Origin of the sequence: Delftia sp. UME58 (assembly GCF_014170385.1) — a bacterium.
GTDB classification, from domain to species: domain Bacteria; phylum Pseudomonadota; class Gammaproteobacteria; order Burkholderiales; family Burkholderiaceae_C; genus Comamonas; species Comamonas acidovorans.
This window is the reverse complement of sequence record NZ_LZZV01000096.1, coordinates 1-190,762: the sequence shown is the minus strand read 5'-3', so window position 1 is coordinate 190,762 and position 190,762 is coordinate 1. Positions and strand designations below refer to the sequence as shown.

Below are 190,762 nucleotides of genomic sequence, written 5' to 3'. Positions count from 1 at the left end.
TGATTGCGCCGCCCCCACCTCCCAAGCCGCAGGCCGTGGACGACGACCACGAGGCCGAGATCGCGCTGGAGAAGAAGCGCAAGATCGAGCAGCAAAAGAAGGAGCGCGCCGAACAGGCCGCCCGTGAGCAGCGCGAGAAGGAACGCCAGGAGCGCCTGGACAAGGAAAAGGCCGACAAGGCGGCCCGGGACAAGGCCGAGCGCGAGAAGGCGGAAAAAGCCGAGAAGGACCGCCGCGACAAGCTCGAGCAGCAGAAAAAGGACAAGGCCGAGCAGGACCGCAAGGACCGCCTGGAGCAGCAAAAGAAGGACAAGGCCGAAAAGGAAAAGGCGGACCGGGAAAAGGCTGCCAGGGACAAGGCCGAGCGCGAGAAAGCCGAGAAGGCCGACAAGGAAAAAGCCGAAAAGGCTGCCAAGGCCGAAGCCGAGAAGAAGGCCGCCGAGGACAAGCGCAAGAAGGAACAGGCTGCCAAGGAAGCCCGCGAGGCCAAGGAGGCCGAGGCACGCCGCCTGGAGAACATCCGCCGCATGCAGGGCCTGGCCGGCAGCGGCGGCTCGGCCGGCGAAGGCGCGGGTGGCAGCAAGAGCGGTGGCTCGGGCAGCTCGGCCGGAGGCCCCTCGGCCGGCTACGGCGCCAAGGTGGCTGCGCGCGTCAAGCCCAACATCGTCTACCCGGACGCCATCAGCGGCAACCCGCGGGCCGAGGTGCGCGTGCGCACCGCGCCCGATGGCACCATCACCGGCGCCACCATTGCCAAGTCCAGCGGCAACAAGGCCTGGGACGATGCCGTCATCCGCGCCCTGCAAAAGACCGAGACGCTGCCGCGCGACATCGATGGCCGCGTTCCTTCGGACCTGGTCATCGGATTCCGCCCGCAGGACTGAACGGGCACGGGCCCTTCATCAAAAAGCCCCGCCGGTACCTGCCTGCGGGGCTTTTTCCATCTTGCGTTGTATGCAATCCGCCACGCGCCTGCGACTTCGCTTGCGGCACCGGCCGCTTGTCCCTAGCATCCCCGTCTTGGCCGCATTCGCGGCACCCGTCCACCATCGCAAAGGAGAGAACCCATGTCCCATTCGACACGTCCCTTTGCAGTCGTGCACGCTTGAAGCCCTAGCGCCTCCAGGCCACGCTGCAGACCTGATTCCCGGCCCCGCAAGAGGCCCGGCTTTCGGCTGCGCGTGCGCTTTTCCTGATGCCTGTCCATCGAGCTTGCGGCGACTGCCCGTTGCGCATTCCGCATCTGCCGGAATGTGCCCCAAGCACTCGATCGAAAGCCATTCATGGGCAATTCCCTTTCGGACACCTACATTGAGGTGTTCGCCAACCGCGGCGTCTGGATTGAAGACGCCGCCATCCAACAACTTCAAACGACGGCCCGCAACCTGGCCGGCATGCGCGCCGCCGTGGGCCTGCCGGACCTGCACCCGGGCCGGGGCTACCCGGTAGGGGCGGCCTTCTTTTCCGTGGGCCGCTTCTACCCGGCCCTGGTCGGCGGCGACATCGGCTGCGGCATGTCGCTGTACAGCACGGAGCTGGCGGCGCACAAGACCTCGGCCCCCAAGCTGGAAAAGGCAGTGGGCAACATCGACGGCCCCCTGCCCCAGGAACTGCTGGACGCCGTTGACATGCAGCAGCTGGAGCACATCGCCCAGGCCAGCGGCGTGGCCGACCTGGCGTATCTGCAGGACAGCCTGGGCACCATTGGCGGCGGCAATCACTTTGCCGAACTGCAGGTGGTGGACACGCTGTACGAGGACGAGGCGCTCGACAGGAAACGCGTGCACCTCATGGTGCACAGCGGCTCGCGCGGGCTGGGCGGCGCCATCCTGCGCGCCCATGTGGAGGCATTCAGCCACGACGGCCTGGCCGCCAGCAGCGATGCCGCCACGCAGTACCTGCGCCAGCACGCGGCCGCCATCGCCTTCGCCCAGCTCAACCGCGCCAGCATTGCGGCACGCCTGCTGCGCGCCCTGCGCACGCGCGGCCAGGCCCTGCTGGACATCACCCACAACCACGTGATCGCCCACCACTGGCGCGGAGAAGACGGCTTCCTGCACCGCAAGGGCGCCACGCCGGCCGACCAGGGTCTGGTGGTGATTCCGGGTTCGCGCGGCGACTACAGCTACCTTGTGCGGCCCGTGGCCGGGCGTGACGAGGCACTGCACTCGCTGGCACACGGCGCTGGCCGCAAGTGGGCGCGCACCGATTGCATGGGCCGCCTGCGCCCGCGCTTCACGCTGGACGAGCTGCTGCGCACAAAATTCGGCAGCGCCGTGGTCTGCGCCGACCGCGAACTGGTCTACGAGGAGGCCCCCCAGGCCTACAAGGACGTGGACTCCGTGGTCGCCAGCCTGCAGGCAGCCGGCCTGGTGCAACTGGTGGCGCGGCTGCGCCCCCTGCTGACCTACAAGAAGGGAGCCATGCAATGCTGCTGATCCAGCTGACCGCATCCCACGGCCCCGCCGAGTGCGAACATGCCGTGCGCCTGACCCTGCGCGAGCTGCTGCGCGACTGCGCTGCGCGCGGCATCGCCGTGGACGTGCTGGAGGAAACGCCCACGGCGGCCGGCTACAAGTCCGTGCTGCTGCGCTGCGAGGGTGACACCGGCCTGCTTCACGGCACGCTGGGCGCCTGGCTGGGCACCATCCAGTGGGTCTTCGACAGTCCCCTGCGCCCCCATCACCCGCGCAGGAACTGGTTTGTTGCCGTGCAGAAGTGCGAGCCGCCCCGGCAATTGCCGGCCGATGGCGAGATCGTCTTCCAGGCCTGCAAGGCCTCGGGCAAGGGCGGCCAGCATGTCAACACCACGGACTCCGCCGTCCATGCCCTGCATGTGCCCAGCGGCATCTCGGTGAAGGTCATGAGCGAGCGCAGCCAGCACGCCAACAAGCGGCTGGCGCGCGAGCTGCTGGCCCTGAAGCTGGCGCGCCTCAACGCGCAGGGCGAGGGCCAGGCCCGGCGCACGCGCAGCCAGCAGCACTGGGAAGTGGAGCGCGGCAGCCCCGTGAAGGTGTTCCGCGCCTGAACGCCCGGAGCTAGCCCCTGGCGCACATGTAGATGCCCAGGGCCAGCAGGCCCAGCATCAGCACGCGCTTGAAAACCTGGGGCGACAGCGACTGGCGCAGCCGCTCGCCCCAGGCCATGCCGGCCAGGGCGGGCAGCAGCATCAGTGCGGAAACCAGGGCCGTGGCCCCCCAGCCCGTCCAGGACGAAGCGGCATGGCCCGGCCCCTGCGCCAGCGCCATGCCCGCGCCCAGCGCCAGCGTGGACACCGTGAAGCACAGGCCCATGGCCTGCATCAGCGCCTGCCGGCCCAGCGCCAGCGATTGCAAAAAAGCCACGGCCGGCACCACGAACACGCCGGTCAGCGCCGTGATCCCGCCCGTCAACAGACCACACAACAGACCCAGCCAGGCCTGATGCCTCTTAGGCAACTGCAGGCCCGGCCCCCACAGGCCCCACAGGGCATAAATAACCAGGGCCACGCCCAGCGCCATGCGCGCCACGGCGGCCTCGCCCACCGGGCCCCACCACAGCATGCCGCCCACCGTGCCCGCGACAATGCCCAGCTGCATCCAGCCCAGGCGCCGCAGCAGCGGCCGCAGCGATGGCAGGGGCCGCATCTGCACCACATTGGTCACCAGGGATGGCAGCAGCAGCCAGGCCGCCGCCTGCCCGGCCGGCATGAACAGCGCCAGCAGCGCCATGGACACCGTGGGCAGGCCCAGGCCCACCACCCCCTTGACGACACCGGCCAGCCCGAACACGGCCACCGCCGCCGCCAGCACCCACCACGCATCCCACATCACGGCCACCCTGCACTTTCACTGACCTGGCTCAGGCCTTTCCTGAACCTCATGGCGCCATGCTCGCGCGCCATCAAAGGGATCACAATCGGGAATCTTCAAACCAAGGCTCAGGCCTGGCCTGATCCTTCAGCACCATAGTCCATGCGTTTCGACCTCACCGACCTGCAGCTGTTCATCCACATCCTCGACTGCGGCACGCTCACGGCGGCAGCCGGGCGCGCGCACATGACGCTGGCCTCGGCCAGCGAGCGCGTGCGCGGCATGGAGGCGCAGCTGGGCTGCGCCCTGCTCGCGCGCCAGGCGCGCGGCGTGCGGCCCACGGCGGCCGGCCACACGCTGGGCCAGCATGCGCGTGACGTTCTGGCGCGGATGCAACGGCTGCGCGGCGACATGGCCGAGTACGGCGCAGGCCTGGCCGGGCATGTGCGCGTCTGCGGCAACACCTCGGCCGTGGGCGAGCATCTGCCGCTGGCCGTGGCCGGATTCCTGCGCGGCCATCCGCGCGTGGCGCTGGAGCTGCAGGAATGCGGCAGCGCCGAGGTGCTGGACCGGCTGCGCCAGGGCCTGTGCGACATCGGCGTGGCCAGCGATGCGCAGGACACCCGCGGCCTGCAGGCCCTGCCCTGGCGCCCCGACCCGCTGGTGGCCGTGCTGCCGCGCGCCCACCGCCTGGCCCGGCGCAAGCGGCTGGCCTTGCAGGACCTGCTGGATGAAGACTGGGTGGGCCTGCCGCACGATGCCGCCCTGCAGGTGCTGGTGCGCCAGCAGGCCGCCTTGCTGGAAGGGCCGTCGGGAGGGCAGTTGCGCTGGCGCGCCCAGCTGCAGCACCTGGATAGCATCTGCCAGCTGGTGGGCCAGGGCGTGGGCGTGGCCGTCATGCCCGCCGCCGCCGCGCAGCGCCTGGCCCCGGCCAGCGGCGCCCGCGCCGTGCCCTTGAGCGATGCCTGGGCCCGGCGCCAGCTGCTGCTGTGCACGGCCCCGGAAGACCAGTTGCCGGCCCATGCAAGGCAGTTGCTGGCGCACCTGAAGGGACTGGGCCGCGCGGAGCCATAGCGAACCGTGTTGGAAAGCGCGATGCAGGACAATACGGGGATCATGACCCTCAAAGCCCCCGAACTGCTGCTGCCGGCCGGCTCGCTCGACAAGATGCGTGCGGCCTACGACTTTGGCGCCGATGCCATCTACGCCGGGCAACCCCGCTACAGCCTGCGCGCACGCAACAACGAATTCCGTCTCGAACAGATCGCCCAGGGCATCTCCGAGGCGCATGCGCGGGGCAAGAAATTCTTCGTCACCAGCAACCTGATCGCCCACAACGACAAGGTGCGCACCTATATCCGCGACATCGAGCCCGTGATCGAGTGCAAGCCCGACGCGCTGATCATGGCCGACCCCGGCCTGATCATGATGGTCAAGGAAAAGTGGCCCGAGACCGAGGTCCATCTCTCGGTGCAGGCCAACACCACCAACTGGGCCACGGTGAAGTTCTGGCAGAAGGCCGGTGTCTCGCGCATCATCCTGTCGCGCGAGCTGTCGCTGGACGAGATCGAGAAGATCCGCCAGGAATGCCCGGACATGGAGATCGAGGTCTTCGTGCACGGCGCGCTGTGCATCGCCTACTCGGGCCGCTGCCTGCTGTCGGGCTACTTCAACCGGCGCGATCCCAACCAGGGCACCTGCACCAATGCCTGCCGCTGGGACTACAAGACGCATGACGCGGCCGTGGACCCCAATACCGGCGAGGCCCTGGCCCAGACCATGGAGCAGGACTTCAGCTTCGAGAAGGCCCGCGAGGAGGCCGACAGCCAGTTCACCAGCACCTGCGGCGACGGCGCGCGCCACCCCAAGGCCGAGCAGGTCTACCTGCTGGAGGAAAAGGGCCGCCCCGGCGAGCTGATGCCCATCATGGAAGACGAGCACGGCACCTACATCATGAACTCCAAGGACCTGCGCGCCGTGGAGCATGTGGAGCGCCTGGTGAAGATCGGCGTGGACTCGCTCAAGATCGAGGGCCGCACCAAGAGCCTGTACTACGTGGCCCGCACGGCCCAGGTCTACCGCCGCGCCATCGACGATGCCGTGGCCGGCCGCCCCTTCAACCCGCACCTGATCACCGAGCTCGAAGGCCTGGCCAACCGTGGCTACACGGGCGGCCTGCTGGAGCGCCGTCCCTCGCAGGACTACCAGAACTACGAGACCGGCCACTCGGTGCTGCAGCGCAGCCACTTCGTGGGCGAGGTGCGCAGCTATGCCGACGGCATGGCCGAGGTGGAGACCAAGAACCGCTTCTCGGTGGGCGATACGCTGGAGATCATCCACCCGCAGGGCAACCGCCAGGTGCTGCTGGAGAAGATGTTCAACCTCGACGGCGAACCCGTGCAGGTCGCCCAGGGCAACCCGATCCGCGTGCGCATCCCGCTGGATGCACCGGCCGAAGGTGCGCTGATCTCGCGCCTGCTCTGAAGCCCGGGCGCAGGCCGCCCTGCCCTCCTTGCCCGTGATTTTTTCCTGGCGGCTGTCCAGGGCCATTGCTGCAATGGCCTGGAGCGGCCGCCCTTCCTTTCATTCCTCATTTCTGCACTGCCATGGACATCGTCGTCAACGAAGAACTCAAGGCCTACATCGACCCGCTGACCCCCGATGAACTCGACGCGCTGGAGCGCAGCATCGTGGCCGAAGGCTGCCGCGACGCGCTCGTGCTCTGGAACGACCTGCTCATCGACGGCCACAACCGCTACGCCATCTGCCAAAAGCACGGCCTGCCCTTCAACACCGTGCAGGCCACGCAGTTCAAGAACATGGACGACGTGCACCTGTGGATGATCGACCAGCACCTGGGCCGCCGCAGCGTGTCCGACTTCCAGCGCGGCGTGCTGGCGCTGCGCAAGCGCGAGATCATTGCCACGCGCCGCTCGGCCGCCGCCGCCGCCGTGATGGCCGCCAAGGCCGATGCGCCCCAGGCCGAGGGCGAAGCCCCCTGGGAGGGCGAGACCGACCCCGTGGTGGCCGCCGCCCTGGCCAGCGTGGCCAAGGTGCCCGACGAGGCGCTGGACACGCGCGAGGCCCTGGCCCGCGTGGCCCGCCTGTCCAGCAGCCAGGTCAAGCTGATCGAGACCATCCAGCAAAAGGCCGCCCCCGAAGTGGTGGCCGCCGTGCGCTCGGGCGACATCTCGCTGAGCACCGCCGCCGTGGTCGCCAGCCTGCCGGTGGACGAGCAGCAGGCCGTGGCTGCCGCAGGCGCCGACGAACTCAAGCAGGCGGCCAAGCGCGTGCGCGATGCCAAGAAAAAGCCCAAGGCCGCCAAGCCCGAAGCCGAAGCGGCCGACGGCGAAGGCGCGGCCGTGACCGCCTCGCCCGAGGAGCTGCAGCAGCGCGTGAACGAACTCGAAGCCGAGAACGAGCGCCTGCGCCAGCAGATCAAGGCACTGCAGGAACTGCTGGCCGAGCAAGGCTGAAGCGGCGCCCGCACCCAAGCACGCACGCCGCCATGACGCGCTACCAGGAGCTGGCCGACGATATCGAGGCATCCATCACCGCAGGCGTGCTGTGCGCCGGTGACAAGCTGCCCTCGGTGCGCCAGACCAGCGAGCGGCGCGGCGTCAGCGCCTCCACGGTGTTCCAGGCCTACTACCTGCTGGAGGCGCGCGGCCTGGTGCGCGCGCGCGAGCGCTCGGGCTACTTCGTCGCCCAGCGCCCGCACAGTGCGCCGCCCGAGCCCACCGAGCCGTCTTCGCCCGAGGGCGACAGCTTTGCCGTGGTCGATGTCAGCGAGCGCGTGTTCGAGGTACTGGAGTCGGCCATGGACCGCGAAGTGGTCCCGCTGGGCTCGGCCTTTCCCTCGCCGGGCCTGTTCCCGCTGCGCCGCCTGGGCCAGTGCCTGGCGCATGCCGCGCGCGAGGCCGACCCGCGCAGCGCCATCGACGACCTCACGCCCGGCAGCCTGGCGCTGCGCCGCCAGATCGCGCGCCGCTACCTGGCCGACGGCCTGGCGCTGACGCCGGCCGACCTGGTCATCACCAACGGCGCACTGGAGGCGCTGAACCTGAGCCTGGCCGCCGTCACGCGGCCCGGTGGCGCCGTGGTCATCGAGTCGCCCTGCTTCTATGGCGCGCTGCAGGCGCTGGAGCGCATGGGCCTGTCGGCCATCGAGGTGCCCACCCATCCGGGCGAGGGCATGGACCTTGCTGCGCTGGAGGCAGCACTGCAGCGCCACAGGCCCCAGGCCATCTGGCTGATGACCTGCTTTCAGAACCCGCTGGGCAGCCTCATGCCAGAGGCGCGCAAACGCGCGCTGGTGGAGCTGGTCACGCGCCACCGCGTGCCGCTGATCGAGGACGACGTGTACGGCGAGCTGTACTTCGGCGAGCGCCGCCCGCCGCCCGCCAAGACCTTCGACACCGAAGGCTGGGTGCTGCACTGCAGCTCGTTCTCCAAATGGCTGGCGCCGGGATGGCGCACGGGCTGGGCCGCGCCGGGGCGCTTCACGCGTGCCGTGGCACGGCAAAAACTCACCACCACGCTGGCCACCAATGCGCCCACCCAGCAGGCGCTGGCCGACTACCTGGAAGGCGGCGGCGCCGACCGCCACCTGCGCCGCCTGCGCCAGAGCCTGGCCCTGCAGCGGGACCACATGGCATCGGCCATTGCCCGCCACTTTCCACAAGGCACGCGGGCCACGCGGCCCGAGGGCGGCTATTTCATGTGGGTGCAACTGCCGCCGCACTGCGATGCGCTGACCCTGCACCGCGCGGCGCTGGCGCGCGGCATCAGCGTGGCGCCGGGGCCGATCTTCTCGGCCTCGCAAGCCTTCGGCCATTGCCTGCGGCTGAACTACGGCCACGACTGGAGCGACGAAACCGCGCAGGCCCTGGCCACGCTGGGCGAGCTGGCCTGCAACACGCCAGGGTAAGCGCCCGCTGCGCCTGCAGCACCTGCTGCGCTGTAGCGCCGGGGCAACGCAGCACGGCGTGCACGCTGTCAGCCTGGTGCAAGCTGGATGATTCTCATTTAGACTCACACCCCGAACCGGCATGGCCGCAACGCATGCTGACCGGTCTTTGTCTTCTGCCCTCCGCCCCGCACGTCGCCACGCGTCCCGCAGCCTGCCACCGACCCTTCAGCGCTGCCCAACTCCAGACGCAAGAAGGACGTTTTTCCATGGTTTCCCGCCACCACCGCGCCGCGCTCACGCGCTGCGCCGCTGCCGTCGCCACGGCCCTGCTGTCCCTGCAGGCTTGGGCACAGGCGCAATCGCCCACCGCAACGGCAAGCGCCACCGCCCCCGAGGCCGGCCTGTCCGCCATCACCGTCACGGGCAACTGGCTGGACAACCCCAGCGAGGAAAAGGTGCTGGACCATGCGGGCGCACGCACCATCGTCGAACGCACGCGCATCGAGGAAAGCGGCTCGACCAGCCTGCGCGACGTGCTGCGCCTGGTGCCCGGCGTACAGGTGCAGGACAGCAACGGCACGGGCGGCAGCGATGTGTCGCTGAACATCGGCGTGCGCGGCCTGACGGCGCGCCTGTCGCCGCGCTCCTATGTGCTGATGGACGGCGTGCCCGTCTCCTACGCGCCCTACGGCCAGCCCCAGCTGTCGCTGGCGCCCGTGTCGCTGGGCAACCTGGAGTCGGTGGACGTGATCCGCGGCGCGGGCTCGGTGCGCTACGGCCCCCAGAACGTGGGCGGCATCATCAACTTCGTCACGCGCGCCATTCCCAAGACCTTCGCGGCCGAGGCCTCGGTGGGCACCGAGATCTACAGCCACGGCGGCAATGCCAAGACCACGCCCAGCCTGTTCGTGGGCGGCACCAACGAATCCGGCCTGGGCCTGGCCCTGCTGTACTCGGGCACGCATGGCGACGGCTGGCGCGCAGGCAATGACAAGACCGACATCGACGACATCCTGCTCAAGGGCGCCTACCGCATCTCGGCCCGGGACGACATCGCCGTCTCGCTGCACCACTTCGAGGGCTCGGGCCGCATGCCCGGCGGCCTGACCACGGCGCAGTACGCGGCCGACCCGTTCCAGTCCACGCGCTCCTACGACAGCTTCGACGGCCGCCGCACCGATGCCTCGTTCAAGTACAACCACAAGGACGGGCGCAACAACTTCGAGGTGCTGGGCTACTACGTGGACTCGTTCCGCGGCAGCTACATCGAGCAGGACAACGCCAACCAGCGCCGCCTGACGGCCGCGCCGCGCAGCTACCACTATTTCGGCATCGAGCCGCGCTACTCGCGCCTGTTCGAGACCGGCTCCGTGGTGCAGGAAGTCAGCGTGGGCTACCGCTACCTCAAGGAAAGCAGTTCCGAGGTCGCGCTGCGCACGGCCTACTACAACCCCGCCACCATGGCCAACGCCATGGCCCTGCCGATCACGCCCTACCAGACCAGCCAGGGCGGCACCACGGCCCATGCCTTCTATATCGATGACCGCATCGACATCGGCAACTGGACCATCACGCCCGGCGTGCGCTACGAACGCATCAACTCCTTCAACAACGTCAGCAACCTGGGCGCCGATGGCAGCACCGTCACCAGCCAGCTGTTCCCCAAGGCCGATGCACGCGAGCTCCTGCCCACGCTGTCCGTGCTCTACCGCATGAATGCGCAGTGGTCGCTGTTCGCCAACGCGGGCAAGTCCTTCGGACCGCAGCAGTACGCGCAACTGGCACAGACCGAGCGCGGCCTGCATCCCGAATCGGCCAAGACCTATGAGGTGGGCACGCACTACAACAGCCCGGCGCTGAACGCCGAGCTGACGCTATTCAACATCGACTTCGACAAGGAACTGCTGCTGACCCGCGTGGGCGTGGACGGCATCTGGACCGACCTGGGCGCCACGCGCCACCGCGGCATCGAGTCCTCGCTGCGCTACGACCTGGGCCAGTGGAATGCCGCGCTCAAGGGGCTGACGGCGGGTGTGTCCTATACCTACACCGAGGCCGTCTCGCGCGCCGGCGATTTCGCGGGGCGCGACCTGCCGCTGTACTCGCGCCACACGGGCCAGCTGTGGGCGCGCTATGCGCTGGGGCAGTGGACGCTGAATGCGGACCTGGCCGCGCAATCGAAGCAGCGGTCGCCGGGGTCGGGCACGCAGTATGTGACGCAGGAAGATGCCGCAGGGCGGCTGGGCGATATTCCCGGATTCGCGACCGTGGGCCTGCGTGCGGGCTATGACTTTGGCAAGTCTCTGGGCAATCTGCGGGTGGCTGTGGGGGTCAAGAATCTGTTCGATCGCAGGTACTACACGCGGTCTACGGATAACAACGGAGGCAAGTATGTGGGGATGCCTCGGACGTTGTATGTGCAGGGGACGTTGCCGTTCTGAGGCTTTGGTTTACGTGGGTCTGTTTTTGACCCTGCCGGGTGGTATTTTTCTGAGGCCGGGTCTCGGCCCGGCGGCCGACTGCCCTTTCTTGATTCGCCAAGAAAGGTCAGATCAAAGAAGGCGACCCGAATGTCCGCGACCCTCCGCTTCGCTGCGGGCAACCTGCGTCGTGGCGGTTGCGGGGAGTTGACTCGGGCCTTCGCTTCGCTCGGCCCGCTGGTTTTGATCAGCCCTCTGCCGTGAATCCCACGCGCTTGACGATGGGGCCCCATTTGGCGAGTTCGGACTGCAGCAGCGCGGCCAGTTCGGCGGGGGTGGAGGATTGGGCGTCCAGGCCGAAGGTGGCCAGGCTGTCCACCACGTCGGGCGTGGCCAGCGCCTTGCGCATGTGGCCGTTCAGGCGCTTCACGGTCTCGGCGGGGGTCTTGGCGGGCACGAAGAAGGCGAACCATTCGCTGTGAGCCATGTCCTTGTAGCCCTGCTCCACCAGCGTGGGGACCTGGGATGCGAAGCGGCTGCGCTTGGCGCCGCTGACGCCCAGGATGCGCATCTTGCCGCCGGCCAGGTGCTGCAGCATGTCGCCCACGGGGCCGCAGACGGCGGAGACGTTGCCGCCCAGCATGTCCAGCAGCGCCGGCTGGGTGCCGCGGTAGCCGGCGTGCTTGAAGTCCACGCCCGCATGCTGGCCCAGCAGGGCGCCGATGAAGTGGGGCGTGGAGCCCGGCGCGGGCGAGCCGAAGTTGGCGCCTGCGGGGTTGGCCTTGGCCCAGGCGAAGAATTCGGGCACCGTGGTCACGCTGGCGGGCACGGCGGGGCCGACGGCAAAGCCGAAGTCGAAGATGCAGCCCACGGTGACCGGCGCCAGGTCGGCGATCGGGTCATAGGGCAGCTTCTTGTAGATGTGCGGGTAGATGGACAGCATGGACGTGGGCGTCTGCAGCAGGGTGGCGCCATCCGCGGGGCGGCCCTTGACGTAGCTGATGGCGATCTGCCCGCCCGCGCCGGTGCGGTTTTCCACCACCGAGGTCTTGGCATAGCCCGACAGCTTGGTGCCCACGCGGCGGCAGATGGCGTCCGAGGTGCCTCCGGCCGCGAAGCCGGTGATGATGTTCAGGGTCTCGATGGGGCCCTGGGCCTGCGCCCAGGCCTGCTGGCCCAGGCTGGCCAGCAGCGCACCCGCTCCAGCGGTGCCCAGCCATTGGCGGCGGTCGATGTTCATGCGTATGTCTCCGGTTGAAATTGAAACTCTGAAAAAAACTGTGGGGGAACAGCGGGGGAAATGCGTGCCGGCCCGGCGGCTTCAACTGTCGTCGCGCAGCCAGACCACCTGGCCCGAATGCGTGACCGCGCCCTGGTGGGCCGGGCGCACGGTGAGCGCGTATTTTTCCAGCACGCCGCCCAGCGGCCGGGCCTGGCGGCGCGCGGCGGCTGATTGTTCCAGACGTGCGGCCAGTTCGGCCTCGCCGATTTCCACCGTGATGCTGCGCGCATCGGCGCGGGCGTCGATGGCGATGAGGTCGCCGTCGCGCAGCGCGGCAATGGGGCCGTTGTCGGCAGCCTCGGGGCCTGCATAGCCGATGCACAGGCCGCGCGTGGCGCCAGAGAAGCGCCCATCGGTCAGCAGGGCCACCTTGTCGCCCATGCCCTGGCCATAGAGCAAGGCCGTGATGCCCAGCATCTCGCGCATGCCGGGGCTGCCGCGCGGGCCTTCGTTGCGGATGACGATGACATCGCCGGCCGCGTACTGCATGGCCTGCACGGCGGCCTGGGCCTGTTCCTCGGACTCGAAGACGCGCGCCGGGCCCCGGTGCGCCAGGGTCTTGAGGCCGGCGGTCTTGAGCAGCGCGCCATCGGGGCAGAGGTTGCCCTTGAGCACGGTCAGGCCACCGTCGCGCGTGATGGGGTTGCCGGGCGCGCGCACCACCTCGCCATCGGGCAGCGCGGCATCGGCCAGTTCTTCGGCCAGGGTGCGGCCCGTGAAGGTGAGCGCATCGCCGTGGACAAAGCCCTGCTCCATCAGCGTGCGCAGGATCACGCCTGCGCCGCCGATGTAGTACACGTCGCGCGCCAGGAAGCGCCCGCCGGGGCGCAGGTCGGCGATCAGCGGCGTGCGCGCGAAGATCTCGGCGACGTCGTCCAGGTGGAAGCGGATGCCGGCCTCATGCGCGATGGCCGGCAGGTGCAGGGCGGCATTGGTCGACCCGCCCGTGGCGCTGACCACGGCGCAGGCATTCTCCAGCGCCCGGCGCGTGATGATGTCGCGCGGCAGCGGGCCGCCGCCTTCGGCGCTGGCCCACACGGCCTGCATGAGCTGGCGCGCGGCGCGGCGCATCAGCGGTGCGCGCTCGCTGAACACGGCGGGCACCATGCTGGAGCCGATGGGCGCCAGCCCCAGCGCCTCGCTCACCATGCCCATGGTGTTGGCCGTGAACTGGCCAGCGCAGGCGCCGGCCGTGGGCAGGCACGCGCGGCTCATGGCCTCCAGGTCCTGCGCCGTGGCCGTGCCGGCCAGCACCTGGCCGATGGTCTCGTAGGTATCGACCACGTTCAGGTCGCGCCCGTGCACGCCGGGCGCCTGTCCCGGCAGGGCCGAGCCGCCATGCACGAAGACGCTGGGCACATTGCAGCGCACCATGCCCATCATCAGCCCCGGCAGGTTCTTGTCGCAGGCGCCGATGGCGAAGATGCCATCCCACTGGTGGCCGCGCACCGAAGCCTCCACGCTGTCGGCGATCAACTCGCGCGAGACCAGCGAAAACCGCATGCCCGAATGCGCCATGGTCAGCCCGTCGCTGACCGACACCACCGGGCATTCATGCGGCGTACCGCCCCCGGCGTAGATGCCGGTCTTGGCATGCTGGGCCTGGTCGCGCAGGTTGAGGTTGCAGGGGCTCATCTCCCCGCCCGTGTGGAACACGCCGATGTGCGGGCGCTCCATGTCCTCGTCGTCCTGGCCCAGGGCATGCAGGAAGCTGCGCGTGGTGGCACGGATGGTGCCGGAGCGGATCAGGGCGGAGCGAAAGGGCGTGGGCGTGGGCGTGGCCGCTGCCGGGCTGCTGCCGGTGGTGCTGGTTGTGGTGGTGGGGGCGGCCAGCGATGCGGAGGCGCTGGACTCGGAAAAGACGTTGTCGGGGGAGGCAGGTTTCTTGTTCATACGCGGGACGGAAAACAGCCGCCCACCATAGCGGGGTCTGCGGATTTCCCTATGAGCATTTACACCAGAGCGTGTCGCCCGGAAGTCGCCTGGGGGGCCGCCCTTCGGCGCCAGATGGACGGAAAAAAAGGCCCCGGAACAAACTTCCGGGGCCTCAAAACCGATGCCAGTCCACGCTGCAGCGGACCAGGCATCGTGCACAACAACTGCGCCGTACTCCTGAATCAATCCATCCAGCCGGCCCTTCAGCGCGGCACCAGGAATGTGCTGTGCGCCTGCTTGGAAAGCGCCGGGTCACCCACCGCCGTGGCCGTGATCTCCACGCCGTGCGAGCCAGGGCCGGCAGCGCCATAGGGAGCCTGCAGCCGTACGACCACCCAGCGGTCCTGGGCCGCGCCCACGTCCACCTCGGTCTCCGAAGCCACGCGCAGGCCCTCTATGCCCGAGGCCGACAGCACATAGCGCTGGTCCTGCTCCGTGGCATTGCCGATCTGCACGCGGTAGATGTTCTCGATCTGGCCGCCGGCCACGATGCGCGACAGCGTGCCCCGGTCGCGCACCACGTCCACCTTCAGCGGCGTGCGCAACGCCAGGCTGGCCACCATGGCCGTGGAGATGGCCACCAGCGCCGTGCCGTAGATGAGCACGCGCGGGCGGAAGATGCGGCGCACCAGCTCGCTCTGGCGCCAGCCCCGGGCCACGCCGTTCTGCGTGGACAGGCGGATCAGCCCGCGCGGGTAGTGCATGCGGTCCATGACGCTGTTGCAGGCGTCGATGCACAGGCCGCAGCCGATGCATTCGTACTGCAGGCCGTCGCGTATGTCGATGCCCACCGGGCAGACCTGCACGCACAGCGTGCAGTCGATGCAGTCGCCAAGCCCCTGGGCCCGGTAGTCCACCCCCTTGTGGCGCGGGCCGCGCGATTCGCCGCGTGCGGTGTCGTAGGTGACGACCAGGGTGTCCTTGTCGAACATGGCGCTCTGGAAGCGCGCATAGGGACACATGTGCTTGCAGACCTGCTCGCGCAGAAAGCCCGCGTTGCCGTAGGTGGCCAGCGCATAGAACAGCACCCAGAAGATCTGCCATGCGCCGGTCAGCGCCAGCACCTCGGGCAGCAGGCTGCGGATGGGCACGAAGTAGCCCACGAAGGTCAGGCCCGTCCACAGCGAGATCAGCAGCCACAGCGCATGCTTGCCGCCGCGCCGCGCGATCTTCTCCGCGCCCCAGCCGCTGCCGTCCAATCGCAGCCGCGCGCTGCGGTCGCCCTCCAGCCGGCGCTCCACCCACATGAACAGCTCGGTGTAGACCGTCTGCGGGCAGGAAAAGCCGCACCACAGCCGCCCGGCCACCGTGGTGAACAGGAACAGCGCCAGCGCCGAGACGATGAGCAGCACCGCCAGGTAGATGAAGTCCTGCGGATACAGCAGCCAGCCGAAGACGTAGAAGCGCCGCTGCTCCAGGTCGAACAGCAGGGCCTGCCGGCCATGGATCTGCAGCCAGGGAATGCCATAGAAGAACAGCTGCGTGAGCCAGACCATGGCCCAGCGCCAATGGGTGAAGCGCCCCGTGATGGAGCGCGGCTGGATCTTCCTGCGCGATTCGAACAGCGGGGAGTCCGCGCTGGCATCGGCGATGGGAATCACCTTGCGTGGCGCGGGCCGCGGCCGGGGGGCTGCGGCGGTTTCATCGGGAAGCGGTTTCGGTCGTTCTGACATGCGGGGCCTTCGCCCCGGCCGGTGCGCCCTTGATGCGGGCTTGTCATGAATTGCCGGGGACTGCCTGGACTATGCCCAGCGCCCTGCCCTGGCGGTAGCAGCAGATGCAGCGGATTCGACCGTATCAGATGGCGGGTCAGGCCTGCGGCGAGCGCAGCGCCGCAACGGCAAGCCGCAGCCCCCACAGCACCAGGCACAGACCCAGCAGCGCCGTCAGCGTGCCGATGCGCACATCGGCCTGGAGCACGCCCCAGCGGCTGAAGATCTCCGTCCAGTCATGGTCGCCGCCGCCCACCAGCGGCAGCACCCGGGCGCGCGCATCCTTCATGTAGTGGGCCACGTTCATGAGGCTCTCTCCCAGCCACATCAGCGCGGCAATCCAGCCCGTGCGCTGGCCCTGCCTGTGGAAATGGCGCATGAACAGGGCCGGGAACAGCAGCTGGAACAGCGTGCCGCCGTAGACCGAGAGATGCTGCGAGAACAGGGCCACCAGCGGATGCCCGGCCTCGTGCAGTGCCAGGTTGGCGTTGTCCAGCAGCAGCAGCCAGTGACCCTGGCTGATGAAGTGACCCCAGATGATCCAGGCGGCAAAGGCCGTCAGCGCGATGGCGGCAGGCCGCGTGACCGGCTGCCACTCGATCTGCCCGTCCAGCGCATCGCCGCGTTTCATCGAGCCTGCCTTGCAGGTTGTGGGTGCGGACGCAGATGCAGATGCAGATGCGGGTGCAGATGCGGGTGCGGGTGCGGGTGCGGGTGCGGGTGCGGGTGCGGGTGCGGGTGCGCACCGGCGCAAGGGGCAGGCAGGAAAGGCATGTCGGCAGGTTTGGGCTAGGCAGCAATGGCAGGAGGATGGCAGGACTCTGGCCGCGATCTTCCCACGGCTCCCCCGGCTCGCCGGAATGCCGTCCTGCGCCGCCATCCATGCACGCGGGGTTCTGGCACAGTCGGGCATCCGACTCTTCAAGCCAAGGAACGTCCGCACCATGAACCTGCGCCCCCTATTGCATGACCTTGTCCGCCAACATGGCCTGGACCGCAAGGCCGCCGTGCAGCTGTTTGCACTGGCGGGATTCGAGCAGGAACCGGCTGCGCTCAGAACCCGCCTGTGGCCCGTGGTGGCCTTGCTGGGCGCGGCACTGGGCGGGCTGGGCATCGTGCTGTGGATTGCCGCCAATTGGGAGAGCATGGGCCGCATGCAGCGCTTTGCCCTGCTGCAAGGCTTCGTGCTCGTGATGTGTCTTGGCGCGGCATGGCGCGCGGCGGCGCGCGTGCCGCTGTCGGTGCTGGCGCTGCTGGGCACGGGTGCGCTGTTCGCCTTTTTCGGGCAGACCTACCAGACGGGAGCGGACCCCTGGCAGCTGTTTGCGCTGTGGGCAGCGCTGACCCTGCCGCTGGCCCTGGCGGCGCGCAGCGATGGCGTCTGGGTGCCCTGGGTGGTGGTTGCCATGACGGGCATTGCGCTGTGGGCGCAGGCCCATACGCCGCAGTTCTGGGAGGTGGAGTCGCGCGACCTGGGCGTACATGCCGTGGCCCTGGGCGCCGCCCTTGCCGTCACCGCGGTCATGGCACCGGCCCTGCGGCGCTTCACGGGCGCGGGGCTGTGGGCCTTGCGCGGCGCGGGCGCGCTCGCGCTGGCGATGATCACCTCCACCGCCATCAGCGGGCTGTTCCACAGCACGGTGGCGCCGCAGTACCCGCTGGGGCTGGTGCTGCTGGCAGGCGCGGCGGCGCTGGCGGGCCTGCGCAGGCATTTCGATATCTTTTTGCTCAGCGGTGCGGCGCTGGGCCTGAACGTGCTGCTGGTGTGCGGCCTGGTCTACCTGCTGCTGGAGAAACTGGGGGCGGACTTCACGGGCATGCTGCTGCTCGTGGGCCTGGGCGCTGCGTGCCTGCTGGCGGCCACGGTCAGCCTGGTGCTTCGAATGTCACGCAACGCGGAAGGAGGCCTTCAATGAGCCACGAACACGACACCCTGCTGCGCCAGGCCGTGGACCAGGGCATCCTGCCGCCTGCCGCCTTGCAGGACCGCCGCCCTGCCGCCAACGACCGCCATTGGGCGGTGGTGCTGCTCACGGCGCTGGGCGCCTGGCTGGCCCTTCTCCCCTTGCTGATTCTGTTTGCGTTTGCCCTGTCCGACTGGATAGAGCGCGGCGCCGGCACCTATGTGATCGGCGCCATGATGCTGGCCGCAGCCGTGGCCGTGCTGCGCGCCGAGGAGCTGCCCGTCTTCCTGGAGCAGTTGGCCCTGCCTGCCATGCTGACCGGCGCCGGCCTGCTGGGCTTTGGCCTGGCGCGCGACCTGTCGGGGCAGGCTGCGGGCGCGATAGGCCTGGCCATTGCGCTGGCCTGCACGGCCGCCATTCCAAGGCCCTGGCTGCGCGTGCTGCTGGGCGCCGCCTGCGCGCTGCTGTTTTGCACCATGCTCTGGCCGGACGACGATCCATCCACCCTGTACGCAGGCCTGCCGACCTGGGTCATCGTGCATGCGGCGCTGCTGCTCTGGATGCTGCTGCTGGCAGCCCAGTGGCGCGCGCTGGGGCAGTCTGCGGCACAGACCCGCATGGCGGCGGCGCTGGAGCCCTTTGCCACGGGCTGGCTGCTGGCTGTGCTGGCTGGCCTGGCCTTTCTGTCCGGCAGGAGCTTCATGGTGGCCGGCGTGCTGGGCGGCGGCCTGGCGGGCGAGCTGGCGCAGGAAGCCGCCCCGAACATCTCCATGGGCGTTCTGACGCAGGCCGGCTCGGCCGTGCTGGCCCTGGCAGCCACCTGGTTCGCCCAGCGCGCATGGCCCACGCTGCGGCAGCCGCGCGCCGCCGTGGCTGCCGTGGTGCTGGCCGTGCTGAGTGCCTTCCTGCCCTGGCTGGGCGCCTGCCTGCTGGCGCTGGCGGTGACCGGCACCAGCGGCCGCTGGCGGCAGGCCGCAGCGGCCGCCCTGGCTGCGGCCTGGATCGTGGGCAGCTTCTACTACCAGCTGGCCTGGCCACTGGCCACCAAGGCCCTGGTGCTGGCCGGCTGCGGCGCCTTGCTGGGCCTGCTGTCCTGGGCAGGGCCGCGCGCGGCAGCCCTGCCAGGCAGCGCGGAGACCGCCGCCGCATCGGGCGCCGCGCCCCTGCAGCGCTGGGCGCCGTGGCTGGTGGTGCTGACGGCGGCCTGCACGCTGGCGGTGGCCAATATCGGCATTGCGCAGAAGGAACGCACCATCGCCCAGGGCCGCAAGGTGTTCGTGGAACTGGCGCCGGTGGACCCGCGCTCCCTGATGCAGGGCGACTACATGCGCCTGAACTTCCGCCTGCCTTCCGAGGACAGGGACGTGGAGAAAGAGAACCTGCGCGGCGGACGCCTCTACGCCATCGGCAAGCTCAATGAGCAGGGCGTGGTGCAGTGGCTGCGCACCGGCACGGCCAACGAGCCGCTGGCGCCCGGCGAGCAGCGCTTTGAACTCACCCCGCGCGGCGGCCGGTGGACACTGGTGACGGATGCCTGGTACTTCCGCGAAGGCGATGGCCAACGCTGGGAGCAGGCCCGCTACGGCGAGTTCCGCGTGGAGCCCGACGGGCGCGCGCTGCTGGTGGGCATGGCCGACGCGCAGCTGCGCCCCATCGTCCCCTGAGCGCACCACGCAACTCACTCGAAACTGTCGCCCTCGGCCAGCGGCGCATGCCGGTAGCTGGCCGGCGTGCGGCTGAGCTTGACGGGCGCGCCCAGGCCCCGGTAGCCGCCCTCCATCTCCACCACCATCTCGCGGTGCCGGGTATGCGGGTGGTCGAGCGCCGCATCCACGCCCAGCACGGGCGCGGCGGGCACGCCGATGGCCATCAGCGCATCGGCCAGGGCGGGACCATCGCTGGCCTGCAGGGCCTGCTCCAGCAGCGGCTTGAGCGCATCGCGGTGGTGCGAACGCTGGCCGGCCGTGGCAAAGCGTTCGTCGGCCACCAGTTGCGGGCATCCCAGGTGCTCGCACAGCAGGCGGAACTGGCGGTCGTTGCCCACGGCCAGGAAGACCGGCGTGGTGCCCGTGGCAAAGCTGTCGTAGGGATAGATGTTGGGATGGGCATTGCCCGAGCGCCCTGGCGTCCTGCCGCTCATGAACCAGTTGCCCGCATGCGGGTGCAGCAGCGAGATGCCGCTGTCGTACAGCGAGACATCCACCAGCTGGCCCAGGCCGCTGCGCTGGCGCTCCTGCAGCGCCAGCAGCACGCCGATGACGCCGTTCATGCCCGTGACCATGTCCACCACGGGCAGGCCCACGCGCAGCGGATCGCCGCCGGCCTCGCCGTTGACGCTCATCAGCCCCGTCATGGCCTGGATGGCCGCGTCATAGCCGGGCCAGGCGCCCAGCGGGCCATCGGCGCCGAAGCCGCTGACGCGGCACCAGATGAGGCGCGGAAAGCGCTCGCGCACCTGCTCCCAGCCAATGCCCCATTTCTCCATGGTGCCGATCTTGAAGTTCTCCACCACCACGTCGGCCTGCTCCATCAGCGCCAGCACGGCTTGCTGGCCTTCGGCCTGGGACAGGTCCAGGAACTGCAGCCGCTTGTTGCGGTTCAGGCCGCGGTAGTAGGAAGAGACACCGTCCTGGAACGGCGGCCCCCAGGCGCGCGTGTCGTCGCCCTGCGGCGGCTCCACCTTGAGCACGTCGGCGCCGTGGTCGCCCAGGATCTGGCCGCACAGCGGGCCGCCAAGAATGCGGGAGAGGTCGAGGACACGGATGCCCTGGAGGGCACCCATGCTATGGGAAGTGGTCATCGATGTGCTTTCCTCAATCCAGTTTGGCGCCGGAGGCATCGACCACGGCCTTCCACTTGGTCACTTCCTGCGCGATGAAGGTCGACAGCCCCGCAGGCGAAAGATCGGAAGCCGGCTCCAGCCCCTGGTCGGCAAAGGTCTTGCGGATGCGCTCGCTGCCCAGGGCCTTGCGGAAGGCCGCGTTCAGCGTCTCGATGCGGTCGGCCGGCGTGCCGGCCGGTGCCACCACGCCGAAGAACACGCTCACGTCATAGCCGGGCAGGCCCTGCTCGGCGATGGTGGGGATGTCGGGCATGGCCTGGGAGCGTTTTTCCGTGGCCACGCCGATGGCCTTGAACTTGCCGGCCTTGATGTAGGGCATGGCCGTCAGGATGTCGGTGAAGGTCATGTTCACCTGCCCCGCCAGCAGGTCGTTGAGCGCCGGGCCCGTGCCCTTGTACGGGATGTGCTGCAGCGAGGTGCCGGCCATCTTGTTGAACAGCACGCCGGCCAGGTGCGAGGAGGCACCGTTGCCCGAGGACGCATAGTCCAGGCTGCCCGGCTTGGCCTTGTCCTGCGCAATCAGCTCCTGCACGGTGGTGGCCTTGGTCGCCGGGTTGACCACCAGCACATTGGGCAGGTGGCCCACGCGGATGATGGGCGCGAAGCTGGTCTGCGGGTCGTAGTTGATCTTGCGGTACAGGTGCTTGTTGATGGCCAGCGGCCCCGAGGTGCCGAACATGATGGTGTAGCCGTCGGGCCTGGCGCGGGCCACGAAGTCGGCGCCGATGTTGCCGCCCGCACCGGCCTTGTTCTCCACGATCACGCTCTGGCCCAGCGTCTCGGTCAGCGATATCGCCAGCGTGCGGGCCATGGCGTCCGTGGGCCCGCCGGGCGGGAAGGGAACGACGAAGCTGATGGGCCGCTCGGGAAAGCGCTCGGCCAGTGCGGCGGCCGGCAGCGCGGCGGTGGCGGCGAGCGCACAGGCCCACAGGAATCGGCGTTTCTGGAAGGACGGCTTAGGGTCAGTGCAAGGCATGGTGTTTGTCTCCGGTACTTGTGCGTTCATCCCTGTGGACGGGATGTGTGTTCTGGATCGGTGCGGTCGATGGGCTCAGCGTGTCCAGCCTTCGGGCAGGTCGCCTGCCGCCAGCGGGTCGCGCGGCAGCACGCGGTGCAGCAGCACCAGCTGGGCCCAGCGCATGCGTTCGGCACTGCGTGTGCAAGAGGCCTCCCAGGCCATGGCCGTGGCCGTGAAGCAGTGGTACAGGCCCGAGGCGGCAGCGCGCGCCAGGCGGTCACCGCCCTCCTCGGCCGCGCGCAGGGCCAGGGCCGCAGCCTTGTCCATGCTGGCCGACAGCGCGGCCTTGAAGTCCGTGGCCGCCTCGGTCTGGGCCAGCAGCTGGGCCGCGTGGTCGCGCAGCACGGGCAGCGAGCCTTCGCGCTTGATGGCGCGGATCACGTCCAGCGCCACGATGTTGCTGGTGCCTTCCCAGATCGATCCCAGGTGGGAGTCGCGCACCAGGCGCGGATCGCTCCACTCCTCGATGTAGCCGCATCCGCCGCGCACTTCCATGGCGTCGCCCGTGACCTTGCGCGCGTCGCGGCAGGCGCGGAACTTGATCATGGGCGTGAGGATGCGCAGCAGCGCGTAGGCGCCGTCTTCGCCTGCGTCCGAACGCTGCAGCGCCTGGGCCGTCTGCAGCACCATGGTGCGGGCCTGCTCGGAGTAGATGCGCAGCTTGTCGAGCTGGCGCTGCATCAGCGGCATGTCCTGCAGGGCCTTGCCGAAGGCGCGGCGCTCGCGCGCCACGTACTCGGCCTCGGCCACGGCGCGGCGCATCAGGCCGGCCGAGCGCACGCCGTTGGACAGGCGCGAGTTGTTCACCATGTCGGCCATCTGCACGAAGCCCCGGCCCTGCTCGCCCACCAGGTAGGCGACGGCGCCGTCGAGCACGATCTCGCCGCTGGCCATGGAACGCGTGCCCAGCTTGTGCTTGAGGCGCACGATGCGGTAGTGGTTGGCCGAGCCGTCATCGAGCCGGCGCGGCAGCAGGAACAGCGAGATGCCCTTCATGCCCGCCGGCGCGCCTTCCACGCGCGCCAGCACCATGGCGAAGTCGGCATCGGGGTTGGAGCAGAACCACTTGTCGCCCGACAGGCGCCAGCTGCCGTCGGCGGCCGGGCGGGCCAGCGTCTGGGTGTTGGAGATGTCCGAGCCGGCCGCCTGCTCGGTCATGAACATGGCGCCCTGGGCCTGGTCCTCGAAGCGCAGCTGCGTCATGCGCGGCCAGTACTTTTCGACCAGGGCCGGCTCGCCGTACTTGCGCAGCGTGCGCGCCAGCGAGTCCGTCATGGACAGCGGGCAGCACAGGCCGAACTCGGCCTGCACGAACAGATAGGTCAGCGCGTACTTGGCCAGCGGCGGCAGCTTGCCATCCCAGCCCAGCACGCCCGTGCGGTGCGACATGACGGCCAGGCCGAACTCGCCATAGGCCACGCGCTCCATCTCCACATAGGCCGGATGCTTGACGATGCGCTGCGCATCGCGCCCCGTGCGGTCGCGGTGCTCCAGCTCGGGCGGGTTGCGGTCGGCGGTCAGCGCCCATTCATCGATCTCGCGGCCGGCCAGCGCGCCCATGCGCTCCAGATGGGGCTGCAGGTGCGCGTTCACCTCGGGCGGCAGGTACAGCGCCAGCAGCGGCTGCAACTGCGAATCGGTGGTGTACAGGTTGCTGCCGTGGCGGTCGGGCACGGCCTGGAAAGCCTGGGCGGGGGAAGACTGCATGGCGGCCAGCGCCTGCGGTTCGGGGTTCATGGTCTGTCTCCTGTGCGGGAACCGGGCCCGGGCGCATGGGCTCCGGGTCTTGGGGATGCCCCCATTCTTGGAAACAGTCCTATTCGAGTCAAATATCGATAACGTATTGATCAATAGTCAAACCGGATAGAACACCATGGAGCTGAGACAACTGAGGTACTTTCTGGTGCTGGCCGAGGAGCTGCACTTCAGCCGCGCAGCCCAGCGCCTGTCCATCTCCCAGCCGCCGCTGAGCGTGGCCATCCGCCAGCTGGAGGAAGAGTTGGGCGCCCAGCTGTTCGAGCGCACCAGCAAGGAGGTGCGGCTCACGGCCGCCGGCAAGCACCTGCGCGTGCAGGCCCAGGACATCATGGAACAGGCCCAGCGCGTGCGCCAGGACATGCGCGCCATCGCCGACGGTGTGCAGGGCCGCATCCGGCTGGGCTTTGTGGGTTCGGCCATCTACCGCGGGCTGCCCGAGGCGCTGGAGAGCTTTCGCACCCGGCACCCGCTGGTGCGCATCGACATGCTGGAGCTCAACAGCGCAGAGCAGATCGCCTCCCTGCAGCAGGAGCGGCTGGACCTGGGCCTGCTGCACGCCACGCGCCCCGCGCCCGGCCTGCAATCACACACCCTGGTGAGCGAGCCGTTCATGGCCTGCCTGCCGGACAGCCACGCGCTGGCCGGACTGCGCAAGCTGCAGGTGCGCCAGCTGGCGGGCGAGCGCATGGTGCTGTTCTCGCGCCAGGTCTCGCCCGACTACCACCAGCAGATCTGGCAGATATGCCAGAGCGAGGGCTTCACGCCCGACCTGCACCACGAGGTGCGGCACTGGCTGTCGGTGCTGTCCCTGGTTTCGCTGCGTCAGGGCGTGTCCCTGGTACCGGCCTGCCTGCAGCGCGTGGGCTTTCCGGGGCTGGCCTTCGTGCCCATCCAGGGCCGCCACGCGCAGTCGCAGATGCAGGCCATGTGGCACCCGGGCCATGTGCAGCCCCTGGTCGAATCGCTGCTGGCCCACCTGCGCGACAGCGTGGGCAGGCTGGGGCAGCAGCCATAAACGCCACCCCCTTGCTCAGTTCACTATGTCCAAAACTGGCGTGGCCCAAAAGCGAGGGACACCGAGCAAGAGCCGCCCCGCCGCCAGGGTGTCGTCCCCCTTCCAGGGGGAAGCCGCATAGCGGCTCAGGGGGTTTCCAACTTCATTCCAGGAGCTGCCTGAGAACGTACGGCAGGATGCCGCCGTGCCGGTAGTAGTCCACCTCGATGGGCGTATCGATGCGCAGCTTGACCACCACGGTCTGCTTGCTGCCATCGGCACGCGTGATCACCAGTTGGGCCTCGCTTTGCGGCGCCAGGTCGGCGGCGGGAATCACTTCCACGAACTCCTCGCCCGTCAGGCCCAGGGTCTGCCAGCTGTCCGTACCCAGGAACTGCAGCGGCAGCACGCCCATGCCCACCAGGTTGGAACGGTGGATGCGCTCGAAGCTGCGCGCCACCACGGCCTTGATGCCCAGCAGCTGCGTGCCCTTGGCGGCCCAGTCGCGGCTCGATCCCGTGCCGTATTCCTCGCCTGCGAAGATCACGGTGGCGCGGCCCTCGGCCTGGTACTTCATGGCTGCGTCGTAGATGGGCATCTTGGTGACCTGGCCCGTGCCGTCGCGGTACAGCGTCAGGCCGCCCTCCTCGCGCGAGCCATCGGCCTGCGCCGGAATCATCAGGTTCTTGATGCGCACGTTGGCAAAGGTGCCGCGCATCATCACCTCATGGTTGCCGCGCCGCGAGCCGTAGCTGTTGAAGTCGGCCTTTTGCACGCCGTGGGCCAGCAGCCACTGGCCTGCGGGCGAGCTTTCCTTGATGGAGCCGGCCGGCGAGATGTGGTCGGTGGTGATGGAGTCGCCGAACAGCGCCATCACGCGCGCGCCGTGCACCACGTAGGGGTTGGAGCCTTCGGCACCGGCTGCAGGCGCGTCGAGCTGGAGACGGAAATCATCGAAGAACGGCGGCTCGGCAATGTAGGTGCTCTCGGGCCAGGTATAGGTGGCGCCCGTCACGCCGTGGATCTTTTCCCAGAGCTTGCCGGGCTCGGAACGCACCTTCTCGTAGTTCTCGCGGAAGGCCTTGCCGTTCATGGCGTACTTCATCAGCGCATGGATCTCTTCGCTGGTCGGCCAGATGTCGCCCAGGTAGATGTCACGGCCGTTCTTGCCCTGGCCCACGGGCTCGGTCATCAGGTCGCGGCGCACCGTGCCGGCAATGGCATAGGCCACGACCAGGGGCGGGCTGGCCAGGAAATTGGCCTTGATGTTGGGGTGGATGCGCGCCTCGAAGTTGCGGTTGCCCGACAGCACGGCCGCGCAGACCAGGTCGTTGCTGGTGATGGCCTCGTTGAGCTCCGGCGTGAGGTCGCCCGCGTTGCCGATGCAGGTGGTGCAGCCGTAGCCGGCCAGCGCAAATCCCAGCTTTTCCAGGTAGGGCAGCAGGCCGGCTTCGGTCAAATACTCGGTCACCACGCGCGAGCCCGGCGCCAGAGAGGTCTTGATGTGCGGCTGCACCGTGAGCCCGGCCTTCACCGCCTTCTTGGCCAGCAGGCCGGCGGCCAGCATCACGCTGGGGTTGGAGGTGTTGGTGCAGCTGGTGATGGCGGCGATCAGGACGTCCCCGTTGGCGATGCTCAGGCGCTTGGGCGGCGTGGGCACCTCGACCGGCGCCTCGCTGTGGGCGGCCTCCAGCTTGGGCTTGTTGGCCTCCATCTCGGCCAGCGAGCGCTGCGCGCCGGGCGGATGGGCCGGCGTCTCGGGCGCCACCTCGCCCTCGCCGCCACCGCCTACGCGAAAGCTCCGGCCCAGCCGTTCGATAGGCTGGTTGAACCCGTTGTGCGCCGCAGGGGCACTGAACAGCTCATCGAACTTGGACGACACATTGCCCAGCTCGATGCGGTCCTGCGGGCGCTTGGGTCCGGCCAGGCTGGGCGCCACCGTGCCCAGGTCCAGGCGCACCACATGCGAGTAGTCGATCTCGCCGGCGGCCGGCACGCCGAACAGTTCCTGTGCGCGGAAATAGCCCTCGAAGGCCTCGATCTCGGCCTTGCTGCGGCCCGTGCCCCTGAAGTAGTCGATGGTCTTTTCATCGACAGGGAAAAAGCCCATGGTGGCGCCGTACTCGGGCGCCATGTTGCCGATGGTGGCGCGGTCGGGCAGCGCCAGGGTGCGCGTGCCTTCGCCGAAGAACTCCACGAACTTGCCCACCACCTTCTCGCGGCGCAGGATCTCGGTCACCGACAGCACCAGGTCGGTGGCCGTCACGCCCTCGCGCAGCTGGCCCGACAGCTCGAAGCCCACCACATCGGGCGTGAGGAAGTACACGGGCTGGCCCAGCATGGCGGCCTCGGCCTCGATGCCGCCCACGCCCCAGCCCACCACGCCGATGCCGTTGATCATGGTCGTGTGGCTGTCCGTGCCCACCAGGGTGTCGGGGTAGTGCACGCCGTCCTTGGTCTTGTGCACGCCGCGCGCCAGGTACTCCAGGTTCACCTGGTGGACGATGCCGAAGCCCGGAGGCACCACGCCGAAGGTGTCGAAGGCCTGCATGCCCCACTTCATGAACTGGTAGCGCTCCTTGTTGCGCTGGAACTCCAGCTTCATGTTCAGGTCCAGCGCCTTCTTGGTGCCGAAGTAGTCCACCATGATGGAGTGGTCCACCACCAGGTCCACGGGCACCAGCGGCTCGATGGACTTGGGCTTCTTGCCCAGCCTGGCGGCCGTGCTGCGCATGGCGGCCAGGTCGGCCAGCAGGGGCACGCCCGTGAAATCCTGCAGCACCACGCGCGATACCACGAAGGGGATCTCGTCCACGCGCTCGGCCTGGGGCTTCCAGTTCGCCAGTTGCTCCACATGCTCGCGCGTCACCTTGTTGCCATCGCAGTTGCGCAGCACGGACTCCAGCACGATGCGCAGCGACACGGGCAATCGCCGGATTTGCGGATACTGCCTTGCCAGTTCAGGCAGGGAGAAGAACTTGCCCTTCTTGCCCCCCGCCGCAGCAAAGGACTTGAGGGTGTTTTCATATTCGTGGCGCATCGTGAGACTCCTGGATGAAACTCTGGGAAGGCACATGCACGCCGCCTTTTCCGGGCTGCTGGGCATGTACCAAGACTCTGATTTCCATTGTGCCCAGAAGTGCCCGCTGATGCTGTGGTCCATTGGCGATAGTCACACACGGACAACGCTGTCCGCGCAGCAAAAGCGGCCGGCTTTCACGGCGTTGTCATCGAACCGGCCAGAGAAGCCCTGCTGCGCCACAACACCGCGCACTGCACATCGCCCAGCGCCACGCCGATGGCCGCCTGGCCCAGCACCCATGCCCAGCCTGCGGGAGCAAGATCCAGCACGCCGCTGTACAGCACAATCCCGCAGCCCAAGGCCCAGCCGAAGTTGCCGAACACGGCAAGCGCCACCAGCCCCCTGCTGCGCGGCATGCGGCGCGCGCCCCAGCCAGCCACGCAGGCCCATGCCAGCAAAAAGCACCCCGTGCCCAGCAGCAGCGCCTGCGGCAAGCCTGTGGAAACGGCCAGCGGCTGCGCAAAGGCCAGTTGCACCGCACCCGCAGCGGCGCAGCAGATGGCATCGGCCCACAGGGTGCGCGACAGGAAACGGGCACGGGCATGGGAAGGGGAAGGGGAAAACAGGGACATGCAAACTCCTCGGGGATGGTTCTCAACGGGCCGTGCCATTCGCTCGGCACGTCACTCAGGACATGGCGGCCCGTACGACTCCCGCCGCGCCACGCGTGCGCCGCAGCCCGGTCCACTGCAGCTCGGCAAACACGACAACCACCAAAGCCTGCGCCAGCACCCACGCCACGCCCCAGGCAGACAGCCCCAGCCCACCAAGGGACAGCAGCGCCACACAGGCCACGGCCCACCCGAGATTCCCGACAACGACCAGCCCGATCAACCGGCGCGGCACAGGCGAGCGCGCCGCCATCCACGCAGCCAGCAGCGCATAGCCCAGCAGGAACCACCCCGTCCACTGCAACAGCGCCAGGGGCAGCCCCGTCACATCCGACAGCGGCCGCCCCGCCACCAGTTGCAGGGCGCCCGAGGCGGCGCAGGAAGCAGCATCGGCCCACATCACACGGGGCAGGAAACGGGGGGAAGCGAACATCGACATGGCGAACTCCTTGAGAGCAACAGGCACACACCGTGCATGCCATGGACTGCATCGTCCGCCGCAGGCTGCACAGGGTCGATAACCTCGCAGGTCATGGCCGCCACGCCAGCCCCGCAGCTACGATGCGGACCATGACCTCCACCGCCCATCCACCGTCCGCGCGCTCGCCCTTCGGGGAGCATCTGCGCCACTGGCGCCTGCACCGCCGCCTGAGCCAGCAAGGCCTGGCGCTGGAGGCCGAGATCTCCACGCGCCACCTGAGCTATGTGGAAACCGGCCGCGCCCAGCCCAGCCGCGAGATGGTGCTGCGCCTGGCGGAGCGCCTGGGCGTGCCGCTGCGCGAGCGCAATGCCCTGCTGGTGGCCGCAGGCTACGCGCCCATGTACCAGGCCCGGCCGCTGGACCACCCTGAACTGGCCGCCGCGCGCCAGGCCGTGGACCTGGTGCTCAAGGGCCATGAACCCAATCCCGCCCTGGCCGTGGACCGGCACTGGAACCTGGTGGCCGCCAACGCCATCGTGCCGCTGCTGCTGGCCGACGTGGCGCCCTGGCTGGTGCAGCCGCCCGTCAATGTACTGCGCCTGAGCCTGCACCCCGAAGGCCTGGGCCCGCGCCTGGTCAATGCAGCCCATTGGCGCGCGCATCTGCTGCACCGCCTGCAGCAGCAGATTGCCGCCACGTCGGACACGCGGCTGCAGGCGCTGCACGACGAGATTGCCGCCTACCCGTTCAAGGAAGATGGAGCGGACTCGCATGGCGCAGCACCTGACAGCCACATCGCCGTGCCCTTCGCGCTGGACACCGACCATGGCCGCCTGAGCTTCATCAGCACCATCACCATCTTCGGCACCCCGGTGGATGTGACGCTGCAGGAACTGGCCGTGGAGTCGTTCTTTCCGGCGGATGCGCAGACGCAGGAGGTGCTGGGGCGGTTGAGGAAGGCGAATTGATCCAAAAGGCAGGAAGTCCACCTAAGCGGACCTCCCACAGAGACTCCCGCGTGCGCCGTCTCAAGGCTTGAGCCTGTCGGCAAGCCGCGCCATCAAATCCATGCGTTCGTGCAGTATGGCGACCACCAAGGCGGGCGCATCTTCGCGCAGCAGGCAAAACACATGGTGATGTTCGCAACGGGCCACGCGCAAGCCGGGGAAGACTTCGCCGAGGTCCTTGACGCCAGCCTTTCCTGCCACCAGGCCGGCAATCCCACGCTCCAATGCACTGATGTATTGCCTTACCTGTTCATCGCCCCATTGCCTGCGCGTATGGCGGATGATGCCGCGCAGGTCGGCCTCTGCCGCAGCGGTGAGCCGGTAATGTCTCAACGCCGCCCCTGGCCCAGCTCTTCATCAAGAATCTCTCCAATGCTCTTGCCGGAGACCTTGCCAGCAAGTCCTTCATTGATGCGCTCTCCCAGCACGGCCGCCAGTTCCTGCCACGCCTGACCGGCATCCGCGTCGCCGGGAAACAGCCGCTCAAGCGTGTATTGCTCGATCGTTTTGCCCTGCAAAGCGGCAGACGCCTGGAGGCTTTGGTGCTGCTGCGGGGTCATGTCGATGGTCAGGCGGCTCATGGCGAAGCTCCACTGGTTCACTTGGTTTCCACGTTAGCACATGGTCAAAAGCATGCTTGCGGACATGCCAGACTCCCAGACAGTTCCATCGCAAAAGACAAAGCCCGCCGAAGCGGGCTTTGCTCATGGAGCCGGATCAGGCCGGACTCAGGCGCTCACGCCCTTGGCCACGTCCGCGTACTCTTCGATCTGGTCGAAGTTCATGTAGCGGTAGACGCTGGACTTGTCGGCATCGATCACGCCCATTTCCTTGAGGTACTCCTCCTTGGTGGGCAGCTTGCCCAGGCGCGATGCGATGGCGGCCAGCTCGGCCGAGCCCAGGAACACGTTGGTGTTCTTGCCCAGGCGGTTGGGGAAGTTGCGGGTCGAGGTGGAGATCACCGTCGCGCCTTCGCGGACCTGGGCCTGGTTGCCCATGCACAGCGAGCAGCCCGGCATTTCGGTGCGTGCACCGGCCGTGCCGAAGGCGGCGTAATGGCCTTCCTTGATCAGCTCGTTCTGGTCCATCTTGGTGGGCGGTGCCACCCACAGCTTGACGGGGATGTCACGCTGGCCGCCCAGCAGCTTGGCTGCTGCGCGGAAGTGGCCGATGTTGGTCATGCACGAACCGATGAAGGCTTCATCGATCTTGGTGCCGGCCACTTCGGACAGGAACTTGGCGTCATCGGGATCGTTGGGGCAGCAGACGATGGGTTCCTTGATGTCGGCCAGGTCGATCTCGAACACGGCAGCGTATTCGGCGTCCTTGTCGGCTTCGAGCAGGTCGGGCTTGGCCAGCCAGGCTTCGACCTTCTCGATGCGGCGCTGCAGCGTCTTGGCGTCGGCGTAGCCGTCGGCGATCATGTTCTTCATCAGAACGATGTTCGAGGTCAGGTACTCCTTGATCGGCTCGGGGTTGAGCTTGATCGTGCAGCCGGCAGCCGAGCGCTCGGCCGAGGCGTCGGACAGCTCGAAGGCCTGTTCCACCTTCAGGTCGGGCAGACCTTCGATTTCCAGGATGCGGCCCGAGAAGATGTTCTTCTTGCCGGCCTTGGCCACGGTCAGTGCGCCTGCCTTGATGGCGTACAGGGGAATGGCATGCACCAGGTCACGCAGGGTGACGCCGGGCTGCATCTCGCCCTTGAAGCGCACGAGCACGGACTCGGGCATGTCCAGGGGCATCACGCCCGTGGCGGCACCGAAGGCCACCAGGCCGGAACCTGCGGGGAAGGAGATGCCGATGGGGAAGCGCGTGTGCGAGTCGCCGCCCGTGCCCACGGTGTCGGGCAGCAGCAGGCGGTTGAGCCAGGAGTGGATCACGCCGTCACCGGGACGCAGGGCCACGCCGCCGCGGTTGCTGATGAAGGCAGGCAGCTCGCGGTGCGTCTTGACGTCCACGGGCTTGGGGTAGGCGGCCGTGTGGCAGAAGGACTGCATGACCATGTCGGCCGAGAAGCCGAGGCAGGCCAGGTCCTTGAGCTCGTCGCGGGTCATGGGGCCGGTGGTGTCCTGCGAACCCACGGTGGTCATGCGCGGCTCGCAGTAGGTACCGGGGCGCACGCCCTGGCCTTCCGGCAGGCCGACGGCGCGGCCGACCATCTTCTGGGCCAGCGTGAAGCCGGCGTTCGAAGCAGCGGGCGCCTGGGGCAGGCGGAACACGGTGGATGCGGACAGGCCCAGGAATTCGCGGGCCTTGGCGGTCAGCGAGCGGCCGATGATCAGGTTGATGCGGCCGCCGGCGCGCACTTCGTCGAACAGCACGTCGCTCTTGAGCTGGAACTCGGCGACGGTTTCGCCGTTCTTGACCAGCTTGCCGTCATAGGGCAGCACGTCGATGACGTCGCCCATCTCCAGCTTGGTGACATCGACTTCGATGGGCAGCGAGCCCGAATCTTCCTGCGTGTTGAAGAAGATGGGAGCGATCTTGCCGCCCAGGGTCACGCCGCCGAAGCGCTTGTTGGGCACGAAGGGGATGTCCTGGCCCGTGGCCCAGACGATGGAGTTGGTGGCCGACTTGCGCGAGGAGCCGGTGCCGACCACGTCGCCCACGTAGGCGACCAGGTGGCCCTTCTTCTTGAGGTCGTCGATGAACTGCATCGGGCCGCGCTTGCCGTCTTCCTCGGGCTTGAAGGCCGCGTCGGGACGGGTGTTCTTGAGCATGGCCAGGTAGTGCAGCGGGATGTCCGGACGGCTCCAGGCATCGGGCGCGGGCGACAGGTCGTCGGTGTTGGTCTCGCCGGGCACCTTGAAGACGGTGACGGTGATCTTCCTGTCCACTTCGGGGCGCGAGGTGAACCACTCGGCCTCGGCCCAGCTCTTCATGACTTCCTGGGCCTTGGCGTTGCCGGCCTTGGCCTTGGTGGCCACGTCGTTGAAGAAGTCGAACATCAGCAGCGTCTTCTTCAGCGCATCGGCGGCCACGCCGGCGACTTCGGCGTCGTCCAGCAGCTCGATCAGGGGATGCACGTTGTAGCCGCCCACCATGGTGCCCAGCAGCTCGGTGGCCTTGGCCTTGGAGATGAGAGCCACCTGGATGTCGCCGTGGGCCACGGCTGCCAGGAAGCTGGCCTTGACCTTGGCGGCATCGTCCACGCCCGGAGGAACGCGGTGCGTGAGCAGGTCGAGCAGGAAGGCATCCTCGCCAGCGGGCGGGTTCTTGATCAGCTCGATCAGCTCGGCGACCTGCTTGGCTTCCAGCGGCAGCGGGGGGATACCGAGCGCGGCGCGTTCGGCCACGTGGTCACGGTAGGCTTTCAACATGATTCTCTCTCCATGGTTTTCTAAAGTGGGGCTGCTTGCGGGACGCTCAGGTCCGGGCCTGGATTACTGGCCAGCGGGCTTGGGTGCTTCCAGCAGGCTGGGAGGCGGGTTCTTCTTGATGGCCTCGGCCACCTGAAGCTGATCGGGGCTCATGCATTCGTCGGCCAGGCGCTGGCCGACCTTCTGGTTCATGAGCATCGATTTGTTGGCGATCTGCAGCCAGACGGCGCCCGCATGCTTGTCTTCCAGGCGCACGGTGCCGGTCGAGGTCTTGACGGGCGACATGTGGTACTTGAAGCCCTTGCCGTCGATGTTGAAGTAACCAGGGTTGGCCTGGTCGGCCGTCACATTGACGAAGGCGCCCAGCTCGCAGGGGATGCGGCCGGTGTGCACGCGCTCGGAAATGGCCAGGTCCTCGGCGGACAGCGGCTGCTGGGCGGCCGTTGCGACGGCGGCCGCACCGCCGACGGCGGCAGCGCCGGCAGCGGCCTTGGCCGTGGTGGCCTTCTTGGCGGGAGCCTTCTTGGCCGCAGGCTTGGCGGCGGCCTTGGCCGGCGCCTTCTTGGCGGGTTCGGCAGCGCTGGCACCCTGGCCAATGGCCATCAAGGGGGCTGCGATCAGGATGGAGGCGATAACTGTCTTCATGCGTTGGGCTCCTGCAAATTCCCCATATGGGCTAAGCAAGTGATTCTGATGCAAACCAGGGCTGCACCTGTGCGGGCAGCGCCTGGCCGGTCTGGTGGGCACGTGTGAGCAACTGCCAGAAATAGCGGTAGCTCGCCCGGTCATGTAATACACCATCCACGCTGACGGGCGCCCAGTCGGCGGCCTCGGCGGCGGTAAGTATTTGTGCGGCCTGCGCCACTTCGTCGGCCTGGGGCGCGAAGGCGGCCAGGATGGGGCGGATCTGGTCCGGGTGGATGCTCCACATGCGGGTATAGCCGAGCCGCCGTGACGCCTGCGTGGCAGCGGCCTGCAGCGCCTGTGGATTCCTGAATTCGGTGACCACGCAGTGCGAAGGCACCTTGCCGTGCGCATGGCAGGCGGCTGCGATCTCCAGCTTGGCGCGAACCACCAGCGGATGGTCGAACTGGCCGGCCGAGCCCATGGCCGAGGCGGGGATGGCACCGCCATGGGCCGAGACGAAGTCCATCAGGCCGAAGGAAATGCTCTGCACGCGCGGATGCGCGGCAATGTCGAAGGCGCGGTGCACGGCGGCGGGCGACTCGATGAGCACATGCAGCGGCAGTTCGCGGCAGCCCAGGCGGCCCAGATGCCGCTCGGCCAGCAGCACGTCGTCCACGCTTTCCACCTTGGGCAGCATGAGGTGGCACAGGCGGTCGCCGGCCTCGCCGACGATGATGTCCAGGTCCTGCGCGAAGCTGGCGTGGTCCACGGCATGCACGCGCGCAGCCACGCGGGCACCGGGCGCGGCATCGCGCGCCAGCGAGGCCACCAGGCGCGCATGGGCCGCCTCCTGGCCCACGGGGGCGCCGTCCTCGCAGTCCAGCGTGACGTCGAACACGCAGGTGCCGAACTCGGCCATCATCTCGGCCTGCAGCTGCAGGCTCTTGCGCATGCGCGCTTCCACGCCGCTGTAGTGGTCGCAGACGGGCAGGTGCAGGGCACCGCCCTGCGCATCGAGCAGCACCTGGGCCGGGTGTGCGCGAGAGGGAGTGGACGTGGCGGCGGTCATGGCTTGCGCTGGGCGACGATGAACAGGCGGGGGAAGGCCAGCAGGCGCCGGCCGTCGGCGCGCACGCCGTAGGCGGCGTCCACGCGGTTTTCGTATTCGGTGAGGAAGTCGGCCTGCAGGGCTTCGGGCAGGCCCTCGACGAAGGGCTTGAGGCCGGTGCCGCGCAGCCACTGGACGATGGCGCCGGCCGAGTCCATCGGATGCTGGTAGACGGTGTGCCAGACATCGACGGCGCCGGCCTCGACCCCGGCCTGCTCCTGCGGGCCGGCCAGCAGGTCGTAGTAGCTGCGGATGGGCAGGATGTCGGCACGCACCTTGGCGGCGTCGCCGATGTAGGCGGCGAACTTGGGCAGGCTGGCGATCTCGCGCATCACGCGGTGCGTGGCTTCCTGCCGGTTGTCGGGCATCTGTATCGCCAGCACGCCCCCTGGCGCCAGCTGGGCGAACAGGCGGGGTATCAGCGTTTCATGCTCTCCCACCCACTGGAGGGAGGCATTGGCATAAATCAGGTCGGGAGCGCCCTCGCCGGGGGCGGGCGTCCAGGAAGCAATGTCGGCCAGCACGAAGCGGGCCTCAGGCAGATGCTGGCGCGCGGTGGCCAGCATCGCCTGGGAGTTGTCTATGCCGGTGATCGTGGCACCGGCATAGCGCTGTGCAAGCAGCTCGGTGGAATTGCCCGGCCCGCATCCCAGGTCCACCACATGGCGGGCCTGGGCCAAGGGCACGCGCGCCAGCAGCTCGGCTGCGGGGCGCGTACGCTCATTGGCGAAACGCAGGTATAGCGCGGGATTCCAGTCGAGCATGGCTTGCCGGCGGCTTACAGCAGGTGCTTGACGCCGTCCTGTTCGCCTTGCAGCTCGGCCAGGGTCTTGTCGATGCACTCTTGCGAGAAGGCGTCGATTTCCAGGCCTTCGACGATCTTGTACTCGCCGTTCTCGGTGGTGACCGGGAAGCCGAAGACGATGCCGGCGGGGATGCCGTATTCGCCGTTGGAGGGCACGCCCATGGTGACCCATTCGCCGCCCGAGCCCAGGGCCCAGTCGCGCATGTGGTCGATGGCGGCGTTGGCGGCCGAGGCAGCCGAGGACAGGCCGCGCGCTGCAATGATGGCGGCGCCACGCTTGCCGACGGTGGGCAGGAACACGTCCTTGTTCCAGGCCTGGTCGTTGATCTTGGCCTTGACGCTTTCACCGTTGACGGTGGCGAAGCGGTAGTCGGCGTACATCGTGGGCGAGTGGTTGCCCCAGACGGTCAGCTTGCGGATGTCGCCCACCTTGAAGCCGGCCTTGGCAGCCAGTTGCGAGGCAGCGCGGTTGTGGTCCAGGCGCAGCATGGCGGTGAAGTTCTTGGCCGGCAGGTCCGGAGCCGACTTCATGGCGATGTAGGCGTTGGTGTTGGCGGGGTTGCCGACGACCAGCACCTTCACGTTGCGCGAGGCAGCGGCGTTCAGCGCCTTGCCCTGGGCCGTGAAGATCTGTGCGTTGGCAGCCAGCAGGTCGGCACGCTCCATGCCGGGGCCGCGGGGACGCGCGCCGACCAGCAGGGCGTAGTCGGTGTCCTTGAAGGCTTGCAGGGGGTCGGAGTGGGCTTCGATGCCGGCCAGCAGGGGGAAGGCGCAATCCTCGAGTTCCATGATCACGCCCTTGAGCGCGTTCTGGGCCTTCTCGTCGGGAATCTCCAGCAGTTGCAGAATGACGGGCTGGTCCTTACCCAGCATTTCGCCGGAGGCGATGCGGAACAGCAGGGCGTAACCAATTTGACCGGCGGCACCGGTGACGGCGACACGAACGGGCTTCTTGCTCATGATGAAACTCCAGGGATGGGGAAAAAATCAGGTGTTATCGGCGCCAGGTCGCACCAGCGTCAGAAACCAGCAGCCCGTGCTCCGCAAACAACGCGAAAGTGTACTCCCGATTTCGAAGCTCGGTCAATTTGTCTTATGTCTTATATAAGATATGATCGACGTCTGTTTCCAAGTCTTTCATCTGCGTCGCCGGGAGCCTCCCCACCCCGAACTTTTCCATGCCAGTCCTGCCTCCCCTCGCCTCAGACAACGCCGCCCCCACCATCGGCGCGGGCGCATCGACCCCGGCCTTCAGCCCTTTGTACCAGCAGATCAAGGGACTGATACTGCAAAGCCTGGAAGCAGGCGAATGGCGGCCCGGCGAGCTGATCCCCAGCGAAATGGAGCTGGCCGCGCGCTTTCGCGTGAGCCAGGGCACGGTGCGCAAGGCCATCGACGAGCTGGCCGCGGAGAACCTGGTGATGCGCCGCCAGGGCAAGGGCACCTTCGTGGCCACCCACGCGGCCCAGCATGTGCAGTACCGCTTCCTCAAGCTGCAGCCCGACGGCGGCGACCAGCAGGGCGAGGGCCGTGCCGAGCGCCGCATCATCGACTGCCGGCGCCTGCGCGCCTCGGCGGACGTGGCGCGCGGCCTGGCGCTGCGCAGCGGCGATGCCGTGATGCATGTGCGCCGCGTGCTGTCGTTCTCCGAAATCCCGACCATTCTGGAAGACATCTGGCTGCCGGGCCACGCCTTCAAGGGCCTGACGGCCGAGCAGATGTCCGCCTACCAGGGCCCCACCTACGCCATGTTCGAGCTGGACTACGGCGTGCGCATGGTGCGCGCCGACGAAAAGATCCGCGCCGTCCTGCCCGAGGCCGAGCAGGCCCTGCTGCTGGACGTGCCCAGCACCACGCCCCTGCTGAGCGTGGAGCGCACCGCTTACACATACAACGATGTTCCCATGGAGTTACGCCGTGGCCTGTACCGAACAGATACCCATCACTACCGCAACGCGCTGAGCTGAACGATCCGTTCCCCAGAGAAGCGGGCGAAAATACGCAATTCCCAGCAAAGCTGTTTTTATTGCATTGCAATAGAATTTTGCATCGCCGCCCCTGAGCGATTACGAAGCAGTTACATCCACGAAAGTACCCTGCCATGACAAGCCAAGCCAAAAAGCGGCCAGAGTTCCGCAACATCAACTTCTTCAAGGACCTCCCCACCTACCGGTTGCCGCCGGCCGGCATCGTGTCCATCCTGCACCGCATCAGCGGTCTGCTGATGTTCATCCTGCTGCCTTTCATCCTGTGGATGATGGACATGTCGCTGACTTCGGAGATCTCCTTCGACGGCTTCACCTCGGTTTTCGCGGGTCCCTTCGGATGGTTCCTCAAGCTCGTGTGCCTGGCATTGATCTGGGCCTACCTGCACCACTTTTGCGCCGGCGTCCGCCACCTGTTCATGGACGTGAACCACCACGCCGTCAACAAGCAGTTCGGCAAGTCCTCGGCCCTGGTGGTGCTGGTCCTGAGCGTTGGCCTGACCCTGATCCTGGGTGCCAAGCTGTTCGGCCTGTACTGACTCACGATCTCTCCCTCACGATAAGGAAAAAGAACCATGTCCGTGAATTACGGCTCCAAGCGCACCGTGGTCGGTGCGCACTACGGCATCCGCGACTGGATGGTGCAGCGCGTCACCGGCGTGCTGATGGCACTGTTCACCATCGTGCTGCTGGCCAAGCTGATCTTCAGCACCGGCTCCGTCGGCTATGACCTGTGGGCCGGCATCTTTGCCCCGCAGTGGATGAAGTTCCTGACCTTCGCCGTGATCGTCTCGCTGGCCTGGCACGTCTGGGTCGGCGTGCGCGACATCTGGATGGACTACGTCAAGCCCGTGGGCCTGCGCCTGGTGCTGAACGTTTTCACCCTGGTCTGGCTGGTCGGCTGCGCCGGCTGGGGCATCCAGATCCTGTGGCGTATCTGATAGAGACGCGGTCTCCACGATTGAAGGTTAAGAATGAGCTACTCCAAAGCAAACATCACCAAGCGCAAGTTTGACGTCGTCATCGTCGGCGCTGGCGGCTCCGGCCTGCGTGCCGCGCTGGAACTGTCGCGCGCCGGCCTGTCCGTGGCCTCGCTGTCCAAGGTCTTCCCCACGCGCTCGCACACCGTGGCTGCACAGGGCGGCGTGTCCGCTTCGCTGGGCAACATGAGCGAGGACAACTGGCACTACCACTTCTACGACACCATCAAGGGCTCCGACTGGCTCGGCGACCAGGATGCGATCGAGTTCATGTGCCGCGAAGCGCCCAACGTCGTGATCGAGCTGGAACACTTCGGCATGCCGTTCGACCGCAACCCCGACGGCACCATCTACCAGCGTCCCTTCGGCGGCCACACGGCCAACTACGGTGAAAAGCCCGTGCAGCGCGCCTGCGCCGCGGCCGACCGTACCGGCCACGCCATGCTGCACACGCTGTACCAGCAGAACGTCAAGTCCAAGACCAACTTCTTCGTGGAGTGGATGGCGCTGGACCTGATCCGCAACACCCAGGGCGACGTGGTCGGCGTGACCGCCATCGAACTGGAAACCGGCGACCTGTACGAGCTGCACGCCAAGGCCGTGCTGCTGGCCACGGGTGGCGCTGGCCGCATCTTCCAGGCATCGACCAATGCCTTCATCAACACCGGCGACGGCCTGGGCATGGCTGCACGCGCAGGCATCCCGCTGCAGGACATGGAGTTCTGGCAGTTCCACCCCACCGGCGTGGCCGGCGCGGGCGTGCTGCTGACCGAAGGCTGCCGTGGCGAAGGCGCCATCCTGCTCAACAGCGAAGGCGAACGCTTCATGGAGCGCTACGCTCCCACGCTGAAGGATCTGGCACCGCGCGACTTCGTGTCCCGCTCCATGGACCAGGAAATCAAGGAAGGCCGTGGCTGTGGCCCCAACAAGGACTACATCCTGATGAAGCTGGACCACCTGGGCGCAGACACCATCCGCAAGCGCCTGCCTTCGGTGGAGGAGATCGGCCACAACTTCGCCAACGTGGACATCACCAAGGAACCGATTCCCGTGGTGCCCACCATCCACTACCAGATGGGCGGCATTCCCACCAACATCAACGGCCAGGTCGTGGTGTGGGACGGCCAGCAGAACAACGTGGTCAATGGCCTCTATGCCGTGGGCGAATGCTCGTGCGTGTCGGTGCACGGCGCCAACCGCCTGGGCACGAACTCGCTGCTGGACCTGCTGGTCTTCGGCAAGTCGGCCGGCAAGCACATCGTGCAGTTCGTCAACGGCTTCGGCGACCACAAGGCCGTGCCGGCCGATGGCTCCGAGCGCACGCTCACGCGCCTGAACCAGCTGGACGACTCCAAGGAAGGCACCTACGCCCAGGACCTGGCTGGCGACATCCGCGCCACCATGCAGCAGCATGCCGGCGTGTTCCGCACGCAAAAGAGCATGGACGAAGGCGAAGTCAAGATCAACGCCATCCGCGAGCGCGTGGGCTCCGTGACCCTCAAGGACAAGTCCAAGGTCTGGAACACCGCCCGCATGGAAGCGCTGGAAGTGGACAACCTGATCGAAGTGGCGCAGGCCACCATGATCTCGGCCGCTGCGCGCCACGAATGCCGCGGCGCCCACACCGTGTACGACTACGAGCATCCTGCCGACCACGCCGAGTTCCCGCTGGGCCGCAATGACAAGGAATGGCTCAAGCACACCCTGTGGTACAGCGCCACCAACAGCCTGGACTACAAGCCCGTGAACCTGAAGCCCCTCACGGTGGACAGCGTGCCGCCCAAGGTCCGCACGTTCTAATCCAGCAGCCCACGAGAGAACAGACAAATGAAGCGCACTTTCAAGATCTACCGCTACGACCCGGACAAGGATGCCAAGCCCTACATGCAGACCGTCGAGGTCGAGCTGGACGGCCACGAGCGCATGCTGCTGGACGCCCTGGTCAAGCTCAAGGAGATGGACCCCTCCATCTCGTTCCGCCGCTCCTGCCGCGAAGGCGTGTGCGGCTCGGACGCGATGAACATCAATGGCAAGAACGGCCTGGCCTGCCTGACGAACATGAAGACCCTGCAGGGCGACATCGTTCTCAAGCCCCTGCCCGGCCTGCCCGTGATCCGCGACCTGATCGTGGACATGACGCAGTTCTTCAAGCAGTACCACTCGATCAAGCCGTACCTGCAGAACGACAGCTTCGCGTCTCCCACCAAGGAACGCCTGCAGTCGCCTGAAGAGCGCGAAGAGCTCAACGGCCTGTACGAGTGCATTCTGTGCGCCAGCTGCTCCACCAGCTGCCCCAGCTTCTGGTGGAACCCCGACAAGTTCGTGGGCCCGGCCGGCCTGCTGCAGGCCTACCGCTTCATCGCGGACAGCCGCGACGAGGCCACGGGTGACCGCCTTGACAACCTGGAAGATCCGTACCGCCTCTTCCGTTGCCACACCATCATGAACTGCGTGGACGTGTGCCCCAAGCACCTGAACCCCACGCAGGCCATTGGCAAGATCAAGGAACTGATGGTCCGCCGGGCCATCTGATGACCATGACGAATACTCTGCTCGACGAACGCGAGCGAGACCTGCTGCGCTGGCGCTGCCGGCGCGGCCTGGTCGAGAACGACCTGTTCATCGCGCAGTTCTTCGCCACCTACGGAGACCAGCTCACGCGGAGACACGCGAGCGGTCTGTCTGCCTTGATGGACCTGGCAGACAACGACCTGATGGACCTCTTCTTGCGCCGCAAGGAGCCTGAAGGTGAACTCGATACCCAAGAAATCAGGGAAGTTCTGGAACTGGTGCGCAAGCGCAAGCCCGGTTCTCTCCCGCTAGTAGGCTAGGCAATCTAGAGAAGGAAGTTTGGAAATGAAACTCGCAGACAACAAAGCAACGCTGTCATTCAGCAACGGCGCTCCCAGCGTCGAGCTGCCCGTCTACCAGGGCAACGTCGGTCCCGACGTGGTGGACATCCGCAAGCTGTACGCGCAGACCGGCATGTTCACCTATGACCCGGGCTTCCTCTCTACCGCCTCGTGCCAGTCCGCCATCACCTACATCGATGGCGACAAGGGCGAGCTGCTGTACCGTGGCTACCCCATCGAGCAGCTGGCCAAGAACTGCGACTACCTCGAGACCTGCTACCTGCTGCTGTACGGCGAGCTGCCCAACGAGTCCGAGAAGGCCGACTTCGTCGAGCGCGTGACCAAGCACACCATGGTCAACGAGCAGATGCAGTTCTTCCTGCGTGGTTTCCGCCGTGACGCCCACCCCATGGCCGTCCTGACGGGTCTGGTCGGCGGCATGTCGGCCTTCTACCACGACAACATGGACATCAACAACGCCGAGCACCGCGACATCGCCGCGATCCGCCTGATCGCCAAGATGCCCACGCTGGTCTCCATGGCCTACAAGTACGGCATCGGTGCTCCGTACATGTACCCCAAGAACGACCTGAGCTACGCCGGCAACTTCATGCGCATGATGTTCGGCAACCCCTGCGAGGAGTTCAAGGTGAACCCCGTGGTCGAGCGCGCGCTGGACCGCATCTTCATCCTGCACGCAGACCACGAGCAAAACGCCTCCACCTCCACCGTGCGCCTGTGCGGCTCGTCGGGCACCAACCCCTTCGCCGCCATCTCGGCCGGCGTGGCCTGCCTGTGGGGCCCTGCCCACGGCGGCGCCAATGAAGCCTGCCTGAACATGCTCGAGTACCTGCAGGCCAACGGCGGCGTTGCCAAGGTCGGCGAGTTCATGGAACAGGTCAAGGACAAGAACAGCGGCGTCAAGCTGATGGGCTTCGGCCACCGCGTCTACAAGAACTACGACCCCCGCGCCAAGCTCATGCAGGAAACCTGCAATGAAGTGCTGGCCGAACTGGGCCTGGAAAAGGACCCCCTGTTCGCCCTGGCCAAGGAAGTCGAGAAGATCGCCCTGGAAGACGACTACTTCGTGCAGCGCAAGCTCTACCCGAACGTGGACTTCTACTCCGGCATCGTGCAGCGCGCCATCGGCGTGCCCGTGAACCTGTTCACCGGCATCTTCGCACTGGCCCGCACCGTGGGCTGGATCGCCCAGCTCAACGAGCAGATGGCCGACCCCGAGTACAAGATCGGCCGTCCCCGCCAGCTGTTCACGGGCTCCGTGTCCCGCAACGTCAAGCCGATCGGCCAGCGCTGAGCGCAGGTCCGAGCCTCAGCGGCCCGGCACCCAAAAGCCCCATGCCTTTGCATGGGGCTTTTTTCATCGCCGGGCCGCCCCAAGATGAAAAGCGTCCCCCTCGGGGGGCAGCGGACCTTGCGCAGCAAGGGTAGCGTGGGGGCCATTTTTCATGGGCGAGCCCCCCGCTCCAGAAGGCCGCGCCAGTCCTAGGGACACCATTTCCCCTATCGCGACATGTCCATTGATTGAGCCCATCCACCTTAAGGTGACCAGGACTCCATGCAACTGTCACCCGGTGAAGTCTTCAAACATCCCGAGGTAAGTTGGAAAATCTGACCGAAGCAGAAGGTGCAAACTGGAACCTTCCTAAGACCACACCATGAAGTACTACCAATTTTTTTGGGCAACAACTTCAGCGATGGTCATGGCCTCAACGATTCATGCTGCTGACGCCCGGTATTCTGCAAAGAACATCCAGAAAGCAGGGCCGGCTCCCGCCTTGAGTCACGGTCTGGTCTTCTCTTGCACGCCGGTTTCGGCAATGGCTATGACGCTTTATTCAACGCTTCGTGCGGCCGATGCCAGATAGCCGCTCAGGCACGCGCCACCGACCCGGCTGCAACGGCTGGCGGCCTGGTGAACAACCTGCTGGCCGGCTGCGCCGCCTGGCCTGAGAGCCAGGGCCAAGCCCCCTGCTTCACGCAGCGGCGCGGTTTCGCCGACAATGCCCCCCCGGCCCTCGTGGCCGGCCCTTTCTTGCGCCGGGGTTCCGGCCCCAGCCACTCCCTGCACACCATGAACTTTGCCTCCCTCGGCCTGAGCCCGGCGCTGGTCTCCAGCCTCCAAGACCTGGGCCTGGTCGATCCCACGCCCATACAGACCCAGTCCATCGCCCCCGTGCTTGCGGGCCGCGACCTCTGGGCCTGTGCGCCCACGGGCTCGGGCAAGACGGCCGCCTACCTGCTGCCGCTGCTGCAGCGCTGGATGGATGGCGGCAAGGCCCAGGGTGCCCAGGGCGGCTTTGTGCGAACCCTGACCACGCTGATCGTGGTGCCCACGCGCGAGCTGGCCCAGCAGGTCGGCGAGACGCTGTCCGACCTGGGCCGCGCGCTCAAGCAGCCGCCGCGCATCGGTGTGGTCTATGGCGGCGTGTCCATCAACCCGCAGATGATGATGCTGCGCGGCAGTGCCGACTTCCTGGTGGCCACGCCGGGCCGCCTGCTGGACCTGGTGGAGCACAACGCCGTGCGCCTGTCCGCCGTGCGCCACCTGGTGCTGGACGAGGCCGACCGCCTGCTGGACCTGGGCTTCCAGGAAGAGCTGCAGCGCGTGCTGGCCCTGCTGCCGAAGCAGCGCCAGACCCTGCTGTTCTCGGCCACCTATCCCGATGCCGTGCAATCGCTGGCCACGAGCCTGCTGCACGACCCCGTTCAGGCCCGCGTCGATGCCGCCGATGGCCAGGATGCCGCCAGCCCGCAAAGCATCACCCAGCGCGCCATTGCCGTGGACCGCGCGCGCCGCACGCAATTGCTGCGCCAGCTGGTGCAGGGCGACACCGCTGCGGGCACCGACCCTGTCACGCTCGAACGTGCCCTGGTCTTCGTGGCCACGCGGCACACGGCCGAACTGGTGGCTGAAAAGCTCTACAAGGCCGGCATCTTCGCCACGGCCTTCCATGGCGACCTGAGCCAGGGCGCACGCAAGGAAGCGCTGGCCGACTTCAAGGCCAAGCGCTGGCAGGTGATGATCACCACCGACCTGGCGGCGCGCGGCATCGACATCACCCAGCTGCCCCTGGTCGTCAACTACGACCTGCCGCGCTCGGCCACCGACTATGTGCACCGCATCGGCCGCACCGGCCGCGCGGGCGAGGACGGCACGGCCATCAGCTTCGTGACGCCGGCCGACCAGGCGCACTGGGCGCTGATCTGCAAGCGTAACCAGCTGGACCTTGAACTGGAGCAGCTGCCGGGCTTCGAGCCCACCGATCCCGTGCCGCCGCCTCCGGTGGCGCAGGACGGCAACGGCGGCATCAAGGGCCGCCGCCCCAGCAAGAAGGACAAGCTGCGCGCCGCGGCCGCCGAAGCAGCCGAGACCGCAAAAAAGAGCTGAGCGTTTCCGGTTCAGCCTGCGCCGCCGCGCCCACCAAAGCGATCCCGGTACGCCACGGGCGTGATGCCCAGGTGGCGCACGAACAGGTGGCGCAGCGCCTGCTCCGAGCCCAGGCCCACGCGTGCGGCCACGGTCTTGAGCGGCAGATGGGCCTGGCTTTCCAGCAGTTGCTTGCCCGCCTCCAGCCGCGCGCTCTCCACAAAGGCCGTGGGGCTTTGCCCGGTTTCCTGCTGGAACACGCGGCGCAGGTGGCGCTCGCTCATGTGCGCCTGTTCGGCCATCTGCTTGAGCGTCAGGGGCTCGGCCAGATGGGCCATCACCCACTGCTGCACGGCCTGCACGCCGCCGTGCTGCGCGGCCTGGGCCGCCAGCGGCACGCTGAACTGCGACTGCCCGCCGGGGCGCTTGAGGTACATGACCAGGTCACGCGCCACCTCCAGCGCCAGCGCGTGGCCGAAATCCTCTTCCACCACGGCCAGGGCCAGGTCGATGCCGGCCGTCACGCCGGCCGAGGTCCACAGCTGGCGGCTGCCTTCGCCATCGCGGATTTCCTCGCGCAGGTAGATGGCATCGGCATCGACCTGCACGCGCGGATGGCGCTGGGCCAGTTGCGCCGTCACGCTCCAGTGCGTGGCCGCGCGCCGGCCGTCCAGCAAGCCCGCCTCGGCCAGGAAGAAGCTGCCCGAGCACAGCGAGATCAGCCGCTGCACGCGCGGCGCCACGCGGCCCAGCCAGGCGACCAGCTCGGCCGAGCCGCCCAGCACCTGCTCGATATGGCGCGAGCCCACGACGACCACGGTGCAGCCCGTGCCTGCGGCTTCCAATTCGGCCAGCGTGTGGGTGGCGTCCAGCGCCATCAGCGTGTCCGAGCGCACGGAGCCGCGCCGCTGCGAGACCACGCGCACCTCGTAGCCATCGCTGTGCCCGCGCGCGCGCAGGTGCACGTTGGCATAGTCGAACACCGACATGGGCCCTATGGCCTCCAGCGCCTTGAAGCCGGGGTAGACGACAAGATCGACGCGGTGGGCGCTGGCGTGGCGGTGGTCCATGGGAAACGGCTTGCCCGGAAGGCTGTCAGGGTGGGAGGAATGGGGCGGACTATACGAAAAGACGCAAGCACCCACGGCCAGCAGGCCCGGCCGAAGCCGGCCACACCCCTCAGATTCGGACATATCACCTGAGGCTGCGGCCATGATGCGGCCGGGCCGCCCGGCCATGGCCTACATTCAAGGCTTCGCGGAGCGCGCGCCCTGCCGTTCCTGAGCCACCCCGACAGAAAGACACGCCCATGAAATCCAAAGCCGCCGTCGCCTTCAAGGCTGGAGAACCCCTGCAGATCGTCGAGATCGACGTGGCCCCCCCGAAGAAGGGCGAGGTCCTGATCAAGATCACCCACACCGGCGTCTGCCACACCGACGCGTTCACGCTGTCGGGCGATGACCCCGAAGGCATCTTCCCCGCCGTGCTCGGCCATGAAGGCGCGGGCATCGTCGTCGAGGTCGGCGAAGGCGTGACCAGCGTGAAGCCCGGCGATCACGTCATCCCGCTGTACACCGCCGAATGCGGCGAATGCCTGTTCTGCAAGAGCGGCAAGACCAACCTGTGCGTTTCCGTGCGCGCCACCCAGGGCAAGGGCCTGATGCCCGACGGCACCACGCGCTTTTCGTACAACGGCGAGCCCATCTACCACTACATGGGCTGCTCCACCTTCAGCGAATACACCGTGGTCGCCGAAGTCTCGCTGGCCAAGATCCACCCCGACGCCAACCCCGAGCAGGTCTGCCTGCTGGGCTGCGGCGTGACCACGGGCCTGGGTGCCGTCAAGAACACCGCCAAGGTCCAGGAAGGCGACACCGTGGCCGTGTTCGGCCTGGGCGGCATCGGCCTGGCCGTGATCCAGGGCGCCAAGCTGGCCAAGGCCGGCCGCATCATCGCCGTGGACACCAACCCCTCCAAGTTCGATCTGGCCCGCACCTTCGGCGCCACCGACTGCGTGAATCCCAAGGATTTCGACAAGCCCATCCAGCAGGTCATCGTCGAGATGACGGGCTGGGGCGTGGACCACAGCTTCGAGTGCATCGGCAATGTCAACGTGATGCGTGCCGCACTGGAATGCGCGCACCGCGGCTGGGGCCAGTCGGTCATCATCGGCGTGGCCGGCGCGGGCCAGGAAATCTCCACCCGCCCCTTCCAGCTGGTGACGGGCCGCAAGTGGCTGGGCACGGCCTTCGGCGGCGTCAAGGGCCGCAGCGAGCTGCCCGGCATGGTCGAGCAGGCCATGAGCGGCGAGATCCAGCTGGCCCCCTTCGTCACGCACACCATGGGCCTGCCGGAGATCAACGAGGCTTTTGACCTGATGCACGAAGGCAAGTCCATCCGCTCCGTCGTCGTGTACTGAGGCTCCCCCTGAGGCGCTGCGCGCCTTCCCCCTCTCTGCTCGCTACGCGAGGGAGGGGGACGACGCACTCGGCTGGGCGCCCCCGCCGCGAGGCGGCTCTTGCTCGGCGCCTCTCGCCTGGGCAGCGCCAGTTTCATGGGCCGTTGACCGTGTATAGCGTATCAACTCCCATCTTTGAATGCTGCACGCACCGCTTGCCAAGGTGCCCGTAGCATTTTTCTTTTTGAGGAACACCATGTCCGCACTGCCGCCCCTGGAACTCAAGAACGCCCATGCCTGCTTCGGCGGCGCACAGCGTTTCTACGAGCATTTCTCCGCCGAGATCGGCCTGAACATGAAGTTCTCGGTCTTCCTGCCGCCCAAGGCCGTGGCCGGCGAGAAGGTGCCCGCCGTGCTCTACCTGGCCGGGCTGACCTGCACCGAAGAAACCTTCATGACCAAGGCCGGCGCCCAGCGCCTGGCCGCCGAGCTGGGCATTGCGCTGATCGCGCCCGACACCAGCCCGCGCGGCGCAGGCCTGCCCGGCGAGGCCGATGCCTGGGACTTCGGCGTGGGCGCGGGCTTCTACCTGGACGCCACCACCAAGCCCTGGGCACTGCACTGGCGCATGGAAAGCTATCTGCTGGGCGAGCTGCTGCCGCTGATCGCCGCGCGCCTGCCCATCGACGCCGAGCGGCTGGGCATCTTCGGCCACTCCATGGGCGGCCACGGCGCGCTCACGCTGGCGCTGCGCCATCCGGGCCGCTTCAAGAGCCTGTCGGCCTTCGCGCCCATCGCCAACCCCGTCCACTGCCCCTGGGGCCAGAAAGCCTTCTCAGGCTACCTGGGCGATGACCGCAAGGCCTGGGAAGCCCATGACGCCAGCTGCCTGATGGCCGCCCAGACCCAGGCGCCCTACCCGGCCGGCATCCTCGTGGACCAGGGCCTGGCCGACAAGTTCCTGATCGAAAAGCAGCTGCTGCCCGAAGCCTTCGAGGCCGCCTGCGCCCAGGCCGGCCAGCCGCTGACGCTGCGCCGCCACGGCGGCTACGACCACGGCTACTACTTCATCCAGAGCTTCATCGACGACCATCTGCGCCACCATGCAAAGCAGTTGAGTACCCCCTGAGGCGCTTCGCGCCTTCCCCCTCTCTCGCTTCGCGGGAGGGGGACGACACCCTCGGTGCGGGGCGGGGCGGGGCGGCGCGACCGGCCTAGGCCCTTCCTCGGTGCCCCTGAGTTGGGCCGCGCCAGTTCCAAAGGGTGATGCGCCACAGGTGCAGGGCAGCTTGCCTCAACCTGGCCTATGGCCAGCGCGCATGTCCTGCGCAATACGCTCCAGTACCTGGGGCAGGTCCTTGACGCTGGCGATCACGTGGTGGGCGCCGGCTGCGCGCAGCTTGGCCTCGGCGCGGGCCATGCGTTCGCGCACTTCTTCGGCGGGAGCGGCGGCCAGTTCGGCGGGGGAGTAGCCGACCTCGTTGCCGGACAGGGTCAGGCCCACGGTCCACATGCCGGCGTTGCGGCCTTCCTCGATGCCGGGCACGGTGTCGTCCACCTTCACGCAGGCGCGCACGTCGCCGATGCCCAGCGCCAGCACGTTGGCCAGCGCCATGAAGGGGCCGGGGCGACCGCCTGCGGCCATTTCATCGCCGGCCACCACATGGTCGGGCGCCAGGCCGTTGGCGGCCGCCTGGGGCAGCAGCTGGTTCAAGACTTCACGCGGATAGCCCGAGCACGAGCCCACCTTCAGGCCCTGCGCGCGCAGCCAGCCCAGCAGCTCGGGCGCGCCTTCGATCGGTGCCGAGAACTCGCCGACCTTGGCGATCTGCATGGGCATGAAGCGTGCGTAGATGGCGTCCACGTCGGCGTCGCCAGGCGGCTGGCCGAAGGCCTTGTGCCATTGCGCGCGGATGCCCTCGTCCTGCAGCAGCTCGTGGATGTGCTGCCACTTGGACAGGCCCATGGGGCCGCGTGCCTGGGCCAGGGTGATGGTGATGTCGAAGCTGGCAAAGGCCTCGACAAAGATCTGCGTGGGCGCCAGCGAGCCGAAATCGACCAGGGTGCCGGCCCAGTCGAAGATGACGGCCTGCAGCGGCGACAGATCGGCGGCGGCGGTGGAGACGTTGGTGTGGTTCATGGTGCTTTTTGACAAGGAAAGAGGTTCAAACGGAAGAGGGCCGTACGCGCCTGTTCATTCCAGCGTGCGGATGAAATTGCGCCCGCGCGGGCCGGATGCGGCCGACTGCAGCAGCTGCTGCCACTCATCCCCGGGCAGGCCGTAGTGGGCGGGATCGGTGGCCACGCCCAGGCCTTCGAGGAAGTTGCGCAGGCGCTGCACGGCCAGCTCGCCCGTGGCGGCATCGAAGATGGACAGCAGGGCCGCGTCGGCCTCGTCGTCGGCGCCCAGGGCCATCTCCAGCACCAGCGGCAGGCTGAACGAGCAGGCAATGCCGTGGGCCACGCCATGGCGCAGCGTGATGTCGTAGGACAGCGAATGCGCCAGCGCCGTGCGGGTGTTGGAGAAGGCCAGGCCCGCCATCAGGGCGGCCTCGGCCATGCTGTTTCGCAGCGGCAGGCTGCCCAGGTCCTGCATCAGTGCGGGCAGCGTGGCCAGGGTGCGGCGCGCGGCGTTCACGGCCAGGGCCGTGGAGACGGGATTGCGGTGCCGGTTCCAGATGGACTCCAGCGCATGCGACAGCGCATCCAGCCCCGAGGCCAGCGTGGCGCCGGCCGGCAGGCTTTGCATGAGCTGCGCGTCGATGATGGCGGCCTCGGGCCAGGTCCAGTGCTGGTGCAGCGAGTGCTTGCGGCCAGCGGCCTGGTCCCAGATCGTGGCCCAGGGCGTGACCTCGCTGCCCGTGCCGGCCGTGGTGGGAATGGCGATCAGCGCCTTGTGGCCTGCGGCCGGCAGGGCCAGCCCCTGCTCCAGGGCCTGCAGCAGTTCGCCGAAACGCCGCGTGGGCGTAGCGCACATCAGCGCCTTGGCCGAGTCAATGGCGCTGCCGCCGCCCAGGGCCACGATGCACGGGACCTCGGCGTATTCGCGGTGCACGCGGTCATACAGCGGGGCCAGCCACTGCACATCGGGGTTGGGCGCAATGCCGTCCACCACGCCGCGCAGCCGGCTGCCCAGCCGTTGGCGCAGCTGCTGCACCAGGCCCAGGGATTCGGCCTCGGGAAACGTCACCAGCAGGCAGTCGCGCCCGGCCAGCAGTTCGGGCAGGCGGTCCAGGCGGCCGGGGCCGGCATGGATGGCAACGGGGTTGTGATAGGTCCACACAAATCGGTCCTTTGAATGAAACGGGGGCGCCGGGAAAAGCGCTGCCCTCAATGGCGGGTGCCCTGCTGGATGCGGCGGCGCAGCCAGTGGGAGACGAGATCGGCGGCGATCACCATCACCGTGATGACCACGATGCAGGTGGCCGTCTCCTGGTAGCGGAACAGCTTGAGGCTGCCGACCAGCTCGAACCCCAGCCCGCCCGCGCCCACCATGCCCAGCACCGTGGCCGAGCGCAGGTTGACCTCGAAGCGGTAGAGCACGACCGCGATCCAGGCCGTGATGGCCTGCGGTATCACGCCGAAGACGATGAGCTGCAGTTGCGTGGCGCCTGCGCTGCGCAGGGCCTGCAGCGGGCCGTCGTCGATCTCTTCGATGCTCTCGGCGAAGAACTTGCCCAGCATGCCCATGCCGTGCAGCGCCAGGGCCAGCACGCCGGGGAATGGACCCAGGCCCACGGCCGAGACGAAGACCAGCGCCAGGATCAGTTCGTTGATGCTGCGCACCACGTTCAGGAACTGCCGCGTGATGCGCCGCAGCCAGTGCCAGCCATGCAGGTTGCTGGCCGCGATGAAGGACAGCGGCAGCGCCAGCACCACGGACAGCAGCGTGCCCCAGATGGCGATCTGCACCGTCTCCAGCGCGGGCGCCATCAGGCGCGGCAGCATGCTCCAGTCCGGCGGCACGGAGCGCGCCACGAAGTCTGCGATCTGGGGCATGCCTGCCGCCAGTTCGCCCCAGCTCATCTGCGCGCCGCCCGCGCTCCAGTGCAGCACCCAGGCGATGGCCAGGGCCGCAGCCGCATAGCCGGTCCAGCCCAGGGCACCATGGGGGCGCGGCGCGGTCCATTGCCAGCGGTCGCGCGGCTCGGGGCTCCAGGAATTGGCGCTGGTCATCACAGTCCTCCTGCGGGCGCGCTGGCCCGCATCCACGAGGCAGGCACCGGCGCCTGCGCATGCAGGCCGGCAGGCCCTATGGCCGCCGTGCCCGGAGGTGTGCCCGGTTCTGCGCCCTGCCCTGCGCCTTGCCCTGCAGTGGGCTGCGCATGGTAGATGGCCTGCAGCGCGGCCTCGTCCAGCGCCTGCGGCGATCCGTCAAAGACCATGCGGCCCTGGGCCAGGCCCAGCACGCGGTCGCCGAACTCCCGCGCGTAGTCCACCTGGTGCAGGTTGCAGACCACGGCAATGCCCAGCTCGCGCGTGGCATCGCGCAGGTACTGCAGCACGCTGCGCGCGGTCTTGGGGTCCAGGCTGGCCACGGGCTCGTCGGCCAGGATGACCTGGGGCTGCTGGGCCAGCGCGCGGGCAATGCCCACGCGCTGCATCTGCCCGCCCGACAGCGCCTCGGTGCGCTCCAGCGCCTTGTGGGCCAGGCCCACGCGCTCCAGGCACTGGTCGGCCAGGCGGATATCGCTTTCGCGGAACAGTTGCAGCACCGAGGCCAGGGTGCCGGTCTGGCCCAGGCGGCCGGTCAGCACGTTCTTGCGCACCGACAGGCGCGGCACCAGGTTGTGGTGCTGGAAGACCATGGCCACGTGGCGAGCCAGCTCGCGCCGGCTGTGCCTGCCGCCGCCCGGCATCAGGTCCATGCCGCCCACCTCCAGCGTGCCGCTGTCGGCGCGGGCCAGGCCGTTCATGCAGCGCAGCAGCGTGGACTTGCCGGCCCCCGACAGGCCCAGCATGACGACGAACTCGCCAGGCTGCACATCCAGGTCGATGCCATGCAGCACGTGGTTGCTGCCATAGCTCTTGCGCAATTGGCGGATGCGGATCATTTCATGCTCCCCAGGTCGAGCTTGAGCGCCTTGGCCGTCTGGCGTACCACGTCGTAGGCCTTGTCATCCGTGGCCGCGAAGCCGTCGAGCACGCCCTGGTCGCCCCAGGGCAGGTCCTTGACCTCGGCCAGGGCCGCAGCCACCTTCTGCTTGGTGCCGGCGTCCAGGTTCTTGCGCCAGGTCATGGGCGACTCGGGGATGGGCTGGGAGCGCCAGACGATCTGGAAGTCCTCGCGCTTGACCAGGCCCTTGCTCACGGCCGAGTCGAAGATGCGGTCGGCCACGGCCGCCGCATCCACCTTGCCGTTGGCCACGGCCATGATGCTGGCGTCGTGCGAGCCCGAGAAGATCACGCGCGAAAAGCCCTTGTCCGCATCGAAGCCCTCGGCCATCAACCCGGCCTTGGGAAACAGGTGGCCCGACGCCGAGGTCGGGTCCACAAAGGCAAAGCTGCGGCCCTTGAGATCGACCACGCTGGCCGGGCCCTTGTCCTTGCGGGAGATCACCATGCTGTGGTACGCGCTCTTGCCCGTCTTCTTGGTCACGGCCACGGCAAAGGCCTCGGCGCCTGCCACCTGGCTGGCCAGCACGTACGAGAACGGGCCGAGGAAGGCGATGTCGATCTTGTTGGAGCGCAGCGCCTCGATCACGCCGTTGTAGTCATTGGCCACGAAGGGCCGCACCTTCATGCCGGTGCGGGTGGCCAGCTGGTCCATGACCTGCTGGCTGGCGCGGATCATGGCCTGCGCGTCCTCCGAGGGGATCAGGCCCACGCGCAGCTCGGCGGGCTGGGCAAAGGCGGCAGTGGTAGCAGTGGCGGCGGTGGCGGCCAGGGCCAGCACGGCGCCGGCATGGCGCAGCCAGGTCTTGCGGTTCATCTTCATGGGAGCGTTCCTTTGCATCAGGTCAGGCACATCGGCAGATCGGTGGATCCGTGAATCGCCGGCCAAATCGCCAGGCGGGTGGGGATGGCTGAATGCTAGGAGCGACATATTTCTGCCATGTGAAAGTTTCAGAATCGGTTTTGACAGCATCCATAGACAAAACCTTGAGATACCGACTTTCGTGAGCAACGCCCGCTACCGCGCCTTCATCGCCGTCGCCCACCATGGCAGCCTCAGCGCCGCCGCCCGCGCACTGGGCGTGAGCCAGCCCACCATCTCCACCCAGATCGCCACGCTGGAGCGCCAAAGCCAGATCGAGCTGTTCCACCGCCGCGGCTACCGCATGACGCTCACGGGCGCAGGCGCCAGACTGCTGCCCATGGCGCAGAAAATCATGGCGCTGGAGGCCGAGGCCGAGTTCTTCCTGCGCGACTCGGGGCAGCTGCACCAGGGCGAGCTCAAGATCGGCGCCGTGGGGCCCTTCCATGTGATCGAAATGGTGGCCGCCTACCGCGCACGGCACCCGGGCATGCAGCTGTCCATCCGCATGGGCAACTCGCAGCAGGTGCTGGCCGACCTGGAACGCTACGACACCGACGTGGCCGTGCTCGCCGGCCTCTACGACCGCCCGGAGCTGCTGGCACGCGAGTACGCGCGCCACGCCATCGTGCTGTTCGCCCATGTCGCCCATCCCTTCGCGCGGCGCAGCGAAATCGCGCTGTCCGAACTGCAGGGCCAGCCTTTGCTGCTGCGCGAGCACGGCTCGACCACGCGCACCGCGCTGGAATCGGCGCTGCAGGCCGCCGGCGTGCAGCCGCGCACCGAGCTGGAGATCGGCAGCCGCGAAGCCATACGCGAAGCCGTGGCGCGCGGCCTGGGACTGGGCGCCGTGTCCGAAGCCGAATTCATCCCCGACCCGCGCTTTCGCCCGCTGCGCATCGCGGGCGACCCGGCCAGCACCACCACCTATGTCTATTGCATGCGCGAGCGCAGCGACAGCCTGCTGGTGAGGTCTTTTCTGGAGGCGATTTGAGGACCGCGCCGGGCCACCTCGGCAACCCGCCTCAGCCCTCCACCCTGATTCCGCGCGCCTGGATCAGCCGGGCCCACTTTGCCCGCTCATCGCGCATGAAGGCGTCAAAGCGCTGCGGCGTCCCCCCTCCATCCTCTGCGCCGAACTCTTCGAGCTTGGCCACCACTTCGGGCATGGCCAGGATGCGGTTGACGTCCGCATTGATGCGGGCCACCAGATCGGCGGGCATTCTTGCGGGGCCCACCAGGCCGAACCAGATGCTCGCGTTGAACCCGGAATAGCCCTGCTCCGCCACGGTGGGAATCTCCGCGAAGGCCTTGGCGCGCTTCACACCCGTCTGCGCCACTGCATGGACTTTTCCTCCCTTGATGAAGGGCGCTGCCGTGGTCATCCCCTCGAACGCGTAGTCGATCTGGCCGCCCAGCAGATCCGTCATCACGTTCGACGCGCCCTTGTACGGGATATGGAGCGCGGACACCGCCGCAGTCTGCTCGAACAGCGCCAGCGCAAGATGCTGGGCCGACCCCGTGCCCGAGGAGCCGAAGCTGACCTCCCCCGGCCTTTGCTTCAATGCAGCCAGCAGGCCCTGCATGGTGGCGGAAGCCTTGGGGCTGGCAACCAGGACCTGCGGGGTCTGGCCCACAAGGGCGATGGCGGAGAAGTCCCGCTCCGGCGAGAAGCCGAGCCTGGGGTTGAGCGCAGGGGCAATGCCCAGGGCATTGATGTGGCCCATCATCAACGTCTGCCCATCGGGCGCGGCCCTGGCGGCCTCGGCGGCGGCAATCAGCCCCGCCGCGCCTGGCCGGTTCTCGACGATGACGGGAATGGCCCACAGCTGGTTGAGCCGGTTGGCGATGATCCGCGCCAGGATGTCCGTGCCGCCGCCTGCCGAGAAGCCGACGAGGATTTTGACCGGGCCCGCTGGCGGCCTGGCCTGTGCAAAGCCCGGATGGGCATGCAGGGCGGTGGCTGCGGCGACCGAGGTCAGGAACTGTCTGCGTTGCATGGCTTGTCTCCTTGGATGATGGGCTGGCGGCGGTCTTACGCCACCGAGGTCCAGCGGCCGAACCGGGACACCTGCGCCTCGTCGAAATTGAAGCCGAGCCCCGGCGTCTGGTGCAGCACGACACGGCCCTTTTCCTGTGCCAGCTGGCGGTCCAGCAGGCGGCGGAAGTTCAGCACCTGGTCATCCCAGAAGAACTCGACATAGCGCGCATTGGGGGTCGCGGCCACCAGCGGCGCGTGTACATCGTGGAACCAGTGCGGACACATCTGCAGCCCATAGCCCGCCGCCATGGCGGCGATGCGCTTCCACTCGGTAATGCCCCCGCAGACAGCAGCGTCGGTCTGCAGGATGGATGCGGCGCCCATGTCGAGCAGATGCTTGTGGTACCAGCGGCCATAGCCGATTTCCGCGGTGGCCACGGGAATGCGGGTGAGCTTTGCCAGGCGGGCGTGGCTTTCGACATCGTCGGGGCTGAACGGCTCCTCGATGAAATAGGGGTCGTATGCCTCCATGCGGCGCAGGTATTGCATGGCCTGCACGGTATCCACCCAGCCGTTGTTGCAGTCCAGCATGAGCTCCACGTCAGGGCCGATGGCCTCGCGCGCCGCCTTCACGCGCGACTCCTCGCCCTGGGGCGACCAGCGGCCGGTCTTCATCTTCACGGCCTGAAAGCCCAGCTCGACATAGCCGGCCATCTCCTCGCCGACATGGCCGGCGGTCTTGCCGTCCACGTAGTAGCCGCCGCTGGCATAGGCGGGCACCGTGTCCAGTTCCACCGCGCCCAGGTACTTGTGCAAAGGCAACTGGGCGGTGCGGGCATTGAGATCCCACAGCGCAATGTCGAGTGCGCTCAGTGCGCGCATCACGGTGCCCATGCGGCCTTGCAGCAGCGCCTCCTGGTACATCTCCTTCCACAGCCCTTCGACGGCCAGGGAATCGCGGCCCAGCAGCACAGGACCGAGCAGCTGCTCGACCGCGACGCGGAACAGCTCGCCCGCCGCATTGCCGACATAGCAAAAGCCGATGCCTTCGACGCCGTCGCTGCTGCGGACCTTGACCAGCCCGTAGTGGCGGTCGACCACGGTGCGGTTCGACAGATAGGTGACCTTGTCCAGCGGCACGCGGGCAACGCAGACTTCAATGGATTCGATGAGGGGCATGTGCTCTCCTGACATGGTTTGGAAGCGGGAACGAGCGAACTTTGCGCTTCAGGAGATCTGCAACAAAGATGGTGTCCCATGGTTCAGATGACGCAAAATGCGTCGCATGGATTCGCGCTTTCTCCAGAGCTTCATTGCCGTCGTGGACTGCGGCTCGATGGCCGACGCCGCGCGCAGGCTGGACCTGCCGCCCACCACCGTGGCCCAGCAGATGCGTGCGCTGGAGGCCGACGTGGGCTGTGCACTGCTCACGCGGGTGGGCCGGACGGTGCGGCCCACCGTCGTGGGCGCCCGGATCGTGGAGCATGCGCGGGAGGTGCTCAAATCCGTGGAGAACCTGAGGTCGGCGGCCTCGGCCACCGAGCTTCCCGCTGGCCCCCTGAGGCTGGGGGCAACGCCCACGGCGCTGATGGGCCTGGTGCCCCCGCTGCTGCGCCGGTGGATGAGCGCCCATCCGGCCGTGCGCGTCTACATCGAACCCGGCACCTCCTCACTGCTGCTGGACCAGGTGCAGGCCGGCCATCTGGATGCGGCCATCCTTGTGCACCCCGCCTTCGCCATGCCCAAGACCTGCGAATGGCGGCTGATGCGCAGCGAGGCGCTGATTCTTCTCGCGCCCCGGGACATGAAGGTGCGCGATCCGCTGCTCACGGCCGCACGCGAGCCCTTCATCCAGTACGACCGCAAGGTGGTGGCGGGAAAAATGGCGGATGAATACCTGCGGGGCCACGGCATCAAGCCGAAGGTCCGCTTCGAGCTGGACGGCATCGAGCAGATCGCACAGCTGGTTGCGGAAGGCTTCGGTGTCTCCATCCTGCCGGACTGGCCCGTGCTGGGACCGCCGGATGCCAGGACGCGCCGATGGCCGCTGCCCCCTCCGAGCCCGTCCCGCGAAGTGGGCATGGTGTGGCTGCGCTCGTCGGTGCGCTCCCCGCTGGCAGCCGCCTTGTCCGAGCTGATCGATTCCCGCTAGCGGACCATGCCCTGACCTGTGCCTGGCACGCAGGCTCTCAGAACAGGCTGCGCTGCGGCAGCAAAAGCGACGGGTGGTAGAGGCTGCAATCGAGCCGCAGAGGCTCGCGGTTGAATCCATGCCGACGGCAGGCCAGGGCGAAGCGCTGGCGCAGCAGCTCGGCCCAGTGGCCCGTGCCCTTCATGCGCTGGCCGAACTCGGCGTTGTAGACGCGGCCGGCCTCGCGCTGCTCGCCCTGGATGCCGTGCAGGTCGCGCACGCGCTCCATCACGCGGCGGGCGCGGTCGGGGTAGTGCACCTGCAGCCATTGCTCGAACAGCGGCGCCACTTCCCAGGGCAGGCGCAGCACGGCGTAGAAGGCGTGGCGCGCGCCTGCGTCGGCGGCCGCCTCCAGCACCTTCTCCAGGTCTTCGTTGATGAAGGGAATCTGCGGTGCCAGGCTCACGCCCACGGGCACGCCCGCCTCGGTCAGCGCGCGGATGCTGCGCAGCCGGCGGTGCGGCGCGGCGGCGCGCGGCTCCAGGTGGCGTGCCAGGTCTGCGTCCAGCGTGGTCAGCGTGATATGCACCGAGGCCAGGCCCTGGCGCGCCAGCGGGGCCAGCAGGTCCAGGTCACGCTCCACCCCGCTGCCCTTGGTGACGATGGAAAACGGGTGGCGCGCCTCGGCCAGCACCTCGATCAGGCGGCGCGTCAGCCCCAGCTCGCGCTCCACGGGCTGGTAGCAGTCGGTGACCGAGCCCAGCATCACGGGCGCGGCCACATGGCTGGCGCGCGACAGCTCGGCGCGCAGCAGCTCGGGCAGGTTCTGCTTGGCGATGAGCCGGGTCTCGAAGTCCAGCCCCGGCGACCAGCCCAGGTAGCTGTGCGTGGGCCGGGCATAGCAATAGATGCAGCCATGCTCGCAGCCCCGATAGGGATTGAGCCCCATGTGAAACGGCAGGTCGGGCGACTGGTGGCGGCTCAGCGCCGAGCGAGCCTGCTCCCAGCGCAGTTCGGTGCGCAGGGGGGCGGCTTCCTCGCCTTCGGCCGGCGCCTCAAGGCTGCCCCAGCCGTCATCGAAGGCCTCGCGCGGGTCGGTGGTGAAGCGGTGCGCCAGTTGGCTGGCTGCGCCCCGGCCCTTGAGGGCGTGCAGGGGCACCTGGGCCGTATGGCGGGGCGTGGAAGGACTGAGAGGCATGAATTAACTGTATATAAATACAGCATAAACAACAAGCGCTCCCGGCATGCCTGCCGTTGCGAAATGGGTTTTTCCAGATTGGCAAGTACCCGCATCAATCCGCACCGCGCCGTGCGGGTTCGCTTGGCAGAACGCACACGGGCCTGCACAATGGCCTTATCGCACCAACTTGGTGCTTTTCTCTTTTCTGAAGATGCCTTGGCCCGGACAACCGCGTTGCCCGGGCTTTTGTCCGTTTGGGCGCCGCTGCCCTTCACTGCAGCCACGGCGCAAGCACACAAGGGAGCCAACACCATGGAGCGCAAGCCCCACATCATTATTTCGTCCCTGGACCTGGAGCGCATCGAGGCCCTGCTGGACAAGCAGCCCGCATTCCCCGGCCGCGACGCGCTCGAGGCCGAGCTGGACCGGGCCGACGTGCTCGAGCCCAAGGAAATGCCGCCCAACGTGGTGACCATGAACTCCACCGTGCGCTTCACGCTGCTGGAGTCGGGCAAGACCAGTACGCTGACCCTGGTCTATCCCAAGGAGATGGATGGCAGCTCCGACAAGGTATCGGTCTTCGCTCCCGTGGGCATTGCCCTGCTGGGCCTGAGCGTGGGCGACCAGTCGCGCATGCCGGGTCCTTCCGGCCAGGTCACCGTGCGTGTGGATGCCATCGATTTCCAGCCGGAAAGCGCGGGCGAGCTGCACCGCTGAACGCCGACCGGCTTGATGCGAAAAAGGCAGCCAACCGGCTGCCTTTGTTGTTTGTGGAGTAACGCACCTTAGCGCAGGCCCGCCACAAACGCCGCGATCAGGCCTGTGCCCACCAGGCCGGCCTGCCAGCGCAGCGCCATGTGCCAGCTGGGAACGTGGCGTTCCACGCGCTCGTACAGCAGATGGCCGGCCGCAATCGACAGCGCAAAGGCCGTGCACATGCCCAGCAGGGCGGCGGGAACGGACTGTGGCCAGAAATGGCTTTCCACGGCATTGACCAGCAGGCAGACCGAGAAGTGCACGAGAAACACCGAGTAGGAAATCTTGCCCAGCCGGCGCAGCGGCGCCCAGCCTTGCGCCTGGGCGAATGCAGGGCTGCGCATGGCCACGACCAGGGCCAGCGCCGTGGCACCGGCCAGCGCGATGCGGTCGCGCCACTCCAGTGCCAGTGCCGCCACGACCAGGGCCACGATCAGCAGGGACCAGCTCCAGGCCGTCGAGGACTTGTCCGCATGCGCGGCCCAGTAGGCCAGCATGCCCAGGCCGTAGGCGCCAAAGAAGTACGGCGCCCACACGTCCCATTGCGCATCCAGATTGAAGCCCAGCAGCGAAGCGGTCACGCCGATCACCACCAGCGCCTGCGCCACGCTCAGCGCCCAGGGCCAGCAGCGTGACAGGGCGTCGCCGCCAAAGCGGCGGCGCAGCAAGGCACCGCCCCAGCGCGTGCCGGCCAGCAGCAGCGCAGTCAGCGCAAACAGCTGGAAGTCGATGGACACATACCAGACGCCCGCGGACAGCGACTCCTCGCCCACGATGTTCTGCAGCAGCAGCGCATGCGCCACCAGTTGCCAGAGATCGGGCTCGCCCGACACCGAGGCATGGTCGAACCAGGGCCGCACGGCGGCCGAGACCACGATGGCCACGACCAGCGCCACCGCATAGGGCACGACCAGACGCACGAAGCGGCGCCCGATGCGCGACCACGGATCGCTGTGCTGGCCGTGGCCTTGCGGCGCCATGCTGGCTGCCGCCAGGTAGCCGCCCAGCACCAGGAAGATCTGCACGGCCATGCGCGCATATTCATAGAGCCAGTCGATGAGGTCCGGCGCGGCCGGATGGGCGATATCGGACATGGGGCCGTAGAAGGCCAGGTGGTGCCAGATGATGGCGGCACAGGCCAGGCCCTTGGTGCAGTCGATCAGCGCACTGCGGCTAGCGTGGGACATGGGGCAATCTGTAGTCGGTACGGGGCGGGAAGGCGCAGGGCCCGGGCCGCCTGGCCGCAAGCCCGCAAAGGCGCCATTGTGCGCCTTTTGGACGCGACTTGCAGAAAGCTGACACATCGCTTCCCAAGCCGCCCGGAGCGTGCCGCGCACGCGCAGGCACAATGCATGCCATGACGCAATCCAAACCTCTTCCGGCGTTGAACCGGCAGTTCGTCTCGCACTTCGGCGAGATGGGCAGCCGCTGGGGCATCAACCGCACGGTAGGCCAGATCTACGCACTGCTGTTTCTTTCGCCCGAGCCGCTCAATGCCGACCAGATCGCCGAGACGCTGGAGTTCTCGCGCTCCAACGTGAGCATGGGGCTCAAGGAATTGCAGGCCTGGCGCCTGGTGCAATTGCGCCACCAGCCCGGCGACCGGCGCGAGTATTTCGAGGCGCCGCAGGATGTCTGGGAAATCTTCCGCCGCCTGGCCGAGGAACGCCGCCGCCGCGAGATCGAGCCCACCCAGTCCATGCTGCGCGCCGCCATGCTGGAGGAAGTCACCACCGAAGAGGAACGCTACGCCCAGCAGCGCATGCGCGACATGTACGAGCTGATCGACCGGCTGATGAACTGGTTCGACGACGTGCAGCGCCTGTCGCCCGAGACCGCCATGCAGCTCATGGGCATGGGCACGGCCGTGACGCGGCTGCTGGATCTGAAGGACCGCATCACGGGCGGCAAGGGCCGCGCCAAGGCGGATGACACCGACGATTGAACACGGCAACGCTGCGTACAAAAAATAAGCTCCCCTCGGGAGCTCATCGTGTTTTCAGCAATGCTTCATTGGCAACAAGAGCGCTAAAACCGGCGCGACCCAAACTCAGAGACGCCGAGCAAGAGCCGCCTCGCGGCGAGGGCGTCGTCCCCCTCCCCCGCGAAGCGGGTAGAGAGGGGGAAGCCGCGCAGCGGCTCAGGGGGAGCCTCATTTCTCCCGGGCCAGGAGTTCGCGGCGCGTGGCCTCGTCATCCATCAGTTCGTACCACATCGCGTTGAGCACCGCGAAGGCGGCCGCCAGCGGCAGGCCGAGCAACCAGGCGAAGTACCACATGGTGTTGTGTCCTTTCTTGACGTTGACTGTCGTTTCTTGATTCGGTGGATCAGTACGAGTGGCCACGGCCCTCGATGATGGCCATCGGGTCGACCTTGCCGCGCAGCACGCTGTAGACCCAGCTGGTGTAGGCCACGATGAGGGGCACGAAGATCAGCGCGCACACCAGCATGATGAACAGCGTCACATGGCTGGACGAAGAGTCCCAGACCGTGAGGCTGTGCTGCGGGTTCAGCGACGAGGGCAGGATGAACGGGAACATGGACGCCCCCACGCTGGCGATGATGCCCGCAATGCCCAGGCCGCTGGACAGCAGGGCCAGCCACTCGCGGCGCAGCCACAGGCCCAGCGCCGCCAGCAGCGGCATCAGCAGGCCGATGGCCGGCACGGCCCAGAGCACGGGCCGGGCCTGGTAGTTGGCGAACCAGGCGCCCGCCTGCAGCGCAGCCGTCTTGAACAGAGGGTTGGACGGGCCGGTGGTGTTGATCTCGCTGGTGATGCGGTAGCCATTGAGCGCGGCCAGCCATACGCCGGCCGCCGCGAACAGCACCGTGGTGGCGACGGCAGCCACCATGCCGAAGCGGCGCGCGCGCGCGGCCACATCGCCCTCGGTCTTGAACACCAGCCAGGACGCACCATGCATGAGCAGCATGCACAGCGACACCAGGCCGGCGAGCAGCGCAAACGGGTTGAGCAGGCCGAAGAACGTGCCCTCGTAGTAGATGCGCATGTCGGGTGCCAGGCGGAAGGGCACGCCCTGCAGCACATTGCCCAGGGCCACGCCGAAGATCAGCGCGGGCACCACGCCGGCCATGCACAGCACGGCATCCCAGCGCGCGCGCCAGGCCGGCTCCTCCCGCTTGCTGCGGAACTTGAAGGCCACGGGGCGCAGGATCAGCGCCACCAGGGCCGCGAACATGGCCAGGTAAAAGCCCGAGAACGAGACGGCATACAGCTGTGGCCAGGCCGCGAAGATGGCACCGCCGCCCAGGATGAGCCAGACCTGGTTGCCTTCCCAGACCGGGCCCAGGGCATTGATGACGACGCGGCGCTCCACATCGGTCCTGGCGGCCAGGGGCAGCAGCGCGGCCGCGCCCAGGTCGAACCCGTCGGTGACGGCGAAGGCGATGAGCAGCACGCCCAGCAGGCCCCACCACAGCAGACGCAGGATGTCGTAGCTGATCAGTTCGTGAAGAATCATGGTCTCAATCTCCCCTGGTCATTGCCCGCGGGCGAGTTTTTGCATCAACGGGAAGTAGGTGGTCAGGTGCGGCGCACTTTCCTCCTGCGGTCCCTTGCGGATGGCCTTCACCATGAGCTTCATCTCGATGACGAAGAGCACGGAGTAGATGGCGATGAAGCCGGCAATCGTCAGCAGCAGCGTGCCCGCGCCCAGGTTGGACACGGCCAGCGCCGTGGGCAGCACGCCTTCGATGATCCAGGGCTGGCGGCCCACCTCGGCCACGATCCAGCCGCATTCGGCCGCGATCCAGGGCAGGGGAATGGCGATCACGGCCAGCTTGAGCATCCACGGATGGGCATCCAGCTTGCGCCGTACCGACAGCCAGAAGAAGGCGGCCGTGAGCGCGATGAAGAACATGCCCAGCCCCACCATGATGCGGAAGGCCCAGAACAGCGGCCCCACGGCCGGCACGGTGTCCCACGCGGCCTGGGCGATCTGCGCGTCCGTGGCCTGGCGCGGGTCGTCCAGGTAGCGCTTGAGCAGCAGCGCGTAGCCCAGTTGCCCGCCCTTGTCCTCGAAGACGGCCTTGGCCTCGGCCGGCACCTGGCCCGTGGGGCCGGCGGCGCGGATGGCCTCCAGTGCGCCATAGGCCTCGATGCCGTTGCGGATGTACTGCTCGGTACGCTGGACCAGGTCGTTGATGCCGGGAATCTCGGTGGTCAGCGAGCGCGTGCCGATCAGGCCCATGGCCCAGGGAATGTGCACGGCGTAGTGCGTCTCGCGTGCGGCCTTGTCGGGGAAGCCGAAGGCCGTGAAGGCGGCCGGTGCGGGCTCGGTGTCCCACATGGCCTCGATGGCGGCCAGCTTCATCTTCTGGTGCTCCGAGGACAGGTAGCCGCTTTCATCGCCCAGCACCACCACCGACAGCGCGGCGGCCAGGCCGAACGAGGTGGCCACCGTCATGGAGCGGCGCGCCAGCTGGATGTGCCGGCCCTTGAGCAGATACCAGGCCGAGACGCCCAGCACGAAGAGGGCCGCCGTCACGTAGCCGGCCGAGACCGTGTGCACGAACTTGGCCTGGGCCACGGGGTTGGTCAGCACGGCAAAGAAGTCGGTGACCTCCATGCGCATGGTCTGCGGGTTGAACGCTGCGCCCACGGGGTTTTGCATCCAGCCATTGGCGATCAGGATCCACAGCGCCGAGAAGTTCGAGCCCAGGGCCACGCACCAGGTGGTCACCAGGTGACCCACCTTGCTCAGGCGGTCCCAGCCGAAGAAGAACAGGCCCACGAAGGTGGCTTCGAGGAAGAAGGCCATCAGCCCCTCGATGGCCAGCGGCGCGCCGAAGATGTCGCCCACGTAGTGGCTGTAGTAGCTCCAGTTCATGCCGAACTGGAACTCCATCACGATGCCCGTGGCCACGCCCATGGCGAAGTTGATGCCGAACAACGTGCCCCAGAACTTCGTCATGTCGCGCCAGATGGTGCGGCCCGTCATCACGTAGACGGTCTCCATGATGGCGATGATCACGGCCAGGCCGATGGTCAGCGGCACGAACAGGAAGTGGTAGAGCGCCGTTACCGCGAACTGCAGCCGCGATAGATCGACGATGTCGAGGTCCATGGTGAGATCCTTTCTCTCGGGGGTACTTGGTGAAATCCTTGATCAGCCGTCCTGCCGCAGGCGCGCCAGGGCCGCCTCGAACGGCGGTGTGCCGCGCAGCGCCTCGGACACCACGCGGCCCTGCTCCACCCACAGCAGCCGGTCGGCCAGTTGCGCCTCCCGCAACTTGTGGGTGGCCAGCACCAGGGTGCGGCCCCGGGCCGCACTGTCCAGCCGCGCCAGCAGGTCGGCGGCCGTGCGTGCATCCAGGCCCTCGGTCACTTCGTCCAGCAGCCAGCAGCGCGCGGGGCTCAGCAGCAGCCGCGCCAGCGCCAGGCGCCGTGCCTGGCCGCCGGACAGGCCCAGCCCGCCCTCGCCCAGCCGCGTGTCCAGGCCCTGCGCCATGGCGCGCACATCGCCGGCCAGCCCGGCGACCTCCAGCGCCGCCCACAGCGTGTCCTCGGCGACCTCGGGGCAAGCCAGCAAAAGGTTGTCGCGCAGGCTGTCCTCGAACAGTTCGGTGCGCTGCGTCATCCAGGTGCAGCGCCGGGCACGCACGGCGCCGGCCAGCGGCTGGAGCTCGCCGGCCATCAGGGACAGCAGCGTGGTCTTGCCCGCGCCGCTGGCGCCCAGCAGGGCGACACGCTCGCCTTCGGCAATGCGCAGGTCCTGCGGCAGCGCTGCGGCACGCGGCGCCACGACGTGTTCCAGTTCAAACGCCTGCCCCTGCCGGGGTGCAGCGGGTTCGGGCATGGCTCGCGCAGCGCCATCGCGCAGGGCAGGAGCCAGCCGACGTGCGGCCAGCCAGCTGCGGCCGGCCTCCAGCGCGCCACGGCGCAATGCGGCAAAGGGCTCCATGGCCGTCAGCGCCAGCAGCAGGGCCAGCGCGGCCACGGGGGCACCCAGCAGGCCGGCCTCGGCCAGCCAGCCCACGCCCAGCAGCACACCGGCCAGGGCCAGGGCGCCGCACAGGCCTTGCACGAAGGAGGTTCGGGCCTCCAGGCCGTGGAGCGCGGCGTCGGCCTCGGCCACGCGGGCGTCCAGGGCGGCAATGCGTTCGCAATGCGCGGCCAGGGTGCCGGCCATGGCCAGCTCTGCCTGCCCGGCCACCAGGTCGGCCGTGCGGGCGCGCAGGGACTCCAGCGCCAGCGCACGGCGCACGGCGGGCCGGCGCGCGCCGCGCGCCAGCCACAGGGCGCTGCCCAGGCCCGTGGCCAGCAGCCACAGGGCCAGTGCCAGGCCCAGCCACCAGCGCATCAGGCCCAGTGCCAGGGCGGCCATCAGCGTAGCACCCGTGGCGGCCAGCAAGGGCACGAACAGGCGCAGGTACAGGCTGTCCAGCGCATCCACGTCGGCCGTCAGCCGCTGCAGCAGGCGCGCGGGCCGCAGGCGCAGGCTCAGAGCAGCGGCGGGAGTAGCCCAGCTGCGCAGCAGCCGCTCGCGCAGGGCGGCCAGCACGGCCAGGGTGGCGTCATGGGTGACCAGCCGTTCGGCATAGCGCGTGCCCGTGCGGCCCAGGGCCAGCAGGCGGATACCCGCCGAAGGCATGAACACATCGAAGACGATGGCCGTGGCCGGCAGCAGTCCGGCCAGCGCCGTGGCCGTGATGAACCAGCCCGACAGGCCCAGCAGCGCCATGCCCATGAGCACCGTGAGCAGGGCCAGCAGCGCGCCACCCAGCCACAGGCGCCGGGGCGCCATGCGCGCCAGGGCGGCAAGCACGGGCCAGAGGGTGGAGCGGGGCTTCATGCGGCCAGCTCCTCTGGGACGGCAGGGCCCGCCAGTTCCACCACGCGGTGCATGGCGGCGGCCAGTTCGGCATCGTGGGTGGCGACGATCAGCGTGCGCCCGCGTGCCAGCTGCAGCAGGGCATCGGTGACCTGGGCGGCCGTGGCCGGGTCCAGGTGGGCCGTGGGTTCATCGACCAGCAGCAGGCCTGCATCGCGCGACAAGGCCAGGCGCGCCAGTGCCAGGCGCACGATCTCCCCACCAGAAAGTCCGGCTCCGCCCTCGCCCAGCGTGGCGCCGGGCCGGGTCTCGGCCAGCTTGCCCAGCCCCGCCAGCCGCAGGGCCTGGCGCAGCTCGCCGAAGGTGAATCCCGGGCGGCCCAGCCGGAGGTTTTCGGCCACCGAGCCGGCGAACACATGGGGGCTCTGCCCCATCCAGGCCATGCGCGCGCGCAGCCGGCCGGCCGATTCGCCGTCGAGCAGCTGGCCGTCGATATGGATGCGCCCAGGCTCGGCCACCGGCAGCAGGCCGGCAATCTGCGCCAGCAGCAGCGACTTGCCGCTGCCGCTGGGGCTCCACAGCGCCACATGCTCGCCAGGCCGCACGTCCACCGTGAGCGCCGGCAGCGTGACCGCGCCGCCTGGCGCCTGGGGCCGCACCTGCTCCAGGTGCAGGGCGCAGGCCTGGCCGGCAGCCCTGCCGGGTGCACTCAGCGCGCCGGGCAGCGGCTGCGCATCGCGGCCCAGCTCGCCCAGGGCCTGCAGTGCGGCCTCGCCGCTGGCGCGGTCGTGCCAGACGGCAGACAGCTCACGCAGGGGATCGAAGAAGCTGGGCGCCAGCAGCAGCACGAACAGCGCCTGGCCCAGGCTCAGTGTCTGGCCCCAGCTGCCAAAGGGCAGATGGCCCAGCAGGTGAAAGCCCACGTACACGGCCACCATGGCCACGCCCAGGGCCGAGAACAGTTCCAGCACCGCAGAGGACAGAAAGGCGATGCGCAGCACGCGCATGCTGCGTTCGCGCAGGGATTCGGCATTGGCGCGCAGCCGCTGCGCCGTGGCATCCACCGCACCCAGGGCGCGCAGGGTGGACAGGCCGCGCAGCCGGTCGAGCAGGAAGGCGTTCATGCCGCCCAGCTCCAGCATCTGCGCCTGGCTGGCCGCCTTGGCGCGCCAGCCGACGATGGCCATGAACAGCGGGATCAGCGGCGCGGCCACCACCAGGATCAGCGCCACCACCCAGCTCTGGCTGGCCACGGCCAGCGCAATCACCAGCGGCACGGTGCGCACGCGCCACATGGCGGTCTGGTAGCGCGACAGCCAGGGCACGATGGCCTCGGCCTGCTCGGCCATGGCGCTGGCTGCCTGGCCCGAGGCCGCGCGCTGGCGGTCCAGCGGCGAGGTGCCCGCCAGCGTGCGCAGCACCTGCATTCGCAGCGCGCTCACCAGGCTGCGCGCCTGCAGATTGGCGCGGCGCGTGCCGCTGGCATCGCACCAGGCGCGCAGCCCGCCCAGCAGCGCCACGCCGGCCGCAAGCAGCCAGAGCGGCCACAGCGGCCACAGCGGCTCCCTGCCCGCGCCATCGGCCATGGACTGCACGGCCAGCGCCAACAGCGCCGCCTGGGGCAGCCACAGCAGCGAGGCCAGCACCAGGCGCCCCGTACCCGCCATCGGACGACGCGCCAGCTGGTGGAACTCAGGCAATGACGGGGTACAAGGTTTGTTCATTTATTCTGTAATTTCAGTATTTACTGAAATTACGCAAACAATTCTAAACAAACTTGCTCCAGGCAAGTCGCTCGTGGGGGGAAGCCGAGTGAAGCAGTCAAGCGTGCGCAAGGGGGTTTGCGCAAACAACTTCCAGAACCGGACCCGCACAGCGTGGGTAATACCCAAAGAAAACGGCGCCCGAGGGCGCCGTCTGGCGGGGTAGGAGAAGAGCCCGTCCTGGGCTCCCCTACCTTACGGGGTGGACAGCAGGCGGTCGCGCGCCTGGTTGTATTCGCGCTTGAGACGCTCTACCAGCTCGCCCGCACCCGTGACTTCGCGGATGGCGCCGATGCCCTGGCCGCAGCCCCAGATGTCCTTCCAGGCCTTCTTGGCGTCGCCGCCGAAGTTCATCTTGCTGGGGTCCGACTCGGGCAGGTTGTCGGGGTCCAGGCCTGCCGCACGGATGGACGGCGCCAGGTAGTTGCCATGCACGCCCGTGAACAGGTTGCTGTAGACGATGTCATCGGAGGTGCCGTCCACGATGGCCTGCTTGTAGGCGTCGTGCGCACGCGCCTCATGCGTGGCGATGAAGGCCGAGCCGATATAGGCGAAGTCCGCACCCATGGCCTGGGCCGCAAGGATCGCACCGCCCGAGGCGATGGAACCCGACAGCGCCAGGGGGCCGTCGAACCATTCGCGGATCTCCTGGATCAGCGCGAACGGGCTCTTGACGCCCGCATGGCCGCCCGCGCCCGCCGCCACGGCGATCAGGCCATCGGCCCCCTTGTCGATGGCCTTGTGCGCGAACTTGTTGTTGATGATGTCGTGCAGCACCACGCCGCCCCAGCTGTGCACGGCCTGGTTCACGTCCTCGCGCGCGCCCAGGCTGGTGATGACGATGGGCACCTTGTACTTGGCGCACATCTGCATGTCGTGCTCGAGCCGGTCATTGCTCTTGTGCACGATCTGGTTGATGGCGAACGGCGCCGAGGGCCGGTCCGGATGGGCCTTGTCCCAGGCGGCCAGGGTCTCGGTGATCTCGGCCAGCCAGTCTTCGAGCTGCTCGGCCGGGCGCGCGTTGAGCGCGGGCATGGAGCCCACGATGCCGGCCTGGCACTGGGCGATCACGAGCTTGGGATTGCTGATGATGAACAGCGGCGAGCCGATCACTGGCAGGGCCAGTTTCTTCAGCGCCGGGGGAAGCTTGGACATGCGTTGTCTCCGTTGGTTCTCGGTGTCTCTGTCTGCGTTGTGCCGTGCGGGAGCGCCGGGTCAGAAGGCGTCCATGGGCAGCGCCATCACGCTGTCGCCGCCGTGCACGATGGCATCGCGCAAGCCCGCCGCCTTGACGAGGATGTGCTCGGCATAGAAGCGTGCCGTCGCAATCTTCGCGCGCATGAAGGCCTCGTCCTGTCCCTTGTGCAACAGCTGCTCGGCCGCCAGCAGGGCGCGGCCCATCTGCCAGCCTGCGACGAGGTTGCCGGCCAGCATCAGGTAGGGAACGCTGCCGGCGTACACGGCATTGGGCTCGGCCCTGGCCTGGCCCGAGACGAAGTGCACCGCCTCCACGAAGGCCTGGCGCGCGGCGGCCAGCTGGCGGGCCACGGCCAGTGCCTCGGGCGTGCCGCTGGCGGCCAGCTCGGCCTCGGTCTTCTCGATCTGGCCCGCGATGGCCAGCGCCGTCTGGCCGCCATCGCGCGCGGTCTTGCGGCCCACGAGGTCATTGGCCTGGATGGCGGTCGTGCCTTCGTAGATGGTCAGGATCTTGGCGTCGCGGTAGTACTGGGCGGCGCCCGTCTCCTCGATGAAGCCCATGCCGCCGTGCACCTGCACGCCCAGGCTGGTGACTTCCAGGCTCATCTCGGTGCTGTAGCCCTTGACCAGGGGCACCATGAATTCATAGAAGGCCGCATTGGCCTCGCGCACCTGGGCGTCGGCATGGTGGTGGGACGCATCGTAGGCGGCAGCGGCCGTGGCCGCCATGGCGCGGCAGCCCTCGGTGTAGGCACGCATGGTCATGAGCATGCGGCGCACATCGGGGTGGTGGATGATGGTGGCGCTGGCCTTCACGCTGCCGTCCACGGGTCGGCTTTGCACGCGCTCGCGGGCATAGGCCACGGCGTGCTGGTAGGAGCGCTCGGCCACGGCAATGCCCTGCACGCCCACGGCGTAGCGGGCCGCGTTCATCATGATGAACATGTATTCGAGGCCGCGGTTTTCCTCGCCCACCAGGTAACCGATGGCGCCACCGTTGTCGCCGTACTGCAGCACGGCCGTGGGCGAGGCCTTGATGCCCATCTTGTGCTCGATGCTCACGCAGTGCACATCGTTGCGCGCGCCCAGCGAGCCATCCTTGTTGACCAGGAACTTGGGCACGACGAACAGGCTGATGCCCTTGACGCCCTCGGGCGCCCCGGCCACGCGGGCCAGCACCAGATGGACGATGTTCTCGGCCATGTCGTGCTCGCCATAGGTGATGAAGATCTTGGTGCCGAAGACCTTGTAGCTGCCATCGGGCTGCGGGTCGGCCTTGGTGCGCACCAGGGCCAGGTCGGAGCCGGCCTGGGGCTCGGTCAGGTTCATGGTGCCGGTCCACTCGCCGGTCACCAGCTTCTCGAGATAGGTGGCCTTGAGCGCATCGCTGCCGGCCGTGAGCAGGGCCTCGATGGCGCCGTCGGTCAGCAGCGGGCACAGCGCAAAGCTCAGGTTGGCGCTGTTGAGCATTTCCACGCAGGCCGCGCCAATCGTCTTGGGCAGGCCCTGGCCGCCAAAATCCTGCGGATGCTGCAGGCCCTGCCAGCCGCCTTCGGCGTACTGGCGAAAGGCCTGCTTGAAGCCCGCCGTGGTGGTGACCACGCCATCCTTGAGGCTGGAAGGCGCCACGTCGCCCGGCAGGTTCAGCGGTGCCACCACGCCTTCGCACAGCTTGGCGCATTCCTCCAGCACGGCCTGGGCCGTCTCCAGGCCGGCCTCCTCGAAACCGGGCAACTGCGCCACCTGGTCGATCTGCGCCAGATGCTCCATGGCGAACAGCATGTCTTTGAGGGGAGCCGAGTAAGTCATTGTTGAACCTTCCTGAACAGAGCCTGGGCCGCCGGCGCGCAGCGCGCGGCGACCTGGGACAGCGGGCGCGCCGTCACAGCCTTACTGCGTGACGCGGCCCGATGCATTGACGATGGACAAATCCACGAATTTCGAGCCCGCCTGCGAGCCCGGACGATAGGTAACCCAGTAGCCGCCCAGATCGAAGGCGTCCAGGCCGCGCAGCGAAGCGGCCAGCTTCTCGCGCGTCAGCGGCTGGGTGCGGCGCATGGCCTCCACGATGACGCGGGCGTTCACATAGCCTTCCATCATCGCGTAGCTGACCGGCACGGCCAGCGACTTGCCGGCTGCGGCGGCCGCATCCCTGAACTCCTTGTTCAGGCGCATGGTCACCTTGTAGGGACTGGGCACGACCTGGGCAATGGACAGGCCGCTCATGAACTCCACGGGCAGGCGCTTGGCCAGTTGCTCGATATCGGCTTCGGACGTCGCGTAGATCTGGGCCGTGCCACCCGCCATGCGGTACGCCTCGACAAAAGCCGAGGTCACGGGGCTGGAGGCCACCACCATCACGGCCTGCGCCGAAGGCTGGGCCTTTTGCAACTGGGACACGGCCTTGTCCATGGCGCCCTTCCCCGTGCTCAGCGAGGCGCTGGCCACCAGCTTGGCCTTGGAGGGCGCAATCGCCTTGCCCACCAGTTCCGCCACGGCCTTGGCGTCGGGGCGCTCGTCATGCAGCAGGGCCAGGCGAGTGATGCCCACGGTGGCCAGGTGCGATGCGATCTTGGCCATTTCCTCGGGCAGGTTGGCGCGCGTGCTGAAGATCTGCGGATTGCCCAGCACCCGCGTGTCCGTGCTCTGGTAGCCCACAAGGGAGATCTGCGACTGGTCGAGCAGCTTGCTGTCCAGCAGCGCCGCCATGTTGCGGTTGCCGAAGTAGCCGGCCAGCACCACGGGCTTGGACTCGTCCAGCAGCTTGCGGGTCTTGTCCACGGTTTCCTCGGGATGGCCCACATCGTCCACGGTGACCAGTTGCACGGGCTGCCCCTGCACGCCGCCGGCCTTGTTGATCTGGTCGAAGTACAAGCGCATGCCCTGGGCATAGGCACGGCCCTGCGTCGCGCCGGCTCCCGACATGGGTGCCACCTGCCCCACCACCCAGGCATTGGCCTCGGCGGCCAGCGCCATGGCGCCACAGACAAAGGCCACGGCCGTGCGGGCCAGGCGCAAGCGCATCATCTTCATTTCAATCTCCCTCGCGGTTCATGCATCGCCAGCACCGGCTGGCGGCCAAGTCCGTTGTTGTAGTCGGTGGTGCACGCCGTGACCAGCGGACCATCCCGGAATCCATGACGGAAAAAGAGGGGCCTATGCCCCTCATTTTTCAGCTTAAGCCGCTTACAGCGCCTGCACCAGTTCCGGCACGGCCTGGAACAGGTCGGCCTCCAGGCCGTAGTCGGCCACCGAGAAGATAGGCGCCTCGGGGTCCTTGTTGATCGCCACGATCACCTTGGAGTCCTTCATGCCGGCCAAATGCTGGATGGCGCCCGAGATGCCCAGGGCGATGTACAGCTGCGGCGCCACGATCTTGCCGGTCTGGCCGACCTGCAGGTCGTTGGGCGCATAGCCTGCGTCCACCGCCGCGCGCGATGCGCCGATGGCGGCGCCCAGCTTGTCGGCCAGCGGCGTGATGACTTCCTGGAACTTCTCGCTGCTGCCCAGCGCACGGCCACCGGAGACGATGATCTTGGCGGCCGTCAGTTCCGGGCGGTCGTTCTTGGTGACCTCGCGGCCCACGAAGCTGCTCTTGCCGTTGTCGCCAGCGGCGGCCAGTTGCTCCACCTGGGCGCTGCCGCCCGTGGCAGCGGCTGCGTCAAAGCCCGTGCCGCGCACGGTGATGACCTTGATCTTGTCGCTGCTTTGCACCGTGGCAATGGCGTTGCCCGCGTAGATGGGGCGCTCGAAGGTGTCGGCACTGTCCACCTTGGTGATGTCGCTGATCTGGGCCACGTCCAGCTTGGCGGCCACGCGCGGCGCGGCGTTCTTGCCGCTGGCGGTGGCGGGGAACAGGATGTGGCTGTAGTTCGAGGCAATCGCCAGCACTTGCGCCGCGATGTTCTCGGCCAGGCCGTCCTTCAGGCTGGCGCCATCGGCGTGGATGACCTTGGACACGCCAGCGATCTGGGCCGCAGCCTGCGCGGCGGCGCCGGCATTCTCGCCCGCCACCAGCACATGCACGTCGCCGCCGCAGGCCAGGGCCGCAGTGACGGTGTTGAGCGTGGCGCTCTTGATGGAAGCGTTGTCGTGTTCTGCAATAACGAGGGATGTCATGTCGCTGTCTTCCTTAGATCACTTTGGCTTCGTTCTTGAGCTTGGACACCAGCGTGGCAACGTCCGGCACCTTCACGCCAGCGCCGCGCTTGGCGGGCTCGGCCACCTTGAGCGTCTTCAGGCGCGGGGCCACATCCACGCCCAGCTCTTCAGGCTTGACGGTGTCCAGCTGCTTTTTCTTGGCCTTCATGATGTTGGGCAGCGTGACGTAGCGCGGCTCGTTCAGGCGCAGGTCGGTGGTGATGACGGCCGGCAGGCTCAGGGCCAGGGTTTCCAGGCCGCCGTCCACTTCACGCGTGACATTCACCTTGTCGCCAGCGACCTCGACCTTGGAGGCGAAGGTGGCTTGCGGCAGGTCGGCCAGGGCCGCCAGCATCTGGCCGGTCTGGTTGGCGTCGTCGTCGATGGCCTGCTTGCCCAGGATGATCAGGCCGGGCTGCTCCTTGTCCACCAGGGCCTTGAGCAGCTTGGCCACGGCCAGGGGCTGCAGCTCCTCGGTGGTCTCCACCAGGATGCCGCGGTCGGCACCGATGGCCATGGCCGTGCGCAGGGTTTCCTGGCACTGGGCCACGCCGCAGGAGACGGCGATGACCTCGGTGGCCACGCCCTTTTCCTTGAGGCGAACGGCTTCTTCGACGGCGATTTCGTCAAAGGGGTTCATGCTCATCTTGACGTTGGCGATGTCCACGCCCGTGCCGTCCGACTTCACGCGGACCTTCACGTTGTAGTCCACCACGCGCTTGACCGGGACCAAAACCTTCATTGCAGCGGCTCCTGATTGATTGATAGATTGACGTTTACGTAAACCGAAATCATTGTATGCGGCGCTGCAGCAGCTGCGGCAGGTTTCCCTGACGATCGAGGGCCGCATGCGCGCTCACAAAAAAAGAACGATCGTGCCATTTTAAGCACGGCCATTGAGATTTCCTGCAGGGGAACAGCCTGAACTCAGGGTATGCACCTAGGAATAATCCTAGCTGTTTTTCTCTGCTGCCTGAGCCGCCACGCCCCCGCGTTCGGTGATCTGAACCACCTGCTTGGGGACCGGCAGGCTCACGCCCGCTGCACGCAGGCCGCGCAGCACGGCGAGGTTCACCTCGGAGCGCACATTGCCCTGGCCATTTTGCGGGTCGTTGATGTAGTAGCCGAGGCTGAACTGCAGGCCCTGCTCCACAAAGTCCACCAGCGCCACCGAGGGCGCGGGCGTCTTGAGCACGCGCGGCTGGGCGGCTGCGGCATCGAGCAGGATGCCGCGCACCTGCTCCACATCGCTGTCCATGCCCACGACGATGTTGGTGGACAGGCCGAACTTGACGTCGAATCCGGTGAGGTTCTCCACACGCTGGGTGATCAGCGTCTCGTTGGGCACGATGGACTCGCGGCCGTTGAGCGCGCGAATGATGGTGTAGCGCGTGCGGATGTCGGTGATGCGGCCCTCGAAGCCGTCCACGCGCACGTTGTCGCCGATGCGCAGCGCGCGCTCGATCAGCACCAGAAAGCCGCTGACGTAGTTGGAGGCGATCTTCTGCATGCCGAAACCCAGGCCCACGCCGATGGCGCCGCCCATGACGGACAGCGCCGTCAGGTCCACGCCCACCATGGACAGCGACACCAGCAGCCCCACCAGGATCAGCACGCTGCGCGTGATGTTCATGGCCACCTTGCGCATGGACAGGTCGCTGACCCACTGGTTGATGACCTTCTGCTCGAACAGCGTTGCCACCCACAGCACGGCGACCATCATCAGGCCTGCCGACAGCGTGCCCTCGATCAGGTTGAGCAGGCTGACCGGCGTCTTGCCGATGTTGAACTGCAGGGCCTCCAGCTCCTCCATGACCTGCGGCAGCAGGCCTATGCTGTGCAGCACGGCCGCGCCCCAGGCCAGCCAGGAGAAGATGCGCTCGATCAGGCGCACCACGGTGGAGTGGGGGAAGGTCCGGCTGAGCACCCGCGCCACGAACCGGATCACCGACAGGGACACCAGCAGCGACACGGCCACGCGCAGCCAGAACACCGTGGAAAAGCGCGCCAGGATCTCCTGGCTGGTGAATACCAGCACCAGCGCCAGCAGCGGGAACAGGGCGCCGTCGAGCGCATGGCGGCCTATCCAGACGGAGGGCTTTCCATCGTTCAGATGGCCGTAGCGCGCATGCAGGCCGCGCATGGCGCCGTAGGCCAGCAGCAGGCAGGCGATGAGCACGGAGAACTCCAGCCAGGCGCTGGAGCTTTGGAAGTCGTTGATGAGCTTGTCGAAGATGTCCATGGATCAGGGCCGTTCCGCCGCAAGGGCGCAGGCCGTCATCATCGCGCAGATTCACGACGGCCCCGGCGGACCGGCGCCTACATGCAAGTCGGTCAGCGGCCCGTCTTCCAGGCCGGTTCGCGCTTGGCGGCGAAGGCCTGGGCGCCCTCCTGGGCGTCGGCATCCATCATGTTGGCGGCCATGGTCTGGCCGGCCAGCTGGTAGGCCGCCTCGATGCCCATCTCGCGCTGGCGGTAGACCAGGGCCTTGCCCATGGCCACGGCCGCGCGGGGCTTGCTGACGATGGACTGCACGAAGTGCTCGACGGCATCGTCCAGCGCCTCCTCGGCCACCACGCGGTTGACCAGGCCCTGCTCCAGCGCCTGCTGCGCGTCGATGAAGTCGCCCGTGAGCAGCATCTCCATGGCCTGCTTGGCCGGCACATTGCGCACCAATGGCACGCTGGGCGTGGCACAGAACAGGCCATAGTGGATGCCGCTGGTCGCAAAGCGTGCCTGCTCGCCTGCCACGGCCAGGTCGCACTGGGCCACGAGCTGGCAGCCTGCCGCCGTGGCTATGCCGTGCACGCGCGCGATCACGGGCACGGGCAGCCGGTGGATGGACAGCATCATGCGGCTGCACTGGGCGAACAGCTTCTGGTAGTAGTCCAGCTGCGGATGGGCCGCCATGTCCTTGAGGTTGTGCCCCGCGCAAAAGGCCTTGCCGGCAGCAGCCAGCACGACCACGCGCACGGACTCGTCGCGCGCCACGTCGTCCAGCGCCTGCTGCAGCTGCGTGAGCATCTGCTCTCCCAGGGCATTGAAGCGCTGCGGGTCATTGAGCGTGAGGCGCACGACGCCGCGCGCGTCGCGCTGCACGTCGAGCAGGGGACTGGCTCCAGAAGGATGGGGGTTCGCGTTCATGGTGCTCCAGATCCGGTTCAGAGGTCGGCCAGCACGCGCACGTGCGCTTCCACGCTGCGCGCAAGCGGGCCCATCACATAGCCGCCTTCCAGGCAGGAGACGATGCGCCCCTTGGAAAATCGCCGAGCGATGTCCTTGATGCGCGAGGTGATCCAGGTGAAGTCCTGCTCGGTCATGCCCAGCTGGCCCATGTCGTCCTCGCGGTGGGCGTCGAAGCCGGCGCTGATGAAGATCAGCTCGGGCTTGAAGGCCTCCAGGCGCGGAATCCACATCATCTCGACGATTTCGCGGATGTCCATGCCCTTGGTATAGGCGGCCACCGGCACGTTGACCATGTTGGCGGCCGGGTGCTGGTCGCCGCTGAAGGGGTAGAACGGGTGCTGGAAGATGCCGCACATGAGCACGCGGTCGTCGCCGGAGAGGATATCCTCGGTGCCGTTGCCGTGGTGCACGTCGAAATCGATCACCGCCACGCGCTTGAGGTGGTGGCGGCTGAGCGCGTACTTCACGCCCACGGCCACGTTGTTGAAGAAGCAAAAGCCCATGGCCTGGTGGCGCGTGGCGTGGTGGCCCGGCGGGCGCACGGCGCAAAAGGCATTCTCCAGCTCGCCGGCCATCACCGCATCGGTGGCCGCCAGCGCGGCGCCGGCCGCATGCAGGGCGGCCGAGAAGGTATGGCTGTTGATGGAGGTGTCGGTGTCGATCTGCGAGTACTCGGGGCCGCCGGCCTGCTGCTCCTCGACCAGGCGCTGTGTCAGGCCCTGCAGCGCGGCCACATGCATGCGATCATGGGCCAGTTCGATGTCGGCCAGCGAGGCCTGGGGGGCCTCGTGCCGCTCCAGCGCATCGGCCACGCCGGTCACCAGCAGCCGGTCCTCGATGGCGTCGAGCCGGGCCGGACATTCGGGATGCCCGGGCCCCATCTCATGCCGCCAGCACTCCCTATGGGTGAAATAACCCGTCTTGCCCACAGTGATGTCTCCGCGATGTTTTTTTTAGGATAACGTCGCGCCATGCAAGCAACACACAAGATCAAGGCGCTTCTGGATCAGCTTAACACGGTGGTTGTAGGGAAACCGGCTCAGGTCCGCGACAGTGTGGCCTGTCTGCTGGCCGGGGGACACCTGCTGCTGGAAGACGTTCCCGGCGTGGGCAAGACCACGCTGGCGCATGCGCTGGCACACAGCTTCGGACTGCAGTTCTCGCGCGTGCAGTTCACGGCCGACCTCATGCCCAGCGACCTCACCGGCGTGTCCATCTACGAGCGCGCCAGCGAGACCTTTGTCTTCCACCCCGGCCCCGTTTTCGCCCAGGTGCTGCTGGCCGACGAGATCAACCGCGCCAGCCCCAAGACGCAGAGCGCCCTGCTCGAAGCCATGGAAGAGCGCCAGGTCTCTGCCGAAGGCCGCACGCACCGCCTGCCCGAGCCCTTCTTCGTGATCGCCACGCAGAACCCGCAGGAACAGCTGGGCACCTTCCCGCTGCCCGAAAGCCAGCTGGACCGCTTTCTGATGCGCATCAGCCTGGGCTATCCCGACCGTGCGGCCGAGCGTTCCCTGCTGTCCGGCAATGGCCGACGCGCCCAGGCCGACGCACTGGCGCCGCTGCTGACCACGCAGGAGCTGCAGGATCTGCAGGCAGCCGTGCTCCAGGTGCATGCCAGCGACGCGCTGCTCGACTATGTGCAGGACCTGCTGGAGGCCACGCGCTCGGGCCAGTGGTTCGTGCAGGGCCTGTCGCCGCGCGCCGGCATTGCGCTGCTGCGCGCGGCCCGGGCCGTGGCCCTGATGGAGGGGCGCGACTACGTGGCGCCCGACGATGTGCAGGCCATCCTGCCGCAGACGGCGGCCCACCGCCTGGTGCCCATTGGCTCCTCCGGCCGGGGCGCCGTGGAGCAGGTGCGCGCCATGCTGGACGCCGTGGCGCTGCGCTGATGCAGGCCGCTACCGCGTCTTCGCCCGGCGCCGCCCAGCCGGGGGCATCGCTGCGCCAGCGCTGGTCTCCCGCGCGGCGCGTGCGCCAGTGGTGGCATGCCCGCCTGCCCCGCACGGACAGCCTGAAGCTGACCCAGCGCAATGTCTACATCATGCCGTCGCGTGCAGGCTGGGCCCTGGCGCTGACACTGTGCGTGCTGCTGGTGGCCGCCATCAACTACCAGCTCAACCTGGGCTATCTGCTGACCTTCCTGCTGGCCGGCAGCGCGGCAGCGGGCATGGTGGTCGGCCACGGCAATCTGCGCGGTCTGGCGTTGCATCTGCTGCCGCCGGCCGGCAGCTTTGCCGGCCGGCCCTGCCGCTTCGACGTGGTGCTGCACAACGCACGCCGCAGCACGCGTTGGGGCATAGGCCTGGCAGTGCAAGGCGATGCGGCGGTCACCGACTGGACCTGGATCGATGTCCCGGCACAGGGCAGCACCACGGCGCAACTGGCTTTCACGCCACTGCGCCGGGGCCTGCAATCGCTGCCCACGATCACGGCGGCCACGCGCTACCCCCTGGGCACCTTCCGCGTCTGGGCGCTGTGGCGCGCGCAGACCCAGGCCTGGATCTACCCGGCGCCCGAGCACAATCCCCCGCCCCTGCCTGCGGCCAGTGCCGATGCCGGCGGCCGCAGCGCGGCCTCCACGCGCCACGGCGACGAGTTCGACGGCGTGCGTGCCTACCGGCGCGGTGATGCGCTCAAGCTGGTGGTCTGGAAAAAGGCCGCCCAGGCCTTTGCCACGGGCAGCGACCAGCTGGTGAGCCGCGACCGCCCTCTGTCCCAGCAGCACCGCCTGTGGCTGGACGCCAAGGCCACCGGCCTGGCCGACCCCGAGGCCCGCATCAGCCGCCTGACCGCCTGGGTGCTGGCCGCACGCCAGCAGGACCTGACCTGGGGCCTGCGCCTGCCCGACGGCCGCGAGATCGCCCCAGACCAGGGCGCGGCCCATGCCACGCTCTGCCTGGAAGCCCTGGCGGCCTGCCCATGAATCGCACGTCCATGCCCTCCTCCTTCCAAGCCGTCGTGCTGCCTGCGGCCACCTGGCGCCAGCGCCTGGCCGCCCTGCCGCGCGATGCGCGCGACACCCTGTTCCTGCTGGCCGTGGTCGCCTGGGTGCTGATGCCCCAGGCCGCCCACACGCCCTGGTGGACCATGGTCTTCGTGGCCGGCCTGCTGCTGTGGCGCGGCCTGCTGGCCTGGCGCGGCCAGCCACTGCCCGGCCGCTGGCTGCTGGGCGGACTGCTGCTGCTGGCCCTGGGTGCCACCTGGGTGTCGCACGGTACCTTTGTCGGGCGCGATGCGGGCGTGACCCTGATCGTGCTGCTGCTGGCGCTCAAGACGCTGGAGCTGCGCGCCCGGCGCGATGCCATGGTGGTGTTCTTCCTGGGCTTCTTCGCGCTGCTGGCCAACTTCTTCTACTCGCAGTCCCTGCTGCTGGCCCTGGCCATGGTGCTGGGCCTGTTGGGCCTGCTCACGGCCCTGGTCAACGCCCACATGACCGCTGGCCGCCCGCCGCTGACCCAGGCGCTGCGCACGGCGGCCCTGCTGGCGCTGTGGGGCACGCCGGTGATGGTGGCGCTGTTCCTGTTCTTTCCCCGCATGGCGCCGCTGTGGGGCGTGCCGGGCAACGACCTGGCTGGCCGCAGCGGCCTGTCGGAGAACATGCGCGTGGGCTCCATGGCCTCGCTGGTGCTGGACGAAAACGTGGCCCTGCGCCTGCGCTTCGACACGCCCGACGGCGCCCCGCCATCGGCCAGCACCCTGTACTTCCGGGGTCCCGTGCTCTCGCGCTTCGACGGCCAGGAATGGCAGATGGACACGGAGGCCGGGCTGGACAGCGCCCAGTTGCGCGTATCGGGCGAAGGCGTGCGCTACCAGATGACCATCGAGCCCAGCCGCCGCCCATGGCTGCCCATGCTCGACGCCACGCCCCAGCCCCCCGAACTGCCCCAGGGCATGGGCAGCGCCCGCATGACGCCCCAGCTGCAATGGCTGGCCTGGCGCCCCATCACCGACGTGGTGCGCATCAGCGCGCAAAGCCATGTGCAGTTCAGCTACGGCCCGCTCAAGCCCACCCGCGCCCTGCGCCGCTACACCCAGCTGCCCGAAGGCAGCAACCCGCGCACGCTGGAGTTGGCCCGCCAGATGCGCGCCGACCCGCAACTGGCCGACGCCCCGCCCCGCGCCTGGGTACAGGCCGCCCTGGCGCGCCTGCGCACGGGCGGCTACACCTACACGCTGGACCCCGGCGTGGTGGACAGCGTGCACACGGCCGATGATTTCTGGTTCGACAGCAAACAGGGATTCTGCGAGCACATCGCCTCGGCCTTCGCCGTGCTGATGCGCGGCATGGGCGTGCCTGCCCGCATCGTCACCGGCTACCAGGGCGGCGAGCGCAACCCCATCGATGGCTACTGGACCGTGCGCAACGCCGACGCCCACGCCTGGACCGAGGTCTGGCTGGAGGACGAAGGCTGGGTACGCATCGATCCCACCGGCGCCGTGGCACCGTCGCGCGTGGGCGAGTTCCAGCGCCTGCGCGCACCGCAGGGCGCCATTGCCGGCGCCGTGGGCAACTTCGTGGGAGTGGGCATGCTGCAGCAGATGCGCGCCGTTTGGGAGGCCGCCAACAACGGCTGGAACCAGTGGGTGCTCAACTACACGCAAAGCCGCCAGCTGGACCTGCTCAAGAACCTGGGCGTGCAGTCGCCCTCCTGGGTGGACATGCTGCGCCTGCTGGGCGCGCTGGCCGGCGTGGCCGCACTGGCCTGGCTGGCCTGGATGGCCCGCGCCCAGCGCAACAGCCGCGACGAATGGCTGCGCCTGATGGACAGAACCCGCGCCCGGCTGCGGCGCATCGGCCTGCAGGCCGATGCCAGCCTGCCCCCGCGCGCGCTGGCAGCCCAGGTCATGGACCGCTGGGGCCAGGAAGACGCCATGGCCGCCAAGGCACTGCACGACTGGCTTCTGGGCATGGAGCGCCAGCGCTACGCACGCGCCCCCCGATCCGCACCCCAGGCCGCACCCGATACCCCCGGCCTGCCCGCCCTGCGACGCCAATGGCGGGCGCTGGACTGGCCACGCAATCCGCAGCCACGGCCACAAGCCGCCGCTGCCGGCCCCACGACAAGCACACCATGACCAAGCAACGATTGATCCCCTCCGCCCTGCTGCTGCTTGCGGCCGCCGCCCTGCCCTGCGGCGCGCTGGCCGGCAAGCCGGCGCCCACCCAGGCAGCAGCAGCCAGCCCCGCTGCCAAAACCATGGCCAAGTCCACGGCCAAATCTTCCACGAAAAAGCGCACGGTCGCTGCTGCCGCCGCCACGGCGGCAGGCGGTGCCGCCGTGGCCAGGACCGTGCAGGGCAGCACGCCCTACGGCGAGCGGCCTGAAGCCATGCAAATGGCTGCCGACATTGCGATGCGCCACGACCTGCCGGTGGACTGGGTGCGCGACACCATCGCCCAGGCGCGCTTTCTGCCCCAGGTGCCCCGCCTGATGACACCAGCTGCCCAGGGCACGGCCAAGAACTGGGGCGTCTACCGCAGCCGCTTTGTCGAGCCCGTGCGCATACGCGCCGGAACCCGCTTCTGGCAGGACAATGCCGCCGCGCTGGCGCGTGCCGAAAAGCAGTACGGTGTGCCGGCCGAAATCATCGTCGGCATCATCGGCGTGGAGACCATCTACGGCCAGCAGATGGGCAATTTCCGCGTCATCGACGCCCTGGCCACGCTGAGCTTCGACTTCCCCGCAGCCCACCCCCGCGCGCAGGCGCGCACCGAATATTTCCGTGGCGAGCTGGAGCAGTTCCTGCGCTTCACGCACCGCGCCGCAACGGACCCGTTCTCGCTGCGCGGCAGCTACGCGGGCGCCATGGGCATGGGCCAGTTCATGCCCAGCAGCTGGGTGAAGTGGGCCGTGGACTTCGATGGCGACGACCGCATCGACCTGTTCGGCAGCGCGGCCGATGCCATCGGCTCGGTGGCCAACTACTTTGTCGCGCATGGCTGGAAAAGCGGCATGCCCACCCACTACCCTGTGATCATGCAGGCCCAGGGCGCCGACCTGGCCGCCCTGCTGGCGCCCGACATCCTGCCCCAGTTCACGGCCGCAGAGATGGCCGCGCGCGGCGCGCAGTTGCCGGGCAGCGGCGCTGAGCATCAAGGGCCGCTGGCCCTGGTCAAGCTGGAGAACGGCGCGCAGGGCCAGCCGCTGTACATCGCGGGCACGGAGAATTTCTATGCCATCACGCGCTACAACTGGTCCAGCTACTACGCGCTGTCCGTGATCGAACTGGGCCAGGAAGTCGCCGCAGCCATGGGCCGCTGATCCGAGCTGCCAGGGCCATCAGGGCCGCCGCATGCGGCACGTCGATGGCTGCTCGGCACGCGCCGCCTCGATCTCCCGCACCACGCGGAAGCCGTAGCCCGAGCCTTCCACATCGAAGGGCACGCCGGGCGCGCCCTGCCTGTCCATGACGCCGACCACCAGCGCCTGCTGGAACTGGTGGTCGGCCGCGCGCATGCGGCCCTTGCGCCCGGCCAGCGCCACCTCGGCGCTTTCCAGCGCCTGCGCAACGGCCACCGTGTCGGTGCTGCCCGCACGCGCCATGGATTGGGCCAGGGCCTCGATCATCAGTTGCATGCGCATGTGCACATAGTCATCGGCAGGCCTGGGAAAGCGCTCGCGGAATGCCTTGTAGAAGGCCTGGCTTTCGGCGCCGGGCACGTTGGGCAGCCAGTCGGCCACGGCCAGCACCTTGCCCACGCCGGCCTCGCCCAGGGCGGCGGGCGCACCCAGCGCATTGCCGTAGAAGGTGTAGAAGCGGCCGTCAAAACCCGCCTCCCGCGCGGCCTTGACCAGCAGCATCAGATCATTGCCCCAGTTGCCCGTGATCACGGCCTGGGCGCCGCTGGCCTTGATCTTGGCGGCATAGGGCGCAAAGTCCTTGACGCGGCCCACGGGGTGCAGCTCGTCGCCCACGATGGCCACATCGGGCCGCTGCGCGGCCAGCTGGCGCCGTGCCTCGCGCAGCACGGCCTGGCCAAAGCTGTAGTCCTGCCCGATCAGGTAGGCGCTGCGCACGGCCGCGTCCTCGCGCAGCACCTGCATCAGCGCGGCCATGCGCATGTCGGCATGGGCGTCGAAGCGAAAGTGCCAGAAGCTGCAGCGCTCGTTGGTGAGCGCAGGATCGACGGCCGAGTAGTTCAGGTACAGCACGCGCCGGGCCGGATCGCGCTCGTTGTGCTTGGCAATGGCATCGACCAGCACGGCGGCCACGGCCGATGAATTGCCCTGCATGACCACGCGCGCACCGCCGTCGATGGCTGCGCGCAGCGCGGACAGCGCCTCCTCGTTCTGGCCCTTGCTGTCATGGCGTTCGATGGCCAGGGGCCGGGCGCCGCCCTGCGCGGCCGGCAGTGGCACGCCGCCGCGCGCATTCACGCGCTCGGTGGCCCATAGCAGGTTGCGGAACACGGCCTCGCCCGTGTTGGCAAAGGGGCCGGACAGGCTTTCGATCAGCGCCAGCCGTATGGGCTCGCCACGCGGCGGAGGCACGGGCTGTCCGCGTTCGTTTGCGGCCAGGGCCGCCAGCGCCGGCGCAGCAAATAGCGCCATGGCACCGCTTTTCAAGACCTTGCGGCGCAATTTATTCATGGCTTTTTCCCTCTTGAAATGCGTTCAACGCCGCTCAACTACGCTCCATGCGGCGACAACTTCGATGAAGCCGCGCAGTTTATAGGAGCCACTTCACCATGATCTTCTCGCCTGTTCTCCGCCGCAACGCCTTCAACCCCCAAGCCGCCGATCTGGCCCTGCAGCGCTTCCTGCAAGGCACCCTGGGCAACGCCGCCCACTCTCCCTCGTCGGTGCAGGTGCAGCGCGATGAAAAGGCCACGACGCTGCAGCTGGATGTGCCCGGCCTGTCCCGCGAGCAGTTGCAGTTGAGCATCGAAGGCGCCGTGGTCCGTCTGTCCAGCGTCGAGGGTGCGCCCCGCCAGGTGCAGCGCGCCTGGGAGCTGGACCATGAGATCGACACTGCCGCCAGCAGCGCAAGGCTGGAAAACGGCGTGCTCACGCTGTCCCTGGCCCGCCTGGAACCGCAGAGCAAGGCCACCACGCTGAGCATCCAGTAAATCCGGTCAGCGAGTTTGTGCACCCGGGCTGTCAACCAATCCTTTCTTCCCTCCTCTTAGCAAGGTGACAGCCCGTTTTCAGAGCCCGGCACATGCCGGGCTTTTTTTGTGCTGCACAGGCTGCGCATCGCAGGTGGCCCGCCGCACAGCGCGGCGATGGGGAAGGCAGAGGCGGACTAGGAATCAGGCCAGCGAATCGAGCGGCCAGCGCGGCTTGACGTCGAAGGCGTAGTGCCTGTTGGCCACTTCCCGGCCCGCCTGAAGGCGCATGGCGGCGGCCATGGCGATCATGGCGCCGTTGTCGGTGCACAGGTGCAGCTCGGGGTAGTGCACGCGCAGCTTGCGCTTGGCGCAGGCCGCATCCAGTTGCGAGCGCAGCAGCCGGTTGGCACCCACGCCGCCGGCCACGACCACGCGCTTCATGCCGGTCTGCTGCAGCGCGGCCAGGGTCTTCTTGACCAATACCTCGACGATGGCCGCCTGCGTGCTGGCGGCCAGGTCGGCCTTGCGCGCCTCCAGGTCATCGCCCAGCTTCTTCGCCTGGGTCAGCACGGCCGTCTTCAGGCCGGCGAAGGAGAAGTCCAGGTCGCCCGAATGCAGCAGCGGCCGGGGCAGCTTGAAGGCCTGGGCATCGCCGCCTTCGGCCAGGCGCGAGAGCACGGGGCCGCCGGGATAGGGCAGCCCCATGAGCTTGGCCGATTTGTCGAAGGCCTCGCCGGCCGCGTCATCGATGGTCTCGCCCAGGATGGCGTAGCTGCCCACGCCGTCCACGCGCATCAGCTGCGTATGGCCGCCCGAGACCAGCAGGGCCACGAAGGGGAATTCCGGGGGATCGGCGCTCAGGAAGGGCGACAGCAAATGGCCTTCCAGGTGGTGCACGCCCAGCACGGGCTTGTTCAATGCCGCAGCCATGGCGCAGGCCACGCCCGCCCCCACCAGCAGGGCGCCGGCCAGGCCGGGGCCGCGCGTGAAGGCGATCACATCGACCTGGTCCAGCGAGCGGCCGGACTCGCCCAGCACGTTTTCGGTCAGCGGCAGCACGCGGCGGATGTGGTCGCGGCTGGCCAGCTCGGGCACCACGCCGCCATAGGCGCGGTGCATGTCGATCTGGCTGTGCAGCGCATGGGACAGCAGGGTGGGCACGCCCGTCCCATCGGGGGCCTCGACCAGGGCCACGCCGGTTTCATCGCAGGAGGATTCGATCCCCAGAATCAGCAAACTCATGGGGCTGAAGTGTAGAACCTGCGGGCGCGGAGCACGGCCACAGGCATCAATGGCCCCTGGCAGGCGGGCAGTTGCACGGCCGGCGGCCCGCTACAGGTTGTCTATGTAGGAAGAGCGCGAGAACTGCACGGGCTCGAAGCCGTCGGAGGTCCAGATCTCGCTGGCGATCAGTGCCTGGGCATCCATGGGGCGGGCGAAGTAAAAGCCCTGCAGCTCGTCGCAGCCCAGGGCCTGCAGCACTTCGCGCTGCTGCTGGTTGGTCACGCCTTCGGCCACCACGCGCAGCTCCAGCGCATGGGCCAGGCGCACGATGGCATCGACCACGGCCCGCGCATCGCTCTTGAGGGCCACGTCGCGCACGAAGCTGCGGTCGATCTTCACCTCGTCGGCGCACAGCTGGCGCAGCAGGGCCAGGCTGGAGTAGCCGGTGCCGAAGTCGTCGATGGAGATCTGCACGCCCATGCCCGTGAGTTCGGCAATCACGGCCATGGTGGTCTTGTCGTCCTCCATGGCCACGGACTCGGTGATCTCGAAGACCAGTTGCTCGGGCCGGATGCGGTGCCTTGCGATCGCCTCGGCAATGAACTGCGCCAGCCGCGTCTGAAAGAGCTGGTAGCCAGAAATATTGATGGACACCCGCATGAAGCGCCGCTCGCTCGCCCACTGCGCGGTCTGGCGACAGGCCTCGTCGATGACCCAGTCGCCGATTTCGCTGATCAGACCGAAGCGCTCGGCCAGCGGGATGAACACGCGGGGACTGATCAGGCCGAACTGCGGATGGTTCCAGCGCGCCAGCGCCTCCACGCTGCGGATGCGGCCCGTGCGGGTATCGACTTTGGGCTGATAGAAGAGCACCAGCTGCTGGCTGGCCACGGCGCGACGCAGGGCCTGCTGCAGGTCGAACTGCGCGGCCACGCCCTGGCGCATGCTTTCCTTGAAGATGGCGTAGGTGTTTCCGCCGGCACGCTTGGCTGTGTACATGGCGGCATCGGCCGCCGCCATGAGTTTTTCCTTCTGGCCATGGTCGGGATAGACGGCCACGCCGATGGAGCTGCTGATGGAGACCGACTTTCCTGGCAGGTCAAACGGCAGGCTCAACGCCTTCTGCACCCGGCCCGCCATGGCCACGGCGTCGTCCACCGAAGCCAGGCAGCCCAGGAGCAGCACGAACTCGTCGCCACCCATGCGCGCCAGCGTGTCCGATTTGCGCGTCATATGGCCCAGACGCACGGCCACCTGGCACAGCAGCGCATCACCGGCGGCATGGCCCTCCACGTCGTTGATGGGTTTGAATCCGTCCAGGTCGATGTACAGCAGGCCCACGCGCACCGGCCCGCAGGGCCCCGGCTGCACCACCGAGCTGTCGGCGCGCGCAATCGTGCGGCCCAGCCGGTATTCGAACAGCGCCCGGTTGGCCGTACCGGTCAACGGGTCCCTGAAGGCGATGCGCTTGAGCTTCACATTGGCGCGCAGCAATTTCTCATTGCTCTGCTTGAGCGACTGCGTCAGGCGCTGCGCCTTGCAGCGCATGCGGATGTAGAGCACCGAGCACACCAGCAGGAACGCCACGAACGCACCGGCGCCCCACGGGCCGAGGGCATCCCATCCCGCGAACCAGACGCCCCCATCGGCAAATTGCGCCGACGCGACGGCATCCTCGGCAGCCGCAAGGACCTGACCCTGAGCGATACAAGGCAGCAGCAAAGCCAGCCAGCGCGCAAATGTCGGGCCGCGCCAGCGCGCAGGTACCCACAGGGACCCTCCCTCGGTCATGAACAGCCAATGCATGGGGAAAAACCGATCTTCTCGTGATATTTCAAGCTCATGCCGATTCAGCCTCGCTGCCGCATTGCGCAGCCCAATGCCGTGGTCTGCCTTGCCATGTGCGCCGGATGAACGGGACTTTGCCTGAAAAAAACCGCACCATTCACCTTGCAAGCATTCGACACGCTTACACGTCTATTTGTGTATCGAAAATTTCAAATCATTAAAAAAATTCTATCAAACCATCTATCCCGCACCCATGCAAGCGCCGCGTGACGCCTCGGCATGGGAATTGCATCCAGGTCCATTGCATCCAGGCAAAACGCATCAAGGCAGGCAGACAGGATCCAAGCCCCCATGAAAACCGCTCTCAACTTTCTTGTGGCCGCGCGGCAGTGCGAAATCGGCGAACTGGAGCAGTTGCAGCGCACCAGCGCACTGGTGGATCTGCTCAGCCGCCTCATCCATGCGCTGCAAAAGGAGCGCGGCCTGTCCAACGTCTTTCTGGCCAGCTCAGGCACGCGCGGCGGCCCGGTCAGGCTGGCCCAGATGGCCGAGTGCGACCGCATGGCCGCTGCGGCACGCGACGGCTTCGAGCTGCTGGACATGCGGCCCGGTGGCGCGGGGCTCACCGGCCACCCCGGCCATGGCGCGCGTCTGTTCAGCCGCATCGCCCATGTGCTGCAATGCCTGGACGCGCTGCCCGCGCTGCGCGAGCGCGTCGCCAGCCGCACGCTTTCGCCGGAGGCGGCAACGGCCCTCTATATCGACCTGGTGGCCGGCCTGCTGGCCGTGGTCTTCGAGGCGGCGGACAGCGCACCCGAGCCCGGTATCTCGCGCCTGCTGGTGGCCTTGTTCAATTTCATGCAGGGCAAGGAGTTCGCGGGCCAGGAGCGCGCCACGGGCGTGGCTGCGTTCGGCGCAGGCCTGAGCGATGCGTCGCGCCAGCAGCATTGGCTGCACCTGATCGCCTCGCAGGAGCGCTGCTTTCAGGTCTTTGCGGAGTTCGCGCCACCCCATTCCCTGGCCCTGTGGCAAGAACGCAGCGCGGCCGACGCCACGCTGGCCGTGATCGAGCGGCTGCGCCGCCTGGGCTGCACGGCCACGGCGGGCGCGCCTTTGTCCGTGGAGATGGCCGAGCCCTGGTTCGACAGTTGCTCGCAGCGCATGGACGCGCTGCAGGCCGTCGAGGCCCGCCTGACGGCCGAGCTGCAGCAGCAATGCGAGCACCGTATTGCCGATGCCCGCGCCGCCCTGCAGACGCTGCTGCAGGCGCCGCAGGCATTGGCGACCATGCCGGTCTCCGCCACGCTGACGCTGGGCGAGCTGCAGCCCCCGGCCGCACGGCTGGGGCCGCAGTTGGACCGTTCCGTGATGGACCTGGTACAGGACCAGTCGCAGCGCCTGCAGGCCATGCAGGCCGAGCTGGAGACCGTGCGCGCCACGCTCACGGAGCGCAAGCTGCTGGAGCGCGCCAAGGGCCTGCTGATGGCGCGGCGCCAGCTCAGCGAAGGCGAGGCCCACAAGCTGCTGCGCCAGACCGCCATGAACCAGAACCGCCGCCTGGCCGATGTGGCGCAGGCCGTGCTCTCCATGGCCGATCTCCTGCCGCCTGCGCCTTGAACGCCGGGGCGGTGCGAGCCATGCTGCAGCACAGCACCGACTTGGTGCAGTGCCGCGACCTGGAGCGCCACGGAGCGCCATGGAGCGCACCAGAAGGTGGCTCGCCGAGGCCGGCAAGGCCGACGGATGGCATGGACCCCTGTGAACACGGCCTGGCACGCTTTCTGCATTGACTCTGGCAAATCCCGGCCAAAGGCGGCCGGGACCCGGTCTTGATTCAAGGCCCCAGGACAACGGCGTCACTCTCCCCGCGCAGCGCGGCTGGAGAGGACGCCGTTTTGCTTGGGACATGCCGGTTTGCAAGTGTTCCATTCCCGATGATCGAAGGAGTTCCGCCATGGCGTCACGCCCCAAGCCCACCACAGGCCCTCTCACCTCCGGCCCGGCCCTGCCCCGGCGCGACTTTCTGCGCCAGGCCGGCACGCTGGCAGGCGGTGCGGCGCTCTACACCCAGCTGGGCCACCATGGCGCCTGGGCGGCCGGCTCCGATGCGCCCGAGAAAAAAGAGGTGCGCATCGGCTTCATCCCGCTGACCGACTGCGCCAGCGTGGTCATGGCTTCGGTGCTGGGGATCGATCAGAAGTACGGCGTCAAGATCATTCCCTCCAAGGAAGCCAGCTGGGCCAGCGTGCGCGACAAGCTGGTCAATGGCGAACTGGACTTTGCCCACGTGCTGTACGGCCTGGTCTACGGCGTGCACCTGGGCGTGGGCGGCGCCAGGAAGGACATGGCCGTGCTGATGACGCTCAACCACAACGGCCAGGCCATATCGCTGTCGAAGAAACTGGCCGACAAGGGTGCCGTCAATGGCGCGGGCCTGGCCAAGCTGATGGCCAGCGAAAAGCGCGAATACACCTTTGCCCAGACCTTCCCCACGGGCACGCACGCCATGTGGCTGTACTACTGGCTGGCGGCCAACGGCATCCACCCGCTCAAGGATGCCAAGGTCATCACCGTGCCGCCGCCTCAGATGGTGGCCAATATGCGCGTGGGCAACATGGACGGCTTTTGCGTGGGCGAGCCCTGGAACCACCGCGCCATCATGGACGGCATCGGCGTCACGGCCGCCACCACCCAGTCCATCTGGCAGGACCACCCCGAAAAGGTGCTGGGCACCACGGCCGAGTTCGCGCGCCAGAATCCCAACACGGCACGCGCCGTGACGGCGGCCATCATCGAGGCCGGCCGCTGGATCGACGAGAGCCTGGCCAACAAGACCCGCATGGCAGAAACCATCGCCGGCAAGGCCTACGTGAACACGGGGGTGGATGCCATCAACCAGCGCATCCTGGGCCGCTACCAGGACGGCATGGGCAAGACCTGGGACGACCCCAACCACATGAAGTTCTACGGCGACGGCAGCGTGGGCTACCCCTACCTGTCCGACGGCATGTGGTTCCTCACCCAGCACAAGCGCTGGGGCCTGCTCAAGGACCACCCCGACTACCTGGGCGTGGCCCGCTCCATCAACCGCCTGGACATCTACCAGCAGGCCGCCACCGCCGCCAAGGCCCCGCTGCCCAAGGCGGAGATGCGCAGCAGCAAGCTCATGGATGGCACGGTCTGGGACGGCAAGGATCCGCGCAAGTACGCAGACAGCTTTGCCATCAAGGCCTGAGAGATCCCCTTTGAAGCCCCACCCCACAGAGGAACACACCATGGTCAGCGCCGTCTTCCACTTCCCGGCCGAATCCGCTGCCGCGCCGGCAGCCGCCTCCACACAGATCTCCGCGCAGGTCTCAGGGCCCGCCGCTCCAGCCGCGCCGGCCCCCCAGGCCCGGGCACCCGCCGCCCCGCGCGACTGGGCTGCCCTGTCTCGCGCCTTCTGGCTGGCCGTGCTGCCGCCGCTGTGCGGCCTGGGCCTGCTGGTGGGCGTGTGGTCCCTGGTGGCGGCCGGCTCGGCCCAGAGCATTCCAGGGCCCTTGGCGACCTGGCACCAGGCGGTCGAGATTTTCAGCGACCCGTTCTACCGCAACGGCCCTAATGACCAGGGCGTGGGCTGGAATGTGCTCGCTTCGCTGCAGCGCGTGGCCGTGGGCTTCGGCCTGGCGGCGCTGGTCGGCATTCCGGCCGGCTTCGTGATCGGGCGCTTCAACTTCCTGTCGCGCATGTTCAACCCGCTGATCAGCCTGCTGCGCCCGGTGTCGCCGCTGGCCTGGCTGCCCATCGGCCTGCTGGTCTTCAAGGGCGCCAACCCGGCGGCCATCTGGACCATCTTCATCTGCTCGATCTGGCCCATGCTCATCAACACCGCCGTGGGCGTGCAACGCGTGCCCCAGGACTACATGAACGTGGCGCGCGTGCTCAACCTCAGCGAATGGAAGATCGCCACCACCATCCTGTTCCCGGCCGTGCTGCCCTACATGCTGACCGGCGTGCGCCTGGCCGTGGGCACGGCCTGGCTGGTCATCGTCGCGGCCGAGATGCTCACCGGCGGCGTGGGCATCGGCTTCTGGGTCTGGGACGAGTGGAACAACCTCAACGTCAAGAACATCATCATCGCGATCTTCGTGATCGGCATCGTGGGCCTGCTGCTGGAGATGGCCCTGGTCAAGCTGGCAACGGCATTTACGTTCGAAGAGGTGAAGGCATGAATGCATCGTCCAAGTTCATCGAGGTCCAGGGCGTGGAGCAGAGCTTCAAGACAGCCAAGGGCCTGTTTCCGGCGCTGCGCAATATCGACCTGACCATTGCGCGGGGCGAATTCGTCTCGCTGATCGGCCACTCGGGCTGCGGCAAGTCCACCCTGCTGAACCTGATCGCAGGCCTGACCACGCCCACCACGGGCGTGCTGCTGTGCGCCAACAAGGAGATCAAGGGCCCCGGGCCCGAGCGCGCCGTGGTCTTCCAGAACCACTCTCTGCTGCCCTGGCTGACCTGCGAGGGCAACATCCACCTGGCCGTGGAGCGCGTCTATGGCCGCACGGAAAGCCGCGCCCAGCTCAAGGCACGCACCCTGGCCGCGCTGGAGCTGGTGGGCCTGGCCCATGCCGCGCACAAGCGGCCCGGCGAAATCTCGGGCGGCATGAAGCAGCGCGTGGGCATTGCGCGCGCGCTGTCGATGGAGCCGCAGGTGCTGCTGATGGACGAGCCCTTCGGCGCGCTCGATGCGCTCACGCGCGCCAAGCTGCAGGACGAGCTGCTGGAGATCGTGGCGCGCACGCAAAGCACCGTGGTCATGGTCACCCACGATGTGGACGAGGCCGTGCTGCTGTCCGACAAGATCGTGATGATGACCAACGGCCCGGCAGCCACCATCGGCGAGGTGCTGGAAGTCGGCATCGCCCGGCCGCGCAACCGCGTGGCGCTGGCCGAGGACGACCGCTACCGCGAGTGCCGCAAGGCGGTGATCGACTTCCTCTACACACGCCAGGGGCATGTGGAAAAGGCGGCCTGAAGCCGCCATCTGTTGCGCCCGGGGCCGCCCGGCCTGCGGCTCAGTGCCGGCCCGAGATGTAGTGCTCCAGCTGCTCGATGATGAACTTCTGCTCGGAGATGATGTCCTTGACCAGGTCTCCGATGGAGATCAGGCCCAGCAGCTTGCCGCCCTCGTCCACCACGGGCAGGTGGCGCAGCCGGTTCTCGGTCATCACCGCCATGCATTCCTGCGTGGTCTGGGTGGGGCCGACGAACAGCACGTCGCGCGTCATCACGTCGCGCACCAGCGTGGCGCCCGAGGTGCGCCCCAGCAGCGCGATCTTGCGCGCGTAGTCGCGCTCGGTGACGATGCCCGCGATCTCGCTGCCCTCCATCACGAGCAGGGCGCCAATGCCTTTGTCGGCCATGAGCCGCAGCGCGTCGAGCACGGAATCGGTAGGCGTGATGCTGTACACCGCGCCGCTGGCCTTGGACTTGAGAATGTCTGCAACTGCTGTCATGGGAGCCTTTCAGTCGTTCGCCAATTCGGTTCTAGTGTCATCCGAACTGCGCCCAAAAAGCAACAGGGCCAGCGCGTGTATGCACACGCACCGGCCCTGCCCGTTACCCTGATCCCAACCTATCCGTTAGTCCTGCAATAGAGCCGCCTGCAGCGCATACGACTGGCGCTACCTAAGCCAGGGACGCCGAGCAAGAGCCGCCTCGCGGCGGGGGCGCCTAGCCGACGGCGTCGTTCCCCTCCCGCGAAGCGAGAGAGGGGGCGCCGTGCAACGGGAAGCCGCGAAGCGGCTCAGGGGGTGTTGCATCATTTCAGCGGCGGCCGCCAAAAAGGCTGCCGCCGATCTTCAGCAGATCGCCCAGGCCCACCTGCCCATCGCCATCCTGGTCCAGCAGGCTCCCCAGAAGACCGCCCTGCTGCCGGGCCTGCGCATGCTCGCGGCCCAGGGCCTGGCCCAGGCCGCCGGCATCCATGCCGCCTGCGCTCACGCGCTGCGCGAGGAAGGACATGACGATGGGTGCCAGCAGCTGCAGCAGTTGCGCGGCGCCGCCGCTGCCCAGGCCCGTGGCCTGGCCCAGGCCGTCCTGCGCGCGCTGCTGGTTGCCGCCCAGGATATGGCCGAGGATGGCTGCGCCGTCGAGGCCTCCGCCCGCATTGCCGCCCGCGCCTGCAGCGGCCCCGCCGCCCAGCAGCGAGCCCAGCAGGCCGCCGAGGTCCAGACCGCCAGCACCACCGCTGGCCGCGCCATGGTCACGCTGCAGCGCGCCGAAGAGATTGGCGGCGCCCTGCGGCTCGGCCGCATTGCGTCCCAGCGAGGCCAGCAGCACGGGCAGGGCCGCGCCCACGGCGCTTTCGGTCTGAGCGGGGCTGGCGCCGATCTGGTCCGCCATCTGCTGCATGGGCGCGCCCTGCAGTTGGGCCATCAGTTCGTCGGCCAGGGAAGAGCTGGAGTTCATGGTCGTTCCTTCATCCGGTCGCCCGGTCAACACAAAACCACATGGTATGCGCAAGCTTGCGCAGCGCGCATGACGGCGCCGCGTCCAAGTGTCAACGATGTTTTCCAGCATCCACGTGGCACCCCGCGCTCAGATCGTGGTCAGCACTCTCTGCGGCTGCGCGCGCGGCTGCCGCATCTGTGGCGGGCCCTGCACCTGGCTGCGTGCCTGGCTCTGTGCCTGCGCCTTCATGGACCGGCGCAGGGCCACGGCATCGGCCGCTGCGGCAGGCGAGCGACCCGTGGCGTCCAGCCGGAACACCTGCACGGTTTCCGACACGGTCTGCGCCTGGGCCTGCAAGGCCATGGCCGATGCTGCGTTCTGCTCGACCAGGGCCGCGTTCTGCTGCGTGATGCTGTCCAGATGCGCCACGGCCGCGTTGACCTGCGAGATGCCGCTGAGCTGCTCGCTGGAGGCGCTGTGGATCTCGCCGATCAGCAGGCTCACGCGCCGCACGAGGTCCAGCGACTCGACCATGGTCTTCTGCGCCACCTCGGTCCTCTGGTTGCCGTCCAGCACCTTGGCGGCGGAGTCATCGATGAGCTCGCGGATCTCCTTGGCCGCCGCCAGCGTACGCTGCGAGAGGCTGCGCACCTCGGCCGCCACGACCGCAAAGCCCCGGCCCTGGTCGCCTGCGCGCGCGGCCTCCACGGCAGCGTTCAGCGCCAGGATATTGGTCTGGAAGGCGATGGAATCGATGAGCTGCGTGATCTCGCCGATGCGCCCCGACGCGGCCTGGATCTGCTTCATGGTGGCGGCCACGCCATCGACGGCGCCGCTGCTGCGTTCGGCCACCTCGCTGGCCTGGGCGGCCAGGTCCGTGGCCTGGCGGGCCGAGTCGGCCGTGTGTTTGACGGTGCCCGTGATCTCCTCCATGGAGGCCGCCGTCTGCTGCAGGTTGCCCGCCTGGGTTTCGGTGCGCGCGGACAGGTCCTGGTTGCCCTGCGCGATTTCCCGGCTGGAGATCTGCATCTTGTCGCTTTCCTCGCGCGCATCGCGCACGATGGACAGCAGGTTCACGTTGAGCTGGCTCAGCGCCTTCTGCAGATCGCCCACCACGTCCTTGCGCGTGATGCGTATGGTCTGCGTCAGGTCGCCGGCCGCCAGGCGGTTGGCCAGCAGCACCATCTGCGCCAGCGGCGCCACGGTCAGCCGGTAGGCCCAGGCCCCGGCCAGGCCCGTGAAGATGCAGACCGCCAGCCAGGCCAGCGCGGACCACGCGTCCAGCGTATGCCCGCCCGCCAGCGCCGCGCCAAAGGCCGCCGCCACCACCATGAAGAAGATCAGCACCAGCTTGCCGGCCAGGCCCAGGCTCAATGCGCTGGCCAGGCGGCCGCGCAGGTTGTTGCGCAACAGGTGGCCGGCACGCAGCACGTGGACCTGGCGCCCGGCGTCCTTCTCGGCACGCATGGTGGCGTACAGGCGCTCGGCCGCTTCGGTCTGCTCGCGCGTGGCCTCGGTGCGCACCGACATGTAGCCCGAGGGCTGGTCGCCCTCCATCAGCGGGGTGACATTGGCCATGACCCAGTAGAAGTCGCCGTTCTTGCGCCGGTTCTTCACGGGGGCGGACCAGGGCAGGCCCGCCGAGATGGTCTGCCACATGTCGCGGAAGGCTTCCTCGGGCATGTCGGGGTGGCGGATCATGTTGTGGGGCTGGCCCAGCAGGTCTTCGCGCTCGTAGCCGCTGACCTCGATGAACATCGGGTTGCAGTAGAGGATGCGGCCCTTCAGGTCCGTGGTGGACACCAGGGTCTGGCCCTTGGGAAATGCGTATTCACGCGTGCTGACCGGCAGATTCACTCTCATAGGCGTGTCCCCCCTTGAAGATGAAAAGTCCTGCGTGCCCTATCCGGCCCGGCAAACCGCTGGCCGGAGCTCAAAGTTTCTACCCCGAACCGGCACATTTGAAACAAATAAAAACAAAACCTCCATTAGATTCAGTCGTCTGATATGACCGTATCGATAGCGTGCGCACCGCTTTGAGGCATGCAGCGCACCAGCCTGGACCCGGTGCGGGAACGCAGGTCTTCAGCTCCGGGACTGCACCCGGTCATCCGACCCTGGCACGCGGCTTGCTAAACCCCAGGCGTGGCCATGGATGGCCGCAGGGCCAGGCGCAACGACGCGCCACGGCCCGGACAAAGGCGTCACCCCGCGCGCAGCCATCGGCCGCGCAGCGTGGGGACGCCTTTTTTTGTTTTCCGAACCGCAACGGGGGCACGATGAAAAGATCCAGGCTGGTGATGGTGGGCAACGGCATGGCCGGCGTGCGCACGCTGGAGGAGCTGCTCAAGATCGCGCCCGACCTCTACGAAATCACGGTATTCGGGGCCGAGCCCCACCCCAACTACAACCGCATCATGCTGTCGCCCGTGCTGGCGGGCGAGCAGCAGCTGGACGAGATCATCCTCAACGACTGGTCCTGGTATGCGCAGCACGGCATCACCCTGCATTCCGGCTGCCGCGTGCACGCAGTGGACCGGGCGCGCCGCGTGGTGCATGCCGTGGACGCGGCCGGCCAGCCGGTGAGCGCCGGGTACGACCGGCTGATCCTGGCCACGGGCTCGCGCCCCTTCATGCTGCCCGTGCCCGGGCGCGAGCTGGAAGGCGTGCTGGGCTACCGCGACATTGCCGACACCCAGGCCATGATCGCCGCGGCCGCCAGCCACCGCCATGCCGTGGTCATCGGCGGCGGCCTGCTGGGCCTGGAGGCCGCCAACGGACTCATGAAGCGCGGCATGGACGTTACCGTGGTGCATGCAGGCGAACGCCTGCTGGACCGCCAGCTGGACGAGACCGCCGGCGCCTTGCTGCAGGCCTCGCTGGCCGAGCGCGGCATGCGCTTTCTGATGCAGGCCCAGACCCGGGCGCTGACGGGCGACGGCCAGGGTCGCGTGGCCTGCGTGCACCTGCAGGACGGGCGCGAGGCACCGGCCTCGCTGGTCGTCATGGCCGTGGGCATCCGGCCCGAGACCGCGCTGGCCGAGCAGATGCACCTGCACGTGCAGCGCGGCATCGTGGTCAGCGACACGCTGCAGACCGTGACCGACCCGCGCATCTATGCCGTGGGCGAGTGCGCCGTGCACCGGGGCGTGGCCTACGGGCTGGTGGCGCCGCTGTTCGAGCAGGGCAAGGTGCTGGCCAACCACCTGGCCGAGATCGGCATCGGCCGCTATCCGGGCTCGCAGACCTCGGCCAAGCTCAAGGTCACGGGCATCCATCTGTTCAGCGCGGGCGACTTCCGCGGCGACGAGGGCACGGAGGAAATCGTGCTCAGCGACCCCGGCGCGGGCGTGTACCGCAAGCTTGTGCTGCGCGGTGACAGGCTGGTGGGCGCCTGCCTGTATGGCGACACCGAGGACGGCGGCTGGTACTTCCGCCTGCTGCGCGATGGCGTGGCAGTGCAGGAACTGCGCGACCGCCTCATGTTCGGCGAAAGTCAAGCCGGCCAAGCCAGCCAGGCCAGCCAGGCCAGCGGCGCGTGACGGCGCCCGCCCCCCGTGCCCTGCCCTTCCCTCATCCACCCCAGGCCCACCATGCAAGAAACCCGATCCACCTGCCCCTATTGCGGCGTAGGCTGCGGCGTCCTCATCGAAAGCGATGGTGCGCGCATCACGGGCGTGCGCGGCGATCCGGCGCACCCCGCCAACCACGGCCGCCTGTGCACCAAGGGCAGCACCCTGCACCTGACGGCCTCGCCCGCCCTGGCACGGCAGACGCGGCTGCTGCAGCCCGCGCTGCGTGCCACGCGCGGCGCGGCGCCCCAGGATGTGGGCTGGGACACCGCGCTGGACCTGGCCGCCGGCAGGCTGGCCTCCATCGTGCAGGAGCATGGCCCCGACGCCGTGGGCCTGTATGTGAGCGGCCAGTTGCTGACCGAGGACTACTACGTCTTCAACAAGCTGGCCAAGGGCCTGATCGGCACCAACAACATCGACACCAATTCGCGCCTGTGCATGAGCAGCGCCGTGGCCGGCTACAAGCTCACGCTGGGCGCCGATGCGCCACCGGCCTGCTACGAGGACGTGGACCATGCGGACTGCCTCTTCATCGCGGGCAGCAACGCGGCCTGGGCGCATCCCGTGCTCACGCGGCGCATCGAGCAGGCGCGTGCCGCGCGGCCGCGTATGAAGATCATCGTGGCCGACCCGCGTCGCACCGACACGGCCGGCATGGCCGACCTCTTCCTGCCGCTGCGCCCCGGCAGCGACACCCTGCTGTTCCACGGCATGCTGCACATCATGGAGCTGGAAGGCTGGCTGGACCAGGGCTACATCGCACGCCACACCAGCGGCTTTGCCGACCTGCAGGCCCTGGTGCGGGAGGCCACGCCAGAGCGCGTGGGCGAGCTCTGCGGCCTGCCCCGCCACGATCTGTTCCAGGCCGCGCAATGGTTTGCGCTGGGCGGGGATGCACGCGACGACGCCGCCCGTGGCGCCACGCTCAGCCTGTACTGCCAGGGCCTGAACCAGAGCAGCAACGGCACGGCCAAGAACGCCGCGCTGATCGGCCTGCACCTGGCCACGGGCCAGATCGGGCGCGCAGGCGCGGGGCCGTTCTCGCTCACGGGCCAGCCCAATGCCATGGGCGGGCGCGAGGTGGGCGGGCTGGCCAATCTGCTGTCGGCCCACCGCGACCTGGCCAACCCGGCCCACCGCGCCGAAGTGGCCGCACTGTGGGGCGTGGACGCCGTGCCATCACGGCCCGGCAAGACCGCCGTGGAGATGTTCGAGGCCGCCGCCGAGGGCGAGATCCGCGCGCTGTGGATAGCCTGCACCAACCCTGCGCAAAGCATGCCCGACCAGGCCCTGGTGCGGCGCGCGCTGCAGCGGGCCGAATTCGTCATCGTGCAGGAGGCCTTTGCCACCACCGCCACATGCGCCTACGCCGACCTGCTGCTGCCCGCCACCACCTGGGGCGAGAAGATCGGCACGGTGACCAACAGCGAAAGGCGCATCTCGCGCGTGCGCCCCGCCGTGGCCGCACCCGGCGCCGCGCGCCATGACTGGCGCATTGCCGTGGACTGCGCGCGGCGCATGGAGGCACGGCTGCGCCCGGGCCGGCCCAGCCTCTTCCCCTACGACACCGAGGACGCCGCCGCAGGCGCCCAGGCCATCTGGAACGAGCACCGCGAGAGCACGCGCGGGCGCGACCTGGACATCACCGGACTGTCCTGGGATCTGCTGGACGCGCAAGGCCCCCAGCAATGGCCGCTGCCCGAGGGCGTGGCGCAAGGCCGCGCACGGCTGTACGAAGATGGCCGCTTTCCCACGCCCGATGGCCGCGCACGCTTTGCCCTGCTGCCCTGGCAGCCGCTGGCCGAGCCGCCCGATGCGCACTACCCCTTCAGCCTGACCACGGGCCGGCTGCGCGACCAGTGGCACGGCATGAGCCGCACGGGCCAGCTGGGCCGCCTGTTCGGCCATGCGGCCGAGCCCTGCCTGCAAATGCACCCGCAGGACATGGCCCAGCGCGGCCTGCGCGCGGGCGACCTGGTGCAGATGAGCAGCCGGCGCGGCGCCTTGCTGGTGCCGGTGCAGCCCGATGACACGCTGACGCCCTCCCAACTCTTCATGGCCATGCACTGGGGCGGGGAATACCTGGGGGGCACGGGAATGGGCGGCACCTCAACGGGCGGCATCAACGCCCTGACCACCCCGGCCTTCTGCCCCGGCTCCAAGCAGCCCGAACTCAAGCACACGGCCGTGAAGCTGCAAAAGGCCGAACTGCCCTGGACACTGCTGGCCATGGCCTGGCTGCCCGAGGACCGGGTGCTGGCCGTGCGCGAGCAGTTGTCCGCCCTCATGCCGCACTTCGGCTTCGCCAGCTGCGTGCCCTTCGGCAATGCCGTCCCGCTGCAGGACGCCGCCCGGGCCCGCCACGGCGTGCTGCTGCGCGCCGCCGCGCATGAGGCGCCCGGCGACGCGCTCATCGCGCAGATCGAGTCCCTGCTGGGCCTGGATGCCGCCGACACCCTGCGCTACAGCGACCGCCGCCGCCAGCACAGCCGCGCGCTGCGGCTGGACCGCCACAGCCTGTCCACCACGGTCGAAGCCTTGCTGCTGGCGGGCGACACACGCGCGGGCAGCTGGCTGTCCACCCTGCTGCAGGACCAGATGCCGGCACAGGACTATGGCCGCCTGCTGCTCATGCCCTCGGGCTCGGCGCCGCTGGCCATCCAGCCGCGTGCGCGCCAGGTCTGTACCTGCTTCGATGTGGACGAGACCGCCATCGCAGGCGCGCTTGCGCGCTGCGAGGGCAGCGACGACGCGCGCCTGGCCGCGCTGCAGGGCCAGTTGCGCTGCGGCACCAATTGCGGCTCCTGCCTGCCCGAGCTCAAGCGCCTGGTGCGCCACATACCCCTGGCGAAGAGCCGGGAGGCCGCATGAAAGAGGCGATGGAACAACGGGTTTGCATATATAGCGAAAAGTAATGAAACCTGCGGGAAAATATGCCCCCACAGGATTCCACCCACGATTGCAACGCCATGGGCATCAGCCAATACATCAAGGAAATAGGCCGCGGCGCACGCGGAGCCAAGGCGCTGGAGCGCCCGCAGGCGGCCGACCTGTTCGGCCAGGTGCTGGACGGCGGCGTCAGCGACCTGGAGATCGGGGCCTTTTGCATCGCCATGCGCATCAAGGGCGAGACCGTCGAGGAGATGAGCGGCTTCCTGGACGCCGTGCATGCGCGCGTCGCCCGCTTTCCTGCCTCTGCCGACAGCGGCCCCGTGATCGTGCTGCCCAGCTACAACGGCGCACGCCGCCTGCCCGTGCTCACCCCCCTGCTGGCCCTGCTGCTGGCGCGCGAAGGCCTGCCCGTGCTGCTGCACGGCATGCGCACCGAGGCGCGCCGCATCCTGGCCAGCGATGTGCTGCAGGCCCTGGGCATTGCGCCGCTGCCATCCCCCCAGGCCCTGGCCGGCGGCCAGGTGGCCCATATCCATACCGAACATCTGCACCCGGCCCTGGCGCGCCTGCTGTCCGTGCGCGAGGTCATCGGCCTGCGCAACCCGGGCCACAGCGTGGTCAAGCTGCTGGCGCCCTGCGACGGTCCCTGCCTGCTGGTGACGGCCTACACCCATCCCGAGTACCTGCCCATGCTGCACGGCACCTTCGGGACGCTGGGCATGAACGTCCTGCTCTCGCGCGGGCTGGAAGGCGAGGTCGCGGCCGACCCGCGCCGGCTGCCGCGCTACGACGGCTTTGTGGCAGGCGCCCACCAGCTGCTGGCCGAGCAGCAAAGCGGCACCGCCTCCGACGTGCCGGGCCTGCCCGCCGAGATCGACGTGGACACCACGGCGCGCTACACCGAAGACGTGCTCGCGGGCCGGCTGCCCGTGCCGCCCGCGCTCACGCGCCAGGTGGAACACATCACCCGCCTTGCCGATCAGATTCGCTGAATACCCCAGAAAAACGGAGCCCCGCCATGACGACCCCGTCCCACACCCCCGCGAACACCGCCCGGAGCGGCAGCTGCACCCTGGTCGGCGCTGGCCCCGGCGACCCGGAGCTGCTGACCATCAAGGCCCTCAAGGCCATACAGGCTGCCACCGTGCTGCTGGTCGATGACCTGGTCAGCGACGCCATCGTGGCCCATGCCGCGCCCACGGCGCGCATCGTCTACGTGGGCAAGCGCGGCGGCTGCAAGAGCACGCCCCAGGCCTTCATCGAAAAACTCATGCTGAGCGCCGTGCAGGACGGCGAGACCGTGGTGCGCCTGAAGGGCGGCGACCCCTTCATCTTCGGGCGCGGCGGTGAAGAGGTGGAGCACCTGCGCGAAGCGGGCGTCGAGGTCCAGGTCATCAACGGCATCACCGCTGGCCTGGCCGGGCTCACCAGCCTGGGCGCCCCGCTCACGCACCGCGACCGGGCGCACGGCGTAGTCTTCATCACGGGCCACGCCAAGCCCGGCGACAGCGGCACCGACTGGCGCCAGCTGGCCGCCACCGCGCGCGATGCGCGGCTCACCCTGGTGATCTACATGGGCGTGAGCAGCGTGGAGCACATCCGCGCCGAGCTGCTGAACGGCCTGCCCCCGGCCACGCCCGTGGCCGTGATCCAGCATGCCAGCCTGCCACAACAGCGCCATGCGTTGACCACGCTGGGTGCGCTGGTGGAGTGCATTGCCGACACGGGCCTGGGCAGCCCCAGCGTCATCGTCGTTGGCGATGTGGTCCATGGCGTACGGGCAATGGCCGAACCTCAGACACCGCTCACCGCTGCGGTTGCAGCCGCCTGAGCGTCAGATTGCCGCAGTCAAAAATCTATCGATCCATAAATATCATTAGTTTTCATTAAAAATCCCCTGTTGGCTGCCGAAACAGCGTGTAGACCGTTTTGGCAGACCGCCAGCTCCGCCAGGCGGCGGTAGCGCCATCGGGGGATTCCATGAAAACACCAGGCCTTACTTTCACTTCCACAGCTGCGCGGCCACGGCTGCCCGCATGGCGGCGCACGTGGTCACGGCTGCTGGCCGGCTGCGCGCTTGGCATGGCCCTGCTCATGCCCGGCCTGGCTGGCGGCGCCGACATGGTGCTGGCCACGCGCGTCACGGCCGGTGCAAAGCCCTGGCTCACTCCAGCGCACCGCCAGTGGCTGCAGGCGCGCGGGCCGCTGACCGTGGGGATTTCCCAGCCCGACCATCCTCCCCTGGAAATGATCGATGGCGAGCGCTTCCAGGGCATCACGGCCGACCATCTGGGCCTGCTGTTTCCCACGCCGGTGCGCTTGAAGACCTATGGATCGCGCGTGGCCGTGCTCGATGCGCTGCGGCGCGGCGAGATCGACCTGGCCTGCAAGGGCACCGAGCTGGAGGCCGAACGCGCCGACCTGGCCCTGAGCGTGCCCTACCTGCCCAGCCAGCCCGTGCTGGTGTCGCTCTCGCACGCCCCCTTCGACGCCGGGCGCCGGGGCGCGCGGCTGGCCATGACGCCCGACCAGCTGTTGCGCTCCCAGGTGACGGCCGCCTATCCTCTCAGCGAGCTGCAGACCTATGAAACACCCCGCCGCGCGCTGGAGGCGCTGAGCCTGGGCGAGATCGACGGCTTCGTCGGCGACACGGTCACGGTGTACTACCTGATCCAGGCCAACTACCTGCTCAACCTGCGCGTGCAGGGCTTCGCCCCTATAGAAAGCCGGGGCTTCGGCATGCTGGTGCGGCATGACGATGCGCAGCTGAAGGCCTATCTGGACCAGGCCCTGCCCGCCATCACCTTGCAGCATGGCGACGACATTCTGCACAGCTGGAGCGGCAGCCGCCGTCCGCTGCTGGGAAGCGACCGCGTGGCCCTGGCCCCCTCGGAAAAGCAGTGGCTGGATGCCCATCCCCGCATTCCCGTGGTGCTCAACAGTTCGCTGGGATCGCTGGGACAGCTGGATGCCGACCGCCAGGCCGAGGGCATAGGGCCCGACTACCTGGACCTGATCAGCCACCGTGCCGGCCTGCAGTTCGACTACATGACCGCACGCAACTACGCCGAACTCGAGACCATTCTGGGCTCGGGCAAGGCCCTGCTCACCCCCGTATACACCTCGCCGCCGATTGCATCGCCCCATATCAAGCTGCTGCCGCCCTACCTGCGCAGCGCGGTGGTGGTGATGGCCCGGCCCGAGGCGAATGCGGGCACACAGCGTGGCAAGCGCATACACCACCTGCAGGGACTGGAGGGCAAGCGCGTGGCCATGGTGGAGGGCTTCTTCCTGGAAGACACGGTGCGCCGCGAGCATCCGCGCATACGGCTGCAGCTGTATCCCGACCTGGCCAAGGCCCTGGCCAGCGTGGCAGCCGATGACAGCGATGCCTTTGTCGGCAACGACTACGCAGCGCGCTATGCCAACGCCCGGCAATTGGGCAACCAGTTGCAGCTCACCGGCATCCTGGAGGACTACACCCGCCCCGTGAGCCTGGCCGTGCATGCCGCCGAGCCCGAGCTTCTGAGCATCCTGGAGAAGGCCCAGCTGTCCATCTCGCCCGAAGAAATGGCCGAAATCGTCCGCCTATGGGCGCCGCGCGATAGCGGCAGCGGCGCGCGTTTCTGGCGCGAGCACCGCCAGCGCCTGCTGCTGCTGCTGGCGGCGCTGGCGCTGGCCACGGTCACCTCCCTGGTCTGGGGCTTTTACCTGAGCCGCCAGATGCGCAGGACACGCCGTGCCGAGCGGCGTGCCGAGGCCGCCAACCAGGCCAAGAGCCTGTTCCTGTCCACCACCAGCCACGAGATACGTACGCCGCTCAGCGCCATCATCGGCCTGCTGGAGCTGGCGCAGGACCGCGAAAAGCGGGGCCTGCCCCACCGCGAGACGCTGGCCGCGGCCCACAAGGCTTCCCAGGGCATGCTGCTGCTGCTGGGCAATGTGCTGGACCTGCACCGCATCGAGTCGGGCCACATCGACTCCACGCCCCAACCCGTGGCGCTGCGGCCGCTGATCGAAGACATGGCCCCGCTGCTGCAGGGCCTGGCGCACGGCAAGCGGCTGTCGCTGCGCACCCACGTGGGCAAGGGCGTGGACCACAGCGTGACGGCCGACCCGCTGCATCTCAAGCAGGTGTTGTTCAACCTGCTGAGCAATGCCATCAAGTTCACCGAACGCGGCAGCGTCACCCTGCGCGCGCAAGGCACCAGCCGCCATGACCGCCTGCTGCTGCAGATGGAGGTCGAGGACACCGGCATCGGCATTGCGCCGCAGGACCAGGCCCGGCTGTTCCAGCCCTTTTCGCAGGTGCCAGGGGCCCATCAGGACCAGGCCTTCGGCAGCGGCCTGGGCCTGAGCATCACGCGCCGCCTGCTGGAGCACATGGGAGGGACCATCACCCTGGAGAGCGCGCCGGGCCGGGGCTCACGCTTCACGGTCAGGTTGAGCCTGCCGCTGGTGGACCCGGACGATATGCCTTCGGCCGAAGAGGTACTGCCCCGGGTCATGCCCGCGCAGCTGGAGCTGCGTGCACAGGTCGATACAGGCACCGAGCCCCTGCCCGGCATCCAAGCCGAGCCCGAACTCAGAATCCTGGCCGTGGAAGACTATCTGTTCAATCGCGAGCTGCTCAAGAGCCAGCTCACCGCGCTGGGCCACGGCATCTCGCTGGCCAGCGATGGGCAGGATGCCTGGGCGCGTTGCCTGGTCGAGTCCTTTGATCTCATCATCACCGACGGCCGCATGCCGATCATGGACGGCTTCGAGTTCATACGGCGACTGCGCCGGCGGGAAGCCGAAAACCAGCTGCGCCGCTGCCGCGTGATTGCGCTGACCGCCAGTCCCGAGGCCTCCGAAGCCCTGCGCTACCTGCAGGCCGGTGCCGACGAAGTGCTGTCCAAGCCGGCTTCCATGGAAGACCTCAAGCGCGTCATCGAGCAGGTGCTGGACGAGTTGCAGGACAGCGCGCCCGGCACCTGGAAGACGCCGCCCACCGCGCCCTCAGCTCTCAGCCCGGCTTGACCGAGCTGCTGGCCGTCACGCGGCTTTGCTCGAAGCGCTGGGCCAGCTCGCGGCGCAGGTCCTTGCGGATCAGCGCGGCCTGCCAGCGGCGCTTTTCCTCGTCGGTGGACGGCACCAGCGTGGGCACGGGCGCAGGCTGCTTGTTCTCGTCCACCGCCACCATGGTGAAAAAGCAGCTGTTGACATGGCGCACCACCTGGGTGCGTATGTCCTCGGCCACCACCTTGATGCCGATCTCCATCGACGACTTGCCCGTGTGGTTGACGCTGGCCAGGAAGGTCACCAGCTCGCCCACGTGGATGGGCTGCAGGAACATCACCTGGTCCACGCTCAGCGTGACCACATAGCGTCCCGCGTAGCGGCTGGCACAGGCATAGGCCACCTGGTCGAGCTGCTTGAGAACGGCGCCGCCATGGACGTTGCCCGAAAAGTTCGCCATGTCGGGCGACATGAGCACGGTCATGCTCAGCTGGTGCGATGGGAAATTCATCGCTGGATTTTAGGTCCCCCCTGAGTCGCTGCGCGCCTTCCCCCAGAGGGGGACGACACCCTCGGTGCGGGGCGGCCCTTCCTCGGTGTCCCTGGCTTCAGGACACGCCAGTTTCACAGGGCACGCGAAGGGCTGGCACAAGTGCGCGAGAATGGGCGCCCTTTTGCCCCCCCGAGTGACGTTTTTGTGACCTCTTCCCTCTCTTTCGACGCCATCGTCATCGGCGCCGGCGCGGCCGGTCTGTTCTGTGCGGCCCAGGCCGGGCAGCGTGGCCTGTCGGTGCTGCTCCTGGACCACGCGGAGAAGGTGGCCGAGAAGATCCGCATCTCGGGCGGCGGCCGTTGCAACTTCACCAACCGCGACCTGGACGTGCGCGCGCCGCACAAGCACTTCGTGGGCGGCAACCCGCAGTTCTGCCGCTCGGCCCTGTCGCGCTACACGCCGGCCGACTTCATCGCGCTGATGGACAGGCACGGCATTGCCCACCATGAAAAGCACAAGGGCCAGCTGTTCGCCGACCGCTCGGCCGAGGACATCATCGCCATGCTGCTGGCCGAATGCCAGGCCGGCGGCGTGCAGCGCTGGCAGCCCTGCAAGGTCGATTCCGTCGCGCATGCGGATGGCCAGTACCGCCTGCAGACCAGCCGTGGCGCCGTGCAGGCGCCCAGCCTGGTCATCGCCACGGGCGGGCTGTCCATTCCCAAGATAGGCGCCACCGACTTCGGCTACCGCCTGGCCCAGCAGTTCGACCTGCCCCTGGTCGAGCGCGTGCCGGGCCTGGTGCCGCTGACCTTCGACGGCGATGCCTGGGCACCCTACGCCCAGCTCGCCGGTCTGGCCTTGCCCGTGGAAATCAGTACCGGCAGCAAGAAGGAACGCATGGCCTTCATGGAAGACCTGCTGTTCACGCACCGCGGCCTGTCCGGCCCCGCCGTGCTGCAGATCTCCAGCTACTGGAAGCCCGGCACACCCCTGTGCATCAACCTCGCCCCCGAGGTGGACCTGCAGGACGAATTGCTCAAGGCCAAGTCGCGCTCGCGCAAGCTCATCGCCAACGAACTGGCGCAGTGGCTGCCCTCGCGCCTGGCCGATGCCTGGGTACAGCAGGACGCGGCCTGGCAGCGCCCCATTGCCGAAGCCTCGGACAAGGCCCTGAACCAGCTGGCCGAGCGCCTGTCGCGCTGGGAGATCGTGCCCACCGGCACCGAAGGCTACAAGAAGGCCGAAGTGACGCTGGGCGGCGTGGACACGCGTGCGCTTTCGCAACAGACCATGGAATGCAAGACCCGGCCCGGCCTGTACTGCATCGGCGAGGTGGTGGACATCACCGGCTGGCTGGGCGGATACAACTTCCAATGGGCCTGGGCCAGCGCGCATGCGTGCGCGCAGGCCTTGCCTTGTGCGTGATTTGTCAGATCGCTTTCGTCTCGCGTATAATCGCCCGCTTTGCTGGCAATTGCCCCGTCGGCCAATACTAGTTAACTATTGACGGGGACCAACCGCTGAACATGGCTCTCAGGCCCGATCTTCCCGAGAACCCGCTGTCAGCACAGATATCTGGAAATCTAGCTAATGACCACCATCCGCGTAAAAGAAAACGAGCCCTATGAAGTTGCCCTGCGCCGCTTCAAGCGCACCATCGAAAAGCTCGGCCTGCTGACCGACCTGCGCGCTCGCGAGTTCTACGAGAAGCCCACATCCGAACGCAAGCGCAAGAAGGCTGCCGCCGTCAAGCGTCACTACAAGCGCGTTCGCAGCATGCAGCTGCCCAAGAAGCTGTACTGATCAGCTCTTGACCAGCCGGCTCTCGTCAGCCGCAAAACCCGCGCTCGGGACGCCAGGCGCGGGTTTTTTGTTTTTGTTTCTTGGTTTTTGTTTTCCGACGCCACTACCTCAGGAGAAATGCCATGAGCCTCAAGGCCCAGATCACCGAAGACATGAAGACCGCCATGCGCGCCAAGGACAGCGAACGCCTGGGCACCATCCGCCTGCTGCTGGCCGCGATGAAGCAAAAGGAAGTCGATGAACGCGTCGAGCTCGACGACGCCGCCGTCATCGCCATCGTGGACAAGCTGATCAAGCAGCGCAAGGACAGCATTGCAGCCTTCGAGGGCGCAGGCCGCCAGGACCTGGCCGACAAGGAAAAGGCCGAAATGGCCGTGCTGACCGCCTACCTGCCCGCACGCATGTCGGCCGAGGAAGTGGCCACCGCCGTGAAGGCCATCGTGGCCGAGCTGGGCGCCTCCGGCCCCGGCGACATGGGCAAGGTCATGGGCGCGGTCAAGGCGCAACTGGCTGGCAAGGCCGACATGGGCCAGGTGTCCGCTGCCGTCAAGGCTGCCCTGGCAGGTTGAGCCTGCTGCGGCAGCCGCGCCCTTTTCAGGACGCTGCTGCCGCCCATTCCTGCTGAAAGTGCTCCTGCAGGAATTCGACACAGACACGCACCTTGGCCGACAGCTGCAGCCGCGTCGGATAGACCGCCCAGACATTGGCCTCCTGCCGCCATTCGGGCAGCAGCTGCACCAGGCGCCCGGCCTGCAGATGGGCGCCCACATCCCACAGCGAGCGCAGCGCAATGCCGCGCCCGTCAACGGCCCACTGCACCACCATCTCCCCGTTGTTGGCCGACAGCGGCCCCGTGACCTTCACCGATTGCTCGGCGGCGCCCGCGCGCAGCCGCCACACGCCAAAGGCCTGGTCGCGCTCCTTGATGGCCAGGCAGTCGTGGGCCGACAGCTCGGCCGGCGTGCGCGGCATGCCACGGCGCGCCAGGTAGGCAGGCGCCGCGCACAGCACGCGGTGGTTGTCGGCCAGCCGCCGCGCAATCAGGTGGGGCGCAATCTCGTCGCCCACGCGCACATCCAGATCGAAGCCCTCGCCCGCCACATCCACCAGCCGGTCGAACACATCCAGCCGCACCTGCAGCTCCGGATGGCGCTCCACCAGCCGGGACAGCGCCGGCGCGATCACATGCCGCCCGAAGCCGAAGCTGCTGCTCACGCGCAGCAGCCCGCGCGGCTCGCTGCGCGTGATGGCCACCTCCTGCATCAGCTGGTCCATGTCGTCGAGGATGCGCTGCGCCCAGTGGAATACGCGCTCGCCCTCCTCGGTCACGGCCACGCGGCGCGTGGTGCGGTGCAGCAGCTTCACGCCCAACTCCTGCTCCAGCAGGCGGATGCGCTTGCTCACATAGGCGGGCGATGCACCCAATTCCTCGGCCGCAGCGGCAAAGCCGGATTTGCGGGCCACCACGGTGAAGACGCGCAGGTCTTCGGGAGCCGGTTGTTTATTCACGATCTGTAAACAATGGAACCACAGTTGGCCGATTGTATTTAGCCCTGGAGCAGCCAACAATGCCATGCATGCGGCCGGACTGCCTATGCCGTTTCTCGTTTTCCATCCATTCGATCCAAGGACAGACACCATGCAAGACACATTCAAGATCGCCGTCATCGCCGGTGACGGCATTGGCAAGGAAGTCATGCCCGAAGGCCTGCGTACCCTGGAGGCCGCTGCCAGCCGCTTTGCGATCAAGCTCGAATTCCACCATTTCGACTGGGCCCACTGCGACTACTACCTGGCCCACGGAAAAATGATGCCCGACGACTGGAAGGCGCAGCTGTCCGGCATGGACGCCATCTTCTTCGGCGCCGTGGGCTGGCCCGCCACCGTGCCCGACCATGTCTCGCTGTGGGGCTCGCTGCTCAAGTTCCGCCGCGAGTTCGACCAGTACATCAACCTGCGCCCCGTGCGCCTGTTCGAGGGCGTGCCCTGCCCGCTGGCCGGCCGCAAGCCCGGCGACATCGACTACTACGTGGTGCGCGAGAACACCGAAGGCGAATACACCTCGCTGGGCGGCATCATGTACGAGGGCACGGACCGCGAAATCGTGATCCAGGAATCGGTCTACTCGCGCAAGGGTGCCGAACGCCTGCTCAAGTACGCCTTCGACCTGGCCCGCAGCCGCGAGCGCAAGCACGTCACCCTGGCCACCAAGAGCAACGGCATCGCCATCAGCATGCCCTGGTGGGACCAGCGCGCCGAGGACGTGGCCAAGGCCTATCCGGACGTCACGCTGGACAAGCAGCACATCGACATCCTGACCGCACGCTTCGTGCTGCAGCCGGGCCGCTTCGACGTGGTGGCCGCCACCAACCTGTTCGGCGACATCCTCAGCGACCTGGGACCGGCCACCACGGGCACCATCGGCCTGGCCCCCTCGGCCAACCTCAACCCCGACCGCAGCTTCCCCAGCCTGTTCGAGCCCGTGCACGGCTCGGCGCCCGACATCTATGGCAAGAACATCGCCAACCCCATCGCCATGGTCTGGTCGGCTGCGCTGATGCTGGACTTCCTGACCCACGGCCAGGGCGCAGGCCGCGCGGCACACGACGCCATCGTCTCGGCCATCGAGGAAGTCATCAAGAACGGCCCCCGCACGCCCGACCTGGGCGGCACGGCCAGCACCACCGAAGTGGGCCAGGCCATCGCCCGGCGCATCGCTGCCGCCTGAGGCGCCACGCCGGGGTTCGCGCCGCCCCGGCTACCGGGCCCTGCGCAGCCTGCCTGCCCCAACCAGCGCCGCCAACAGGCCCAGCATGAACAGCGCCACGGTGTGCAAGGCCGGCACAGGCGTGGGCACTGGCGTGGGCACTGGCGCCGCCGCCACAGCCTGCGTGAAGCCCTGGCTCATCGGGGCGTGGCTCGCATCCCCGCTGTAGTCCACGACAAGGTTGTGGGACCCGGGCTCCAAAGGCACGCGGACCGTGATGCTGGCAGCACCGCTGGCCAGGGGGGCAGAGCCCAGCAGCGACCCGTTGTACGAGACCGTGATATCGCCCCTGGGAAGCAAGGCCGCCATCGCCCGCAGCGCCTCCCGGTGGGCCTGCACCTCGGTCACGGCCGACACGTTGATGGTCACATCGTCGCCGGGCTTGGAAGGGTTGGGGGTCGAAGTGATCACCAGGGTCGCCGCTGCCAGGGCAATTTGCACGCTTTGCTGCTGCCTTGCTGCCGCCTCGTAGTTCGCGTCACCGGCCTGGTCGGCCAGGATGCGGCAGGGCCCCGTTGTAGTGAAGGAGACCGAACTGCCCGCAATGGTGCAATGGGCAGCCGTCGCCGCATCCACGGAGAACACCACTGCCTTGCCGGAAGCCCCGCCCGTAGCTGCCACGGCATAGGTATCGCCCACCTTGGCGCCTGCAGGCGCCACGGAAGTGAAGGCAATGGCCTGCGAGCCCTTGCCGATGCTCAAGGACAGGACTTGCCGGGCCGCAGGCAGATGGTTCGCATCCCCCTGCTGATCGGCGGCCAGCAGGCAGTTGTCCGTACCCGCCTGCCTTCCGTACACCTCGGCACCGCTGACGGAGCAGGCAGCAGGCGTCAGGGAGCTGAACTGCACGGCCTGGGCCGAGCCGCCGCCGGCGGCGCTGAGAGCCACCCGTGCATCCACGACCAGGGCCGCCGGCATGCTCCAGACGATGGTCTGCGCAGCAGGCTGCACCGTCACCGGGTAAGCCATCTCGGGAGCGGGCCCATAGGTCGCGTCGCCGACCTGCCGGGCCGTCATCCTGCAAGTGCCTGCGGAATGGAAGCTGAACACCCCTGCGGCATCGACAGTGCAAACCTCTGGCGCAGATGCGGAAAACGTCACGGCCAGGCCGGAGGTAGCCGTTGCAACAGGCGTGAATGTCGTGCCGAAGGTCTGCGCCGACGGCTGTGCGAAGTCGATGGTCTGCTCCCGCCGGAGCGTGGTGAAGGGCACGCTGGCCACATCCGGCTGCACGCGGCCTGCGCCATCCCTGGCGATGAAGTGCAGCCTGTAGGCCGTATTCACCGCCAGCCCTCCGATATCGATATCGTGGACCACGCCGGCCGTCAGACCGACCGAGGCGCCGCCCGCCTGCAGCGCGGCGGCATCCGGAGCCGCCGCGGCCGCAGCAAGCACCTGCCAGTAGCCCGTGCCGTCCCGGTCCAGCGCCACGCGGGCCTTGGCCGTCACGCCGCCCGCCTGCGGGTCGACGGCGGGAGCCAGACTGAAAACCGGGCGGCCCAGCACATAGCTGGCAAACCCATGGTTTTGTGTTGGTTGCCACCCATCGGACATGGATGACAGGCCCGCCCAGGCCGCATTGGCAGGGATGGACGATGCGTCCATGGCGAGCAGGGTCTGGATGCCATCGAGCGAATAGTGGAAAACAGTGCTGCCGATGGGACGCGTGAAGGAGTACCCCTCGATCTGAAAGGAGCTGATCGTGGCCCAGGCTGCCGCTGCAGGAATGCCCATGGGGTCGGTCGTCTGCACGACCTGGCCCTGGTAGCTGTATGTGTAGTGCTCGTTCCAGCTGTTGCTCGCCCAGCCGCCATCCCAGTAGTTGGAAGGGGTGATCCAGTCCGCAGTGGCAGGTGGCGAGCTGCCTTGCTGCACCACGCCACCCTCGCTGAACGTGTATTCGGTCACCGTGCTCGCATACAAAGCGTGGTACTGCGTCTGGTAACTCGTCATGACCAGCCCCTGCGCTGGCGCGGCCACGGCGACGGCGCAATGCAGGCCGGCCCCGAGTACCGTCCCCCACGGCATCATCGCCCTGGAAAATCCCACCCGAAGGCAACTGCCTCGTTCTCTCACATGCACTCCCGTTTCAACTTGCTGTTCTTCTGGTCCATGCCGGGGGTACCGGCAATGCATGAGCCTAGCGGCCGCATCTGCCCGCGCCTTGACTGCGCGTTGCGCTTTTCTTGACATTGCGTCCCGCCCCCTGCTCAACGCGGGCTGCCGCGCCACGGGCCCGTCATTCGCCAGCACCCTCCTGCTACCCCCCGGGCCTGCAAAGCGGCGACGTGCCCGGCCGACCGGGCCATCGTCTGGGCGCGGAGATCACGGCATTGCCCCCGGCCACAACCCCTGTCCACCGAACAGGGCAAGATGGCCAGCTGCGGCATTCGGGCCGCTCAGCAAAGCACGGAATCTCCATGAAGCACTACGACTACATCGTCATCGGCGGCGGCAGCGGCGGCATTGCATCGGCCAACCGCGCCGCCATGCACGGGCGCCACTGCGCGCTGATCGAAGCCGGCGAGATCGGTGGCACCTGCGTCAACGTGGGCTGCGTGCCCAAGAAGGTCATGTGGCATGCGGCCCAGATCGGCGAGGCCATGCACCGCTACGGCCCCGACTATGGCTGGGATGCCACCGTCAACCGCCTGGACTGGCAGCGCCTGCTGGACAGCCGCAGCGCCTATATCGACCGCATCCATGCCTCGTATGAAAGCGGCCTGGCGCGCAACAAGGTCGAGCTGCTCCAGGGCTTCGGCCGCTTCGTGGACGCACGCACCGTGGAGGTTGGCGGCCAGCTTCTCAGGGCCGACCACATCCTCATCGCCACGGGCACGCGCCCGGCCCGGCCCGACATTCCTGGCGCCGAACTGGGCATTGACTCCGACGGCTTCTTCGCCCTCAAGGCCCTGCCCGCGCGCACGGCCGTGGTCGGCGCCGGCTACATCGCCGTGGAGATTGCCGGCGTGCTGCACGCGCTGGGCTCGCAGACCCATCTGTTCCTGCGCCAGGCATCGGCGCTGCGCAGCTTTGACCCGCTGCTGAGCCAGACCCTGATGGAGATCATGGAGGCCGAAGGCCCTGCCGTGCACCGCCAGGCCACCCCGAAGGCCGTGGTCCGCAACGCAGACGGCAGCCTGGATCTGCAACTGCAGGACGGCAGCAGCCACACCGTGGACTGCGTGGTCTGGGCGGTGGGCCGCAGGCCCGACACCTCGGGCCTGAACCTGGAGGCCGCAGGCGTGGCGCTGCAGGACAGCGGCCACATCGCGGTGGACAAGTTCCAGGACACCAATGTGCCCGGCATCCACGCCGTGGGCGACATCACGGGCCGCATCGAACTCACGCCCGTGGCCGTGGCCGCAGGCCGGCGCCTGTCCGAGCGCCTGTTCAACGGCAAGACCGGCGAGCACCTGGACTACGACAACGTGCCCACCGTGGTCTTCAGCCACCCGCCCATCGGCACCGTGGGCCTGACCGAGCCGCAGGCGCGCGAACGATTTGGCGACGATCAGGTCAAGGTCTACCAATCGGCCTTCACCGCCATGTACACGGCAGTCACGCGCCACCGCCAGCCCGCACGCATGAAGCTGGTCTGCGTGGGTCCCGAGGAGCGCATCGTGGGCATACACGGCATCGGCCTGGGCATGGACGAGATGTTGCAGGGCTTTGCCGTGGCGCTCAGGATGGGCGCCACCAAGCGGGACTTCGATGACACCGTGGCCATCCACCCCACGGCGGCCGAGGAGTTCGTGACCATGCGCTGAAGCGCCTCTGCGGCCCTGCGCCCTCAGCGGTTGACCACGGCCTTGGGCAAGGCCAGCGTCAGCAGGCTGCCGGCCACCAGGCAGGCCGCGAACAGCAGCAGGCCTGTGCTCGACGAGTGCGTGAGGTCCTTGAGCCAGCCCAGCACATAGGTGGCCGCAAAGCCGCCGAGGTTGGCGATGGAGGCGATCAGCGCGATGCCGGCCGCCGCCGCAGGCCCCGTGAGGAAGGTGGCGGGCAGGCACCAGAACACGGGAAAGGCAGCCATGATGCCCGCCGTCGCCAGCGAGAACAGCAGCACGGTGGCCAACACATGGCCGGTGTACAGCGTGCTCATGGCCATGGCGGCCGCACCCGCCAGCGCCGGCAGCACGATGTGCCAGCGCCGCTCGCGGTGCCGGTCGGAGCTGATGCCGCACAGCAGCAGCGCGGCAATGGCAAAGGCATTGGGAATGGCCGTGAGCAGGCCGATGTCCGCCGGGCTCTTGACGCCCGCCTCGCGGATGATGGTGGGCAGCCAGAAGCTGATGGCATAGGTGGACATCATCAGGCTCAGGTCGATCATGCCCAGCAGCCAGACGCGGCCGCTGGACAGCGCCGCCCACAGCGAATGGTGGGACTCGGCCAGCTTGTCGCTGTCCAGGCTGCCGCGCAGCAGGCCCTTCTCGCGCGGCGACAGCCACTTGGCCGACTCGATGCCATTGGGCAGATAGACGAACACCAGCAGGCCCAGCACCACCGAGGGAATCGCCTCCAGGAAGAACAGCCACTGCCAGCCCGCATGGCCGCGCACGCCCGCAAAGGCCGTCATGATCCAGCCCGACAGCGGCGCCCCGACCAGGCTGGCCAGCGGCAGGCCGATCAGGAACAGCGCCATGATCTTGCTGCGCATGCGGGTGGGATACCAGTAGGTCAGGTACAGCATCACGCCAGGGAAGAAGCCTGCCTCCGCCACGCCCAGCAGAAAGCGCAGCACATAGAACTGCATGGGCGTGCTCACGAACATGGTCGCCCCCGAGATCAGGCCCCAGGTGATCATGATGCGCGCTATCCACAGCCGCGCTCCCATGCGCGCCAGCACCAGGTTGCTGGGCACCTCGAACAGGATGTAGCCCACGAAGAACAGGCCCGCGCCCAGGCCGTAGACCGTCTCGCTGAAGCCCAGGTCCTGCTGCATCTGCAGCTTGGCCAGCCCCACGTTGATGCGGTCCAGATAGGCGGCCAGGTAGCACAGGCAGAAGAAGGGCACGAGCCGCCATGTCACGCGCCCGTACAGCTCCCGCCGCTCCTTCTCCTGCTCGCGCAGCCGGACCGCCTCCCCCTGCATGCCGCCAATGCCTGCATTGCTGTGAACTGACATTTCAGCTCCTTGCTGTGTTGACCATTGCCACCGTCCATGGCCGTGCGGTGCACGGGCACATGCCCCGCGCCGCCGCGCTGGCGCACCGCGTCCGGATCCGGTGGAAGCATCTGAAGCAGTGAAATTTCAAGCGCCTACGCTCAATGCTACGCACGATAGTCAAAAACAAGTCAAGTAGTTTCCCGATAGTTAACGCACATGAGAAATCTCAAAATCTCTGTACGCAAGGGAAACGACGGGCATCTCTTCATAAAAAGCCTTGGTGTTCTTTTGTAGGCAACCCGACTCAATTCGAGTGCACACACTTCATAGACCCAACAGCCACGGCCTGAAATCCGTGATCAAACCGAGGAGAGACCCATGCCCAGACTGCGCTCAAAGACGGGACATGTCCTTGCCCTGGCCGCCCCGGCGCTTGCCATGCTCCATGCCATTGCCCCGCTGCCGACGGGTGCCCAGGTCACGCTGCAAGGCCAGATCGATGCCTTCGCGGGTTTTTCGCGGCCGCTGGGCGCGGACAAGGGCACGGGCGTGCTCACGCCAGGCGGCATGCAGACCAATTTCTGGGCCCTGCGGGGAACGGAGGCGCTGGGCGGCGGACTCAAGGCCGTGTTCGCGCTGGAGGCCTTCTACCGCGCGGACAGTGGCTCCGAAGGGCGCTTTGCCAATGACGCCTTCTTTGCGCGCAGCGCCTATGTGGGGTTGGGCAGCGACCTGGGCACGCTGCAGCTGGGCCGCAACACCACGCCCTACTGGCTGGCCACGATTGCCTTCAACCCCTATGCAGGTTCCTTTTCGTTCTCACCTGCGGTGCTGCAAAGCTTCGGACCCAACGGCAGGGCCGCCGCCGCGCTGCGCGGAGACTCGGGCTGGAGCGACAGCCTGCTCTACACCAGCCCGTCCTGGGGCGGCTTCACGGCACGGCTGCAGTACTCGTTCGAGCCCCCGTCTGGCACACCCGCGTCCCGGCGCCGCGATGCAGACAAGTACGGCGCCAGCCTCGGCTATGCGGGCGGCGCCTTCAGCGCGGCCATCGCCTACCAGAGCGTGGCCTATGCCAATGCCGCCGCCAGCGGGTTCGACCGCCAGGGCGCCTGGCTGCTGGGCGCCTCCTACGACCTGGGCGTGGCCAGGCTGTTCGCCCAGCACCAGCGACTGGCCGACCGTTTGGCCGGTTTGGCCGGCGCGGACCGCCGCAGGAACAGTGGACAGCTGGGCCTGTCCATCCCCGCAGGCCCGGGCGCCGTGCTGGCCTCCTACAGCCATGCGCGCACCTCGGGCGCCGAAGACGCCAGGCGCAATACCTGGGCCATGGGCTACGACCACCCGCTGTCCAAACGCACGGACATCTATCTCAACTACCTGCACGACCGCATCACCGGATCAGGCGCCGGCAGCGGCCAGACCTGGGGATTGGGCCTGCGCCACTACTTCTGAGATGGCACCTGCACCGCGCGCAACACCGTCTCCACCATGTGATCGCCCCAGCGCTGCAGCTCGGCCTGCTGCAGCAGATCCTTGTCGAAGAAGGCGCTCAGCGTGTGGCGGTTGGACAGGTAGAAGTAGCCCAGGCCCATGACCGTGATGTAGAGATCGTCGATGTGCACATCGGGACGGAACAGGCCCTGGGCCATTCCCGATTCCACGGCCTTGCGCAGCAGCGTGATGGCGTTGGGAAAGAAGTCGCGTATGCCCGAGGCCTTCTTCAGGTGCTTGCCCTTGAGCAGGTTCTCGGTGTTGAGCAGGAAGATCAGTTCCGGGTGCTCCTGGTAGTAGCGCCACATGAAGCGCACCACGGCCTCCAGCGCCGCGCGCGGATCGTCGAAGTCCACCAGCAGCTTCGCCTCGGCCTCCACCAGCTTGCGGTAGGCGTTCTCCAGCACGGCGGCGAACAGCTTGTCCTTGCTGCCGTAGTGGTAGTAGAGAAGGCTCTCGTAGCACTTGGCCTGCTTGCCGATGCGTTGCACGCTGGCGCCGTCGTAGCCACTTCTGGCGAACTCGATCTCGGCCGCCAGCAAGATGGCCTCCTTGGTCGTCTTGCCGGTCTTGGCAGTCCGCTTGCGCCCCGCAGACGCCTTGGCAGGGGCCTTGGAAGGAGCCGACTTCGCAGCGGCTTTCCTGGCGGGCGCAGCCTTGCGCTTCGGGGTGGCGGGAACTTCCTCGGGATCAGTGGTCATGGGCACGGCGTCAGGTGAAGGGGGCGTTGCGTCGGCCATTCTAGGGAAAAACGCCATATTGAAATTGAGTGTTCACTCAAACAAAATTGAGTGAACACTCAACAAGGAGAGTCCCCATGGAAACCTATGTACTCGATACCTGGTACCCGCTGACCTGGTCGCGCAACGTGGGCCGCCAGCTGTCGGCGCACCGCATCGTCGAACGCGACGTGGTGCTCTACCGCACCGAGGCCGGCGCCGTCGTGGCCATGGAGGACGCCTGCCCCCACCGCCTGCTGCCGCTGTCCATGGGCAAGCTCAAGGGCGATGCCATCGAATGCGGCTACCACGGCCTGACCTTCGACTGCAGCGGCCGCTGCACGCGCGTGCCGGGCCAGGACATGATCCCGGGCAACGCCGTGGTGACCACCTATCCGGTCAAGGAGAACATGGGCCTGGTCTGGATCTGGATGGGCGATCCCTCGCGCGCCGGCAGCGTGCCGGTGTTCGACCTGCCCCAGTACCACGACCCGGCGTGGAGCGCCGTCGAAGGCGATGCGCTGCGCATAGAGGCCAACTACCTGAACCTGGCCGACAACCTCTGCGACCCGGCCCATGTGAGCTTCGTGCACCTGAGCACGCTGGGCAACGCGGCCAGCGAGGACATCCCCGTGCACCACGAGGAGCTGGACGGCCGCATCGTCACCTGGCGCTGGATCATCGATGCGCCGGCCATTCCGCTGTTCGCCAAGTACGGCAATTTCAGCGGCAACGTGGACCGCTGGCACTACTACCACTACCACGCGCCCAGCATCGCCATCATCGACTTCGGCAGTGCCGCCACGGGCACGGGCGCCCCCGAGGGCCGCCGCGACAACTGCATGCAGATCTATGCCTGCCACTTCATGACGCCCGTGGATCGGAACACCTCCATCGACCACTGGCTGCACGTCAAGAACTTCACGGCCGATGCCGACACCAATGCGGCCCTCTCTGCCGACTTCCGCGTCGCCTTCGCCGAGGACAAGGCCATCCTCGAAGCCATAGAGCGCAACGAAAAGCGCTTTGCCGAGCGCAAGACCATCAAGATCGCCATCGACGCGGCCCCCCGGCGCATGCGCCGCATGGTGGACCGCATGATCGAGGGCGCGCCCACGGGCGGTTGAGAAGCAGGCCATGCAGACCACGCCGCTCCCTGTGCCCGCACATCCCGCGCTTCCACCCATAGGCTGCAACGGCCGTGGCGTGCAGCGCTCCTCGCGCCACCAGCCTATAGGCCTGCAGGAGCTGCCGATACGCGAGCAGTTCCGCCTGGTCAGCGAAGCCGGCGCCTTCGACTGCTTCGACCGCCTGCCGCTGCGCATGCAAATGGCCGAATACGAGGCCGCCATCGCCGAGTTCAACCTGCCCGTGCACACGGCCAGCTGGTTCTACCGCCTGGGCGAGGACGAGGCCCTGCTGGCCGACAACCTGCGCATCTGCCAGGCCATGGGCGCGCGCTGCCACAACATCATGACCTTCAAGCACCACCGCGACGGCCATGTGCTGGACGATGCCGAGATCACCGACCACTACCTGCGCGTCTACGACGACGCCATGTCCCTGGGCGTGGAGCCCAGCTTCGAGCTGCACGTCAACATGTGGACCGAGGACTTCCTGCGCGTGCGCGAGGTGGCCCGGCGCGTGCAGGCGCATGGCGTGCCCTTCCACTTCACTCTGGACTACAGCCATGTGAACTTCAAGATCGGCAACCCCGCCGAGCAGGAGCTGTCGGGCGTGCGCGAGATGGTCGAGCGCGGCGAACTGGTGCTGGACCCCTTCGAGCCCGGCTCGCTGTGCGAGCAGTGGCTGGACATGGGCATCGTGCGCTGGGCGCAGTTGCGCGCGGCCGGGCCCAACCAGCCACCGAACCTGTGGCACCGCAACGAGGATGGCGGCCATGGCCGGGGCATCCAGTACCCCATGCTGCGCCCGGGCCCCGGCGAATGGCACTCGCCCTGGCACGCCTACCTGCTTGAACCGTCCAAGGAGGCCATCCGCAAGGTGCTGGCCTACCACCATGCGCATCCGCACAGCCCGCTGCGCCACCTCACCACCGAATTCATCAACCTGCCCGACTACGGACTGGGTGCCGGATACGACCTGCTGGCGCAGAACGTGGCGGCCGCGCGTTTCATGCGGCAAACCTGGGACGAAATCTGCGCCCGCCCCGCAGTCCAGGCCTCGTGCAAAGGTGCATCATGACCCCCGCCCAGCCCCCCCAAGGCCATGCCGTCATCATCGGCGCCGGCCATGCAGGCGGCACCCTGGCCGCCCTGCTGCGCCAGTACGGCCACCTCGGACCCATCACCCTGGTCGGCGGCGAAGACCTGCCGCCCTACCAGCGCCCGCCGTTGTCCAAGGCCTGGCTGCAGCAGGCCATGGACCCGGACGATCTGCTGCTGCGGCCCGCCAGCGCCTATGCCGACCAGGCCATCGTCCTGCGCCTGGGCATGCGCGCCATGGCCATAGAGCCGGGCTCGCGGCAGGTGGCGCTGAACGACGGGTCGGCGCTGCACTACGACCACCTGGTCATTGCCACAGGTGCCGCACCGCGCTGGCTGGCCCTGCCCGGGGGTGAGCGGCCCGGCGTGACCTACCTGCGTACCCTGGACGACGCGCAGGCGCTGCGGGGCCATCTGCAGACCGCCCGCCGCCTGGCCATCATCGGCGGCGGCTATGTGGGGCTCGAAGTCGCATCCACGGCCCGCAAGCTGGGCGTGCAGGTCCGGGTCATCGAGCGCGAAGGCCGGCTGCTGACCCGCAGCGCCTCGCCGCAGATCGCCGCACACCTTCAGCGCCTGCATGCGGGCCAGGGCGTGGACTTCCATTTCAACGCCTCGGTCGCCTCCATCCAGGGCGACGGCCCCGCCAGCATCACCGGCCTGGCGATGGCCGATGGCACCCATCTGCAGTGCGATGCCGTGCTCATCGGCGTGGGCGCGGCGCCCAGCGTGGAACTGGCGCAGTCCCTGGGCCTGGACTGCGCGGGCGGCATTGCCGTGGACGGCGAGGGCCGCACCGCCCTGCCCGGCATCTACGCCATAGGCGATGCCACGCGCCGCCCGCTGGCCGGCCACACCGGGCTGCACCGGCTCGAAAGCGTGCCCAGTGCGCTTGAACAGGCACGCCGCGCGGCCTGCGCCATCACCGGCCGCGCCCTGCCTGCCCCTGAAACACCCTGGTTCTGGTCCGATCAGTACGACAGCAAGCTGCAGATCGCCGGCCTGCCCGGCCGTGGCGACCAGACCGTGCTGCGTGGCGACCCGACCAGCGGCAGATTTGCCGTTTTGCACCTGCAAGGCGGCGTGCTCTGCGCGGCAGAGTGCGTGAATTCACCGGGAGAGTTCATGGCCGCACGCAAGGCCATTGCCGCCAATTGCTGAAGCCGCCCGCCCCTCACAAAACACGCCCCACCATGACCACCATCACCTTCATAGAACACAGTGGCCGCGAGCACACCGTGCAGGCCACGGACGGCCACAGCCTCATGCGCACCGCCGTCTCCCATGGCGTGCCCGGCATCGATGCCGAATGCGGCGGCGCCTGCGCCTGCGCCACCTGCCATGTCTACATCCGCCCCGAATGGCTGGACCGCGTGGGCCCGGCGCTGGGCAATGAAAAGGAAATGCTGGACTTCGCGCTCGACGTGCGCGGCGACTCGCGGCTGGCCTGCCAGATCACGGTATCGCCACAGCTGGACGGGCTGGTGGTGGGCATGCCGGTGGCGCAAAGCTGAGGGCTGTGCAGATGCGCCGGCCACCCCGGACACAGCGCGCCCTGCAATCGCGTACCACCCCATGTCACCAAACGCAAGGCCGGGGACTCCGGAATGCGTCAAGCGGTACCGCAAGCCATTGCCTGGAATCGAGAAGGGGAAGGGCTATCTCAGCCCACCACATCGGGGAATCAAATATCTCAGGAGAACCTGAGATCGTGGTCGGTAAATAGCACCTTGTACAGCGGAGCAAAATCATCGTCTGAATTTATCAGCGTGAAATCCATATTCATCAAAAGAATGCTCTTTTCCAGGATGACAAATCCAGCCGATACTATCTTTTCAATTACTTGATTCAACAAATGATCATCCCCCGCCACTGCAATCACCTTACTGCCTGATCTTTCAAAATTCTCCAGAATGGCCACATAGTTTCCAACCCAGGAAATAAAAACCTCATAGCACCCAATACTGCCATTGATGTCGAGGCGGTAGCACACATCATCGTTCACATCTGAATAGTCTTGCACCTCAGTGATATGCCCAATCGATTCTTTCAGAGCACTGGCATCACAAGATGGAACAGATAATTCAGAGTAATTAGGTTCGCGCAATGAACCATATTTCACCAAAACCTGTGCCGCAATATCCCGGACAATTCCACCCATTGATTCAACCCTCCTGAAGGGTGACCTTCTTCATTCCACCCGTCCTATCCAGCAAAACAAGATCACGATAATATCCGGAATCTTCGTCAGGCAGATAAACATCAATCTTGAAATTCCTTTCCATAAAAGCAAGGATTGAATTATCGACCACGACATCCTCTTCAAGATATACAGTGACCATTTTCATTCCCTGGAATTCATGAGAATCTTCAATCAGCAAAACAATTTTCGCCTTTTTCTCCACGAGCTGCTCGACTGAATCTATTGCACAAACATCACCAGGAGAAAGTTCCAAAGAACTCGCAAAACAACCGAGCAGCGCTGCATCCTCATGAGCACGGTCCACAAGAAAATTATTCCAGATCATTAATTGAATCCCATCCCTATTGGATTCTTGAATCATCTTCAATCAATAGAAACTCAAGAAACTCCTACAGCTCCACCTCCCTTTCAAACAGCGATATTGCTTTCAGCGCCAGACTCTCTGGCGCATCTTGGCAAATCAGCAATACAAACCTCACGCAATTGAGCCCGGGAAATGCGCCATGAGCGAAGAATTCAACGGCATCCTCCAAGCTCTCGCTCAGGGAGATAGTGACAACATCCATATCTCCGGCATCCAGAAGCAAGTCATCAATCATCTCTTCCGCTTCGGGGTAGTCCCCCCACGTCGCAAAGAACTCGCACCCGATCTCCAGCAGCCTGGTTATTGCAATATTGAATTCCGGGTCCTCACCCATCCCTGTCACCACAAAACAGCCAAGCGGAAGCGGACTGGACTGCAGCCTGCCCGCATCGCAGGTTTTCGATATTACAAGCATGTTCTTCATTGGCGCATTTACATGTCCGACTGAACCCACTTCACCTCTGATGGATGAATGGCAAAATTCGCCATCAGCTTGTTGATGGCAAAAACTGTCTCAACACCTCTGTCCACGTAGATCGCCGTGCCTTTGGCCGGTGAATTCACGTAGAAATGAAAGAGGATGGTACCAACATCCTTATCCAAGGCATAGCAATAATGGCAGACATCCAGATCGTCAACATCTCTCACAAAATGCAGCCCGTGCTTTCTGTATAGCTCCGAAGGCCCATCAGACAAGAGGATGACCGGCTTTGATTCACCGCTGGGCCATGGATTCTCTTCAGACATTGCTGCGCTTTCCTTATCTGCCATGTTGCAATTGCTCGCCGTGGCGTGCTGTAGCCCGCGACTTGCCCACCACGGCCCTCAAGCACTCCACCAGCAATCTCGTCGTCGCCGTCATGGGCTGGCCGCGCAGGGTGATCAGGCCCACGGGGGGCAGGTCTATGGGCACGGGCAGGTCCAGCACGGCTACCAGCCCCTGCTGCGCGAAATGCTGCGCCACGCCGCGCGCCATGAAGGCCACGGCGCCGCGCTGGTGCAGGAAGCTGATCTGCGACAGGAATGAGGCGGACTCCACCAGGTCGGCCGGCGGATGCAGGCCGTGCGCGAAGAACTGCTGCTCCAGCTTCGCGCGCAGCGATGCCCAGGGCGGGGGCATGACGCAGGGCATGTCGGCCAGCGCCTGCCAGCTGGCGTGCTGCGCCAGCAGCGCATGGCCGGGGCGCACGACAGCGACCATGGGCTCGTCGTACAGGGCTTCGGTCTCCAGGTCGGGCGAGGCGTAGCCGGGTTCGAGCCGGCCCACGAACAGGTCCAGCTCGCCCATGCGCAGCTTGGGCAGCAGCCGCGTGAGATCGCCCTCCTCGACCAGCACCGTGGTCTGGGCCGATCGCGCCTTCAACTGCTCGACGGCCCGGGCCAGCAGCACGGGCGTGGCCACCACCATGGCGCCCACGCTGGTGCGCCCGCGTGTGCCGCTGGCCTCGGCCGCCATTTCATCGCGCGTGCGTTCGAAGCCCGCCAGCACCGAGCGCGCAAAGCGCACCATGCTGACGCCGGCCGCCGTGGGCTCGGTGCCGCGCGTGGAGCGCTCGAACAGCGTCATGTCCAGCATGCGCTCGATCTCGGCCAGGGTCTTGGAGACGGCGGGCTGGGTGACAGCCAGGAACTCGGCGGCGCGGCCCAGGTGGCGAAACTGGTCCAGCGCCACCAGCAACTGCAGATGGCGCAGCTTGAGGTTGGAGCGCAGCACGCGGTCTATCTTGCTCATGGGGTCTTCATAGCTTCGAGGTTATGAAGCCAGTCTATCTTTTCATTGGATTGTCATGATCAGGCGCTGAACAATCGCGCCAGTCAGCCCAAGGCCCGGATCACAGGGCTGCAAAAAGCCAATACAGGAGACAAGCGATGAACACCCCACGCACACGCCATGCAAGCCGGCGCGAATTCGTGCTCGCCACCCTCGGCGCCAGCGCACTGGCTGCCACCGGACCTCTTTTCGCCCAGAACTGGCCCGAACGCCCCATCACCTTCATCTGCCCCTGGCCTGCGGGCGGCACGGCCGACCAGTCCATGCGCGCGCTGTGCACCGTGGCCGGCAAGCTGCTGGGCCAGCCGATCGCGGTGGAGAACCGCGCGGGCGCCTCGGGAATGATCGGCGCCAAGGCGCTGGCCTCGGCCAGGGCGGACGGCTACACCATCGGCCAGATTCCCATCTCGGTCACGCGCTTCTCGCAGCTGGGCAGCCTGCAGGCCGATCCGCGCAAGGACTACACCTACATCGCGCGCACCTCGGGCCAGACCTTCGGCATTGCCGTGCCCGCCAATTCGCCGTTCAGGACGCTCAAGGACTTCGTGGCAGCCGCCAAGGCGAGGCCCGGCCAGGTGACCTATGCCCATGCAGGCGTGGGCGGTGCCACGCATGTGGGCATGGAGGAGTTTGCGGGCGTGGCCGGCATACAGCTCAACCATGTGCCCTACAAGGGCGGCGCCGAGGCACTGCAGGGCGTGCTGGGCGGCCATGTGGATGCGCTGGCCGATTCCAGTTCCTGGGCTCCCCATGTGGAGGCCGGCAAGCTGCGCCTGCTGGCCACCTGGGGCGAGCAGCGCACGGCGCGGTGGACGGCGTGCACGGCGTCTTCATAGGCCCTGCCGACCTGGCCGCCTCCATGGGCCACCGCGGCAACCCCGGCCACCCCGAGGTGCAGGCCGCCATAGAAGCCGCCATGAAGACCATCATGGCCAGCGGCAAGGCGGCCGGCACCCTGACCTCGGACCCCGCCCTGGCCCGCCGCTACCTGGACCTGGGCTGCAGCTTCGTGGCCGTGGGCGTGGATGTGCTGCTGTTTGCCAATGCGGCGCGCAGGCTGCGCGCGCAGTTCGATGATTCGCCGGTGGCCGAGCCTGTGCAGCAGCCTGCCGCCTATTGAGCTTATTGAATCAGGCAGCCACCAGCCATGCCAGAAGCCCGGCCGCCGCCGCAGTGGCCGCCACGCGCCGTGCGAACTGCGGCGCATAGGTCAGCAGCAGGCCCAGCGCCAGGGCCGCAAAGGTCAGCAGGCCCAGCCAGGCGGCCACGGCCACCGAGGCATTCCAGCGCAGCAGGCAGGGCGCCAGCGATAGGGCCAGCAGCGCGTAGCCGGCCAGCCGCCAGGCCTTGAGACGTGCGGGCGCCAGGCCTTCGGTGCCCAGCTGGTCCTGGTGCCGGTCCATGGAAGCGGCGATGATGGAAAAGCCTGCAAAGGCCAGGCAAAGGGTGGAAAGAATCATCATGAGGCGCGCTCCAGCGTGGGGGCATGGCTGGCGGCGCGGGCTTGCGCCCGGGGCGCGGCAGCCGCTGCCGGCTTGCCGCGCAGCAGCCACCAGGCCACCACGCCGTGGATGGCGGCCAGGCCCAGCATCAGCAGCTCGAAGCTTGCAATGCTCCACTGCCCGCTGGCCATGGTTTGCACCAGCGATGCACCGCCCGTCAGCAGGTTGAGCACGGGCAGCAGCGCATACAGCACGGCGGCCAGTGCCATCTGCTGCAGCCAGGCATTGCGGTGCGAGACCAGCAGCGGATGCAGCAGGCACAGCAGCCAGATCAGGAAGAAGCCGTTGATTTCCCAGTCGGCACGCCCCTGCATGGGCACGGGCAGCAGCCGGTTGAGCCAGAAGAAACCGGCCACGGCCACCGACAGGCCCGCGATGGAGCCCACGTTGAGCACCTCCACCAGACGGTGGCCGAAGGGCGTGCGGCCCAGCTTGCGCCGCTCGGGCATGCGCTTGACCACCCACAGCACCATGCCGGACGCGGCCATGAAGGTGCCGACCACGCCGCTGAGCAGCAGCAGCCAGCGCGTGGCGGGCTCGGCAAAGCGGCCCAGGTGCACGCCGGTGATCACGTTGCTGGTGGCACGCACCCAGGAGATGGCGGGCGCTCCGGGGCTGTCCTGCAGCTGGCCGGTCACGCCGTCGAAGCGCAGGGTCTCGGACTGGCCGCGGTTGATGAGGCTCATGCCGCCGCCTTCGCGCAGCTCGAACACCGCGCGCGAGGTGCCGGGCGCGTTGACGGTGATGCTGCCCACGCCGTGCTCGGGCCAGCGGCGCGCGCCCTCGGCCATCATGGGCGCGATGTCGGCCAGCGCGGCAGCCTGGCGCTCTTGCTTGCCGCCACGCGCACCCGGGCCCTGGTTGGCCGCCTGACCGCGCGCACCCCGCACATCGGCGAAGTAGGCATTGGTGTCGCCGTTGTAGGCCGCCTGTATGCCCCAGGGCATGAGCATGAACATCAGCAGCACCAGGCCGCTGAAGGTGATGACGATGTGGAACGGCAGGGCCAGCACGGCCGTGGCGTTGTGCGCATCCAGCCAGGAACGCTGGCCTTTGCGCGGGCGGAAGGTGAAGAAGTCCGTGAAGATCTTCTTGTGGGTGATCACGCCCGTGATGATGGCCACGAACATCAGCATGGTGGCGAAGCCCACGATCCAGCGGCCCCAGATGCGCGGCATGGCGTGTAGCTCGAAGTGGAAGCGGTAGAAGAAGTTGCCGGCGCGCGTCTCGCGCGGCTCCAGCTTCTCGCCCGTGGCGGCGTCGATCTCGGCGCGCTTGGTGCCTGCGCGGCCCGTGGCGGCGCCGGGCTCGCGCCAGGACGCGGCCACCGCCACCTGGCGCGGGCCGGGCAGGCCCAGCGTCCAGGTGGTGGCCTCGGGCGCGATGCGCTGCATGGCGTTCAGTGCGCGCTGCGCGGTATCGGCGTCCTGCACCGAGCCGTGCAGCTCGGGCCGCATCCAGTCGTTGATCTCGTCGCGGAAATAGCTCAGGGTGCCCGTGAAGAACACCGCGTAAAGCAGCCAGCCCAGCAGCAGGCCGCTCCAGGTGTGCAGCCAGGACATGGACTGGCGCAGCCCCTCGGGTTTGCCATCGGTCCTCATGTCGCAGCTCCCTGAGCCAGCACCCAGGCCAGCAGGCCCAGGCCCGCGCCCGGCAGCCCGATCACGGCCCAGGCGCGCCAGGCACTGGCGCAGCCAAAGGCCCACATGGCGGCCACGGCGTAGATGATGAAGGCCAGCAGCGTCGAGCCCAGCGCCGCATCGGCCCGCTCCACGCCCAGCCAGACCATGGCGCGCGCGCCCGTGGCGGCGCAGGCGGCCGACAACAGATAGCCGCCGCCGATCGCCGCCACGGCGCGCGAGGCCACGGCCGCGCGGTAGCGCAGCAAGGATGGAGAGGACCCTCCCGGGGTCGAGGCTTGCATGGGGATGACCTTTCTTGCGGATCGTTGCCCATCCCGGACGCCGCGGACGCAGCGCAGGCCCGGACGGACAAAGGCGCCACAACAGCTCAGGGTCTGCGCGGCGCCGGGCTTTGGCAGCGCGCCTGGAGCACGCCGCCTCTCAAAGATCAGTAATGATAATGATTTTTATTACCAGAGTCATTTAAAGAAATGCAAAGCCGGCCGACCGCTGCCGGCTCCGCTGTCTAGCTCCGCTTGCGCCCCGCGAGCCAGCGCCCGCCGAACTGGTTGATCACCATGCCCGCGAGCACGGCCAGCGTGCCCATCCATTGCATGAAGGTGGGCCGCTCGCCCAGCAGCAGCATGGCCGAGACCAGGCCCACCACGGGCACCATCAGCGACAGCGGCGCCACCGTGCCGGCCGCATAGCGCTGCAGCAGCCGCGTCCACAGGCCATAGCCCAGCAGCGTGGCCAGCAGCGCCAGGTACAGGATGGAGGCCACGGCGGTCAGGTCTATCCCCGCCAGTTGCTGCACGACCGAATCCGCGCCATCGGTCCAGACGGCCAGGGCCATCAGCGGCGCGATGGGAAAGATGCTGCTCCAGACGATGAAGGGGAAAGGCTCGTAGGGGCCGCTGCGCGCCGCATAGCGCGTGATCATGTTGGACACGGCCCACATGCAGGCTGCGCCCACGGTCAGCAGAAAACCGGCCAGCGTCATGGCGTTGTCGCCCTCGCCGTGGGCGCTGCCAATGGCGACCAGCCCGCCCAGCGACACCACCAGGCCCAGCCAGTGCCACAGGCGCGCGGGCTCGCCCAGCAGGAAGGCGGCCAGCAGCAGCGTGACGAAGGCCTGCGTCTGCAGCACCACCGAGGCCATGCCGGCAGGCATGCCCAGCTTCAGGCCCAGGAACAGCATGCCGAACTGGCCCACGCCCTGCACCAGACCATAGGCGGCCAGATAGCGCCAGCCCACCGACTTGGGCGGACGCACGAACAGCAGGAACGGCAGCGACGCCACCACGAAGCGCAGCGCACTCAGCAGCATGGGCGACAGCGTCAGCAGGCCGAACTTCATGGCCACGAAGTTGGTGCCCCAGATCAGGATGACCAGCAGCGCACGCGCCCAGTCGCCACGGCTCAGGTGCTGCGCGGTCATGCCCTGGCCTCGGTGCGGCGGGGCCTGCAATGGTCAGGAACAGCGGCCGTCAGCACCGGCAAGGGCAAGGAACAGGAAGAAGGCATGGCGGGCAATGGGCAAAAAGAAAAGGGGCGGATCACATCCGCCCCCGGCGTTTGTACCACCGCAGCCCGTGCGTTGCCGGGCGGCCGTGGCTCGGCCCTGCGTTTCAGTCCGCCGTGTAGTCGACGGGATCGTGGGCATGCTGGCGCCCCAGCGCGCCGGCCATGGCCAGCATGAAGGCCAGGCCGCGCCGCACATCGGGCTCGCGCGCCATGCGCATCAGGCCGATCAGGGTGGGCGTTTCCTCCATGGCCTGCACCTGGGCCGCCGCCATGCGCGCGGCATTGCCCGCGGCCCAGGCCCCGCCCACGCCATCCTCGAAGGCCTTGGCGACCTTCTCGACCATGTAGTCGTCTGCCATGTCCACCAGGTCCGCCGTGGCCGACAGCAGGTCGACCACGCGGTTCAGGCGCCGTCCCGCCAGCAGCGGCTCCAGCCTGCCCATCAGCTCGGCCAGGCCCTGCAGCGCGGCGTCGTCCTGCAGCAGGCTGCCGGCGGCGGGCTGCGCCACGGGAATGTCGGAAGCGATGTTCATCTCGGTGCTCCTTGTCTTCGTGCTTGGAATGACAATGCAAAGGCCCTGGCCTCAGACCAGGGCGCGGGCCACGGCCCAGTACATGCCGCGGTTGAAGCCCTTGCGCATCATCGAGCCGACCTTGGTCGGCGGCGTGGGCTTGACGTCGACCTGGTAGTCGTACCAAAGCGGCATGCCGCCGTCCAGGCCCATCTGGGCAATGGCCACCACGCGCCCGTCGTAGGCATCGCTGGTGCGGCCGAAGCGGATCTGCGAGGCGATGTTGTTCACCACCACGGGCGACTGGTTGTGGCAGGCGCCGCCGGCCTTGCTCACGGGCAGGTCCACCGTGTCGCCCAGCACGTAGACATGGCTCTGGCCCAGCACCTGCATGGTCTCGTGGTCGGTGGGCAGCCAGCCCTCGCCATCGTGCGCCTGCGACAGGCCGCAGTCGCGCACGGCCTGCACGGCGCGTATGGGCGGCGTGGCCATGAGGATGTCGAAATCCTCGGCCTGGCCCTCTTCCGAATACGCCACCCTGGCCTCGGGGTCCACGCGCGCCAGCGTGAAGCCGCGCTGGTGGCGGATGCCGCGCTGCTCGAACACCGTGGGCAGGATCTCGCAGGTGTCCTTCTGCAGGAACAGGCAGTTGCGCAGCAGCTGCGAGACCGTGGGATAGGTGTAGACGATCTCCACCTTGTCGCGCACGCCGCGCCGGCGCAGCAGGTCGTCCAGCATCAGCGTGGTCTCTATGGGTGCGATGCCGCACTGGTGCGGCACATTGGGCGTCTTGGGAAAGGTCACGGTCACGAAGATGCGGCCCCTTTCCATGCGCGCCAGCTTGTCGGCCAGCTGCCGCGCAGGCGCGTGCTGGTAGAAGTGGTCGCCGGCCTCGGCCAGGCCTTCGATGCGCTCGGGCGAGGGCACGCAGCCCGTGGAGATCACCAGATGGTCGTAGCCGAAGCGCTTGCCGCTCTTGCAGTGCACGGCCTGCAGCGCAAAGTCGAAACGCTCCACCTCTTCCACCTGGAAATCGATCTCGGGCCGCAGCAGGCCGCGCTGCCTGCGCCGCAACTCGTCGCGGAAGAAGGCATTGAAGGCCACGTACATGAAGGCCGGCTTGTAGTAATGCCAGGGCGAGTTCGACAGCATGGTGATGCGCACCTTGCCCGAGACCACCTCCGGATACAGCTTGCTGACCAGGTGGTTGGCGGTCATGGTGCCGCCAATGCCCCCTCCGATGATCAAGATGTGATGCGCCATCCCTGCTACTCCTTGTGCTTTCGCCTCAGTGGAACAACCGCTGGCGCCGCACGGCGCCAGCGCCGGAAAATGCGCCGCTCAGTCAGGCTTGAGCGATCGCCACACCCCGTCCCAGAGCGCGTCGAACAGGGGCTCTATGGGCGTGTCGATGATGCCGTCCAGCCGCAGGCAGATCATGCGGATCGCGCTGCCGTACATCAGGCTGGCCGCCACCATGGGCTCCATCTGGCGGATCTCGCCATCGGTCATGCCGGCGAACACGAAGCCGCGCATGCGCACAAAGGTCGAGGCCGAGCAGATGGCCTGCTCGTCGGGCAGAAACTCGCGGTGGCGCGCATTGACCACGAAGCCCATGGCCTCGGGCTCGGCCTCGGCCAGCCCGAACAGCATGCGCAGCACCTCGCGGCAGCGCTGGGCGCTGCCCGCGTGCCGCTCCTCGATATCGTCGAGCAGCACATTCATGCGCGCCAGCAGATGCCGGTACAGCTCGCGCGCAATGCCTTGCTTGTCGGCAAAGTGGTTGTAGAAGAAACCGATGGACACGCCGGCCTCGGCACACAGGTCCTGTATCGAGGTATTGAAGAAGCCGCGCTCCACGAACAGCCTGAGCGCCACGCGCAGCGTCTGCACATGGCGCGATCCCGCATGTGGAAAGAAGGTCCAGGCCTCGTCTTGCATGGGAAATGATCGTAGAACGAATCTTCATTCTATTTTTGACCACTGCCTGCAAACCACAGCAGGGTTTTCCCGGGACTTGGCCTCAATCCACCAGCCGGAGCGCCTCGGCAAGCGATGCCACGTTGGCAATGCCCAGCTTTTCGTAGATGGAGCGGATCTGATTGCGCACCGTGGCAGGAGCACGCTGGAGCTGGGCTGCAATCTGCTTGTGCGTCAGGCCCTGGACCACAAGCCGCGCAACCGTGGCTTCGCGGGGGGACAGCCCGTCGGCTGCGCACCGGGGGCGCGCTCGCAACCACAGCAGACCGTGCTGCGTGAACAGCGTGATGACCAGGGTGTGGGCCACCAGGCGATGGGCGCCGCGCTGTGCTGCAGTCTGCACGGCCTCAGGCAGGCGAGGGCCTTGCCAGCCCGGCCATTCGGCACGCAAGGCATGCTCGAAGACGACATCCATGTGGAGGATGATGCCGCGCGGGTCTGCCAGTGCCGAGCCCGACGGATCACGGGCCAGGCCCTGCCGAAGCTGTCCAAGGTGCGCGAGGCGATTGAGCTCCAGCGCCTGTTGCACATGGGGCAGCAGCGCGGCCAGCAGCTGGCGCTCGCCCTCGGTGCAATGCGCATCCGTGCGGGCACGAAACAGCGTGAGCCAGCGCGTGTAAAGAGTGGCCGGGTTCAGCAGCCCGCCGATGAAGAAATGCGACTGCTCGAAGCGCCTGCCGTAGTCGCGCAGCGCTGCCTGATGCCGGCCACTGAACCAGGTACTCGCTTCGAAGGCCAGCGTCTCGCTGGGATGCCTGGTGACGGCCTGCGCCGCCGTGTCCAGGTGCTTGACCTCTTCATAGGCCTGCAGCATTTCGGGCGGCTGCCGGTGAAGGTGGATGGTGTGGATATCGATGCCGGCCGCGGTCATCGTGGCCGAGCCCCACATGGCCGAGTCGAAGGGCAGCACGGGCTTGAGCAGGTCCAGCGCCCGGTCCTGGAAATGCTCGACAGGCTGCTCGTGCGACAGCCGGTAGAGGTGCAGCAGCAGGTGGTTGTATGCAGCGTCCATGGCGGCTTGCCTGCCTGTCTTCGGTACGTTGAGATCGTCTGCACGGGCGGGTGTTGTGCGAGCCATGCCCGCTTGTCCCCGCCCGGCTGTGCTTCAGGATAGTGCAATTGCATCATTTTGTTTGCCGCGTGTCACAAATAGAGTTGGCGTGCCACCCACATTCCTGTACCGACACCATGCAAATCCAACCCAGTGCATCCACCTCCTTCCCCGCCGTGCGCCCTTTGCTGCTGTGCGGCCTTGTTGCAAGCCTCTATGCCTGTGGAGGAGGCAGCAGTGGCACCGACAGCGGCGGGGGCAACGGCGGCGGCACCGTGACACAGCCGGCCATCACGCTGTCAGGCACCGTCGCCATCGACCAGGCCGTGCGCAACGCCGCAGTCTGCGTGGATCTGAATGCCAATGCAGCCTGCGACACGGGCGAGCCCAGCGCAGCGGCCACCGGCAGCGACGGCAAGTTCAGCCTGACCTATCAACCCGGCGATGCGGCAGCCACCGCGGCCTTCAACCAGGCTCCCGTGCTGGCTCGCATCACGCCCGAATCCGTGGACGCTGCGGACCCCACGAGCACCGCCACGGCCAAGGCGTTCGTGCTGTCTGCACCGGCCGGCAAATCCGCGCAGATCAATCCATTGACCAGCCTGGTGCAAAAGGCCATCGCGGCCGGCGTGCCCAGGGAAGTGGCCGAGGCTGCCGTGGCCCGCCAGCTCGGCATCGACGCCGCCAGGATCTACGACTACCAAAGCGACGCGGCCTCCAGTACCGCCGTGCTCGCGGATACCGCGCGCACGGCCGCCAAGGTCACCGCCTACGCGCTTGAGTTGGGCGTGCCTATCCAGGTGACGGCACCTGGCGCAGCGGCCGTGGCATCGAGCCAACTGGCGCTCCTGAACTACGGCAACGCGCAAAACTACTCCGTGCGTGAACGCAGGTCCGACGGCGTCGTCCAGGCAGACGGCTTTGCCCACCAGTTCGAGACACGCAGCGGAAAAACCAACGGTACGGTCAGTACCCAGGAAGCGCTGTTCCCCGTCACGCTCACCAGCAGCGGCTGGACGCGCTGCGACAGCTCCGTTGCGCGCCTGACGACGCAGGGGGTTCCCTCGCGCACATTGCTGTGCAACCAGTCCACCGCCTATCTGAGCTTTACCACCGCTTTGCAGGACGTCAGCGGCAAGCCCATGGCCGAAGTCATCACGCAATTGCGTGCCGGAGACACAACGCTGCAGGCCGAGGGCATTCGCCATGACCGGTCCCTGGAAATGGACCCCGCCACCCTGGGCTCGGCCGTCTTCCCGCAGGGTGCACAGATGCGCACTGCACTGTCGGTGCAGTTGAACCGGTCGCCGGCCTTCATCAACAATACGGCCACGGACCGCTTCGGCTTCGCCACGCTGGAAGCCATGATTGCCGGCCGCCCGTCCAGCGCGGTGAACCTGTCGACTCCAGCCACCGTGCGCGCCACGACAGTCGGGGCGGCAGGACCGGTCGATGCCAACCATGTGTTGCGCGTGGCCTTCATCGATGCGGCCAACGCCCAGTTCTACAGCTGCGAATCCACCCCTCCGGCCTACAACGATCTGGGCGCCTGCACCGTGCATTCGCAAAGTGCGTACACCCTCGCCACATCCCAGGGAGTGCGCATGCTGACCTTTGCCGACTTCCCCGGCAAGACCTACATGCAGGGCGTCACGCGGGGCTATACGGAATTCGACGGCAGCGTATTCGGCTATCGCCTGCCTGCCGCCATTGCCAGCGAAGACCAGGCGCTCAGCTATTCCACCCGCCTGAACGGCGTGGCCTGGACCGCCATGAAGGCGGTCCTGGGCATTGAGTGACTCTTGCAGCCGGGAGTGGGCATTTGGAGAGCGGGCAATTGAAGCCAGGGATGGAGCGAGGTATCGCACGCGGTGTCCTTCAGCCGCGCTGGCCGGCATGCCGGGTATGCGTGCCTCGACTCCATCCTGCAGGACCGTAGAATCCGCGCGCAGCCATTGGAGACAGTGACAACAATGACGGGCTGCACACGAATTCGACACAAAGGCTTTTTGCAAATGCAACTCCCCATCCACGTCATCGACGCATTCACATCGGAACGATTCAAGGGCAATCAGGCCGCCGTCATTCCCCTGGATGCCTGGCTTGCCGATTCCACGCTGCAGGCCATTGCCGCCGAGAACAATCTCTCGGAAACCTCGTTCCTGGTCTGGAGTGCCGATCGCGCCGCCTTCGAGATCCGCTGGTTTTCCCCGCTCACGGAGATCGCGTTCTGCGGCCATGCCACGCTGGCGAGCGCCTTCGTGCTCTTCGAGGCCGATCCCGCGCTGCGCAGCATCACGTTCTGGGCCGCCGCCGTGGGCAATGTCACCGCCACGCAGGAGGATGGCGGACGCATCGTCATGACCTTCCCGCGCCGCGATGCCAAGCCGCTGGATGAGGTGCCCGCCGCACTGCGCGAAGGCCTCACGCCCGCACCCACGGCCTATCTTGTGAACCAGCAGGCCTACGTGGCGGTCTACGCCGCCGAGGCCGATGTTCTGGCCGTCAAGCCGGATCTGGAGCGCCTGAAGTCGCTGGGGCCGCTGGATGTGGTGGTGACGGCGCCTGCGGATGCGGGCGCATCGTATGACTTCGTCAGCCGCTACTTCTGGCCCGCCAACGGCGGCGAGGAAGATCCCGTCACCGGCTCCATCCATGCGGCGCTTGCGCCTTACTGGGCGGGCAGGCTGGGCAAGCGAGGCCTGGTGGGCCACCAGGCCTCGCGCCGCACGGGCACGCTGTTTTGCGAAGTGACCGACGCCAGCGTGGAGGTGGCCGGCCACTGTGCGCGTTACCTGACCGGAACGATCGCCGTCTGATTGCGGGGGAAAGTTCGGCGCCACCCACGACTCCCCCATTTCGCCCCGGCACGCAGGTACCATCCGCGCATGAGTACCCACTACGAATCCCTGTCGCAAGCCGACGCCTACCGCGACGCCTTCGACGTGGAAGCACCCGCGGCCAGCGAGCGCAACATGACACCGCGCAAGCACGGCTTTTTCATCCGCAGCGTCGCCGTGGCTGCAGAGGCTGCCGCTGAACAGGCAGAACCTGCAGCTCCCGACACGCCGCCTGCAGCACCCACCACTCCCGCACGCGAGTTGGTTGCCGCCCAATGGGGCCTGGTGCCGCACTGGGTGAAGTCGGCCTCCGACGGCCGGCTGCGCGCCCTCAAGCTGGTGAATGCGCGTTCCGAGACCGTCTCCACGGCCCAGGCCTTCCGCGATGCCTGGCTCAATGGCCAGCGCTGCATCGTGCCCATGGCCGCCTTTTTCGAGGATGACTTTCGCAACGGCAAGGCCCTGCCCACGCGCATCTCGCGCATCGACGGCAAGCCCATGGGGGTGGCCGGCGTGTGGGCGCGGTGGACGGGCCCCGACGGCGAGGTGCTGCTGAGCTACGCCCTGCTCACGGTCAACGCCAACAGCCATGCGCTGCTGCACCGCTACCAGCAGCCCGGCGCGGAAAAGCGCATGCCGGCGATTCTCAACGAGGGCGCCTACGACGCCTGGCTCAACGCGCGCGTGGAAAAGGCGCGCGAGTTCATGCGCCAGTACCCGTCCAACTGGCTCACCGCCAATCCGGTGGAGCGCAAGGCCGACAAGCGGCCACCGGGCCTGATGGCCTGATGGGCTGATGGGCTGACGGGCTGACGCATGGCCCTTGTCCCGCGCGCTACGGCACCTTGGGCAACGCGTTGATGGAGCGCAGGATGTCGCGCGTGATGTCCTGGCGCTTGGGCAGGTCGGCCAGCCGGTGGGGCGTGTCCATGTTCATGGCGAAGAACACAGGGCCGGCAGGCCATTCCACCCAGCCCACCCACCAGCCGATACGGCCGGTCCAGCCGGTTTTGGCGCGCAGTATCCAGTCCGGGCCGGCCTCGTTGATCATCACGTCCTTCACCAGCCGCTGGTGTTCCACCGGCAATGGCAGCCGATTGCGGTACAGCCGCTGCAGGAAGGCCGCCTGCTCCAGTGCCGAGATGGCCAGGTCGCCCTCCACCCAGAAAGGCGCCTCGCCCGTGGCCAGCGCATTGCCGTAGTCGATCTTGCGCATGTAGGCGGCCTCACGCGCACTGCCAAGCTCCCTGGCAAAGCCTTCGTACACCCACAGGGTGGAGTTGCGCATGGCAGAGCGCAGGTCCTGATCGGCATTCCAGGCCGGCAACTGGCGCTTCACGCCATCCCAGGGAATGCGCTGGAATTCATCCCGCAGCAGCCCGGCATCCAGTGCGAACAGGCTGTGCGGGATCTTGAAGGTGGAAGCGGGCGAGTAGCGCCGCGCCGCGCGGTCACGGTCGTGGACGTAGAGGGTTTCGGCCTGGCCTCTGGCATCGACCACGACGATGCTGCCATCGACCTTGGCATCGGCAAAGAAGCGGGCCCACTCGGGCTTGTCCTGCAGTTCGGCAGCCGCCAGCGCCGCCTGTGACAGGCAGGCGAGCAGCGCGGCGCACATCAGATTTCTTCGATTCATGCGGGCAGTTTAAGAGCTGCACCCCCGCACGGCGATGGTGCACCGCCCGCCCGGCTGCCCTGTTTTGACTCGCGGTTTTCCCGTTTTGGTGTTCCGGCTGCATCGCGCGGGCCCCACGGGCCCCGTGTGCGCTGGCACGACTTGTGCAAGGCTGCTGCAGGCCGGCCAATGCAGCCATGGCGGCAACGGCAGACGGCCCCATGACAACAACAAGCAAGGGAGTCATTGCATGCACAGGTGCGCACGGGCATTGAGAACATTGGTGGCGGGAGGATGGGTCGCGGTCCTGGGCGCGGCGCAGGCGGCCGAGCAGGCGATCACGCGGCCGTCGCTGGTGGCGGTGGAATCCATCAGCGCCGTGGACACGGTCTGGCTGATGACGGCCACGGTGCTGGTGCTGCTGATGACGCTGCCCGGCATTGCGCTGTTCTATGCGGGGATGGTCCGCCGCAAGAACGTGCTCAACACCATGGCCAGCGTGGTGGCGATTGCCTGCCTGGTCAGCATTCTGTGGTTTGCACTCGGCTATTCGCTGGCGTTCACGCCCGGCAATGCGTGGATAGGCGGTGATTCGCGCGCCTGGTTCGCGGGGCTGGATTTCAACGCCGCCAAGGGACTGGTGGCCGTGAGCCACCTGGCGCCGCATGTGCCCGAAGCGGCCTATGCCATGTTCCAGCTGGCCTTTGCCGTGATCACCGCCGCCTTGCTGGTGGGCGCCTGGGTGGAGCGCATGCGCTTCGGTGCCATGCTGATCTTTGTGGGCCTGTGGAGCCTGCTGGTGTATGCGCCGGTGGCGCACTGGGTGTGGGAGCCAGGCGGCTGGCTGGCACGCATGGGCGCGCTGGACTTTGCCGGGGGCACCGTGGTGCATGTGAACGCGGGTGTGGCCGGCCTGGTCTGCGCCTGGTTCCTGCGGCCGCGCCGCGGCTACGGGCACGAGCCTTTCGAGCCCTACAACCTGGCCTTGACCATGATGGGCGCGGCCCTGCTGTGGATGGGCTGGTTCGGCTTCAACGCAGGCTCATCGCTGGCCGGGGACAGCCGGGCGGCGCTGGCGCTGGCCGTCACCCACATTGCCGCGAGCGCAGGCGCCCTGGCCTGGTCGCTGGCCGAGTATGTGGTGCGCGGCAAGGCCACGCTGCTGGGCCTGTGCTCGGGGCTGGTCGGCGGCCTGGTGGCGATCACGCCGGCAGCGGGTTTCGTGACGCCGCTGTCGGCGCTGTGCATCGGCTCGATCGCCGGTGTCGCCTGCTACTGGGGCGCAACGGGGCTCAAGCGGCTGCTGGGCGCGGACGATTCGCTGGATGTGTTTGGCGTGCATGGCGTGGGCGGCATCGTGGGCTCGCTGCTCACCGGCGTGTTTGCCAGCCCGCAGATCGGCGGCGTGCAGGGCAGCGTGCTCACCCAGGCCGTGAGCGTGCTGGCCGTGGCCTTGTTCACGCTGGTGGCGACGGCCGTGCTGCTGTGGCTGCTGGACATGCTGATCGGCCTGCGCGTGGACGAGGAAAGCGAGCTGCAGGGCCTGGACCTGGCGCTGCACCGCGAACGCCTGGGTGGATGAACCGCCGAGCCGCAAAGCGGCCCGGCGCCCGATGATCGTCAAACCGAAGGAGTGCCCACTACATGCCCGAAAGCGAACTCCTGGCCATCGCCGCGCACCTGCATGTGCTGCTGCGCAGAAGCTGCGGCCGCGTGACCGACACCGAATGGCTGGCGGCCAATGCCGAATACGCCGCCGAAATCATCCGCTTCGCCCGGGAGCAGGAAGGGGCGCGCAGCACGCCCGAACTGGTGGACTGGACCCACCGCTTCGAAGCCGCCTGGAATGCCGCGCTGGCCGGGCCCGCCGAGCGCTCGCCGCTCATGCAGCGCGCCGGCGAGCTGATGCGCCAGCGCGCGGAAAACCGCAAGTACGTGGGCACGTTGCGCTAGCGCCGGGCTGGACAAGGCCGGTGGATCAGGCCGGTGGAGCGGGAACGGAGTGCAGCAGCACGGGCGCGTCGCCATCGCCGTTGACGCTTTCCAGCTGCACGCCAAAGCCCCACAGGCGCGCTGCGTGCTTGAGCACTTCCAGCGCATCGTCGGACAGCGGCCGGCCCTGGTAGCGGGTGTGGCGCAGGGTGAGGCAGCGGTCGCCGCGCAGGTTCACGTTCCAGACCTGGATATTGGGCTCGCGCGCGCCCAGGTCGTACTGCTGCGACAGGGTCTGGCGCAGGGTGCGGTAGCCGTCGTCGTCGTGGATGGCGCTGACCAGCAGCTCGCGTTCGCCGGCATCGTCATGGATGGCGAACAGCCGCATATCGCGCATGAGCTGGGGGCTCAGGTACTGGCCGACAAAGCTCTCGTCCTTGAAGTTCTGCATGGCATGGTGCAGCGCCGGCAGCCAGGGCGTGCCGGCCAGGTCGGGGAACCAGCGGCGGTCTTCCTCGGTGGGGTCCTGGCAGATGCGGCGGATGTCGCGGTACATGGCAAAGCCCAGCGCATAGGGGTTGATGCCGCTGTAGGCGCGGTGGCCCGCCGGGGGCTGGTAGATGACATTGGTGTGGGAGGACAGCCACTCGATCATCACGCCGTCGGTCAGCCAGCCTTCGTCGTACAGGGTGTTGAGCAGGGTGTAGTGCCAGAACGTGGCCCAGCCCTCGTTCATGACCTGGGTCTGGCGCTGCGGGTAGAAGTACTGGGCGATCTTGCGCACGATGCGCACGATCTCGCGCTGCCAGGGCTCCAGCAGCGGGGCGTTCTTCTCGATGAAGTACAGCAGGTTTTCCTCGGGCTCCTTGGGAAAGCGCTCGCTGTGCTGCGCCGCGCTGTCCTTGCCCGGGCGCGCCGGCAGGGTGCGCCACAGCTCGTTGACCTGCTGCTGGGCGTAGGCCTCGCGCTGCTCGCGCTCGGCCCGCTCGCGCGCCAGGCTTTTCTTGGAGGGGCGGCGGTAGCGGTCCACGCCCAGGTTGGACAGCGCGTGGCAGGAGTCCAGCCATTGCTCCACCGTCGTCAGGCCGTGGCGCTCCTCGCACTGGGAGATGAAGTCGCGCGCATAGACCAGGTAGTCGATGATGCTGCCCGCATCCGTCCACATGCCGAACAGGTAGTTGTTCTTGAAGAAGCTGTTGTGCCCGTAGGCCGCGTGGGCGATCACCAGGGCCTGCATGGCCGTGGTGTTTTCCTCCATCAGATAGCTGATGCAGGGATTGGAGTTGATGACGATCTCGTAGGCCAGGCCCATGTGGCCGCGCCGGTAGCGCCGCTCCGTCGCCATGTACTCCTTGCCATAGCTCCAGTGGCGGTAGCCCACGGGCATGCCCACGCTGGCGTAGGCGTCCATCATCTGCTCGGCCGAGATCACTTCCAGCTGGTTGGGATAGGTGTCCAGGCCGTAGCGTTCGGCGGCGGCCGCAATCGCTGCGTGATAGCGTTCGATGAGCTCGAAGGTCCAGTCGCTGGGATCGGGCAGAGGCTCGGCTGGCCGCACCCCCGCCGGCAGCGGCGCGGAGGGCACGATGCGCTGGGCCCGGTCGCTGGCCAGATGGGATTTCCACTGCGGCGTGGCATGGCGGGGCGCCAGCACGGGATAGTGAGAGAGGTTCATACCGATACCCCCTCTTTCTTGAACAGGTCGCGGAACACGGGATAGATCTCGCTGGCATCCGACACCTTGCGCATGGCGAAGTGCGAGAACAGCGGCAGCACCTGGCTGTACTCCTGCCACAGGCTTTGCTCTTCCTGCACCACCTGCACATAGGCGAAGTAGCGCACCAGCGGCAGGATTTTCTCGACCAGCAGATTGCGGCAGTTGGAGCCGTCGTCGCCGAAGTTGTCGCCATCGCTGGCCTGGGCCACATAGATGTTCCAGTCCCCGGACGGATAGCGCGCGCGGATGATCTGGTCCAGCAGCACCAGCGCACTGCTGACCACGGTGCCGCCGCTTTCCTGGGAGTGGAAGAACTCGTCCTCGCTGACCTCGGCCGCCTGCGTGTGGTGGCGGATGAAGACGATGTCGATCTTCTCGTAGTGCCGCGTCAGAAACAGGTACAGCAGGATGAAGAAGCGCTTGGCCAGGTCCTTGCGGTCCTGGTCCATGGAGCCGGACACATCCATCACGCAGAACATCACGGCCTGGCTGATGGGCGCGGGCACGCGCGTGCGGTTGCGAAACCGCAGGTCGATGGGGTCGAGAAAGGCCACCGTGCCCATGCGCAGCTTCAGGGCATCGATGCGCTGCTGCAGCTCGGCCGCCGCCTCGCTGGTGCCGTCGTCCTGTGCCAGCAGTGCCTCCAGCTGCTCCTCCAGGGCGATGAGCTCGCGGTGCGGCGCCTTGGTCAGCGCGATGCGCCGGCCCAGGGCGCCGCGCATGGTGCGCAGCAGGGCCAGGTTGTGCGGCGTGCCGTCGTGGCTGTAGCCGGCGCGGCGCGTCTTGTACTGCATGGTGTTGCCGATGTGGGTGCGCAGCAGGCGCGGCAGGGCCAGGTCTTCAAAGAACAGTTCCATGAACTCTTCCTTGGTCAGGGTGAAGGTGAAGTCGTCCTCGCCCTCGCCGCTGTCGCTGGCCTGGGAGCCGCCGCCGCCTGCGCCGCCCTGCGGCCGGGCAATGCGGTCGCCGCGCACATGCTCGGTGTTGCCCGGGTGCACCGTGTCATGGACCCCGCCCTGCCCGTGGTGGAACACAGGCTCGCGGATGTCCTTGCGCGGGATGGAGACGCTCTCTGACTCCTCCATGTGGCGGATGCCGCGCTTGTCCACCGCGCGGCGCACCGCCTCGGCGATCTGCGCCTTGTAGCGGCGCACGAAGCGCTCGCGGTTGCCCACCGACTTGTTCTTGCCGGCCAGCCTGCGATCGATGATTTGCAATGCCATCTGTGCCCCCCAGCCCGGGCGCGCCGAAGGGCGGCGCACCCACCCGTCAGTTGCTCTTGCGAACGCGCAGGTACCACTCGCACAGCAGGCGCACCTGCTTGGACGTATAGCCCTTGGCCTCCATCCGGGTGACGAAGTCCTCGTGCTTGCGCGCGTCCTCGGCACTGGCCTTGGCATTGAAGCTGATCACGGGCAGCAGCTCCTCGGTGTTGGAGAACATCTTCTTCTCGATCACCACGCGCAGCTTCTCGTAGCTGGTCCAACTGGGGTTCTTGCCCTGGTTGTTGGCCCGCGCGCGCAGCACGAAGTTGACGATCTCGTTGCGGAAGTCCTTGGCATTGGCAATGCCCGCGGGCTTCTCGACCTTCTCCATCTCGGCGTTGAGCGCGTTGCGGTCGAAGGCCTCGCCGGTATCGTTGTCGCGGTACTCGCTGTCCTGTATCCAGTAGTCGGCGTAGGTGACGTAGCGGTCGAAGATGTTCTGGCCGTACTCGCTGTAGCTCTCCAGATAGGCGGTCTGGATTTCCTTGCCGATGAACTCGGCGTAGTGCGGCGACAGGTACTCCTTGATGTAGCTGGTGTACTTGGTCTCCAGCTCGGCCGGGAACTGTTCGCGCTCGATCTGCTGCTCCAGCACATACATCAGGTGCACCGGGTTGGCCGCCACCTCGGTGCTGTCGTAGTTGAAGACCTTGGACAGGATCTTGAACGCGAAGCGCGTGGAGATGCCCGACATGCCCTCGTCCACGCCCGCGTAGTCGCGGTACTCCTGGAAGCTCTTGGCGCGCGGGTCCGTGTCCTTGAGGCTTTCGCCGTCATAGACCTGCATCTTGCTGAAGATGCTGGAGTTCTCGGGCTCCTTCAGGCGCGTGAGCACGGCGAACTGGGCCATCATCTTGAGCGTGCCGGGCGCGCACACGGCGCTGGCCAGCGAGGACTCGCGGATCAATTTCTCGTAGATGCGCACCTCCTCCGACACGCGCAGGCAGTACGGCACCTTGACGATGTAGACGCGGTCCAGGAAGGCCTCGTTGTTGCGGTTGTTGCGGAAGGCCTTCCACTCGCTCTCGTTGCTGTGGGCCAGCACCATGCCGTCGAAGGGAATGGCGCCAAAGCCCTCCGTTCCCTTGTAGTTGCTCTCCTGCGTGGCCGTCAGCAGCGGGTGCAGCACCTTGATGGGTGCCTTGAACATTTCCACGAATTCCAGCAGGCCCTGGTTGGCCAGGCACAGGCCGCCCGAGTAGCTGTAGGCGTCGGTATCGTCCTGGGCAAAGTTCTCCAGCTTGCGGATGTCCACCTTGCCCACCAGGCTGGAGATGTCCTGGTTGTTCTCGTCGCCGGGCTCGGTCTTGGCAATGCCCACCTGCCTGGAGATGCTGGGATAGCGCTTGACCACGCGGAACTGGCGGATATCGCCGCCCAGCTCCTCCAGGCGCTTGACGGCCCAGGGCGACAGCACATGGTTGAGGCAGCGCCGGGGAATGCCGAACTGCTCCTCCAGCAGCGGCCCGTCCTCCACGGGGTCGAACAGGCCCAGTGGCGACTCGTTCACGGGCGAGCCCTTGAGGGCATAGAACGGCACCTTCTGCATCAGGTATTTGAGGCGCTCGGCGATGGAGCTCTTGCCACCGCCCACGGGGCCCAGCAGATAGAGGATCTGCTTGCGCTCTTCCAGGCCCTGGGCCGCATGGCGGAAGAAGCTCACCACCTGTTCGATGGAGTCTTCCATGCCGTAGAACTCGGCGAAGGCCGGATAGCGCCGGATGACCTTGTTGGCAAACAGCCGCGACTGGCGTGGATCATTGCGCGTGTCCACCATTTCAGGTTCGCCGATGGCTGCCAGCATGCGCTGGGCAGCACCTTCGTAGGCCATGGGATCGCGCTGGCACAGGGCGAGAAATTCGTCCAGCGACATCTCTTCTTCGCGAAGGCGAACGTAACGTGCAGCCGAGTTGCTGATGACATCCATACGACCTCTCCCGGCGGCACCCGAGGGCGAACAGTGCCGCGAAGTTGCAAGGCATTCGCTACCGTGTGGAACTGTTGTAGCACCTTGCATCGGCTTTGAATAGCTCATACGTCCCACATGTCTGCATTGCGCGCGAGGTCACAATGTCAGGTTCCTGGACTACCCCGCTTTTTGCGGCGCCGGGACAGGGGCTTGAGCCAGCCGGGCCTGCAGCAAGGCCCGTGAATACAGCGCCTGACGCTCCCACTTTTGACAAATGATAGTCCGCACTCACACAGCGGCACAGGCCCGAATTCAGAACCGATGTCTCCTGCCGACAACCCTCTACTTGCCGCCGGTCGCCCATCGCGCAAACTGGCTGCCGTGACGCCGATGCACCTGCTGTGGTCCATGTGCCTGGTGCTCGGCCTGCTGCTCGCCCTGCTGGCACCGGGCCTGGCCAAGGCCGCACCGGCAGCAGGCCCTTTGGGTGCCTTGCAGGGCACGCTGGGCGGTGGCTCCGCGTCCGACAAGGAACGAAGCAACGCCATTCAGGCCCAACTGGATGCCGCCGCATCGGCGACAAAGGAAGCCGATGCGCTGGCGCAGGAACTGGACCGCCTGCGCGCCAGGGCACGCACGCCCGTGCCGGCCTTGCCCGCGCCGCTGAGCGACGAGCAGCTGGGCAGCCTGTTCGATCGCTGGAAGGAACGCGTTCCCGCCAACGCCAGCCAGGAAGTGCTGGAGCGGCTGCTGGCCGATGAACGCGATGCCATCGCCGCACTCAAGGTGGGCATCGAAAAATCCGCGGCCGACCAGGCCAATCTGGTGTCCCAGCCCGGCCCGGGGCGGATCGATCTGTCCATCCTCCAGCAACGCGCGCAGGAAAACGCCGAGCCCGTGACCGCCGAGCCCGGCGAAGCCCCCGACCTCACCCAGGCCCGCCAAGCACGGCGCAGCGCAGAGCACCGCCGCGCCCTGCTGGAGCTGGCGCTGCGCCAGGAAGAGCAGTCCACCATCGAAGCCCGCCAGCGCCTGCTGGCCGCACAGCTGCAGGCCCAGCGCCGCGAGCTGCTCGAGCGCATGCCGCGCGCCGCCTGGCTGACCCAGCGCATCGCCGAGCGCAGCCGCCAGCAGCTGGAGCAGCAGGTGCAGGAGATGGAGCTGGCCGCCCAGCACGCTTCCGCCGCCGATCCCGCCATACGCGACCTGGCCCAGCGCAATGCGGCGCTGGCCGCGCAGATCCTCAAGAACTCCAATGAACTGGCGCAGGAGCGCAAGACCCTGGCCAATGACGAATATGTGCGTGACCAGTTGAGCGCCACGCTGCGCGACACCCAGGCGCGCCTGCGGCTGGGCGGTGGCAGCGCGGCCGTGGGCCAGTGGCTGTGGCAGCAGCGCGTGGAACTGTCCTCCGGCAACACCTTGCAGTCCAGGCACCGGGCCGTGCAGCGCCAGCTGGCCGAGCTGCGGCTGATGCTGTTCAACTCCAGCAAATGGCGCCAGAACCCCGAGGCCGGCGCCGCTGCGCAGGCACCGGCCGATGCTGCGGACGCAGGTGGCGGCGCGGCACCGGAGCCGGCCGCCAATGCCACGGTATCGGCCCAGCAGACCGCCTTGCTGGCCCGGCAGGTGGCGCTCACCGATCAACTGCAGCCCGTTTTGCTGCGCCGCATTGCCGTGCTGGAACAGACCGACGAAGCCCTGCGTGCGGCCCTGCGCAGCGGCAACGAGTTGCGCCAGGTGCTGGACAAGGAACTGCTGTGGTTCCCCAGCCACCGACCCATGGACCGCACCTGGCTGAGCGAGTGGCGGGCGCTGGAGCAGGACATCGAAGGCAGCAGCTCGCCCTGGAAAACCGCGCGCGCCCTGGCCGCCAGCATCTGGAACGATCCCTGGGCCTTTGGCGCCGTCGGCCTGATCGTGGCCCTGCTGCTGGGCCTGCGCCGCTATGCGCTGCGCCAGCTGCAGGCCATCGCCGTGCGCGTGGGCGACTTCATGCGCGACAACTTCGGGCTGAGCCTGCTCGCGCTGGGCTGGAGCCTGCTCTACACCCTGCCCTGGAGCTTTGCGGCCGCGGCGCTGGGCAGCCTGCTGCAAGGCCCGGAAACCGTGGGCACGGCGCTGGAGCCGCTGGGCGCCACCCTGGTGCAGCTCAGCGATTTCATCTTCGTGGCCACCTTGCTCAACGCCCTGTTCTGCCCGGGCGGGCTGGCACTGGCCCACTTCGGCTGGCCGGCCGCTCGCGTGCAGATGCTGCGCCAGATGGTGCGCCGCGCCGCCTGGCTGATCGTGCCTGCCGAACTGCTGGGCGGCCTGGCCTTCTACAGCCATGACAACCACGCCATCAGCACCTGGGGGCGCATCTCCATCCTCATGCTGTCGCTGGGCCTGGCCTGGATGGCCTGGCTGTACTTTCGCCGTGTCATGCAGCAAAAGCGGCCCGGCATCCACTGGGGCCAGATCGTCAGCGTGGTGCTGATGCTCATGCTCAGCGCGCTGGCCGTGGGCATCGTGCTCGGCTATGTCTACACGGCCACCGAATTCATCCAGGCCCTGATGGCCAGCTTCGTGTTCCTGGGCGCTGTCGAGGTCCTGGTCAACCTGCTGCGGCGCTGGCTGCTGCTGGGCGAGCGGCGCCTGGCGCTGAACCGCCTGCGCGAAGCCGCCAGGCTGGCCCAGAGCGGCTCGGGCGTGGACACCGGCAAGGCCCCCACCGACGAAGCCACCCAGATGGCCCTGGTCACCGTGGGCGCGCAGGCGCACAGGCTGCTGGGCCTGCTGCAGCAGGTACTGGTCGTGCTGACCCTGGTCTACGCCTGGCTGCCCGTGCTGCCCGCACTGCTGCGCTCCGAAGGCGTGGTGCTCTGGTACACCACCAACACCGGCGCCGACGGCATCGCGCATGCCGCCCCCGTGAGCCTGATGGACGCGCTGCTGGGCGTGATGATCCTGCTGCTCACCTTCAGCTTTGCGCGCAACCTGCCCGGCCTGCTGGAAGTGACGCTCTCGGCCTCCAACCGCATCAGCAGCTCAGCACGCTACACCCTGGCCACGCTGGCGCGCTACGCCATCACCATCGCGGGCACGGTCAGCGCCTTGACGCTGCTGGGCCTGCGCTGGGGCCAGCTGCAGTGGATGGTGGCGGCGCTCACCGTGGGCCTGGGCTTCGGCCTGCAGGAGATCTTCGCCAACTTCGTCTCCGGCCTGATCCTGCTGGTGGAGCGCCCCTTCCGCGTGGGCGACGTCATCACCATCGACACCCTCACCGGCACCGTCACGCGCATACGCACGCGCGCCACCACGGTGCTGGACTTCGACAACAAGGAAATCGTCATCCCCAACAAGACCTTCATCACCGGCCAGGTGACGAACTGGACCTTGAGCGACGACGTGACCCGCCTGGTGATCGACGTGCCCGTGGCCCATGGCAATGACCCCGAGCAGGTGCGCAACATGCTGCTGGACATTGCCAGGGAACACCCCCAGGTGCTGCGCGAGCCCGAGCCCAATTGCTGGTTCATGGCGCTGGAAGGCAATGGCCAGCGCTTCGAGCTGCGCGCCTACGTGGGCAAGGTCGAAGACCGCCTGCCCGTGCGCCACGACCTCAACCGCCGCGTCAACGACCGGCTCAAGGACGCTGGCATTGCCGTGGCCTTCCCGCAGCTGGACCTGCATGTGCGCAACATGCCGGCCCATGCACCGGGGCAGGCACCTGGGCAGGCACCGGGGCAGACCCCACCCCATCCGACGGCATGAGGCCGACAAGTCCCCCGATTCCCAGCGCACAGCGCGGCATTGCCCGGCTCGCGGTCAGAACACTTCCCAGTTCTCGTCCACACGCTCGCCCGCATTGCGCAGCGGGGTGACCTTGGCAGGCGCTGCAGCAAACCTGGGTGCCGCTGCGGACGCCATCGTCCGCTGGCCGCCCTTGCTGCCTGCGGCGGCTGGCGCTGGCGACTGGGCTGGCGACCGGGCTGGCGAAGACGCGGGCAGGGACACGGACGAGGACACCCCGTCCAGCTTGAACAGACTGACCAGATCGACCAGCCTGGCAGCCTGCGCATTCAGGCTCGCGGCAGCCGCCGCCGATTCCTCGACCAGGGCCGCGTTCTGCTGCGTGACCTGGTCGAGCTGAACGACGGCCTCGCCCACCTGCGAGACGCCATCGGCCTGCTCGGCCGTGGCCGCGCCTATCTCGCCGATCAGGTCAGCCACCTGCTGCGCCTGGCGGACGATGTCGTGCATCGCGGAACCCGCCTCGCCCACCAGGCCGGAGCCTTCATCCACCTTGGACACGCTCTCGCCAATCAAGGCCTTGATCTCCTTGGCCGCCCCTGCACTGCGCTGGGCCAGGCTGCGCACTTCGGAAGCCACCACGGCAAAGCCACGCCCCTGCTCGCCGGCCCGCGCCGCCTCCACCGCGGCATTGAGGGCGAGGATATTGGTCTGGAAGGCAATGGAGTCGATCACGCCGATGATGTCCCCGATCTTGCGGGAACTCGCGGTGATCTGTTCCATGGTGGCCACCACGCGGCGCACGATCTCGCCGCCACCGGCGGCAGCCTGGCTGGACGATGCGGCCAACTGGGTGGCCGTGCGCACCGTATCGGCATTGAGCTTGACGGTGGCGTTCATCTCCTCCATGGAAGCAGCGGTCTGCTCCAGATTGCTGGCCTGCTCTTCCGTGCGCTGGCTCAGGTCCGCATTGCCCGAGGCAATCTGGCTGGCGCCGGTCGCAATGGATTCGCTGCTTTGCCGCACATCGGAGACCACGCGCGCCAGGCCGGCCCGCATGTCCTCCATGGCGCGCAGCAGGCTGGAGGTGTCGCCGGGCGCCAATTGCACCTGCACGGACAAATCGCCCTGCGCGATCTGGCGCGCCACCTCGGCGGCATAGGAGGGCTCGCCGCCCAGCTGCTGCTTGACCGTCCTGGTGATCATCCAGGCCACCAGACCGCCCAGCGCGGCGGCCAGCAGCGTCAGCACCAGCATGGCCACGCCGTCTTCGGCCACGCGGCGCAGCGAGCCGTCCACCGTCGCCTGCGTCTGTGCCTTCTGGTAATCGACCAGTGCCTCGACCGCGTCGAAATAGGTCGCCTGCAAGGCGCGCAGCCGCCCCATGATCAGATCCCTGGCGGCATCGCCCTGGTTGTCGATGCCCAGGTCGCCGGCCTGGCGCATGGTCTCCACGAAAGGCTGGCGCGCCTGCCGTATGTCGGCAAAGAGCCGGCGCGCCTGCTCGGTCTGCAGGCGCTGGTCCAGCTCCTTCATGACCAGGCCGTTCCTGGCAACCACCTCGTCCAGCCGGCGGCTCTCCTCTGCCATCTGCGCCGGGTCGGTGATCAGCGCCAGGTTGCGCACCACCCGCGCCGACACATTGGCATTGTCCTTGAGCAATTGCAGCCGGGCCAGATTGCCCATGCGGTCCTCGGCCAGCACGCGCAGCTGCTCGCCCTGGTCATGCAACTTCATCCAGCCGAAGGCTGCCACGCATACGCAAACCACGATCACCGCGAAAAAACCCATGCCCAGCATGGTTCCCAACTTCATACGCCTCAGAAAACCCACGTCGCTCTCCCTCGAACCACCTACGCAAACCGGCCAGACTGCTGGCACGGAGGAAACACATTCAGGAACAAATTTGACAATTTGAATCAGTTGCATCGCCTTCCAAAACCCTGCACATCCAGTAGGACAGGGCCTTGCCGGCATGCAGGCACCGGGCTGCCAGAGATCAGTGATCGGAAGCCAGGGGCGCGTAGATATCCCGCAGCAGGTGCTCCAGCTGAGCCAGCACCATGGCGCTGGCCCGGCTGCGCACGGCCTGCGGCTTCGTGGCCGTGAGCACGTCGCGGTAGAGATGCTCGACGTCGAGGGGGCGGATCACCGTGGAGCGCCGTGGCCGCAGCATGCGCAGGCTGATCCACGGCAGCACACTGGCGCCCAGCCCTGCGCGCACCGCACCGATCTGGGTGGTGGTGGAGTTCACCTCGCCTGCCACCTGGTAGCCGGCGTCCAGCGCCGCAAAGGCCCGGTCCAGCGCACCGCGCGTGGCATTGGGCAGGCTGGGCAGCAGCAGCGGATGCCGCGCCAGATCCTGCAGCGACATGGGCTTGCCATCCGCCTCGGGCGCCAGGGCGCGGGCGCAGCCAAAGAAGAAAGGCTCGCGTACCACGGGCCGCGTCTCCAGCTTGGCCGTGGCCTCCGAGGCATAGAGCACACCCATGTCGAAGCGGCCACTGTGCACGCCCTCCACCAGATGGCCACTCAGCCCTTCGTGGATGGACAGGATGACGGCCGGCCAGCGCTCACGGCAGGCGGCCAGCAGGGGAACGGCCAGCACCTGGGCGATGCTGCCCGCAATGGCCACCGATACAGAACCGGCCACCTGCGATTCCTCGACCTGAACGCAGGCCCGCGCATCGGCCACCTGCCGCAGGATGGCCTGCGCCTGGCCGTACAGCAGCCGGCCCGTGGCCGTGGGCTGCACGCCCAGCGCGCCACGCACCAGCAACGTGCTTTGCAGTTCCTGCTCCAGCAGCTTGAGCTGGTGGCTCACGGCGGATGGCACCACGTGCAGCACATCACAGGCGCGGGTGATGCTCTGGGCATCGATCACGGCAATCAGGTATCTGAGCTGGCGCAATTCCATGTCAGGTCCGAAGAGGGTTTCGATTTGCACGAAGGCCGGTTCTGAATTCCTCAGCCATGCGCTGCGAGGTGCTGCCTACATTGTGCTCACCGCCACTCCCGTACCCAAGCACCATGCCGTTCCACCCCCGCTCCCTGTTGTACGTTCCTGCAACCTCCGCACGCATGCTGGCCAGCGCAGGGCGGCGCGGTGCCGATGCCCTCGTACTGGACCTGGAAGACGCCATTGCCCCCGCGCAGAAGGAGCAGGCCCGCGCCATGCTGCAACCGGCCATCGCCAGCCTGCGCGGGCCGTGCCCCGTGCTGGTGCGCATCAACGCGGACAGGGCATTGGCACAGGCCGATACCGAGGCCGCCTTGCAGGCGGGTTGCGATGGCCTGGTCATCCCCAAGGTGGAATCTGCCGCCGATGTGCAGCGCATCGCAGCCCTGGCCGATGTCCACGGCAGCCCGCCGGTGCTGCTGCAGGCCATCGTGGAGACGCCCACCGGGCTGATGCGCCTGCAGGACATTGCCCGGGCCTCGCCCCGGCTGGTGTCGCTGGCCTTTGGCGGCGAGGACTTCGCCACTGCATTGGGCGTAGCGCCCACGCCCCAGGCCCTTGCCATGCCGGCACAGGCCGTGGCCATCGCGGCCGTGTCAGCCGGGCTGCATCCCATGGGGCTGGCAGGCAGCATCGGCGGCTATGTCGATCTTGCGCAGTTCGGCGAACTGGCCCGGCTCTCGCGCGCCCTGGGCATGCAAGGTGCCGCCTGCATCCACCCGGCCCAGTTGGCGCCCGTGCACGCAGCCTTCGGAGCCAGCCAAGAGGATCTGCGCCAGGCGCGCAACACCGTGCTGGCCTATGAACAGGCGCTGGCGCAGGGACAGGGCGCCGCGGCCGTTGACGGCCGCATGGTCGATGCGCCCATTGCCGAGCGCGCACGCCAGTTGCTGCGCAGCACCGGGCAAGCCGCATGAACGCCACGGACAACACAGGCTCCCTGCCCCTGCGCGGCATCCGCGTGCTCGACCTGTCGCGCCTGGCTGCAGGCAACATGCTCACGCTGCAATTGGCCGACTTCGGCGCCGAAGTGATCAAGGTCGAGGCGCCACGCGGCGACACCCTGCGCGACTGGAAGAACGACGGCCAGCCGCTGTGGTGGCAGATCTATGCGCGCAACAAGAAAAGCATCTGCCTGGACCTGCATGACGGGGCCGATGTGCAAAGTCTTCTGCAGCTGGCCGAATCGGCACAGGTCCTGGTGGAGAGCTTTCGCCACGGCGCACTGGAAAAGTTCGGACTGGGACCCGATGTCCTGCTGCAGCGCAATCCCCGCCTGGTGATCGTGCGCATCTCGGGCTGGGGCCAGACCGGTCCCTATGCGCAACGGCCCGGCTTTGGCACCCTGGTCGAAGCCTTCTCGGGCTTTGCCCAGAAGAACGGCTTTCCAGACAAGCCGCCCGCCCTGCCCAACCTGGGCCTGGCCGACATGATCGCGGGCCTGGCCGGCGTGGGCGCCACCATGTTCGCACTGCGCGAAGTGGAAACCCATGGGGGCCGCGGCCAGGTGGTGGACCTGTCGCTGCTGGAACCCATGCTGGCCGTGCTCGGCCCCGACCCTGCCATCTTCCAGCGCACCGGCCAGCGGCCACGGCGCATGGGCAACCGTGCCGACATCGCCGCACCGCGCAATGCCTACCAGTGCGCCGACGGACGCTGGCTGGTGATGTCGGGCTCCACCCAACGCATGGCCGAACGGATTTTCGAGGCCATGGGCCGCAAGGACCTGTGCAGCGATCCCCGCTTCGCCACCAACGCGGCACGGCTGCGACATGTCGATGCGCTGGACGCGCTGATCGCCGGCTTTGTGGCACAGCGCAGCCTGCAGGACAACCTGCTGCACTTCGGCCAATGGGAGGTGACCGTGGGGCCGGTGCTTGACGTGGAGCAGTTGCTGGCCGACGAGCATGTGCGCGCCAGGGCCTGCATCACCTGCATCCCCGATGCCGACGGCCAGCCCCTGCCCATGCACAACGTCTTTCCGCGCCTCTCGCGCACACCCGGGTCCATACGCAGCCTGGGCCCTGCGCTGGGAGAGCACCAGCACCTGGTGCCACCGGGCGCCTGGAGCGATCACCCTGCCCCTACCGAATGAACCCTCAGCCCATACAACGAAGGAGACATACCATGGCCTTTCTCAGGACTTTGCTCACCAGGGTCGCCACGGCGGCAGCCCTGGGCCACGCCGCCCTGCTCTCTTTGCCAGCCCACGCGGCCCCTGCGCAACTGGTCACCCTGGTGGTGCCTGCCGCGCCGGGCGGCTCCAACGACATCGTGGCGCGCGTCATGGAGCCGCTGCTGCGTGGCGAGCTGGACCGGCCCGTGGTGGTCGAGAACCGGGGAGGCGGCGGGGGCAATGTCGGCGCGGCCTACGTGGCACGCGCCGAAGCCGGCAGCAACATCTGGCTGCTGACATCAGCCAGCATCGTCACCATGAACCCCGGCCTGTTCGCCAACCCGGGCTTCGACACGCTGCGCGACTTCGTGCCCGTGGCCGGCATTGCCAGCGTGCCCCATGTGCTTTTGGTCAACAAGGACTTTGCGCCCTCCACCCTGCCCGAGCTGCTGGCCTTGCTGCGCAGGGAGCCGGGCAGGTACTTCTTCGGCTCTGCCGGTAACGGCACCTACTCGCACATCCTCATGGAATTCCTCAAGCGCGCCGAAAAGGTGGATGCCTCCCATGTCCCCTTCCGTGGCGTGGCCCCGGCCATGACCGAACTGATGGCCGGGCGCATACAGATGCTGATCAGCACCCTGCCCTCGGCCATGCCCTATCTGCAAAGCCGCGACGTCAAGGCCCTGGCCGTGTTCTCCGACCAGCGCAGCGAGTTCCTGCCCGACCTGCCCCTGGCCCGCGACACCGTTGCCGGCCTGGTTGGCGACCTGTGGATTGCGCTGTACGCGCCCAAGGACACACCCTCGCAGGAAGTGCAGCGCATGCGCCAGGCCGTGGACAAGGCCCAGGCATCACCCGGGCTGCGCGAGAAATTCCGCAAAATGGGCGCCAGCGTCTACGCCCCCACGGCAGCGGAACTGCGCCTGCAGACGGCAGCCGACCTGGCACGCTGGAGCCAGCTGATCCGGCAGGCAGGCATCCAGGTGGACTAAGCAGCCGGCCCATTTCAAGATATTCCAGAGCATTCCAAGGAGACTCCATGAAACTGCTGAGATTCGGCCCCGAGGGCCAGGAAAAGCCCGGCCTGCTGGATGCCGAAGGCCAGATCCGCGACCTGTCCGCCCTGTTGGACGACTACACGCCCCGCCTGCTCGGCCGCGAGGCGCTGCGGGCCCTGGCCGCCATCGACCCTGCCAGGCTGCCCCTGGTGCAAGGCCCGGTGCGCATCGGCATGCCCTGGAGCGGCATGTCCAAGTTCGTCGCCATCGGCCTGAACTACCGCGACCATGCCGAGGAAGCCGGCATGCCCATTCCCAAGGAGCCCATCCTCTTCGCCAAATGGCCCAGCTGCGCCTGCGGCCCCGACGACGACATCCCCCTGCCCGAAGGCAGCACACGCATGGACTGGGAGGTGGAACTGGGCATCGTCATCGGCGAGCGCGCACGCAATGTGTCCGTGGCCGATGCGCTGGAGCATGTGGCCGGCTACTGCCTTGCCAACGATGTGTCCGAGCGCGAATACCAGATCGACCGCAGCGGTGGCCAGTGGAGCAAGGGCAAGGGCTTCGACCGCTTCGGCCCCATCGGCCCCTGGCTGGTCACGCGCGACGAAGTACCCGATCCGCAAGCCCTGCAGCTATGGCTGGATGTGAACGGGGAGCGCCGCCAGAGCGGCAGCACGCGCACCATGATCTTTGGCTGCGCCGAACTCGTCAGCCACTGCAGCCGCGTGATGACGCTGGAGCCCGGCGACCTCATCATCACCGGCACACCCCCGGGAGTCGGAATGGGCATGAAGCCGCCACGCTATCTGAAGGCTGGCGATGTGATGGAGCTGGGGATCGAGGGCCTGGGGGTGCAGAGGCAGCGTGTGGTGTAGAGCCACGAAAAAGCGGCTTCAAGAAGCCGCTTTATTTTTGAGCGGAATTGGCGCTCAGCTGCCCGCCACCTTCATCCGGTTGATCAGGATCGAGCCCACGGTCTTGGCGCCGTAGTTGTAGGCATCCGCGCCCACGGCCTCGATGCCCTTGAGCATGTCCTTGAGGTTGCCGGCGATGGTGATCTCATGCACGGGGAAGGCGATTTCGCCGTTTTCCACCCAGAAGCCGCTGACGCCGCGCGAGTAGTCGCCGGTCACGTAGTTCACGCCCTGGCCCATGAGTTCGATCACGAACAGGCCCGTGCCCAGCTTCTTGAGCATGGCGGGCAGGTCGTCGCCGGCCTTGGTGCGGCGCGAGGTCATGACCAGGTTGTGCGATCCGCCGGCATTGCCGGTGGTCTTCATGCCCAGCTTGCGGGCCGAGTAGCTGGACAGGAAGTAGCCCTCGACGCGGCCGGCATCCACCACCTTGCGGGCCTGCACGCGCACGCCCTCCTCGTCGAAGGGCGAGCTGCCCTTGCCGCCGAGGATGAAGGGGTCTTCCGTGATGTCGATGTGCTTGGGGAAGACGGGCTTGCCCAGCGAGTCGAGCAGGAAGGTGCTGCGGCGGTACAGCGCGCCGCCGCTGACGGCCTGCACGAAGCTGCCCAGCAGGCCTGCGGCCAGCGTGGACTCGAACAGCACCGGGCATTCGGTGGTCGGGATCTTGCGGCTGCCCAGGCGGCTCAGGGCGCGCTGGGCGGCGTAGCGGCCCACGGCCTCGGGCGAGGCCAGGTCGTTGGCGTTGCGCATGGAGCTGTACCAGGCGTCGCGCTGCATCTCGCCATTGCGGCCGGGCAGCGAGGCGATGGGCGCCACCGACAGGCTGTGGCGCGAGCTGGCGTAGCCGCCACGGAAGCCATTGGTGTGGGCGCTGAAGAAATGGCTTTGCTGGGCCGAGACGCCCGCGCCTTCGCTGTTGGTGATGCGCTTGTGCGTGCGCAGCGCGGCTTCCTCGCATTGCAGCGCCAGTTCGGCCGCGGCCTCGCTGGTGAGGTCCCAGGGGTGGAACAGCTGCAGGTCGCGGTGGGTGCCGGGCTGGGCGATGTCGGCCGCATCGGGCAGGCCGGCCATGGGATCTTCGGCCGTGAAGCGTGCGATGTCGTAGGCGGCCTGCACGGTCTGCTGGATGGCGGCATCCGAGAAGTCCGAGGTGCTGGCGTTGCCACGGCGGTTTCCCAGGTAGACGGTCACGCCCAGCGACTTGTCGCGGTTGCGTTCCACGGTCTCCAAAGCCCCCTTGCGCACACTCACGCTCAGGCCGCAGCCCTCGGAAGCCTCGGCCCCGGCGTTGGTGGCGCCGAGCTTCTTGGCGTGGACCAGGGCACGGTCCACCAAGTCTTCAAAAAACGGTTGGCTGTAGCTGAAGCCGGAATCAGCCTGCGGTTTGGCGGTGCTTGCCGAGCGGGGACGGGGTTTTTTCATAGCGGCGGCTATGATAGCCGCCACTGCAGCGCTCTCCGCGCCGCCACTGCATTTGTCCCCTACCCCATGTCACGCAAACCCAAAAAAGGCTACTACGTCAAAGGTCACTTCGTTGCCGAAGGCAGCGAACTCGACCTGCAGCTCAAGGCCGAACTCAAAGGCACCCCCGACTCCAGCAAGACGGATCTCAAGCGCGAGTCCGACGCCTTGCAGGACCTCGGCAAGGATTTGCTGACGCTGCGCTCCGACTTGTTCAAGCGCCTGCAATTGCCCGACCAGCTGGCCGATGCCCTGGCCGAGGCCAAGCGCATCACCAATTTCGAAGGAAAGCGCCGCCAGATGCAATTCGTCGGCAAGCTCATGCGCAAGCTGGACGAGACCGAGATCGCCGCCGTGCGCGCGGCTCTGGACGAGCAGCACAACGGCTCTGCCGCCGAGAAGATGGCCCTGCACGCCGCCGAGCAATGGCGCGACCGCCTGATCGCCGAGGAATCGGCCCTGTCCATCTGGCTGGACCATTTCCCCGACACCGACACCCAGCAGCTGCGCGCCCTGATCCGCCAGGCCCGCAAGGACATGCCGGGCGCCCATGAGGCCAATGTGCAGGAATCCACCGGCCTGGCCCAGCGCAAGGGCCGCGCCTACCGCGATCTGTTCCAACTGGTTCGCCAGCAGTTGGGCGGCACGGGCCGCGAGACTGCCGAGGACGGCGATGGCGCTGGCGAGGAAGCCGACGATGAGTGAACCCGTCCATGACGCTGTGCGCATCGGCATCGTCTCGACCAGCGACCGTGCCAGCAGCGGCGTCTATGAGGACAAGGGCCTGCCGGCCCTGCAGGACTGGCTCACCCGCGCGCTCAGGAACCCCATCGCGTTCGAGCCGCGCCTGATCCCCGACGAGCAGGCCGGCATCAGCGCCACGCTGATCGAACTGGTCGATGCAGGTTGCTCCCTGGTGCTGACCACGGGCGGCACCGGCCCCGCGCCGCGCGATGTCACGCCCGAAGCCACGCTGGCCGTGGCCGACAAGGAAATGCCGGGCTTTGGCGAGCAGATGCGCCAGATCAGCCTGGCCTTTGTGCCCACGGCCATCCTGTCGCGCCAGGTGGCGGTGATCCGTGGCAAGAGCCTGATCATCAACCTGCCGGGCCAGCCAAAGGCCATTGCCGAAACCCTGGAAGGCCTGAAGAACCCCGATGGCACGCAAAAGGTCAACGGCATCTTCGCGGCCGTGCCCTATTGCGTGGACCTGATCGGCGGGCCCTATCTGGAAACGGACGACAGCGTGTGCAAGGCGTTCCGCCCCAAGAGCGCAGTGCGCACCGCGCGACCTGCGGCCTGAGCGCGCGGACACGGCAATCGACAAGCAGCCTGCGGGCTGCTTTTTATTTTTTCAGCCCCTTGAACGAGCGCTGAATCCGGGCCCGCAATTGCCGTTTGCCGTCATCACCCAACGGCATGCCGCTTGCCAGTTCCAGTGCCGCATCGACCTGTACATGGCCATGCTCCATCAGTGCCATACTCATGGCAGCGAGAGCCTTCGCCAATGGATCCATCGATCCGGTCCGCCAGATCCGGAGCGTTGATCGGATAGATGTCCGCCTCTGCGGACATCTTGAAAACCGGCTCGGGATACGGGATGGAGCCCAGGATTGCCTGGCTTCCCACGCTGACGAATTCATACTCATTCGTCACATCCCCGCTCGCACGAATGATGTGCTCAAGATCCTCTCGGTTCATAGGCCCGCCCTGTATCTCCCAATGCAACGCCCCGCTTGAGATCCCCCACCTGCGCCAGTACCTGCTGGCGCACCTGTTCGGGCAGCACCGATGTCAGGGGCGAGGCCTGGCGCAGTTCCTGGGCCCTTCGCGTGCGGGCCAGGATGGTGCGCCAGCGGCCATTTTGCAAGACATCCTGCCACTGCCTCCACAGGCTGGCGGAATGCGAATCCCCCTGGCTCAACCACCGCTCCAACGTGTCCTGTGCCTGCTGCAGCAATGCCGGGTCTGATCGCACAAGGCGCACGGCTTCTTCATGCAATGCCAGGCTTTGCAGATCCTGCACTTCATGGCGCGCATCCTGCGCACGCACCAGAACCTGTACGACGGGCCTGGCATGGCGCGAACGGGCTGCGGCAGTTCCTGCGGGCGCGGGCTGCAGGGCGTCGCCCGCCAGCAATGCCAATTCTCCCCCTATGCCCAGTTCCGACATGACTCGCAGGTACGTGCCCATGGATGGCCCGGGATCGCCGGACTCGACTGCAGCGAGCGTGCTGCGGGATATGCCTACGCGCGAGGCCATCTCGACCGTGCCCAGCCCCTGCTCCTTGCGCAGGCGCTTGAGCCGGTCACCGAACTGTAAAAGCAGTTGGCGCTGAAGAAGGGTGGATTTTTCTGGCGTTTTCATTTGTCCATTATCTTAAGCAAAACATAAATTTTTGATTGTTTTTTTAGATAAATTAATTCGAGACCAATGCTTTCGCATCCCCAGGTCAAGGACGGGAAAAGCAGGTCCCGACGCGCGCACAAGCCACGGCCGGGAGGCGCAGCGCATGGCGATCAATCAACGGACCGGCCACGTTGCAAGGATGAGCGGCTGTACTGTCGCACCGGGGCCACCAAGCCCGTGCTTGCCCCAATGCGGCAGGCCCCTGTCCCTGCCAGCATGGAATCACCCCGGCCCCTGCGCAACAGCAGCGGGCTTTTTCCATCCAAAGCAAGGAGACTTCATGCAGCAACGCCCCAAGACATCGCTGATGACACCGCTGGCCCTGGCACTGTGCGCCGCCGCACTGGCAACGCCGGCCCTGGCGCAGCAGGACAAGGTTCGGATCGGCTTCATCACCGACATGTCCAGTCTCTATGCCGATGTCGAGGGCAAGAACGGCGCCGTGGCGATACAGATGGCCATCGACGACTACGGCGGCAAGCTGCTGGGCAAGCCCATCGAGCTGCTGACGGCCGACCACCAGAACAAGGCCGACATTGCCGCCAGCAAGGCGCGCGAGTGGATAGACACGCAGGGCATCAGCCTGGTGTTTGGCGGCACGAACTCGGCCACGGCCCTGTCCATGGCCAAGGTGGCGCAGGAGAAAAAGCGTGTCTTCATCGACAACGGCGCGGGCAGCTCGGCGCTGACCAACGAGCAGTGCAGCCCCTATACGGTGCACTACGCCTTCGACACCGTGGCCCTGGCCAAGGGCACGGGCGCGGCCGTGGTGGAGGCCGGCGGCAAGAGCTGGTACTTCGTGACGGCCGACTATGCCTTCGGCCATGCGCTGGAGGCGGACACCACCAAGATCATCGAGGCGCGCGGCGGCAAGGTGCTGGGCTCGGTCAAGACGCCGCTGAACGCCAGCGACTTCTCCAGCTTCATGCTGCAGGCGCAGAACTCCAAGGCCCAGATCCTGGGCCTGGCCAACGCGGGTGGCGACACCATCAACTCCATCAAGGCCGCGCGCGAGTTCGGCGTGACCAAGGACATGAAGCTGGCCGGCCTGCTGGTGTTCTTCACCGACGTGCACAGCCTGGGCCTGAAGAACACCCAGGGCATGCAGTTCACCACCAGCTGGTACTGGGACATGAACGATGCCTCGCGCAAGTTCGCCGATGCCTTCATGGCCAAGACCCAGCGCCGCCCCAGCGAGATCCAGGCGGCCGACTACTCGGCCACCATGAACTGGCTCAAGGCCGTGGAGAAGGCCGGCACGCTGGACGCCGACAAGGTCATGGCCACCTGGCGCGGCATGAAGATGGACGACTTCTTCGGCAGCGGCTACCTGCGCGAGGACGGCCGCTACGTGCACGACATGTACCTGATGGAAGTGAAGTCCCCCGCCGAATCCAAGGGCACCTGGGACTACTACAAGCTGGTCAAGAAGCTGCCGGCCGAGCAGGTCTGGACGACGAAGGCCGAGAGCAAGTGCCAATATTGGCGGTAAACATCGCTCCCCCTGAGCGGCTTCGCCGCTTCCCCCAGAGGGGGACGACACCCTCGGGGCGGGGCGGCCCTTCCTCGGTGTCCCTGATTTGCGGCTGGGGGGTCAACATGTCCCCGCCATAAGACAGAGTTGCGAGGTTTCAGGCGTATCCCAGGCCTGCTCTCCACTGAATCTCCATGCCTTGGTCAATGCCGGGACATCGAACCGCGCCAGACTGGTAAGTTCGAGCATCTGGCGTGGCGCTGGGCAGGGACTGTTTCCTCTGCGGCCGACCGCGCAGCAGGGGAAGAATGAAGTTCAACCGCAAATGGACGGTGGGCGCCGTGATCGGCGCCTGCCTGATCGCCGGCATCGCGCTGTGGAAAGCCAATGCCAAGCCCGCCACCAAGTACGCAACCGCCGCCGTCACGGTAGGCGATCTGGAGCAGACCGTGCTGGCCGTAGGCCGGCTGCATGCCAAGGAGCTGGTTGCCGTGGGCGCCCAGGTCTCCGGACAGGTCAAGCGCCTGCATGTGGAACTGGGCCAGCAGGTCAAGGCCGGCGACCTGATCGCCGAAGTCGATGCCCAGCCGCAGCGCATCAAGCTGCGCAATGCCGAGGCCTCGGTCACCGCGCTGCAGGCGCAGTTGGCCGCGCGGCGCGCCGCCCTCGTCCAGGCCCGGCTCACCTTCCTGCGTCAGCAGGAACTGCTGCAGGCCGACGCCACCTCGCGCGCCGACCATGAGGCCGCCAAGGCGGCGCTGGACACGGCCCAGGCCGAGGTCGGCGCCCTGCAGGCCCAGATCGAGCAGGCACGCACCCAGGTGGAGACCGAGCGCATCAACCTGGGCTACACCCGCATCGTCGCGCCCATGGACGGCGTGATCGTGGCCGTGGTCACCAAGCAGGGCCAGACACTGAACTCGTTCCAGACCACGCCCACCATCGTCATGCTGGCCAAGCTCGACGTGATGACCGTGCGTGCCGAGATTGCCGAGGCCGACGTGGACAAGATCCAGCTCGGCCAGACCGCATGGTTCACCACGCTGGGCAGCAACCGCCAAAAACACATGGCGAAGATAGAGCGCATCGAGCCCGCACCGACCTCCATCGTCAATGACGCGGGTGGCGGCGCCTCGCCCGCTGCGGCCACGCCCGCCGCCAAGGCCATCTACTACAACGCCCAGTTCGACGTACCCAACCCGGACGGCAAGCTGCGCCCCTCCATGACCGCACAGGTCACCGTGCGCGTGGCCCAGGCCGACAAGGCCGTGCTGGTGCCGGCCGCCGCACTGGGCAGCCGGGCAGAGGACGACAGCTACACCGTGCGCGTGCGCGACGGCGAAGGCAAGGTCGCCGATCGCAAGGTGCGCATCGGCCTGCGCACCAATGCCCAGGCCCAGGTGCTGTCGGGCCTGGAGGCAGGCGAGCAGGTGGTGATCGGCGAGGCGGGCCCGAACAACGCCCCTGCCGCCGACCCCATGGGAATGTGAGCATGGACCAGCCATTGCTGCAGATGCGGGGACTGCGCAGGGAGTTCCCCGCCGGTGACACCACGGTCGCCGTGCTCAAGGACATCGACCTGACCATCGAGGCCGGCGAGATGGTGGCCATCGTGGGCGCCTCGGGCTCGGGCAAGTCCACGCTGATGAACATCCTCGGCTGCCTGGACCATCCGACCTCGGGCAGCTACCGCATCGCCGGCCGCGAGACCGGCGAGCTGGGCCCCGATGCGCTGGCCGCGCTGCGGCGCGAGCATTTCGGCTTCATCTTCCAGCGCTACCACCTGCTGGCCGACCTCACGGCCCAGGGCAATGTGGAGCTGCCATCGGTCTACGCCGGCACGGCGCCCACGGACCGCCATGCGCGCTCGGCCGCCCTGCTCGAACGCCTGGGCCTGGCCGACCGCATGCAGCACCGGCCGGGCCAGCTGTCGGGCGGGCAGCAGCAGCGCGTATCCATCGCCCGCGCGCTGATGAACGGCGGCGCCGTCATCCTGGCCGACGAGCCCACGGGAGCGCTGGACAAGGCCAGCGGCGAGCAGGTCATGCGCATCCTGCAGGAGCTGCATGCCGACGGCCACACCATCATCCTGGTCACGCACGACATGGCCGTGGCGGCCCACGCCTCGCGCGTGATCGAGATCAGCGACGGCGCCATCATCGCGGACCGGCGCAGCGCCCCGCACGAAAGCAAGCCCCCGCTGGAGGCCACAGCCGCCCCGCGCGCCGCCTCCTGGCGCCAGTTCGGCGACCGCTTCGGCGAAGCGCTGCGCATGGCTCTGCGGGCCATGAACGCGCACCGCCTGCGCACCTTCCTGACCATGCTGGGCATCATCATCGGCATCTCTGCCGTGGTCTCGGTGGTGGCGCTGGGGCGCGGCGCGCAGCAGCAGGTGATGAACCAGATCAGCGAGCTGGGCACGAACACGCTGGACATCTTCCCGGGCAAGGACTTCGGCGACACGCGCGCCGCCGCCATCGAGACCCTGGTCGCCGCCGATGCCCAGGCCCTGGCCGAGCAGCCCTACGTGGACAGCGCCACGCCCAATGTGTCGGTCAGCGTCACGGCGCTGTACCGCGAGAACGCGGCCATGGCCCAGGTGACGGGCGTGGGCTTCGAGCATTTCCGGGTGAAGGGCCTGCGCCTGGCGTCAGGGCGGTTCTTCGACCAGCGCGACGTGGACCTGCACGCCCAGGTCGCGGTCATCGACCAGAAGGCCGCCACCGCGCTCTTCCCCGGCAACCCCAGCCCGCTGGGCGAGGTGGTGATGCTGGGCGAGATGCCCGTGGAGATCGTGGGCGTGCTGCGCCCCGCGCAAAACAGCTTCGGTGGCTCCACGCCCACCTTCTTCGTGCCCTACACGGCGGCCGCCACGCGCCTGGTCGGCAAGTACCACCTGGACAGCATCACGCTGCGCATCAAGGACGAGGTGCCGGCCGAGATCGCACTGAAGGCGGCCACCAGCCTGCTCACGGAACGCCACGGCACCAAGGACTTCTTCGTCTGGAACTCCGACCAGATCCGCCAGGCCATCACGCGCACCAGCACCACGCTGACGCTGCTGGTCTCGGCCATCGCCATGATCGCGCTGCTGGTGGGCGGCATCGGCGTGATGAACATCATGCTGGTGTCGGTGACCGAGCGCACGCGCGAGATCGGCGTGCGCATGGCCATCGGCGCGCGCCAGTCGGACATCCTTCAGCAGTTCCTGATCGAGGCCGTGCTGGTCTGCATCGTGGGCGGCATCCTGGGTGTCTCTCTGGCGCTGGGCCTGGGCCTGGCAGTGAGCCTGTCGGGCTCCAGCTTCCAGCTGTCGTTCTCGGCCGCCTCCATCGTGCTGGCCGTCGCCTGTTCCTCGCTCATAGGCATCACCTTCGGCTTCCTGCCCGCGCGCAGCGCGGCGCGCCTGGACCCCGTCCAGGCCCTCTCCAGAGATTGACATGCATATGCTCAAGACCAGCGCGCTGGCATGCGCCGTGGCCCTTGCGGGCTGCGGCGCCATCACGCGCACCCCCTACGAAGCGCCACAGGTGGCGCTGCCCGCGCAGTTCGAACATGCGCAGGCATCGTCCCCGGCAGCCACGCCCACGCCCACGCCCATGACCGATGCGTGGTGGCGCGGCTTCGGCGATCCACGGCTCGATGCCTGGATTGACCTGGCGCTGGCGCGCAACCCAGACATGGCCACGGCCGGCATCCGCGTGCGGCGTGCCGCGTTGCAGGCGCAACTGGCAGGCCATGCGCTGCTGCCCCAGCCCAGCGGCAGCGTAGGCACGGGCGCCAGCCGCCCGCTGTCGGGCAGCCAGCGCAGCACCCTGGAGAACGCCAGCGCCACACTGGGCGTGGCCTGGGAGCTGGACCTGTTCAACCGGCTGGGCGCGCAGCGCGATGCCGCCGTCTTCGAAGCACAGGCCAGCGTGCAGGACAAGGATGCCGTGGCGCTGTCGCTGACCACCACCACGGCCAGCCTGTACTGGCAGCTGGCGCTGGCCAACGAGCGCCTGGACATGTCACGCCAAAGCCTGGAGTACGTGCGCCGCACGATCGACCTGGTGCAGGCCCAGTACCGCAGCGGCGCAGTGTCCGGCCTGGAGCTGCGCGAGGCCCGGCAGGCCCTGGCCGAGCAGCAGGCCCTGCTGAGCCAATACACCCAGGCCCGCGCCGAACTGCGCCAGGCATTGGCCGAATTGCTGCAGGGCGCCGAGCCGCCCGGTGGCGAGCCCCAGGCGCTGCCCGTGGCCGACCTGCCCGCCGTGCAGCCAGGCCTGCCCGCCGACCTGCTGGGGCGCCGCCCCGACCTGCGCGCCGCCGAACTGCGGCTGCGCGGCGCCCTGGCCGGCAGCGATGCCACGGCCGCCAGCTACTACCCCCGGCTATCGCTCACCGGCAGCCTGGGCACCTCCAGCAGCACCCTGCTCGATGTGCTGGCCAATCCCGTGGCGGCCCTGGGCGCCAACCTGGCCCTGCCGTTTCTCAATGTGCGCGAGATGCGGCTGAACACCGCCATCGCACGCAGCCAGTACGAGGAGGCGGTAGTCAACTTCCGCAAAACGCTGTACGCCGCGTTGGCCGAAACGGAAAAATCCCTGTCCGCCCGCACCGAACTGGCCCGCCAGGAAGAGGCCCAGCAGCGCGCCACGCAGGAATCCGTGGAAATCACGCGGCTGTACGAGGCGCGCTACCGCGCCGGCCAGGTGCCGCTGCGCACCTGGCTGGACGCCCAGGAGCGCCGCCGCGCAGCGCAGCTGGCCCTGTCCGCGCTGCACCTGGCACGCCTGCAGAACCAGCTCACGCTGCACAAGGCCCTAGGCGGCGGGTGGCCGGCTTCCTGAAGCCACCACCCAGGGTCCGCCAGAGTCAGAACGAATGCGCCATGCCCACGTAGAAGCCGGTCTGGCTGCCGCCTGGCGCCGGGTTGTTGTTGGTGGTCTGCACCGAGAAGTTCGCATTGCCGCCATTGCGCACATTGCCCACGCTGGCGTACAGCAGCGTGCGCCTGGACAGCGCGTAGTCGGCGCCCGCCATGAGCAGGTTGGCGCTGCCGCCGCCCTTGTTGACCGTGGTGCGGTAGCCCGCCCCGATCAGCGTCAGCGGGCCTGACACCTTGTAGCGCGCGCCCACCCAGTACTGCCGCGCCTTGTCGGGCATGCCGGCCGCGCTGTCGGGCGCGGACAGCTGCTCATAGCCCGCGAACAGCTTGAGCGCGGACAGCGTCACCGTGCCGCCCAGCGTCAGGTTGCGGGAGGTGGTGTAGAGATCGCTGAAGCGGCCATTGGCATCGCGGGCCACATCGTAGATGGCGCGCAACTCGAACGTGGGCGCGGTATAGGAAACCGACAGCGCATCCTTGCGCAGCCGCGATGCGCCCTGCGGCTGCTCGCCCAGGCCGGTCAGCGCGAGCACGCGCAGGCCGCCCCAGCTGGGCGTCTCGTACGAGATCATGTTGTCATGCCCGCCCCAGTTGCGCCCCCGCACCAGCGTGGCCGAGCCGATGAACTGCTGGCCCGTGGGGTCCAGCACCCAGTGCGCATCCGAGATCGACAGGTCCTTGCCCAGCTTCAGCGTGCCCCAGCCGCTGCGCAGGCCCACGAAGCTGCGGCGGTTGAAGAAACCTGCGCCGTTGAAACTGGCATCGTCGATGCTGAAGCCCGACTCCAGCGTGAACAGCGCATGCAGCCCGCCGCCCAGGTCCTCCTCCCCCTTGAAACCCAGCATGCTCGTGCCCCACTGGTTGCCAACCGCCCGCCACAGATTGCCAGAGCCCCCCGTGGCCGGGTCGTACACATTGTTCTGGTAGTCCACCCCCGCGACCACACGCCCATAGAGCGTGACCGAACTCTGGGCCTGGGCAGCCAGGGCCGTGCCTAGCACCAGCGCGGCCAGGCCCGCGCTGCGGATCATGCGTTTACTCATCTCCCTCTCCTCCTTGACATTGCCGATTGGCGAAAATCCCCGTGGCCGCAGCACGGCCGCCATGGGGAAACAGCTTGAAACCGGTCACCAGCCCTTGTTCTTGTGCTTCTTGTTCTTGCGGGCGCATGCAGTCCCGTGGTTGCGATGCCCTGCAGGCTGCTTTCATGAATTCTCCGCAGGGATGGCGCCAGGCCTGAACGATTGATGCGCAGACCTATGCATTTGCGGCGCGGGCACCCCGGTGTTTTCCCCTGGAAGGGGGCGGAGCGACGTTCGGGGATGGGGCATGGCCGCCGGATGCTCAGTCCGCCGCAGCATCTGCCAGCAGGAAGATGCAGGCCATGGGAGTCCACTTGTCGCCGGGCGGTGTCCAGGGCGTGGGCGCCTGGAAGGTCCACATCAGCGCCTCCCATTTGCGCAGCTTCGGGTCGATGGCAGCGGCCAGGGACATGGCCCGGAGGTCATGCACCGCGTCATCGGTTTCCATCACCATCACCATGCGCGTGCCAAGGCGGTGGGTTTCCATGCCGGTGACGCCATGGCTGCGCAGATGCGCCGCCACCTCAGGCCATGTCCGGCGGTGCAGGGTTTCATACCGGGCCATCAGCGCCGGGGCATCCCTGAGATCGAGTTTGGACGAGATGTTGACGATGGCGCCACGGCTGGCCTGGAGGTGCGGCAGGCAAGGGTGGGCCATGACGAAGTAGTGCACCAGGTTGGCCTGCCGCGAGCGCACGAAGGCGTCGCCCCCTGCGTCCAGGCCCAAGCCTTCATTGATGCCCGCGTTTTTCACCACGCCGTCGATGTGGCCGCAGTACGCCGCAGCGCGGGCCACCATCTCCCCGCATGCCCGTTCATCGACCAGGGCGAGGCGGAAGTGGCGTGCGCGGGGCTGCAGCGCCATGAGCTGCGCCTCGAACCGCGCGGACATGGTGTCCTTGCCGCAGATCAGCGGAACCGCACTTTCACCGGCCAGCCGCAGCGAGATGGCCGTCCCGATGCCGCTGGCACCGTCCGTGACGATGAAGGTCCTGTCTTTCAGGTTCAGGTCCATGCTGTCTCCCATGTGGTTTCAGGTCATGCCTTGCGGCTGCAGGCCGTAGCAGCGCGCGGCGGCGCCACCCCACAGCGCCTAGCGCTCGGACACCGACAGCCGCGAGGACGCCCAACCGTTTATCAACTCAAAGACCGTGACCTGCAGGCTGACGGCCCCAAAACCCTTGCCGCATACCTGCTGCAGTTCCAGCGTCACGGGCATATCGTCTGCGCGCCCGTCTGCCGGGATGCCTGGGCTGCCTGGGCTGCGCACGGTGCACCGCCCAGGCCGTCCCGCTCGCCGGTCATGGCCTCGATCAGCGCCTGCCGGGACGGCTGCGCTACCGGCGCCACCACTGGAGCCAGCGCGGCTACAGCGGACATGAGCCGACAAACCATTGAGGAACATCTGGCCAACGCAGAGGACGTCGATCGCTACCGCGCGCCGGCACTGGACAAGGGGCGGGACATCCTGGAGCTGCTGGCCGAGCACCCCGATGGAATGACGCGGGCCGAGATCGTCAAGGAACTGGGCCGGGGCACCAGCGAGATCTACCGCATGCTCGAGCGGCTGGTGGCCCGGCAATATGTGATGCGCTCGGCCGGCGGCGACCGCCATGCGCTCAGTCTCAAGATGTTCGCGCTGGCGCACCGCCACCCGCCGGTCAACCGCACGGGGCAGCTATCACCCAACAGGCAAATGCACGCTGAAGGATGAGGGGGCGCTAAGCGAGACTTGCCGGGCGCATGGACGGCCAGGGACGCATGGGCCGCGACTGCTCCCCCAGCTGGTAGACAACCCCATTCCATCTTTTGCGCAGCCTTGTTATTGGTTAAAGAACAATAGCGTCATCACACTGTGAAGCCACGCATGACCGAACGCAAGGGTTGCAGTTCAGGCGTTGATTATTCTTATGGAAATCGTATAATCAATTACCACTCCACAAATCAAAGCGATGCTCGATTTCAATCAAATTTTTAATTGCCAATTGAATGCAACTCCTTTCCGTTGGGCGGAAATATCTGACCTGTATTCCTCACAGGATTGTGCTTCGCTTGCTCAGACTTATCCATTCGATCACTTCCGGACCATAGAAGCCTATGGGGGAGAAAAGGACTATCGATACGATGCCCGCTCCTTGGTTCCCATGGGCGAAAATTGCATATCTCGCCCAGACTATCTAAGTCCTAGCTGGCTAAGGTTTGCACAAGACTTGATTTCCGAAAATTACCGCAATGCCATGTCATCCCTCACAGGCATCGATTTGTCCGATTTTCCCATGGAGGCGAATCTTTACCACTATGGATCCGGGGCACTTCTCGGGCCACATCGTGATCTTCCAGAGAAAAAGGTTACGCATGTTTTCTATTTCAATGAGCACTGGCTTCCAGCAGACGGTGGTTGCCTTGCAATATTGAACTCATCAGATGCAAAGGACGTCGCAGCCCTTATCAACCCCATTGTCGGGAACTCGGTAGCCTTCGTGCGTTCAGAGGATTCCTGGCATGAGGTGACCCAGGTCTCTGCACGGGTACGTGAATCGCGTCGCAGTGTGACAGTGACTTTCTATCAGCCGGGGTCCATCAGCTCAATGTGGCCACCCGGTTCTGAATTGGAATTGCACGACTATGTTGCAAGCTGAAGCAGCTTGCACCAACCAGTACAAGCGCTGTTTTCATATTGATAAGCATTTCTTCGGCCTGTCTCGAAACTAGAAGCATATGCCCAAAATAGCATTCGGAGACATCGCCAAGCTAATTATTCCATGGCAGCACAGGCATTTGATACAGGCCATTGTCATGCGCGAAATAGATTCGCGCTATAGAAACTCGGTCATGGGTTGGCTATGGTCAATCATCAGCCCATTTTTTACGCTGATGGTTTATACCCTGGTATTCAAGAATGTATTCTCAGTCAAATGGCTCGGAGGTAACGGCTCATCTTTTGAGTTTGCAATTCTCATATTCATTGGAATGACGGTTTTTGGGCTATTCTCAGAATGTGTCACCCGTGCGCCGGCATTAATCACATCCACACCAAACTATGTGAAGAAAATAGTCTTTCCTCTTGAGATCTTGCCATGGACAAGCCTGGGAGTAGCGGTATTTCACATGGGTATCAGCCTGCTGGTCTTGCTTGCTTTCTACAGCCTGGTGATAGGGCTGCCTCATTGGACTGTCATTCTCTACCCCGTGATATTGCTGCCGCTTATACTCATGACGGCGGGACTTTCATGGATCTTCAGTGCCATCGGCGTTTATTTTAGGGATGCGGGGCACATCATTGGTGCGCTACTATTGCCGTTGATGTTTTTGACTCCCATTTTCTATCCGACAAGCACTTTGCCTGCTGAGCTTAAAGGCCTGATCGAACTCAATCCATTGGCTCAAGTCATCGAGAATGCACGAATGGTGCTCTATTGGGGGAAGATGCCGGCTGCGATGCCCTTGCTTGCATCAACTCTTGCGTCCGGTCTTTTCGCTTTTCTGGGACTCTGCTTCTTCCAGAAAAGCCGTGAGGGGTTTGCCGATGTCCTTTGATTTCTCCATCGAGGTTGAAGCGCTGAGCAAATGCTATCGGGTCTATGACAGCCCGCAGGACCGGTTCATACAGATGCTTCCCTTTGGGAGACGTCGACGATTTCGCGAGTTTTGGGCACTGAAGGATATCTCCTTTCGCGTTGCCAAAGGCGACGCCGTCGGAATCATTGGCAGGAATGGGAGCGGCAAATCCACTCTATTGCAACTGATTTGCCGCACACTCAATGCCAGCACTGGAAATATCGTGACCAGAGGCAAGATCGCAGCCTTACTGGAATTGGGCTCAGGCTTCAACCCCGAATTCACAGGCCGTGAAAATGTCTACCTTAATGGCGCATTACTCGGGATGGACAAATCGGCAATGGATGCCCGCTTTGATGAAATTGCTGATTTTGCAAATATCGGTGATTTCATGGATCAGCCCACCAAAACCTATTCAAGCGGAATGCTTGTTCGGCTGGCGTTTTCCGTGTCTGTATGTATCGACCCGGATATTCTGATCATTGATGAAGCATTGGCGGTGGGAGATGCCTCATTTCAGTTCAAATGTCTCGGGCGGCTGGAGGCACTGGCACAAAAAGGGACAACACTGCTTTTTGTATCTCACGACATGAGCATGGTGAAAAGATTTTGCAACAAGGCCATTTACCTCAGTGAAGGAAGGTTGAAATCAACAGGCTCCCCTGAAGAGATGGCGGAGATGTACTTGCTGGACATGCGCGATGAGCAACGCCAATGGGCAAGCGGCGGCGCCACTCCCGTGGCATTGAAAACCCCGGTGAACGGTGCCCGCATCGCCTTTGGTACTACAGAAGGTGAAATCGTCTCCGCACACTTCAACAATACAGGCAGCCACTACTCATCATTCGTATTTGGCGAGACCATCGACATCAGAATCAATTGTCGATTTCATAAATCCGTCCATTTGCCCAATATCAGCCTCACCGTACAAGAGGCAAGACTTCTTGTGGTGGGTGGAAAAAACTTTCAGATCTCTCCCCGCATGAAGAGCAGTGATTGGCTTGAAGCAAGCCTCACCTTCCGTTTCCCGGCCAGGCTGGCACCTGGCCGGTATCACATCACCATCAAATTGATGAATGGACATACTGAAGAGACATCTCTGCTGATCGACAAACAAGTGGGGCTATTGAGCTTTGACACGGTCACCGGGCGCAATACTCCATTTCTCGGAATCGTAGATCTGGGGATTGAGCTGGATACATCGGCGCCCAACAACCAGAAATCAACCTGATAGATCAGGGAGCCCTCATGACACCGACAGCGAAATCCGATTCAAGAAAACTGTTCGAGATCAACGCATCCTCTATCTGAAACAGCATTTCAAGCAATGCCATTGAACGCGGGTTGCTTTCCACAAAATTTCCAGCAATTCCGTGCAAGGCAAATTGCAATATATTCCCACCACAGGGATTGAATGCACATTCAACAAAGTTCTCGGACAGTACTTTTCGTATATCCTGTGACCTGATGGCCTCGGACGGGTCAACCCTTGCCACTTCAATCGGATCGGGCAGTTGGACTGCATGCTGCACCTTTCCAAAATGTTCCACTTGAAAAGACCGACGATACGCAGGTGGCAGCAATTGAAACGCGCTGGAGATGACGGTACGCTGGAATTCGTTGAACGCAAACTGATTTGCTCCTACGTATTCATTGAAAAACACCCATCCCCCAGGCTTCAATGCCGCACGAACGGATTGGCAAACCAATTCCAGATGCTTTATGTGGTGCAGAGATCCATTGAACCAGACAGCATCGTAGATTCCGCTTCCCAGCGGGACGCTTTGAACATCCCTGACAAAATAGTTGATATTGTCTGCCCCCATTGAACGAGCCTCGGCTCTGGCAATATCGATGGCGCCAGAGGCAATATCAATGGCATCAAATTCTCCAAAAGCGTTCAATCGGAAAAGTTCGCGTTCCAGAGAGCCACTTCCGCAACCAATGCTCAACATTTTTGCGGAGGACCGAGGGCGATCAAAAAATTCCTCCATGCAATAGGTTCCCCACCATTCATGCCGGGTACCAGCACAGGCCTTTCTCTGAAAACGCCGCTGTACGGCCGGAATGGCAAGCCAGTACAGTTGCGGAGAAAACGCATCGGAGGTCGCCACATTCTTGGACCAGTGCGCCGCGGTAATTTCTTCGTCAGAAATCATGTGAGCCTTTCGGGGTTGCGATTATTGGTATGGGGCGTCCATGCACCCCACTTTTTCTCGAAATACGCCTGGTTGCGATCCCAGATCGCCTGATACTCACCTGAGTCAATCAGCTTCTTGAACGAAGCCTGTCCATAGTGATGAACAAAGGAGTCTTCCGCACACACAGTTCGATACCCGGCCGACTGTATTCGGCGGCAGTAGTCGTCATCTTCAAACATGCCAATGCCGAATGCTTCATCAAGCTCCCCGATTTCATCGAACACCTCACGACGCATTGCGACGCAAAACATGGCCAATACGGAAATTTCAAAGTGACGCCCCTCGTTTGCAATCGTATAGCGAGCGGCAAACTCGTGCATTTGCTCTATATTGACGTAATCAACGGCGATCTTCGCCTCATTTCCCACGGAGTTGGTTACCGGCCCCACCAGACCTATGTCACTTTTCTGCAAATGCCGAAGCATGGATTCCAGCCAATCGTTGGTGACCACGGTATCGTTGTTGAGGAGTACGACATACTTCCCCTCGGCCTGCGCAATGCCTTGGTTGTTGGCCGCAGCGAAGCCGCGGTTTTGATCGTTGATGATCAATTTCAACTTCAAGCCCGGGAATTGACGCTGCATGCTGCGTAGCATGTCACGAGTGTCATCCTGGGAAGCATTGTCCACGATGATCACTTCGTAGTTGGGATACATCGTACGGGCCACAATGCTCTCAATACACTGTCGCGTCAGATCGGCGTTGTTGTAGCTGACAACGACGATGGAACATTTTTCATACAAGGTTTGCAGCGCCTGTTCCATTGAAAGATAGCGGTGGTGCCAGTCATTGTTTTTGGCCAGCTGAATTCTGCGCTGGGTCAGATCTGGATCATTCTCCTTCAGCGCAACCTCGACCTTGTTCAGGAAATCTGCATATTCCCTGGCGAAGTATACGTAGTCTCCATATATTGCCATCTCCTCCAGAGGAACACTGACAACGGGCTTGCCCACGCTTATGTATTCATAGAATTTCACAGGATCCACCGCATGGGTGACCTTGTTCAATTTGAATGGAATCAGGCAGACATCAAAGCCATGCAGATAGCGCGGCATGTATTCATAGGCCTTCTTCCCCAGCAAGTGCACATTGGGTAACCGATCTATTCCAGCCAGATCCTTGACGAAGCAATCGCCGACAAGTACAAAGTTCCATTTCGGGCGGCGTGTCGCCAAGTAATGTACGAGTTGGAAATCAACCCAGGGAGCCAGTGCACCGTAGAATCCGATGACTGGTTTTTCCAAGTGTGCCAGAAGCTCATTCTTCACACAGTTGGATGAGAAAAATTCAAACTCTACCCCGTTTCTGACCAGGATGCACTTCTTGCTGGCGGCCTGCCACTTCTTCTCAAGCAAGGAAGCGGTGACAGTCACCAGGTCAGATTTTTCTATCAGGATTTCTTCCTCCTGGAGAAGTTGCTGGCCTATATCTGGAAAATCCGCCCACTCATCCATGCAATCGTATTGGAGGCGCCAGGCTCGCTTCTTCTGGAGCTCGACCGCCAATGCGGTCCAGTAAGACAAGTGAACAACAATCAGCGCCTCTCTGATTTTTGCGTCCACCATCAACCGTGCCAATGACCTGTTGGCGGCACTCAGATTTTCCTGAGACATCCTGTGCGCATAGAATTCTTCAGAATCATGAAACTCAAGCCCTATTTCATAGATGTTGTATGCCACTTGCTTCATGACATACGGCTCACCTTGTGCCGGCATGATGGAGCGTGCAATATAGAAAATGCGATGTCCCTTGGCCGCAAATTGAGACATGATATGCTGCGGCCGCTGGTAACGGGCAGACCACTCGATATTGGCCAAACAGACAACGTCCATTTTCCCGTTGCTGACCCCAGGGAACAATGCCTGCTCATCTCCTTGCAGAGATTGAAGGGTGTGCAGCTGGCTTGACAGCTGGCTCTTGAGTGACTCCGAGTGCAAAAGAGCCTTTACCCGACTGGGTAGCAGCATGTTCCCCAGGTTTCGAGCCAATCGGGAGCGTTCTGCAATCAGATACAAGCCATCGATCATCAGGTATCGGAAGCTTTTCCTTCGCCGCTCAAGAGTCAACTTTAATGCAGCAACTTCGCTCCTGAGCCATGAAATTCCCAAATCACGCGACGCAATGACATCTTTGCTATTTTTCAGCTCCCGCTCCAGCTCATCAATGGTCTGTCGCAAGGCAAGGATTTCCCCCCGCGAAATTCCAGATTGCGTCCCCATGTCGGACTGATCATCCTTCCCGTCTGGCATACTGGCAGTGGATGAATATAGCAATTGCTTTTCAGTATTATTTTTCATGGAAATTGATAGGATGGATCAGGTCGAATGGCTGGTTGATGTGACCTCGGACGCTTTTTCAACGAATCATCAGCAGGCCTGCACTGACTCAATCAACTTTTCCCTGCAACCCCGCTTCTCCTTTTTCGCTTTTACCTCTCTCAAGAAGAAACGGCAGCGACATCAGGAATTTGTTCATTGCGATCTTTGAACTCGAGCAGCTGGACTTGATGGAATCAGCCACCTGATCCCAATGCTGCTTCACTTCATCCCGGGCATTCTCCATCAAATCCAACGGGCTCATTCGGCCAATACGACTGCTCAGCCAACGTGGATCATCACAATCCATCGTAGACAATGGATAAACGGTTCTAAACCTCGAGAGCGCGGTGAATTTCCCTACTGAAAGATCACTGGGCGTAAATACAGGAATTCCTGCACAAAGTGCCGTTATTGCAAGATGATAACTATGCCCGGCAACACCTTCTGATTCTGCGACCAGTGCTGCGAGAACCATGGGCGATGGCCATTCAGCCAGGCTGTAGGTATTTGGCAATTCTCGATCAATGAATGACTCATGGTCACACAGCACCGGGCCCAGACGCAAGAGAAGAAATTCGAGGTCTGGCAACTCGGAACGAAACCGTTTGATATGGTCTGTGAATTTTTCCAGATTCTGGGTCGCCTGAATGACTATATAAGGCTTCTTCAGGCCCAGTTGCTCCCGAAGAATTCGGGCCTTTTCTTGCGCAGGGTGGCCATTCATATGCTGACCCAACGAAAACGCCGTGTCGGGAACCAGCTTCACACGATCGTGATCCACGAATTGTTCCAGTGCCTTCTTGCTGGGCTCATCCCGTACCGCAATGTAGGAGCTGCACTGCAACACCAAGGAAAGCAATGGATGGCTCCACTGCGGCATTTCATTGCAATGCATGCCCGGAGCGTTCCAGATGACCGGTATTCCAAGCTGGATTCCAATCAAGGCTGGAGTCAACCAATATCCTGTGGGATGATGAATCCACGCTTCAGTCGGCACATATCCAGGCGCAACGAATGAGTCGAAGCGGATGATGAAACCACCACCGATCAAAATGGCATCGAGTTCAATCGCCATATCGGGCAGGTCGGCAAGAGAAGCCACCTTGTATGGCCAATCCTCCAGAGATTTGGCATGGTATGAAAACGGAATCAGTTCCACCGACCCCAGCCGTTGCGAAAGCTCCATCTCCGCAAGTATGGGAAAAAGCAAATCACCATAGTTTTGAACGTCAAAAGTACCGAAGATACCTATGCGCCATGGCCTTTTTATTTCTTGCTTATCGGACTCAAGTTTATTCATATTCCCGCATTCCAAGTGCAGTGCTGCCTTAGCTAAAATAATAATATCTTTAGCGACTTTATTCTCATTACTCTTCGCAAAATCAATCAGTTGCCGCCATCCAAAATAACAGCAACTCGCCTTATGCTTCTTGCATATTTTATTACTCTTCGATTCCAGAAATATTCTTCAATGGCCTCTTCACAGCGTGACAGCGCACCTTGCAAACCATTCTCCAATCGGAAATCCTCGTAGAAATTCCCTGTGCTGACTATTTTCAGCAATTCTGAGCATCGATGACCGATATGAGTGCTTTTCTCACCTCTGCTTGGAAAGCCTTGTGTCACGCACGAGAATTTTTCACGGAGATCCTGCAGGCCATGGCGATTCATGAACAGTTCGGAAGCAGCTTCCGTTGTCACAACGGCGGCTTCGACCCGCTTGAACACCATGGTTTCAAAGGCACGGTGAAAGCGGCAGCGCCATTTTGGCGCATGTGGTGCAATCACCGGGGGGGCCAGATCGGCAATGAGGGGTAGCTGGAAGATTTGTTTGCCAGATAAAACCATCGCGGCGATTGACCTGAAACTATCGGGGGAGTTTCGTAAGCGATCAGGAGAATGCGCATGGTCACTATTCATGGATTATTTTTCAGCGTTATTCCAGGCGTAGTCTTTGTCTCGAGATGAATTCAATTTCCTTGCGGGAATTCATTTTTCCATGGGCATGCCGCATACGTCGCGCCACCTCTTACCGCTTTTCATGTTACCTCAATAAAAAGCATGGCACCACATCTATCTTCAATATGAAGCAACGGCACAAGCAGCAGCCTGGCTAGCAGTTTCTAAAAACGTGTCGCCTGTGCGACGCCTCATGGCATGGGCTCTCTATCAAAAAATTGATAACCCCATTTCAATAGCTATAAACTATTTAAATTCTGCAGGCATCCAGCCTTGCGAGGGACTTGGCCGGCAACTCTCGTATCAGGCCCTCTCGATCAACGGCTGCGCCCCTCGCCTTGAACCCCAAAGCAAAAACACCGCAGGCACATCAGCGTCTGCGGTGTCAGGGCTGCGATCCAGAATTGGATCGACCGTGGGGAAATATCCGCCTACATAGCACGTTCCCGATCAGGAATCAGCGGATTTCAACGCGCCGTCGTATCGCTGCTGGCCGCCACGATGGGGATATAGAACTCGCCGCCCGCGCGGTTGAATTCCTCGGCCTTGGCCTGCATTCCGGCGGCAATGCCCTCCTGCTCGGCCACGCCCTTGGCGGCGGCGAATTCGCGCACTTCCTGGGTGATCTTCATGGAGCAGAACTTGGGGCCGCACATGGAGCAGAAGTGCGCCACCTTGGCGCTGTCCTTGGGCAGGGTTTCGTCGTGGTAGGCCTGGGCGGTGTCGGGGTCCAGGCCCAGGTTGAACTGGTCCTGCCAGCGGAAGTCGAAGCGCGCCTGGCTCAGCGCGTCGTCGCGGGCGCGGGCGCCGGGGTGGCCCTTGGCGACGTCGGCTGCGTGGGCGGCGATCTTGTACGCGATGATGCCCTGCTTGACGTCGTCGCGGTCGGGCAGGCCCAGGTGCTCCTTGGGCGTGACGTAGCACAGCATGGCGGTACCGAACCAGCCGATCATGGCCGCGCCGATGGCGCTGGCGATGTGGTCGTAGCCGGGGGCGATGTCGATGGTCAGCGGGCCCAGGGTGTAGAACGGCGCCTCGTGGCAGTGCTTGAGCTGCTCGGTCATGTTGGCCTGGATCATGTGCATGGGCACGTGGCCGGGGCCTTCGATCATGGTCTGCACGTCGTGCTTCCAGGCCAGCTGGGTCAGCTCGCCCAGGGTCTGCAGTTCGGCGAACTGGGCTTCGTCATTGGCGTCCGAGGCGCTGCCGGGGCGCAGGCCGTCGCCCAGCGAGAAGCTGACGTCGTACTGCTTCATGATGTCGCAGATGTCCTCGAAGTGCTCGTACAGGAAGCTCTCGCGGTGGTGGGCCATGCACCACTTGGCCATGATGGAGCCGCCGCGCGAGACGATGCCCGTGCGGCGCTGGGCCGTGAGGTGGATGTAGGCCAGGCGCACGCCGGCGTGGATGGTGAAGTAGTCCACGCCCTGCTCGGCCTGCTCGATCAGCGTGTCGCGGAAGATGGGCCAGGTCAGGTCCTCGGCGATGCCGCCCACTTTCTCCAGCGCCTGGTAGATGGGCACGGTGCCGATGGGCACGGGCGAGTTGCGGATGATCCAGTCGCGCGTGGTGTGGATGTTCTTGCCCGTGGACAGGTCCATCACGTTGTCCGCGCCCCAGCGGATGGCCCAGACCAGCTTCTCGACCTCTTCCTCGATGCTGGAGGTGACGGCCGAGTTGCCGATGTTGGCGTTGATCTTGACCTTGAAGTTGCGCCCGATGGCCATGGGCTCGATCTCGGGGTGGTTGATGTTGGCCGGGATGATGGCGCGGCCGCGCGCCACTTCGTCGCGCACGAACTCGGGCGTGATGATCTTGGGGATGGCGGCGCCCAGGCCGTTGCCGGCCAGGCGCGCCTCGCGCGCGGCGTCCTGCTGGTACTCGGCCATCCATTCGCGGCGGCCGTTCTCGCGCAGGGCCACGTATTCCATCTCGGGCGTGATGATGCCCTTGCGCGCGTAGTGCATCTGGGTGACGTTTCCGCCGCTCTTGGCGCGGCGCGGCTGGCGCTGCAGCGATGCGGCCTCGGCCCGCAGGCGGGCCACGCGCTCGTCTTCCTCGCCGCGCTTGCCGCCGTCGTCCAGGGCCTGGCGCAGGCGGCCGGCGTAGTACTCGCTGTCGCCGCGCGACTCGATCCAGGCATTGCGCACGCCCGGCAGGCCGCTGCGCACGTCGATGGCCACGGCCGGGTCGGTGTAGGGGCCCGAGGTGTCATAGACGCTGACCTGCTCGCCATTGGTCAGCTGGATATCGCGCACGGGCACGCTCAGGCCGGCATGCAGGCTGCCTTGCAGATAGCTCTTGGTGGAGGCCGGGAACGGCTTGCGCGACTGCGCCAGCAGGTCGGAAAAACGCTGTGCGTCTGGAGCTTCGCCGGCTGCGGGGGTGAAGATGGAATCGGGAGCGTTCATGTCGGGTTCCTTGCGTTCAAAGCGTCGATCAACAACGCTCCGGGAACCGGACACTCCTTGGGCTGTGCCAAAGGCCGCGCACCGGGCTATGCCAGTGTGGGCCTGCCAGGGCCGTATGGCCTTGGCCCCTGGTTGCCACGCACGCCAAGGCGCACGAGCAGCCTTGGTTGGCAAGGGCCGATGTGCGTTGGATGGGGCCTGTGCGGCCTGTACCGGTATCCGCCGTGGCGGACTTCCATCCTCTGACTTCGGCCCCGCTTCAGGGTCCCGCTCTTCTTCCGCCGGTATCAACCGGATCAAGTTCGTCGGGTTCGCCGCCTGGCCCATGCAGCGCATGGACCGGTTGGCATCTCAGTGCATCAGCACACCCCGGAGCAGTGCGCAGTATAGGGGATGGCAAGGCGCCATTGCCCTGCGGGTTTGCCCAGGGGCCTGAAAGCCCTGCTCAGTCGAAGCCGCGCATCTGTGCCCATTCGGCCACCGGAGCGCGCGTCGCACGCCAGCCGTTGATGGGGGCGTCCTTGTCCTCGTAGCCCAGCGCAATGCCGAAGGCCACGTGGTAGCCCTCGGGCAGCGCCAGCGCCTGGGTCACGGCGTCGTTGTAGCGGCGCCAGAAGCCCTGGGCGCAGGTGGCCAGGCCATTGGCGCAGGCCAGCAGCATGAAGGACTGCAGGTAGATGCCCAGGTCCACCCATTGCGGCAGGCCCATGCGCTCGTCCACCGCCACGATCAGGCCCACGGGCGCGCCGAAGAACTGGCCGTTGCGCGCCAGCTGCTCCAGCCGCGCGGGCTTGTCGTCGCGCGGAATGCCCAGCGACTGGTACAGCTCTTCGCCATTGGCAAAGCGCCGGCTGCGGTAGGGCTCCCAGAGGTTGGGCGGGTAGGACAGGCCGGGCTGGGCGTCCTGGGGCTCGGCCTCGGCAACGGCGGTGAGCAGCTGCTGCAGCGGCTCGCCCGTCAGCGCCAGCACGCGCCAGGGCTGCAGGTTGCCGCCCGAGGCCGCTTGTGCCGACTGTTCCATCAGGGAGCGCACCAGCGCCGCATCGGGCGACTGGGGCAGGAAGGCGCGCACGGAGCGGCGCGCATGCAAGGCCTGTTCAACGTTCATGCTGGTCGGAGTCTCCGGTCTTCTTGGGGGATCTTGGGGATCTTTGGTGATCTTCTGCAGGCCTACTTGCCCATGATCTGGTCGATCTTGTCCTTCTGGAACGCCTGCGGGCGCTCGGACTCGCAGGGCACGCAGTCGCCCACCTTGCTGCCGGCCGAGAGCTTGGCAATAGCCTCCCATAGCAGCGCGATCTGCTGCTCATGCGCGGCCGCGCCATCGCTCAGGCCGCGCATGGCCTGGGCCACGGGGTCCATTTCCTGGGTGATGCCGTAGGCCGTGAACGGCTGGGGCGCGGCAGAGGCCGGGACCTTGATGGACTCGGCCTTGGCCGATGCCAGGTCGTGCTCGGTCACGTCGGCGCTGTGGCCGTTCTTGCTGGCGATGATGCGTGCCGGAATGCCCACGGCCGTGGCGCCTGCGGGCACGGGCTTGATGACCACGGCATTGCTGCCGATCTTGGCGCCGTCGCCCACCTCGAAGCCGCCCAGCACCTTGGCGCCCGCGCTGACCACCACATCGCGGCCCAGCGTGGGATGGCGCTTGGCACCCTTGTACAGCGAGGTGCCGCCCAGGGTCACGCCGTGGTAGATGGTGCAGCCGTCGCCGACCACGGCCGTCTCGCCGATGACGACGCCCATGCCGTGGTCGATGAACACGCGCTCGCCGATGACGGCGCCTGGGTGGATCTCGATGCCCGTGAGCCAGCGGCCGATGTGCGAGATGAAGCGCCCCAGCCACTTGAGGCCATGGTTCCAGCACCAGTGCGCCGGGCGCTGCAGCCAGATCGCATGCAGACCCGGATAACAGGTGATGACCTCCCAGGTGCTGCGTGCCGCAGGGTCGCGGTCGAGGATGCACTGGATATCGGAGCGCAGGCGGTCAAGCATCTAGGAGCTGGTTATTGTTGACAAGACCGCTCAGTCTAGCGTTTCGCTGGAGTGCTCTGCAGCATCGCCTTCGCAACACCGCGCAGGATGTGGATTTCCTCGGCGGTCAGTTGCGAGCGGTTGAAAAGCTGGTTGAGGCGCGGCATGAGCTTCTTGGGCGCGGCCGGATCGAGAAAGCCGATGTGGGCCAGCGCCTGCTCCCAATGGCCCAGCATGCCGGCCACCTGGGCCGCGTCGGCGCGCTGCGGCGCGGGCGTGTGCTCCACCACGGGAAAGCCGCCCAGCGCCTGGCGCCACTCATAGGCCACGACCTGGATGGCCGCCCCCAGGTTCAGCGAGCCGAACTGCGGATTGGACGGAATCGACAGCGCCACATCGCTGCGGTAGACATCGTCGTTGCTCATGCCGAAGCGCTCGCAGCCGAACAGGAAGGCCACGCCCGACTGGTTGCAGCGCGGCGCGGGAGCCGGTGCGGACACGGATGCATCGGCGGGCGGTGCCGCTTCATCGGGCACATCGGCCTCATCGGGCGCAGCCAGCACATCCAGCGCCCCGCTGAGCAGCAGCTCGAAATGCTGGCGCGGCGTGCGCGTGGGCGGGCCGAAGTCGCGCGGCGTCATGGCCGTGGCGCACAGGTGGCTGATGCCGTCCAGCGCCTCCTCCAGCGTCTCGACCACGCGCGCATTGCCCAGCACGTCCAGCGCGCCGCTGGCCCGCTGGATGGTCTCTTCCTTGCGCAGCACGTTGGGCCAGCGCGGGCGCACCAGCACCAGGTCGTCAAAGCCCATGGTCTTCAGGGCGCGGGCGGCGGCGCCCACATTGCCGGCGTGGCTGGTTTCTATCAGTACGAATCGGGTTTTCATGGCGTCGCTGGCCTGCCGGCGCCGGCAGAGCCCCCAAGACGGGACAGGTTGCGCAGCACAAAACGGACAAGGCGGGTAAAATTGCGCGCTATTGTCGCCGCCCCGCATCGCCGGACGCGGCTTTTTCCGTTCTTACCCGCGTCAAACAGCCTGCTTTTGCCAGAGAGGACCGTCCTCTCCTTGCACAGCCGCTGCTCCGCCAACGCCTCACAATCTATGTCGACCAACCTGCATCCCATGCTCAACGTGGCCATCAAGGCCGCACGCGCCGCCGGCGCCATCATCAACCGCGCGGCTCTTGACGTGGAATCCGTGCGTGTCGCACAAAAGCAGGTCAACGACTTTGTGACCGAGGTGGACAAGGCGGCCGAGCAGGCCATCATCGAAACCTTGCTGGGCGCCTACCCGGGCCACGGCATCCTGGCCGAGGAATCGGGCAACGAGTTCGGCGCCAAGAACTCCGACTACGTCTGGATCATCGATCCGCTGGACGGCACCACCAACTTCATCCACGGCTTCCCCGTGTACTGCGTGAGCATTGCCCTGTCCTTCAAGGGCAAGGTGGAGCACGCCGTGGTGTACGACCCCTCGCGCAACGACCTGTTCACGGCCACGCGCGGCCGCGGCGCCTACCTGAATGACCGCCGCATCCGCGTGTCCAAGCGCATCCAGCTCAAGGACAGCCTGATCTCCACCGGCTTCCCCTTCCGCCGTGGCGACAACTTCAAGCAGTACATGAACATGCTGGGCGACGTGATGCAGGAAACCGCAGGCGTGCGCCGCCCCGGCGCCGCCGCGCTGGACCTGGCCTACGTGGCAGCCGGCTTTGCCGACGGCTTCTTTGAGAGCGGCCTGCAGATCTGGGACGTGGCCGCCGGCAGCCTGCTGGTGACCGAGGCCGGTGGCCTGGTCGGCAACTTCACGGGCGAGGCGGATTTCCTGGAGCAGAAGGAATGCCTGGCGGGCAATCCGCGCATCTATGGCGCCCTGGTCGGCATCGTTGGCAAGTACAGCAAGTTTGCTTCGGCTGGTGAGAAGGCGGGTGTGCGGCAGGCGCTGTCTGATTCTGGAGAGGCGGCACCCGTCGCTGATGCTGAAACTGCTGAGTCTGAGCAGCAGCCTGAGGCTTGATTCCGGCTTCTCCTCTCTTATGAAAAACAGCTCCTTCAAGGAGCTGTTTTTCGTTGGGCGCGGGTTCGGTGCGCTTTTTGCCCCTGCCGGGAGGTTGTTTTTCGAGGCCGGGTCTCGGCCCGGCGGCCGACCTACCTTTCTTTGATTCGTCAAAGAAACGTAGGCCAAAGAAAGACGACCCGAATGTCCACGTCCCTTCGCTTCGCTGCGGGCAACCTGCGCCGGGCCGCCTGCGGGGTTCGCCGTGAAACTCACTTCGCGCTGCGCGCTACGTTCAGACAATCACGGCGAGTCAGATCACGAAACAGTCCTGTCCTTCGGCAGGACTGCAACCCCGCAGGCGGCCCGACGCAGGCGTGGGCATACGGGAGGGGTGAGGGCCACGGCCATGGCCTCACGGCCTGGCCTGTGGCGCAGACTCTTTTACTTGACCCGCGCGTTGATCACCGCCTCGGCCACGTTGCGCGGTGCTTCGGCGTAGTGCTTGAACTCCATGGAGTAGGTGGCACGGCCTTGCGTTTGCGAGCGCAGGGAGGTGGCGTAGCCGAACATTTCGGACAGGGGCACTTCGGCCTTGATGGACTTGCCGCCGCCGGCCATGTCGTCCATGCCCTGCACCATGCCGCGCCGCGAGGACAGGTCGCCCATGACGGTGCCGGCGTAGTCCTCAGGCGTCTCGACTTCCACGGCCATCATGGGCTCCAGGATGACGGGGCTGGCCTTTCTCGCCGCTTCCTTGAAACCGAAGATGGCCGCCATCTTGAAGGCCATTTCGTTGGAGTCCACGTCGTGGTACGAGCCGAAGGTCAGCGTGACCTTGACGTCCACCACGGGGTAGCCGGCCAGCACGCCGCTGGTCAATGCCTCGACCACGCCCTTTTCCACCGCAGGGATGTACTCGCGCGGCACCACGCCGCCCTTGATGGCGTCGACGAACTCGAAGCCCTTGCCGGGTTCCTGCGGCTCCACCGTGAAGACCACGTGGCCGTACTGGCCCTTGCCGCCGGACTGGCGCACGAACTTGCCGTCCACATCGGTGACTTTCTTGCGGATGGTCTCGCGGTAGGCCACCTGGGGCTTGCCCACGTTGGCTTCCACGTTGAACTCGCGCTTCATGCGGTCCACGATGATTTCCAGGTGCAGCTCGCCCATGCCGGCAATGATGGTCTGGCCCGATTCCTCATCGGTGCGCACGCGGAAGGACGGGTCTTCGGCCGCCAGGCGCGACAGGGCGATGCCCATCTTTTCCTGGTCGGCCTTGGACTTGGGCTCCACGGCCTGGGCGATGACGGGCTCGGGGAAGACCATCTTCTCCAGCACGATGGGCGCGGACGGGTCGCACAAGGTCTCGCCCGTGGTCACGTCCTTCAGGCCCACGCAGGCGGCAATATCGCCGGCGTGGATTTCATCGACCTCCAGGCGTTCATTGGCATGCATCTGCACGATGCGGCCGATGCGCTCCTTCTTGTCCTTGACGGAGTTGAGCACGCTGTCGCCCTTGTTGAGCACGCCCGAGTAGACGCGCACAAAGGTGAGCTGGCCCACGAAGGGGTCGGTCATCAGCTTGAAGGCCAGGGCAGAGAATTTCTCGCTGTCATCGGCATGGCGCACGATGATGGAGCCGTCTTCCGCATGGCCTTCCACGGGTGGCACTTCCAGCGGGGAAGGCATGAGTTCGACCACAGCGTCCAGCAGGCGCTGCACGCCCTTGTTCTTGAAGGCCGAGCCGCACAGCATGGGCTGGATCTCGCCCGCAATGGTGCGCAGGCGCAGGCCGCGCAGGATGTCGGCCTCGGGCAGGTCGCCCTCTTCCAGGTAGCGGTTCATCAGGTCTTCGCTGGCCTCGGCAGCCGCCTCCACCATGGACTCGCGCCACTTCTTGGCGTCTGCCACCATGGCTGCGGGAATGTCCTGGTACTCGAACTTCATGCCCTGCGTGGCCTCGTCCCAGATGATGGCCTTCATCTTGAGCAGGTCCACCACGCCGGTGAACTGCTGCTCCGCGCCAATGGGCAGCACGATGGGCACGGGATTGGCCTTGAGGCGGTCGATCATCATCTGGCGCACGCGCAGAAAATCCGCGCCCGTGCGGTCCATCTTGTTGACGAAGGCCAGGCGCGGCACCTTGTACTTGTTGGCCTGGCGCCAGACCGTCTCGGACTGCGGCTGCACGCCGCCCACGGCGTCATAGACCATGACGGCGCCGTCGAGCACGCGCATGGAGCGCTCCACCTCGATGGTGAAGTCCACGTGGCCCGGGGTATCGATGATGTTGATGCGGTGCTGGTCAAAGCGGCCGTCCATGCCCTTCCAGAAGCAGGTGGTCGCCGCCGAGGTGATGGTGATGCCGCGCTCCTGCTCCTGCTCCATCCAGTCCATGATGGCGGCGCCTTCGTGCACCTCGCCCAGCTTGTGGCTCACCCCGGTGTAGAACAGGATGCGCTCGGTCGTGGTCGTCTTGCCGGCATCGATGTGCGCGGAGATACCAATGTTGCGATAGCGTTCTATGGGGGTATGGCGGGCCATGAAAGGACTCCTGGGTGCTACGAAAGCGTAAGTGCGTGATCTGCCGGTTCGAAGGGTCGGATTCTCGCGGGGGTTGAATGAGGGTTGATGACAATTGGAATGTACGAAGACAATCGTACTATCTTCCGCAACTTCTTGCAGAACGATTCATGTTTTCACCACGCCATGCCCCTGTCTGCCAGATAACTGCCCGCGCCACGCCGCATCAGCGACGTGCGGCATTGCTTCCATGGCACAGTGGCGCCCCATCGACTGGACGATTCATGCTTGCCAACCACCCCGACCGCGAACAGATACGCCTGGAAAACCTGCTCAACGCCCTGGGCAACCCCCTGCGCCTGGCCGTGGTGCGCGCGCTGGCCGCAGGCCATGAGCGCGCCTGCGGCTCGCTGCTTCAGGGCCAGTCCAAATCCACCATGACCCACCACTGGCGCGTGCTGCGCGACAGCGGCGTGATCTGGCAGCGCCCCGATGGCCGGGAAAACCTGCTCTCCCTGCGCCGCGAAGACCTGGATGCGCGCTTTCCGGGCCTGCTGGACGCGCTGCTGCAGGCCCTGGCCGAAGACCCGCTCACCGAACAGGCCACGGCCGCGCACCTCAAACCCTGCCCTTGAAGCCCCGCCCCTGCAACGCAGGCGGCAGCCCTGCGCCCTACGCCTTCACGGCAAGCCCCGCAGCAACGCCCTCATCCGCAAACCGCTTGGCCGCCTTGAGCAGATAGCTCACGGCATAGAGGATGGGGTCGTCGGCCTCATCCCCATTCAGATGGTCCACCACCTCGACGGCATAGCCCAGGTCCACCGCCGTGTCGTGCAGCAGGCCCAGCAGCTCCTTGTCCTGCGGCTCCAGCGACTGCGCCTGATCGGCCTTGGCGTAGTAGATGCGCAGCAGGTCGCGGCAGACGCAATTGATGGCCGTGACCTTGTGGCGAGCGTGCAGCTCCAGCACTTCGAGGGCAGCGCCCAGGTGCAGGACGGCGTCGATGGCCAGGTCGTCGAGTTTGGGTTGGGAAATGGTGCAGATGTCTTGATCCATCGAAGCCTCCTCTGATGATTGAAGCCTGCGTCTCGGCCTCGTACCGAGCTGTGCCGGATGCAAGGCAGCAGCAGCCCAAGATCAACAAAAGAGTTAAATATAACGTGGTTTAAATTGCATCAAAAACTGACGCTCTTGCCCATGCAAAAGCGTCCTGTCAAACGCGGCCGTCCAGTCGGCGCCACTTCATTTGATGCAGACATTGCCCGGGCTTTCGGCGCGGCGGTGCGCGCCCTTCGCAACGAACGCGGCATCTCCCAGGAGTCATTGGCCAACCTCGCCGATATCGAGCGCTCTCACATGGGCAAGGTGGAGCGTGGGGAGCACATGCCCACGCTGGTCATCGTGTTCAAGATTGCGCGGGGGCTGGGGTGTGGTGTGGCGGAGGTGATGGGGAGGGCTGAGGAAGAGCTGGGGGATGGAGGTTAGGGAATGGAGCCTGCGGCGCTGCACCCTCGGTTGCTTGCTCCTGCATCGGAAAGGATTTGCACCATCAATTCAGCCATACACCTCGAAAGGCGACGGACAGATACGGAAGCTAGGTGGTTTGGAAACGGCCGTTGGATAAAAGGCAGCTCGGCGCTCAAGTAAGCGTGGATATGTGCAACTGTCAGTACAATGAAAAAAACGGCTGGTCAGCAATGTTGAAGATACCTCTTCAGAGGTAAATTGACGCGTCTAGATGACGCTTCCCACAGATCGAACTGTACCCGTCTCCGACGCAGCCAACTCTGTTGATTTGTTAAATATGTTTATTACTGTACTCTTGAGTTTTGACTAGCCGCAAGGTGGAACCTAAACTGCGCCTCATCCAACGAATACGGATCGAGAGGTATCGCGTAACTCTTTAATAACAATGCCCAGTCTATGCCGCTTGAAATTTCCTTTGAGACAAGGGATTTGCGTACAACATGTGAAAGCTCAACTAGGGCAAAGCGGGCGCTTGGCGAACTTGGCAGCGAAGCCCTACAAAGAGTATTAGCCGACATGAATGCAGTTGAAACAGTCGCAGAGCTGCTTGAGATGGATTTTGGAATTGATATTTCCATTCAGGAGCAAGGAATGTTAAGGTTCCAGTTACATGAAGATATTAGCCTCTATTGCGATGCTAATTTAATTAGTATGCCATCGCCAGGGGAAGCGCTTGACTGGGCACAAGTGACGAGGCTTAAAGTCGTTCATATTGGGAGCAGCAAGTGAGTACCTTCACTGAATTTTCCCCTACTTGGGCATCCCCCCCAGGAGCAACAATTTTTGCTCTAGCACAAAGGAAGGGGTTGACTCAGGCAACCATTGCAAATGTACTTGGCGTGACAGAACACGAGCTTCCGCGTGCGCTCCTTGGCGATCTGTTTATCAATGAAGCTCGTGCTAAAAAGCTTTCAGAAAAAATAGGAGCAAGTCCTAAATTCTGGCTTACACGAGAGGCTCAATACCGGAATGCCCTTCATTTAATTCAAGAAAATAACCGCACTTGGATTTCCAGTCTTCCATTTTCTGATATGGCAAAATTGGGCTGGGTTCCAACAACCAGCAATGTTAAAGAAAAAATTCAGAATGCCTTAAATTTCTTTGGAGTATCGAGCGTTGACGAGTGGAAGGAGGACTGGGCTTCCGAAGAAGCTGGACTTACCGCATACAGAACATCACCGGTTTTTAATACACAAGTTGCAGTTGCTGCGGCTTGGTTAAGACAGGGGGAGTTGGAGTCAAACCGTATTCCAACAGCATCGTGGTCACCAGAAAAATTCATCGAGCTCTTACCTGAGTTAAAGATACTCTCAAGAATTGAAAACCCTTCAGAGTTTATACCTCAACTCCAGAAGAAATGTGCAGAGTGTGGCGTGGCCGTCGTCATTGTCCGAGGACTCAGAGGCTGTCCAGCAAGTGGAGCAACGAGAGTAAGAAAAGGCAAAGCAATAATACAGCTCAGCTTGCGATATCTACGTGATGATAGCTTCTGGTTTACCTTCTTTCATGAAGCTGGCCATCTAGTTCTTCATGAAGATCGCCTTTTCCTTGAATGGTCAGAAAAGCGACATCTCGATGAAAAAGAAGAGCAAGAAGCCAACGAATTCGCTGCTCAAATACTTATCCCTGCGGAGAAAGAAGCAGCATTGCGCGCCCTTTCTCACGACTACAAGAGCATTATGAGGTTTGCGCGCAATCTATCCATTTCACCAGGAATCGTAGTCGGTCAACTTCAGCACCGAGGACTAGTACCATCAGATAAACTGAATTTCTTAAAAAAACGATATACCTGGGACTGATAATTTCTTATCCACGGAAAGGCACATACTTCCGAGGACTCTTCTGCCAGTTACACATGGCATCTTCCATAACCTGCATGCCAACACCGAGGTGCCTTTCCAGCTCAGCAACACGCGCTTCTAGATCTCTATGGCTTGTCCTAGAGTCTATCTGCCCGTCAAACAAGAGACGCGCGCCCTTCTTCGGACCAGTAGCATCTTTCATATAAGTCGAGTCAGCGTCAATAGCAGCAAGTCCGACCTTCGCGAGCATGGTTAGATAGTCGAATCGGCCAGTGCGTCCAAAGCTCATGACGGAGTCCATAGAATCATAAAGTAGAGCAAACGCTCGTCGTGGATTATTATGGGCCTGCGCTTGAATCTTTGCGATCAGATTCACATGCGAGCCATTTGCTTTGATCCACTCAACATAAGTTCTGACAACCACACCCGTACCACGAGCCCCACGCTTAAGTGATTCATATTTTCGGTGATTACCAAACTTTCCAGCAAATATACTGCGATTATCCTCAAGCCAATCACTGTAGGCCTCAGCATTTGCAGCAACTCTATCCCAACTCCAAGGGATATTTTCATATGCACCGTACAGTTCACGCGCAAGCAACCATTCAGTGCGTAAGTTACGGCCACAGTGCGTCGCCAAAAATACCAGCCAAAATGCCTCTTCGTGCTGGCCATTTGACGCCATGAGCATTGCTGCTCTGACAGGATCAAATAAATTACTCTTTGGATCGGTCCGCAATGGACTTATATGCCGCTGACGAACCTTATGCACATACTCCACACGCTGCAGACTATCTATAAGCTGATCCACAAATGCCACAATATTTTCAACAGAAGCAATGCCAAGCAATGGCATCTGCTCTTTATGAAATTCGATTAATCGCGATTCAAGATCCTTTGCTTTCTGACGCTTCTCCGGGCCCTTCATGCTGACTCCTCACTTAGTTAAAGTCTTTGGTTCATCAAAGAACGACAGCTGCTCCTTATCGGAGCCAAGCTTAAATTGCCTCTTAATGTACGTCGAATAAACTTCATCTTGAATACGACGCTTCAATCGTTTAATTTCCGGCTGATTATTTTGAACAAGGCCAGCCTTGTGAATCATCAGCAATGTAGCCAAGTCTGCCCAGTAAGGACTCATAATTTCATGAGGATCTTTTGCACCAATACGACCGGCACGTACGCTTTCCTCAAAATTAATAAGGTTTTTCACAGCAGGCCAAGGATCACCCTTAGGCATTGATGGCATCGGCCTATTAACCTGCCACCCTTCATTCAAAAACCTTGAAGCTTTGTCGCGATGTTTATCGTACAAATGCAGGCTACCCACCATATGTTTATACTCGCCCAGTTTGATATCTAATGATCGAGCGATCAACTCTTGAAGCATGGTAAAGGTAAATACATCGTGGGGCAGACCTAGCCAAGCATCGTTAGAACGCATAGACGTCAACATATGCAACCGACCACCACGTACTAGAAACTGAAGTGTACAGGTACACGGCACATCGAGGTGGGGCTCCAAAGTATCATTACGATCAAATAGCTGCAAGACAGCTTGCCGGGAATCTCGCTTGTCCTTTAACAATTGAATTACACGACAAATCTGGTCGTTTGGTGTGTCGCCGAACAAACGTGGCCCATAAGCACCATAGACAGTTTCTTTGTCGTCAGAAAAATCACTGTACCTTGGAATATAGTGTTGAATGAAATTCAGCCGATCGCTGCCAGCAAGTATCCATAGCAACTCACCCAAGCAACTAAAGAGCAGCCCACGCGATTCAGACCTACTAAGACGGACTCGTGGTGCTGAGAGCTTCAGAAGCACACCTCTGATTTCTCGCGCTGATCCCTTCGAGGGTTTTATAAGAGTGCCACGTGCAAGAATTTGCTTATATACCTTGAACAGCAAGTCATCAAGGGAATTAGCTGCGAGGTACATGAAACCCTAACTATTTCAGGTAAAAAGGCAAAGCTGGGTAGAAGAAACATTTATATCCAAAGAGGATACATTGATTTTCCGACCGATTCTCACAGCATCTCTGGCGGAAATGGCAGCAGCCCCAAACTGCAGAGCACGTAGGCGTTGTGCGCCGGTGACATCGTAGTGAGGATGACGCGCCCCACGATGAAATGCATAGGCAGGAAGCCCCATCTTTGCCGCAAATTCATGCAACTCCTGAATGCTGTCTGCAATTAGGTGAAACCATATATACCCATGCTTTTGAACCTCAGCATCGTCAACATACACCACTTATTTCCCCTTTGCTGAAATTCCAACAGTCGGCACCACGTGCATCTGGTCGATTGTACTCGGAACGACGATAGTAAAAACTTCCGGAATGCATACGATGTTCCCGAAGAACGCTATAAGAAAGTGGCTTAGCCAATACGATATCAGATTGGCACCATACAGACCTCAATGAGATCACCCCTCCCTCCCCCTGATTCCTAGGCCCTGTCTCTTATCTTTTGAGAAACGCCCAGATATTTACGAGGGCCAGATGGTCTTGTTCTGGCCAGCGGAGTTGAAGTGGTCCAGGAATCGTCAGACCATGTGCGCTTCACCGCTGGATCTAGCGTGCAAGTCTTCTCTGCCGATCCGCACAGTCCATCGCAGAGCGACTCCAATGAGCACAGTGCTCCCGCGCGCCACCAACTGGCAGCATGTTTGCTTTTTCCAGACAGTTGCTGTACAGCAAATGTCTGGAAAAGCCATAACTAGCTGTTTTACAAAGAGCCGATCTGTGGGTACGTGCACGGATTGGGCAGTGACCCCCAGCCCTGTCCACACACTCCCTCCACACCCCCACCCCATAAT

The 190,762-nt window shown here is 66.2% G+C and carries 165 protein-coding genes, 4 pseudogenes and 1 riboswitch; of the genes and pseudogenes, 78 read left to right on the top strand and 91 right to left on the bottom strand.

What is annotated here, in order from left to right; all coding sequences use genetic code 11:
- The 3 genes from tolA to prfH form a co-directional block, all read left to right on the top strand.
- The coding region (gene tolA, locus A9976_RS23910; protein WP_183021055.1) for a cell envelope integrity protein TolA at positions 1 to 884 on the top strand (884 nt) is incomplete at its 5' end.
- 399 nt (positions 885 to 1,283) lie between these two features.
- Complete coding sequence (locus A9976_RS23905) at positions 1,284 to 2,438, top strand: RNA ligase RtcB family protein (protein ID WP_183021054.1); 1,155 nt, start codon at positions 1,284 to 1,286, stop codon at positions 2,436 to 2,438.
- A complete protein-coding gene (prfH, locus tag A9976_RS23900) occupies positions 2,429 to 3,028 on the top strand; it encodes a peptide chain release factor H (protein WP_183021053.1) in 600 nt (199 codons plus the stop codon). Before A9976_RS23905 ends, prfH begins: the two co-directional genes overlap by 10 nt.
- Positions 3,029 to 3,038: 10 nt before the next feature.
- Here prfH and A9976_RS23895 read toward each other — a convergent pair whose 3' ends face one another.
- Positions 3,039 to 3,809 (bottom strand): sulfite exporter TauE/SafE family protein, encoded by a 771-nt coding sequence (locus tag A9976_RS23895; protein WP_183021064.1) that lies wholly within the window; start codon positions 3,807 to 3,809, stop codon positions 3,039 to 3,041.
- Positions 3,810 to 3,953: 144 nt separating this feature from the next.
- Here A9976_RS23895 and A9976_RS23890 point away from each other — a divergent pair, with 144 nt between their 5' ends.
- The 5 genes from A9976_RS23890 (at position 3,954) to A9976_RS23870 (ending at position 11,144) form a co-directional block, all read left to right on the top strand.
- A complete protein-coding gene (locus A9976_RS23890; RefSeq protein ID WP_183021052.1) occupies positions 3,954 to 4,865 on the top strand; it encodes a LysR family transcriptional regulator in 912 nt (303 codons plus the stop codon).
- Positions 4,866 to 4,886: 21 nt separating this feature from the next.
- Complete coding sequence (yegQ, locus tag A9976_RS23885; RefSeq protein ID WP_183021051.1) at positions 4,887 to 6,275, top strand: tRNA 5-hydroxyuridine modification protein YegQ; 1,389 nt, start codon at positions 4,887 to 4,889, stop codon at positions 6,273 to 6,275.
- Between the two features lie 122 nt (positions 6,276 to 6,397).
- A complete protein-coding gene (locus A9976_RS23880; protein ID WP_012204374.1) occupies positions 6,398 to 7,267 on the top strand; it encodes a hypothetical protein in 870 nt (289 codons plus the stop codon).
- Between the two features lie 32 nt (positions 7,268 to 7,299).
- Positions 7,300 to 8,721 (top strand): PLP-dependent aminotransferase family protein, encoded by a 1,422-nt coding sequence (locus A9976_RS23875; protein ID WP_183021050.1) that lies wholly within the window; start codon positions 7,300 to 7,302, stop codon positions 8,719 to 8,721.
- 248 nt (positions 8,722 to 8,969) lie between these two features.
- The gene (locus A9976_RS23870; RefSeq protein ID WP_183021049.1) at positions 8,970 to 11,144 is read left to right on the top strand and encodes a TonB-dependent siderophore receptor; all 2,175 of its coding nucleotides are present in this window, start codon (positions 8,970 to 8,972) and stop codon (positions 11,142 to 11,144) included.
- Positions 11,145 to 11,370: 226 nt separating this feature from the next.
- On the opposite strand, the gene A9976_RS23865 is transcribed toward A9976_RS23870, so the two are convergent.
- The 4 genes from A9976_RS23865 to A9976_RS23850 form a co-directional block, all read right to left on the bottom strand.
- Positions 11,371 to 12,363, bottom strand: a complete 993-nt coding sequence (locus A9976_RS23865; protein WP_183021048.1) for a Bug family tripartite tricarboxylate transporter substrate binding protein — start codon at positions 12,361 to 12,363, stop codon at positions 11,371 to 11,373.
- Positions 12,364 to 12,444: 81 nt separating this feature from the next.
- Positions 12,445 to 14,298 (bottom strand): dihydroxy-acid dehydratase, encoded by a 1,854-nt coding sequence (locus A9976_RS23860; protein WP_183021047.1) that lies wholly within the window; start codon positions 14,296 to 14,298, stop codon positions 12,445 to 12,447.
- 245 nt (positions 14,299 to 14,543) lie between these two features.
- Positions 14,544 to 16,013 carry a cytochrome c oxidase accessory protein CcoG gene (gene ccoG / locus A9976_RS23855; RefSeq protein WP_013803420.1) on the bottom strand — a complete coding sequence of 490 codons (1,470 nt, stop codon included), beginning with the start codon at positions 16,011 to 16,013 and terminating at the stop codon, positions 14,544 to 14,546.
- Positions 16,014 to 16,149: 136 nt separating this feature from the next.
- The gene (locus A9976_RS23850; protein ID WP_183021046.1) at positions 16,150 to 16,683 is read right to left on the bottom strand and encodes a hypothetical protein; all 534 of its coding nucleotides are present in this window, start codon (positions 16,681 to 16,683) and stop codon (positions 16,150 to 16,152) included.
- 313 nt (positions 16,684 to 16,996) lie between these two features.
- On the opposite strand from A9976_RS23850, the gene A9976_RS23845 reads away from it, so the two are divergent.
- Both A9976_RS23845 and A9976_RS23840 read left to right on the top strand, forming a co-directional pair.
- On the top strand, positions 16,997 to 17,968 hold the full coding sequence (locus A9976_RS23845; RefSeq protein WP_034398293.1) for a DUF2157 domain-containing protein: 972 nt from the start codon (positions 16,997 to 16,999) through the stop codon (positions 17,966 to 17,968).
- On the top strand, positions 17,965 to 19,620 hold the full coding sequence (locus tag A9976_RS23840; RefSeq protein ID WP_183021045.1) for a GDYXXLXY domain-containing protein: 1,656 nt from the start codon (positions 17,965 to 17,967) through the stop codon (positions 19,618 to 19,620). Before A9976_RS23845 ends, A9976_RS23840 begins: the two co-directional genes overlap by 4 nt.
- Before the next feature lie 14 nt (positions 19,621 to 19,634).
- Here A9976_RS23840 and A9976_RS23835 read toward each other — a convergent pair whose 3' ends face one another.
- The 3 genes from A9976_RS23835 to A9976_RS23825 form a co-directional block, all read right to left on the bottom strand.
- Positions 19,635 to 20,756: a CaiB/BaiF CoA-transferase family protein gene (locus A9976_RS23835; RefSeq protein ID WP_183021044.1), complete on the bottom strand. Its 1,122-nt coding sequence runs from the start codon at positions 20,754 to 20,756 to the stop codon at positions 19,635 to 19,637.
- Between the two features lie 13 nt (positions 20,757 to 20,769).
- Complete coding sequence (locus A9976_RS23830) at positions 20,770 to 21,774, bottom strand: tripartite tricarboxylate transporter substrate binding protein (RefSeq protein ID WP_047218602.1); 1,005 nt, start codon at positions 21,772 to 21,774, stop codon at positions 20,770 to 20,772.
- A 75-nt stretch (positions 21,775 to 21,849) separates the two neighbouring features.
- Positions 21,850 to 23,553 (bottom strand): acyl-CoA dehydrogenase family protein, encoded by a 1,704-nt coding sequence (locus A9976_RS23825; RefSeq protein WP_183021043.1) that lies wholly within the window; start codon positions 23,551 to 23,553, stop codon positions 21,850 to 21,852.
- Between the two features lie 136 nt (positions 23,554 to 23,689).
- On the opposite strand from A9976_RS23825, the gene A9976_RS23820 reads away from it, so the two are divergent.
- A complete protein-coding gene (locus tag A9976_RS23820; protein WP_183021042.1) occupies positions 23,690 to 24,589 on the top strand; it encodes a LysR family transcriptional regulator in 900 nt (299 codons plus the stop codon).
- Positions 24,590 to 24,731: 142 nt separating this feature from the next.
- Here the strand turns inward: A9976_RS23820 and A9976_RS23815 are convergent, their stop codons facing one another.
- The 3 genes from A9976_RS23815 to A9976_RS23805 all read right to left on the bottom strand — a co-directional run bounded on the left by A9976_RS23815 (position 24,732) and on the right by A9976_RS23805 (position 28,700).
- On the bottom strand, positions 24,732 to 27,608 hold the full coding sequence (locus A9976_RS23815; protein ID WP_183021041.1) for an aconitate hydratase: 2,877 nt from the start codon (positions 27,606 to 27,608) through the stop codon (positions 24,732 to 24,734).
- A gap of 176 nt (positions 27,609 to 27,784) precedes the next feature.
- Positions 27,785 to 28,222 carry a hypothetical protein gene (locus A9976_RS23810; protein WP_183021040.1) on the bottom strand — a complete coding sequence of 146 codons (438 nt, stop codon included), beginning with the start codon at positions 28,220 to 28,222 and terminating at the stop codon, positions 27,785 to 27,787.
- A 55-nt stretch (positions 28,223 to 28,277) separates the two neighbouring features.
- The gene (locus A9976_RS23805) at positions 28,278 to 28,700 is read right to left on the bottom strand and encodes a hypothetical protein (RefSeq protein WP_183021039.1); all 423 of its coding nucleotides are present in this window, start codon (positions 28,698 to 28,700) and stop codon (positions 28,278 to 28,280) included.
- A 131-nt stretch (positions 28,701 to 28,831) separates the two neighbouring features.
- On the opposite strand from A9976_RS23805, the gene A9976_RS23800 reads away from it, so the two are divergent.
- Positions 28,832 to 29,650: a helix-turn-helix domain-containing protein gene (locus tag A9976_RS23800; RefSeq protein ID WP_183021038.1), complete on the top strand. Its 819-nt coding sequence runs from the start codon at positions 28,832 to 28,834 to the stop codon at positions 29,648 to 29,650.
- 60 nt (positions 29,651 to 29,710) lie between these two features.
- Here the strand turns inward: A9976_RS23800 and A9976_RS23795 are convergent, their stop codons facing one another.
- The 7 genes from A9976_RS23795 to A9976_RS23765 form a co-directional block, all read right to left on the bottom strand.
- Entirely contained in the window at positions 29,711 to 30,022 is a 312-nt protein-coding gene (locus tag A9976_RS23795) for a type II toxin-antitoxin system RelE/ParE family toxin (protein WP_183021037.1), read from the bottom strand.
- Entirely contained in the window at positions 30,019 to 30,270 is a 252-nt protein-coding gene (locus A9976_RS23790; protein WP_183021036.1) for an antitoxin, read from the bottom strand. Before A9976_RS23790 ends, A9976_RS23795 begins: the two co-directional genes overlap by 4 nt.
- A gap of 147 nt (positions 30,271 to 30,417) precedes the next feature.
- On the bottom strand, positions 30,418 to 33,009 hold the full coding sequence (gene acnB, locus A9976_RS23785; RefSeq protein WP_183021035.1) for a bifunctional aconitate hydratase 2/2-methylisocitrate dehydratase: 2,592 nt from the start codon (positions 33,007 to 33,009) through the stop codon (positions 30,418 to 30,420).
- Between the two features lie 63 nt (positions 33,010 to 33,072).
- On the bottom strand, positions 33,073 to 33,654 hold the full coding sequence (locus A9976_RS23780) for a hypothetical protein (protein ID WP_183021034.1): 582 nt from the start codon (positions 33,652 to 33,654) through the stop codon (positions 33,073 to 33,075).
- Positions 33,655 to 33,685: 31 nt separating this feature from the next.
- Positions 33,686 to 34,705, bottom strand: coding sequence for a CoA ester lyase (locus tag A9976_RS23775; protein ID WP_183021033.1), 1,020 nt, complete (start codon positions 34,703 to 34,705; stop codon positions 33,686 to 33,688).
- Positions 34,702 to 35,508 carry a trans-aconitate 2-methyltransferase gene (gene tam / locus A9976_RS23770; RefSeq protein WP_183021032.1) on the bottom strand — a complete coding sequence of 269 codons (807 nt, stop codon included), beginning with the start codon at positions 35,506 to 35,508 and terminating at the stop codon, positions 34,702 to 34,704. The genes A9976_RS23775 and tam overlap by 4 nt, the downstream gene beginning before the upstream one ends.
- A gap of 14 nt (positions 35,509 to 35,522) precedes the next feature.
- Complete coding sequence (locus tag A9976_RS23765; protein WP_013803435.1) at positions 35,523 to 36,509, bottom strand: malate dehydrogenase; 987 nt, start codon at positions 36,507 to 36,509, stop codon at positions 35,523 to 35,525.
- A 218-nt stretch (positions 36,510 to 36,727) separates the two neighbouring features.
- Between A9976_RS23765 and A9976_RS23760 the strand changes: the two genes are divergently transcribed.
- The 9 genes from A9976_RS23760 (at position 36,728) to A9976_RS23720 (ending at position 44,775) form a co-directional block, all read left to right on the top strand.
- Complete coding sequence (locus A9976_RS23760; protein ID WP_183021031.1) at positions 36,728 to 37,516, top strand: GntR family transcriptional regulator; 789 nt, start codon at positions 36,728 to 36,730, stop codon at positions 37,514 to 37,516.
- Between the two features lie 134 nt (positions 37,517 to 37,650).
- Complete coding sequence (gene sdhC / locus A9976_RS23755; protein WP_183021030.1) at positions 37,651 to 38,073, top strand: succinate dehydrogenase, cytochrome b556 subunit; 423 nt, start codon at positions 37,651 to 37,653, stop codon at positions 38,071 to 38,073.
- A gap of 36 nt (positions 38,074 to 38,109) precedes the next feature.
- On the top strand, positions 38,110 to 38,475 hold the full coding sequence (gene sdhD / locus A9976_RS23750; protein WP_012204346.1) for a succinate dehydrogenase, hydrophobic membrane anchor protein: 366 nt from the start codon (positions 38,110 to 38,112) through the stop codon (positions 38,473 to 38,475).
- 33 nt (positions 38,476 to 38,508) lie between these two features.
- On the top strand, positions 38,509 to 40,314 hold the full coding sequence (gene sdhA, locus A9976_RS23745) for a succinate dehydrogenase flavoprotein subunit (RefSeq protein WP_012204345.1): 1,806 nt from the start codon (positions 38,509 to 38,511) through the stop codon (positions 40,312 to 40,314).
- A 27-nt stretch (positions 40,315 to 40,341) separates the two neighbouring features.
- Positions 40,342 to 41,046 (top strand): succinate dehydrogenase iron-sulfur subunit, encoded by a 705-nt coding sequence (locus A9976_RS23740; RefSeq protein WP_012204344.1) that lies wholly within the window; start codon positions 40,342 to 40,344, stop codon positions 41,044 to 41,046.
- Positions 41,046 to 41,345, top strand: a complete 300-nt coding sequence (locus A9976_RS23735) for a succinate dehydrogenase assembly factor 2 (protein ID WP_012204343.1) — start codon at positions 41,046 to 41,048, stop codon at positions 41,343 to 41,345. Before A9976_RS23740 ends, A9976_RS23735 begins: the two co-directional genes overlap by 1 nt.
- A gap of 25 nt (positions 41,346 to 41,370) precedes the next feature.
- The gene (locus A9976_RS23730; protein WP_183021029.1) at positions 41,371 to 42,681 is read left to right on the top strand and encodes a citrate synthase; all 1,311 of its coding nucleotides are present in this window, start codon (positions 41,371 to 41,373) and stop codon (positions 42,679 to 42,681) included.
- 361 nt (positions 42,682 to 43,042) lie between these two features.
- On the top strand, positions 43,043 to 43,252 hold the full coding sequence (locus tag A9976_RS23725; protein ID WP_183021028.1) for a hypothetical protein: 210 nt from the start codon (positions 43,043 to 43,045) through the stop codon (positions 43,250 to 43,252).
- A 206-nt stretch (positions 43,253 to 43,458) separates the two neighbouring features.
- Positions 43,459 to 44,775: a DEAD/DEAH box helicase gene (locus tag A9976_RS23720; RefSeq protein WP_183021027.1), complete on the top strand. Its 1,317-nt coding sequence runs from the start codon at positions 43,459 to 43,461 to the stop codon at positions 44,773 to 44,775.
- 11 nt (positions 44,776 to 44,786) lie between these two features.
- Here the strand turns inward: A9976_RS23720 and A9976_RS23715 are convergent, their stop codons facing one another.
- Positions 44,787 to 45,824 carry a GlxA family transcriptional regulator gene (locus A9976_RS23715; protein WP_183021026.1) on the bottom strand — a complete coding sequence of 346 codons (1,038 nt, stop codon included), beginning with the start codon at positions 45,822 to 45,824 and terminating at the stop codon, positions 44,787 to 44,789.
- 239 nt (positions 45,825 to 46,063) lie between these two features.
- Between A9976_RS23715 and A9976_RS23710 the strand changes: the two genes are divergently transcribed.
- Together A9976_RS23710 and fghA are read left to right on the top strand one after the other, a co-directional pair.
- The gene (locus tag A9976_RS23710; protein WP_183021025.1) at positions 46,064 to 47,173 is read left to right on the top strand and encodes an S-(hydroxymethyl)glutathione dehydrogenase/class III alcohol dehydrogenase; all 1,110 of its coding nucleotides are present in this window, start codon (positions 46,064 to 46,066) and stop codon (positions 47,171 to 47,173) included.
- A gap of 235 nt (positions 47,174 to 47,408) precedes the next feature.
- On the top strand, positions 47,409 to 48,281 hold the full coding sequence (fghA, locus tag A9976_RS23705) for an S-formylglutathione hydrolase (RefSeq protein ID WP_310889409.1): 873 nt from the start codon (positions 47,409 to 47,411) through the stop codon (positions 48,279 to 48,281).
- Positions 48,282 to 48,446: 165 nt separating this feature from the next.
- On the opposite strand, the gene phnX is transcribed toward fghA, so the two are convergent.
- Genes phnX through phnD form a run of 5 tightly spaced genes read right to left on the bottom strand, consistent with a single transcriptional unit; the run spans position 48,447 to position 53,090 of the window.
- Positions 48,447 to 49,292, bottom strand: a complete 846-nt coding sequence (gene phnX / locus A9976_RS23700) for a phosphonoacetaldehyde hydrolase (RefSeq protein ID WP_183021024.1) — start codon at positions 49,290 to 49,292, stop codon at positions 48,447 to 48,449.
- Positions 49,293 to 49,346: 54 nt separating this feature from the next.
- The gene (psrA, locus tag A9976_RS23695; protein WP_183021023.1) at positions 49,347 to 50,435 is read right to left on the bottom strand and encodes an iron-containing alcohol dehydrogenase PsrA; all 1,089 of its coding nucleotides are present in this window, start codon (positions 50,433 to 50,435) and stop codon (positions 49,347 to 49,349) included.
- Between the two features lie 47 nt (positions 50,436 to 50,482).
- Complete coding sequence (phnE, locus tag A9976_RS23690) at positions 50,483 to 51,328, bottom strand: phosphonate ABC transporter, permease protein PhnE (protein ID WP_013803443.1); 846 nt, start codon at positions 51,326 to 51,328, stop codon at positions 50,483 to 50,485.
- Positions 51,328 to 52,206, bottom strand: coding sequence for a phosphonate ABC transporter ATP-binding protein (phnC, locus tag A9976_RS23685; protein WP_183021022.1), 879 nt, complete (start codon positions 52,204 to 52,206; stop codon positions 51,328 to 51,330). Before phnC ends, phnE begins: the two co-directional genes overlap by 1 nt.
- Positions 52,203 to 53,090 (bottom strand): phosphonate ABC transporter substrate-binding protein, encoded by an 888-nt coding sequence (gene phnD / locus A9976_RS23680; RefSeq protein WP_183021021.1) that lies wholly within the window; start codon positions 53,088 to 53,090, stop codon positions 52,203 to 52,205. Before phnD ends, phnC begins: the two co-directional genes overlap by 4 nt.
- Before the next feature lie 181 nt (positions 53,091 to 53,271).
- On the opposite strand from phnD, the gene A9976_RS23675 reads away from it, so the two are divergent.
- Positions 53,272 to 54,123, top strand: coding sequence for a LysR substrate-binding domain-containing protein (locus A9976_RS23675; protein ID WP_183021020.1), 852 nt, complete (start codon positions 53,272 to 53,274; stop codon positions 54,121 to 54,123).
- A gap of 31 nt (positions 54,124 to 54,154) precedes the next feature.
- Here the strand turns inward: A9976_RS23675 and A9976_RS23670 are convergent, their stop codons facing one another.
- Together A9976_RS23670 and A9976_RS23665 are read right to left on the bottom strand one after the other, a co-directional pair.
- Positions 54,155 to 55,129: a tripartite tricarboxylate transporter substrate binding protein gene (locus A9976_RS23670; protein WP_183021019.1), complete on the bottom strand. Its 975-nt coding sequence runs from the start codon at positions 55,127 to 55,129 to the stop codon at positions 54,155 to 54,157.
- 35 nt (positions 55,130 to 55,164) lie between these two features.
- Positions 55,165 to 56,289: a mandelate racemase/muconate lactonizing enzyme family protein gene (locus tag A9976_RS23665; RefSeq protein WP_065347633.1), complete on the bottom strand. Its 1,125-nt coding sequence runs from the start codon at positions 56,287 to 56,289 to the stop codon at positions 55,165 to 55,167.
- A gap of 106 nt (positions 56,290 to 56,395) precedes the next feature.
- Between A9976_RS23665 and A9976_RS23660 the strand changes: the two genes are divergently transcribed.
- Positions 56,396 to 57,262: a LysR family transcriptional regulator gene (locus A9976_RS23660; protein WP_100566198.1), complete on the top strand. Its 867-nt coding sequence runs from the start codon at positions 56,396 to 56,398 to the stop codon at positions 57,260 to 57,262.
- Between the two features lie 37 nt (positions 57,263 to 57,299).
- Here the strand turns inward: A9976_RS23660 and A9976_RS23655 are convergent, their stop codons facing one another.
- A complete protein-coding gene (locus A9976_RS23655; protein WP_183021018.1) occupies positions 57,300 to 58,439 on the bottom strand; it encodes a PA0069 family radical SAM protein in 1,140 nt (379 codons plus the stop codon).
- A 294-nt stretch (positions 58,440 to 58,733) separates the two neighbouring features.
- Here A9976_RS23655 and rnk point away from each other — a divergent pair, with 294 nt between their 5' ends.
- Positions 58,734 to 59,138: a nucleoside diphosphate kinase regulator gene (gene rnk / locus A9976_RS23650; RefSeq protein ID WP_183021017.1), complete on the top strand. Its 405-nt coding sequence runs from the start codon at positions 58,734 to 58,736 to the stop codon at positions 59,136 to 59,138.
- Positions 59,139 to 59,206: 68 nt separating this feature from the next.
- Here rnk and A9976_RS23645 read toward each other — a convergent pair whose 3' ends face one another.
- Entirely contained in the window at positions 59,207 to 60,364 is a 1,158-nt protein-coding gene (locus tag A9976_RS23645; RefSeq protein WP_183021016.1) for an acyltransferase, read from the bottom strand.
- 161 nt (positions 60,365 to 60,525) lie between these two features.
- On the opposite strand from A9976_RS23645, the gene A9976_RS23640 reads away from it, so the two are divergent.
- Positions 60,526 to 61,122 (top strand): GbsR/MarR family transcriptional regulator, encoded by a 597-nt coding sequence (locus tag A9976_RS23640; protein ID WP_012204320.1) that lies wholly within the window; start codon positions 60,526 to 60,528, stop codon positions 61,120 to 61,122.
- Between the two features lie 207 nt (positions 61,123 to 61,329).
- On the opposite strand, the gene cydX is transcribed toward A9976_RS23640, so the two are convergent.
- From cydX to A9976_RS23575, 13 genes are all read right to left on the bottom strand, one after another.
- On the bottom strand, positions 61,330 to 61,455 hold the full coding sequence (cydX, locus tag A9976_RS23635) for a cytochrome bd-I oxidase subunit CydX (RefSeq protein ID WP_012204319.1): 126 nt from the start codon (positions 61,453 to 61,455) through the stop codon (positions 61,330 to 61,332).
- Between the two features lie 49 nt (positions 61,456 to 61,504).
- Positions 61,505 to 62,656 carry a cytochrome d ubiquinol oxidase subunit II gene (gene cydB, locus A9976_RS23630; protein WP_183021015.1) on the bottom strand — a complete coding sequence of 384 codons (1,152 nt, stop codon included), beginning with the start codon at positions 62,654 to 62,656 and terminating at the stop codon, positions 61,505 to 61,507.
- Positions 62,657 to 62,674: 18 nt separating this feature from the next.
- Positions 62,675 to 64,261, bottom strand: coding sequence for a cytochrome ubiquinol oxidase subunit I (locus A9976_RS23625; RefSeq protein WP_183021014.1), 1,587 nt, complete (start codon positions 64,259 to 64,261; stop codon positions 62,675 to 62,677).
- 42 nt (positions 64,262 to 64,303) lie between these two features.
- Positions 64,304 to 65,989, bottom strand: coding sequence for an amino acid ABC transporter ATP-binding/permease protein (locus A9976_RS23620; RefSeq protein WP_183021013.1), 1,686 nt, complete (start codon positions 65,987 to 65,989; stop codon positions 64,304 to 64,306).
- A complete protein-coding gene (gene cydD / locus A9976_RS23615) occupies positions 65,986 to 67,635 on the bottom strand; it encodes a thiol reductant ABC exporter subunit CydD (protein WP_183021062.1) in 1,650 nt (549 codons plus the stop codon). The genes A9976_RS23620 and cydD overlap by 4 nt, the downstream gene beginning before the upstream one ends.
- A gap of 291 nt (positions 67,636 to 67,926) precedes the next feature.
- Positions 67,927 to 68,886 (bottom strand): nitronate monooxygenase family protein, encoded by a 960-nt coding sequence (locus A9976_RS23610; protein WP_183021012.1) that lies wholly within the window; start codon positions 68,884 to 68,886, stop codon positions 67,927 to 67,929.
- A 60-nt stretch (positions 68,887 to 68,946) separates the two neighbouring features.
- Positions 68,947 to 70,737 carry an acyl-CoA dehydrogenase gene (locus A9976_RS23605; protein ID WP_183021011.1) on the bottom strand — a complete coding sequence of 597 codons (1,791 nt, stop codon included), beginning with the start codon at positions 70,735 to 70,737 and terminating at the stop codon, positions 68,947 to 68,949.
- 81 nt (positions 70,738 to 70,818) lie between these two features.
- The gene (locus tag A9976_RS23600) at positions 70,819 to 71,961 is read right to left on the bottom strand and encodes an ABC transporter substrate-binding protein (protein ID WP_183021010.1); all 1,143 of its coding nucleotides are present in this window, start codon (positions 71,959 to 71,961) and stop codon (positions 70,819 to 70,821) included.
- Positions 71,962 to 72,114: 153 nt separating this feature from the next.
- Positions 72,115 to 73,047 carry an electron transfer flavoprotein subunit alpha/FixB family protein gene (locus A9976_RS23595; RefSeq protein WP_183021009.1) on the bottom strand — a complete coding sequence of 311 codons (933 nt, stop codon included), beginning with the start codon at positions 73,045 to 73,047 and terminating at the stop codon, positions 72,115 to 72,117.
- Positions 73,048 to 73,060: 13 nt separating this feature from the next.
- Complete coding sequence (locus A9976_RS23590) at positions 73,061 to 73,810, bottom strand: electron transfer flavoprotein subunit beta/FixA family protein (protein ID WP_012204310.1); 750 nt, start codon at positions 73,808 to 73,810, stop codon at positions 73,061 to 73,063.
- 210 nt (positions 73,811 to 74,020) lie between these two features.
- On the bottom strand, positions 74,021 to 75,310 hold the full coding sequence (locus tag A9976_RS23585; protein ID WP_183021008.1) for a mechanosensitive ion channel family protein: 1,290 nt from the start codon (positions 75,308 to 75,310) through the stop codon (positions 74,021 to 74,023).
- Positions 75,311 to 75,402: 92 nt separating this feature from the next.
- On the bottom strand, positions 75,403 to 76,212 hold the full coding sequence (locus A9976_RS23580) for an enoyl-CoA hydratase (RefSeq protein ID WP_183021007.1): 810 nt from the start codon (positions 76,210 to 76,212) through the stop codon (positions 75,403 to 75,405).
- A gap of 17 nt (positions 76,213 to 76,229) precedes the next feature.
- Positions 76,230 to 77,135: a histone deacetylase family protein gene (locus tag A9976_RS23575; RefSeq protein WP_049801441.1), complete on the bottom strand. Its 906-nt coding sequence runs from the start codon at positions 77,133 to 77,135 to the stop codon at positions 76,230 to 76,232.
- Positions 77,136 to 77,225: 90 nt separating this feature from the next.
- On the opposite strand from A9976_RS23575, the gene A9976_RS23570 reads away from it, so the two are divergent.
- From A9976_RS23570 to mltB, 4 genes are read left to right on the top strand one after another with little or no spacing between them, the layout of a single operon-like run.
- Positions 77,226 to 78,146 carry a MoxR family ATPase gene (locus A9976_RS23570; RefSeq protein WP_013803463.1) on the top strand — a complete coding sequence of 307 codons (921 nt, stop codon included), beginning with the start codon at positions 77,226 to 77,228 and terminating at the stop codon, positions 78,144 to 78,146.
- A complete protein-coding gene (locus A9976_RS23565; RefSeq protein ID WP_183021006.1) occupies positions 78,146 to 79,180 on the top strand; it encodes a DUF58 domain-containing protein in 1,035 nt (344 codons plus the stop codon). Before A9976_RS23570 ends, A9976_RS23565 begins: the two co-directional genes overlap by 1 nt.
- Complete coding sequence (locus A9976_RS23560) at positions 79,177 to 81,333, top strand: DUF3488 and transglutaminase-like domain-containing protein (RefSeq protein ID WP_183021005.1); 2,157 nt, start codon at positions 79,177 to 79,179, stop codon at positions 81,331 to 81,333. Before A9976_RS23565 ends, A9976_RS23560 begins: the two co-directional genes overlap by 4 nt.
- Complete coding sequence (gene mltB / locus A9976_RS23555; RefSeq protein ID WP_183021004.1) at positions 81,330 to 82,520, top strand: lytic murein transglycosylase B; 1,191 nt, start codon at positions 81,330 to 81,332, stop codon at positions 82,518 to 82,520. Before A9976_RS23560 ends, mltB begins: the two co-directional genes overlap by 4 nt.
- An 18-nt stretch (positions 82,521 to 82,538) precedes the next feature.
- On the opposite strand, the gene A9976_RS23550 is transcribed toward mltB, so the two are convergent.
- Positions 82,539 to 83,849 (bottom strand): branched-chain amino acid ABC transporter substrate-binding protein, encoded by a 1,311-nt coding sequence (locus A9976_RS23550; RefSeq protein WP_183021003.1) that lies wholly within the window; start codon positions 83,847 to 83,849, stop codon positions 82,539 to 82,541.
- 98 nt (positions 83,850 to 83,947) lie between these two features.
- Between A9976_RS23550 and A9976_RS23545 the strand changes: the two genes are divergently transcribed.
- Positions 83,948 to 84,328, top strand: a complete 381-nt coding sequence (locus A9976_RS23545) for an Hsp20/alpha crystallin family protein (RefSeq protein WP_183021002.1) — start codon at positions 83,948 to 83,950, stop codon at positions 84,326 to 84,328.
- A 183-nt stretch (positions 84,329 to 84,511) separates the two neighbouring features.
- Here A9976_RS23545 and tsaD read toward each other — a convergent pair whose 3' ends face one another.
- The gene (gene tsaD, locus A9976_RS23540) at positions 84,512 to 85,552 is read right to left on the bottom strand and encodes a tRNA (adenosine(37)-N6)-threonylcarbamoyltransferase complex transferase subunit TsaD (protein ID WP_012204300.1); all 1,041 of its coding nucleotides are present in this window, start codon (positions 85,550 to 85,552) and stop codon (positions 84,512 to 84,514) included.
- Between the two features lie 90 nt (positions 85,553 to 85,642).
- Positions 85,643 to 87,340: a bifunctional diguanylate cyclase/phosphodiesterase gene (locus tag A9976_RS23535; RefSeq protein WP_183021001.1), complete on the bottom strand. Its 1,698-nt coding sequence runs from the start codon at positions 87,338 to 87,340 to the stop codon at positions 85,643 to 85,645.
- Positions 87,341 to 87,673: 333 nt separating this feature from the next.
- On the opposite strand from A9976_RS23535, the gene A9976_RS23530 reads away from it, so the two are divergent.
- The 4 genes from A9976_RS23530 (at position 87,674) to A9976_RS23515 (ending at position 92,336) form a co-directional block, all read left to right on the top strand.
- Complete coding sequence (locus A9976_RS23530) at positions 87,674 to 88,939, top strand: nitrate regulatory protein (protein WP_183021000.1); 1,266 nt, start codon at positions 87,674 to 87,676, stop codon at positions 88,937 to 88,939.
- Positions 88,940 to 89,276: 337 nt separating this feature from the next.
- On the top strand, positions 89,277 to 90,557 hold the full coding sequence (locus tag A9976_RS23525) for a CmpA/NrtA family ABC transporter substrate-binding protein (RefSeq protein WP_183020999.1): 1,281 nt from the start codon (positions 89,277 to 89,279) through the stop codon (positions 90,555 to 90,557).
- Positions 90,558 to 90,597: 40 nt separating this feature from the next.
- Positions 90,598 to 91,533, top strand: a complete 936-nt coding sequence (ntrB, locus tag A9976_RS23520) for a nitrate ABC transporter permease (RefSeq protein WP_183020998.1) — start codon at positions 90,598 to 90,600, stop codon at positions 91,531 to 91,533.
- On the top strand, positions 91,530 to 92,336 hold the full coding sequence (locus A9976_RS23515) for an ABC transporter ATP-binding protein (protein WP_013803472.1): 807 nt from the start codon (positions 91,530 to 91,532) through the stop codon (positions 92,334 to 92,336). The genes ntrB and A9976_RS23515 overlap by 4 nt, the downstream gene beginning before the upstream one ends.
- Before the next feature lie 40 nt (positions 92,337 to 92,376).
- Here the strand turns inward: A9976_RS23515 and A9976_RS23510 are convergent, their stop codons facing one another.
- From A9976_RS23510 to A9976_RS23500, 3 genes are all read right to left on the bottom strand, one after another.
- Complete coding sequence (locus tag A9976_RS23510) at positions 92,377 to 92,817, bottom strand: CBS domain-containing protein (RefSeq protein WP_183020997.1); 441 nt, start codon at positions 92,815 to 92,817, stop codon at positions 92,377 to 92,379.
- 310 nt (positions 92,818 to 93,127) lie between these two features.
- Positions 93,128 to 93,772 (bottom strand): DUF937 domain-containing protein, encoded by a 645-nt coding sequence (locus A9976_RS23505; protein WP_183020996.1) that lies wholly within the window; start codon positions 93,770 to 93,772, stop codon positions 93,128 to 93,130.
- A 129-nt stretch (positions 93,773 to 93,901) separates the two neighbouring features.
- Positions 93,902 to 95,617: a PAS domain-containing methyl-accepting chemotaxis protein gene (locus tag A9976_RS23500; protein ID WP_183020995.1), complete on the bottom strand. Its 1,716-nt coding sequence runs from the start codon at positions 95,615 to 95,617 to the stop codon at positions 93,902 to 93,904.
- Positions 95,618 to 96,033: 416 nt separating this feature from the next.
- Between A9976_RS23500 and A9976_RS23495 the strand changes: the two genes are divergently transcribed.
- The 5 genes from A9976_RS23495 to A9976_RS23475 all read left to right on the top strand — a co-directional run bounded on the left by A9976_RS23495 (position 96,034) and on the right by A9976_RS23475 (position 105,243).
- On the top strand, positions 96,034 to 97,296 hold the full coding sequence (locus A9976_RS23495; protein WP_183020994.1) for an NAD(P)/FAD-dependent oxidoreductase: 1,263 nt from the start codon (positions 96,034 to 96,036) through the stop codon (positions 97,294 to 97,296).
- Between the two features lie 51 nt (positions 97,297 to 97,347).
- A complete protein-coding gene (locus A9976_RS23490; protein WP_183020993.1) occupies positions 97,348 to 100,200 on the top strand; it encodes a nitrate reductase in 2,853 nt (950 codons plus the stop codon).
- A gap of 98 nt (positions 100,201 to 100,298) precedes the next feature.
- The gene (gene ybiB / locus A9976_RS23485; RefSeq protein ID WP_183020992.1) at positions 100,299 to 101,213 is read left to right on the top strand and encodes a DNA-binding protein YbiB; all 915 of its coding nucleotides are present in this window, start codon (positions 100,299 to 100,301) and stop codon (positions 101,211 to 101,213) included.
- 26 nt (positions 101,214 to 101,239) lie between these two features.
- Positions 101,240 to 102,052 (top strand): uroporphyrinogen-III C-methyltransferase, encoded by an 813-nt coding sequence (gene cobA, locus A9976_RS23480; protein WP_183020991.1) that lies wholly within the window; start codon positions 101,240 to 101,242, stop codon positions 102,050 to 102,052.
- A gap of 251 nt (positions 102,053 to 102,303) precedes the next feature.
- Positions 102,304 to 105,243, top strand: coding sequence for an ATP-binding protein (locus A9976_RS23475; RefSeq protein ID WP_183020990.1), 2,940 nt, complete (start codon positions 102,304 to 102,306; stop codon positions 105,241 to 105,243).
- On the opposite strand, the gene A9976_RS23470 is transcribed toward A9976_RS23475, so the two are convergent.
- Positions 105,230 to 105,733: an acyl-CoA thioesterase gene (locus tag A9976_RS23470; RefSeq protein ID WP_183020989.1), complete on the bottom strand. Its 504-nt coding sequence runs from the start codon at positions 105,731 to 105,733 to the stop codon at positions 105,230 to 105,232. The two genes, A9976_RS23475 and A9976_RS23470, sit on opposite strands and share 14 nt — an antisense overlap.
- Before the next feature lie 186 nt (positions 105,734 to 105,919).
- On the opposite strand from A9976_RS23470, the gene A9976_RS23465 reads away from it, so the two are divergent.
- The 3 genes from A9976_RS23465 (at position 105,920) to A9976_RS23455 (ending at position 108,087) form a co-directional block, all read left to right on the top strand.
- Positions 105,920 to 107,140 (top strand): NAD(P)/FAD-dependent oxidoreductase, encoded by a 1,221-nt coding sequence (locus A9976_RS23465; RefSeq protein WP_183020988.1) that lies wholly within the window; start codon positions 105,920 to 105,922, stop codon positions 107,138 to 107,140.
- Between the two features lie 165 nt (positions 107,141 to 107,305).
- Entirely contained in the window at positions 107,306 to 107,518 is a 213-nt protein-coding gene (rpsU, locus tag A9976_RS23460) for a 30S ribosomal protein S21 (RefSeq protein ID WP_012204283.1), read from the top strand.
- Between the two features lie 122 nt (positions 107,519 to 107,640).
- On the top strand, positions 107,641 to 108,087 hold the full coding sequence (locus A9976_RS23455; protein WP_012204282.1) for a GatB/YqeY domain-containing protein: 447 nt from the start codon (positions 107,641 to 107,643) through the stop codon (positions 108,085 to 108,087).
- A gap of 25 nt (positions 108,088 to 108,112) precedes the next feature.
- On the opposite strand, the gene A9976_RS23450 is transcribed toward A9976_RS23455, so the two are convergent.
- The gene (locus tag A9976_RS23450) at positions 108,113 to 109,027 is read right to left on the bottom strand and encodes a LysR substrate-binding domain-containing protein (RefSeq protein WP_183020987.1); all 915 of its coding nucleotides are present in this window, start codon (positions 109,025 to 109,027) and stop codon (positions 108,113 to 108,115) included.
- A 130-nt stretch (positions 109,028 to 109,157) separates the two neighbouring features.
- On the opposite strand from A9976_RS23450, the gene A9976_RS23445 reads away from it, so the two are divergent.
- Positions 109,158 to 110,246 (top strand): tartrate dehydrogenase, encoded by a 1,089-nt coding sequence (locus A9976_RS23445; protein ID WP_183020986.1) that lies wholly within the window; start codon positions 109,158 to 109,160, stop codon positions 110,244 to 110,246.
- A 30-nt stretch (positions 110,247 to 110,276) separates the two neighbouring features.
- Here A9976_RS23445 and A9976_RS23440 read toward each other — a convergent pair whose 3' ends face one another.
- A complete protein-coding gene (locus A9976_RS23440) occupies positions 110,277 to 112,238 on the bottom strand; it encodes an Ig-like domain-containing protein (protein WP_259649281.1) in 1,962 nt (653 codons plus the stop codon).
- A gap of 467 nt (positions 112,239 to 112,705) precedes the next feature.
- Between A9976_RS23440 and gorA the strand changes: the two genes are divergently transcribed.
- Positions 112,706 to 114,055 (top strand): glutathione-disulfide reductase, encoded by a 1,350-nt coding sequence (gorA, locus tag A9976_RS23435; protein WP_183020984.1) that lies wholly within the window; start codon positions 112,706 to 112,708, stop codon positions 114,053 to 114,055.
- A gap of 23 nt (positions 114,056 to 114,078) precedes the next feature.
- Here gorA and A9976_RS23430 read toward each other — a convergent pair whose 3' ends face one another.
- Positions 114,079 to 115,380, bottom strand: a complete 1,302-nt coding sequence (locus A9976_RS23430) for an MFS transporter (RefSeq protein ID WP_183021061.1) — start codon at positions 115,378 to 115,380, stop codon at positions 114,079 to 114,081.
- 393 nt (positions 115,381 to 115,773) lie between these two features.
- Here A9976_RS23430 and A9976_RS23425 point away from each other — a divergent pair, with 393 nt between their 5' ends.
- Positions 115,774 to 116,850 carry a porin gene (locus A9976_RS23425; RefSeq protein ID WP_259649280.1) on the top strand — a complete coding sequence of 359 codons (1,077 nt, stop codon included), beginning with the start codon at positions 115,774 to 115,776 and terminating at the stop codon, positions 116,848 to 116,850.
- Here the strand turns inward: A9976_RS23425 and A9976_RS23420 are convergent.
- Complete coding sequence (locus A9976_RS23420; protein WP_183020983.1) at positions 116,841 to 117,590, bottom strand: TetR/AcrR family transcriptional regulator; 750 nt, start codon at positions 117,588 to 117,590, stop codon at positions 116,841 to 116,843. The genes A9976_RS23425 and A9976_RS23420 overlap by 10 nt on opposite strands.
- 116 nt (positions 117,591 to 117,706) lie before the next feature.
- Between A9976_RS23420 and A9976_RS23415 the strand changes: the two genes are divergently transcribed.
- From A9976_RS23415 to A9976_RS23400, 4 genes are read left to right on the top strand one after another with little or no spacing between them, the layout of a single operon-like run.
- The gene (locus A9976_RS23415; RefSeq protein WP_183020982.1) at positions 117,707 to 118,735 is read left to right on the top strand and encodes an aromatic ring-hydroxylating dioxygenase subunit alpha; all 1,029 of its coding nucleotides are present in this window, start codon (positions 117,707 to 117,709) and stop codon (positions 118,733 to 118,735) included.
- Positions 118,736 to 118,745: 10 nt separating this feature from the next.
- The gene (locus A9976_RS23410) at positions 118,746 to 119,813 is read left to right on the top strand and encodes a xylose isomerase (RefSeq protein WP_183020981.1); all 1,068 of its coding nucleotides are present in this window, start codon (positions 118,746 to 118,748) and stop codon (positions 119,811 to 119,813) included.
- On the top strand, positions 119,810 to 120,994 hold the full coding sequence (locus A9976_RS23405; protein ID WP_183020980.1) for an NAD(P)/FAD-dependent oxidoreductase: 1,185 nt from the start codon (positions 119,810 to 119,812) through the stop codon (positions 120,992 to 120,994). Before A9976_RS23410 ends, A9976_RS23405 begins: the two co-directional genes overlap by 4 nt.
- A 32-nt stretch (positions 120,995 to 121,026) precedes the next feature.
- Positions 121,027 to 121,347 carry a 2Fe-2S iron-sulfur cluster-binding protein gene (locus tag A9976_RS23400; RefSeq protein ID WP_183020979.1) on the top strand — a complete coding sequence of 107 codons (321 nt, stop codon included), beginning with the start codon at positions 121,027 to 121,029 and terminating at the stop codon, positions 121,345 to 121,347.
- Positions 121,348 to 121,526: 179 nt separating this feature from the next.
- On the opposite strand, the gene A9976_RS23395 is transcribed toward A9976_RS23400, so the two are convergent.
- The 5 genes from A9976_RS23395 to A9976_RS23375 are packed head-to-tail and all read right to left on the bottom strand — an operon-like array spanning position 121,527 to position 124,132.
- The gene (locus A9976_RS23395) at positions 121,527 to 121,994 is read right to left on the bottom strand and encodes a hypothetical protein (protein ID WP_183020978.1); all 468 of its coding nucleotides are present in this window, start codon (positions 121,992 to 121,994) and stop codon (positions 121,527 to 121,529) included.
- Positions 121,995 to 121,998: 4 nt separating this feature from the next.
- A complete protein-coding gene (locus A9976_RS23390; RefSeq protein ID WP_183020977.1) occupies positions 121,999 to 122,397 on the bottom strand; it encodes a hypothetical protein in 399 nt (132 codons plus the stop codon).
- Positions 122,398 to 122,425: 28 nt separating this feature from the next.
- Entirely contained in the window at positions 122,426 to 122,824 is a 399-nt protein-coding gene (locus tag A9976_RS23385; RefSeq protein ID WP_183020976.1) for a hypothetical protein, read from the bottom strand.
- Between the two features lie 8 nt (positions 122,825 to 122,832).
- The gene (locus A9976_RS23380) at positions 122,833 to 123,171 is read right to left on the bottom strand and encodes a hypothetical protein (RefSeq protein WP_183020975.1); all 339 of its coding nucleotides are present in this window, start codon (positions 123,169 to 123,171) and stop codon (positions 122,833 to 122,835) included.
- On the bottom strand, positions 123,161 to 124,132 hold the full coding sequence (locus A9976_RS23375) for a LysR substrate-binding domain-containing protein (protein WP_183020974.1): 972 nt from the start codon (positions 124,130 to 124,132) through the stop codon (positions 123,161 to 123,163). Before A9976_RS23375 ends, A9976_RS23380 begins: the two co-directional genes overlap by 11 nt.
- Positions 124,133 to 124,269: 137 nt before the next feature.
- On the opposite strand from A9976_RS23375, the pseudogene A9976_RS23370 reads away from it, so the two are divergent.
- Positions 124,270 to 124,983, top strand: a pseudogene (locus A9976_RS23370) (Bug family tripartite tricarboxylate transporter substrate binding protein); the annotation flags it as partial.
- Positions 124,977 to 125,291, top strand: a pseudogene (locus A9976_RS23365) (aldolase/citrate lyase family protein); the annotation flags it as partial. The pseudogenes A9976_RS23370 and A9976_RS23365, both read left to right, overlap by 7 nt.
- A 10-nt stretch (positions 125,292 to 125,301) precedes the next feature.
- On the opposite strand, the gene A9976_RS23360 reads toward A9976_RS23365, so the two are convergent.
- The 8 genes from A9976_RS23360 to A9976_RS23325 form a co-directional block, all read right to left on the bottom strand.
- Complete coding sequence (locus A9976_RS23360) at positions 125,302 to 125,634, bottom strand: DUF3325 domain-containing protein (protein ID WP_183020973.1); 333 nt, start codon at positions 125,632 to 125,634, stop codon at positions 125,302 to 125,304.
- The gene (locus A9976_RS23355) at positions 125,631 to 127,274 is read right to left on the bottom strand and encodes a PepSY domain-containing protein (protein ID WP_183020972.1); all 1,644 of its coding nucleotides are present in this window, start codon (positions 127,272 to 127,274) and stop codon (positions 125,631 to 125,633) included. Before A9976_RS23355 ends, A9976_RS23360 begins: the two co-directional genes overlap by 4 nt.
- Positions 127,271 to 127,597 carry a DUF3649 domain-containing protein gene (locus A9976_RS23350; RefSeq protein ID WP_183020971.1) on the bottom strand — a complete coding sequence of 109 codons (327 nt, stop codon included), beginning with the start codon at positions 127,595 to 127,597 and terminating at the stop codon, positions 127,271 to 127,273. The genes A9976_RS23355 and A9976_RS23350 overlap by 4 nt, the downstream gene beginning before the upstream one ends.
- A gap of 224 nt (positions 127,598 to 127,821) precedes the next feature.
- Entirely contained in the window at positions 127,822 to 128,736 is a 915-nt protein-coding gene (locus tag A9976_RS23345; protein WP_183020970.1) for an EamA family transporter, read from the bottom strand.
- A gap of 190 nt (positions 128,737 to 128,926) precedes the next feature.
- Positions 128,927 to 129,355, bottom strand: coding sequence for a DUF1641 domain-containing protein (locus tag A9976_RS23340; RefSeq protein WP_183020969.1), 429 nt, complete (start codon positions 129,353 to 129,355; stop codon positions 128,927 to 128,929).
- A 51-nt stretch (positions 129,356 to 129,406) separates the two neighbouring features.
- Positions 129,407 to 130,597 carry an FAD/NAD(P)-binding oxidoreductase gene (locus A9976_RS23335; protein ID WP_183020968.1) on the bottom strand — a complete coding sequence of 397 codons (1,191 nt, stop codon included), beginning with the start codon at positions 130,595 to 130,597 and terminating at the stop codon, positions 129,407 to 129,409.
- Between the two features lie 78 nt (positions 130,598 to 130,675).
- On the bottom strand, positions 130,676 to 131,275 hold the full coding sequence (locus tag A9976_RS23330) for a TetR/AcrR family transcriptional regulator (protein ID WP_183020967.1): 600 nt from the start codon (positions 131,273 to 131,275) through the stop codon (positions 130,676 to 130,678).
- 82 nt (positions 131,276 to 131,357) lie between these two features.
- Positions 131,358 to 132,326 carry a helix-turn-helix transcriptional regulator gene (locus A9976_RS23325; RefSeq protein WP_183020966.1) on the bottom strand — a complete coding sequence of 323 codons (969 nt, stop codon included), beginning with the start codon at positions 132,324 to 132,326 and terminating at the stop codon, positions 131,358 to 131,360.
- 176 nt (positions 132,327 to 132,502) lie between these two features.
- On the opposite strand from A9976_RS23325, the gene A9976_RS23320 reads away from it, so the two are divergent.
- From A9976_RS23320 to A9976_RS23310, 3 genes are all read left to right on the top strand, one after another.
- Positions 132,503 to 134,164 (top strand): hypothetical protein, encoded by a 1,662-nt coding sequence (locus A9976_RS23320; protein ID WP_183020965.1) that lies wholly within the window; start codon positions 132,503 to 132,505, stop codon positions 134,162 to 134,164.
- A 216-nt stretch (positions 134,165 to 134,380) separates the two neighbouring features.
- On the top strand, positions 134,381 to 135,184 hold the full coding sequence (locus A9976_RS23315; protein WP_183020964.1) for a PhzF family phenazine biosynthesis protein: 804 nt from the start codon (positions 134,381 to 134,383) through the stop codon (positions 135,182 to 135,184).
- Between the two features lie 69 nt (positions 135,185 to 135,253).
- Positions 135,254 to 135,994: an SOS response-associated peptidase gene (locus A9976_RS23310; RefSeq protein ID WP_183020963.1), complete on the top strand. Its 741-nt coding sequence runs from the start codon at positions 135,254 to 135,256 to the stop codon at positions 135,992 to 135,994.
- Between the two features lie 46 nt (positions 135,995 to 136,040).
- Here A9976_RS23310 and blaOXA read toward each other — a convergent pair whose 3' ends face one another.
- On the bottom strand, positions 136,041 to 136,841 hold the full coding sequence (gene blaOXA, locus A9976_RS23305) for a class D beta-lactamase (protein WP_259649279.1): 801 nt from the start codon (positions 136,839 to 136,841) through the stop codon (positions 136,041 to 136,043).
- Positions 136,842 to 137,070: 229 nt separating this feature from the next.
- Here blaOXA and A9976_RS23300 point away from each other — a divergent pair, with 229 nt between their 5' ends.
- Together A9976_RS23300 and A9976_RS23295 are read left to right on the top strand one after the other, a co-directional pair.
- A complete protein-coding gene (locus A9976_RS23300; protein ID WP_183020962.1) occupies positions 137,071 to 138,402 on the top strand; it encodes an ammonium transporter in 1,332 nt (443 codons plus the stop codon).
- A 62-nt stretch (positions 138,403 to 138,464) separates the two neighbouring features.
- Positions 138,465 to 138,773: a hypothetical protein gene (locus tag A9976_RS23295; RefSeq protein ID WP_013803509.1), complete on the top strand. Its 309-nt coding sequence runs from the start codon at positions 138,465 to 138,467 to the stop codon at positions 138,771 to 138,773.
- A gap of 25 nt (positions 138,774 to 138,798) precedes the next feature.
- Here the strand turns inward: A9976_RS23295 and A9976_RS23290 are convergent, their stop codons facing one another.
- From A9976_RS23290 to A9976_RS23280, 3 genes are read right to left on the bottom strand one after another with little or no spacing between them, the layout of a single operon-like run.
- Positions 138,799 to 140,427: a SpoVR family protein gene (locus A9976_RS23290; RefSeq protein WP_183020961.1), complete on the bottom strand. Its 1,629-nt coding sequence runs from the start codon at positions 140,425 to 140,427 to the stop codon at positions 138,799 to 138,801.
- On the bottom strand, positions 140,424 to 141,692 hold the full coding sequence (locus tag A9976_RS23285; protein WP_183020960.1) for a YeaH/YhbH family protein: 1,269 nt from the start codon (positions 141,690 to 141,692) through the stop codon (positions 140,424 to 140,426). The genes A9976_RS23290 and A9976_RS23285 overlap by 4 nt, the downstream gene beginning before the upstream one ends.
- Positions 141,693 to 141,738: 46 nt before the next feature.
- A complete protein-coding gene (locus tag A9976_RS23280) occupies positions 141,739 to 143,661 on the bottom strand; it encodes a PrkA family serine protein kinase (protein WP_012204247.1) in 1,923 nt (640 codons plus the stop codon).
- Positions 143,662 to 144,033: 372 nt separating this feature from the next.
- Between A9976_RS23280 and A9976_RS23275 the strand changes: the two genes are divergently transcribed.
- Entirely contained in the window at positions 144,034 to 147,399 is a 3,366-nt protein-coding gene (locus A9976_RS23275) for a mechanosensitive ion channel domain-containing protein (protein ID WP_183021058.1), read from the top strand.
- Positions 147,400 to 147,453: 54 nt separating this feature from the next.
- Here A9976_RS23275 and A9976_RS23270 read toward each other — a convergent pair whose 3' ends face one another.
- Together A9976_RS23270 and A9976_RS23265 are read right to left on the bottom strand one after the other, a co-directional pair.
- A complete protein-coding gene (locus A9976_RS23270; protein ID WP_183020959.1) occupies positions 147,454 to 149,193 on the bottom strand; it encodes a methyl-accepting chemotaxis protein in 1,740 nt (579 codons plus the stop codon).
- A 184-nt stretch (positions 149,194 to 149,377) separates the two neighbouring features.
- Positions 149,378 to 150,295: a LysR substrate-binding domain-containing protein gene (locus tag A9976_RS23265; RefSeq protein WP_183020958.1), complete on the bottom strand. Its 918-nt coding sequence runs from the start codon at positions 150,293 to 150,295 to the stop codon at positions 149,378 to 149,380.
- 137 nt (positions 150,296 to 150,432) lie between these two features.
- Here A9976_RS23265 and A9976_RS23260 point away from each other — a divergent pair, with 137 nt between their 5' ends.
- The 4 genes from A9976_RS23260 to A9976_RS23245 are packed head-to-tail and all read left to right on the top strand — an operon-like array spanning position 150,433 to position 154,332.
- Positions 150,433 to 151,254 carry a CoA ester lyase gene (locus tag A9976_RS23260; protein ID WP_183020957.1) on the top strand — a complete coding sequence of 274 codons (822 nt, stop codon included), beginning with the start codon at positions 150,433 to 150,435 and terminating at the stop codon, positions 151,252 to 151,254.
- Positions 151,251 to 152,432: a CaiB/BaiF CoA-transferase family protein gene (locus tag A9976_RS23255; RefSeq protein WP_183020956.1), complete on the top strand. Its 1,182-nt coding sequence runs from the start codon at positions 151,251 to 151,253 to the stop codon at positions 152,430 to 152,432. Before A9976_RS23260 ends, A9976_RS23255 begins: the two co-directional genes overlap by 4 nt.
- 32 nt (positions 152,433 to 152,464) lie before the next feature.
- Complete coding sequence (locus tag A9976_RS23250; protein WP_157760065.1) at positions 152,465 to 153,445, top strand: tripartite tricarboxylate transporter substrate binding protein; 981 nt, start codon at positions 152,465 to 152,467, stop codon at positions 153,443 to 153,445.
- A 47-nt stretch (positions 153,446 to 153,492) separates the two neighbouring features.
- A complete protein-coding gene (locus tag A9976_RS23245) occupies positions 153,493 to 154,332 on the top strand; it encodes a fumarylacetoacetate hydrolase family protein (protein WP_183020955.1) in 840 nt (279 codons plus the stop codon).
- A 54-nt stretch (positions 154,333 to 154,386) separates the two neighbouring features.
- On the opposite strand, the gene pmbA is transcribed toward A9976_RS23245, so the two are convergent.
- The gene (gene pmbA, locus A9976_RS23240) at positions 154,387 to 155,796 is read right to left on the bottom strand and encodes a metalloprotease PmbA (RefSeq protein WP_183020954.1); all 1,410 of its coding nucleotides are present in this window, start codon (positions 155,794 to 155,796) and stop codon (positions 154,387 to 154,389) included.
- Between the two features lie 66 nt (positions 155,797 to 155,862).
- Between pmbA and yjgA the strand changes: the two genes are divergently transcribed.
- Both yjgA and mog read left to right on the top strand, forming a co-directional pair.
- Positions 155,863 to 156,540: a ribosome biogenesis factor YjgA gene (yjgA, locus tag A9976_RS23235; RefSeq protein WP_123692395.1), complete on the top strand. Its 678-nt coding sequence runs from the start codon at positions 155,863 to 155,865 to the stop codon at positions 156,538 to 156,540.
- Positions 156,533 to 157,138, top strand: a complete 606-nt coding sequence (gene mog / locus A9976_RS23230) for a molybdopterin adenylyltransferase (protein ID WP_183020953.1) — start codon at positions 156,533 to 156,535, stop codon at positions 157,136 to 157,138. The genes yjgA and mog overlap by 8 nt, the downstream gene beginning before the upstream one ends.
- 43 nt (positions 157,139 to 157,181) lie before the next feature.
- Here mog and A9976_RS23225 read toward each other — a convergent pair whose 3' ends face one another.
- Complete coding sequence (locus A9976_RS23225) at positions 157,182 to 157,322, bottom strand: hypothetical protein (RefSeq protein WP_183020952.1); 141 nt, start codon at positions 157,320 to 157,322, stop codon at positions 157,182 to 157,184.
- Between the two features lie 194 nt (positions 157,323 to 157,516).
- Positions 157,517 to 158,203: a helix-turn-helix transcriptional regulator gene (locus tag A9976_RS23220; RefSeq protein ID WP_047325806.1), complete on the bottom strand. Its 687-nt coding sequence runs from the start codon at positions 158,201 to 158,203 to the stop codon at positions 157,517 to 157,519.
- A gap of 322 nt (positions 158,204 to 158,525) precedes the next feature.
- Between A9976_RS23220 and A9976_RS23215 the strand changes: the two genes are divergently transcribed.
- The 4 genes from A9976_RS23215 to A9976_RS23200 all read left to right on the top strand — a co-directional run bounded on the left by A9976_RS23215 (position 158,526) and on the right by A9976_RS23200 (position 164,551).
- On the top strand, positions 158,526 to 159,737 hold the full coding sequence (locus tag A9976_RS23215; protein WP_012204238.1) for an ABC transporter substrate-binding protein: 1,212 nt from the start codon (positions 158,526 to 158,528) through the stop codon (positions 159,735 to 159,737).
- A 290-nt stretch (positions 159,738 to 160,027) separates the two neighbouring features.
- Positions 160,028 to 161,209: an efflux RND transporter periplasmic adaptor subunit gene (locus A9976_RS23210; protein ID WP_183020951.1), complete on the top strand. Its 1,182-nt coding sequence runs from the start codon at positions 160,028 to 160,030 to the stop codon at positions 161,207 to 161,209.
- 2 nt (positions 161,210 to 161,211) lie between these two features.
- On the top strand, positions 161,212 to 163,158 hold the full coding sequence (locus tag A9976_RS23205; protein WP_183020950.1) for a MacB family efflux pump subunit: 1,947 nt from the start codon (positions 161,212 to 161,214) through the stop codon (positions 163,156 to 163,158).
- 1 nt (position 163,159) lies between these two features.
- On the top strand, positions 163,160 to 164,551 hold the full coding sequence (locus tag A9976_RS23200; protein WP_183020949.1) for an efflux transporter outer membrane subunit: 1,392 nt from the start codon (positions 163,160 to 163,162) through the stop codon (positions 164,549 to 164,551).
- 25 nt (positions 164,552 to 164,576) lie between these two features.
- Here the strand turns inward: A9976_RS23200 and A9976_RS23195 are convergent, their stop codons facing one another.
- The 4 genes and pseudogenes from A9976_RS23195 to A9976_RS23180 all read right to left on the bottom strand — a co-directional run bounded on the left by A9976_RS23195 (position 164,577) and on the right by A9976_RS23180 (position 167,051).
- Positions 164,577 to 165,632 (bottom strand): porin, encoded by a 1,056-nt coding sequence (locus A9976_RS23195; RefSeq protein ID WP_183020948.1) that lies wholly within the window; start codon positions 165,630 to 165,632, stop codon positions 164,577 to 164,579.
- Positions 165,633 to 165,933: 301 nt separating this feature from the next.
- On the bottom strand, positions 165,934 to 166,275 hold the full coding sequence (locus A9976_RS31470) for an L-rhamnose mutarotase (protein ID WP_409049555.1): 342 nt from the start codon (positions 166,273 to 166,275) through the stop codon (positions 165,934 to 165,936).
- Positions 166,270 to 166,686: pseudogene (locus A9976_RS23190) on the bottom strand (SDR family NAD(P)-dependent oxidoreductase); the annotation flags it as partial. The gene A9976_RS31470 and the pseudogene A9976_RS23190, both read right to left, overlap by 6 nt.
- Before the next feature lie 194 nt (positions 166,687 to 166,880).
- Complete coding sequence (locus A9976_RS23180; RefSeq protein WP_183020947.1) at positions 166,881 to 167,051, bottom strand: hypothetical protein; 171 nt, start codon at positions 167,049 to 167,051, stop codon at positions 166,881 to 166,883.
- Between A9976_RS23180 and A9976_RS23175 the strand changes: the two are divergent.
- The 4 genes and pseudogenes from A9976_RS23175 to A9976_RS23160 form a co-directional block, all read left to right on the top strand.
- A pseudogene (locus tag A9976_RS23175) lies at positions 167,050 to 167,340 on the top strand (helix-turn-helix domain-containing protein); the annotation flags it as partial. The gene A9976_RS23180 and the pseudogene A9976_RS23175 overlap by 2 nt on opposite strands.
- Positions 167,341 to 167,623: 283 nt before the next feature.
- Positions 167,624 to 168,310 (top strand): 2OG-Fe(II) oxygenase, encoded by a 687-nt coding sequence (locus A9976_RS23170; protein ID WP_183020946.1) that lies wholly within the window; start codon positions 167,624 to 167,626, stop codon positions 168,308 to 168,310.
- Positions 168,311 to 168,389: 79 nt separating this feature from the next.
- Positions 168,390 to 169,208 (top strand): ABC transporter permease, encoded by an 819-nt coding sequence (locus A9976_RS23165; RefSeq protein ID WP_183020945.1) that lies wholly within the window; start codon positions 168,390 to 168,392, stop codon positions 169,206 to 169,208.
- Positions 169,198 to 170,460 carry an ABC transporter ATP-binding protein gene (locus A9976_RS23160; protein ID WP_183020944.1) on the top strand — a complete coding sequence of 421 codons (1,263 nt, stop codon included), beginning with the start codon at positions 169,198 to 169,200 and terminating at the stop codon, positions 170,458 to 170,460. The genes A9976_RS23165 and A9976_RS23160 overlap by 11 nt, the downstream gene beginning before the upstream one ends.
- A gap of 4 nt (positions 170,461 to 170,464) precedes the next feature.
- Here the strand turns inward: A9976_RS23160 and A9976_RS23155 are convergent, their stop codons facing one another.
- From A9976_RS23155 to A9976_RS23120, 8 genes are all read right to left on the bottom strand, one after another.
- Positions 170,465 to 171,388 (bottom strand): bifunctional 2-polyprenyl-6-hydroxyphenol methylase/3-demethylubiquinol 3-O-methyltransferase UbiG, encoded by a 924-nt coding sequence (locus A9976_RS23155; protein ID WP_197957014.1) that lies wholly within the window; start codon positions 171,386 to 171,388, stop codon positions 170,465 to 170,467.
- Positions 171,385 to 173,727 (bottom strand): glycosyltransferase, encoded by a 2,343-nt coding sequence (locus A9976_RS23150; RefSeq protein WP_183020943.1) that lies wholly within the window; start codon positions 173,725 to 173,727, stop codon positions 171,385 to 171,387. The genes A9976_RS23155 and A9976_RS23150 overlap by 4 nt, the downstream gene beginning before the upstream one ends.
- Positions 173,728 to 173,815: 88 nt before the next feature.
- Positions 173,816 to 175,048, bottom strand: a complete 1,233-nt coding sequence (locus tag A9976_RS23145; RefSeq protein WP_183020942.1) for a polysaccharide pyruvyl transferase family protein — start codon at positions 175,046 to 175,048, stop codon at positions 173,816 to 173,818.
- An 86-nt stretch (positions 175,049 to 175,134) separates the two neighbouring features.
- A complete protein-coding gene (locus A9976_RS23140) occupies positions 175,135 to 175,668 on the bottom strand; it encodes a hypothetical protein (RefSeq protein WP_183020941.1) in 534 nt (177 codons plus the stop codon).
- Between the two features lie 506 nt (positions 175,669 to 176,174).
- Positions 176,175 to 178,118, bottom strand: a complete 1,944-nt coding sequence (gene thiC / locus A9976_RS23135) for a phosphomethylpyrimidine synthase ThiC (protein WP_034368871.1) — start codon at positions 178,116 to 178,118, stop codon at positions 176,175 to 176,177.
- A gap of 256 nt (positions 178,119 to 178,374) precedes the next feature.
- Positions 178,375 to 178,500: riboswitch (TPP riboswitch) on the bottom strand.
- A 63-nt stretch (positions 178,501 to 178,563) separates the two neighbouring features.
- Complete coding sequence (locus A9976_RS23130; protein ID WP_012204232.1) at positions 178,564 to 179,226, bottom strand: nitroreductase; 663 nt, start codon at positions 179,224 to 179,226, stop codon at positions 178,564 to 178,566.
- A gap of 62 nt (positions 179,227 to 179,288) precedes the next feature.
- Positions 179,289 to 180,113: a serine O-acetyltransferase gene (cysE, locus tag A9976_RS23125; protein WP_013803521.1), complete on the bottom strand. Its 825-nt coding sequence runs from the start codon at positions 180,111 to 180,113 to the stop codon at positions 179,289 to 179,291.
- A 35-nt stretch (positions 180,114 to 180,148) separates the two neighbouring features.
- A complete protein-coding gene (locus tag A9976_RS23120; protein ID WP_183020940.1) occupies positions 180,149 to 180,976 on the bottom strand; it encodes an RNA methyltransferase in 828 nt (275 codons plus the stop codon).
- A gap of 216 nt (positions 180,977 to 181,192) precedes the next feature.
- On the opposite strand from A9976_RS23120, the gene A9976_RS23115 reads away from it, so the two are divergent.
- Positions 181,193 to 182,107 carry an inositol monophosphatase family protein gene (locus tag A9976_RS23115; protein WP_016449664.1) on the top strand — a complete coding sequence of 305 codons (915 nt, stop codon included), beginning with the start codon at positions 181,193 to 181,195 and terminating at the stop codon, positions 182,105 to 182,107.
- Positions 182,108 to 182,530: 423 nt separating this feature from the next.
- On the opposite strand, the gene fusA is transcribed toward A9976_RS23115, so the two are convergent.
- Entirely contained in the window at positions 182,531 to 184,633 is a 2,103-nt protein-coding gene (fusA, locus tag A9976_RS23110; RefSeq protein WP_096915643.1) for an elongation factor G, read from the bottom strand.
- Positions 184,634 to 184,896: 263 nt separating this feature from the next.
- Here fusA and A9976_RS23105 point away from each other — a divergent pair, with 263 nt between their 5' ends.
- Positions 184,897 to 185,247, top strand: a complete 351-nt coding sequence (locus A9976_RS23105) for a helix-turn-helix transcriptional regulator (protein ID WP_012204227.1) — start codon at positions 184,897 to 184,899, stop codon at positions 185,245 to 185,247.
- Positions 185,248 to 185,284: 37 nt separating this feature from the next.
- On the opposite strand, the gene A9976_RS23100 is transcribed toward A9976_RS23105, so the two are convergent.
- Positions 185,285 to 185,668 (bottom strand): hypothetical protein, encoded by a 384-nt coding sequence (locus tag A9976_RS23100; protein WP_183020939.1) that lies wholly within the window; start codon positions 185,666 to 185,668, stop codon positions 185,285 to 185,287.
- Positions 185,669 to 185,809: 141 nt separating this feature from the next.
- Between A9976_RS23100 and A9976_RS23095 the strand changes: the two genes are divergently transcribed.
- The 3 genes from A9976_RS23095 to A9976_RS23085 all read left to right on the top strand — a co-directional run bounded on the left by A9976_RS23095 (position 185,810) and on the right by A9976_RS23085 (position 187,938).
- Positions 185,810 to 186,097, top strand: a complete 288-nt coding sequence (locus A9976_RS23095; RefSeq protein WP_183021056.1) for a helix-turn-helix domain-containing protein — start codon at positions 185,810 to 185,812, stop codon at positions 186,095 to 186,097.
- A gap of 438 nt (positions 186,098 to 186,535) precedes the next feature.
- Positions 186,536 to 186,868, top strand: a complete 333-nt coding sequence (locus A9976_RS23090) for a hypothetical protein (protein ID WP_183020938.1) — start codon at positions 186,536 to 186,538, stop codon at positions 186,866 to 186,868.
- The gene (locus tag A9976_RS23085; RefSeq protein ID WP_183020937.1) at positions 186,865 to 187,938 is read left to right on the top strand and encodes an ImmA/IrrE family metallo-endopeptidase; all 1,074 of its coding nucleotides are present in this window, start codon (positions 186,865 to 186,867) and stop codon (positions 187,936 to 187,938) included. Before A9976_RS23090 ends, A9976_RS23085 begins: the two co-directional genes overlap by 4 nt.
- Before the next feature lie 7 nt (positions 187,939 to 187,945).
- On the opposite strand, the gene A9976_RS23080 is transcribed toward A9976_RS23085, so the two are convergent.
- From A9976_RS23080 to A9976_RS23070, 3 genes are read right to left on the bottom strand one after another with little or no spacing between them, the layout of a single operon-like run.
- Complete coding sequence (locus tag A9976_RS23080) at positions 187,946 to 188,869, bottom strand: hypothetical protein (protein WP_183020936.1); 924 nt, start codon at positions 188,867 to 188,869, stop codon at positions 187,946 to 187,948.
- Between the two features lie 9 nt (positions 188,870 to 188,878).
- Entirely contained in the window at positions 188,879 to 189,883 is a 1,005-nt protein-coding gene (locus A9976_RS23075) for a thymidylate synthase (protein ID WP_183020935.1), read from the bottom strand.
- 15 nt (positions 189,884 to 189,898) lie between these two features.
- Positions 189,899 to 190,195, bottom strand: a complete 297-nt coding sequence (locus A9976_RS23070) for a DUF4031 domain-containing protein (RefSeq protein WP_183020934.1) — start codon at positions 190,193 to 190,195, stop codon at positions 189,899 to 189,901.
- Between the last annotated feature and the right edge of the window lie 567 nt (positions 190,196 to 190,762).

Excerpts from the sequence above, each read along its gene's own strand:
- A9976_RS23905 (WP_183021054.1), top strand. The coding sequence starts at position 1,284 with ATGGGCAATTCCCTTTCGGACACCTACATTGAGGTGTTCGCCAACCGC.
- prfH (WP_183021053.1), top strand. The coding sequence starts at position 2,429 with ATGCTGCTGATCCAGCTGACCGCATCCCACGGCCCCGCCGAGTGCGAA.
- A9976_RS23895 (WP_183021064.1), bottom strand. The coding sequence starts at position 3,809 with ATGTGGGATGCGTGGTGGGTGCTGGCGGCGGCGGTGGCCGTGTTCGGG.
- A9976_RS23890 (WP_183021052.1), top strand. The coding sequence starts at position 3,954 with ATGCGTTTCGACCTCACCGACCTGCAGCTGTTCATCCACATCCTCGAC.
- yegQ (WP_183021051.1), top strand. The coding sequence starts at position 4,887 with ATGCAGGACAATACGGGGATCATGACCCTCAAAGCCCCCGAACTGCTG.
- A9976_RS23880 (WP_012204374.1), top strand. The coding sequence starts at position 6,398 with ATGGACATCGTCGTCAACGAAGAACTCAAGGCCTACATCGACCCGCTG.
- A9976_RS23875 (WP_183021050.1), top strand. The coding sequence starts at position 7,300 with ATGACGCGCTACCAGGAGCTGGCCGACGATATCGAGGCATCCATCACC.
- A9976_RS23870 (WP_183021049.1), top strand. The coding sequence starts at position 8,970 with ATGGTTTCCCGCCACCACCGCGCCGCGCTCACGCGCTGCGCCGCTGCC.
- A9976_RS23865 (WP_183021048.1), bottom strand. The coding sequence starts at position 12,363 with ATGAACATCGACCGCCGCCAATGGCTGGGCACCGCTGGAGCGGGTGCG.
- A9976_RS23860 (WP_183021047.1), bottom strand. The coding sequence starts at position 14,298 with ATGAACAAGAAACCTGCCTCCCCCGACAACGTCTTTTCCGAGTCCAGC.
- ccoG (WP_013803420.1), bottom strand. The coding sequence starts at position 16,013 with ATGTCAGAACGACCGAAACCGCTTCCCGATGAAACCGCCGCAGCCCCC.
- A9976_RS23850 (WP_183021046.1), bottom strand. The coding sequence starts at position 16,683 with ATGAAACGCGGCGATGCGCTGGACGGGCAGATCGAGTGGCAGCCGGTC.
- A9976_RS23845 (WP_034398293.1), top strand. The coding sequence starts at position 16,997 with ATGAACCTGCGCCCCCTATTGCATGACCTTGTCCGCCAACATGGCCTG.
- A9976_RS23840 (WP_183021045.1), top strand. The coding sequence starts at position 17,965 with ATGAGCCACGAACACGACACCCTGCTGCGCCAGGCCGTGGACCAGGGC.
- A9976_RS23835 (WP_183021044.1), bottom strand. The coding sequence starts at position 20,756 with ATGACCACTTCCCATAGCATGGGTGCCCTCCAGGGCATCCGTGTCCTC.
- A9976_RS23830 (WP_047218602.1), bottom strand. The coding sequence starts at position 21,774 with ATGCCTTGCACTGACCCTAAGCCGTCCTTCCAGAAACGCCGATTCCTG.
- A9976_RS23825 (WP_183021043.1), bottom strand. The coding sequence starts at position 23,553 with ATGAACCCCGAACCGCAGGCGCTGGCCGCCATGCAGTCTTCCCCCGCC.
- A9976_RS23820 (WP_183021042.1), top strand. The coding sequence starts at position 23,690 with ATGGAGCTGAGACAACTGAGGTACTTTCTGGTGCTGGCCGAGGAGCTG.
- A9976_RS23815 (WP_183021041.1), bottom strand. The coding sequence starts at position 27,608 with ATGCGCCACGAATATGAAAACACCCTCAAGTCCTTTGCTGCGGCGGGG.
- A9976_RS23810 (WP_183021040.1), bottom strand. The coding sequence starts at position 28,222 with ATGTCCCTGTTTTCCCCTTCCCCTTCCCATGCCCGTGCCCGTTTCCTG.
- A9976_RS23805 (WP_183021039.1), bottom strand. The coding sequence starts at position 28,700 with ATGTCGATGTTCGCTTCCCCCCGTTTCCTGCCCCGTGTGATGTGGGCC.
- A9976_RS23800 (WP_183021038.1), top strand. The coding sequence starts at position 28,832 with ATGACCTCCACCGCCCATCCACCGTCCGCGCGCTCGCCCTTCGGGGAG.
- A9976_RS23790 (WP_183021036.1), bottom strand. The coding sequence starts at position 30,270 with ATGAGCCGCCTGACCATCGACATGACCCCGCAGCAGCACCAAAGCCTC.
- acnB (WP_183021035.1), bottom strand. The coding sequence starts at position 33,009 with ATGTTGAAAGCCTACCGTGACCACGTGGCCGAACGCGCCGCGCTCGGT.
- A9976_RS23780 (WP_183021034.1), bottom strand. The coding sequence starts at position 33,654 with ATGAAGACAGTTATCGCCTCCATCCTGATCGCAGCCCCCTTGATGGCC.
- A9976_RS23775 (WP_183021033.1), bottom strand. The coding sequence starts at position 34,705 with ATGACCGCCGCCACGTCCACTCCCTCTCGCGCACACCCGGCCCAGGTG.
- tam (WP_183021032.1), bottom strand. The coding sequence starts at position 35,508 with ATGCTCGACTGGAATCCCGCGCTATACCTGCGTTTCGCCAATGAGCGT.
- A9976_RS23765 (WP_013803435.1), bottom strand. The coding sequence starts at position 36,509 with ATGAGCAAGAAGCCCGTTCGTGTCGCCGTCACCGGTGCCGCCGGTCAA.
- A9976_RS23760 (WP_183021031.1), top strand. The coding sequence starts at position 36,728 with ATGCCAGTCCTGCCTCCCCTCGCCTCAGACAACGCCGCCCCCACCATC.
- sdhC (WP_183021030.1), top strand. The coding sequence starts at position 37,651 with ATGACAAGCCAAGCCAAAAAGCGGCCAGAGTTCCGCAACATCAACTTC.
- sdhD (WP_012204346.1), top strand. The coding sequence starts at position 38,110 with ATGTCCGTGAATTACGGCTCCAAGCGCACCGTGGTCGGTGCGCACTAC.
- sdhA (WP_012204345.1), top strand. The coding sequence starts at position 38,509 with ATGAGCTACTCCAAAGCAAACATCACCAAGCGCAAGTTTGACGTCGTC.
- A9976_RS23740 (WP_012204344.1), top strand. The coding sequence starts at position 40,342 with ATGAAGCGCACTTTCAAGATCTACCGCTACGACCCGGACAAGGATGCC.
- A9976_RS23735 (WP_012204343.1), top strand. The coding sequence starts at position 41,046 with ATGACCATGACGAATACTCTGCTCGACGAACGCGAGCGAGACCTGCTG.
- A9976_RS23730 (WP_183021029.1), top strand. The coding sequence starts at position 41,371 with ATGAAACTCGCAGACAACAAAGCAACGCTGTCATTCAGCAACGGCGCT.
- A9976_RS23725 (WP_183021028.1), top strand. The coding sequence starts at position 43,043 with ATGAAGTACTACCAATTTTTTTGGGCAACAACTTCAGCGATGGTCATG.
- A9976_RS23720 (WP_183021027.1), top strand. The coding sequence starts at position 43,459 with ATGAACTTTGCCTCCCTCGGCCTGAGCCCGGCGCTGGTCTCCAGCCTC.
- A9976_RS23715 (WP_183021026.1), bottom strand. The coding sequence starts at position 45,824 with ATGGACCACCGCCACGCCAGCGCCCACCGCGTCGATCTTGTCGTCTAC.
- A9976_RS23710 (WP_183021025.1), top strand. The coding sequence starts at position 46,064 with ATGAAATCCAAAGCCGCCGTCGCCTTCAAGGCTGGAGAACCCCTGCAG.
- fghA (WP_310889409.1), top strand. The coding sequence starts at position 47,409 with ATGTCCGCACTGCCGCCCCTGGAACTCAAGAACGCCCATGCCTGCTTC.
- phnX (WP_183021024.1), bottom strand. The coding sequence starts at position 49,292 with ATGAACCACACCAACGTCTCCACCGCCGCCGCCGATCTGTCGCCGCTG.
- phnE (WP_013803443.1), bottom strand. The coding sequence starts at position 51,328 with ATGACCAGCGCCAATTCCTGGAGCCCCGAGCCGCGCGACCGCTGGCAA.
- phnC (WP_183021022.1), bottom strand. The coding sequence starts at position 52,206 with ATGATCCGCATCCGCCAATTGCGCAAGAGCTATGGCAGCAACCACGTG.
- phnD (WP_183021021.1), bottom strand. The coding sequence starts at position 53,090 with ATGAAGATGAACCGCAAGACCTGGCTGCGCCATGCCGGCGCCGTGCTG.
- A9976_RS23670 (WP_183021019.1), bottom strand. The coding sequence starts at position 55,129 with ATGCAACGCAGACAGTTCCTGACCTCGGTCGCCGCAGCCACCGCCCTG.
- A9976_RS23665 (WP_065347633.1), bottom strand. The coding sequence starts at position 56,289 with ATGCCCCTCATCGAATCCATTGAAGTCTGCGTTGCCCGCGTGCCGCTG.
- A9976_RS23660 (WP_100566198.1), top strand. The coding sequence starts at position 56,396 with ATGGATTCGCGCTTTCTCCAGAGCTTCATTGCCGTCGTGGACTGCGGC.
- A9976_RS23655 (WP_183021018.1), bottom strand. The coding sequence starts at position 58,439 with ATGCCTCTCAGTCCTTCCACGCCCCGCCATACGGCCCAGGTGCCCCTG.
- rnk (WP_183021017.1), top strand. The coding sequence starts at position 58,734 with ATGGAGCGCAAGCCCCACATCATTATTTCGTCCCTGGACCTGGAGCGC.
- A9976_RS23645 (WP_183021016.1), bottom strand. The coding sequence starts at position 60,364 with ATGTCCCACGCTAGCCGCAGTGCGCTGATCGACTGCACCAAGGGCCTG.
- A9976_RS23640 (WP_012204320.1), top strand. The coding sequence starts at position 60,526 with ATGCATGCCATGACGCAATCCAAACCTCTTCCGGCGTTGAACCGGCAG.
- cydX (WP_012204319.1), bottom strand. The coding sequence starts at position 61,455 with ATGTGGTACTTCGCCTGGTTGCTCGGCCTGCCGCTGGCGGCCGCCTTC.
- cydB (WP_183021015.1), bottom strand. The coding sequence starts at position 62,656 with ATGATTCTTCACGAACTGATCAGCTACGACATCCTGCGTCTGCTGTGG.
- A9976_RS23625 (WP_183021014.1), bottom strand. The coding sequence starts at position 64,261 with ATGGACCTCGACATCGTCGATCTATCGCGGCTGCAGTTCGCGGTAACG.
- A9976_RS23620 (WP_183021013.1), bottom strand. The coding sequence starts at position 65,989 with ATGAAGCCCCGCTCCACCCTCTGGCCCGTGCTTGCCGCCCTGGCGCGC.
- cydD (WP_183021062.1), bottom strand. The coding sequence starts at position 67,635 with ATGGCGGGTACGGGGCGCCTGGTGCTGGCCTCGCTGCTGTGGCTGCCC.
- A9976_RS23610 (WP_183021012.1), bottom strand. The coding sequence starts at position 68,886 with ATGTCCAAGCTTCCCCCGGCGCTGAAGAAACTGGCCCTGCCAGTGATC.
- A9976_RS23605 (WP_183021011.1), bottom strand. The coding sequence starts at position 70,737 with ATGACTTACTCGGCTCCCCTCAAAGACATGCTGTTCGCCATGGAGCAT.
- A9976_RS23600 (WP_183021010.1), bottom strand. The coding sequence starts at position 71,961 with ATGAAGATGATGCGCTTGCGCCTGGCCCGCACGGCCGTGGCCTTTGTC.
- A9976_RS23595 (WP_183021009.1), bottom strand. The coding sequence starts at position 73,047 with ATGACATCCCTCGTTATTGCAGAACACGACAACGCTTCCATCAAGAGC.
- A9976_RS23590 (WP_012204310.1), bottom strand. The coding sequence starts at position 73,810 with ATGAAGGTTTTGGTCCCGGTCAAGCGCGTGGTGGACTACAACGTGAAG.
- A9976_RS23585 (WP_183021008.1), bottom strand. The coding sequence starts at position 75,310 with ATGGACATCTTCGACAAGCTCATCAACGACTTCCAAAGCTCCAGCGCC.
- A9976_RS23580 (WP_183021007.1), bottom strand. The coding sequence starts at position 76,212 with ATGAACGCGAACCCCCATCCTTCTGGAGCCAGTCCCCTGCTCGACGTG.
- A9976_RS23575 (WP_049801441.1), bottom strand. The coding sequence starts at position 77,135 with ATGGGGCCCGGGCATCCCGAATGTCCGGCCCGGCTCGACGCCATCGAG.
- A9976_RS23570 (WP_013803463.1), top strand. The coding sequence starts at position 77,226 with ATGCAAGCAACACACAAGATCAAGGCGCTTCTGGATCAGCTTAACACG.
- A9976_RS23565 (WP_183021006.1), top strand. The coding sequence starts at position 78,146 with ATGCAGGCCGCTACCGCGTCTTCGCCCGGCGCCGCCCAGCCGGGGGCA.
- A9976_RS23560 (WP_183021005.1), top strand. The coding sequence starts at position 79,177 with ATGAATCGCACGTCCATGCCCTCCTCCTTCCAAGCCGTCGTGCTGCCT.
- mltB (WP_183021004.1), top strand. The coding sequence starts at position 81,330 with ATGACCAAGCAACGATTGATCCCCTCCGCCCTGCTGCTGCTTGCGGCC.
- A9976_RS23550 (WP_183021003.1), bottom strand. The coding sequence starts at position 83,849 with ATGAATAAATTGCGCCGCAAGGTCTTGAAAAGCGGTGCCATGGCGCTA.
- A9976_RS23545 (WP_183021002.1), top strand. The coding sequence starts at position 83,948 with ATGATCTTCTCGCCTGTTCTCCGCCGCAACGCCTTCAACCCCCAAGCC.
- tsaD (WP_012204300.1), bottom strand. The coding sequence starts at position 85,552 with ATGAGTTTGCTGATTCTGGGGATCGAATCCTCCTGCGATGAAACCGGC.
- A9976_RS23535 (WP_183021001.1), bottom strand. The coding sequence starts at position 87,340 with ATGCATTGGCTGTTCATGACCGAGGGAGGGTCCCTGTGGGTACCTGCG.
- A9976_RS23530 (WP_183021000.1), top strand. The coding sequence starts at position 87,674 with ATGAAAACCGCTCTCAACTTTCTTGTGGCCGCGCGGCAGTGCGAAATC.
- A9976_RS23525 (WP_183020999.1), top strand. The coding sequence starts at position 89,277 with ATGGCGTCACGCCCCAAGCCCACCACAGGCCCTCTCACCTCCGGCCCG.
- ntrB (WP_183020998.1), top strand. The coding sequence starts at position 90,598 with ATGGTCAGCGCCGTCTTCCACTTCCCGGCCGAATCCGCTGCCGCGCCG.
- A9976_RS23515 (WP_013803472.1), top strand. The coding sequence starts at position 91,530 with ATGAATGCATCGTCCAAGTTCATCGAGGTCCAGGGCGTGGAGCAGAGC.
- A9976_RS23510 (WP_183020997.1), bottom strand. The coding sequence starts at position 92,817 with ATGACAGCAGTTGCAGACATTCTCAAGTCCAAGGCCAGCGGCGCGGTG.
- A9976_RS23505 (WP_183020996.1), bottom strand. The coding sequence starts at position 93,772 with ATGAACTCCAGCTCTTCCCTGGCCGACGAACTGATGGCCCAACTGCAG.
- A9976_RS23500 (WP_183020995.1), bottom strand. The coding sequence starts at position 95,617 with ATGAGAGTGAATCTGCCGGTCAGCACGCGTGAATACGCATTTCCCAAG.
- A9976_RS23495 (WP_183020994.1), top strand. The coding sequence starts at position 96,034 with ATGAAAAGATCCAGGCTGGTGATGGTGGGCAACGGCATGGCCGGCGTG.
- A9976_RS23490 (WP_183020993.1), top strand. The coding sequence starts at position 97,348 with ATGCAAGAAACCCGATCCACCTGCCCCTATTGCGGCGTAGGCTGCGGC.
- ybiB (WP_183020992.1), top strand. The coding sequence starts at position 100,299 with ATGGGCATCAGCCAATACATCAAGGAAATAGGCCGCGGCGCACGCGGA.
- cobA (WP_183020991.1), top strand. The coding sequence starts at position 101,240 with ATGACGACCCCGTCCCACACCCCCGCGAACACCGCCCGGAGCGGCAGC.
- A9976_RS23475 (WP_183020990.1), top strand. The coding sequence starts at position 102,304 with ATGGCCCTGCTCATGCCCGGCCTGGCTGGCGGCGCCGACATGGTGCTG.
- A9976_RS23470 (WP_183020989.1), bottom strand. The coding sequence starts at position 105,733 with ATGAATTTCCCATCGCACCAGCTGAGCATGACCGTGCTCATGTCGCCC.
- rpsU (WP_012204283.1), top strand. The coding sequence starts at position 107,306 with ATGACCACCATCCGCGTAAAAGAAAACGAGCCCTATGAAGTTGCCCTG.
- A9976_RS23455 (WP_012204282.1), top strand. The coding sequence starts at position 107,641 with ATGAGCCTCAAGGCCCAGATCACCGAAGACATGAAGACCGCCATGCGC.
- A9976_RS23445 (WP_183020986.1), top strand. The coding sequence starts at position 109,158 with ATGCAAGACACATTCAAGATCGCCGTCATCGCCGGTGACGGCATTGGC.
- A9976_RS23440 (WP_259649281.1), bottom strand. The coding sequence starts at position 112,238 with ATGACGAGTTACCAGACGCAGTACCACGCTTTGTATGCGAGCACGGTG.
- gorA (WP_183020984.1), top strand. The coding sequence starts at position 112,706 with ATGAAGCACTACGACTACATCGTCATCGGCGGCGGCAGCGGCGGCATT.
- A9976_RS23430 (WP_183021061.1), bottom strand. The coding sequence starts at position 115,380 with ATGCAGGGGGAGGCGGTCCGGCTGCGCGAGCAGGAGAAGGAGCGGCGG.
- A9976_RS23425 (WP_259649280.1), top strand. The coding sequence starts at position 115,774 with ATGCCCAGACTGCGCTCAAAGACGGGACATGTCCTTGCCCTGGCCGCC.
- A9976_RS23420 (WP_183020983.1), bottom strand. The coding sequence starts at position 117,590 with ATGACCACTGATCCCGAGGAAGTTCCCGCCACCCCGAAGCGCAAGGCT.
- A9976_RS23415 (WP_183020982.1), top strand. The coding sequence starts at position 117,707 with ATGGAAACCTATGTACTCGATACCTGGTACCCGCTGACCTGGTCGCGC.
- A9976_RS23410 (WP_183020981.1), top strand. The coding sequence starts at position 118,746 with ATGCAGACCACGCCGCTCCCTGTGCCCGCACATCCCGCGCTTCCACCC.
- A9976_RS23405 (WP_183020980.1), top strand. The coding sequence starts at position 119,810 with ATGACCCCCGCCCAGCCCCCCCAAGGCCATGCCGTCATCATCGGCGCC.
- A9976_RS23400 (WP_183020979.1), top strand. The coding sequence starts at position 121,027 with ATGACCACCATCACCTTCATAGAACACAGTGGCCGCGAGCACACCGTG.
- A9976_RS23395 (WP_183020978.1), bottom strand. The coding sequence starts at position 121,994 with ATGGGTGGAATTGTCCGGGATATTGCGGCACAGGTTTTGGTGAAATAT.
- A9976_RS23390 (WP_183020977.1), bottom strand. The coding sequence starts at position 122,397 with ATGATTCAAGAATCCAATAGGGATGGGATTCAATTAATGATCTGGAAT.
- A9976_RS23385 (WP_183020976.1), bottom strand. The coding sequence starts at position 122,824 with ATGAAGAACATGCTTGTAATATCGAAAACCTGCGATGCGGGCAGGCTG.
- A9976_RS23380 (WP_183020975.1), bottom strand. The coding sequence starts at position 123,171 with ATGGCAGATAAGGAAAGCGCAGCAATGTCTGAAGAGAATCCATGGCCC.
- A9976_RS23375 (WP_183020974.1), bottom strand. The coding sequence starts at position 124,132 with ATGAGCAAGATAGACCGCGTGCTGCGCTCCAACCTCAAGCTGCGCCAT.
- A9976_RS23360 (WP_183020973.1), bottom strand. The coding sequence starts at position 125,634 with ATGATGATTCTTTCCACCCTTTGCCTGGCCTTTGCAGGCTTTTCCATC.
- A9976_RS23355 (WP_183020972.1), bottom strand. The coding sequence starts at position 127,274 with ATGAGGACCGATGGCAAACCCGAGGGGCTGCGCCAGTCCATGTCCTGG.
- A9976_RS23350 (WP_183020971.1), bottom strand. The coding sequence starts at position 127,597 with ATGCAAGCCTCGACCCCGGGAGGGTCCTCTCCATCCTTGCTGCGCTAC.
- A9976_RS23345 (WP_183020970.1), bottom strand. The coding sequence starts at position 128,736 with ATGACCGCGCAGCACCTGAGCCGTGGCGACTGGGCGCGTGCGCTGCTG.
- A9976_RS23340 (WP_183020969.1), bottom strand. The coding sequence starts at position 129,355 with ATGAACATCGCTTCCGACATTCCCGTGGCGCAGCCCGCCGCCGGCAGC.
- A9976_RS23335 (WP_183020968.1), bottom strand. The coding sequence starts at position 130,597 with ATGGCGCATCACATCTTGATCATCGGAGGGGGCATTGGCGGCACCATG.
- A9976_RS23330 (WP_183020967.1), bottom strand. The coding sequence starts at position 131,275 with ATGCAAGACGAGGCCTGGACCTTCTTTCCACATGCGGGATCGCGCCAT.
- A9976_RS23325 (WP_183020966.1), bottom strand. The coding sequence starts at position 132,326 with ATGGACGCTGCATACAACCACCTGCTGCTGCACCTCTACCGGCTGTCG.
- A9976_RS23320 (WP_183020965.1), top strand. The coding sequence starts at position 132,503 with ATGCAAATCCAACCCAGTGCATCCACCTCCTTCCCCGCCGTGCGCCCT.
- A9976_RS23315 (WP_183020964.1), top strand. The coding sequence starts at position 134,381 with ATGCAACTCCCCATCCACGTCATCGACGCATTCACATCGGAACGATTC.
- A9976_RS23310 (WP_183020963.1), top strand. The coding sequence starts at position 135,254 with ATGAGTACCCACTACGAATCCCTGTCGCAAGCCGACGCCTACCGCGAC.
- blaOXA (WP_259649279.1), bottom strand. The coding sequence starts at position 136,841 with ATGAATCGAAGAAATCTGATGTGCGCCGCGCTGCTCGCCTGCCTGTCA.
- A9976_RS23300 (WP_183020962.1), top strand. The coding sequence starts at position 137,071 with ATGCACAGGTGCGCACGGGCATTGAGAACATTGGTGGCGGGAGGATGG.
- A9976_RS23295 (WP_013803509.1), top strand. The coding sequence starts at position 138,465 with ATGCCCGAAAGCGAACTCCTGGCCATCGCCGCGCACCTGCATGTGCTG.
- A9976_RS23290 (WP_183020961.1), bottom strand. The coding sequence starts at position 140,427 with ATGAACCTCTCTCACTATCCCGTGCTGGCGCCCCGCCATGCCACGCCG.
- A9976_RS23285 (WP_183020960.1), bottom strand. The coding sequence starts at position 141,692 with ATGGCATTGCAAATCATCGATCGCAGGCTGGCCGGCAAGAACAAGTCG.
- A9976_RS23280 (WP_012204247.1), bottom strand. The coding sequence starts at position 143,661 with ATGGATGTCATCAGCAACTCGGCTGCACGTTACGTTCGCCTTCGCGAA.
- A9976_RS23275 (WP_183021058.1), top strand. The coding sequence starts at position 144,034 with ATGCACCTGCTGTGGTCCATGTGCCTGGTGCTCGGCCTGCTGCTCGCC.
- A9976_RS23270 (WP_183020959.1), bottom strand. The coding sequence starts at position 149,193 with ATGAAGTTGGGAACCATGCTGGGCATGGGTTTTTTCGCGGTGATCGTG.
- A9976_RS23265 (WP_183020958.1), bottom strand. The coding sequence starts at position 150,295 with ATGGAATTGCGCCAGCTCAGATACCTGATTGCCGTGATCGATGCCCAG.
- A9976_RS23255 (WP_183020956.1), top strand. The coding sequence starts at position 151,251 with ATGAACGCCACGGACAACACAGGCTCCCTGCCCCTGCGCGGCATCCGC.
- A9976_RS23250 (WP_157760065.1), top strand. The coding sequence starts at position 152,465 with ATGGCCTTTCTCAGGACTTTGCTCACCAGGGTCGCCACGGCGGCAGCC.
- A9976_RS23245 (WP_183020955.1), top strand. The coding sequence starts at position 153,493 with ATGAAACTGCTGAGATTCGGCCCCGAGGGCCAGGAAAAGCCCGGCCTG.
- pmbA (WP_183020954.1), bottom strand. The coding sequence starts at position 155,796 with ATGAAAAAACCCCGTCCCCGCTCGGCAAGCACCGCCAAACCGCAGGCT.
- yjgA (WP_123692395.1), top strand. The coding sequence starts at position 155,863 with ATGTCACGCAAACCCAAAAAAGGCTACTACGTCAAAGGTCACTTCGTT.
- mog (WP_183020953.1), top strand. The coding sequence starts at position 156,533 with ATGAGTGAACCCGTCCATGACGCTGTGCGCATCGGCATCGTCTCGACC.
- A9976_RS23225 (WP_183020952.1), bottom strand. The coding sequence starts at position 157,322 with ATGAGTATGGCACTGATGGAGCATGGCCATGTACAGGTCGATGCGGCA.
- A9976_RS23220 (WP_047325806.1), bottom strand. The coding sequence starts at position 158,203 with ATGAAAACGCCAGAAAAATCCACCCTTCTTCAGCGCCAACTGCTTTTA.
- A9976_RS23215 (WP_012204238.1), top strand. The coding sequence starts at position 158,526 with ATGCAGCAACGCCCCAAGACATCGCTGATGACACCGCTGGCCCTGGCA.
- A9976_RS23210 (WP_183020951.1), top strand. The coding sequence starts at position 160,028 with ATGAAGTTCAACCGCAAATGGACGGTGGGCGCCGTGATCGGCGCCTGC.
- A9976_RS23205 (WP_183020950.1), top strand. The coding sequence starts at position 161,212 with ATGGACCAGCCATTGCTGCAGATGCGGGGACTGCGCAGGGAGTTCCCC.
- A9976_RS23200 (WP_183020949.1), top strand. The coding sequence starts at position 163,160 with ATGCATATGCTCAAGACCAGCGCGCTGGCATGCGCCGTGGCCCTTGCG.
- A9976_RS23195 (WP_183020948.1), bottom strand. The coding sequence starts at position 165,632 with ATGAGTAAACGCATGATCCGCAGCGCGGGCCTGGCCGCGCTGGTGCTA.
- A9976_RS23180 (WP_183020947.1), bottom strand. The coding sequence starts at position 167,051 with ATGTCCGCTGTAGCCGCGCTGGCTCCAGTGGTGGCGCCGGTAGCGCAG.
- A9976_RS23170 (WP_183020946.1), top strand. The coding sequence starts at position 167,624 with ATGCTCGATTTCAATCAAATTTTTAATTGCCAATTGAATGCAACTCCT.
- A9976_RS23165 (WP_183020945.1), top strand. The coding sequence starts at position 168,390 with ATGCCCAAAATAGCATTCGGAGACATCGCCAAGCTAATTATTCCATGG.
- A9976_RS23160 (WP_183020944.1), top strand. The coding sequence starts at position 169,198 with ATGTCCTTTGATTTCTCCATCGAGGTTGAAGCGCTGAGCAAATGCTAT.
- A9976_RS23155 (WP_197957014.1), bottom strand. The coding sequence starts at position 171,388 with ATGATTTCTGACGAAGAAATTACCGCGGCGCACTGGTCCAAGAATGTG.
- A9976_RS23150 (WP_183020943.1), bottom strand. The coding sequence starts at position 173,727 with ATGAAAAATAATACTGAAAAGCAATTGCTATATTCATCCACTGCCAGT.
- A9976_RS23145 (WP_183020942.1), bottom strand. The coding sequence starts at position 175,048 with ATGAATAAACTTGAGTCCGATAAGCAAGAAATAAAAAGGCCATGGCGC.
- A9976_RS23140 (WP_183020941.1), bottom strand. The coding sequence starts at position 175,668 with ATGAATAGTGACCATGCGCATTCTCCTGATCGCTTACGAAACTCCCCC.
- thiC (WP_034368871.1), bottom strand. The coding sequence starts at position 178,118 with ATGAACGCTCCCGATTCCATCTTCACCCCCGCAGCCGGCGAAGCTCCA.
- A9976_RS23130 (WP_012204232.1), bottom strand. The coding sequence starts at position 179,226 with ATGAACGTTGAACAGGCCTTGCATGCGCGCCGCTCCGTGCGCGCCTTC.
- cysE (WP_013803521.1), bottom strand. The coding sequence starts at position 180,113 with ATGCTTGACCGCCTGCGCTCCGATATCCAGTGCATCCTCGACCGCGAC.
- A9976_RS23120 (WP_183020940.1), bottom strand. The coding sequence starts at position 180,976 with ATGAAAACCCGATTCGTACTGATAGAAACCAGCCACGCCGGCAATGTG.
- A9976_RS23115 (WP_016449664.1), top strand. The coding sequence starts at position 181,193 with ATGTCGACCAACCTGCATCCCATGCTCAACGTGGCCATCAAGGCCGCA.
- fusA (WP_096915643.1), bottom strand. The coding sequence starts at position 184,633 with ATGGCCCGCCATACCCCCATAGAACGCTATCGCAACATTGGTATCTCC.
- A9976_RS23105 (WP_012204227.1), top strand. The coding sequence starts at position 184,897 with ATGCTTGCCAACCACCCCGACCGCGAACAGATACGCCTGGAAAACCTG.
- A9976_RS23100 (WP_183020939.1), bottom strand. The coding sequence starts at position 185,668 with ATGGATCAAGACATCTGCACCATTTCCCAACCCAAACTCGACGACCTG.
- A9976_RS23095 (WP_183021056.1), top strand. The coding sequence starts at position 185,810 with ATGCAAAAGCGTCCTGTCAAACGCGGCCGTCCAGTCGGCGCCACTTCA.
- A9976_RS23090 (WP_183020938.1), top strand. The coding sequence starts at position 186,536 with ATGCCGCTTGAAATTTCCTTTGAGACAAGGGATTTGCGTACAACATGT.
- A9976_RS23080 (WP_183020936.1), bottom strand. The coding sequence starts at position 188,869 with ATGAAGGGCCCGGAGAAGCGTCAGAAAGCAAAGGATCTTGAATCGCGA.
- A9976_RS23075 (WP_183020935.1), bottom strand. The coding sequence starts at position 189,883 with ATGTACCTCGCAGCTAATTCCCTTGATGACTTGCTGTTCAAGGTATAT.